Genomic DNA, 184,844 nt, shown 5'->3' with positions numbered 1-184,844 from the left:
CCTTTCCGCTCGACTTGCATGTGTTAAGCACGCCGCCAGCGTTCGTCCTGAGCCAGGATCAAACTCTCCATCGAAAACACGCACCCACACCCACCACCAAAAAGCAGCAGACACAAGCACGACAATCAATAAGAGCCACATCCATGACAAAAAACGAAACTGACATGTTGTCAGAATCATCGTCAAAGAAACCGCGACACCATCCCCCAACCCACACCCAAAGGCACAAGCCAGAACATGACGTCAACGGGGCAAAACAAACTAATTCGTCGACTAATCAAACACACTGTTGAGTTCTCAAGTATCAGACGCACCCACATCGCGATCCGGTGAGGATCTCGGTTGCGTGAGGCAACTGGTCAAACCTAGCGAGCGACTTTCTGCCGTGGCAAATCCTCGGCTGTTTCGCTCTGACCCGGTGGTGTCACCGTGACCGATGACCGCTTCGGGTTGTCCTGCCCGGGGCCGGGAGCCCGACCTGACCGGTCTTGCTCCCCGCCGCTCCCTGGCGACAAAGAGAACATTATTCACTCCGCACCGATCGCGCAAATCGAAACGGTGTGACCGCGCGCACATCTGCGTTTCCGCAGGTCAGCGGCCTGTTGGGGCCCCTGGGGCGGGTGGGAGCGCGTCCCCACACCCCGTGGGAGGGGTCCGCGAGCGCCCGCCCACCGCGTCCTCAGGACACCTCGACACCGGCGAAGTTCTTCTTCCCGCGCCGCAGCACCAGCCACGATCCGGCGACGAGGTCGGCGTCGGTCGGCCGGAGCTCGGGGTCCTCCACGCGGACGTTGTTGAGGTAGGCGCCGCCCTCGGCGACGGTGCGCCGGGCCTCCCCCTTGCTCTTGGCAAGGCCGGCTGCCACGAGCAGGTCGAGGATGCCGGGCAGCTCGCCGGCGGGGAGCGTCGTGCCGCCGGCCTCGCGCAGGGCGGCGGCGAGGGTGTCGGGCTTGATGGCGGCGAGGTCGCCCCCACCGAACAGCGCGGCGGCGGCGGCCTTGGCGTGCTCGACCTCCTCCTCGGAGTGCACCAGCGCGGTGACCTCGTCGGCGAGCCGCTTCTGGCCCGCGCGCAGGAACGGCTTGTCGACCGTCTGCTGCTCGAGGTCCTCGATCTCCTCGCGCGAGAGGAAGGTGAAGATGCGCAGCAGCTCACCGACCTTCTCGTCCTCGACGTTGAGCCAGAACTGGTGGAAGGCGTAGGGGGAGAGCATCTCGGGGTCGAGCCACAGGGCGCCGCCCTCGGTCTTGCCGTACTTGGTGCCGTCGGTCTTGGTGATGAGCGGCGTCGCGAAGCCGTACGCGTTCTCGCCCGTGACCCGGCGGACCAGGTCGGCTCCCCCGGTGATGTTGCCCCACTGGTCCGAGCCCCCGAACTGCAGCCGCACGCCGTGCTCGCGGAAGAGGTTGAGGTAGTCCATCGACTGCAGCAGGACGTAGGAGAACTCGGTGTAGCTGATGCCCGACTCGAGCCGGCGCCGCACGGTGTCGCGGGCGAGCATCCGGTTGACCGGGAAGTGCTTGCCGATGTCGCGCAGGAAGTCGATCGTCGACAGCGACGCCGTCCAGTCGTAGTTGTTGACCGTGGTGGCGGCGTTGTCGCCCTCGAAGCTGACGAAGCGCGAGACCTGCCGGCGCACCCGCTCGGTCCACTCCTTCACCGTGTCGAGGGAGTTGAGGGTGCGCTCGCCGGAGTCGCGCGGGTCACCGATCATCCCGGTGGCCCCGCCGACCAGGATGTACGGCGTGTGACCGGCGTCCTGGAGGCGCCGGGCGGTGACCAGCTGGACCAGGTTGCCCATGTGGAGGCTGGGGGCCGTGGGGTCGAAGCCCACGTAGAACCTGACGCTCCCCTCGCCCAGCGCGGCGCGGAGCGCATCGCGGTCGGTGGAGTGCGCGACGAGGCCGCGCCACTCCAGCTCGTCGAGGACATTGGGCGTCGTCACGGGGGTGTTCCTTCTGCTGGGGCGGACTCGGGTACGGGCACTAGCCTAGGGCGACGACGCAGGAGGGACGGCACGTGATCGCAGGCAGGTACACGCTCGAGAGGCAGATCGGGCGCGGCGGGTCCGGCACGGTGCACCTCGCCCGCGACGAGGTGCTGGGCCGGCTGGTGGCGATCAAGCGGATCGGTGTGATCCCGGGCTCCGACAGCGCCGGGGTGGAGCGTGCCGAGCGCGAGGCGCGGCTGGCCGCGGCGCTCAACCACCCCCACGTCGTCTCGGTCTTCGACCTCGTCGACGAGCAGGACGTGCGCTGGCTGGTGATGGAGTACGTCGACGGCGAGACGCTGAGCGAGCGCGTGGCGACGTCCGGGCCACTGGCCGCCGAGGAGGCCGCCGCCCTGCTCGCCCAGACTGCCGACGCGCTCGTCGAGGCCCACGCGCACGGCATCGTCCACCGCGACGTCAAGCCGAGCAACATCCTGATCTCCGGCGGGTCGGCCAAGCTCAACGACTTCGGGATCGCCCGGTCGGAGGACGACCACTCGCTCACCCAGACCGGCCTGGTCACCGGCTCCCCCGCCTACCTGGCTCCCGAGGTCGCCTCCGGCGCGTCGGCCACCCCCGCGAGCGACGTGTGGTCGCTGGGCGCGACGCTCTACCACGCCGTCACCGGCACGCCGCCCTACGACGTCGGCGACAACCTCATCGGCGCGCTCTACAAGATCGTGCACGAGGACCCGCCGCGACTGCCCGACGACCACCCGCTGGCCGGCCTGCTCACCATGATGATGAACCGCGACCCCGACGCCCGCTGGCCGATGGCCCGCGTGCGCGACGAGCTGGCCCGCGTCGCGCGCGGACAGGCCTCCACCGTCGCCCCGGCGCCGGTCACGACCACGGCCCGCCGTGAACGCACCGGCGAGCTGCCGACCCTTCGCGAGCCGGCACCCGCACCCGGCCCGCCGCGGCGTCGGCGCGCCGCCCGCTGGGCGTGGCCGGTGGCCGCGGCCGCGCTGGCGCTCGCCGCAATCGCCGCGGCGTACGTCTGGGCCGGCCGCGGCACGCCCGAGGCGCTCCCCGAGGAACGACAGCGCACGTCGCCGGAGACCTCGCAGACCCCGGTCGGCAGCGCTCCCCCGGCCACCGCCGAGGACACCCGCAAGCAGATGGACGCCTTCATCGGCTCCTACCTCTCCACCGTGACCAGCGACCCCCGGGACGCGTTCGACCAGCTCACCCCGGAGTTCCAGGACGCCAGCGGGGGCTTCGAGGGCTACATGGGGTGGTGGAGTCAGGTGCGCTCCGCCTCGCTGGTGGACGTCACCAGCGATCCCTCCGACCTCACGGTGGGCTACACCGTCGACTACGTGATGAAGTCGGGAGAGCGCAGCACCCAGCGCGTACGGCTCCAGCTCGAGCGGCGCGACGACCGGCTGCTCATCGCCGGCGAGGGCTAGGGCGCCGCAGGGCTGGTCGACGGCCCGTCGCGGTCGTGACGCTGGACCCACAGTGCTGCCTGGGTCCGGTCGGCGACCCCGATCCGCTGGTAGGCCGAGGTGAGGTGGGCCTTGACGGTGCGCTCCGTGATGCCGAGGCGTTGGGCGATCTGCTTGTTGAGCAGCCCCTCGACCACGAGGCGCAGCACCTCCGCCTCCCGCGGGGACAGCTCTGCTTGCGCCGTGCCCTGGCCGGTCGCGCCGGGCGCCGAGCGGCGGCGCGACAGCACGCGCCTCGCGGCGCGGGGGTCGAGGGGGGACTCCCCGCGTGCGACCGCGCGGATGCCGTCGAGGAGGACGTCCGGCTCGGCGTCCTTGAGCAGGTAGCCCACCGCACCGGCCTCGATGGCCGCGTCGATCCGCGCGTGGTCGGAGAACGATGTCAGCACCAGCACCTCGGTGCTCCCGCCGGCCCCGACGATCGCGCGGGTCGCGGCGACACCGTCGAGTTCGGGCATCTGCAGGTCCATCACCACCACGTCCGGGGTGTGCTCGCGCACCTGCTCGACCGCCTCGTTGCCGTCCCTGGCCACGCCGACGACCTCGAGGTCGTCGGACGACTCGATCAGGCCGGCCAGGCCGCGGCGCACGACTGCGTGGTCGTCGGCCACCACCACACGGATCATCCGACCGGCACCTCCACGCGCACCATCGTCCCCGAGCCGGGTGCCGACTCCACCTCCCAGGTGCCGCCGTGCTCGCGCACGAGGCTCTCGGCCGCCCGCAGGCCGAAGTGGTCGTCGTCGCCGCTGGCGCCCGGGTCGAACCCGACGCCGTCGTCGACCACCTCCAGGACCAGGCGGTCGTCCTCCCGACGCACGGTGAGCGACATCCGGTCGGCGCGGGCGTGCCTTGCGACGTTGCGCACGCTCTCCTGCGCCACCCGCCACACCAGCGCGAGCGCCGAGCGGGGCACGTCGCCGGTGCCGCTCACGTCGACGTCGACCCGGGTGCCCGACGCGGCGAGCGGGGCGACCAGGTCGTCGATCGACGCCGCCAGGCCCGCGGTGTGCAGGTCGGGCGGGTAGATGTCGACCAGCAGCGAGCGCAGTGACCGCATGCTGACCCGCAGGGACCGGCCGACGTCCTCGAGCTCGCGCCGGTGCTGCTCGTCGGACCGCGCCGCCAGCGCCGAGAGCGCCATCGACGAGCCGGACAGGTCCTGGACGACGCCGTCGTGCAGATCACGGGCGATGCGCAGCCGCTCGGCGTCGGAGGCGCGTACCGCCGCCTCCAGGAGGCGCTCGCGCTCGCGCGCCGCCCGTGTGAGACGCCGCGACAGGAGCACGACCAGCGGGGTGCCGAGCGCCACCAGGGCGACGAGGGCGCCGATGGTGATCGGCAGGAAGCGGTCGAGGATCTGCGCGCGGCTGGCCCGGATGTCGTCGACGCCGAGGTAGGCCTCGAAGAGCAGGGGCTCGCCCTCGGGGGACCGGACGCGGGTGTAGACCTCCAGCAGGTCGCCACCGAGGTCGCGCTCGTAGCGGTTCTCGGGGCGGGAGAGGTCGGACAGCTCGGCATCGGTGCCGCCCTCGCGCAGCACCTCGAGCTCGTCGTCGCCGAGCGGGTAGACCGTGCCGATCAGCTCGGTGCGGTCGCTGTAGACCACCGTGCCGTCGGCGTCCCAGAGCTTGATCCGCAGCACGTCGTCGACGAGCAGCCGGTCGAGCGCCGTGCGGTCCATCCGGTCGATGGCGGCGGCGTCGTCGTCGCGGAGGCCCGGCGGGATCGCCGGCTCGGCCACCGACGCGGCGAGCACGCGGGTCAGCGAGCGGGCATCGGCGACGGCCTCCTCGTCGGCGGCCGAGCGGCTCAGGGCGCTGGTCGCGACGACGACGACCACGAGCGTGGCGAATCCCGCGGCCAGGAACTGCACCACGGGACTCGTGAGCCATCGCATGCGGATCGTCCCCCGGGGAGATCAGTGGAAGGTCAGTAGTTGACCACACCAGCGCACGTCTGCCCGGCACGGACGGCGCGGAACGCGAGGGTGTCGGTGCCGCGCAGGTCGACGACCTTGCGCTCGACCTCGAAGGAGCCGCTGCGCGCGGTGGTGGTGCCGACCCCGCGGTCGCTGACCGAGCCGTTGTGGCGCAGCGTCCAGCGCCACTGCTGGCCGGCGACGAAGCTGTCGATCTCACCCTCGACCTCGAGCCGGCCGTCATCGGTCTTGACCTTGAGCTTCCAGTCCGCACCGGCGCCGCAGGCGCCGGTGCGGATCACCCGGTCGTCGTCGCGCCCGCCGCTGTCGCCGCTGCCGCCGTTGTCGTCGCCCGGACCGTCGTCGGTGCCGCCACCGTGACTGCCGTGGTCGTCATCGTGGTCGTCATCGTGGTCGTGGTCGTCACCACCGCCGCGCCACGACGTCGGGTGCTCGGCGCTCGCCGGGTCGACGGCGTCAGCCGCGTCGGCGGCCACCGTCGTGAGCGACCCGAGCAGCAGGGCGGCCAGGGCGACGGCCGCGGCGAGCAACCCGGCGAGGAAGCCGGCGAGGTCGCGGGTCGCCGACGTGGGAGGGGTGGGACGGGCTGGGGTACGGGCGGTGGTGCGGGTCATGGGTCCTCCTCGGTAGGTGTGACCCAGCCTGCGCGAGCGCCGCAGCGCCGGCGAGATGGCCGATGGTGCTAGTACCCCCTGGACGGGCCCCGTGGGGTGAGGACGCCGCCGCGCAGATGACTAGCCTTGTGCGTCAGCCACGAGAGGGGGACACGTGATCGCAGGCAGGTATCGCCTGGAGAGGGAGATCGGCCGCGGTGGAGCCGGGGTGGTCCACCTCGCGCACGACGAGCTGCTCGACCGCCCGGTCGCGGTGAAGCGCATCGGCCTGCTCCCGGGCACCACCGACGACGACGTCGTACGAGCCCAGCGCGAGGCGCGCCTGGCCGCCGGGATCAACCACCCCCACGTCGTGTCGATCTTCGACCTGGTCAAGGACGAGGACTGCTACTGGCTCGTCATGGAGCACGTCGACGGCCGCACGCTGGCGGAGCTGGTCGCGAGCGAGGGCCCGCTGCCCGACCGTCGCGCGGCGGCGATCCTCGCCCAGGCCGCCGACGCGCTGCTGGAGGCCGGGTCGGCCGGCATCGTGCACCGCGACGTCAAGCCCAGCAACATCATCCTCACCGGCGCCGACCGGGCCAAGCTCGGCGACTTCGGCATCGCCCGGTCCGCGACCGACACGGCGCTGACGCAGACGGGGCTGATCACCGGGTCGCCCGCCTACATCGCCCCCGAGGTCGCGTCGGGACAACCGGCCAGCGAGGCCAGCGACGTCTGGTCGCTCGGGGCGACGCTCTACCACGCCGTCGTCGGGCGACCTCCCTACGACGTGGGCGACAACGTCCTCGGTGGCCTCTACCGGATCGTGAACGAGGACCCGCCCCGCCTCACCGGCGACCACGCCGTCGCGGGTCTGCTGTCGGTGATGATGGTCAAGGACCCCGCGCAGCGCTGGCCCGTGGCGCGCGTGCGCGACGACCTGCGACGGATCGCGCGGGGCGAGCCGAGCACCGCCCCGCTGCCCGCGACGCCCGTCCCCGTCTCCGAGCAGACCGACCCCGACGCGACCGTCGCGATGGCGGCCCCGACGGGGACGTCGGGCCCGGGGTCCGCCCGGGGGGACGCCGCGCGGACCGCCGCGACCACCCCGACCACCCCGGCACAGGCGGCCGCCGCGTCGACACCGGTCACCGACCACGACCCGCCACCGCCGCAGGGGCCGACCCCCACTCCCCCGCCGGCCACGACCCCGGCCGGGTCGCGCGGCCGGTCGGCGGGGTGGCTGGCCGCGGCGCTCGCGCTGGCGCTGGTGGCGGGCCTCGGCGCATGGCTGCTGTGGCCGCGCGACGACGAGCCGTCCGGAGCCACCGGCGACGACGGGCCGAGCGCCTCGGCCGACCCGACGTCGGAGGAGCCGTCGGGCTCGGCGTCCGAGCCCATCTCGGAGCCCACCTCCGAGCCCACCTCCGAGCCCACCTCCGAGCCGACCGAGAGCCCGTCCGAGGAGACGACCACCGACCCCGGCGCGTCCGGGGCGACGCCGGCCGCCGCGCGGGCGTTCGTCCGCGACTACTTCGCGCAGGTCACCTCCGACCCCGCGTCGACGTTCGAGCTGCTGACCCCGGAGTTCCAGGCCGCGAGCGGCGGCCTCGGGAGCTACACGGGGTTCTGGAGCACGATCGAGTCGGCGACACCTCGTGCCGTCCGGGTGGATCCGCAGACCCTGACGGCGTCCTACACGATCGACTTCGTGACGACGTCCGGCCGGACCATGACCGAGCAGGGCCGGCTGCAGCTCGAGGAGCAGGGCGACCAGCTCGTCATCGCCGGGGAGGGCTGATCGCCGCGACGCGAGCCTGCGTGGGGCGGGTGGGGCTCGAACCCACGACCTGAGGAGTGCTACGTACCCCAACATCGCGCGTCACGAAGCGTCACGGTGCTCGTGAAATCGCTCCGGAAGCGTCTTCGAGCCTCACTGACGTCACCACCGTCGCCCACATTGCTAGGGGCTCGTGGGGACAGCGGGCTCGCAACCTGCCGCCTCGTAGCCGTCGCAGGCGGTCCCGGTCCAGGGCGCGCCGACGTGCGGCCAATCGCCCGGCCCGCCCCGTGACCGGCTGGGTTCAAGTCAGGTCCCGCCGTTACCAGGCGCTCTTCCCGTCGAGCACGCCGTTGCCGTCGAAGGACAGTTGGTACATGTCCCCGAGGTCGCCGCCCTCGACGTTGTAGTAGATGAGCGTGCTCTTGTAACCGCCACTCTCCGTGGTCTGCCGGTCCTCCGGCTTTCCGTACTTGGCAATGATGGACTTCAGGGTGTCACCCTGCTTGATCGACTTGAACTCGGCGGGCGTGATTGCGTGCTCCGTCTGCTGCTTCTCGATCTCCTTGTCCACATCGCTCGCCACTCCCCCCACCACTGCCACACAGCCTCCTACAAGGAGGGTGACGGCAATGACGATGCCGAGGACGATCTTGCCAACTGTCTTCATCGTGTCCTCTCTCGTGTCGTGACCGATCCCCTATGGCCGGTCGCGGTGCCCGCCGGGGGCTCGAACCCCGGTGCCAGCCAGTCAGGCTTGCGCTCGGTCGCGCTCGATCTTCAGTTGCAGGCGTCCCAGCGGGCTGAGGGACTCGCGGCCGATGCCGGTCAGGGCCTCTTATCCCTCTGGCGCAGGCCCACCTCGTGACTCACGTGCACGTAGTCCGGGTCCGGGTCGTCGGTCTCGATCATCAGTCGCTGGAAAGCCCTCAGGCGCGGTCGAGTGGTTCTTGCTGGGCTCGCGGGTGTACGTCGCCCCCTCGTTGCGGCCGTTGACGATGCGCTCGACTGGTGTGGGACAAGGCGTCGCGCTGTCACGGCCAGCCAAGACAGGCGCTCGCACCACCCGCACACGAGCGCCCCCGGATGGGTGGCGACCCGGATCGCCTTGGGCTCGACCGTCGGCCGCACACAACTTTACCGAAGGCTGCAAAAGGGACCACCGGTCGGCAAGGGCTGATTACCGCTGCCCGGCACACCCGACTCCCTCACTCGGAGACTCACTCATCAACCGGTTAGCCGTCACCCATCAGGCGAAGTGACACAGGTGCTTGTAGGGCGGGTGGGGCTCGAACCCACGACCCAAGGATTATGAGTCCTCTGCTCTGACCGACTGAGCTACCGCCCCTCGGGGCGCACCCTAGGCGATCCGCGCCTCGACCTCGTACATGTGCTCCACCACCCGGAAGCCGAGGGCGGTGTTGGTGCGGTGCATCGCGGTGTTGGAGGGGGCGGTCCAGGTGTGCACGAGCCGGACGTGCGGGGGCAGGCCGGCGTAGTTGGCGGCCTTGAGCGCCGCACCCAGCCGGTGACCGCGGTGCTCGGGCATCACCAGGGTGTCGTCCTGCCAGCCGTAGTCGGTGCCGTGCGGGACGAAGAGCAGCGAGTAGCCGCCGAAGGTGCCGTCCGAACGCCGGCGAGCGGCGGCCACCCGGACGTCGTACGCCCGCATCAGTCGCTCCTCCGAGGAGGCCAGCCGCTCGTCGTCGAGGACCTCGGGGTCGAGCTCGAGGTCGCCGGTCGGGACGTCGGAGTTCATCTGGTTGCGCATCGCCAGGTAGGCGGCCCGGTGCTCGTCGGGGCACCGGCCGCGCCAGGTCACCAGGTCGTAGGCAGGGTCCGCCGGCGAGGCGGTCACGGGCAGGTCGGCGACGAGGTGGTCCTCGCGGTGCTTGTCGACCGCTCCCATGGCGGCGGCGAACTCGTGGGCCGGCCCCGGCTCGGCGACGTCGACGGTGACCTCTCCCCCGAGCCGGGTGCGGCCCGCAGCGCCGGCGCGCTCCACGAGCGCCTGCCAGAGCGCACGGCCGATGCCGGCGCGCCGGTGCGCGGGGAGCACCTGCACCTCGCCCCAGGCGACATCGGTGTTCTCGGTCAGGGGCAGCTCGAGCTCGGCCACGCCGATCACCTCACCGCCCGCCACGGCCTGGAGCCAGGTGCGCGCGTAGTGGGTGCTGGGCGAGGTGGCGGTCACCTCGAACGCCTGGAGCGTCGTGGTCAGCGCGTGCGGGCGGTCGGCCCGGACCGCGCGCTCCATGACGTCGTGCCACGCAGCCCTGGCCACCGGGTCGGTCGGGTCGAGCTCGACGATCTCCACGACCGCATGGGACCGCACGCGAGCGTCCGCACGCAAAATGGGATCTCGGTTCGGCTTCGCAAGGGGTCCTCGGCGTGGGACAGTGGCCCGTCGCAGAAGCGGCGCGGGTAGGGGAGGACCTCGGTGGCCAAGGATCGATCTGCACTGCTGCCACCGTCGCAGCGCCACCTCGTGACGCGCTTCGGCTACGGCGTCGACGCCACCCTCGCGCGCGACGTGCAGCGCGCAGGCGGCGCGTCGGCGTGGTTCGAGCAGCAGCTCACCGCGCCCGGCTCCTTCCCCGACGGGTCGGCCGACGCCGTCCGCGGGTGGTGGCCCGACCTCGACCGGAAGCCTGCCGACCTGTGGAAGCGCCAGGCCCAGGAGATCCGCGGCGGCTGGCAGGTGATGGAGGACTACGGGCGCTGGCTGCTGCTCCGGCGCATCCGCACGCGCCGCCCGGTGCTGGAGAAGATGACCGAGTTCTGGGAGGCGATGCTCCACGTCCCGGTGACCGGCGACGCCCAGTTCACGTGGCGCGCCGACTACGGCGACACGATCCGGCGCCACGCCCTCGGCCGCTTCGACCAGATGCTGGTCGAGACCACCACCCATCCGGCGATGCTGATCTTCCTCTCCGCCGCGACCTCCACCAAGCGAGCCCCCAACGAGAACCTCGGGCGCGAGCTGCTCGAGCTGCACACCCTCGGCGCGGGCAACTACGACGAGGACGACGTCAAGGCCTCCGCGCGGATCCTCACCGGCTGGCACGTGGACCTCTGGAAGACGTGGAAGCGGTCCTACGTCAAGGAGGACCACTGGACCGGACGGGTCACGGTGCGCGGCTTCCGCCACGACAACCGCAAGGCCGACGGCCGCGAGGTCACCCGCGAGTACCTGCGCTACCTCGCCCACCACCCGTCGACCGCGCAGCACGTCGCGACGCGACTGGCGACCAAGTTCGTCCACGACGAGCCGCCGCCGGCGCTGGTCCGCCGGCTCGCGAAGGTCTACCTGCGCAACGACACCGCGATCGTCCCGGTGCTCCGCGCCCTCGTGGCGAGCAAGGAGTTCCGCAGGTCGGCCGGCGACAAGCTGCGCGACCCCGGCGAGGACGTCGTCGCGACCTACCGCGCCCTCGGCGTCGAGGTCGGGCGTCCGCGCCGCAACGACTCCGCCGCCAACGCGATCCTGTGGCAGGCCGGAAGCCTGGGCCTCACCCCCCACGCCTGGCCGCGACCCGACGGCACCCCGGTCACCGACACCACCTGGGCGTCCCCGTCCCGTGCGCTCGGCTCGATGAGCATGCACTGGTCGATGGCGGGCGGCTGGTGGCCCTCCGAGGGCCTGCGCCACCGCAGGCCGAGCGCCTGGGTGCCGGCCAAGAAGCCGATCCGGTTCGAGGACCTCGTCGACGCCGTGAGCCGCGACCTGCTGCACCGGCCGGCCACCGCGCGCCTCGTCGAGACCGCCTGCCTGGCCACCGGCTGCAAGGCCAGGGAGAAGATCGACCGCGAGCACGGCCTCTACGAATGGGGCTTCCCGCGGCTGCTGGCCGCTGTCCTCGACTCCCCCGACCACCTGGCGTGCTGACATGACTGATCCCCACACCCCGTCCGGCGCGGCGTCGCCCCGCTCGTGCGGATGCCCCGACTACGACCAGGCCCGGATGGCGCTGAGCCGGCGCTCGCTGCTGGGCACCGCCCTCGCCGGCGGTGCCGTCGCGCTCGGCCCCTCGCTGTCCGGCGCGGGTCCCCGTGCGTACGCCGTCACCGGCCGGTCGGCGTCGTCGCTGGCCATGCCCGGCGGCTCCGTGCTGGTGCTGCTCTCGCTGCGCGGCGCGGCCGACGGGCTCTCGCTCGTCGTCCCGCACGGCGACCCGGTCTACTACGCCGCGCGCCCCCGGCTCGCCATCGCCGCCCCGTCGCTCCTGGCGGCCGACGCGATGTTCGGGCTGCACCCCGCCCTCGCCCCGCTGCTGCCGATGTGGGAGGCCGGATCGCTCGCGGCCGTGCACGCCACTGGCATGGCGACGCCCAACCGGTCGCACTTCGCGGCGATGGAGGCCATCGAGGACGCCGCCCCGGGATCGAGCGAGCGCACGGGGTGGCTCAACCGGCTCCTCGGCGAGCTGCCCGGCACGACGCCCCTGCAGGGCACCGCGATGGGCAACCAGGTGCCGACGTCGCTGTTCGGCACCCAGCCCGCGTTCGTGGTCAGCCGCGTCGACCAGGCCAAGGTCGCCGGTGCCGAGGCGGACGGGCGCCGGCTGGCCTCGCTGTCCCACGCCTGGAAGGGCAGCAGCCCCATGGGACGAGCCGTGCGCGACGCGATCTCCGGGGTCCAGTCCTTCGGTGCGGCGCGCGAGACCACGGCCGGCACGCCCACCCCGGCGTTCCCGTCCAGCGGACTCGGCAAGGCGCTCTCCGACGTCTCCCGGATCGTGCGCTCCGGCGTCGCCGCCGAGGTGATCACCGTCGACCAGGGCGACTGGGACATGCACACCGACGCCGGCACGCTCGAGTGGGGCGACATGCGGCGCAACGCCGGCGACCTGGCGAGCTCGATCGCGGCGTTCTTCGCCGACCTCGGCCCCGCCGCGGACCGGGTCACCCTCGTCACCCTCAGCGAGTTCGGCCGCCGGGTGAAGGAGAACGACGACTACGGCACCGACCACGGCTTCGGCAACGTCATGTTCGTCGCCGGCGCCGGCGTCCGCGGCGGGCAGTACTACGGCTCCTGGCCGGGCCTGCAGGACACGCTCGACGCCGACGTGCTCGTCACCACCGACTACCGCAGCGTGCTGGCCGAGGTCGTGACCAGACGGTTCGGGGTCTCGGTCGCCCAGGTGTTCCCCGGCTTCGCCCCGCAGGCAGTCGGCGTGATGGCCTGACCCGCGGGCGGCGGGCTCACGCGACGCGTACGGGGTGGCGCACCACGGCGTCGAAGAAGTAGCCCTGCGTGTTGTGGACGGCCGCGAGCGGCTGCGTGCGCCCCTGGTCGTCAGTGGCACGTGCGAGCAGCTCGTGGCGCCCGGGCCGCGGGCGGGCCCAGCGCACCGACCACTGCGTCCAGCCCTCCTCCTGGCGCGAGCGCCGGTCGAGGACGGCGGGGCGCCAGCTGGCGCCGCCGTCCAGGCTCACCGAGACGCGACTGATCCGGCCGGCGCCGCTCCACGACCGCCCGGTCAGGGTGACCGGGCGCGCCGGCAGCACCTGGTCGCGGGCGAGCTCCCACGCCGAGCGCACCGGGTTGACGGTCAGCGGCGGGGAGTCGGCCGGCCACTCGGGCCCGGTCATCCGGTAGAAGGTGGTGTTCCACGGCGACGTCAGCTCGGTCGTGGAGACCTCGAGCGAGCCGAGCCACTTGATGCTCGCGATGCCCACCCACCCCGGGAGCACGAGGCGCAGCGGGTAGCCGTGGTCGGGCAGCAGGTCCTCGCCGTTCATGCCCCACGCCAGGAGGGCGTCGTCGAGCGCCTTCGCGACCGGGAACGGGCGTCGCACGCGGCCGTAGTCGGTGCCGCCGGAGACGAACGGGTCGTCCAGTCCCGTCGCCTGGATCGACACCGCATCCGGGGACAGCCCCACCGCGGCCAGCACGTCGCGCAGGCGTACGCCGCTCCACCGCACCGTCCCGACGGCACCCAGCCCCCACGAGGTGCCGGACACCGACTGCCCCTGCTGGTCGCGGAACAGGCTGCGGCCGTTGCCCGTGCACTCGAGCACGGCCGTGAGCTCGTGGCGCGGCAGCCGCCGGAGGTCGGCGTAGGAGAGGCTCAGCGCCTGGGCCTCGGTGCGCGGGGTGGCCAGCCCGTCGCCGTGCACCCGGAGCGCGTAGGTCGAGCGGTCGATCACGGGCGTGCGCGTGTGGTTTCGCACGAACAGACGCGACTGCGGCGTGAGGTAGCGCCCGGGGTCGACCGAGCTCCAGAGCATCTCGGCGTTGGTGCCGAAGTCGGTGAACCAGGCCGGCGGCGTCGGCTTGAGCACGAAGGGGGACGCCGCGAAGGCGGAGCCGGTGCGCCAGAGGGCGGGCGGCGCGGCCGCGAGGCCGGCGGCCGCGGCGGCGGCGGTGAGGAAGCCACGACGGGTGGGCGTGATCGAGGTCATGGACGGACCATATACGAGTAAGTGACCTATTTGACTAGACAACACGTCGCGGTGTCATGCTCCCCCCATGACCGACACCCGACCCGAGCCCCCCGCCTACGAGCCGCTCCCCGAGGACTGGGAGACCGCGTTGTTCGTCGTGGCGCACCCCGACGACATCGAGTACGGCTCGGCGGCGGCGGTCGCCCGCTGGACCGGGCAGGGCAAGAAGGTCGTCTACTGCATGGTGACCAGCGGGGAGGCCGGGATCGACGGCCTGCACCCCGACGAGTGCGGTCCCCTGCGCGAGGCGGAGGAGATCGCCTCGGCCGCCACGGTCGGCGTCGACGAGGTGGTGTTCCTCCGCCTCCCCGACGGGATCCTGGAGTACGGCGTGGAGCTGCGGCGCGCGCTGGCGAAGGTGGTCCGCGAGCAGCGACCGGACGTCGCCCTGACCATCAACTTCCGCGACACCTTCGGCGGCACCCGGCTCAACCAGGCCGACCACATCGCCGTCGGCAAGGCGCTCCTCGACGCCGTGCGCGACGCGGGCAATCGGTGGGTGTTCCCCGAGCAGCTCACCGACGGCCTCGAGCCGTGGGGCGGCGTCGGGGCGGTGTGGGTGGGCGGGTCACCGCAGGCGACGCACGCCGTCGACGTCACCGACACCTTCGCGGCGGGGGTGGCGTCACTGAAGGAGCACAGGGCCTACATCGAGGGCCTCGGGTGGGAGGGCTGGGACCCCGAGGAGTTCCTCGACGGCATCCTCCGCGCCGGCGGCCAGGGCATCGGCGTCACGCACGCGTCGACCTTCGAGGTGTTTGCGATGGGGTGGGGCTGAGCGACTGGCGGCCGAACCGCCGGCGGCGCGGCGCGCGGGGCTCGCGTTCCCCCGCCCCGGCGAACCGGGCGCCCACCAGGGGCGGCGGGCTCGGCGCCACCGGCGCGGCCTCCTCCTGGGCTGGCGCAGCGGCCCCGCTGTCCGGGACGACCGGCGCCGACGCCGTGGACAGGTCGTGGCCCGCGAGGACCGCACGCACCTCGTCGACCATCGCCAGGAGCGCGTCGTCGTCGGTGACGTCCGTCTGGGCGACCAGGGCGTGGCGCCCCAGCGAGGCGCCCACCACGGCGCCCTGCTCGAAGCGCAGCCGCACGAACCCGGCGGCGCTCTGGTCCTCCAGCGAGCGCAGGATGGCGAGCATCCGGTTGCCCACGTCGGCGAGCTGGTCCGACCCGTCATGGCCGGACACGGCGACGACGCGCGAGGCGGCCGTGACGACAGCGCTCCACCGCACCCCGTCGATCGCCGTCATCCGGGAGACGCAGTGGGCGAGCGCCGACGACGTGTCGGCGGCTCCCACCACGGTGTAGGTCGGCACCTCGCGGGGCCCGGCGGGAGTCGCCACCGCCCGGTAGGTGCCCTCCCCGGCGGGGGTCCACGTCACGCCGACGACGAGGCGGCGCAGGCCGGACGCCTCCATCGCCCGCAGGTCGCCCACGTCGAGGAGCTCCCCCGCTCGCCGCGCCAGCCGCCCGGTGTAGGGCAGCGCGGCCGCCACCGCGCCCGCGGCGCCGTCGTCGCCGACCAGCGTCCCGTCGGGGCGTACGACGAACTCGGCCGTCCCCTGCCCGCTCGGCACCCGGTCTGCGCACATGGCACCACCCTGACGCAGCGCGCGACCCTCCGCGAGCGGCGTAACGCACAGTTCACACGGGGCGGCGAAAGCGTTACGCCACGGCAACCGGCGCTAGGTGGTCGGGGTGGCGGAGGCCGTCGAGGTGGTCGGGGTGGCGGAGGCCGTCGAGGTGGTCGGGGTGGCGGAGGCCGTCGAGGTGATCGAGGTGGTCGAGCCCGGCAGGGTGCCCGTCTCGACCACGTGCTGGGCGACGGCGAAGAGCTTGATGTTGTGCTGGGAGGAGAGCCGCTTGAGCACGGCGAACGCCTGCTCCGAGGTCAGCGAGAAGCGCTCGCGCAGGATGCCGGTGGCCTCGCCGATCAGCTGGCGGCTGCTGATCGCCGTGTGCATCTGGTCGTGCTGCACCGTGGCGCTGAGGGCCACGGCCGCGTGGGCGGCCACGACGAGGCCGTCGAGGCGGTCGTCGTGGTCGAACGCGCCGGGCTCGTAGGCGTAGAGGTTGAGCATCCCGATGCTGTCGCGCTCGACGAACAGCCGGAAGCCCAGGTAGGAGCGGACCCCGGTGCGCTCGACCACGCCGGCCGCCCACCGCGGCCACGGCGCGTCCCCGGCCAGGTCGGGCACGGCGACCACGTCGGCGGTCGGGGCGTCCTCCATGGCCGGCCCCTCGGCGAGGTCGTGCTGCAGGTCGTCCATGAGCTGGAGCGAGACATGGGAGTGCGCGCAGGTGTCGTGGCGCGACGAGCGCAGCACGCAGACACCGGCGACGTCGCAGGCATCGATGAGCTCGACGGCCATCTCGGCGATGCGCCGCACCGTGTCGCCGGGTCCCTGGGTGCCCGACATCCCCCTGGCGGCGTCGGCGAGGCGTCGGCCGAACTCCTGACGATCCATGTACGGCCTTCTCTCCGAGTCCCACGACCCCTCACGCATCGTATCGACGGACCGGTGATGCGGGCCTCGCCGCGCCCGGCCACTCGTCCCGGGCCGGACGCAGAACCGCCTCCGACCTGTCGGAACAGGTCGGAGGCGGTGGACGCTCCCCCGGTTGGACTCGAACCAACAACCCTCCGGTTAACAGCCGAATGCTCTGCCAGTTGAGCTACAGGGGATCGCTTGTGCAGCGAGGCGAAACCTTAGCAAGCCCAGAGTACGCGGGCGAAATCAGGGCAGGCCGACATCGCGCCGAGCCAGCTCCAGGGCCTCGCGGGCGGCGACGCGGACCATCGGGTCGTCGGGGTCGACGCCCTCGTCGTACTCGTAGACCCACTGCACGCCCCCCGCCCCGGACGGGGCCCGCCGCGCGATCACCCGCAGGGCACGACGCCCGTCGAGCGAGACGTGGCGCTGCAGCACCACGCTCGCCGTGACCCGCTCGTGGACCAGCTCGAGGAGCCGTCCGGGCTCGTCGAGGACGGCGGTGTGGACGGGCCGCTCCTCGCCCCAGCTGCCCACCTCGGTGAGCCGGAACGTCTCGGTGTCGAGGTCCCAGCCGGCGGCCTCGACCTGCTCCCACGGCACCCGACGGGACCCGCCCGAGCCGTCGACGACGTAGAACGCGTCGCGGGTGCCGGCAAGCACCGTGCCGTCGGTCGCGATCGCCGTGGCGAGCACCCGCTCCCCCGGCGCGACCTCGACGGACGCGCGCGGTCCGCGGCGGCGCCACCTGCTCACGACTGTCCTCCCGGCTGGCCGACGGCGCCCTCGCGCAGCCGTCGGCGGTGCTGCTCGAGGACCACGAGCTCGCCGAACATGCGGTTGTAGTCGAGCGCCTGCTCGACCGGGTTGGTGCGCTGGAGGCGGGCCTTGACGTCGGCGATGCGGCGGGACGTGGTGAGCTCCTGGAGTCGGTAGACGTAGGCCACGGCGAACGTCGGGGTGGGGTCGGAGGTGCCGCGCACCGGCTCGACGCCGAGCTCGGTGACGGCGGCGATCACGGCGGGGTCGGTGGCCGCCGCTCGCACCCGGGCGGCCCACCCCGGGTCGTCGCCGGCGCCGGCCGGGCCGCCTGCGGCGGTGACGGCGGCCCACACGCCCTGGAAGGTGGGGTGGGTGAAGTCGTCGGTGGTCACGTGGGCGGTGGTGCGCCCCACCCCGGCGGGGTGCTGGATGACGAGCTTGAGCATCTCGCGCTCGATCAGGAACCGCGGGTCGGACAGGCTCGGCAGGGCGGGCCGGGCCGGCTCGGCCGGGGCGGCCTCCGGGACGCGGGAGGTGCGCCGGTCGTCGGTGCGCGGGGGCCGGCTGGCGGCCCGGCGGACCTCGGCGCGCACCTCGTCGACGTCCATGCCGACCATGTGGGCGAGCTCGCGGGAGAAGGAGTCGACCTTGGTCCGGTCGCGGATGCTCGCGACCAGCCCGGCCGCGTCGCGCAGCGCGTCGACCCGGCCGTCGGCGCGGTCGAGGTCGTAGCGGGCGAGGATGTTGCCGAGCGCGAAGCGGTAGAGCGGCTGGCGCTTGGCGACCAGCTCGCGCACCGCCTCGTCGCCCTCCCGCAGCCGCAGGTCGCAGGGGTCCATCCCCTCGGGCGCGACGGCGACGTAGGTCTGCGAGGCGAAGACCTGGTCGCTCTCGAGCACCTTCATCGCGGCCTTCTGCCCGGCGGAGTCGCCGTCGAAGGTGAAGATCACCTCGCCGCCGGAGGAGCCGTGGTCGCCGAGGAACCGGCGCAGCACGCGGGCGTGGTCCTGGCCGAAGGCCGTGCCGCACGAGGCGACCGCCGTCGTGACGCCCGCGAGGTGGCACGCCATCACGTCGGTGTAGCCCTCGACGACCACCGCCTGCTGGCTGTCCTTCATCGCGGTGCGGGCCAGGTCGATGCCGTAGAGCACCTGGCTCTTCTTGTAGATCGCGGTCTCGGAGGTGTTGAGGTACTTCGCCTCGATGCGGTCGTCGTCGAAGATGCGCCGGGCGCCGAAGCCGATGGTGTCGCCGTTGGCCTCGCGGATCGGCCACACCAGCCGGCCACGGAAGCGGTCGTAGGCCGAGCGCCCGAGCGCGGCGAGACCGGCCGCGACCTGCTCCTCGTCGGTGAACCGTCGCCCGCGCAGGTGGCGCACGAGCGCCTCCCCGTCGCGGGGGGCGAAGCCCACACCGAACATCTCCGCCGCGGCCTGGTCGAAGCCGCGCTCGTGGAGGAACTGGCGCGCCACGACGGCGTCGGGACCGCCCAGTTGCTCGGCGTAGAACTCCTGGGCCACCTTGTGCGCCTCGATCAGCCGGCCGCGCGAGGGCCCCCGGGGGCGGGCGGGCTGGTCGTCTCCGTCCTCGCGGCGCAGCTGGACGCCGAACTTCTCCGCGAGCCGCTCCACCGACTCGGTGAAGGTGAGCCCGTCGACCTTCATCAGGAACGAGATGACGTCGCCGCCCTCTCCGCACCCGAAGCAGTGGAAGAACTGGCGGGCCGGATTGACGTTGAACGACGGGGTCTTCTCGTCGTGGAACGGGCACAGGCCCTTCAGCGAGCCGCCGCCGGCGCGCTTGAGCGTGACGTAGCCGGACACCACGTCGTCGATCCGCGCCTTCTCGCGCACCTCGGCGATGTCGTCGTCGCGTATCCGGCCTGCCACGCCGGGGAGTCTACGGGCGGGCTCCCACGCCCACCGCGGGGTCTCCACAACCCCCGCGGCGGGCTCGCGCGCGGGACCGGCCACCCCTTGGGGCGTACGGCGCTGGTGTGGGCCCGGTGGGTCTGCCAAGGTCGACGCATGACTGCTCAGCACGGAGCGCCAGAGAGTCAGACTCTCGGAGCGCTCGTCCACCAGCTGTCCGAGCAGATCCCAGAGCTGGTCCGCTCGGAGATCCGCCTTGCGCAGGCCGAGGTCACTCAGAAGGGCAAACGGGCCGGCGTCGGGATCGGCATGTTCAGCGTCGCCGGGCTGCTCGCCTTCTTCGCCCTCGGCTCGCTGGTCGCCACCGCGATCCTCGGCCTCGCCCACGTCGTCGACGCCTGGCTCGCCGCGCTCATCGTGGCGCTGGTCCTGCTCGCCGCCGCTGCCGTGGCAGGGCTGATCGGCAGGAGCAAGGTCGCCGAGGCCGGGCCGCCGGCCCCCGAGAAGGCGATCCAGGGCGTCAAGGAGGACATCGCGACCGTGAAGGGTGAGCACCGTGGATGATCAGCAGAAGACGCCCGAGGAGCTGGAGGCCGAGATCGCGCTGCAGCGCGAGCAGCTCGCGCACACCGTCGACGAGCTGACGGCCAAGCTCGACGTGAAGTCGCAGGCGCGCCAGAAGCTCGCCTCGCTGAAGGACTCCGCCACCACCGAGACGGGCGAGCCGCGCACCGAGGTGCTCGCGGCCGCCGCGTCGCTCGTGGCGATGGCCGTGGTGCTGCTGCTCTGGCGGCGCCGCGGCGCCCACTGACCGACCAGGGAAGGGAGAACCATGAAGAAGCTCATGCTGCTCGTCGCCGGAGGTGTCGGCTACGTGCTCGGCGCCCGCGCCGGCAGGGAACGCTACGAACAGATCAAGAGGACGGCCACCCGGGTCAAGGAGGACCCGCGGGTGCAGGAGAAGGCTCACCAGGCCGCCGACCTCGCCAAGGACAAGGCTCCGGTGGTGAAGGACAAGGTCGCCTCGGTCGCCGGCACCGCCGCCGACAAGGTCACCCCGTCGAACAACGGCGGGCACCGCTCCGACCTCGAGGACCAGCTCCACCCCGACAGCACCGCCCGGCAGGACGACCCCTACCCGCAGGGCGACCTGCCGTAGCCCGTCCCCGACCCGCCGCGCAGGCCGCTCAGCCGAGCGCCGCGTGGCGGGTCACGGCACTGGCGTCGGTCAGCGACGCGACCTGGTCGATGACCACGCGTCGCCGGCCGGCGTCGTCGCCTGCCCGCTCCCAGTCCTCGACGAAGACCCGGTCGAGCGCGGCGGCGCCGCGCACCCAGATCCGCTCGACGAGCTCGGCGACGAGCTCACGCTGGCGCTCCATCAGCACCACCCGGTCGTCGGCCTGCATCACGTAGTGGGCCGCGATGCCCTTGAGCACCCCGATCTCGACCTCGGTCGCCTCCGGGACGACGAGGTCGGCGCGGTGGCGCACCGGCGGCTCCCCGTCGGTCGCGGCGAACGTCGCCTGCTGGACGCTGCCGCAGAAGCGCCCGATGAGGTCGCTGGTGAGGTTCTTGATGGCGGCGAGGCTGCGCCGGCTCCCGTCGTAGGACGACCGCGGCCAGCTCCCGACGGCGCGCAGTCCGGCCAGCGCGGCGTCGAGCGCCGCGTCGTCCGCGCCGGGGAGGTACCACGAGCGCACGGTCTCCCACAGGGCGTCGCGGTCGAGGCGGGTGAGGTCGAGGCGGCCCGCCACGATGCCGTCCTCCACGTCGTGCACCGAGTAGGCGACGTCGTCGGCGAGGTCCATCACCTGCGCCTCCAGGCAGCGGCGCCTGCCCGGCACGCCGGCGCGCACCCAGTCGAAGACCGGCCGGTCGTCGTCGTAGACGCCGAACTTGACGACCACCCGTGGGGTGCCGTCGGCGTGCACGCCGTGCGGGCCGGTGGCCTCCGTGCGAGACCACGGATACTTCGTGCAGGCGTCGAGGGTCGCCCGGGTCAGGTTGAGGCCGACCGATCGGCCGTCGGCGTCGAAGGTCTTCGACTCCAGCCGGGTCAGCAGCCGCAGGGTCTGGGCGTTGCCCTCGAACCCGCCGCAGTCGCCGCTCAGCTCGGCGAGCACCCGCTCGCCGTTGTGGCCGAACGGGGGGTGGCCCAGGTCGTGGGCCAGCGCGGCCGTCTCGGTGATGTCCGGGTGGGTGCCGATGGCGCGGGCCAGGTCACGGGCGATCTGCGCCACCTCGAGGCTGTGGGTGAGCCGGTTGCGGACGAAGTCGTCGGTCTGCGGGCCGACCACCTGGGTCTTGGCGGCCAGGCGCCGCGACGCCGCGGCGTGCACCACGCGCGCCCGGTCGCGCTCGAACGCCAGGCGCACGGGCGCGTCGACCCGCTTGGGCGGCTCGGCGACGATGCGCTCGCGCGCCGCGTCGTCGTAGAGATCCTCGATGCTCATCGGCCGGTCAGCCTAGCGACGCCCCCTGACGTCCGCCGACACCCGCCCACACCGAGGGAGGCGACCGCGTAGGCTGGCGGGGAAGGACCGGTGACCCGGCTGCCACCAGGCAGGCCTTCCCGGTCGAGAGGCGGACGTCATGACGACGCCGGACAGTTCCCAGCACGCGCGCGACACCCTGGACCAGATGGTCGAGGAGACCGAGGCACCGGTGCGGCTGCGGCTGGCCCAGCACCTCGGGCGCAACGCCCTCGACGGCGGCTGGTGGCCGCGCACCCGCGACCTCGGCAGCGAGCTGCGCCTGCTCGTCGACCAGTTCCCGGTCGACCTGGGCCGGATCACCCAGGTGCGCGTCTCGCCCTCCGACTGGGGGACGCGACCGCGCACCGTCCAGGTCGCCCGCGGCCTGGTGAGGGTCGGCTCGTTCACCACCGACGACAGCCACGTCGCCCACCTCAGCACCTCCAACCGCACGCTGCTGCGCGTGCTGGTGGTGCCGGCCGAGCTCACCGACTACCAGGGCGAGGAGGCACTCCTCGCGGCCGCGACGGCGGGCAACGCCCACTCGGCGCTCGAGCTGATCCGCACGGTCACCGACAGCCCGGACGTGGACCCGCGCGACCGCTGGACCTGATCCCGGGCCGAGCCTCGCGGCCGGACCCAGGTGCCGGGATCCGTCAGTAGACCGTGACGTGCACGTGGTCGTAGTGGTTGGCGGTGACCGACCCGCGGTCGGACATCGCGCGCCACCCCTCGCCGGAGCGCTCCACCGACCAGATCTTCTGGGCGTAGATGATGTACTCGATCCCCAGCGCGCCGTAGTTGGCGCGCAGGAAGTCGGCGATCGCCCAGCCGGTGGCGCCGCTGACCATGATGTCGATCGCGCGGCCCTGGCCGTGCTCGCCGTCGCCGCGCCACGTGCCGTAGCTGGTGATCGAGGGCCAGTTGGCGCAGACCACCTCGTGGATCTCGTGGAGCGACGCGCGCCCGGCCTCGATCGAGGAGCCGTTGGCGCAGGATCCGCCCAGGCTCGGGCCGGAGGCGGCCCGCTTGGCCTCGACGACCTTCTCGGGCTTCGGCTTCTTCTGGCTGAGGTAGTCGGCGGTGACCCAGCGCGACTGACCGTCGACGACGATCTGGGCGCGACCGAGCTGCTGGCGACCGGTGATGGAGACCCGCTTCAGCGCCGCCACCAGGCCGAGCTTGTCCGCCTTGTCCGACGGGCCCTCCCAGAGGTTGAGCGGCGCGGTGGTCCACATCGTGTCGTCGAGCTTCTTGGCGAGCCGGCGGGCCTTGCGGTCCACGCTCATGTCCTCGCGGGCGGCAGCCTCGGCCCTGGCCGCGTGACGGATCTGCGAGCGGGACACGGGGGTCCCGCTGCGGCGGCTGAGCGCCGTGGCGCCCGCCGCCGAGGAGCCGGCCGCGGCGTTGTCGGCCTGGTCGGTGGTGGCCGACGACGTGCCGGAGGCCGCGAGCAGGCTGTCATCGGGGCTCGCCGGCGCTGCGGCGAGGACGCCCATGGTCACCGCGGACAACGTCGCCACCACGGCGAGCGGCGCGGACACCAGGACGGAACGGGGGACTCGGGACGGACGGGGGGAGATAGCAGGGGCTTCCCGCTTGTGGCGATGCTGAGCCACAGCGCTGATCCTTTGCACTTGCTGACGGGGGACGGTGCGCCGAACCACGAGGTGGAACCAGGGGAAGGACTCGTGCCCACGTCGACGCGGATCATCGAGTGAAGCACAGGATTCTCGGCCTGTCCCAATCTCCCCCAGTTAATTTCGGCGTGTTCCGACTCACCCCTACGGATGCGCGCGTACGCCGACCCCACCGGGGCTCAGCCGCCGGTGGCCTCGTCGGCGTCCTCGCGCAGCTGCGCCCCGCGCCCGTCGGTGTCGTCGAGCCACCCCTCGGGGAGCACGACCTTCTTGCGTGGCGCACCCTGGCGGCCCCGCGGCGTGCCCAGCTCGCGAGCAGGGAACGGCGCGTCATCGTCGAGGCCGTCGAGCAGCACGTCGAGCGAGGCCAGCGAGTCGACCAGGGCCAGCTGGTGGCGCAGCTCGCCCCCGGCCGGGAAGCCCTTGAGGTACCAGGCGATGTGCTTGCGGAACTCCTTGCAGCCCCGCTCCTGGCCCATGTGCTCGGAGAGCAGCTCGGCGTGGCGGCGCATCATCGCCTTCACCTCGCCGAGCCTCGGCAGGGTCGCGACGGCCTCGCCGTGGAAGGCAGCGGCCAGGTCGCGGAAGAGCCAGGGTCGCCCGAGGCAGCCGCGGCCCACGACGACGCCCGCGGCGCCGGTCTGCTCGACCATCCGCAGCGCGTCTGCCGCCTCCCAGATGTCGCCGTTGCCCAGCACGGGGATGTCGACGTGGTCGACGAGCGCGGCGATGGCGTCCCAGTCGGCCTGGCCGGAGTAGGCCTGCTGGACCGTGCGCCCGTGCAGGGCGATGGCCGCGACGCCGGTCTCCTGGGCGATGCGCCCGGCGTCGAGGTAGGTCAGGTGGTCGTCGTCGAGGCCCTTGCGGGTCTTCATCGTCACCGGGACGTCGTACGGCGCCGCCGCGGCGACCGCGTGCTCGAGCACCTCGCCGAGCAGGCCGCGCTTCCACGGCAGCGCTCCCCCGCCACCCTTGCGGGTCACCTTGGGCACGGGGCAGCCGAAGTTGAGGTCGACGTGCGAGACCCCGAAGTCGGCGCAGAGGATCTCCACGGCCTTGCCGACGTAGACGGGGTCGGTGCCGTAGAGCTGCACCGAGCGGACCGACTCGAGGTCGTCGAAGACGAGCATCTTCCTCGTCGTCTCGTCACCCTCGACGAGACCCCGGCTGGTGATCATCTCGCAGACGTAGAGGCCCGCGCCCTGCTCGGCGCACAGGCGGCGGTAGGCGGCGTTGGTGATGCCGGCCATCGGCGCCAGCACGACCGGCGTCTCCACGCGCAGCGACCCCAGCGTGAGGGAGTCGGGCACGGCGGGCATAAGCCCATTCTCCGAGCGCGGGCCGTCCGGGCCCAAATCAGGCGGCTTCGGCCCCGGCCATGATCGCCACCCCTACTGCGAGGCTCACCACCACATGAAGGACTCGTGCGGGAACGAGATGTTGCCCCCGACGTCCGACGCGCGCTGGCACGACTGCGCGAGGTCGCAGCGCACGAGAACCGCACCACCGCGCGCGGGCAGCTGGAAGACGAAGCGTCGGTTGCCCTCCCACGCGGCCGTCTGCTCGTGCTCGGAGGTGATCGACCAGCTGTCCTCGGTGATCCTGCGCCCGAAGGCGATCGAGTCGAGCAGGGCACCGTCGCTCATCCGGCGCACATCGAGGACGGCGGGGCTGTTGAACCCCGAGCCGGAGATCCGCAGCCCCACGGCGGTCTCGCCGTCAGGCGAGATCGCGAGCGGCGAGAACGGCGCGGCCCACGCGGGCTCGACGGGCGCCGAGATCGGGCTCGGGCCGTAGAGCCGCCCGGTCGTGCGCACGAACATCAGGTCGTCGCGCAGCGAGACCCAGGTGGCGTTCCGTGCGATCTCGGTGCGCGACGTGCGCGGCACCCAGTCCATGACCCGCAGGCGGTAGTGCTTGTCCTCCCCCCAGGTCGCGATGTGGCCGGCGTCGGCGTCGAAGGGGGTGAAGTAGCTGCTGCTGTAGCGGCCACCGAGGTAGTCCCCGGCCAGGGTCAGCACGCTGCTCGTGCCGCCGCCGCGGTCGTACGTCGTGGAGACGAGCATCTCGCCGTCGCGGGACAGCAGCCAGCCGATCGCCGCGTCACCTTGGCCGTAGGTCGTGGTGCGGGTGTGCCGCACCTCCTGCGGGGCCTTGCCCTTCCGGATCGCGACGACGCGGCCGAGGTAGCCCTTGCGCACGGCGACGAGCCAGCCCATGCGGCTCTCCCCCAGCAGCATCCGCTGCTCGCCGTTGGCGGGCGTGCGGATCGACAGCGTGTCGCCGCCGGCGGTGTGGATCACGCCGTCCTGCATGTGGTCGAGCCGGGCGTCGCTCCCGCGCGGGAGCCGCATGGGCGTGATCGTGCGGGTCGGCGGATCGTCCGCGCGGGCCGTCACGACCTGAGGCGGTGCCGAGGCCGCGGAGGCCACTGCGCCGGGCGCGAGCCCGACGAGCAGCGTGAGTGCGAGCAGTCGCGCGCGAGCTCCCATGACATCCCCCGATGCGTGCGTGTGGGTCATCGCCCACACTGCCACACCTCATGGGCGCGGGGACCCTCAGCAGCCGAGCAGCTTCTCCGCGAAGTAGCGGCTGATGCCGTCCAGGCTGACCCGCTCCTGCGCCATGGTGTCGCGCTCGCGGACGGTGACCGCGTCGTCGTCGAGGGTCTCGAAGTCGACGGTCACGCAGAACGGGGTGCCGATCTCGTCCTGGCGGCGGTAGCGCCGGCCGATGGCACCGGAGTCGTCGAACTCGACGTTCCAGTTCTGCCGCAGCTCGGCGGCGAGCGCCTTGGCCTTGGGCGAGAGGTCGGAGTTGCGGCTCAGCGGCAGCACCGCGACCTTCACCGGCGCCAGGCGCGGGTCGAGCTTGAGCACGACGCGCTTGTCGACGCCACCCTTGGTGTTGGGGGCCTCGTCCTCGGTGTAGGCGTCGATGAGGAACGCCATCAGCGACCGGGTCAGGCCGGCCGCGGGCTCGATGACGTAGGGCACGTAGCGCTCGTCGGCGGCCTGGTCGTAGTACGACAGGTCCTTGCCGGAGAACTCGCCGTGCTGCTTGAGGTCGAAGTCGGTGCGGTTGGCGATGCCCTCGAGCTCCTCGAAGTCACGACCCGAGAACCCGAAGCGGTACTCGATGTCGGTCGTGCCCTTGGAGTAGTGGGACAGCTTCTCCTTCGGGTGCTCGTAGTGGCGCAGGTTGGCCGGGTCGATGCCGAGGTCGACGTACCAGCGGGTGCGCTCCTCGATCCAGTAGCGGAACCACTCCTCGTCCTCGCCGGGCTTGACGAAGAACTCCATCTCCATCTGCTCGAACTCGCGGGTGCGGAAGATGAAGTTGCCCGGCGTGATCTCGTTGCGGAAGCTCTTGCCCATCTGGGCGATGCCGAAGGGCGGCTTCTGGCGGCTCGAGGTCACCACGTTGGCGAAGTTGAGGAAGATGCCCTGCGCGGTCTCGGGCCGCAGGTAGTGCAGGCCGGACTCGTCCTCGATGACGCCGAGGTAGGTCTTGAGCATCATGTTGAAGTTGCGCGGCTCGGTCCACGCGTTGCGGGTGCCGCAGTTGGGGCAGGCGACCGACTCGTTGATGTCGACGGTGTCGGGGTCGTCGATGCCCTTCTTGGCCGCGTGGTCCTCCTGCAGGTGGTCCTCGCGGAACCGCTTGTGGCAGGACTGGCACTCCACCAGGGGGTCGCTGAACGTGCTCAGGTGGCCGGAGGCCTCCCAGGTGCGCGTGGGCAGGATGACGCTGGAGTCGAGGCCGACGACGTCGTCGCGGCGGGTGACCATGAACTTCCACCACTGGCGCTTGATGTTCTCCTTGAGCTCCACGCCGAGCGGGCCGTAGTCCCAGGCCGACTTGGTGCCGCCGTAGATCTCACCGCACGGGTAGACGAAACCGCGGCGCTTGGCGAGGGAGACGACGTTGTCCAGGGCGGTCGGGGCGGGCTTGGCCACGGTGGGTTTCCTCGGGGTGGGAGCAGGTCGGGCCGGCTGGCTGCCGGCTCGCGCGAACGAGCGCTCAGCCTATCGAGCGCGGCTGCGCCTCGTTGAGGTCGGTCCCCTCCTCGACCACCTCGTACGCGTTGGGCTCGTCGACCGCGTGCACCATCAGCGGCTGGATGTGCATCTTGCCCTCGTAGGAGCCGAGTGCCCGCCGGTAGGAGCCGACGTTCTCCCAGCGGGTGGTGAGCACCCACAGCGCCGGGTCGTCGACGTTGCGGCCCACCTCGCCGCCGATCCACCCGGGCTTCGCGGCGAGGATGTCGCGGGCGCGGAGCAGACCGCTGCGCAGCTCGGCCTCGGCGGCGGGGTCGGGACGTGGGACGCGGAGGCGGGTGACGACGAGCACGCCACCAGCCTAGAGGTGCACGGTTTTGACAACGGTTCTCAACCGGCGTGAGAATCGTTCTCATGTCGCCTCGGCCCCTCGCCCTCGTCGCCACCCTCGCCTCCACCGCCCTGCTCGCCGCCTGCGGCGGGTCGGGCGACACGAGCGGGAGCGACGGGAGCAGGCACTCCGCCGTCGCCGCGTTCTACCCCCTGGCGTGGGTGACCGAAGAGGTGGCCGGCGACGACTGGGACGTCACCAACCTCACCGCGCCGGGCTCGGAGCCGCACGACCTCTCCCTCGACATCCGGCAGACCGCGGCCGTCGCCGAGGCCGACCTCGTCGTGCTCGAGCACGACTTCCAGCCCGCCGTCGACGCCACCGTCGAGGCCAACGCCGGCGATGCCGCGGTGCTCGACGCCGCCGAGGTGCTCGAGCTCATGCCGACCTCCGACCACGACCACGCGCACGACGAGGCCGGCCACGACCACGGCGAGCTCGACCCGCACTTCTGGCTCGACCCGCTCCTGATGGCCGACCTCGGCGACGCCGTGGCCGAGCAGCTCGCCGAGATCGACCCCGACCGGGCGGCGACCTACCGGGACAACGCGGCGGCGCTGCGCGAGGAGCTGGAGGCCCTCGACCAGCAGTACGCCGACGGCCTGGCCGAGTGCGCGCGCACCACCACCGTCGTCAGCCACGAGGCGTTCTCCTACCTCTCCCGCTACGGCCTGCAGTTCGAGGCGATCGCCGGCCTCTCCCCCGACGCCGAGCCGACCCCCGCCGACCTGGCCCGGCTGCAGGAGCTGATCCGGGAGGACGGCATCACCACGGTGTTCTCCGAGCGGCTCGCCAGCAGCAAGATGGCCGACTCCCTCGCCGGCGACCTCGGGCTCGAGACCGCTGTGCTCGACCCGATCGAAGGGCTCTCCGACGACACGGCCGACGACGACTACCTTTCCCTCATGGGCGACAACCTCGAGGCACTCCGCAAGGCCAACGGATGCCGGTGAGCGCAGGGGCCCCTCCGGTCGCGGTCCGCGGCGGGTCGGTCGCCATCGGCGGCCGCCCGATCCTGCGCGGGATCGAGCTCATCGTCGAGCCCGGTGAGTTCGTGGCGCTGATGGGCGCCAACGGCTCCGGCAAGTCGACGCTCGTACGCGCGATCACCGGCCTGCTGCCGCTGACCGGCGGCGCCGTCGACCTCTTCGGCACGCCGTTCGACGACTTCCGCGACTGGCACCGCGTCGGCTACGTGCCGCAGCGGCCGTCCGCCGCGAGCGGGGTGCCCGCGACCGTGTGGGAGGTCGTCGCGTCCGGGCGCATCACCCGCCGCCGGCTCTTCCGCCCCATGTCGCGCCAGGACCGGCAGGCCGTCACCGACGCGATCGACGTCGTCGGCCTCGCCGACCGCGCCGGCGTCGGCGTCTCGCAGCTCAGCGGCGGGCAGCAGCAGCGCGTCCTCATCGCCCGCGCGCTCGCCGGGCAGCCCGACCTCCTGGTGCTGGACGAGCCGACCGCGGGGGTCGACCTGGAGAACCAGCGCGCCCTGGCCGACGCGCTCGCCACCTTCAAGGACCGGGGAGCCACGATCGTGCTGGTCGCCCACGAGCTCGGCCCGATGGCGCCGCTCATCGACCGCGCCGTGGTGATGCGCGACGGGCGCATCGCCTACGACGGCCCCGCCCTCGACGAGGAGGACGCACACGGCCACCACCACCCGGTGGACGGCACCCACGACCACGTCCCCCACGTGGGCTCACCGCTCGACGGGCTGGGCGGCGGACGATGAGCGAGTTCCTCGACCTGTTCTCGTTGCCCTTCATGCAGCGCGCGCTGCTCGCCGCGCTGCTCACGGGCCTGGCCGCACCCGCCATCGGCACGTTCCTCGTCCAGCGGCGCCTCGCCCTCCTCGGTGACGGCATCGGCCACGTGGCCGTGACCGGCGTGGCCATCGGCCTGCTGACCAACACCTCGCCGACCTGGACGGCCGTGCTGGTCGCCGTTCTCGGCGCGGTGCTCATCGAGTTCATCCGCGAGCGCGGCCACACCAACGGCGACGTCGCCCTGGCGCTGCTCTTCTACGGCGGCCTGGCGGGCGGCGTGCTGATCACCGGGCTCGCCGGTCAGGGCGCGGCACGGCTCCAGGAGTTCCTCTTCGGCTCGTTGACCAGCATCACCGCCGGCGACGTGTGGTTCACCCTCGGCCTGACCGTGGTGCTGCTCGGGGCGACCCTGGGCCTGCTCCCCCAGCTCTTCGCCGTCGCGAGCGACCCCGACTTCGCCCGGGTCGCGGGTCTGAGGGTGCGCTTCTACAACCTGCTCGTCGCCGTGCTGGCCGCGGTGACGGTCACCGTCGCGATGCGCACGGTCGGCCTGCTCCTGGTCTCGGCACTCATGGTGGTGCCGGTCGCCACCGCTCAGCAGCTCGCCCGCTCCTTCCGCACGACCATCGCCGGGGCGATGGTGGTCGGCGTCCTGGCCGCCCTCGGCGGACTGCTGCTGAGCGCCGCCCTGTCGTTCCGCGCGACGGTGGCCCCGGGGCCCACCATCGTGCTGCTGGCCCTCGTGATGTTCGCCTCGACGTGGCCGATCGGCGTGTGGCTGCGACGCCGGCGGCGGCTCCACTCGCCGTTCCCCAGCGTGACGGTCGCAGACCACACCGTCACCGACGAGCACCCGCACGAGCACGGCACGGACTGCGGCCACCCCGCGGTGCCGCACGACGACCACGTCGACTACGTGCACGACGGCCACCGCCACGCCGCCCACGGAGAGCACTATGACGAGCACTGACCCGAGCCCGCGGCCCTCGGTGCGGCCCACCCGCCAGCGTCGCGCGGTGGCGGCCGCGCTGGCCGGGTTCGACGACTTCCGCAGCGCGCAGGAGATCCACGACCTGATCTCACGACAGGGCGACTCGGTGGGGCTGGCGACCGTCTATCGCACCCTGGCCGCGCTGGCGGACACCGGCGAGGTCGACATGCTGCGCAACGAGGACGGCGAGGCGATCTGGCGCAGGTGCTCCGACACGCACCACCACCACCTCGTCTGCCGCGCCTGCGGCGCGACCGTGGAGGTCGAGGGCCCGGCCGTGGAACGCTGGACCAACGCGATCGCGACCGAGCACGGGTTCGCCGACATCAGCCACACGCTGGAGATCTTCGGGACCTGCCCGGCCTGCCGCTAGCCCTGCTGCTCGTTGGGCAGGGCGCCGCCGTAGCGCCGGTCCCGGCTGGCGTAGGTCTCGATGGCCGACCACAGGTGGCGCCGGTCGACGTCGGGCCACAGCACGTTGGTGAAGACCATCTCGCTGTAGGCCGCCTGCCAGAGCATGAAGTTGGACAGCCGCTGCTCCCCCGACGTGCGCCAGACGAGGTCGGCGTCGGGCAGCTCGGGGACGTAGAGGTGACGAGCGAAGGTCCTCTCGTCGATCTTGTCGGGGTTCAGCCGTCCAGCGGCGACCTCGCGGCCGATCGAGCGGGCGGCGTCGGCGAGCTCGGCCCGGCCGCCGTAGTTGACGCACATCGTCAGGGCCAGGACGTCGTTGTCCTTGGTCATCTCCTCGGCGACCTGGAGCTCCCTGATCACCGACTTCCACAGCCGCGGCGCGCGGCCCGCCCACCGCACGCGTACGCCGAGCTCGTGCATCTCGTCGCGGCGGCGTCTGATCACGTCGCGGTTGAACCCCATCAGGAAGCGCACCTCGTCGGGCGAGCGCGACCAGTTCTCGGTGGAGAACGCGTAGGCGGAGATCGCCTTCACTCCGATCTCGATGGCTCCCTCGACGACGTCGAAGAGCGTGCTCTCGCCCTCCTCGTGCCCCTTGGTGCGCGGGAGCCCGCGCTGCTTGGCCCACCGGCCGTTGCCGTCCATGATGATCGCGACGTGCTCGGGCACCAGGTCGCGCGGCACCTGCGGCGGCGTCGCCCCACTCGGATGCGGTGTCGGCGGCCTCACCTCTCGCTTCACGGTGGAGAGCCTAGAACGGCGGCCCGTCCGAGCGCCGAGCCGGCCGGGCTGGACCCTGAGTCGCCCAGAGACTCAACGCGCATCCCGGGCGTGTCGCGGGCCGCCCCTGCCGCACGCTGGACTCTGAGTCGCCCAGAGACTCAACGCGCATCCCGGGCGTATCGCAGAGTCGCGCAGCCGGCACTGGGCCTTGAGTCGCTGGGAGACTCAAGGGCCAGCGCCACGCGGACGTCATGAGATCTCGCGGTTCGCACCGCGGATTCCCCTGACTTCAGCCCAGGCGAGTCGATCGGCCGGTCAGCGCTCGACATAGGCCATCGAGCGCAGGCCGCGCTCGAGGTGCCAGGCGAGGTAGGCCGAGACGAGGTTGCTCGCCTCGCGCAGGTGGCGCGGGTCGGCGGCGTGGACGACCGGCCAGTCGCCGACGAGGAGGGCGCCCAGCACCAGCACCGTCTCGGCGGCGGGGGTGGCCGAGCCCGGCAGCCGGTCGGAGGCGCACAGCACGCCACCGGCGGAGGGGTTGAAGAAGCGGTGCGGGCCCTCGACGCCGCACTGGACGCAGTGGTCGAACGACGGCGCGTAGCCGGCGACCGACAGCGAGCGCAGGAGGTAGGAGTCGAGCACCTGCTTGGCCGGGTGCTCGCCGCCGGCCATCGCGCGCAGGCCACCCACGAGCAGCAGGAACTGCTGCACCGCCGGCTCCTTCTCCTCCGTGACCAGCCGCTCGGCGGTCTCGAGCATCACGGTGCCGGCGGTGTAGCGGTCGTAGTCGAGCCCGAGCCGGGCATGGAACGGGTCGAGGGTCTCGGCCTGGGTGATCACGTCGAGGCTGCGGCCCTCGGCGAGCTGGAGGTCGACGTGGGTGAACGGCTCGAGGCGCGAGCCCCAGCGCGACGTCGTACGCCGCACGCCCTTGGCGACCGCGCGCACGCGCCCGTGCTGACGCGTCAGCAGGGTGATGATGCGGTCGGCCTCGCCCAGCTTGTGGGTGCGGAGCACGACCGCCTCGTCGCGGTAGAGGGGCACCCGTCCATTGTCCCCCACCGGCTGCGTCCGGAGCCTGCCGGACGCCGCGCGGCGCGTCAGCGTGTCCGGGAACCGGAGTCGCTCGTGGCCGGCTGGTCGCTCCAGCAGTCCAGGGCGAAGTCGGTCGCGGCGGCGGTGAGCCGCTCGGGGCGCAGGCGCCACTCGAGGATGGAGGACGCCCGCTCCAGGCGTGCGTGGGGCAGCTCGGCGGCCAGCATGTCGGCGTCGACGAAGGGGTGGATCGGGTCGACCGGGTGGCCGATGAGGAGCACCGGGGCCTGGATCCGGCGGCGCTGGCTCGACGACGGGGCGATGCGACCGAAGATGACCCCGTGGAGCACCGAGGCGACGGCATCGGCGCGGTGGTCGAGGGTGTCGAGCCCGATCCCCGCCCAGAACGGGACGATGCCACGAGGCACCGACCGCGCCAGCCGCTGCACCGTGTTGGCGGTGACCGGGAGGTAGCGCGCGGCCAGCATGATGGGGACGAACGCGAGGACGCCGGCCACCAGCGCGTTGTTGAGCACCGGCATCTCCACGAGCAGCCCCCGCACCCGCTCGGGCGCGATGACCGCCACCTCGAGCGAGACGTTGGCGCCCAGCGACGTGCCGCCGATGACCGCCTGGTCGGCGCCGAGGTGGTCGAGCAGCTCCACCACCTGCTCGCCGAAGGACGTCATCGAGTAGACGAGCGGGTCGGCCGGCTGGTCGGAGCGGCCGTGGCCCAGCAGGTCGAGCGTCACCACGTGCAGCCCCCGCACGGCCATCGCCCGGGCCAGCGGCTGCTGCATCCGCCGCGGCATGAGCAGCCCGTGCAGCAGCACCACCCAGTCGTCGCCCGAGCCGTACTCGGTGTACTCCAGTCGGTCGCGCCCGCCCTCGGACTCGACGAAGAACTGGCCGACCCGCTCGCTGACCACCATGGCGCGAATCTAGCGCCGCCGGCGCTCAGGCGCGGTTGATCGCGCTGATGACGGCCTTGAGCGAGGCGGTGACGATGTTGGCGTCGAGCCCCACGCCCCAGAGCACCTTGTCGCCGACCGCGCACTCGACGTACGCCGCGGCGGTGGCGTCGCCACCGGCCGACAGGGCGTGCTCGGCGTAGTCGAGGACGCGTACGTCGCCGCGGCCGACGTAGGCCGGGTTGCCGGCCGCCTGCTCGGCCTCGACGAGCTCGTTGAGCGCGTTGGTGAAGGCGTTGATGGGCCCGTTGCCGGAGCCCGTGAGCTCGCGCCGCTCGCCGTCGACGTAGACGTGGACGGTGAGCTGGTCCTTCTCCCCCGCAGCGCTGGAGGTGTGGACCGAGTCGAGCTTGAGCGGCGCCTCGCGGTCGAGGTACTCGCTGCGGAAGGCGGCCCAGATCGCGGCCGGGGCGACCTCTCCGCCCTCGGCGTCGGTGCGCTGCTGGATGACCCGGCTGAACTCGATCTGCGCGCGACGCGGCAGGTCGAGCTTGTGCTCGTGCTTGAGGATGTAGGCCACGCCGCCCTTGCCCGACTGGCTGTTGACCCGGATGACCGCCTCGTAGGTGCGGCCGACGTCCTTGGGGTCGATGGGCAGGTAGGGCACCGCCCACTCGTGGTCGTCGACCGGGACGCCGGCGCGCTGGGCGTCGGCCTCCAGCGCCTCGAACCCCTTCTTGATCGCGTCCTGGTGGGAGCCGGAGAACGCGGTGTAGACGAGGTCGCCCCCGTAGGGGTGGCGCTCGTGGACCGGCAGCTGGTTGCAGTACTCCACCGTGCGTCGGATGCCGTCGATGTCGGAGAAGTCGATCTCGGGGTCGATGCCCTGGGTCAGCAGGTTGAGCCCCAGCGTGACCAGGCAGACGTTGCCGGTGCGCTCGCCGTTGCCGAACAGGCACCCCTCGATCCGGTCGGCGCCGGCCAGGTAGCCGAGCTCGGCCGCCGCGACCGCGGTGCCGCGGTCGTTGTGCGGGTGGAGGGACAGGACGACGTGCTCGCGGTGGTGCAGGTGGCGGCTCATCCACTCGATGGAGTCGGCGTAGACGTTGGGCGTGGCCATCTCGACGGTCGCGGGCAGGTTGATGATCACCGGTCGCTCGGCGGTGGGCTCGAACACGTCGAGGACGGCGTTGCAGACGCGGACCGCGAACTCGAGCTCGGTGCCGGTGTAGGACTCGGGCGAGTACTCGTAGAAGACCTCGGTGCCGGGGACGAGCTCCTCGTACTTCTTGCAGATCTCCGCACCGCGCACCGCGATGTCCTGGATGCCGTCCTCGTCGAGGCCGAAGACCACCCGGCGCTGCAGGGTGGAGGTCGAGTTGTAGAGGTGGACGATCGCCTGCTTGGCGCCGCGCAGCGACTCGTACGTGCGCTCGATGAGCTCCTCGCGGGCCTGGGTGAGCACCTGGATGACGACGTCGTCGGGGATCAGGTCCTCCTCGATGAGCATCCGCACGAAGTCGAAGTCGGTCTGCGACGCGGCCGGGAAGCCGACCTCGATCTCCTTGTAGCCCATCTGGACCAGGAGCTCGAACATCTCCCGCTTGCGCGCCGGGCTCATCGGGTCGATGAGCGCCTGGTTGCCGTCACGCAGGTCGACCGCGCACCAGCGCGGCGCCTGGGTCATCCGCTTGGTGGGCCAGGTGCGGTCGGCCAGGTCGACCGGGATGAAGGGGAGGTAGCGCTGGGGCTTCATGCCGCTGGGGCGCTGGGGGTTCCGCTCGTGGGGCGGGGTGCTGCTCAGGGTGGTCATGAGTTCCTCGGTCTGCTCGAAGGGGCGACCGGCACGCGCCACACTCCGCAACGAGGGGGCCGGGTCAGGCCTCGCTGCGGCGGCGAAGGAGAAGGCTGCGCATCATGACGCAGACATGCTAGCCCGTCTCCACGACGGCGCGCCGCCCGGCTCCCGGGTCGTGAGACGGGGGGTCAGGCACGGCCGCGGGCGGCGTGCGCCACGGCGGTGATCTCGAACGGTCCCGCGCCGAGGCGACGACGCAGCACCGACTCGAGGTCCCGGCGCCCGTCGGGGCCGAGCGCGGCGACCGCCTCCCCTGCCGGACCGACGCCGTGGAGGTAGGGCTCCCACCACTGCTCGAAGCTCGGATGGGTGACGCTCACGTCGATCTCCACCGACTCGACGTCGTCGAGCCCGGCGTCGGCCAGGATCGCCACGAGCGACTCGCGGGAGCTGCCCGGGAGGTCGCCGCGCTCGCCCGGATGGTCCGGCCTGAGCTCGGCCACCGCCTCCCACAGCGGCCACATCGGCGCGCGCGAGCCGGCCAGGTCCCACACGGTGGCGCCGACCCGGCCGCCCGGCCGGGTCACCCGGGACATCTCCGCGACGCCCGCGACGGGGTCGGTCATGAAGTGCACCACCAGACAGGCGGCGGCGACGTCGCACGTGTCGTCGCCGAACGGCAGGGACTCGGCCGTTCCCAATCGCACGTCCACGCCGGGGAAGCGCTCGCCGCACGCCGCGACGAAGGGCTCGGACGGATCGATCGCGCGGACCCGCTCGACCCCCAGCCGCTCGACCAGCACGCCGGTCAGCGCTCCCGGCCCGGAGCCGACGTCGACGGCCTGCTGCCCGGGCGACACCTCGAGCCAGTCGGCCAGACGCGCCGCCAGCGGCCGCGAGTACCGCCCCATGAAGCGGTCGTAGGTCTCACCCGCCACGTCGAACGTCATGCCTCGACGGTACGCCGCGCACAGGCTGGGTGAGTAGCCTCAGCCCCGTGCCGCGTCTGCTGATCGTCCACCACTCGCCGACGCCGTCGGTCGCCACGCTGACCGAGGCGGTCGTGGCCGGCGCCTCGGACGAGGCGATCGAGGGTGTCGAGGTGGTCGTCCGCCCCGCGCTGGAGGCCGACGCCGACGACGTGCTGGCCGCCGACGGCTACGTGCTCGGCACCACCGCCAACTTCGGCTACATGAGCGGCGCGCTCAAGCACTTCTTCGACTCCATCTTCCTGCAGGCCGGCGGTGCGCTGACCGACGACGGGTCGGCGGCGACGGTCGACGGCGGCCCGAAGCCGTTCGGCCTCTACGTCCACGGTCGCTACGACACGACAGGGGCGGTGCGCTCCGTGCAGTCGATCGTGGGCGCCCTCGGCTGGCGGCAGAGCGCACCGGTCCTCGAGGTGCTCGGCGACGTCGGCGAGCCGGAGCGCGAGTCGGCGTACGAGCTCGGCGGCACGATCGCCGCCCTGGTGATGGGATGAGGCGCGTGCTCGTGGCCGCGGCCGCCGCGCTCGTGCTGTCGGGATGCACGTCGGGGCCGACCACGCCCGACGACGATCCGACGCCCTCGGGATCGCCGACCTCCGCCGGGAGCGAGCCCCGGGCGGACCCGGGCCCACGGCCCAAGGTCGGCGAGTGCCACGCGCTCACCTTCCGCCAGGCCGTCGCGGTGGTCGGCCGCACCGCGCCGGTGGCGTGCCGCAAGCCGCACACCGCCCAGACCTACTTCGTCGGCCGGCTCGACCTCACCACCAAGTCCGGCTTCACCCGGCGCGTGGACTCCGGTGCCGCCCAGCGGCAGATGAGCCGGGCCTGCACCCGGCGGCTCCCCGCCCACCTCGGGCGTACGCCCCGCGAGCTGCGGCTGCGGATGGTGCGCGCGGTCTGGTTCAGCCCGAGCCAGGCACGTGCCGACGTGGGCGCCGACTGGTTCCGGTGCGACGTCGTGGCGGTCGCGGCACCCCGCCGGCTGCTGCGCCTGCCGCGCCGGACCACGGGGTGGGCGGGCCCCGCGATGTGCGCCACGGCGCCACCCGGCACCCCGCGCTTCGAGCGGGTCGCGTGCAGCGCGAGGCACTCGTGGCGGGCGGTCGCCACCGTCGACATCCCCGGCAAGCGCCTCCCCCGGCGCCCCGCGATCACCGACCGGATGGAGCCGGTGTGCCGCAACGCCGCCGCCGGCCGCACCGACGACCCGCTCGACCTCACCTGGTCGCAGGAGAGCCCGACCCGCGCCCAGTGGGCCGCCGGCCAGCGCTACGGGATCTGCTGGGTGCCCGCCTGAGCGCGGGCGAGCCGGTCAGAAGCCCAGCTTGCGCAGCTGGCGCGGGTCGCGCTGCCAGTCCTTGGCGATCTTGACCTGCAGGTCGAGGTAGACCGGGGTGCCCAGCAGCGCCTCGATCTGCTGACGAGCGGCCGTCCCGACGGCACGCAGGCGCGAGCCCTTGTGGCCGATCATGATGCCCTTCTGGGAGTCGCGCTCGACGTAGAGGTTGGCGACGATGTCGAGCAGCGGCTTGTCGTCGGGGCGCCCCTCGCGCAGGCCCATCTCCTCCACCACGACGGCGATGGAGTGCGGCAGCTCGTCGCGCACGCCCTCGAGCGCCGCCTCGCGGATCAGGTCGGCGGCCAACGCCTCCTCGGGAGCGTCGGTGAGGTCGCCGTCGGGATAGAGCGGCGGACCCTCCGGCAGCAGCTTGACGAGCAGGTCGGCGAGCAGGTCGACCTGGTCGCCGGCGACCGCCGACACCGGGACGATCTCGGCCCACTCGGTCTTCGTCTCCTCACCGAGCGCGGCGATGTCCATCAGGTGGTGGGCGAGCTGCTCGGGCGTCACCAGGTCGGTCTTGGTGGCGACCGCGATGCGCACGGTGCGGCGCACCTTGGCCAGCTCGGTGACGAGGAACCGGTCACCGGGCCCGATCTTCTCGTTGGCCGGGAAGCACACCGCGACCACGTCGACCTCGGCCCAGGTCGTGCGGACGAGGTCGTTGAGCCGCTCGCCCAGCAGGGTGCGCGGGCGGTGCAGGCCGGGGGTGTCGACGAGGATCAGCTGGGCGTCGTCGCGGTGCACGATGCCGCGCACGACGTTGCGGGTGGTCTGCGGCTTGGAGGACGTGATGACGATCTTCTGGCCCACCAGCGCGTTGGTCAGCGTCGACTTCCCCGCGTTGGGGCGCCCGACGAAGCTGGCGAACCCGCTGCGGTAGCCCTCGGGCGCCTCGTAGAACGCGCCGGCCGGGGCGACCCCGGAGAGGTCGAAGTCGTCGTCCAGCTCGTCGTCCAGCTCGTCGTCGTCCTCGTCCGGCTGGTCGTGCGGCTCGTCGTTCGGCTCGTCGTGCGGCTCGTCGTGGTCAGCCATCGGTCGTCTCCCTGGCGGCGTCGTAGTCGGCCCAGATCTGCTCATCAGTCTTTCCTGCTGCCGTGCCTGCGCGCCAGATCGGGCCGGGGTCGACGGCGCGCGGCTGGCGCCCGGCCGTGGCGCGCCAGTAGCCCATCACGTCGTAGTGGCTGGTCGGCAGCGCGACCTCGCGCATCAGGTGCTTGCGGATCGCGCGCATCTGTGCCGACTCGCCCGCCATCCAGAAGTAGCCCTCGCCCTCTGGCCAGTCGATGCCTTCCACGACCTCCGCCAGCGCGCTCTGACCGGGGGCGGGCGGGGTGAGCCAGGTGACGTCGACGTCGGCGGGCAGGTAGCCGGCGAGGTCGTCGGGCACCTCCGCGAGGACGCGGGTCGGCAGCTCCGGGTGGGACTCGGTGATGCGGGCCATCGCGGGCATCGCGGTCAGGTCGCCGACGAGCAGCAGCCACCCGGCACCGGGAGGCGGGGCGAACGACGCCTTGGGCTCCGTGACCGTGACCGTGTCGCCGACGCAGTCGCGCATCGCCCACTCGGTGACCAGGCCGACGTCGTGGACGACGACGTCGAGGGTCAGCTCGCCGTCAGTGAAGGACCGCACGGTGTAGTAGCGGCTCTGGAACTGCCCGGGCACCACGAGGCCGACCCACTCGTCGGGGACGCCCGTCGAGACGAACCCGTCGAGCCCGTCGAGCACGAGGCGCACGAGGTGGTCCGACAGCGACTCCCGGCGGCGCACGGTCGCCTGGAACTGCGCTGCGCGGGTGCTCACCAGAGGAGGCTATCGGTGGCTCACCAGTGCGGACGCATCGGGAAGTCGGAGCGGCCGTCGTCGTGGTTGCGAGTGGCGAGGACCTGGTGCAGCTCGACCTCGTCGCGCTCGAAGCCGAGCCGCGAACCGGCGATGTAGAGGCCCCACACCCGGGCCGTGCCCTCCCCGACCTCGGCCACGCACTCGTCCCAGTGCTCGACGAGGTTGCGGTTCCAGTCGCGGAGCGTGGCGGCGTAGTGCGGGCGCAGGTTCTCGCTGTGCTGCACCTCCAGGTCCTGGTCCTGGGCGGCCGCGATGATCGTGCCCGAGGCGATGAGCTCACCGTCGGGGAACACGTAGCGGTCGATGAACCGCCCGGTCTCCCGGCGGGTGTTGTGGCGCCGGGTGATGCAGTGGTTGAGCAGCCGCCCGCCGGGTCGGAGCCGGTCGCGCAGGTGGCGGAAGTAGCTCGGGTAGTTGCGCACGCCGATGTGCTCGGTGAGCCCGATCGAGCTGACCGCGTCGAACCCGGTCTCCGCCACGTCGCGGTAGTCGAGGTGGCGCACCTCGGCCAGGTCGCCCAGCCCCTCGCGGTCGATGGCCTCCTTGGCCCACTGGGCCTGCTCGAGCGACAGCGTCACCCCCAGCGCGCGTACGCCGTGCTCGCGGGCCGCGTGGCGGACCATCGTCCCCCAGCCGCAGCCCACGTCGAGCAGGCGCTGGCCGGGACGGAGGTCGAGCTTGCGGCAGACCAGCTCGAACTTCGCCGCCTGCGCCTCCTCGAGCGTCGCGTCGGGTGTCTCGTAGAGGCCGCACGTGTAGGCCATCGAGGGCCCCAGCACCATCTCGTAGAAGCGGTTGGACACGTCGTAGTGGTGCGCGATGACCTCGGCGTCGCGGGTCATCGAGTGCCGCAGCCCCTCCACCGCGCGCCGCCACCGCGGCAGGTGCTCCTGCGGCGGCGGGGCCGGCGGTCGGAGGTGGGCGAGTCCGAGGTCGCGGGCGATGTGCAGCGCCTCGGACGGCGTCGGCACCCGGAACCGCGTGTGGTCCTTGAGCAGCGCCAGTGCGTCGTAGGGGTCGCCGGGGTGGACGCCCGAGAGGTCGAGGTCGCCGCTGACGTAGGCGCGGGCCAGGCCGAGGTCGCCCGGCGCCGTCATCACGTAGGCGAGCCCGCGCTCGCTGCGCAGGTGCATCCCCACGCCGGCGTCGGGCGGGCCGGCGCTGCTGCCGTCGTAGGCCGTGAAGAGCAGCGGCAGCCCTCCCCGCACGAGCCGGTCCATGGCGTCGCCGATGGACATCCGTCCACGCGCGCCCGAGCCGAGGTCGGAGCTGGTCATCGTCGTCGCACCACCTTGTCGTAGAGGCAGGTCAGCCGGTCGTCGGGGTCGTGCACGGCCTTGACGCGGGCCAGCTGCGCGCCGCCGTAGAGGCGGTCGAACTCGTCGGGCGGGTAGAAGGCCTCGGAGTAGAGGCTCTTGTGGCCGCCGAGCTCGGAGACCTTCGCCTCGATGGCGCGGTTGCGGGGCGACGAGGGGGCCTCCGGCCCGACGTTGACGATCCCCCAGAAGCCCACGTTGACGTAGGTCGTGCCGGCGCTCAGCGGGTAGCCCGGCCACGGGCGCTCGCCGTCGGCCTCCCCCGAACGGCGCAGCCGCAGGGGGCACAGCCACACCGGCCGCATCCCGACCTCGCGGTCGAACCAGTCGAGGAACTCCGCGAGCCGCTCGACCGGCACCTCGACGTCCTGCACGACGCGCTCGCCCTGAGGCCGGCCCGCACGCCGGTCGAGCCGGTCGGCGACGCCGAGGCGGCGGTCGAGCGCGACGAGCTTCCAGTAGACGTCGGAGCGGCGCAGCCGGCGCGGCCACACCCGGCGCACCACCGGGTGCTGGGCCCCGAACGCCCGCGAGCACCAGAACCAGTCGGTGTCCCAGCGCCAGAGGTAGTCGTGGACGGTGAGCCGGTCCGTGGTGCGCTGCTGCAGGGAGCGGTAGAAGACCTGCCGGCCCGTGTAGTCGCTGGTCGGGCCGGGGGCGTCGGTCCACCGGGCGAGGGTGAGGTAGAGCTCGTCGGGCGCGAACGCGACCCCGTCGAGGGCGTCGACCCGCTCGCCCTGCCACGCCCGGTCGCGGACGACCTGCCCGACCCCGTCGGCGAGCGCGGCGGGGCCGTCGAAGCGCACATGGCGCAGCGCGACGTACGACGGGACCGGCTCGAGCTCGATGCGCAGCCGGGTGGCGTAGCCCAGTGAGCCGTAGGAGTTGGGGAACGCGTCGAACAGCTCGTCGCCGGGCTTGGTCGTCACGATCTCGCCGGCCCCGGTGAGCACGTCCATCTCGAGGACCGACTCGTGGGGCAGGCCGCTGCGGAAGCTCGTCGCCTCGATCCCGAGCCCGGTGACCGCGCCGCCGAGCGTGATGGTGCGCAGCTGCGGGACCACGAGCGGGATGCGGCCGCGCGCCAGCGTCACCTCGACGAGGTGCTCGTAGGTGCACATGCCCTGCACCTCGGCGACGTCGCCGTCGACCTCGATGACGCCGGTGAGCCCGGAGACGTCGAGACCCGGGCCGGCGTCGGAACGGCCGCGGAAGAGGTTGCTCGTGCGCTTGGCCAGGCGGACCGGGGCGCCGGGCGGCACCGCGGCGTACGAGGCGACGAGCCTCGCCGTCCCAGCGGCGTGCTCGGCCCATCCGACGGGGGTGCGCACGCGCCCAAACTAGCGAGACGAGGCGACGTCCGCGAGGCTCACGGGCCGATCGGCAGGGGCCCTCAGGTGGCGAGGGTGCGGGCGAGGTCTCCGCGGGCGTTCCCCACGTGGACGGGCACGCCCGGGCCGGCGAGGTCGCGGACCGCGTCGAGGCCGGGGTCGCCGTCGAGGAGCACCACCGCCGCCTCGAGGCCGCTCGCCCCCGACGAGAGCGCCATCGCCACGCACACCTCCAGCGCGGAGAGGGAGAGGTGCTCGAGCCGCACGCTCGCCGCGGCGTAGGTGCGGCCGTCGAGGTCGCGCACCGCGGCTCCCTCGTCGGAGCGTGCCCTCGCCCGGGTCGCCCGCGCGAGGGTCACCAGCTTGGCGTCCTCGGCGCTCAGCGCGTCCGGGGAGCCGGCGGGCTGGTCGTTGCTCATGGCAGCACCCTAGTGAGCGCCCGAGCGTCCCGCCGAGGTGACCGGGTGGTCGTCCTCGGCCCCCTGCTCCTCGTCGGCGAGCACCGTGACCAGGACGGTCTCGATCTTGTTGCGACGTCCGGTGGCGCGCTCGGCCTCCAGCCGCAGGCCGTGGCACTCCACCACGGACCCGGGGATCGGCACCTTGCCGAGGTGCTTGGCCATCAGGCCGCCGACACTGTCGACGTCGTCGTCCTCGACCGCGAAGCCGACCAGCTCGTCGAGGTCGTCGACCGGGTAGCGCGAGGAGACGCGGATGGCGCCGCCCTCGACGTGCTCGACCTCCACCTCGTCGTCGTCGTACTCGTCGGTGATCTCCCCGACGATCTCCTCCAGGACGTCCTCGATGGTGATCAGCCCGGCCGTGCCGCCGTACTCGTCGACCACGACGGCGATGTGCTGGCGCCGGGCCTGCAGCTCGCGCAGCAGGTCGTCGACCGGCTTGGAGTCGGGGACGTAGTGCACCGGGCGCATCACCTCGTCGACGCGCTGGGTGAACTCCACGTCGGGCGCCTCGAAGTCGCGGCGGACCAGGTCCTTGAGGTAGGCCATCCCCACGATGTCGTCGAGGTTGTCGCCGATCACCGGGATGCGGGAGTAGCCGCTGCGCAGGAACAGCGAGAGCGTCTGGCGGATGTTCTTGTGGCGCTCGATGTAGACCACGTCGGGGCGCGGCACCATCACCTCGCGGGTGATCGTGTCGCCGAGCTCGAAGACCGAGTGGATCATCCGCCGCTCGCCGGACTCGATGATCGCGCCGGCCTCGGCGAGGTCGACGAGCTCGCGCAGCTCGGTCTCGGTCGAGAACGGGCCCTCGCTGAATCCCTTGCCGGGCGTGATCGCGTTGCCGAGCAGGATCAGCAGCGCCGGGATCGGGCCGAGGATCGTCGTGACGAGGGAGAGCGGGCCCGCCGAGGCGAGCGCCACGCGTACGTCGTGCTGGCGACCCACGGTGCGCGGCGCGACGCCGATGACGACGAACGAGACGACCAGCATCACGCCGATGGTGGTGAGGAACGTCGGGACGGGCGAGCCCTGGTAGGCGTCGCGCGCCCACGTGGCCACCAGGACGATGGCGCTGATCTCGCACAGCAGGCGCATCAGCAGCGCCGTGTTGAGGTAGCGCGCGGGGTCGTCGAGGAGCTTGACCAGGCGCACCGCGCCGGGTCGCCCCTCGGCCTTCAGCTCCTCGGCACGCGCCCGGGAGAACGCCCCCAGCGCCGCGTCCGCCGCGGAGAACAGGCCCGCGAGGACGACGAGCAGGGCGGCCGAGCCGAGCTGCCAGATGTCAGCGGTCATGTCAGGCGGGATCGGCGGTGGAACGCCACTTGTCGAGCAGCTCGCCCTGGAGACCGAACATCACCGCGTGCTCCTCGGGCTCGGCGTGGTCGTAGCCGAGGAGGTGCAGGATGCCGTGCACCGTCAGCAGGTCGATCTCCGCCTCGCGGCCGTGACCGGCCTCCTCGCCCTGCCGCCCGGCGACCGCCGGCGCCAGCACCAGGTCGCCGAGCACGCCCTCCTCGGGCTCCTCGTTGACCTTGCCGGGGCGCAGCTCGTCCATCGGGAAGGCGAGCACGTCGGTCGGCCCCTCCTTCTCCATCCACTGGCCGTTGAGCTCGGCGATGGTGTCCTCGTCGACGGCCTTGATGCACAGCTCGGCCTGCGGGTGCACGCGCATCTGGTCCATCACGAAGCGCGCCAGCTGCGAGAGGCGGCGCACGTCGACCTCCTGGCCGGACTCGTTGAGGACCTCGATGCTCATCGCTGGCTCCGCGGGCCGGACGTCGCGCCGCCGGACTTCGGGCCCGCCTGCGGGCGCGACTTCGGCGCGCCGGTCCTCGGACCGGGGCGGGTCGCCTCGCGCTCGGCGTCGAAGACCTCGTAGGCCTCCACGATGCGTCCCACCAGGCGGTGGCGCACGACGTCGGTGCCGGTGAGGCGGCAGAACGAGATGTCGTCGACGCCGTCGAGGATGCCCTCCACGACGCGCAGGCCCGACTGCGTGCCCGAGGGCAGGTCGACCTGGCTGGTGTCGCCGGTGACGACGATGCGCGAGCCGAAGCCGAGCCGGGTGAGGAACATCTTCATCTGCTCGGGCGTGGTGTTCTGCGCCTCGTCGAGGATGATGAACGAGTCGTTGAGCGAGCGGCCGCGCAGGAACGCCAGCGGGGCGACCTCGATGGTGCCGGCGGCCAGCAGCTTGGGGATCGTCTCGGGGTCGACCATGTCGTGCAGCGCGTCGTAGAGCGGGCGCAGGTAGGGGTCGATCTTCTCGCTGAGCGTGCCGGGCAGGAACCCGAGCCGCTCCCCCGCCTCGACGGCCGGCCGGCTCAGGATGATCCGGTTGACCTCCTTGGCCTGCAGGGCCTGCACGGCCTTGGCCATCGCGAGGTAGGTCTTGCCGGTGCCGGCGGGGCCGATGCCGAACGTGACGGTGCTCTTGTCGATCGCCTCGACGTAGCGCTTCTGGTTGAGCGTCTTGGGCCGGATCGTGCGTCCGCGGTTGGACAGGATGTTGAGGCTCAGCACGTCGGCCGGCCGCTCCTGCGTCTCCGTGCGGAGCATCTGGATGATCCGCTCGACCGTCTCGCCGGTGACGCCCTGGCCGGTGCGCACCAGCGTGACGATCTCGTCGAGGAGCCGCTCGGCCGTCGCCACCTCGGCGGACTCCCCGGCAAGCGTGATCCTGTTGCCGCGCACGTGCACGGTGGCCTCGAAGGCCCGCTCGATCAGCCGGAGGTGCTCGTCACCGGGCCCCAGGACGGAGACCATGTCGATGCTGTTGGGGACGACCACGGTGTGGGTGGGTCGGTCCTGTGGGGTGCCGGGTTGGTTCGTCGCAGTCATGGATGCCCGTGCGGGCGGCCTTCCGGGTCGATGGCGGAGCCCTCCCATGCTACCGACCGGGAGGCGTCCGGCCCACCTCGTTGTCGCCCCGCCCCGCGACGGCGCCCGCGCGAGGGGGCGACGCGGGGGTCAGACGAGGGACTCGGACAGCCGCGAGGTGCCGCCGAGCACGTGGAGGTGGGTGTGGAAGACCGTCTGGCCGGCGCCCGCACCGGTGTTGGCGACCAGGCGGTAGTCGTCGTTGCCCGACGCCCGCGCCACCTCGTCGGCGAGGGACACCAGCCGACCGATGACGGCGGGGTCGGCGGCCGCGGAGGCGGCGGCGTTCTCGTGGTGCTCCACCGGGACCACCAGCACGTGGAAGGGCGCCTGCGGGTGGAGGTCCCGGATGGCGATGGCGTGGTCGTTGCGGGCGAGGACCTCGGCGGGGATCTCCCCGGCGACGATCCGGCAGAAGACGCAGTCGTCGGACGTGGTGCTCATCGCCCCAGCCTAGGGTCTGCCCGGGCGTGCCCGTGGGCGGCGTGTGACCCGTCGTCCGGGCCGTCGGCCCCACTACCGTGAGCGCCATGACCTCCCCCGGACCCGTACGACGCTGGGTCGGCGCGGCCGCCGTCGTCGTGGCGAGCACCCTGTCGCTGGCCGCGTGCAGCGCCGACCCCGCCCCGGTCTCCGGAGAGGCGAGCCAGCCCACCGCGACCGACGACGCGCAGCCGTCCTCCCCGGGGTCGCCGACCGGGTCCCCCACCTCGTCGGGGTCACCGTCCGGGTCGTCCGGGTCGCCGTCTGCGCCCTCCGCTGCCGGCACGGCCGTCCCGGTCTACTTCGCCGGCGACGGACCGGGCGGGCGCACCGTGCTGTTCCGCGAGTTCCACCGGGTGCAGGGCGACCCGCTCACCGAGGCGGCCCGGCTGGTCGCGGGCGGCGGCCAGCCCGCCGACCCCGACTACCGCACGCTCTGGCCGGGGGTGGAGATCTCCTCGGTGCGGGCGACCGACGGTGTGCTGCTCGTGGAGGTGCCCGCCGACGGGTTCACCGACCGCCCGGACGGGATGTCGCGGCGCGACGCCCGCCTCGCGCTCCAGCAGCTGGTCTACACGCTGCAGGGCGTGCAGCAGGAACGGGTGCCCGTGGTCGTCCGCCGCCCGGACGCCGAGCCGCTGCTCTTCGGCCTCCGCACCGACCGCGAGCTCACCGCGGCCAACGCCCTGCGCACCCTCAACCTGGTCAGCATCACCTCGCCCGCCGAGGGCGACACGGTCACCGGCGACACCCTGACCGTGACCGGGGTCGCCAACTCCTTCGAGGCCAGTGGGCCGTGCCGGCTCCTGCAGGGCGGCACGGAGATCGCGCTCGAGGGCTACCGGGCAGAGGCCTGGATGGACAAGCGGCTCTTCCCGTTCGAGGTGGACCTGCCGCTCGGCGACGTCTCCGGTGAGGTCGTGGTCCAGTGCGAGACCGACGACCCCACGGGTGGCACCGAGGGCCCCGGCCCGGCCGTCGACACCAAGACGATCACGGTCACGTAGCCGTCACCCGGGCGGCGTCCCGCGCGGCCGGCCGATGCGTCCCGCGCGTGTCGGACAGGAGGAAGTCGCCGAGGTCGTACGCCGGGAGGCGCTGTCGTACGCCCGCCCGGCGGGTTCGTCCTGTCGGACGCGCCGTCAGGCCCAGCGGTTGGTGCGGGCGAGCACCGCGGCCACGGCGACGACCCCGGCGGTGGACGTGCGCAGCACCTCGGCCCCGAGGCGTACGACGTGGGCGCCGGCGTCGGCCAGCACCGCGAGCTCGTCGGGGCTGATGCCGCCCTCCGGTCCGACGACGAGCACGATCCGGCCTGCTTCGGGGACCTCCAGCGCACCCAGGGGCAAGGTGGCGTCCTCGTGCAGCACCAGTGCGAGGTCGGCCTCGGTGACCAGGGCCGCCAGGTCGGCCGTGGTCGACAGCGGGGCGACCGTGGGCAGCCACGACCGGCGCGACTGCTTGGCTGCCTCGCGGGCGGTGGCCTGCCACTTCGCGTGCGACTTCGTCGCCCGCTCGCCCTTCCACACCGCCACCGAGCGCGACGCGGCCCACGGGACGATGCGGTCGACGCCGACCTCGGTGAGCACCTCGACGGCGAGCTCGCCGCGCTCGCCCTTGGGCAGCGCCTGGACGACGGTGATGGCCGGCTCGGGGCGCTCATCGTGGGAGACGTCCTCGACAGTGACGGCGAAGACCCGCTTGCCCGTCGACGCAACCGACCCCGTGGCGCAGGTGCCCCGGCCGTCGGTGAGGACGACCCGCTCACCCTCGCGGAGCCGGCGTACGGCGACCGCGTGGTGCGCCTCGTCGCCGCTCACCTCGACGAGCGTGCCGGGCGCTGCTCCGTCCAGCGACTCGACGAGATGGACCGGGAGCGACACCCCGGCTCAGCCCTGGAAGGCGTCGCGGAGCCGGCCGAACATCGACTTGTGCGGCGCCTCGTTCTTGCCGTCGGGCTGCTCCTCGCCGCGGATGGCGGCCAGCTCGCGCAGCAGCTCCTCCTGGCGGGGATCGAGACGGGCGGGGGTCTCCACGGCGATGCTGACGACGAGGTCGCCGCGACCGCCGCGCAGGCTGGGCACGCCGAAGCCGCGGATCACCTGCTCGCTGCCCGACTGCGTGCCGGGACGGATGTCGACGTCGTAGGTCGTCACGGTCTCCGAGGACTCCTCGGACGACGCGGGCAGGTCGGCCTCGAGCAGCGGCAGCGTGAGGTGCGTGCCGAGGGCGGCCGCGGTCATGGGCAGCGAGATCGTGGTGTGCAGGTCGTTGCCGTGACGGGTGAAGGTCGGGTGCGGCTCGACGTGGATCTCGACGTAGAGGTCGCCCGCGGGGCCACCGCCGGGACCGACCTCGCCCTGACCGGTGAGCTGCACGCGCGTGCCGTGGTCGACCCCGGCCGGGATCTTGACCGTCAGCGTGCGCCGGGAGCGGATCCGGCCGTCGCCGGAGCACTCACGGCACGGGTCGGGGATGATCGAGCCGTAGCCGCGGCAGGCCGCGCAAGGGCGCAGGGTGCGGATCTCGCCGAGGAACGAGCGCTGCACGACCGCGACCTCGCCCTGACCGTGGCAGGTCTCGCAGGTGACCGGCTTGGTGCCGGGCGCGGTGCCCTCGCCGTGGCAGGCCTCGCACCGCAGCGCGGTGTCGACCTTGAGGTCGCGGGTCACGCCGAAGGCGGCCTCGGCGAGCTCGACGTCGAGCCGGATCAGCGCGTCCTGGCCGCGCCGGGCGCGCGAGCGCGGGCCGCGGGTCTGCGCGCCGCCTGCGGCACCGCCGCCGAAGAACGCGTCCATGATGTCGGTGAAGCTGAAGCCCTGCCCGGCGCCGAACCCCTGGCTGAACGCGTCGCCGCCGCGGTCGTACGCGGCACGCTTGCCGGGGTCGCTCAGCACCTCGTAGGCGCGCGAGACGTCCTTGAAGCGCTCCTGCGTGGCCGGGTCGGGGTTGACGTCGGGGTGGAGCTGCCGCGCGAGCTTGCGGTAGGCCTTCTTGATGTCGTCGGCGCTCGCGTCGCGCGAGACGCCGAGGATGTCGTAGGGATCCTGGGTCACTGGTTTCCTTCATCGAGGATCCGCGAGACGTAGCGCGCGACCGCGCGCACGGCTGCCATGGATCCGGGGTAGTCCATGCGGGTGGGGCCGACCACGCCGAGGGAGCCGAGGTGCAGCTCCTGCGGGCCGTAGCCGGTGGCCACGACGCTCGTGGCCGCGAGCTCGGAGTAGGGGCCCTCGTGGCCGATGCGCACCGTCAGCGCGTCGACGCCCGACTCCCCGAGCAGCTTGAGCAGCACGACGTGCTCCTCGAGCGCCTCGAGGAGCGGACGGACGGCGGTGTCGAAGTCGCCGTAGCGGGCGAGGTTGGCGGTGCCGCCCACGGCGACCCGCTCGTCGCTGCGGTGGTCGGACATCGCCTCGGTGAGCACGCCCACGATCGCCCGGGCCGAGTCGGCCTGCTCGGGGCGCAGTCCGTCCGGGAGGTCGGCGAGCGCGGCGGCGGCCGCGGCGATCTGCACGCCGGAGCTGGCCTGGTTGACCGCCACGCGGAGCTCGGCGAGGTCGCTGTCCACCGTGGGCTCGTCGAGCTCGACGAGGCGCTGCTCGACCCGGCCGGTGCTCAGGATGAGGATCACCATCACCCGGGTCGGGGTCAGCGACACCAGCTCGATGTGGCGCACGGTCGAGCGGGAGAGGGTGGGGTACTGGACGATGGCGACCTGCCGGGTCAGCTGGCTGAGCAGCCGCACCGAGCGCTGCACCACGTCGTCGAGGTCGACCGCCCCGTCGAGGAGGGTGGCGATCGCGCGCCGCTCGGCCGCGCTCATCGGCTTGAGCGTGGCGAGCCTGTCGACGAAGAGCCGGTAGCCCTTGTCGGTGGGCACCCGCCCGGCGCTGGTGTGGGGCTGGTGGATGTAGCCCTCCTCCTCCAGCGCGGCCATGTCGTTGCGCACCGTGGCCGGTGAGACGCCCAGTCCGTGGCGCTCGACCAGCGCCTTGGACCCGACCGGCTCCTCGGTGGCGACGTAGTCCTCCACGATCGCGCGGAGCACGTCGAGCTTGCGGTCGTCGACCATCTGCTCTCCTCTCGCATCGGATCCGGTTTCTGGCACTCGTTCGCCCTGAGTGCCAAGACTACTCGCACTCCGTAGGCTCGCGCCCATGCCCGACGACACCCCGCGGTTCACCGAGGTCGCCCCGCGCGTGTGGGTCGCGCACTACGACTGGATGCACGTCAACATCACCCTCGTCGGCGGCTCCGACGGCCTGCTGATGGTCGACACCCACGGATCCGCCGCGCAGGCGCGCGCGGTCGCCGACGACGTACGCCGGCTCGGCGCCGGACCGCTCACCGCGCTGGTCAACACCCACGAGCACTGGGACCACCACTTCGGCAACGCGACCATGGTCGAGCAGTTCGGCGACCTGCCCATCCACGCCACCGACTGGGCGGTCGAGCACATGGAGGAGTCGGCGGCCCGCACCTTCGAGAAGTTCGAGCAGGACGCCGACGACCCGCGACGCGACGAGGTGCTGGCGACCACGCTCCGGCTGCCCACCCGCACCTTCTCCTCCGCCGTCCAGCTCGACCTCGGCGACCGGGCGGTCGAGCTGATCCACCCCGGGCGCGGGCACACCGCCGGCGACCTCGTCGTCCGCGTGCCCGATGCCGACGTGCTGCTGGGCGGCGACCTGGTCGAGGAGTCCGACCCGCCGTTCATCGGCGACGACTCCTGGCCGCTGGAGTGGCCGCTCACGCTCGACCTGGTCCTGGGCCTGATGACCGATGCGACCGTCGTCGTGCCCGGGCACGGCGCGGTGGTGGACAAGGCGTTCGTGCAGGACCAGCGACTCGAGCTCGGCGTGATCGCCGAGACCATCCGCGACCTCGCCGGCCGCGGCGTGCCGCAGTCCGAGGCCCTCGCCGCCGGGGAGTGGCCGAGGGACCCGGAGCGGCTGGTGAGCGCGGTCCGGCTGGGCTACGAGCACCTGCCCCGCAGCCAGAAGCGACTGCCCCTCATCTGAGCCCCCACCCCGCGGGGGCTGGTCTCGGCGGCGCCGGGCCAGTAGGACTGGTGCATGAGCGAGAACAGCGAGTCCCAGACCGACAACACCGAGTCGACCGACACGCCGAAGGCGGGCAGCCGCACCAGCCCGGCCGACTCCGACCACTCCGGCGGCACCGCGTCGCCCGACGAGGCCACCCTCGGCGGCATCTCCGACGACCAGCTCCCCGACGACCTCCAGCCGGGCGAGGACAACCCGCTGGCCGAGCCGCTCGACCCCGACGACGAGGCCACCAAGAGCCGCGACGAGCTCGAGATGGACGCCACCCAGGAGGACCTGGGCAACAGCGACAGCGGGGACGGCGGGGAGACCGGCGACGACGCCAACAGTGGCGACGGCGCCCAGGGCGCCGGCATCGCCGGGGGCTGAGCCCCGTCAGGTGCGGTGTCGCGGGTGGTGGCTGACGACCGCTCGGCGTGCCACCCCCACCTCGGGGCGTCGGGCCCCTACCGTGGTCCGGTGCCTCAGGATCGCTACGGAACCGACGTCCTCTCCGGTGACTGGCGCGCGCCTCGCAACGGTCGCGCCACCGAGGTGCCGACCGCGCTCGGCATGGTCGTCGAGGAGGTCACCACCGACTGGTGCGGCGAGGTCGTCGCCGTCGACCGCGACATCGACACCCTCACGCTGGAGGACCGCCGCGGCAAGCGACGCACCTTCCCGCTCGGCCCCGGCTTCCTGCTCGAGGGCAAGCCGGTGATCCTCACCCGACCCGTCCGCGCCGGCGCGCCCGCCGCCCCCACGCGTACGGCGTCGGGCTCGGTGGCGGTGCCCCACGCACCGGCCCGCGTCGCCCGAGCGAGCCGCATCTTCGTCGAGGGCCGCCACGACGCGGAGCTGGTCGAGAAGGTCTGGGGCGACGACCTGCGCATCGAGGGCGTGGTGGTGGAGTACCTCGGCGGCGTCGACGACCTCGCCGAGCACCTGCGCGACTTCCGGCCCGGCCCGCAGCGCCGCGTCGGCGTACTGGTCGACCACCTCGTGCCCGGCTCGAAGGAGGCGCGGATCGCCGAAGGCATCGCCCGCTCCCCCATCGGCAAGCACGTCCTGGTGGTCGGGCACCCGTTCATCGACATCTGGCAGGCGGTCAAGCCCGACCGGCTCGGGATCCCGGCGTGGCCCAGCGTCCCCCGCGGCATCGACTGGAAGACCGGCACCTGCCAGCAGCTCGGCTGGCCGCACCGCGACCAGGCCGACATCGCCCGCGCCTGGAAGCACATCCTCGGCCGGGTGAGCTCCTACGCCGACCTCGAGCCGGCCCTCCTCGGCCGGGTCGAGGAGCTCATCGACTTCACGACGGCCCCGTAGCTGCGCATCCTGTGCCGATGGTTCATCAAGGTATGCAGGCGAACCCGCACTTCCCGGGGTGAACTCATCGAGGGAAGTGCAGGTTCGGCTACATACCGTGATGAACCGTCAGCGGGAGTGACGGTTCAGTCGACCAGGTCGCGGACGATGGCGTCGGCGAGGAGACGGCCGCGCTGGGTGAGCACGAGGCGCTCGGTGGCCAGCTCGACGAGGCCGTCGGCGACGAGCCGGGCCACCTGCGAGCGGCCGGTCGCCTCGAGCGCGGTGACCGGGAGTCCCTCGACGAGGCGGATCTCGAGCAGGATCCGCTCGACCCGCTGGTCCTGGTAGCCGAGGACCTCGCGAGCGAGGGCGGGCGAGACGCCGCGGGCCAGCCGCGCGGCATAGGCCGCCGGGTGCTTGACGTTCCACCAGCGGACACCGCCGACGTGCGAGTGCGCCCCCGGCCCGACGCCCCACCAGTGCCCGCCGGTCCAGTAGAGGAGGTTGTGGCGGCACCAGTGCTGGGGCGAGGTCGCCCAGTTGGACACCTCGTACCAGCTCATCCCCGCGGACGAGAGCTTCTCGTCGACGAGGTGGTACTTGTCGGCGAGGTCGTCCTCGTCGGGCATCGGCAGCTCGCCGCGGGCGACCTGGCGGCCCATCGCGGTGCCCTCCTCGACGATGAGCGAGTAGGCCGATACGTGGTCGGGACGGCAGGCGAGGGCGGCGTCGACGGAGGTCTCCCAGTCGGCCAGCGACTCCCCCGGCGTGCCGTAGATCAGGTCGAGGCTGACGTCGTCGAAGCCCGCCCGGCGCGCCCACTCGACGACCGCGGGCACCCGCATCGGGTCGTGGGTGCGGTCGAGGGTGCGCAGCACGTGGTCGACGGCCGACTGCATGCCGAAGGAGATCCGGTTGAAGCCGGCGGTGCGCAGCTCCTCGAGGTCCCAGACGGCGACGCTGTCGGGGTTGGCCTCGGTCGTGATCTCGATGCCGTCGGACAGGCCGAACTCGGCGGCCGCGCTGGCCACCACGGCGCCGAGGTCGGCCGGCTTGAGCAGGGTCGGCGTGCCGCCGCCGAAGAAGATGGTGTCGATCTTGACGTCGCGGTGGCCGAGCACCTGGCGGGCGAACCGGATCTCGCGGATCGCCGCCTCGGCGTAGGACGAGCGGCCGGCGCCGACCTCGTCACCGAGCTCCTCGGCGGTGTAGGTGTTGAAGTCGCAGTAGCCGCAGCGCACCGAGCAGAACGGGACGTGGACGTAGAGACCGAACGGCTTGGTGCCGAACTGGGCCCACGCCTCGTCGGGCAGCAGGCCGTCCTCGGGGGCGACGTCGCCGTCGGGCTGGGCGGGGGGCACGCCGGTATCCAACCATGTGGGCCACGTGCGAACGGGTGCCAGTGGTCTCCCACCGGCACCCGTTCACCAGTACGCGCGTGCGCCCGCGGCCGGGCGCGCCGGATCCGTCAGGCGTACATCTCCTCGATGATCGCGCGGTGGTTGTCCTGCACCACGTTGCGCTTGACCTTCATGGAGGGGGTCAGCTCGCCCGACTCGATGGTGAGGTCGTGGTCGAGGAGCCGCCACCTCTTGATGGTCTCCCAGCGGTTGAGGTGGCTGTTGAGCTCCTCGACGTAGTCGCCGACCATCTTCTGCACCGCGTCGGAGGTGACGATCTCGGTGTAGGAGGCCCCGCTCATGCCGTTCTCCTCGGCCCAGCCGGCCATGGCGTCCGGGTCGAGGGTGACGAGCGCGACGCAGTAGTTGCGCTCGTCGCCGAACACCATGAACTGGCTGGCGTAGGGGCACACGGCCTTGAACTTCGACTCGATCGCCGGCGGGGCGATGTACTTGCCGCCGGACGTCTTGAAGAGCTCCTTGATCCGCCCGGTGATGACCAGGTGGCCGTCCTCGTCGATGGCGCCCTTGTCACCGGTGTGCAGCCAGCCGTCGGAGGTCAGCGTCTTCGCGGTCTCCTCGGGAAGGTTGTGGTAGCCGTCCATGATGCCGGGGCCCTTGATCATGACCTCGTCGTTCTCGCCGAGCTTGACCTCGCTGCCCGGGAAGACCGAGCCGACCGTGCCGAACTTGTTGTCGTCGGGGTGGTTGACGAAGGACCCCGCCGAGCTCTCGGTGAGGCCGTAGCCCTCGAGGATGGTGATGCCGGCGGCGCCGAACCACTCGGCGATGTCGCGGTTGAGCGCGGCGGCGCCGGAGATGAAGAAGCGGACGTTTCCGCCGAACCGGTCGCGGATCTTGCTGAACACCAGCTTGTCGAACAGGCCGTGCTGCACCTTGAGGCCCAGCGGCACCGGCTTGCCCTCGCGCTTGCGGCGCTCGACGTCGAGACCGACCTCGAAGGCCTTCTTGAAGATCTTCTCCTTGGCTCCACCCTCGGCGGCCTGCATGGTGACGATCCGGCCGTGGGCCTTCTCGAAGATGCGCGGCGCGGCGCCCATGAACGTCGGCTTCACCACGCCCAGGTTGTCGACGATCTTGTCGACGCGACCGTCGATCGCCGCGGCGAACCCGCACGCCATCTGCGTCGACATCAGCACCTTGCCGAACGAGTGCGCCATCGGCAGCCAGCGGAACTCGAGGTCGTCGGGGCCGAGGATGCCCTGCGCGCGGATCGCCTCGCCCTCGTAGACCCAGGACGAGTGCCGCAGCCGCACGCCCTTGGGGCGTCCGGTCGTGCCGGAGGTGTAGATGAGGGTGGCGAGCTGGTCGGGACGGATGGCCTGCGACGTCGTACGCACCACGTCGGGCTCGGTGGCGAGCCGCTCCGCGCCGAGCGCGGCGAGGTCGTCGAGGGAGATGATCCAGTCGCCGTCGGTGGCGCCGTCGAAGACGACGACCTTGGTGACGTGGGGCAGCTCGCCGCGGTGCGCGGTCAGCTTGGCGACCTGCTCGTCGTCCTCGGCGAAGACCACCCGGCTCTCGGAGTCGGCGAGGATGTAGACGGTGTCCTCGGCGTTGGTGGTCGGGTAGACGGTGGTGGTCGCCCCGGCCGCGCACATGACGGCGAGGTCGGCCAGGATCCACTCGTAGCGCGTGCCGGAGGCGATGCCGACGCGCTGCTCGGGCTCGACGCCCACCGCGATCAGGCCGGCGGCGAGCGCCTCGACCTTGTCGCCCGCCTGCTTCCAGGTGACGGACTCCCACGCCTCCCCCCGCGGGAAGCGGAACGCCTCGGCGTCGGGAGTGGCGCTCACGCGGTCGAAGAACTGCACGGCGACGTTGGGCGGCATCTGGTCGAGGAAGGCCGTGTCGATCGTGGTCGGCATCTGTTACCTACTCATTCGTCGGGACGTGGCGGCGGGCGCCACAGGGGATGCTTGGGGGGCGTGCTGGAGGGGGATGCTGGTGACGTGTGGGCTGTAACCTAGATCACTGCGTTTACCGAGCGGTAGCAAATGGGGGGAATGTCCAGTCCTGCCGCCGACTTTCCGACTTTCGACCCACTCCGACGCGATCGCGGGACACGTCCGTGGGCCGTCGCGTCGCGGCCCGCGCGCAGGGCCGAGACGCTCCCGTCAGTCCTGCACGGCCTTGATCACCGCGATGCAGCGGGTGATCCAGTCCCGTTCGTCACCCGTCAGCCGGCGCCCGGCCCCCTGGGCGTCCTGCACCGTCCAGCCGGCGTTGAGCACCATGCGGACCACGACCCAGTCACGGGCGCGCGCCTCGTCGAGGCCGCCCGCGTCGACGAGCGCGTGGAAGCGCCGGCGCAGCCCGTCGCGCACCGACCCGACCGCGAGCGGGCCGCTGAGCTCCTCCATCCGGTTCCAGAGCATCGGCGCCGGCTCGTAGTGGGGGTCGCCGGCCATCGGCTTGGGGTCGATCGCGCGCCACTCCCCCGTCTCGTCGGCCATCACGTTGGCGTAGTGCAGGTCGCCGTGGACGACGACCGGGGGCGCGTCGGTGGCGAGGAGGTCGGGGCCGAGGGACAGGGCCTGCTCGACGTAGCGCCGCGGCACCGGGATGTCGAGGCCGAGCGCCTCGAGCTCGCTCAGCCACCGCTCGACGTACGACGTGACGCTCGCCAGCTGCGGCAGGGCGGGGATGTGGAGCCGGGTGTAGAGCTCGCCCACCACCTCGCACGCCTCGACGTCCCACGCGTCGGTGAGGTCGGGCCCGGGGAGCCAGTCGAGCAGCAGTGCGCGCCTGCGCGGGTCGGCCGTGCGCAGCCGGACGGCACCGCTCCCGCCCCAGTGCTGCAGCGCCAGCCCTTCGTGGAGGGACTCCTCGTCGCCGTCGAAGCTGATCTTGAGCGCCCCGGTGAGGCCGTCGGCGTCGCGCACCGGGACGACCAGCGAGCACCAGCCGTGGAGCGGGTCCCCGTCCGGGCGCAGCCCCCAGTCGGCGAGCAGCTCGCTCGTCAGTCGCGGCAGCCGGTCGAGCCAGCGCGCCCAGTCCTCCCCGAGCGCACGGCGCGACTGCAGCCCCGAAGGGATGGTGACCGGCATGCGGGCGAGCCTAGGGTGGCCCGCATGGGTGAGCGCCAGCAGCCGTGGTCCGACGACAGGGCCGAGCACGGCCGCATCCTGGTCCTGACCGACAACCCCATCTCCCGCGCCATCGCCGCCATCGCCTCCGCGGCCGGTCGCAACGTCGTGGTGGAGGCCATGGACGACGGCGGCCCGGGGCTCGACCCGCAGCCCGGCGACGCCGTGGTGCTCTGCGACCACGACGCCCCCGACGCCCCCGCGGTGCTGCGCGCGGCACTGGCCTCGGACGCCTCCTACGTGGCGATGATGGCCAGCCGCGCCCGCGCCGCCGGCCTGCTCGACGAGCTCGCCGCGGAGGGCGTCGACACGTCGACCCTCCACGTGCCGGCCGGCCACGACCTCGGCGGCAAGGGGCCGGGCGAGATCGCGCTCTCGGTGGTCGCGGAGGTCGTCGCCGAGTCCTACGGCCGCCCCGGCGGTCCGATGCGCGGCTGAGGTGGCGCTCGGCTGGGACGACCTCGCGGCAGCCGCGCTCGCGCGTCAGTTCCCCGACGACCCCGGCACGGTCGCGGAGCAGGTGCGCGCCATCGGCGCCATGCAGACCCAGACCGCGCGGTCGGCGTTCATCGGCCTCGGGGCGCGCTTCCCCGGCGTGCGCCACGCGGCGATCAGCGAGGCGTACGACCGTGGCGAGATCGTCCGCGGCAGCACGATCCGCGGCACCGTCCACACCGCGACGCCGGAGACCCACACCGTGCTCGCCGAGGCGACCCGCGTCGGGCAGCACCAGCGGTGGGCCCGGATGCTCGGCATCACCGACGAGCAGATCGCCGACCTGTGGGCGTCGGTCGAGGACCACGCCCGGGAGTGGCGCAGCCCCGACGACCTGCGCGAGCACGCGCGTCGCTGGCTCGACGAGCACGCCCCCGCGTCGGCGGGCGTGGTCGACGACGGCCCCGCCCGCCACGTGGCGCTCGCCCATGGCGGCCTCGTGCGGCGACCGGCCTCGGGCGACCGGTGGGAGGGCCAGGGCACGCCGGTCTACGGCACCTTCCACCCCACGGGCCCGGCCACGCTGGCCGACGTCGTCGCACTGCACCTGCGCGCGCACGGCCCCGCGTCGCGCCAGGACGTCGGCTGGTGGGCCGGGCTGCCGCTCAGGGCGGTCGAGGAGGGCATCGCCGGGCTCGAGGTGGTCGAGCACGAGGGACCCGGCGGGCGGGCGTACGTCGACCTGCCACACGCGCCGCCCCCGCGCGACCTCCCCGGGGTGCGCCTGCTGCCGGAGTTCGACGCGCTGCTCTGCGGCTACGACTCCAAGGCGCGGGACCGGTTCGTCACCCCGGAGCACCACAGGCGGCTGTGGAGCGAGTCCAACGGCATGCTGCTGCCGCCGCTGCTCGTCGACGGCCGGATCACCGGCCACTGGCGTGCCGGCGGGACGGCACGACGCCGGCCGCTGGAGGTGACGTGGTTCGCCCGCACCCGTCGTCCACGCCGCGCGGAGCTCGAGCAGCCGGTGGCGGCGCTCGAGACCGCGCTCGGCATCACGGTGACCGAGGTGGGGATCACGCGCGAGTCCGTGTGAGCGCGCGACCCGGACCGGCGGCCAGCGGCGAGGGCTAGGGGCGAGCGGGCTGGTCGAGCGAGGGCTCGCCGCCGCGCTCCTCGCGCAGGGTCACCCAGGCCGCGCGGACGTGGGCGCGCATGACCGACTCCGCCCACACGGCGTCGCCCGCCCGCAGGGCATGCACGATCTCGTGGTGGTGGGCCAGGCTGCGCTGCATCGCCTCGGCCGAGTAGTGCGAGAACGTGCGCCACACCAGGGGCACCTCCACCACCGACGACACCAGCCCGACCAGGCGGGTGTTGCCCGAGGCCTCCAGGATCGCGCGGTGGAAGCGGTTGTTGAGCTCGGTGATGGCGTCGAGGTCGGGCGGCACGCGCCGGGCCTCGCGGTCCATGCCGTCGGCGAGCCCGGCGAGCAGCTCGAGGTCGGCACCGCCGGTGGTCGCGGCGAGGCCGCACCCCCACGGCTCGAGCTGCGAGCGGAGGCTGAAGATCTCGTCGAGGTCGCCCACGCCCCAGTCCTCGACCTGCACCCCGCGATTGGGCTCGTGCCTGACCAGGCCCTCCGCGGCCAGCCGGCGCAGCGCCTCGCGCACCGGCGTACGGCTCACGCCGATCACCGCGGCGAGGTCGCCCTCGCGCAGCCACTCGCCGCCGGCCCGCTCGCCGCTGAGGATCTGGCGGCGGATGGTCAGGTAGGTGACCTCGGCGGCCTTGCCGGCGTCCGCGCCCGCGTCGAGGGTCATGGTCGCGAACCCTAGCAGCGCCGCTCGCGGGGGACGATTGTATGCAACTTTCTGCACGGCCGTTGACGGGTCGCCGGACACAGCGCTAGCGTCGCGTCATCGCCGTATGATCTACCTCACACTCGGCGCCGCGTTTGCATACGAAAGGCTCCGCTGTGCCGGATCCACGCCCCCTCCCCCTTGACGACCTGCGCGTGGTGGAGCTCGGTCAGCTGCTGGCCGGGCCCTTCTGCGGCCAGCTGCTCGGCGACTTCGGTGCCGAGGTGATCAAGGTGGAGGACCCCGCCCACGGCGACCCCATGCGCCAGTGGGGCCGGGAGAAGCCCTACGGCCGGTCGCTGTGGTGGCCGGTCGTGGCCCGCAACAAGCAGTCGGTGACCGCCGACCTGCGCACCGAGCGCGGCCAGGACCTCGCGCGGCGCCTGGTGGACAGGGCCGACGTGCTCATCGAGAACTTCCGCCCGGGCACCCTCGAGCGCTGGGGGCTGGCCCCCGAGACGCTGTGGGAGACCAACCCCGGCCTGGTCGTCACCCGGGTCACCGGCTTCGGCCAGACCGGCCCCTACGCCGCGCGCGCCGGCTACGGCTCGATCGGCGAGGCGATGGGCGGCATCCGCTACGTCACCGGCGACCCCGACCGCCCCCCGGCCCGCGCCGGGGTCTCCCTCGGCGACTCCCTCGCCGCCACCTTCGCCTGCCTGGGCACCCTCGTCGCCCTGCACCAGCGCGGGCGTACGGGCCGGGGCCAGGTGGTCGACTCCGCCATCTACGAGGCGGTGCTGGCGATGATGGAGTCGCTCGTGCCGGAGTGGCAGGTGGCGGGCTACCAGCGCGAGCGGACCGGCACGACGCTGCCCAACGTGTCGCCGAGCAACGTCTACCCCACCGCCGACGGCGAGATGGTGCTCATCGCGGCCAACCAGGACACGGTCTTCCGTCGCCTCGCCGAGGTGATGGGGCAGCCCGGGCTCGCCAGCGACGAGCGCTACGCGACCCACGGCGCCCGCGGCCGGCACATGGACGAGCTCGACGGCCTGATCGCCCAGTGGAGCAGCACGATCGCGGCCGACGACCTGCTCGAGCGGCTGCACGCCGGCGGTGTCCCGGCGGGCCGGATCTTCCGCGCCAAGGACATGCTGGCCGACGAGCACTTCGCCGCCCGCGAGGCGATCGTGCGGCTCGCGCACCCCGACCTGGGCGAGTTCGCCATGCACAACGTCGCCCCCAGGCTCTCGGAGACCCCCGGGTCCGTCCGGCACGTCGGACCGGCCCTGGGCGAGCACAACGACGCCGTCTACCGCGGCCTGCTCGGCATCAGCGACGACGAGCTCTCGTCCCTGCGCGCCGCGGGCGTCATCTGATCCGCACCACTCCCTCCGACCCCACTCCCCCGACCCCGGCACCGACCACCAAGGAGAGCACCCATGACCTATCGGCTCGGAGTCGACGTGGGCGGCACGTTCACCGACATCCTGCTCATCGACGAGGACTCCGGCGCGACCTTCCGCGCGAAGACCTCCTCCACACCCGAGGACCAGTCGGTGGGCGTGCTGCGCGGCATCGACCAGGCGTGCGCCGCGGCCGGGATCGACCGCGGCGTCGTCGGCGACGTCTTCCACGGCACGACGGTCGCCACCAACGCGATCCTGGAGGGCAAGGGCGCGCGGGTCGGCCTGGTGACCACCCACGGCTTCCGCCAGGTGCTGCAGATCGGACGGTCGTTCGTCCCGGGCGGGCTCGCCGGCTGGATCATCTGGCCCAAGCCCGAGCCCCTCGCGGCCCTCGAGGACACCGTCGAGGTGCGCGGTCGCATCGCCAGCGACGGCAGCGTCGTGACCGAGCTCGACGAGGACGACGTCCGCACCCAGCTCCGCAGGCTGGCCGGGCGTGGCATCGAGGCGCTGAGCATCTGCCTGATCAACTCCTACGCCAACCCCGCTCACGAGCAGCGGGTGGGCGAGATCGCCGCCGAGGAGCTGCCCGACATCGCCGTGTCGCTGTCCTCGGAGGTGCTGCCCGAGCTGCGCGAGTACGAGCGCACGATCACGACCGTCGCCAACGCGGCCGTGCAGCCGCACGTCAAGAGGTACGTCGCCAACCTGGCGGGCCAGCTGCAGGACTCCGGGGTCGACGGCTCGCTGTCGATCCTGCGCAGCGACGGCGGTCTGGTCTCGGCGGGCGTGGCCGCCGACAACCCCGTCAACCTGCTCCTGTCCGGCCCCGCCGGAGGGGTCACCGGCGCCGCCTGGGTGGCCGCGCAGACGGGCCACCGCGACTTCCTCACCTTCGACATGGGCGGCACCTCGACCGACGTGGCCCTGGTCGAGGACCTCACCCCCCGCGTCGGCCGCGAGACCACCGTCGGTGACCTCAAGGTGCGCGCGACCTCGGTCGACGTCCGCACGGTGGGGGCCGGCGGCGGCTCCGTCGCCCACGTGCCGGCGCTGACCCAGGCGCTGCGGGTCGGCCCGCAGTCGGCGGGCGCCGCGCCCGGGCCCGCTGCGTACGGCGCCGGGGGCGTCGAGCCCACCGTGACCGACGCCAACGTCGTGCTCGGCCACCTGCCCACCGCGCTCGCGGGCGGCGAGGTCACCCTCGACCCCCACGCCGCCAGGACCGCGGTGCAGACGATCGCCGACGCGACCGGACTGGACTCGGTGGAGGCCGCGGCGGCCGGGATCATCGACATCGTCAACGAGAACATGTTCGGTGCGCTGCGGCTGGTGTCGGTCCAGCAGGGCTACGACCCCCGCGACTTCGCGCTCGTCGCCTTCGGCGGCGCAGGCCCGCTGCACGCCAACGCCCTCGGTCGGCTCACCGGCTCCTGGCCCGTGATCATCCCGCCGTCCCCGGGCGTGCTCTGCGCCTACGGCGACGCCACCACCAGCCTGCGCGACGAGTCGGTCCGCACCCTGGTCCGCCGCTTCGGCGACCTCACCGACGGCGCCCTGCGCACCATCCTCGACGACCTCGCCACCGCGGCCCGGGCGACGCTGAGCGCCGAGGGCGTCCCTGACCACCAGCTGCGGGTCACCTACGCGGCCGACCTGCGCTACCACGGGCAGGGCTTCGAGATCCCCGTCACCGTCGACATCGACGGCTTCGACGGCCGCGGGGGTGGGCTCGAGGCGCTCGGCAAGGCGTTCGACACCGAGCACGACCGGCTCTTCTCCTTCGTGCTCGACACCGAGCACGAGCTGGTCACCCTCAGGGCCACCGCGGACGCCCCCCGCCCCGACGTCGGCGCCGTCGTGCTGGCCGAGGGCGGCGACGACCCCTCGGCGGCGCGGGTGCAGCAGCACCGGATCTGGTCGGACGGCGCGATGGTCGATGCCGACGTCTACGACCGCTCGCTGCTGCGGGCCGGCAACGTCGTCGTCGGCCCCGCGGTGATCACCGAGATGGACTCCACCACCCTCGTGCTGCGCGACCACGCCGCCACCGTGCATCCCAGTGGCAGCCTCCTCATCCGACCCGTCGACCAGGCCCAGGAGGGCTGAGCCGTGGCACACCTCATCGAGACCAACACCTCCCCCCTGCAGCAGGTCGACGTCGACCTGGTCACCCTCGACCTCGTCGAGAACGCCCTGCGCAACGCGCGCTACGAGATGGACGAGGTGCTCTTCCGCACCGCCCTCTCCCCCGGCATCCGCGAGCAGCACGACGAGTTCCCCCTCATCGCCAACCGCGACGGGAAGATGATGGTCGGCCAGTTCGGGCTGTCCATCCCCGACTTCCTCGACAACTTCGACGGCACGATCGAGGAGGGCGACGTCCTGCTCACCTCCGACCCCTACTCGTGCGGGGCCGCGATCAGCCACGCCAACGACTGGCTGGTGGTCATCCCGGTGTTCTTCGACGGCCGCATCGTCGGGTGGACGTCGATGTTCGGCCACATGTCCGACGTCGGGGGCAAGACCCCGGCCTCGATGCCGACCGACGCCCGCACCATCTTCGAGGAGGGCGTCGTCATCCCGCCCTTCCGCCTCTACAAGAAGGGCGTCCTCGACGAGGACGCGCTCCGGATCATCCTCAACCAGGTGCGCAAGCCCGACTGGAACCGCGCCGACCTCAACGGCATCGTGGCGGCCTGCCGCACGGCCGCCCGTCGGGTGCAGGAGCTGTGCGCCCGCTTCGGCGTCGACACCTACAGCTCCGCGCTCGACGCGCTGCTGGAGCGCAACTACCGCGCCATGAAGACGCTGCTGGCGATGGTGTTCGAGGAGGGCCGGACGCTGTCGTTCACCGACTACATCTGCGACGACGGCCTCGGCTACGGCCCCTACGAGCTCCGGCTCAGCCTGACCCGCACCGGCGACAAGGTGCTGCTCGACTTCACCGGCAGCAGCCCGCAGGCCCAGGGCCCGATCAACTACTACATCAACGAGAACCTGGTGCGGATGTTCTTCGGGATCTACATGATCACCGTCGCCGACCCGCAGATCCTCTGGAACGACGGCTTCTACCCACTCGTCGACGTCGAGATCCCCGACGACTCGTTCTGGAAGCCGCAGTACCCCGCCGCCCTCAACGCCCGCAACCACGGCATCGGACGGGTCTTCGACCTCTTCGGCGGCCTGCTCGGGCAGACCAACCCCGACCTGCTCAACGCCGCCGGGTTCTCCTCCTCCCCCCACTTCATGTACTCCGGCACCTACGGCGAGGGCGACCGCAAGGGCGAGTGGTTCCAGCTCTACTCCATCGGCTTCGGCGGCATCCCGGGCCGGCCGATCGGCGACGGCCCGGACGGCCACTCGCTGTGGCCGTCGTTCGTCAACATCCCGTGTGAGTACCTCGAGTCCTACTACCCGCTGCGGATCGAACGCTGGGAGACCGTCACCGACACCGGTGGGGCCGGGCTGCACCGCGGCGGCAACGGCGTCGACGTCACCTACCGCTTCCTCGAGGGCGGCACCATCGCGATCCACGACGACCGGTGGCTGACCTACCCGTGGGGCGTCAACGGCGGCGAGCCCGGCGCGCGTGGGCGCAAGTGGCTCGTGCGCGCCGACGGCACCACCGAGGTGCTGCCCAGCAAGGTCCACGACGTCCCCGTCGCGCCGGGAGACCTGCTGCACTTCGTCACCTGGGGCGGCGGCGGCTGGGGAGACCCGCTCGCCCGCGACCCCGCGCTGGTCGGGCTGGAGGTCACCCGCGGCCTGGTCAGCGCCGAGGGCGCGCGCCGCTACGGCGTGGTGTGCGACGAGTCGGGCACGGTGGACGCCCCCGCCACCGAGTCGCTGCGCGCCGAGCTGGGCGCCGGGCGCCCCAGCCCGCTGCCGACCTTCGACATGGGACCGCCGATGGAGACGATCCTCGAGCGGGCGCTCGAGGAGACCGGGCTGCCCGCCCCGCGTCCCCCGGTCCCCCGGTGACGCCCGTGGGCGACCAGCCCTCCGATGCCGGGACGCCGCAGCCCTTCGGGGGCTCGCTGCGTCCCGGCGCGGTCCCGGCGGTGCTCGCGGTCGACATGATGCGCGCCTACTTCGACCCCGCCAGCGCACTGTGCCTGCCGTCGGACGCGTGCCTGGACTCCGCCGCGCGGGTGCTGGCGTGCGCCCGGCAGCAGGGGGTGCCCGTGGTGCACACCCGGGTCCGCTACGCCGCCGGCGGCGCCGACGGGGGCGTGTTCTTCCGCAAGGTGCCCGCGCTGCGCGACCTGGTCGGCGACGGACCCATGGGCGAGCTGGTGCCGCAGGTGGCGCCCTCGGACGACGAGCTGGTGGTGGTCAAGCAGTACGCGAGCGCGTTCTTCGGCACCACGCTCGCCTCGACCCTGCACGCCTGGGGCGTCGACACCGTCGTCGTGGTCGGGGTCAGCACCAGCGGCTGCATCCGGGCCAGCGCCGTCGACGCGGTCCAGCACGGCTTCGTGCCGCTGGTGGTGGCCGACGCGGTCGGCGACCGCGAGCCCGGGCCGCACCACGCCAACCTGCACGACCTGTCCACCAAGTACGCCGAGGTGGTCGACGAGGCGACGGCGCTCGCCTACCTCGCCGACCGCCCCGCCCCGGGAGCGCCCGCGTGAGCGCCCCCGGCTCGGTCACCGTCCTCGAGGTGGCACCGCGCGACGGGCTCCAGAACGAGGAGACGATCCTCTCCACCGACGACAAGGTCGAGCTCGTCGAGCGCGCCGTGCGCGCCGGGTCGAGGCGCATCGAGGTCACCAGCTTCGTCAACCCCGCCCGCGTGCCGCAGATGGCCGACGCCGACGAGGTGATGGCCGCCCTGCCTCGCCCCGACGGCGTCAGCTATGCCGGGCTGGTGATGAACGGGCGCGGCCTCGACCGTGCCCTCGCCGCCGGAGTCGACGAGGTCGACGTGGTGGTCGTGGCGACCGACACGTTCTGCCGGCGCAACCAGGGCGTCGGCACGGCCGAGGCGTGCGAGCAGGCGGCCACGATCGTGGCGCGGGCCCGCGACGCCGGCGTCCTCACGACGGTCACGATCGGCGCGGCGTTCGGGTGCCCGTTCGAGGGGGAGGTCGCTGAGGGCAGGCTGCGCGAGGTGGTGCGCCGCGTCGCCGACGCGGGCCCCGACGAGCTGGCGCTGGCCGACACGATCGGGGTGGCGGTGCCCAGCGACGTCTCGGCCCGGGTGGCCCTGGCCGCCGAGGTCGCCGGTCCGGGGGTGTCGCTGCGCCTGCACCTGCACGACACCCGCCACACCGGAGTGGCCAACGCCGTGGCCGGGCTCACCGCCGGCGTCACCACCCTCGACGCCAGCATCGGCGGCACGGGCGGGTGTCCCTTCGCCCCCGACGCGACGGGCAACGTCGCCACCGAGGACCTCGTCTACCTCCTCGACCGGATGGGCGTGGCCACCGGCATCGACCTGGCCGCCACCACCGCGACGACGGCCTGGCTGGAGGAGCGGCTGCACAAGCGTCTGCCCGGCGCCCTGCTCAGGTCCGGCGGCTTCCCCGACCAGGAGCGCTAGGTGTGATGCCCAGCGAGGTTGTCCGACTTGGTGATGGGTGATTGCTTGCCGGTGGCCGAGTGGGGCCAGTGGTGGTTGTCCTCGTGGAAAGCGTTCGATCTTGCCGTCGGTCTGCGGGCGGTAGGGCCGAGTGCGCTGCGGGTGATGGCAAGCTCGGCACAGGTGTCGCGCCACAGGTGCGAGCGGTGGCAGCCGCCGTTGTCGGTCAGGACTCGCGGACGGTGACGCCGCGCCCGGCGAACCACGCCACCGCGTTGCGCAGCACTGCGGCTGCGGTCTCTTTCGTCTCGTCGTCGTGAGCCTCGACGTAGGCGACGCGGGCGTGTCGTCACACGATCTCGACCAACGTGCCTGAACATCACAACTAGACACGTCCCGTCCCCGCTAGGACACCCGGATCCGGGCCGTTGAGCGGGGACATCCCCGCTCAACCCCGGGGGTTTCCACCTTCCGAGCTCATTCAGATCGTGTCGGCACCGTCCCCGGTCGACGCCTCCCGGGCGCGGGTGGCGGCGGGCGTCAGCACGCCGGCGAAGACGAACCCGACCGACCAGAACGCCGCGTTGCCGTCGCCGACCAGGTACATCGCGTAGCCGAGCGCCAGGGCGACGGCGGCCGAGACGGCGTAGTGGCGCAGCTCCACGCGCCCCGTCCCCTCGCCGGGCGGACGGCCGAAGGAGCCGAGGAAGAGCATCATCCAGAGGGCCAGCGCGAGGACGGCGCCCACCAGGAAGTGCCAGCCGCCACCGGAGGCACCGCCGACGACGAGCGTGACGGCGAGCGCGACGGCCAGGTGTCCGGGGAGCGGGCGCACGCCCGCACCATGCCCGCGAGGACGCGGTCTGTCAACCGATGGTTGACGGCGGGGCCGGCTGGTCGCGGAGGTACTCCCCCGGCGTCATGCCGGTGACGGTGCGGAAGTCGTGGGTGAAGTGCGCCTGGTCGGCGTAGCCCAGGTCGGCCGCGACCTCGGCGAGGGTGCCGGCGCCGGCCTTGAGCGCCTCGACGGCCCCGTGCAGCCGGCGCCGCTGGAGCAGCCACTTGGGGCTCAGCCCGACGCGCTGCTCGACCAGGCGCTGGAGGCTGCGCTCGGACAGCCCCACGGCCCGGGCGAGCTCGTCGACACGGGTCACCTCCGGGTGCTCGCCCAGCCACGCCACCAGCCGGTTGACCAGCAGGCCCGGGGCGTCGACGGGCAGGTGGGTGGCCAGCCACCCCTCGACGTGCCCGATCGCCGCGAGGTGGGCGGCCGGGCCGTGGGGGTCGGCGGCCATCGCCGCGCGCACCTCGTCGACGAGGCCGGGGTCGGGCAGCAGGCCGCGCAGCTCGATCCACGTGTCGGTGACCTCGGCGACCGAGCGCCCGAGCACGAGCCGCCCGGCGGCGGGGCTGAGCATCGTGCCGACCGCCCAGCCGTCGCCCTCGAGCGTCACGCTCGACCGGCCGCGCGCGACGCCGTAGAAGCGGGCGTAGGTGTTGCTCACCACCACCAGGCAGACGGGGTGCTGGAGGGTGCTCTGGGTGGACGGCTCGGGCAGCGACCAGACGGGGATCCAGTGGCGGTCGACGAGGTCCGTGAGGCGCTCGCTCGGGGCGTAGCGGTGGATCGGCGGCGAGGGCCGGCTCACCCCCGTCAGGTGGGCCCGGTCGATCGGGTCCACCGGCCGGGGACCTCCCGCACTCGTCCGGCTGCTCATCTGTCGGATTATTCCAAGCAGCACCGACAGCGCGGCGGCGAGAGTGGGCGCATGACCCAGACCACCACCTCCTCACCGACCCCGTCACCCGCCCACCAGCTCTCCCTGTTCCAGCAGCGCGCCGACCGGTTCGCCCGGGTCCTCGACGCCGTCGAGGTCGCGGGCGGCGACTGGGACGTGCCGTCGCCGTGCGAGGGCTGGACCGCCCGCGACGTCGTCGGGCACGTGATCGAGACCCAGCGCGACTTCCTGCGCCAGCGCGACCTCGACGCCGGCCCGGATCCCGACCTCGCCGACCCGGCCGCCGCCTGGCGACGCCAGCGCGCGCACGTCACCTCGGTGCTCGCCGACGGCGTGGCGGCTCGCGAGTACGACAGCTACTTCGGTCCCACGACCATCGCCGCCACCATCGCCGACTTCTACGGCTGGGACCTCGTGGTGCACGGCTCGGACGTCGCCCGGGCCACCGGCCAGGAGTGGACCGTCAGCGACGAGGAGGCCGCCGCGCTCCACGCCACCGCCGACGGCTGGGGCGACACCCTGCACTCCGAGGGGATCTGCGCCCCGGCGGTCGAGGTGGGCCCGGACGCCTCGGTCACCGACCGGCTGCTCGCGCGGCTGGGCCGCGACCCCGGCTGGCGGCCGGCGCGCTGACCGGCCCGGTCCGTCCAGCCGGTCCCGGCGGGCCGCTCAGCCGATGCGCTCGAGGGTGACGACCGCGACGGTGCAGCGTCCGGTGACCTCGCCGGGACCGATCACGAGCGTGCCCGTCGCGATCGCGTCGCGGGTGCCGGAGACGACGTACGCCGCCTGGTCGGCCGCGAGCGGCAGCGCCGAGGACCGGCCCAGCTCGAGCACGGTCACGAACGGTCGCACGAGGGTGGGGTCGACGACGACGTCGAGCGCGCGTACGGCTCCCTCGGGCACCGACGCCACGGCGGCCGCGTCGCCGGGGAGGGCGAACGGGCGTTGCGGCTCGACGACGTGCGCCTCGTCGTCCACCTCGAGGTCGAGGACCGGGCCGTCGACCACGGTGAGCACGCGCAGCGTGCCCGCCGACGTCGGGACCGGGCCGTCCGCGGTGACCTCGGCGAGGCCGATGCGCCACGCTCCGTCGTCGCCGCGTGCCAGCTCGCGGATGGTGCTGCGGCCCGCGGCCCACGGCTGCGGCGCCACGTCCTCGCTGCGGACGACGGATCCCACGTCGAGTCCTCCCTCTTCGACTCCTACTTCTTGCCCGGCTTGTCGGAGGGCTGCGTGGTGGACAGCGCGGCGACGAACGCCTCCGGCGGCACCTCCACGGACCCGATGTTCTTCATCCGCTTCTTGCCCGCCTTCTGCTTCTCCAGCAGCTTGCGCTTGCGGCTGATGTCGCCGCCGTAGCACTTGGCGAGCACGTCCTTGCGGATCGCGCGGATGGTCTCGCGGGCGATGACGCGGGCGCCGATGGCGGCCTGGATCGGCACCTCGAACTGCTGGCGCGGGATGAGCTCCTTGAGCTTGCCGGCCATCATCACGCCGTAGGAGTAGGCGGCGTCGCGGTGCACGATCGCGCTGAACGCGTCGACGGGCTCGCCCTGGAGCAGGATGTCGACCTTGACCAGGTCGGCGGCCTGCTCGCCGGAGCGCTCGTAGTCGAGGGACGCGTAGCCCTTGGTGCGCGACTTGAGCTGGTCGAAGAAGTCGAAGACGATCTCGCCCATCGGCAGGGTGTAGCGCATCTCGACGCGGTCCTCGGAGAGGTAGTCCATCCCCTGCAGGTTGCCGCGCTTGAGCTGGCACAGCTCCATGATCGTGCCGATGTAGTCCGACGGCGCGAGGATCGTCGCCTTCACGACCGGCTCCCGCACCTCGGCGACCTTGCCGTCGGGGTACTCGCTCGGGTTGGTCACCTCGACCTCGGTGCCGTCGTCGAGGACGACCTCGTAGACCACGTTGGGAGCCGTCGAGATGAGGTCGAGGTCGAACTCGCGCTCGAGGCGGTCGCGGGTGATCTCCATGTGGAGCAGACCGAGGAACCCGCAGCGGAAGCCGAAGCCCAACGCGCCCGAGGTCTCCGGCTCGTAGGTCAGCGCCGCGTCGTTGAGCTGGAGCTTCTCCAGGGCGTCGCGCAGCGTCGGGTAGTCGTCGCCGTCGATCGGGTAGAGACCGGCGTAGACCATCGGGTTGGGGTGCTTGTAGCCGCCCAGCGACTCGGTGGCCCCGTGGTGCTGGGAGGTGACGGTGTCACCGACGCGCGACTGGCGCACGTCCTTCACACCGGTGATCAGGTAGCCGACCTCGCCGACGCCGATCTCGCGGGCCTTGACGGGCTCGGGGCTGATCACGCCGACCTCGAGCATCTCGTGGACCGCGTTGGTCGACATCATCTTGATCCGGTCGCGGTGGCTGAGCTTGCCGTCGACGACCCGCACGTAGGTGACCACGCCGCGGTAGGTGTCGTAGACGGAGTCGAAGATCAGGGCACGGGCCGGGGCGTCCGCGTCGCCCACCGGCGCCGGGGTCTGCTTCACGATCTCGTTGAGGAGCGTCTCGACGCCGACGCCGGTCTTGGCGCTGGTGAGCAGCACCTCCTCCGGCTCGCAGCCGACCAGGCCGGCCAGCTCGGCGGCGTACTTCTCGACGTTGGCGCTCGGCAGGTCGATCTTGTTGAGCACCGGGATGATGTGGAGATCGGCGCCCATCGCGAGGTAGAGGTTGGCCAGGGTCTGCGCCTCGATGCCCTGTGCGGCGTCGACGAGCAGGACGGCGGCCTCGCAGGCCTCGAGGCTGCGGGAGACCTCGTAGGTGAAGTCGACGTGGCCCGGGGTGTCGATCATGTTGAGGACGTAGGTGCCGGGCTCGGCGCCCTCGGCGTTGCCCGCCGGCACCGTCCACGGCATCCGCACGGCCTGCGACTTGATGGTGATGCCGCGCTCGCGCTCGATGTCCATCCGGTCGAGGTACTGCGCACGCGACGCCCGCTCGTCGACGACCCCGGTGAGCTGCAGCATCCGGTCGGCCAGGGTCGACTTGCCGTGGTCGATGTGCGCGATGATGCAGAAGTTGCGGATGATCGACGGGTCGGTCGAGCCAGGCTGCGGCGCGTTGGTGAGGCTCACGGACTGCTTTCGGGGGTACGACGGCTGGGGCGGCTCATTCTTCCACGCGCGCCGCGGGCCGCCGAACCGGCGACGCGGCGCGGGCGCGAGCCCGCAGCCGGCCGCTGCGCGCCGGGCTACCGCCCCGTCGCCACCCAGTAGCGCCGCTTGTCCCCCCGCACGTCCTCCAGCACGCCGCCGGCCGCCTCGATGACCCCGATCGAGCCGAGGTTGTCGGTGTCGCAGGTGACCAGCGCGGGGTCGATGCCGAGCCCGCGCGCCCACGGCAGGGCGTGTCGCAGCATGGCCGTCGCGTGCCCCTCTCGCCGCCGGGTGGGGCGCACGTCGTAGCCGATGTGCCCGCCCACCTCGAGCAGGAAGTCGTTGAGCCGGTGCCGCACGGCGATCCGGCCGAGGTAGTGCTCGCCGTCGACCCACCACAGCGTCGTGCACGGCACGTGCGCCCGCGGACGCGGCGTCTCCTCCAGCGCGTCGGCGCGCACCGCCTCGACGAAGGCCGCGAAGACGCCGGGGGCGGTCCAGCCCGGGGCGCTGCGCGCGATCCACGCCGCCGTCTGGCTGTCCCGGGCGTCCTCGGCGACGAACTCGTCCATCGCCTCGAGGAAGGACTCACGGACGGCGGTGGTCGGCAGCACGAGCTCGGGCATGGCGTCAGTCTGGTCCGCACGCCGCCTGCCCTGTCCAGCGGATATCCCGTCGTGGTCCGCGTCGGGGTGGGCAAGGATGGCGCCATGGCCCGCTCCCCCTCGATCGCCCCCTACCCCGCACCGCACGGCAGGACCGCGCGTCGCCTCGAGTGGGCGTTCCTCCCGCCCGGCCTGCGGGCCTGGATCGAGCGGAAGTGCGGCTCACCGGTCGCGTCGGCGATCTCGCAGACCAGCGGGTTCACCCCCGGGTTCGCGTCCGTGCTGGTGTGCGAGGACGGCTCGCGCCACTTCGTGAAGGCGGCCTCGGTGAAGGCCCAGCGGATGTTCGCCGACTCCTACCGCGAGGAGGCGCGCAAGCTCGCCGCACTGCCTCCGGAGGTGCCGGCCCCGAGGCTGCTGTGGCACCTCGACGACGACTGGGTGGTGCTCGGCATCGAGTACGTCGCCGCCCGGACGCCCGAGCGGCCGTGGCGGGCCGACGAGCTCGACGCCGTGCTCGACGCGCTCGAGCAGGTCGCCGACGCGCTCACCCCGCCGCCCGCGGGGCTCGACCTCGACCCGGCCGAGTCCGACTTCGCGCCGCTGCTCGAGGGATGGCCGGCGCTTCGCGACCGGCGTACGGACCTCGGCGCCGCCCGGCTGGAGGAGGCCGAGGCGCTCGCGCGCCGCTACGCCGAGGTGGTCGGCGGCGACACCGTGGTCCACACCGACGTCCGCTCCGACAACGTCCTCATCGACGCCGACGGTCGCGCGCTGGTCTGCGACTGGAACTGGCCGGTGCGCGGAGCCGCGTGGTTCGACTCCCTCGCCGCCCTCATCGGCCCGCGCGGGGAGGGCATCGACGTCGAGCCGGTCATCGCCGGGCGCCGCCTGCTGGCCGGGGTCGACCCCGAGACGATCGACATCGCCCTCGCGCTCTACGTCGGCTACTTCCTCACCCAGTGCGAGCTCCCGGTGCCGCCGACGTCGCCGCACATCCGCGACCACCAGCGCTGGCAGGGCGAGGTGTGCTGGGACTGGCTCGGCGAGCGCCGGGGCTGGTGGTGACCGCACCGCGCGCCGTCGGCGTCCGCCTGGCCTACGACGCCGTCCCCGCCGCGGTCCGTGCCTGGGTCGAGGACACCCTCGGCTCGCCCGTCGTGGCCACCGCCGAGCAGGTCGGCGGCATGTCGCCGGGCTGCGCGACCCGGCTGACGTGCGCCGACGGCACCCGCGCGTTCGTCAAGGCCGTCGGCGCCGAGCTCAACCCCGACACTCCGGGGTTGTTCCGGCGCGAGGCCGGGGTGCTCGCCCACCTCGGCGCGCACGAGCTCTGGGCACGGCTGTTGGCGTCGTACGACGACGGCGCGTGGGTGGCGCTGCTGGTCGAGGACGTCGAGGGGCGCCACCCCGACTTCGGCGATCCTGCCGAGCTCGATGCGGTCCTCACGGGCGTCGACCGGCTGGGCGCGGTGCTGCGGCAGCGTGACGTGCCGGCCTCGGTCGACCTCGTCGACGTCGGCCGCGTGCTCGGAAAGTGGGCCGACACCCTCGCCTCGCTCGCCGACGCCCCGGCCGCCGCCCCCGTGCCGCACTGGCTGCGCCGCGACCCGTACGGCTGGGCCGACGTGCTCCGCCACCACGCCGCCGCTCCGATGCCGCACGTCGTCCACTGGGACATCCGCGTCGACAACCTGCTGCGCCGTCCCGGTGGCGAGATCGTCTTCGTCGACTGGGGCACGGCGGCCCGCGGCCCCGCCTGGGCCGACCCGCTCCTCGCCCGGCTCGAGCGCGTCGACGAGGCGTGGTTCGACGCCTCCGTCCCCGCCTCGCCCGCCCTGCGCGCGGTCGGCGACGACACGGTCACGGCCTTCCTCGCCGGCTTCGGCGCGCACCTCGCCGTCCGCTCGGTCGTCGCGGTGGACGTCAACCTGCCCACGCTCAACGATTTCCGCATCCGGGAGTCGGAGCGCATGCTGGGGGCCGTCGCGCGCCGCACGGGCCGGTGAGCACCGGCCAGGGGCGCGGCAGGCGATTTGGGCGCCCGCGGAGGGTGACGGTAGAGTTCACCACTGCGTGTCCGGCGCCCGACCCTGTCCGGGGTTGCCAGGCAGCCGACAGCACCAGACTTCTCATCCTGACCAGTTCGAGCATTCGAGGATCCGCACGTGGCGAACATCAAGTCCCAGATCAAGCGCAACAAGCAGAACGAGAAGGCGCGCCAGCGCAATCAGGCCGTCAAGTCTCGCCTGAAGACTGCCGTGCGCAAGTTCCGCGAGCTGTCGGAGGCCGGCGACAAGGACGCCGCCGTCGCGGCGGGCCGTGACGCCATGAAGGCCCTCGACAAGGCCGCCTCGAAGGGCGTCATCCACGCCAACCAGGCCGCCAACCGCAAGTCCTCGATCGCCAAGAAGGCCGCGTCGCTCTGACGTCCCGCTCTTCACTGTCGACACCCGCCCTCGTGGCGGGTGTCGTGCATTTCGGGGGCGTACGCGGTGGTCACGCGGGCGCGGGTCAGCGCCCGTCGCGCAGGCCCGCCACGGTGAGCACCAGCCGCTCGAGCGTGTAGGACGCGTCGTGGGCGCGGCCCTTGATGTCGGCGTCGGCCAGGGCGACCGCACGCACCGCGGCCGCGATGCCCTCGGCGCTCCACGACCGTGACTGGTCGCGCACCGTGCGCACCTTCCACGGCGGCACGCCGAGGTCGCGGGCCAGGTCGCCGTCGCGGGCTCCGCGAGGAGCGCCGAGGTAGCGCGCCAGGCTGCGCGCGGACGCCGCCATCGCGGAGGTGACCAGCACCGGCGACGTGCCGGAGTCGAGCGCCCAGCGCAGCTCCTCCAGGGCGGCCGCCCGCCGGCCGGCGAACGCGGCGTCGGCGACGGTGAACGACTTGGCCTCGGCCCGGCCGCCGAAGTAGCGCTGGACCTTGTCGACGGTGAGCTGCTCGCCGTGGAAGTCGTGGGTGAGCTGGTCGGCGGCGGCCGCCAGCGAGCGCAGGTCGGTGCCGACGGCCTGCACGAGGAACGCCGCGGCGTCGGGGTCGATGCGCGCGCCGTGGGAGGCGACCTCGGAGGTCACGAAGCCCGGCATGTCGGTGGCCCTGATCTCCTCGGACTTCACCTCGGTGACGGGCGACAGCTTGCGCAGCTTGGTGAGCACGCCGCTGCCCTTCGGCCCGCCGGAGTGCACGAGCACGAGCGCCACGTCGTCGGCAGGGGCGGCGCAGTAGGCCAGCAGGCCGTCGACCGACTCGTCGGGCAGGTCCTCCAGGCCGCGCACGACGACGCACCGGATCGAGGAGAACAGCGACGGCGCGGACATCTCGCCGAGTGACGCGAGCGTGAGGTCGGCGGCCGCCGACTCCGCCATCTCCGCCTCGGGGTCGTGGGCGCGGACGGCGTCACGGACCGAGACGACGGTGCGCGCGGAGAGGTATTCCTCCTTGCCCGTCACCAGGACGACGTGGCCGAGGACCTGCGCGGCGGAGGGGGTGCGAGCCATGGTGGCCACACCCTATCCGCGGCCCACGACACCGGGCGTCCCGTCCTCGACCACCACGACCACGTCGCCGCCCACGTCGGTGCGACGTACGTCGGAGCCGGCCGCCCCGAGCGCCTCCAGCAGGTCGGGGGCGGGGTGCCCGTAGTCGTTGCCCTCCCCCACCGACACCAATGCCAGGCGGGCGCCCAGGGACGTCAGCCAGTCGAGGTCCTGGTGCCGGCTGCCGTGGTGCGGCACCTTGAGCACGTCGACCTGCACCCCTGCGAGGTCGCGCGCGAGCGCCGCCTGGGCCGACGGCTCGAGGTCGCCGGTGAGCAGGATCCGGACGCCGGCCACCTCGGCGAGCAGCACGACGCTGGCGTTGTTGGCCGCGCTCTCGCCCGCGTCGCCCGCGAGGGCGCCCGGGCGTGGCCACACGGCCTGCAGCGTGACCTGCCCGATCCGACGGGTGACGCCGTACGCCGTCGCCACGGCCGAGCGGCCGGTGACCTCCTCGACCGACCTCGCCCCGACCTCCGGGTCGCGCAGGGCCGTGCCCTCGACGACGTCGATGCGCCGCCCGTCGGCCACCCCGGCGACGCCGCCCACGTGGTCGGCGTGGAAGTGGGTCAGCACGAGGAGCGGCACCGACGCGACGTCGAGGCGGTCGAGGCAGGCGTCCGTCGCCGCCGGCTCGGGGCCGGCGTCGACGACGACCGCGCTGTGCTCGCCGGCCCGCAGCACGAGGGCGTCGCCCTGGCCGACGTCTTCCCTACTGGCTTCGTGTGTGTTGCGCACTGCGGTGTAAGTCTGGTCTTCCTGCTTGCGGGAGACGTTTGCTGTACGTGGTTAGACGGCGCCGGCTTCTGTCAGGGCAACCCTCGCGCAGTCGGGCGGCGTAACGTGATCGCATGGAATCGGAGCGCATTGGCGCTGACGAGCCCCTGACGCCAGGGGAACGTCAGTTCCTTATTGACTCCGGCGTCCCAGCCGACTCATTCGATCCAGAAGTTAAGGCGGCCGCCCGCGCCCGTTTGCGGGCCCGGGCTGAGGCGACCAGGCGCAAAGCATCGCGCGAGCTCAGCGTCCATCAGGTCGCGGGCTTGCTCGGCTGCCCAGAAACTCAGGTGCTGGAGTGGGTAGGCAGGCAAGACCTCTACGCGTTCCTCGCCAGGGACGAACTCCGCTTCCCCGAGTGGCAGTTCCCCGACGCCCAGCGACTGCCCTCGCTTCGGCTTGTGCTGCGTGAACTCGGACCTGAGATGCACCCGTACAGCGTCGAGGGGCTTCTCGCGGATGTGCGGCATGAAGAACTCGACGACATGACTGCGGTCGAGTGGATGGCCCAAGGCAACTCGATGGACCCCGTCGTGGCGCTCGCAAGGTCAAGCGCTTACGGGATGTGACCGGTCGCTTGACATTGGACCGTGCTGACAGCTCAACTGCCCCGGCGCTGACGGGTCACTTGAACTGTCCCGGCCTTGGGATGCGACAACAACCCTCGTCGCTCAGGTCCGGTGAACGTCTCCGTCCGACGGACGGATGATGACAAACACCGAGCGCTGGCCGGCGCGCTCACCTCGGCGTCGTGGCTGGCGTCAATCCTCGTTCGGACCAAGGACGAAGTGCCAGAGTGGGAGGCGATCGGAACGGAAGTCCGTCGGAACGAGTCTCGGAAGAGTGCCTGGCTCGATGTCGATCGTGAGATGTGTCGTCTTCTCGTCCCATGAGGTGCTCGCATAGAACATTCGCGTGTACAGCTCACTCAGTCGACCAACGATCTCGAAGCCTTGTCCCGTTGGTTCATCTGGGGCCATCTCGAAGATCATCTCGAACTGTCGCTCGCCCACCTGATCGACTCGCTCCTCGACCGGCCAACGAGCGTGCTGCAGCAGGAACCAGATGAGGTCCTTCTCGCGTTGGTCGACCATCGTGCGGCCTCCACAAGTCAGAAAGACATCTGCAATCGTCGCTGCGAGGCCCGTCGTATCGCTGGGTGGCGACCCTGGCGATACTGATTCGCTCGATTCGACATCACCTTCCAACACAGCCTTGAAAATGAGCGGTGGGTTGAGACCTAGGAGCCGGTCGTTCAGAAGGGATCCCATGCGATCCAACTTCATGGCTTCCTCCAACCCGATCTCCCAGTGATCGTCCACGCGGCTGAACGCCTCCACGGGAACGAGCGACCAGAGATCCAGGACGACCCAATGGATCGCGACGAAGAGAGGGTTACCGTCGAGTTCCGCATAACGGGTTAGGCGTGCGACCTCTGACGGCCGCAGAGTCGCCCGCTTGGGCATCCGATCGTCGATCGCCTTTACCTCGACGAGCAAGACCTCGTTGGACTTCAGTGTGAGCCGCCAGTCAGGCAACTTGACGGGGTCCTCGAAGAAGAGAGTCCCGGAGTCTTCCTGCTTCACCATGAGGCACCCGTCGAGGTCTGCGGCGATCAAGCCGAAGAGCTGGTCACTGACCCAGCCGCGTAGGCGCGAGGGAGTAGAGAGGGAATCGCGGAGACCTAGCGCGAACTGGTCGATCGTTGCGTTGACCCTGTCCGGGTCCGACACCAGCTTCCTATCGCCGGGCACCGGCCTGTCGACGGCAGCGTGGAAGTTGAGGGTCTCGATCTCGGCTGGCCGCCGCGGAAGCCTCCTCATGGCGCCGATACTCCCACCAACAGCCTGAAGAAGCTGGCGATACGTCCGGTGCCCCTTGGCCGTCCGGTCGTCGGGTCGGGCGAGACTCCTATCAACCCGATCGCTGTCCGGACTGGACGAAGTCGCCCACTGGCCCAGGGCTGCCTGATGAGCGCAGGTTCGTCGCCGGCGTGCGTGGCGTAACCGCACGCGATTGAGTGGGCGCGAGCCACTGCATGCTCTTCTCAGTGTGTCGTCGCCGTCGAGGCCACATGGCCGAGGACCATGGTGCGGTGAGCGAGACGGGGATTTGGACGCTGGCTGGAATCGCTGCGACCGTCGTGGTCGGCCTGCTCGCCCTGTGGGCTGCACGGCGGTACGGCACGCGACGGGGGAAGTTGCGCGTCACCGTCAACCGGGCCGAACTGCTGATGCTCTCCGGTTCGATGAACAAGGCCATTGAGGTGCACGCGAACGGGCGACTTCTAACGAACCCGATGCTCTACGACGTTACGATCAAAAACGTCGGTCCCCGGGATCTGGCCTCGGACGCATTCGACTCAGGCGAGTCCATCGTGGTCACGTTCCCCGGCGTCATCGCGGCAGCGAACGTTCACCACCGATCGGAAGGCGTCCGAGTGGACGACGACAGCCATCCGACGAGCGTCCGACTCGAGCCTGCGCTCCTGCCCCGTGGAAGCGCATGGGTGCTGCAGGTACTTGCCGATGTTCCCGAGCCAGCGACTCGGGTCACGGTAGAGACCCCGATCGTGGACTTCGACGTCTCCTATGGAGGAGCAACGATGCTTCGAGGCCCGGCCGCGCCCCGATAGGCGTCGCTTCTGGGCTACGCGGTGGTGTCCGTGCCGCGTCGCGGCGTCGTAGGTTGTTGGGGTTGAATGCGGCTGGTGGCGATCGAGTTCGAAGAAGTGGAAGTGGAGCCCGCCCAAACCGGGACCGTGTGGCTAGTCCGGCAGCGTGCATCGGCGGCGGCGCCATCGTTCACAGGGGTACGTCACGCGGACTTCGACTGCCCTGCTGTGCGCCGCTGGATCGAGCAACGGCCGTTCGAGTCGAACCTGGTCGAAATCGAGCAGGACGGTTGGGGATTGTTCGAGTGGTCCGCAAGCAACCGCGGAACATGGGGTCGCGAGGACGCTGACCAGGAGCGGTTCGATCTGAGCACGTGGCGCTCGTGTCTACGGTGTGGATCGTCGCCGCCACCGTCCGTGGTCACTTGCCAGAGGTGCTGGCTCACTCCCTGCGACTGCGACGACTGACCGGCTACATACTCGGGTCTTCACCACGGCACCCCGGGCGCTGCGCTACGGTCCTGAGCACGGGTCGACGTGCACGTTGTGCAGACCGCTTGTTCCGAGCGCCGCTCGGCCGCGGCCCCCCGCAGGCTCCGGGCAGCAGCCCCGTTTCTAGGGAGTTGAGCCCACGACAGCTTCATCCAGTGACAGACCCGTCGGTGAGAAGAGAAGCACGCGGCGCCGACGGTCGCGGTGAATGCGCAGCAAGCCGACCACCTCCATCGTCTCCAGCCAAGCAATCAGCGTCCTGAACACTAGTTTCGTGTCGGGATGGCGTCGGATGTCGTGCCGATCGAGTGCGGCGAAGACGTCTCGCCACCTGAAGTCGACGGTCCGACGGTGAAGGAGGTCCTCGTAAATCGCGCCGTGCCAGTGAGGCAGGACGGCTAGCACACCGCCACCTGCCCCCGCATCGCGCGCCAGCACGTCGGGAATCGTGCCCCACCTCGCCAGCATGGTCGCGCGCAGCGGGCTGCGTTCCCACGCGCGGAGGTCGTCGCCCCGGAACACTGCGATTCGGTGCCTGGCCTCGACCTCGCGTGCTTCCTGCAGCGCGAGCTCGCGGACCACCTCCTCCTCGGCCTCGGCGATGCGGCGCAGCGTTGGCGTGATGATGCCGCCGTGAGGGCTGAACTCGCAGTCGTCCAGGCCGTCGACAGCCAGCCATGCGCCGCTGGTGCCGCGGTAGCGCTCATCGAACCGCGCGCTGCCCGCGAGGGTCCCGATTTGCTGGGTCACCGGGTTCACCACCATGACGGGGTGCCCTGCGCGTGCGATGACAGTGGCTAGTTCTGGAAGGCGAACGGCGGCCGCATCGGCGTCACCGGGGCTGGAGGAACCAGCAGCCAGACGCACCTTTGTGTGTCCAATCAGCCACGCGCACACGATGCCCTGGGCGTCGTAGTCGGCCTGCTTAGCCTGCCACGCCTCGATGGCGTACGACTTGTACTCGATTTCGTAGGCAACCTGCCGGCCTGAGCGCCCGGTGACCATCACGTCAGCGCGCCGCAGCAAGCGGGTGTCTGGGTCCTTGACGGTGTGCTCCTCGCGCACCTCGGCGCCTTCGGGGATTCGTGACGCGGCCCACTGGGTCAGCATCGCCTTGCCGGCCAAGTGGAACTCGGACTCGCGGCCGGTCTCGTGTGCCGGCTTGGCGACGTGGAGGAAATGGTCGCGCTTTGAGCCGCCGCGGGTGGAGATCTCTGCGGCGCAATCCGGGTGAGGGCAGCGCAGCGACGCCTTGGTGAAGTCGCGCAGCTGGGTGGCTTGACCTTCGGCGAGGAAGTGGGGCGCGCCCGTCTCGCGGTGCAGCGCCCAGACCTGTCGGCGCTCCCCGTTGAGGAAGGCGGCGACGTGGCTCATAGTCTGGCGAAGACCCTGGCTGGCGGCCCACCGTCGACGGTCGCGCACATCGGCAAACCGACAACTTCGCTAGCGCGCCGTCGATCCGGTCGTTTGCGTTCGCTCACCCTGGCTCCTCGTCGAGAACCCATGCACGCTTCATGGGGATCCGCACCCGCATGGACTCGGGAAGTTGCTCGTAGACGTCGAACAGCTGATCCAGGACTTCGTCGGCGTCCCACACCCGCATGGTGAGCCGGTCAGAGGCGATGCTCCGCCGAGCCTCCTTGGTGATTCCTCCCCACGCCACCAGAAGACCTTGGTCGGACCGGTTGGAAAGCATCGCCCCTTGTAGCTTTCGAACTACGTCGACGCCCTGCGGCGTCGGGGAGGATTTGACCTCGCAGATGAGGGTCGGCGAGTCCAAACCCAACGGACCTGAGCCAGCGAGTATGTCCACGCCGCCGTCGGGGCCGGGAGGGCTCACGTCGCAGCGGAAGCCACGCACGCGGAGGATGTCAGCGACCAGATTGGTGAGCTCGTGCTCACGAAACGACTCCGTAACGTGGGCGAGGACGCGGTCGCGTATCGCCGCGAGGGTCGGGACCGTCACCGGGTCGGTGAAGACGCCGGACTCATCTTCATCGTTGCCGTCGCGCCCGCTTGTATCGAGTTTCGTGGGGCTCCAAGGCTCCTCGAGTTGCGGGTCCACACCGGTCTCGATGACGGTGCGGAACCGGTCTTCGGCGCCGTTCCGCTTGGCTTTGAAAACGGTCGCGAGTGAGCCGAGCGTGTACAGCAGGTCCTGCCGGATCGCCGACCTAGAGACGTCGTCACGCTTCCACTCCACGCCGATTCGATGCCTACGGGTGGGGTCGGGCTCGTCGGCGACGTAGTGATAGGCCCTCGTGCAGACTCCTAGGGCGACCGTCTGTGTCGTCTTCATCGGCATTACAACCAGATCTCCGGGCTCAATGGCCAACAGGGCCCAGAGCTGCGTGGACCACTGCGCCCGAGCGCCGGCCGTGTCGTCGGGACGTGCCGCATCCACGCGAGCTCGCATCTCATCGCGGGAGCGCACGTCCGAGATATCCCCGAACTCGCGCCATCCGACACCTGCGAGGCCGTGATCGAGGCACCACTGCTCGTTCTCGCCGTCACGGCCAGCGCGGATAACCCAAGCGGTCATCAGTACGTCACCCCTATGGTCTTGAACAGCGACTCCGCGGACTCGCCCTTGCCTGCTGCGTCACGGATCTTTCCGCGAACGTCCTTGTCCAGCATGTCCAGGACCACAAGCGCCGGGTCTGCGCCGGTAGCGACGCGACTGACGGCCGCCATCGAGTCAATGCGGAGAAAATGGTCGCCGTAGTCCTCCGCGTAGTCGGCGAGGGCCATTAGCTTGGGCATCGCGTCAGCGAGGTGGGGTCCGTGCGGGTCGAGGATGGAGGGCCGGATCGTCCCTTGACCGTCACGCTCAAGGAAGACGAAATCCGGCTGGACGGACTTCCACGCATCGCCGTCGCGGTAGGCGATCCGCACGCTGTGCTTCCCAGCGGACGAGGGGTTCCGGTACCAACCCACGAGGTTCGGGCGATCCTTGCCGTCCAGCTTCAGGCCGAGTTCCTTGCGGAGGACCGCCATCTCCCACGTGTTGTCGGCCATCTTCTCTTCGACGGGCCAGTTTCGGTCCCCGTCGGCAAGTAGGTGGAACTTGGCCGTCGGGAGGGAGACGTGGGACTTGTCGACACTGTCGACCCGTTCGTCGGTCTTGAGCTCGGTGTCGACCTGCTCGCGGTCCCGCGCACGCGAGCGGATGCGGTCGTACTCGGCTTTACGGCTGTCTGGAAGTCCTCGAAGCGCTACACGGTTGTCGTTGAGCCAGGTCTTCAGGAGGGCGTCGGCTGCATCCTCTACCCGCTGCTGGACGGTGCGCTCATTTGCGGGGGTCTTGAAGGTCGCGAGTGCGGCCACCACGGCACGAACGTCGATGAGTGGGTGGTGCAGGTCCTTCGCAATGGCCTCTTGGTACTTGCGCTTCAGGTAGCGGTTAACAAGCGAAGTGGACAGCATCCGTCGAGCTGCACGAAGGGCATCGTCAACGGTGTTTATGTCTGCTGCATCTGAGTCCGTCTCGACCTGGACGTCCCTTTCGCCGAACGTGGCCGAGAGGCGGCGGATGGCCGCGGTCTTGATCTGCTCGGCCTCCGCGGCAACCTCGGTGGCGTATTGCGCTGTGATGCCATCGAGGACGGACATGAGGTGGTTGTGCGCCTTGTCGTTGGCCTTCTCAACCAAACCGTCCTGCGAGAAGGCGACGGCGGCAGCCAAGAGTCGCTTGATGGGCTTGGGGTCGGCTGCTGGCTTCGGCAGAGACGGGAGCGTCTCGATGACCAACCGCGCCTCTGTCTGGACGTCGGGGTTCCAGGCAAGGTCGACCGGCCTGAAGAGAACCTTCGGTCCCCCGCCCTCCCGCGCGATGATCGCGCCGGAGGGGTCCTTCAGTCCCATGATTTCCTTGACGACGTTCTCCGCCTGCTCTTTGTTGAACCGCGGCAGGTACGTGGACGCGGAGTTGAGCCGGTCGTCGCTGGTCTCGCGAGCAAGCGGCGTGCGAACCATGCGTCCCAGCAGCTGCGTGATGTAGGTGTGGTCCTCGCCTGGGCGGAGCGACACCAAGACCTCGGCACGCGGGCAGTCCCACCCCGTCGAGATGGCGTCCTTCGCGATAAGCACCCGGACGGTGAGGTCGTCCTGGATGTCCTCCGGGGCGACCTTCGGGATCCTGTAAGACGCTACGTCGATCGTTCCACGGTCGCCCAGTACGTGGGCTACGCAGTCGTCGGTGAAGCCGTTCCAGGTGGTGCGCACCACGTCGAGGTACCGCGCGATGAGCGCATCTTCGTCGGCGAAGTCCTTGTCGTCACTGGACTTGTTGGGGATTTGAATGACAAGCAGCGGCAGGACGGGTTTCTCGAGCGACTGCTCGGCGGCGTACTTGTCCCACAGGTCGCACGTGGTCTCGAACTGCCTGGCAGCCTTGCGCACGAAGGTGGTGTCGAACTCGCCCTTCTCGTCCGGGATCTCTGCGGAGAGGGTCTTCTTAATGATTCCCGACTCCTGGACGTCGCGGGGGTCGACCCACACGTCGTCATCGTCGTAGCGCTGCTTCGCTGCGGCCATGGCTTCCTTGAAGCGTGTGACGGTGGCCGAGATGCCCCATACGACCGGCACGGCTGCGTTTGAGCCGTTGCCGTTGATCACCTTCATGACGATCGTCTGGTTGGCGTCCGCCTCGGACCTTCGCATCGGCGTGACGCCTTCGTGTGCCTCGTCGAGGACAAGGTAGAGGGTGAGATTTTCGTCCTTGATGGTGTTGTCGAGGATGTCCCAGAAGGTGACGGGCCGCGTGTTGGTGCGGCGGACGAAAAGGGCCGTCTTGCTTAGCTTGGCGGGGTTGATGAAGTAAACGTTGCCTGGCTGAAGGCGGTCACTGCCGAAGTCCTTGTCGAGCAGCACGAGTTCGGCGACGTCGATACGGTCGGCGGCCTCGATGAAACGGTGGCGGGTCTGCGCGTTCAGCGCAGGATCCTTGCTCATCCAGAGAACAACTGCCCCGGGGTCGGGGTCCATGTCGAACTCGTCGGAGCCGTGGATGAGCGCTTCGATGACCGCTGCAGCGATGACCGTCTTGCCGGCGCCCGTGGGAGCCGTCAGTGCGAACGACGAACGCACAGGTTCGGCAGAGTGCCACCTGTTCTTCGCCGAACTGAGTCTGCGCAGGACGTCACGGATGGCCGCTTCCTGGTAGGGAAACAGGTCGAACTTCATCAGGTGTTCTCTCAGTCCTCGGCTGCGCCGGTGTTGATCGTGAACGTGTGGAGGTACGACGAGTAGAGGCGCGCCGAGTTGATGCCTTCGGGGAGTTGACGGTCGACAGCCTGGTATTGCGGCTCGTCGTCGGTGACGACATAGACGAGTCGGACGCCTACTGAACCGCGGAGGGCCTTCAAGAAGGGCGCTGTGGCGTCCGGATCAAAGAGCACTGCATAGGTGTCGGCGATCTCGAAGTCGTCTGTCGGAGTGTCGATGCGACGGCCCTCTGCGCCAGCTTTCAGCCAGAGCAGGGGCGAGATGCGCTCGAAGGCAAGGTCCATCTCGACGAGCTCGGGGTTCTCGTACGTCAAGTTGAAGAACTCGACGTTGACGTCGAGCCCCGGCGCGTACGTGGAGCCGTTGCGACGCTGACCTGTAACGACGGTGGAGATGCGTGGACGTGTGACGTGTTCGAAGACGCCCTTCGCTTCCCATTCCGGATCGCCGTCGCGGTGTCCGGCCTTGGTCAATGCCTTGGCGTCCTTCGAGGCCAGCTCGTTGTTCGTGACGAGGATGCACTGACGGCTCCCACCGTCCTGGGCGTTGAGACGGAGTACGGCCTCTGCCGTAGTTCCGGACCCGGCGAAGAAGTCCAGGATGACGGCATCGCGCGGGGCCGCGATGGCAAACCACCGCATAAGGACTTCATGGTCCTTCGGGTACGGGAAACGCTTGTCGCCGAGGATTTTGGCTACGTGTTGTGCTGGCGCCTTGCGGGAGGAGTAGAACACCGACTCGGGTTTCTCGTTCAGCTGTTCGGCAAGGAAAGTCTTCGGACGCGGCAAGGACGTGTGATCCGCTCGGAAGTGCACGAGGCCGTCCGCGATCATCTGCTTGAACTTGTCCTCGTTGAAGCGCCACCCGTTCTCCGGAACACGACAAGGAAGCCCCGTCTTCGGGTGGACCACGTCGTATCTGGGGCCCTTGCCGTTTGGGAATCCGGGGTCAGCTTCTGAGAAGACGCGGCCTTGGTCGTCTACCAAGTTGTAGTGCTTAGCGCTCGCAGAAAACTTGCCCTTGGGCTGCTTCGCGAACCAAGCTTTCAGACGCTTCGTTGCTTCCTCGCTGACCCCGCCCGAGGCTTCCCAGGCATCGGCGCCTGCGTTCAGGACCTCTTCGGCCCAGGCTTTGGGCTGGTGCCACCTCCCTCTTGCAGCGAGGCTGGTCATGTCTCTCGCGTAGAACAGCATGTAGTCGGCAGCGTTGGAGATGAAGGTGGCGTCGTTCTTGCGACTGCCGTTCCACACAACGTCAGAGATGAAGTTGTGATCTCCGAAGACCTGGTCCATCAGCATGCGGAGCCGATGGTGCTCATCGTCGCCGATGGCGACGATGATGACGCCCGAATCCTTCAGCAAGCGCCGGGCCATCTTCAGCCGGCGCTCCATGAAGGCGAGCCACTTCGAGTGCTTGTCGCCATCTTCAGCCGAGACGTAGCGGTCGTTGTAGATCCACCCCTCGTTTCCCGTGTTGTACGGCGGGTCGATGTACACGAGGTCGACGGCCCCACCGTGCGTGTACCGCAGCGCGTCGAGGACGTGGTAGTTCTCCCCGTTCATGATCGCGTGAAAGGGGCCGTTCCCGTTCTCGATTCTCTCGACGGAAGTGAGCCCGGGGAAGATCGGGTCGCGGAAGTCGGCCGCGAACACAAGATTCTCAACGAGGCGATCGGCCCTTTCCCCGGTCTCGGTGTTGCGCAACTCGGCAGTCGCTCGCGTGCCATCGCCCGAGACGGCGAGAACGATCCACGAGTCCGACGACTCAAGCTTGGATTCGCCGCGTGGCGAGATGAACATGACCTTGTCGCCGACAGAAATGGGGCGTCCAGGCAGCCCCACACGTTCTGGCGTGTGGCGCTCGAAGTTGAGGCCGAACTCACGCCGCTTAGAAAGCAAGCCGACATGACGCCGGAGCTCCTTCGCGGTTTCGGGGTCCTTGCGCTCGATTCGCGCGAGGATTGAGTCCAGCTCGCTGCTCAAAGGGTGACTCCTCGGTACTTGGCGGTGAGGCTTCATCCTGCCTGAGCCCACGGCCAAATCTCAGTGCTTCGATGAGGCTCGGCGCGGTGGCGCCGCTCCACCTGCGTGTGCCACTTGCCAGCCGCGGCCGGTCCAGGCATGAGATTCGCGAGACCTGCAATCACGCGGGCTGGTGGGTCTCGCGAGATGTCGCCCCGATTGGGTGGACGGAGATCCGGGGGTAGTTGACGGTCTGCTTCGAACTACTCCGGAAGCAGTGCCACCGCGGCGCAATCAAGTGCGTCGGCCAATGCGTACACGGTGGCCAAGGTCGGGTTGCGGTTGCCTCGTTCGATGTCGCTCAAGTACTGCGGCGTGAGCCCCGCCGAGGCCGCAGCGGCCTCCTGCGTGAGACCCACCTCAACCCGACGCTGGCGGACATTGAGGCCGAACCGTGTCGCACGCGTCACTGACAGCTTGGCATGGGCGCTTTTCGGGCTCTTCGGCACGTAGCGACACGGTGGTGTGGCGGCGCGTCGAAGACCACAAGATATATCTTGTGTTTGCGTTGCGACTATCTGAGCGAGGCATGATGCGAAACGACCCAATCTGCTCGTGCTGGATCGTCGAGACCGAGGGCGGCCGACGCGTGCCGATTGCATGGGTTGCGCTCCACACTGAGGTGCGGCTCGTGTGCCGTGATGGTCGAATCGTGGAGGGCTTGACTGCCGGCCCAACGCAGAGCCTGCGGGAAACCGACACGCCGCCTTACCTGTTGGTTGAAGACCTGGAGTGGGCCGTCGCAGTAGAACGCGATGAGATCGCAACACTCACTCCCCTCGGCGGCTACGACGACCCCGGCGACTTCCGACGCGAGATCGACAGAATCCTGCGCATGGACGTGCAGGGGCTTATCGAGTTAGCCGACGACTCGACTGAACGCACGTTGGTGGTGGACGCCCACACAACCCTCGAAGTCACCGTCAGAGCGAGAAGGCACGCCTGCATGCCTCAGCCGCGATGAAGCAGGCTGTTGCGTGACCGTCGAGTCGACTCCTGATTGCACAGTAGCCGCGCGGACCTCTTTGCCTGAGTGCACGTGTCGCCGCCACGAAGTACGAAGTAGTCACCGCGCTCAGCTCGGTGAATCGAGTCGTCTCGTTCTTGTCACTTCTTGTGCCCGCACGGCCATCTGCACCAGATCGCGCCTGAACCAGCGTGTGCCGTCGTCGCCAGTCACATACGGCAACCGGCCACGCCTGGCCCGCTGATGCACCACCCATGGCCCGCCTACCCCCATCTCCCGCGCCAGCTCCGCCGCCAACACCCAGTCAGGGTGTTCATCCGGCGGCACCGGCGCACGCGAAGGCAGCGCAGGCTCTCTGGCGAGTGCGCGCCGACGCGCCGATTCCGCGCGGGCGTCACGGAGCCGCTCCACCTCGGCGCGTTCGAGGCTGGGTCGTTGCGGGCGGGGATGAAGCAGCCCTCGCCGGATGAGTTTCGGGATGGCGCTTCCGCTGGCCCCGAGTCCAAGGATGCGTGCGGCCTCGAGCTGTGTTACCCACTTCTGCTCGCGGGAAGCGTCCGAGACCACGTTCGGCACATTACTGCCGATGATCCTCCAACGGCCCGCACTCCACAGGGCAAGAGCCAGCGCTACCATATCGAGCAAGTGTTCGACTGCTGGAGGGCTTGTGACTGGCGGCATGGGACAGAAGGAGGACGGCTTTCCTCGCGAGACGCTCGCCGAACGTGTCGCCAACACACGCGTCCGCCTGGCGGCGTCGACGAATGACGGACCTGCCGTAGGCACGCACAGCACTGCCGCTTTCCACGGCAAGCGCCCCAAAGCCCCCGATTCGTGGACTGCTCCGACGCCGGAGCAAGCGTCCCCCGTGACGCCGCCGCCCAAGTTCAAGCACTGCTGGTACGCGTCGCCGTGGGGCCGCCTACCGGCGCTCCTGGTCAAGTGGCGCTGCATCGACGGGCACTACGACGGGCTGATCATCTGCGCAGCGCTCGACGAGACCGATCGGGCGTGGACAGTCGCGGAGTTCTGGACGGATGCGTCGCTCCTCTCGCCCGCCTGACCCCGCTCCGCTTCCGCCAGCCAGACATCAGGACGAGTCAGGGCTCGGCCAACATCGATTTCCTTCTGAGCGGCTCGCCCGCTCGACCATCAGCAGTGTCGGCGGCCGCAGCTAGTGTCCGGGCTAGGCACCAGAAACGGGGAGGGAACCAGTGAACGTGACCGACGCCTTCGAGGCCTACCAGACCACCGTAAACGCCGACACGAAGCAGGTGAAGACGGCCCGGGAGCGCCGCGATCTGTTCAAGAGCGCTTTCGCCGACGACGTCGACGTCATCGAAGTTAAGCCGTCTGGATCGCTGGCGCGGGGCACTCATAAGGACCCGATCCACGACGTCGACACCATCATCGTCTTCGACACGCATGCTCACCCCAACTGGGGACAGCCAGGCGACTCCGCAGCGGAGGCCCTCAACCACACTCAGACGAGAGTGCGTGAGCTCCTTGGCAGGGACGGCACTCATTCGGCAAACCAGGTCCGGCTGACCCGGTGGCGCAACCACGCCGTCAAGTGCTTCCTTGACGACCCCGACGACCCCGACGCCTTCACTGTCGACGCGATGCCGGCCCTCCTCTCCGAGGGCCAGTTTTTGGTTCCTGAGTTCTTGACCAAGACCTGGATCCGCACCGATCCCCAGCACCTAATCGACGAGGTTGCCGCCCGGCACGCCGCGTGGGGGAAGTACGCCGGCACCATTCGCATGCTCAAGGCTTGGGCCGCGGCGCACAGCACCGCTGACGCGCTCATCAAGTCGCTGGTCATGGAAGTCCTCGCTTTGGACTTCCTGCCCACTAACCACACCCGACCGGTCGCACTGCGGGACTTCTTCACTGCCGCGACCTTTCAGATCGAGAACCACGCAAGCGTCTCCGATCCAGCAGATCTGTGTGGCCCGATCCAGCCAGACCTCGACTACGCCACCTTCGCCGACCGGCTCCGAACGTCGCGCGACGAGGCGATCTTGGCCTGCTCTGCGTATGCCCGAGGTGACGACGCCGCCGCGATCGCTCACTGGGGCAGCGTCTTCGGCAGCGCGTTTCCCAAACCGCCCAAGACTAGTCCCGGGCCTGCGATCGTCCCGCCTGTCGTCCCCCGCCCGGTCAAGGACACCCCACAGGGGTGAGCGTCGTCGGCCCATCGAGAGTGGAAGAGCTTCGATCCATTGGCTGGACCGAGGCGGAGCCAGCGCGCCTCGAACGGGATCTTCGCGATGTGGAAGCATTTAGTACCGCGTTCGGCGCCACCATGCAGTACGCACCGCCCGGTACCAGCGTCCGCGCGGTCCTCGGCGCCTCAGGAGAAGTCTCGCGAGCGGCCTCCACATCGAGCGCCGTGCCAGACGAGACCGCCTTCATCCATGGCGGTTGGTACGGCATCCTCCCCTTGTGGCCGTTCGACCGAGCCGCGCCCGTTGGCCTAGATGTCTTGACCGGCGGCAGCGGACTTGAGTTCACCCTCAGCTACCCGGCTGCATACCCCATGGTCCCGCCGACGGTCTGGCCACTTGCGCCCGAGCCGGAGATGGTGGAGCGGACACAGGCAACGTGGCACGTCCTACCCAGTGGGGGTCTCTGCCTGCTCCAGTCCGATGGTGCGTGGCAGCCCGAGGCCAGCGTCGTCGATCTGCTGCTTAAGGCGTCCGGCTGGCGGGTTGAGTACGCCTTGATGAAGGCGCAAGTCATCGAGGCCATGGCGATCTCGGGCATCGTCTCCGACCCCTCGTCGGACCAGCTCGTGACACGGGCTGCGTCCGCCCAGATGGCAGGGCTGACGATGGACCCGATGTCGAGCGGGGCCGACAGACGACTCGAGGGGCCGACGCCCGAGGAGCCCACGCAGGTTGGTGACACGAAGTCGTGAGTAAGGACCCATTCGTCATGGTCCCTCGGGACGCGGCCAATCGGATGCTCGCGGCTGAGAGCAACAGCGGCGAGCTCACCATGACCCACCTCGAATCGGAGGAGCTGTACGTCGTCACCCGACTCGCACTCGGCTCCGGCGTCCGCATCCCGGTCGACATCCCGACTGAGTACGAGACGCTTCGCTGGACCGGGACGGAGTACTCCGGTCAGTGGTTCAAAAGGCCCAGCGAGCACGTCAACCTCGCACACCTTGACCTCATCCGGCGACCGGGCTCAGCCGTCGCGTTCGAGACCTTCAAGACATGGGTGCCCGGTGTCCACGACCCTGGCAATCGGATCGGGCTCGCAATCACCATCGACCCCGAGCTTACTGAGGAGCAGCGCCGAGCCCGGGCCCGGGAGTACGCCGGATGGATCGTGACCCGTGAAACCGTCCACGCCATCGACATTGCCGTCGAGCCGACACAACTGGGGCTACCGCAGCTGGCCGTCCAGTGGCCGATCGACCGGCTCGCCCGGGACACCGTTATGGTCGTCGGACTGGGCAGCATCGGTGGGGCCGCTGCCGACCAGTTGGCCGCCATGGGCATCGGACAGACGATCCTGGTCGATCCAGACCGGTTCTTGTGGCACAACGAGGTCCGGCACGTCCTCGACCAGCGGCGCGTGGGTCGGCTCAAGGTCGACGCTATGAAGTCGCATCTCGGGGAACGGTGGCCGGAGCATCAGGTCTCGCCAGTGCCAGCCGACATCGTCGAGGCCACCGATCTCATCCGGCCCCTCGTCCCGTCGGTTGACCTGATCCTCTGCGCGGCAGACGGCATCGCGCCGCGCCGCGTAGTCAGCCACCTGGCGAAGCGAGCCGGGCTTCCCTCGGTGCAGGCCTGCGTCCTCAACGATGGCGGGATCGGCGAGATTCTCCGGCTGCGCCCCGGACCGCGGTTCGGGTGTCTGCTCTGCCAGCGCGCGAATCTCGCCGCCGAGGGCGGCATCGACCCTGAGGCCGACCAGGAACTTGCTTACGGAACTGGTCTCGCGCACAAACCGATGACCGCGATCCCCACCGACCTGCACCTCGTCGGCAACTTTGCCGCGAAGGTCGCCGCTGCGACGCTCCTGGAGGGCAAGCACGGTCAGCTCTTCAGCCTGCCAGGCGAGCACGCAGTTATTGGCCTGCGCTCGGCCCAAGGGCTCGCGTATCCCTTCGATGTCTCAGCGGTCGGGGAGGTCATGTGGCACGGTGTGCCGCCACCACGACGGGACTGCGTGACATGCAATACGGCCTGAGTGACCGTATGACCCTTCGGGCGCGCGTCGTCACCATCCAGGCATCCGCGCTTAAGACGATCTCCGCTGAAGTCTCAGGCAGCGCCCCCCACCTTGAGACCGGCGGGATCCTCCTCGGCCACGCCGCCACCTCCAGCGTCGACCTTCACGTCACCGTCGCGGGAGACCCTGGACCACACGCCCTGCATGAGCCTCGCCGCTTTCTGCGCGACCCGGGTCGCGCGCAGACCCTTGCCGACCAGGCATGGGCGGACCACAGGGGGATGTGGATCGGTGAGTGGCACACCCATCCCTCTACCGGCCCGATGCCCAGTGACATCGACCTACAGTCCTATCTGCGGCATTTGAAAGACCCCGAACTGCAGTTCACGGAGTTCCTCAGCTTGATTGTCGCCAATGCCAGGACCGGGCCCGCCGTAGCCGCATGGATCATCACCGACACGCATCTCATTGAGGCATCCATAAGTGTGATCGGAACCGATCAGACCGGTGCCCCGCCATATCAGCAACCGCCGGCCCAGCCGCTACGAGGCCAGCGGCGACCAGACGAGCCATCAGACCGTCGAGTGCAGGACGAGGAGACCCCGTGACCACACCCAAGTTCGACATCGCCGCCGCCTTCCGCAATAAGGAGACCGCGATGAGGGCAAGCTTCATGGCCATCCGCGACGTCACCGCGCACGGCCCGACCAGAGGGGACGAAAGCGAGGCAGACTGGATCGGACTGCTGCGCGACTTCCTGCCCACCCGCTACCTGGTCGGCCCGATTTTCGCGGTGGACCACACCGGCGCCATGAGCGAGCAGATTGACGTCGGCGTCTTCGATACTCACTTCTCCCCGCAGTGGTTTGGTGCGGCCAACGGCACCCGCTTCGTACCGGTGGAGTCCGTCTACGCAATCTTTGAGGTGAAGCCAGCGTTCAACAGCGAGTACATCAGAGCCGCCCGGCAGAAAATCGCGAGCGTTCGGCGTCTCGAGCGCACATGCGAGTCAGTCAGTCACAAGGGCGGCACCTATCGGAAGACCGAGATTGCGCCCGCCCCCATTATCGGAGGGATTCTCACTACCCGCAGCGAGTTGAAGACCGACCCAGTCGGCACGATGGCCGAGACCCAGCCTGATGACCCAGGGGCCGACGACTTCCTCAATATCGGAATCTGCCTGGACGCCTTCACCTTCGACTACACACCCCAGGTCGGACCAGAGGGCGAGGTCACAATCCCGCTAGAGGTCAGCCCACCGGACCTGCAGTTGATCCACTTCGCGATCCGGTTCTTCCGCCAACTGCAGCTGGCCGGCTCGGTTCCGGCGGTCGAGATGGACAAGTACGAAGCCAGCCTCACAAAGCCCTAGGCATCGGGCGTGGGCGCCTACCAGGTGTCCGGCCCCGATTGAGTGAGTTTGCGGCCTGCACGTTCCTCGACGGCGAGCACCATGGGATCACGGTCAGGCTCTAATCCGAGAATCTCAAGGAGCTCCTCGGTGATGTCCCCGCGCGACCCGACCCACCGGTCGCGAATCAAGCGAGCGAAGACTTCGCCGTCGATCGAACGCCACTCGCCAACCCGGTGTACGACGCCGCCACCTGGACCTACCTCGGGGGCTCTGAGCATCTGCGCTACGAGGTCGGCAGGATGGTAATGCCCGGAAAGCCGGATGCTGCGTGCCGAAGTTGCGCGCTGCTCGGCCGGATCGACGAACTTCACGAACCCGACGGTCTCTCCCAGCCTCAGGTCGGAGCTGTCCAGGGGAGACCCTGAGTTCCGGCCTAGTCGCAGCATCCTGGCGACCTGATCAGAGAGCCGGCCATCCGGCCGGTAGATGAGTTCATCCGTCGACTTGAGGCGCTCAAGGAGCTTGTACTGAACTAGGACAACGGCAGGTGGAGCGACAGAAACGTAGACCAGGTCAGCACCTGTCTTGCTCTCTGCGGTCGACACGTTGATGTTCTTCGTTAGAAGCTGGCGTTCCCCCTCCTGAAACTCGAACCAACCCCCGTAGGACGGACCGCTCAGTTCCCAGTCAAGGAAGCGTGTCGCGTCATCGGTGATGAAGTCGTTTTCGCTGGCGCGCGCAAGGCGCTCAACGCGTGCCGCGGCTTGGGTGGGAGGTACGTCCTGCCGCGACGGTTCAATCTCCCCCCACTTGCGAGTGAACAGCCTTAGTGCAGTCTGTCCGGCATCGAGAAGTGGTAGTTCCGCCGACGGGACCAGCCGGCGCGTGGGCGAGCCGGGTTCAGGCAACTGCTCCCACAACTCGGCGAACTCTGGGACGAGCGTTCGCAATCGGTCAGCAACTTGAACCCCTGTGGCTTCTGGGAGGGCCCGACTTTCCTCAGCTTCGACAACCCGGGCCAAGTGGCTCCTCAACTGCACATGGATCGACGCAAGCCGAAGCGGGCTCTTGAAGAGCAGCCATGGGCCGACGTCTAGAAGGGCAGTCCGCTCTGACTCGTATCGTGCGCGAGTAGTCACGCTCGCGACACCAATGATGTGCGGTTCGCCACGATTCCGCGTATCACGGCCCACCAGGAGCGCTCGGTAGCGAGAGCGGCGGCGCCAGTCCGCCATGGGCGCGTTGACCTGAAACGTCTGGCGGTGTTGGCGGCCGTCGTCGTAGTCGTCTCTCTCCTGGATCCGGCGAGCGTCGAATGGACTAAGGAAGACGACGTGCATGGAATGAGTAAACGCACCTCGTCAAGAGCAGGCCCTTGTGCCCGTCTCTGGTTCTAGGGCACTGGTCGCTTCGACTCGCCCTTGCGCTCTTTGGCGTTGAGGTTCCGGAGCTTGGCTGAGAGGTCGCCCTGATCGGCCAGCATCTCGTCGAGTGTCCAGGCGGGAACGAAGAGCGACAGCGCCTCCGGACCGTGCTTCTCCCGAGGGTGGCCGCAGTTGATCCCTAGGATCTCGACGGCCAGGGTCGCTGGATCGCCGTCGTCCTCTCCCCAGCCTTCGCGCGTGATCGTGGTCAACACGGGTGACCCGGACATTCCGCCGCGACTGAACGCATGGCACATGCCCCGACCCTCGTAGACGTTTCCCCCGTACTCAGCGGCATGGTGAAGATCGCTACTGACCAGCCCGGGAACAAGGAGCGGACGGGTCGAGGCTCCGTTGTCGAGCGTTGGAAAACCGGCCATGACGACCTCGGAGCCCACACCAATGCGGTCCTGCAGGACGGCGTCACGACTCACCAAATCAGTGGTCGAAAACGCCATGCGTTCTACTGAGCGCGGCAGGCTTTCAATGTCGAGACCGACTATCCCCACATCGACCCCGGGGTCCGCCGGAAAGAGGGGCGAGGGAGACGGGACGGTGAAACTGATTGCTGAGTCGTCCGAGCCGCGCCGACCAACGGAGGTCCCCTCGACGCGAATCGCCTCAAGCATGTGCCCTGCGCCCTCTGGGCCGAACGACGGATCGAGCACGTGCCGGTTGGTGACCAGCCAAAGACGGCGCTCCGTCGACGCGCGCTGCGAAAGGAGGAAGCCGGTCGCTGTGAACGATCGGTCTCGCGCGGAACTCTTGTCCACGACTGTCGCGGTCAGTCTCATGGCAGCGTAAAGGTGGCGTCGCGTGTACAGACGCGCCACGTCGGGAGTCACGGAGCTACGTCGCACGACACCTACGCTTTCACACAAGGATACGACCGACGAGCCAACCAAAGACCTGGCATCAGCGTCGGCATCCTCGCGGCCATCCACACTGACACCTCGGACCTCATGCGGGGCGCCTCGATGCGCTCGGCCCTAGGAGCGAAGCACTCATGGTCCGAGAAAGCGCACTTCACATGCGTGCTCCCACCTTTGTACCTCTTTGTACTTCTGTGGAGCTTGGACCACTGACCCGCCGTGTTCGCACGTCGTTACTGCCATCACGGGCCGGGTGACCACATCCGCATCCGCCTAGCTGTGGGCACTCTTGCGATGTCACTGATCAGCACCACACCCGTCAGCGGATCGGAACCACTCTGCCCGACCCTGACTCAGCTTGTTGGCGGAAGGCTTCGTTCTCTGCCGTTAGCACGTTGATGACTCGGGCCATCTGCTCAATCGTCGAGTTCAGTTCGACCACCTCCGCCGTGGCCGCGTCGAGACGCGTCTGGGTTTCGGCGAGGGTCTCGCGGAGCTTCACCTCGCTGGCCGGCACGTGGCCCTGCGCACGGACCTTGGCGTAGAACTCGTCTTTCAGATCGGTGTGGCGATGAGTGAGGACGTGCCGCTTTACCTGCGCCTCCTGAGCGAGAGATACGACCGTCAGTGCCCCATCGGAGTGAAGTGGTTTCCCATCTAGCAGTCTGCTCATGGCTGCCCTGATGGCGTCCCGCTCACTGGTGCTAGTCATCGCTCATCTCCGTCACAGTGACGCGGTTCTGGCGGTGGCGGCCGACTCTCTGCTGTAGGTCGTGCGCGTGTTCCCTGATCCGGTCGGCAATGGGCCGTGGCACCAGTCCGCTGTTCGCTTGAGCCAGCAGCGTTGTCGCGTCTTCGCTAATGCGATCGGCTTGTGTATCGGTACGACAGATGTTGCTGCACGCCTCGTCACAACGATCCAGCGATGGAGTGTTCATCGCCGAACTCTTCCGGTTCACCTGACACAAGGCCTTCGACCGATCGAAGTTGCATAGGGAGTGTGCCGCTTCGTTGACATATACCGTCAATGTGGGATCGGCGAGCAGGGACTTAGCCTGACGAAGGGTCAGGACGACGCCCCCGAACCTCTCTTGTTGGTGAGTGGCCGAGTAGATCGTCCGCCGAGCTGCAGGCCCTGATATCCCTTCCCCATTCTGAAGCGCCTCGTGAAGGTCGCTGAGGTTCTCAGCTACTACACGAGCAGTCTCAACATCAAGGAGGTCGTGGATGCCGCCCCGGGCGCGCGACGCGTAGCCCTCGCTTACGATCGTGCGCATATGGCCATACTGAAGCGCGAGTGCCACCAACCCTCCGGGTCGACGCGCGATGTGCCAGGCCAGGGTGCGTCGGAAGCGCGCGACACCAATCCGCCCGTCGGGGTCCGGCGGGATGGCCTCGTACGGGCGGTCGAGGCTGTGGGCTAGGTCGTTGAACCAGGTGATCGTTGGTTCGATTCGATTGGCGACCGTCGTGGTCGCCATCGAGCGGCCGGCGCGTTGAGGGTTTCGGTCAATGTCGTGAGTCATGGCGTCGAAGAGCAACTGTCCGGGGCCGACAATCTCCTCCAGAACCCGAATGGCGCGCACCACCTGCGGCACGGCTAACCAGGGGGTGTCACGGACCTCACCTTCTGAGAGGTGGTTGCCATCCTGGTCGCGAGCATTCTTGTAGTGCTTTGCCCAGATCAGATGCCGCCGAGACCCGTCGGTTTCGTCCGCCGGGTCAGGGCAGCAGCCCTCTTGCAGCCCGAGGATCTCGCCCGGCCGCATCCCGGTCAGGTAAGCGATCACGATGAAGCACGCGTCGACGAGGTGCTTCGTCAGACGATCGACTTCTCCAAAGTCGATGAAGGTACGCCAGGCCTGGCCGCCGATCTGGCCTTTCAGTTCGATGTTCAGAGCGGCTGGGCCCGGGTTGGCGCGGAGCAGTTCACGCCAGCGTGTCTGCCGGAGCACTTGATACGCGACGCCGATGGGCGTATCAGTCACCGCGGCGATGTACACGGTTGCCGGTCCCAACTGGCCAGTCCGAATGCTGCGGCTTGGGAGCGGCGCACCGCTGCTGGTCAGAAGCTCGAGGTAGCGCACAAGGCCATCGCTGGACTTTGAGCCAGCGGGGCTTTCGACCTTATTCATCAGCCGACTGCGTTCGGTTCGCGCAGCAAGGATGTCCGGCGAGAGGTCTTCGACCATTCGCAGTGACCAGATCAAGAGAGGTCCGAGGGTGTCGGGACTGATCGGCTCAGTGAGGTTCTCCCCGCCCGGAGTCGCCGCGGGAAGGTAGTCGTCCATTCCCTCTACGAGCCAAGGCGGCTCGGTGAGCCGCTGCGCTGGCGGCAGGTGCTCGCTGGAGTACGCGTAAAGCCGCGACAACGCCGCGAGGTGTTGAATCACGGTGTTGCGACTGAGCCCGGCCTGGGCTAGATCCAGGCTGTAGCGGGTGAGGTCGGCTGTGTCGACGACGGCGATGCCGCCGATGCACTGCTCGTCGAGCCAGCGGGCGAACCGAGCCCAGTGCAGGACTGTTCGCGACATGCGACTCACGCTGAGTCGTGCGCGTGCTGGTGCGCCGAATCGCGCAAGCAGGCGCGGCGGCAGGGGAAAGTTGATCAGCGCCCACGCTGCATGCCGGAACTGCTCGCGATTAGCCTCTGGGAACTTTGACCACCAGATGTGCTCGTTAGCCGCCGACGGGTTGTTGTTGAGCGCTAAGAGAGACCACGTCGCGTCACCGTAAAGCGGAACCATCCAACGCCGGTCCTTGGCGATGAGCTGCGGGTCGAAGAGCCACTCGTCGGCCCTGGGTGGTGTGAAGACGGCCCTGCGGGAAGCCAGACTCATCTCGACTCCAGCTTTCTGCCGAGCAGCATGTCGATAGCACTTCGGTCATCGGGGGTGACCGCAGCCAGCGCCTGCTTCCATTCTTGATCCGTGAAGTCGTGACGCTGGCGCAAGTCCATCAAGCGCGCGTAATGGGCCCGCCAGTCCCGGTTCCAGGCGTCCCGAGGGACGACCCCGCGCAGATCGTCCAGCGCCAGCAGCAGGTAGGCAAGCCGTGGCAGGTGCCTGGGGGTGATCACAGCGTTTGGACAAGCCGTGCAGAGCAAGAATGACGCTCGACACGACGTCCCGGCGGGCGTGAAGGGGCTCGCGTCGTAGTCAGTGCACGAAGCGGTGATGGTGTCGTCACCAGGTGGCTGGTTTTCGCGGCTCGTTTGTGCCGCGAAGGTCGTTACCGCGGCGGCCAAGGCTGAGTTGACGCCGTCGTGGATGACGGGCAGGGCTCGGTCAATGGTCTGCGGGTCGGGAAGAACGTACGCCTCGTCGTGCGTGTCTTGGTTGTGCTGGATGGGCTCGCGCCTCGCTAGCACCACCGTCTTCCGTAGCCGGCGCAGGTTCACGGTCCTGAGTCCGTGTCGTGCTTCCCAAACACGCCCGAGGTTGCGGTATCCGGACGCGCTTACGCCGGCGCAGAATACGTCCGACGGCGGCTTCTCCGGGTGGAGAAACTTGTTCCTGTGCCACACGATGAGCCGATCGGTCGCCTCGCCGCCGATAGCCAAGCACTCGCGCGCCGGGGTCGTTGCCTCGATAGCCTGAGCCATCAGACGCCCAGGTGAGTCGGCTCCCCAGTCCGTCAGGTTTCTCGTTTCATGCGCGTTCGCCGTCGCGCGTCGGCGTTTCACCAAGCTGACCCTGTAGACGGTCTGACCGCCTAAGCCCGGGTTTGGGGTGCTGTCAGGCACGCGAAGCTCGTTCGTCGGCGTTGCGTTCCAGCCGTACGTAGCGATCAGCAGGATCGTCAGCGATGCCGCCTCCTCGCCGGTGAGGAACAGCCGTTGCCACGTCGCGCCGGTACCCATTGCGGTCGGAAGCCCCGATCGTTGACGCACCCGTTCCTTGCCGTTTGGATCGAGGCTGGCGTAGGTGGGAGCGTCTCCGTGGCTTGCGATGTAGTCGAGCGTCCGGCCAATCAGCCAGTCATCTGAGCCCTCGCGCAGATCGCCGGTCCTATAGGCCTCAAGGAGCACCTTGTTCTCTCGGATCCGATGTAGCGCCGAGCGGAATGTTCGCTGCGCGGTCTTCTTGAACGTGTCGAACTCAGCTGCCGGGTAGGCCGTCTCCTTGGGCTTCACCTTTCGGCTGCGCTGCATCATCGCCTCCCGAACCGAAGGCGCGATGAGTCGGTGGTCGCGAAGGAACTGACTCGATTTCCGAATCTCCATCACGCCCGTCGTCGATGGTGAGCGGCTAAGCCGCCAAGCACTCCAGTGGGACACCGTCAGGTCGGCAAGGGTCGCAGGCGCAGCGGGCTGACGAGATAACCACTCGGAGAGGACGGACAGAACGCGCCACCCTTCAGCGCTGGTCGCAAGTGCTCGCCACGTCCCCGTAGGCCCTACGAAAGATGCGAAGTGTTGCGCCAACTCTCTCTGCATCGTCTCGGCCACCGGCAACAGTGAGAAGTCGTACTGCGATTGACGGCGAGTGTCTTCCTCGACGTGGACAACAACAAGCGTCCCTTCAGCGATCACCGGTGGACGGACGTGATCACCGATAGGTAGTTGTGCGTGGTGTCCTCGGCGCTTAGTCACGGCACCACGTCCTGGATTCGTTCAGTGCTTCTTGCCAGCGCGGCCAAGAGGTCGTCAATCTCCTCCTCGGCGTCGTCCAACAACAGCGAGCGAATCTGAAGGTCGGACACAGGAGCAAGGTAGATCTGCTTCGTTGTGTCCACGCTTCGGTGCCCCAGCAGGTCCTGCACCATCTCCCAAGAGTTCCGGTAGATCATGCGCAGGTCTCGACGCTCCTCCGGCGTTAGGCCAAACCGGCGGTCCAGCGCGTGATGAAGGGCAACAAGCATGTGCAGCGCGAACGAGTGGCGAGCCATATGAGGAGTCATGAAAAGAGGTGAGGACATGTTGTCGCCGAGCACCGTGCTGCAACGACGTGACGCCACCTGGTAGACGTTCTCCCATGAGTGCGGCGAGAACGGGAGTCCGTTCTCGCCAAGCCAGAGCCACATCGGCTCCAGCCCGTTTGGGCCCTCGATGAAAAGGCGACTGCGATCGACCGGACCGATCTTGCCGATGGGCTCTGACCCAGGACGTCCGCGGCTGTCTACCCAGTGCAGGACTGGGGTCCTGTTCCCCGTCCGTCGCCCCACGATACGAAGGCCCTGAACCTGTTCGTACCGCCCCTGTGACTGCGCCCGCCGGATCGCGGCCCGTCGGCTGGTATCGCAGTACGCGTGAAGCGACCGCAAGACATCTGCCGCCACGTAAAACGTCCTACCGCGCCTGTTCTTAGTCGTTGCGGGCGCCAGCCGGCCGTCGAAGTAGCTTCCACTTCCCACGAGCGTTGGGAGCTCGTCGACGAGAAGTGATCCACCCTCCGTGCGCCTCATGCCCGAAGAGAAGAGCAGATCGGAATAGGCCGCGTTGCGGTCGTCGTTACGGCCGGACCAGCGCGGGTCTCGAATGCTGTCCGCTCCATAACCCCGCAAGCCGATGTCCCTCCATAGCCGATACGCCCGCGGCGTCAGCCAACGCACGTCGGAGGACTTTCTAGATGCTGCAGTGGTGGCCGCAACCCTGACCACTCGACCGCCGGGGGCGATCACCGATCTGTGCGGGATCGGATTCCGCGGGATCCAGTTTCTTCGCTCGGCCCACACATAGAGCCTGTTCAGAGCAGCTTGCTCGCGATCCCACTTCGAGTCGCTGATCCGGCTCGGATTCCTATTCGACCAGCGTCGCCAGTCTTCCCAGTCCAGCCAGTCGTCCTCGGTCGCCTCGTCCCAGTTGCGGCCGCGGCCCCACAGAAAGTTGAAGAACAAGCGGCAATCGCTCGTGTAGTTGCGCTTGGTCTCGGCGGCGAGATGGGAGAACGACGAGCGCGTCAGAAAGCTTGTCAGGCGCGGGTCGGCGTGGTGGGTGGGGTCGAGCATGATCGGATCACCGGGTTCGATACGAACCGCTGCCTCGCGCTCTTCGAGATCTCCCCAGCCGCGTAGTACGTCATGCCGCGACCGCGGCGGCGGGGCTTCCGGGACCCATAACACTCGCCACCCCGGGACCATGCTCATGACGCTACAAGCGCAACACCGCTGGTCATAACAGCAACACGCAGTAGGGAAGAAGCTGCACATCGCGAGCACCCAGCCCTCCGGCGGCCAGCCGGGCGACGGTGGCCGGACGAGCATCACCACCACGAGCAGGCCGGTGCAGGCGACGGTCGTGCCGGCGCGGCCGAGCACCCGCGGGGCGAGCGGCACCGCCAGCACGCACAGGAGCGTGAGCAGGGCGAGCGGCACCGGGCCGGTGCCCCAGTCGACGGCGGCGGTCGGCACCCCCGCGCCCCACCGGGCGACCGAGATGATCCACTCCGCCGACCACGCCGCCGGGGCGGCGACCACCGCGCCGAGCGGACCCCACACCAGCCCGAGGAGTCCCCCGGCCAGTCCCAGCACCGTCGCCGGGGCGACCGCCGGCGCCGCCAGCAGGTTGGCGCCCACGGCGACCAGGCTGACCTGACCCGAGAGGGCCGCCACCACCGGCGTGCAGGCGACCTGCGCGGCCAGGGGCACCGACACCGCCTCCGCCACCCACCGGGGCGTCCAACGCATCAGCGCGTCGCGCCACACCGGCGCCAGCAGCAGGATGCCGGCCGTGGCCAGGGCGGACAGCGCGAACCCGGGCGTGAGCGCCAGTCGCGGCCACACCAGCAGCAGCGCCAGCACCGCCACGCCCAGCCCCCGCACGCCCCGCGAGAGGCCGTTGCGCCCCATCCCGACCAGCGCGACCGTGCCCATCGCGGCGGCGCGCACGACGCTGGGCTCGGCGCGCGCGGTCAGCACGAAGCCGACGATGCCGAGCACGCCGAGGGCGTAGAGCCAGGGTCCGCGCACCCCGGCCCACCGCCCGAGCACCAGCAGCGAGCCGACGACGAGGGTCAGGTTGGTGCCGCTCACCGCGAGCAGGTGGGTGAGCCCGGTCGTGCGGAAGTCGTCGGCCAGGTCCGAGTCGAGGCCGCCGTCGTCCCCGACCACCAGCGCCGGCACCAGCTCACGCGCGTCGACGCCGCGCCCGGAGACCGCGTCGCGCACCGACCGTCGTACGGCCGCCGCGGCGTCCCACCACGGGCCGGGCCGGTCGAGCACCCTCGGCTCACCCGTCGGCCGGACCAGCGCCGCCACGTCGTCGTCCGCGGCGACCAGCCGCGCCGTCGTCTCGAGCGTGGTGCCGAGCGGCAGCCGGGGCCAGTCGGCGGCGGCCATCACCACGACCGGCGCGTCCAGGGTCCACGCCGTCCCGCGACCCGCCACCTGGGTGGCATCGGCCCGCACCACCTGCAGGTCGCCGTAGGCCCCGCTCACCACGCGCACGTCGGAGGTCAGCTCCAGGCGCACCGACACCACCGCTCCCTCGGCGGCGAGCGCCGTCAGCGGCGAGGTGGCGACCAGGGCGTGGTGGAGCGCGGCGACGCCCGCCACCGAGACCAGCGCCGCCAGCGGCCCGAGCCACGCCGGAGACCACCACCGGCGCCACACGCCGGCGACGAGCACGCCGGTGACCAGCGCGACCGAGCCCAGGGCCGGCCGGGCCGGCAGGACCAGCACGAGCAGCGCCCCGGCCCAGGCCCCCGCGCCGAGCGCCACCGCGCGCAGGTCGGGCACCGGGCGCCCCGCTCAGAGGGTGACGAGCGGGGCGAGGTCGGCGAGCGTGGCCTCACCGATGCCGTCGACCTCGAGCAGCTCCTCGACCGAGGTGAAGGCGCCGTTGGCGTCGCGCCAGGCCAGGATCGCGCCGGCGGTCACCGGCCCCACGCCGGGCAGGGTGTCGAGCGCCGCCTCGTCGGCGGTGTTGAGGTTGACCAGCGCCGTCCCGGCCGGTACCTGCGAGTCGATCGTGCCGGCGACCCCGGCCGCCGGGGCGACCCCGACCAGGATCTGCTCGCCGTCGACCACCGGTCGGGCGAGGTTGAGGGCGGTGAGGTCGACACCCCGCCGCGCCCCACCGGCCGCCTCGAGGGCGTCGACCACCCGCGAGCCCGGGGGCAGGACGGCGATGCCCGGGCGCCGCACCTTGCCGGCGACGTCGACCACCAGGTCGGCGCCGTCCTCCCCCTCGGCGCCAGCCCCGGCCGTGCCGGGCGGCCCGACCGGCACCAGCGGGGTCGCCGCCACGGCAGGGGTCTCGGAGGTGCCGGTCGCGGCCGTCTCGAGCGGCACCACCCGCGCCTGGTCGCGCACCACCCACCAGGCCGCGAGGCCCACGGCGAGGGCCGCGACCACGGCCACCACCGCGAGGTGCACCGGTCCGAGCCGGAACGTCCCGACCCGCAGCCGCCGAGAGGCGTGGCGGCCCGGGAGCGGCGCGACGAGCGGCGCGGGCGCCGCCGCCCCGCCGGTGGGGCCGGCGCCCGCGGACGTCCGGTCGACGGTCGGGTCCGGGCGCTCGCGCACGCGGGTGTGGCCCTCGACGGGGCCGGGTGGCTCGTGGCGCACAGCGGCGAGCTCGGCGCTGAGCGTCGCCAGTCGCCGCGACACCGCCTCGGCGTGCTCGGAGGAGGACTGGGAACGGCGCATGCCTCCACGCTAGGAACGCCGGAGCACGGCCGACAGGTGGCGTCGGCAATCTGTGGAGAGCCGACGGACGACGCGCGCCGAGACCGGCCGGAGCCGGGGCGGCGTCAGCCGGCGGGTCGCGGGGAGACGCAGACCGCCACCATGCCGGGGCCGACGTGCGCCCCCAGCACGGCACCGAGCTCGCCGCACATCACCTCGCGACCCTCGAGGCCGTCGGAGAGCCGCTCCCCCAGCGCCTCGGCGAGCTCCTCGGCGCGAGCGGCGTTGGCCAGGTGCGACACGCAGACGTCGACGGGGCGATCGCCGGCCGACTCGACGGCCAGCTCGGCGAGTCGGGCCAGGGCGCGCGAGGCCGTGCGGACGCGCTCGCGGGGGGCGACGCGGCCCTCGGCGATCTCCAGCAGCGGCTTGACCGACAGCGCACTGCCGACGATCGCGGCCGCGGCGCCGATGCGCCCACCCCGCCGCAGGTGCTCGAGCGTGTCGACGTAGAACAGCGAGGTGGCCGCCTGGCCGCGAGCGAGCGCCGCCTGAGCCGCCTGCTCTCCGGTGCCACCGGCGTCGAGGACGTCTGCGGCGGTCAGGGCGGCGTAGCCCGTGGCGATGCCGACCTGGCCGGAGTCGACGACGTGCACCGGCAGGTCGACCTCGAGCGCCGCCAGCTGCGCGGACTCGAAGGTGCCGCTCATCTCGCGGGAGAGGTGGACCGAGACGACCTCCTCGGCCCCCTCGGCCGCCAGCGAGCGATAGAGCTCGGCGAAGAGCGCCGGCGCCGGGCGCGAAGTGCTCACCGGGACGAAGTCGCGCAGCGCCTCGGCCACCACGTCGGGCGTCGCGCCGTCGGGGCCCTCGTCGAGCACCTGCGCCCCGATCACGACCTGGAGCGGGACGACCCGGATGTCGCGACCCTTCACCAGCTCGGCGGGAAGGCTCGCGGTCGAGTCGGTCACCACCACCACACGGGACATGGGCGTGACCCTAGCCTCCGGGCGGCCGCGGCCGGCCCGCCTCCTCCCCGGTCCGCGTCGATGGGCGGGCGCGCCCGGACGCCGTACCGTGGGAGCACGCGCCGTTCTCCAGGGGGGCCGATGGCCGAGTCAGCGATCCGAGTGCTCGTGCTCGAGGACGACCGTGACGCCGCCCACTTCATGCGGGCCAGCCTGAGCAGGCTCGGCGGCATGGAGGTCGACCTCGCGGGCACGGCCGACGAGGCCGTCGCGGCGATGCGACGCCAGCGCTACGACGTGCTCGTGACCGACATCCGGCTCCCGGGCCGCTCCGGGCTCCAGGCGCTGCCGGAGTTCCGCGCGATCGACGCGACCGTGGCGGTCCTCGTGCTCACTGCCTACCCGACGTTCGACCACGCCGTGGGGGCGCTGCGCGAGGACGTCGACGACTTCCTCGTCAAGCCGGTCGGCGCCGAGGAGCTGGTCAGCCGCGTCGAGGAGCTCGCCGACCTGGCCCGCCGTCGTCGCGCGCCGTCCCGGCTGCGGGTGCTCGCCGTCGGTGCGCACCCCGACGACGTCGAGCTGGGGGTCGGGGCGACGCTGGCGGCCCACGCGGCGGCCGGCGACGAGATCACCACCCTCGTGCTGTCCGGGGGCGCGGTCGGCGGCAGCACGGACATGCGCCACGGGGAGGCCGTGAGCGCGGCCGCGCTGGTGGGCGCCCGCCTCATCCACCTCGACTTCGCCGACACCCACATGTCGCCGGCCGACGGCCTGATCACCGCGGTCGAGCGGGCCGTCGCCGAGGTCGCCCCCGACCGCATCTACACCCACGGCATCCACGACCGCCACCAGGACCACCGCGCCGTGCACGAGGCCGTCGAGATCGGCGCGCGCTCGGTCGGCGACCTGTGGTGCTTCCAGAGCCCGTCGTCGACCGTCGACTTCCGGCCCAACCGGTTCGTCACCGTCGACGGCTTCGTCGACACCAAGCTCGAGATGCTCGCCGCCTTCGCGTCCCAGGCGCACCGCGACTACATGCAGCCCGACGCTGTGCGGGCGAGCGCGCGCTACTGGGCGCGTTTCACCACGGCCCGGGAGGTCGAGCCCCTCGAGACCGTCCGGGTGACCCAGACGGTGCGCGTCGCGACCAGCGTGCAGGCGCCGCAGGCCGTCGACGACCCGGCGGCCGACGCCGCGCACGGCGGCTGCGGCTGATGGTGCGCACCTCGGTGGGCGCCCGGGCGCGGGAGCTGTCCAACCGGATGATGATCGCCTGGCCGACCCCGGACGCCTCGGGCTGGCGCCACCTGCCGTTCTCGGTGCTGGTGCTGGTGGTCGCCTACATCCTCTACGAGATCCCGCTGCACCACCGACCGCTGCTGCTCGCCGCCGGCGTGGCCGTCGCGCTGGCGGTCCAGGCAGCCGCGAGCCTGGGCAGACCGGCCCGGTGGCCCCCCGGCTGGCGCCTGGCGCTCCCCCTCGGCCAGATGCTGGCGGTCGGCCTGCTCGACCTCGGCAGCGGCGATCCCATGGGATCGGTCATCATGCTGCTCTTCGTGCCAGGAGTGAGCCTGGCGCTCGCGCCCGGGGGCCGCCCGCTGCTGGCTGGGCTGCTCGGCGTGGTGGTGGTGTCCCTCGTCCCGGTGATCTTCACGACCGGCCGTCTCTACCCGGGACTGCACAGCACGATCAACGCCGTGCTCATCGGCGCGGTCATGCTCCATGTCCACGCGATCATGGAGACCACGCGGCGCCAGGAGCGCCAGCTCCTCGCCGCCTACGACCTGTTGCGCAGCATCATGCTCGCCGCCACCGAGCAGGCGATCATGGCCACCGACGAGACGGGCCGGCTGCTCACGGCGAGCAGCGGCGCCGAGCGCCTCTTCGAGGTCCCGCGGGAGCAGCTGAGGGGCACCGACCTGACCGAGCTGGTCGACGGCCCCTCGCTGGGCGAGCTGGTCGGGGCGGCCGCCGACGGTGGCTCGCACGTGTCCCTGTGGCGCCGCTCCGTCGGCAGCTCGCCGCGCATGGTCGAGTACGTCGTGACGTCCCGCCCGTCCATCGGGCCCGCGGACGAGCCCGACCCGATGCGCGGCTACCTCGTCGTCGCCACCGACGTCACCGACCGCGAGGAGGAGCTGCGGCGCCAGGAGCAGCTCATCGGCCTGGTCAGCCACGAGCTGCGCACCCCGTTGGTGTCGATCCTCGGCTACGTCGACCTGCTCCGGCTGGATCCCGGTGGGCTCACCGACGAGCAGCGCGAGTACGTCGACGTGCTGACGCGCAACGCCCGCCGCCTGCGGTCCCTCGTCGACGAGCTGCTGATGAGCGCCCGCGTCGTCGCCGGCGACCCGATGTCGCCCGAGGAGGTCGACGCCGTGCAGGTCGCGCGCGCCGCGATCGCGAGCGTGCGGCCCATGGCCGAGGCCGCGGACGTGAGGGTGGCCCTCTCCGGCGACGAGGTCGTGCCGCTCGTCTCCGACCCACAGCGGCTCGGGCAGGTCGTCGACAACCTGCTCACCAACGCGATCAAGTACAGCGACGCCGGGGGCGAGGTCCGCGTCGAGGTCGTGGCCGAGCCCTCGCCCGAGGGGCAGCGGGGGGTGCGGATCCGGGTCGCCGACGACGGCACCGGCATCACCGCCGACGAGCTGCGCCGGATCACCCAGCCGTTCTACCGCACGCGCGACACCCGGCGACGCCACATCGCCGGGGTCGGCCTCGGCCTCACGCTCGTCCAGGCACTGGTCTCCGACCACCGGGGCACGCTCGTCATCGACAGCGAGCCCGGGCGTGGCACCGAGGTGACCGTCCGGCTGCCCGACGTACCTCTCGCCGCAGACCCCGAGGCCGCCCCTCCCCGCTAGGTGCCGTCCGGGTTCCACACCGACGCGAGGGCGCTCCAGTACTCCGGCGACATCAGCGACAGGGGCGTGACGTTGACCGAGGTGATGCCGTGGGTCTCCGCCGCGCGCAGGGCGGCGACGAACGGCGCGAGGTCGATCGGCCCGACCGGCGGTCCGGGCGGGCGCTCCCACAGGCCGACCGACACGGTGAGCCGCGACGTGTCGAGCCCTTCGGCCTCCAGGCGCCCGAGTATCCGCTCGACGTCCGCCGGTCTCCGGGTGCGGTAGAGGTAGGCCCACAGGACCAGGCGCTCGACCTCGCCGAGCAGGACGTCGTATTCGTGCCCGCTGGCCAGGTCGCCCCGGGCCGGGTACTTCCAGTTGATCCGTACGTCCATGGCGAGGTCGACGCGCGCCCCGTCGCCGCCCCGGGTCGCGTCCATCCGCTCCCGCATCCGCGCGAGCAGGTCGGCGATCACCGCCGCCCGCCAGGCCTTGATGCTGGACGCGTCCTCCTTGATCGACCCGTCGCTGGCGCGGGGCCAGTCGGGCAGTCCGGTCATCCGCCGGAAGAGCCGCAGGTCGTCGTCACCGAACGTGAAGTCGCTGAGGAACAGCTCGGTGATCGAGATCTGGCTTGGGTGATAGCGCTCGCACAGCGTGCCGACGAGGTCCACCAGGCGCCTGCCGACCTCGCCGTCGACGAGCTCGCTCGCCGAGGCCTGGTAGACCGCCCGCCGACCGTCGGCGGCGACCCCGGCAGCCTCCGGGTGGTCGGCCAGCCAGTTCGGCGCCATCGTGTCGACGATGAGACCGACCTGGCGGTTCGAGCCGTCCGCCGCCCGGTGCAGCGCCCGGGCCGCGCGGGTGAGGTGGTCGGTGCCCGGCTCCGCGGCCGCGTCGGGGTGCGCCTCCCAGTCGAAGGCGGTGAACTCGATCCGGCCCGCGTTCAGCTCGACCGCGTTGGCCCCGGCCTCGTCGAGGCGGGCGTTCACCGCCGCCCAGTCGGTGTCCCGGTCGACGACGCTCGCGAAGTCGATGCTCACCGACCTGGTCCGGTCGGGGAGCTGCGCGGGGCGCATCGTCGGCGGCGTCTCAGCCGTGGGCGGCGTGCCCGACTCGCCCGACTGCCACGGCCGCGAGATCGCCAGCGCAGCCACCAGCGAGGTGACCACGATGCCGGCCACGATCAGGAGCCAGGGCCGTCGTCGTCGCTCAGGCCACGCACCGACACCGTCCCGGTCCGCTCCAGCTTGTTCCATCGGTTCTCCGCATTCCCGAGCTCGAGCCGGACGGCATCGAGCACGACGAAGGTCATCAGGGTCGAGTAGAGCGGCCACAACGGGACGGTCCACAGGTGGCGCAGGTCATCGGCGGCCCGGTCGAGCGCGAGGGCGAGCGCCAGCAGCGCCAGCGACGCCGGCACCCCCAGCAGGAGCACCCACGACCACCAGGTGCCGGGCAGCCAGCCGGAGCCGTCCACGGCGACCAGCCACCCCACGTTCACCGCGGCTGCGAGCTGGAGGAAGGGGGCGATCACCTGGGTGACGGTGTTGAAGAGCAGGTAGACGCCGAACGCGCCGTAGCGCGGGTTGCCGATCATCGACCAGTGCATCTCGGTGGCCTGCAGCAGCCCACGCGCCCAGCGGACCCGCTGCCGCCACAGGCCACGCAGGGTGGAGGGAGACTCGGCGTACACGAGCGCGTCGGGGGCGAACGCCACCTGGAAGCCCGCCTCGTGCACCCGCCAGGTCAGCTCCAGGTCCTCGCCGAGCGTGTCCGTTCGCAGCGGACCCACCCGCTCGAGCACGTCACGGCGGAAGGCGCCGATGTTGCCGGAGACGACGGGCAGGCAGCCCAGCACGTCGAGGGCGCGACGCATCAGGCCGGTGCCGACGTGGCTGATGACGGAGAGGAGGCGGGTGAGCGTCCGGTCGAGGTTGACGGGCTTGTCGTTGCCGCAGACCGCACCGATCCGCGGGCTGCGGAAGCCCCGCAGCAAGCGGGCCAGCGTGTCGGGGCGGAACACCCCGTCGGCGTCGACGAGCACGAGGACCTCGCCTCGGGCGGCGGCGATGCCGGTGTTGAGGGCGGCGCCCTTGCCGGCGTTGTCCTGCCGCAGCGCCCGCACCATCCCGGGGTGTGCGGCGGCCAGCTGCCGCATCCGCGCGAAGGTGTCGTCGGACGACCCGTCGTCGACGCACACGATCTCGAGGCGTGGGTAGTCGCTGCGCGCGATCGAGCGCACGCACTGGTCGATGACGCGTGCCTCGTCGAAGGCCGGCACCACCACGCTCAGGGAGGGGGCCTCGGCGAACATCGGGCCGTATCCGGCCCGTCCGGACCGGCTGCGCCGGGCCCGGACCTCGAAGACCAGCGCGAACGGCACCATCGCGAGGCGCACGACTCCGGCGACCGCGAGCGGGACGAGCAGCACGAGGACCAACGCCGCCATGAACGCGACCACGGGTCACCCTGTCCACTCGGCAAGCACGTCGGCGAGGAGCTCCGGGGCCTGCGCGGACAGCGCACCGAACCTGCTGTTGACCTCGAGCACCACGGGGGTGCCGTCGCTCGACCTGCGTACGTCCAGGTCGACCGGTCCGACCAGGTCGAGTGCCTCCACGGCACGCACGGCGAGCGCCTCGACGTCGGGCTCGGCACCGTCGCCGAGTCTCTCGACCGCCGCGGCGTTGCCCACCCGGCCCTGCTTGAGCTCGGTCTTGCGCAGCACCACGACCCGGCACCTGCCGCTGTGCGGTGAGCGGTAGACCTGGGGGCTGTACTCCACCCCCGGCGCGTAGCCCTGGACCAGCCAGGTGGCGTCGAGGGAGTCCCACACCGGGTCGCCACCGTCCTCGACGACGTGCACGCCGCGACCACCGCGGCTCACCCGCGGCTTCACCACCACGGGCCCGCCGCCCCAGGCCACGGCGTCGGCGGCGGAGCCGGCCTCGGCGACGGTGGCGTGCGGAGGCACCGCGACGCCGCTCGCGGCCAGCGCCCACATCGTCAGCAGCTTGTCCGCGGCGACGGCGACGGGGCCCGGCGCCGAGAGCACCAGTCCCGGGCCCATCCCCGCCGCGAGCCCGAGCACGGCGAGCCGGGGCAGCTCCTCGGCCACGGTGGGGACGACGAGGTCAGGGTCGAGGCGAGACACCAGGTCGCGCATGTCCTCGTCGTACGCCGGGTCGGGCGCGCCCGGCACCGGCAGGACCGTCTCGTAGCCGGGCACGGGGGCCGGCGCGAGGTCGACCCCCAGCAGGCGCAGCCCACCACCGCGCTCGGCGCGCGCCAGGACCTGCGCGCCGAGGGCCCGCCCCGCGGGTCCGGCCGCACCGGTGACGAGGATGGCTGTGCGCTCCGAGGCGGCACCCATCCGCCGAGTCTAGGCGCGGCGCCGCTCCGGGCGGCGCCGCGCGCTCAGACGACGATGTTGACGAGCTTGGGCGCGCGCACGATCACCTTGCGCACCGTCGCCCCCTCGAGCGCCCGCTGCACGGCGGGATCGGCCAGCGCCGCGGCCTCGAGGTCGGCGTCGGAGACGTCGGGCGAGACCTCCAGGCGCGCCCGGACCTTGCCCTTGACCTGGACGACGGCGGTGACGGTGTCCTCGACCAGCAGCGCCTCGTCGACCTCGGGCCAGCCGGTGCGCGCGACGGTGGGCTCGTGACCCAGCCTTTCCCACATCTCCTCGGCCGTGTAGGGCGCGACGAGCGACAGCAGCACGGCCACCGCCTCGGTGGCCTCCCGCACGGCCGGGTCGGCCGGACCGCAGCCGGAGTCGATGGCCTTGCGGGTGGCGTTGACCAGCTCCATCACCCGCGCCACCATCACGTTGAAGCGGTAGGTCTCGACCAGCTCGGCGGCGTCGTGCACGGTGCGCGCGGTCGTACGCCGCAGCGCGAGGTCGCCGGTCGACACGTCGGCACCGGGCGCCGAGGTGACGTCGCCCGAGAGCCGCCAGGCCCGCTGCAGGAAGCGCAGCGACCCCTCCGGCGACATGGTGGCCCAGTCGATGTCGTCCTCGGGCGGTCCGGCGAACACGAGGGTCAGCCGCACCGCGTCGACGCCGAAGGCCGACAGCTGCTCGCCCAGGTTGACGCCGTTGCCCAGGGACTTGCTCATCTTCTTGCCCTGGTTGATCACGAAGCCCTGGTTGAGCTGCGCCGACCACGGCTCGCGGAAGTCGACCAGGCCCATGTCGTTGAGGACCTTGGTGAAGAAGCGGCCGTAGAGCAGGTGCAGCACCGCGTGCTCGACGCCGCCGACGTAGAGGTTGCACGGCATCCAGGCGTTGACCTTCGCGCTGTCGAACGGCGCCTCGGTCTCGTGCGGGGAGCAGTAGCGGAACATGTACCACGACGAGTCGACGAACGTGTCCATCGTGTCGGTGTCGCGGGTGGCCGGGCCCCCGCAGGTCGGGCAGGTCGTCTCGACCCACTCCGTCGCCCCGCCCAGCGGCGAGGTGCCCTTGGGCTTCAGGTCCGCGCCCTTCAGCATCGGCAGCGTCACCGGCAGCTGGTCCTCGGGCACCGGGACCTCGCCGTCCACCGGGCAGTGGACGATCGGGATCGGCGCGCCCCAGTAGCGCTGGCGGCTCAGCAGCCAGTCGCGCAGGCGGAAGTTGACCGCCCCGGAGCCGCGGCCCTCGGCCTCGAGCCGCTCGATGATCGTGCGGATGCCCGACGCCTTGTCGCTCAGCCCGTCCAGTGGCCCGGAGTTGACGTAGGTGCCGTCGCCCGAGGTCGCCACCCCGGACTCCGCCGGGTCGTCCTGCCCGGGCACGTCGATGACCCGCCGCACCGGCAGTCCCATCGCCCGGGCGAAGTCGAGGTCGCGCTGGTCGTGCGCGGGCACGGCCATGATCGCGCCGGTGCCGTAGTCGGCCAGCACGTACTCGCTCGCCCAGACCGGGATCTCCTCGCCCGACACCGGGTTGGTGGCGGTGATGCCCAGGTCGACGCCCGTCTTGGGGCGGTCGGTGGCCAGCCGGTCGATGTCGGAGGCCTTGCGCACCTCCACCAGGTAGTCCTGCAGCGCCTGCGCGCGGTCGGGGTGCACGATCTCCGCGGCCAGCGCCGCATCGGCGGCCACCACCATGAACGTCGCGCCGTACAGCGTGTCGGGACGCGTGGTGTAGACCTCGACGTCGCGCTCACCGCCGGCGGTGTGCAGCGTGAAGGTGACGTGGGCACCCTCGGAGCGGCCGATCCAGTTGCGCTGCGCGGTGACGACGCGGTCGGGCCACGTGTCCTCCAGCTCGTCCAGGCCGTCGAGCAGCTCCTGGGCGTAGTCGGTGATCTTGAAGTACCACTGGGTCAGCTCCTTCTTGGTCACCTCCGCCCCGCACCGCTCGCAGGTGCCGCCGACGACCTGCTCGTTGGCCAGCACGGTCTGGTCGACCGGGCACCAGTTGACCGGGCTGTTCTTGCGGTAGGCCAGCCCGCGCTCGTAGAACTTCAGGAACAGCCACTGCGTCCAGCGGTAGTAGTCGGGGTCGCTGGTGTTGAACGTGCGCGACCAGTCGAACGACGCGGCGTAGGTGCGGCACGACTCGATCGAGCGGGCGATGTTGGCGCGGGTGTAGGTGTCGGGGTGCTCGTCGTTGCGGATGGCGGCGTTCTCCGCCGGCAGGCCGAAGGAGTCGAAGCCCATCGGGTTGAGCACCTCGTAGCCGCGCTGCCACCAGTAGCGCGCGACCACGTCGTGCAGCGCGAACACCTCGGCGTGGCCCATGTGGAGGTCGCCGCTCGGGTAGGGGAACATCGTCAGCGCGTAGCGCTTCTCACGCGGGCTGTCGTCGTCGGCCCGGAAGGGCTCGAGCTCCTCCCAGACCCGCTGCCACTTCGTCTCGGTGGCCTCGATGTCGTACGTCGCGCGCGCCTCGCTCGCGTCGTGGGCTCCGGTGTCGGTCGTCATCGCGTGTCCTCGTGCTGGCTGTTGCTGTGGCGGGGGTCGGGCATGAAAAAACCCCTCGCATGGAGGGGTGGCCGCGTGTCGGTCTCCGTGGGTGGGAGGACTCGATCAGCGCGGCTGGGCAAGAAGGAGCTGCTCGTGCACGGCACCAGCATACTCGCCCCCCGGGCCGCCTGCCGATCAGGTGGGGCGGCGCCCCGACCCCGCTGGGGCCCGGTCGGGATACCGGGCACCGGAGCCCTGCCTCCGCGGCGCCGGCCGGCCCGACGACAATGTCTGTCCAAGTCTTCCCACCGGTCCCCCACCGGGGTACAACGAGATTCCCACGTTTCTCGGACACGGCGGCCGCGGTCGCCGGAAGGGACCCACCGATGCACCTCAGTTCTCGGGTCGGAGGAGTCGGCGCTGCCCTCGTGACGCTCTCCCTGGCAGCAGCTCTCGCACCGTTCGCCTCGCCGGCCTCCTCGGCCGGCCCACCACCAGGGGGTCCGCCCGGCGCCGGCGCCGGGTTCCAGGGAGAGGACTCCACCTCCCGCGACAAGGACGTCCGCGACGGCCGGGCCGCGCCGACCGCGAAGCAGCGGTCCGCTGCCGCGGACCTCGACGCCACGGCCCGGTGGAACAAGCTCGGCACGCCGGCCGTGCTGATGGCCACGGACGCGCCCCTCGCCACGGGGCTTCCCGCCGACCCCGAGGCGGCCGCGCTCGCGTTCCTCGCCGGGTCCCGCGACGTCCTGGGCCTCACCGCCCGGGCCGCCGAGTCCGTCGAGGTGCTCGCCAGCCGCCCGCTGGGCGAGGACGCCGACGTGGTGATCGTGCGCCAGCAGTTCGGCGACCTCGCGGCGGGCGTCGACGGCATCGCCGCCGTGGGCCTCCGCAACGGCAAGGTGCTCTACGTCAGCTCGTCGCTGGCACGCGACGCGGCCGCGCCGGCTCCGGCCACCCTGACGGCGGCCGACGCCGAGCGGCTCGCCGCCCGCGACGCCGGCATCGCCGCGCCCGTCGTGCTCGGCACGACCGAGGTCGCGGTGCCTGTGCCGGGCGCCGCGGTGCGCGCCGCCTTCCAGGTGGTGCTCCGCTCCGAGGGCGACGAGGCCGTCGGCTTCGCCAGCTACGTCGACGCCCGCTCCGGCGAGGTGCTGGTCCGCGAGGACCTCGTCGACCACGACGCCGACAACCCCGAGTGGGAGGTGTTCCCGAGCAGCCCGCCGGTGGACTACTCCTCCCGCGACGCCCGGGCGACGTGGTGCTGGACGCCGCTGACCGGCTGCGAGGAGACGGTCGGCACCAGCGCCTCGCTGCCCTGGGACGTCGACCCGGCGACCAACCTGCCGACGTTCACCACGCTGGGCAACAACGCCATCGCGGTCGAGAACCGCAACAGCAACAACTCGCGGACCGTCGGCACCGAGACGGCGACCGCGTCGCCGACCCGTGACTACGCCTACCCGTGGACCAACCAGTGGTACGAGGAGGGCTGCAACCCCGCGACGTTCGGGTCCCCCGACAACGTCGACCTCGACGCCGCCCGCGCCAACCTCTTCGCGATGCACAACCGCATGCACGACTGGTCCTACCACCTCGGGTTCGTCGAGAGCACCTGGAACATGCAGAAGGACAACCTCGGCCGGGGTGGCCTCGGCAACGACTACGAGCAGGGCAACGCCCAGGCAGGCGCGATCTCGGGCGGTCCGCCGACCTTCGCCGCGCGCAACAACGCCAACCAGTTCACCCCGCCCGACGGCCAGGCGCCGATCACCAACATGTACATGTGGCAGCCGATCGCCGGCTCCTTCTACGCCCCGTGCGTCGACGGCGACTACGACATGAGCGTCATCGGCCACGAGTACGGCCACGCGATCAGCAACCGGATGATCGCCGGCCCCAACGGCGGCGTCAGCTCGCCGCAGGGCATGAGCGAGAGCTGGAGCGACCAGCTGGCCATGGAGTACCTCCACGAGCACGGCTACGCCGCCTCCGGTCTCCAGGCCTTCACGATCGGCCAGTACACGACCGGCGACCCGGTGGCCGGCATCCGCAACTACAACATGAGCCGCAGCCCGCTCAACTACACCGACATCGGCTACGACGTCACCGGCCCGCAGGTGCACGCCGACGGCGAGATCTGGACCGCGACCAACTTCGACATCCGGCAGGCCTTCATCGATCGCTACGGTGCCGGCGACGCGGCCCTCAACAAGTCGTGCGCCAACGGCCAGACACCGGTCAGCGGGTGCCCGGGCAACCGGCGCTGGATGCAGCTGGTGTTCGACTCGTTCCTCCTGATGGCCAACAGCCAGGTCAGTCAGGTCGACTCCCGCAACGCGATGCTGGCCGCCGACCTGCTCCGCTTCAACGGGGCCAACCAGGACATCCTCTGGAACGCCTTCGCCCGTCGCGGCCTCGGCGAGGGTGCCACCAGCGCCGGCAACGCCGACGCCGACCCGGTGCCGAGCTTCCGCTCGGCCTACGCCGACGAGTCGGCGGTCACCTTCGCGCCGCGCGACGAGCAGGGTCGCCTGGTGCGCGGAGCCCAGCTCTTCGTGGGCCACTACCAGGCACGGGCCGTGCCGGTGGCCGACACCGACCCGACCACGGCGCTGCCCAACCGGGTGGAGCTGGTGCCGGGCAACTACGAGTTCGTGGCCCGCGCCCCCGGGCACGGCCACGCCCGCATCCCGCTGACGGCGTTCGCCGCCGGCCGGGCCAAGACCCTCAAGCCACGGATGGACACCAACCTGGCGTCCGTCACCAACGGCGCGGCGGTCGAGGGCACGGGCACCGACCTGGTCAGCCTCGTCGACGACGAGGAGGGCACCCAGTGGGCGGCCCTGGGCGCTCCGGTCGCGGAGCAGCACGTGATCGTCGACCTGGCCGGCACCAAGCGCCAGGACGTGCGGCGGGTGCAGGTCAGCACCCACCTGCGACCGGCCCGGACCAACCCCGACGGCACCCCGGCCGAGCCGAGCCAGAGCCGCTACTCGGCCCTGCGGCAGTTCGAGGTCTGGTCGTGCTCCATCGCCCGCGGGGTCGACTGCGACGAGCAGGACGAGTTCACCCGGGTGTTCGTCAGCCCGGAGGACGCGTTCCCGGCCACGGCCCCCCGGCCGCGGGCGCCGGACCTGATCCTCCGCTCGTTCGACATCCGGCGCACCAAGGCGACCCACCTGTGGCTCCAGGTCGTCACCAACCAGTGCACCGGCGGGCCCGACTACGCCGGTGAGCAGGACCAGGACCCGCGTGCGGTGAGCGACTGCTCGGCAGGCAGCGACCAGGACCTCAACGTGCGGGCGACGGAGTTCCAGGCCTTCGGCCGCTGATCGACACGGCTGCACCCCCGAGGCCCCGGCACGTGAACGTGTCGGGGCCTCGGCGCGTCGGCTCGCTCGGGTGGGCTCGGGTGGGATCAGGTGGGCCCAGGTGTGGTCAGCGGACGAACTGCGGGGTGAAAGGCGGGTTCCACCACTCCCCGTTGTAGGCCTTGACCGCTCCGATGACGTGCAGGACGGCCGCGACGACGAACGGGACTGCGAACACCGGCAGGAACACGACGAAGCCGATGCCGAGCGTGATGACGCCCAGGACGACGTAGATCACCCCGGCGACGAGGAGCCAGATGAACATCGAGATCTGCACGTTGATCGAGTTGGCTGCGTGCGCCCGCACGAACGGGCCCCGGTCCTTGTGGACCACGTAGACGGCGATCGACGCCAGGAACCCGAGGAAGCCTGCCGAGCACACCATCGCGACCACCGCGCCGGCGTGGCTGATCGCTCCCCAGGTGCGCTCGTCCTGCGGCGACATGGTCGTGGGCGTCGCCCGGTAGGCGGTCGTGGGCTGCTGGGGGTCCCGCTGGTAGCCCCCCGGGTCGTACGGGCTCGGGTACTGGTCGGACATCTGGCTCACTCCTCGGCGGGCCGGGCGCCCGCTCTCATCAAGGCAAGCCAAGCACGTCGAGGGCGCCGAATCACGTGGTTCGACCCGGTTCAGGGCCGGATTCAGGGCCGGATCCAGGGGTGGATTCAGGGTCGGGTCAGGGGTGTGCCGGAGGCCTCCGGCGCAGCCGAGCCATAGTCGGCCGGCCAGACCACCCAAGAAGTGTTTGACAGTCGAGACCCACCCGCGCAGACTTGCCCCCCAAGACTTCTTGGAGGGTGAGCCTTGACCGACGACCTGACGGACCCGGAAGCGGTCTCGGCACTGCGCGCGGTGGCGCACCCGGTACGACTCCGGATCCTCTCGCTGCTGACCGCGGAGGCGATGAGCGCGGCCGAGGTCGCCCGCGAGCTGGACCTGACCCACGCCAACGCGTCCTACCACCTCCGGGTGCTGCACGAGGCGGGCGAGCTGGTGGTCGAGAGCGAGGAACGCATCCGCGGCGGCGTCGCGAAGCGCTACCGCTACGTGGTGGTCGACGCCCCGCCCGCCACGCGCGCGAGCAACGACGACCGCATCGCCTACGTGCGTGCCACCGCCCGCGAGATCACCCGACGCCAGCTCTCGCACCGGTCCGGGGTCGGGCAGATGTCCGACATCGAGACCTGGGTCGATCCCGAGACCTGGGCCCGGGCCGTGGACCTGTTGCGCGAGGCCGGCGACCTCCTCCACGCCGAGGCCCGAGCGCCCCGCTCCCCCGGCACCATCCACGTCAGCGCGTCCCTGTTCGCCTTCCGGATGTCCGACCCGGGCCAGGAGTCGTCGTGACCTGGTCGAGCGCCCTGGCTCCGCTGCGCAACCGCAACTTCGCGTGGTACTTCGCCTCCCGCACCACCAACACCCTCGGCACGATGATGGCCAACATCGCGCTGACCTTCGCGGTGCTCGACATCGACGGCCGGGCCGTCGCCATCGGCCAGGTGCTGGCCGCCCACACGATCCCGATGATCCTGCTCCTGCTGTGGGGCGGTGTGCTGTCCGACCGCTTCCCCCGGGCGGTCGTGCTCCAGGCCTCCAACATCGCCTCCGCCCTCACCCAGGGCGTGATCGCGGTGCTCGTCCTCACCGGCACCGCCGAGCTCTGGATGGTGATCGTGCTGAGTGCCGTGCACGGCGCGGTGTCGGCGATCTCGATGCCGGCGATGGCCGGCATGGTCCCGCAGCTGGTGGCGCGCGAGCAGCTGCAGCCGGCCAACGCGCTGCTGTCGCTGACCCGCAACGGGCTCACGGTCCTCGGGCCCACCGTCGGCGCGCTGCTGGTCGTCACGGCCGGTGCCGGCTGGGCGCTCGCCATCGACGCGCTCGCGTGGGCGCTGGCCGCACTGTGCCTGACCCGGGTCCGGATCCCCCCACTGGAGCGGGCCGCGTCCGACAGCACCATCGCGGAGCTCCGCGAGGGCTGGACGTTCTTCCGCCGGACCACCTGGCTGTGGGTGGTCGTGCTCGGCTTCGGTGGTCTCAACGCCATCCACCACGGCGCGATCTTCACCCTCGGGCCGGTGGTCGCCGAGGACACCATCGGCCGGCAGGGCTGGGGCTACGTGCTGTCCGCCGAGGCGCTCGGCCTGCTGGTGATGACGGTGATCCTGCTGCGGGTGCGCCTCGAGCGGCCGCTGCTGTGGGGCATGCTCGCCTGCGCGTCCATGTCGTTGCCGATGCTCATGCTCGGCCTCGACCCGGTGCTCGTCGCCCTCGTCGTCGCCGCCTTCGTCGGCGGCATGGGCCTCGAGGTCTTCGGCATGGGGTGGAACCTGGCCATGCAGGAGAACATCGACGACCACCTGCTGTCGCGGGCCTACTCCTACGACATGCTCGGCTCCTTCATCGCGATGCCCATCGGCCAGCTCGCGTGGGGTCCGCTGGGCGAGGTGTTCGGCAACGACCGCGTGCTCGTGGCCTCGGGGGTGGCCTACGCCGTGATCTGCGCGCTCGTGCTGTGCTCGCGGTCGGTGCGCACCCTGCCGCGCGCGCCCGTCGCACCGGCGGCGACGGCGAGCGGCCCCACGCCGTAGGGTCTCGACATGACCGTCATGGACCTCTTCCGTCTCGACGACAAGGTCGTCATCGTCACCGGCGCGTCGAGCGGGCTGGGCGTGGCGTTCGCCCACTGCTTCGCCGAGGGCGGGGCCGACCTGGTGCTCGGAGCCCGCCGCGCCGACCGGCTCGAGCGGGTCGCCGACTCCGTGCGCTCGACCGGCCGCCGCGTGCAGACCGTCGTGACCGACGTCGCCGACCCCGAGCAGTGCCAGCACCTCGTCGACGAGACGATGGCGACGTTCGGCCGGGTCGACGTGCTCATCAACAACGCCGGCGTCGGCACCGCGGTGCCGGCCACGCGCGAGACGCCCGAGCAGTTCCGCTCGGTGATCGACGTCAACCTCAACGGCTGCTACTGGATGGCACAGGCGTGCGGCCGGGTGATGCAGCCCGGATCGAGCATCATCAACATCTCCTCCGTCCTCGGCATCACCACCGGCGCCCTCCCGCAGGCGGCCTACTCCGCGTCCAAGGCCGGGCTCGGCGGACTCACCCGGGACCTCGCCCAGCAGTGGACGGGCCGCAAGGGGATCCGGGTCAACGCGCTCGCGCCGGGCTTCTTCGCCTCCGAGATGACCGACACCTACCCCGAGGGCTACCTCGACCTCGCCCTGCAGCGCGTGCCCGCCGGACGCACCGGCCGCCCGCACGAGCTCGCCGCGACCGCCATGTGGCTGGCCTCCGACGCCGCCGGCTACGTCACCGGGCAGATGATCCCGGTGGACGGCGGCCTCACGATCGCCTGAGCCCGGCCCGAGCCGGCCCCGGCCGGGGTCGGGCGCGTCAGAGCCAGGCCGCGCCCGCGACGACGCCGTCCCTGCGCCGTCCCTGCGCGGCGTCGGCGAGCCACCGCTCGCCGTCGTCGACCCCGGAGCTCCCCCAGCCGTCGAGCGAGCGGCGCACGACCCGCTCGCCGTCGCGGACCGCGTAGACGCCGCCGGACAGGGCCAGCACGAACGCGTCGTCGACCCTCTCGAGGAGGTCGGCGGACCCGGTGTCGCACGCGTCGCAGCCGCAGTCGGGCTGGCTCACCAGGACCTCCGCGGGGTCCCCGACCCCGATGGCGACGAACGCCTCGGTGGCGCCCGGCGACGGCGCGACGCCCACGACGACCGGTTGCGTGCCCGCTCGTCCGCGGACCACGGTGACCCGGCTGGACTCGAGCACCGGCGCGCCCCACCGCACCGACCGCGGGTCGACCTGCTCGGCGACGCCGAGCCCGGCCGACACGATGGCCTCCACCCACGCGTCCGCACGCACGGCGAGCAGCCGGTACTTCCCCGGGTCGAGGCAGCGCGAGTACTCCTCCTCGTCCGCGGGGGCACCCTGCGGGTGCGGGTCCGGCCAGTCGGCGAGGTCGCCGCGCAGCCGCGCGAACACCTCGTCGACCGCCGGGAGCAGCGCGGCGGCGGCGAACCGCCGACGATCGGGGCGGGTGGTGACCACGACGCCGTCCAGGGTGAGGCGGGTGGACGCCTCGACGGGCAGCGCGAGGGACAGCTCGGCGAGCTCCCCCCGCCCGTCGTCCGTCCCCACGATCGCCCACACGACGCCCTCGCTCCGCTCCGGGCGCCCGAGCGGCAGCAGGGAAATGTGGGTGCCGCCGGGCTCGAGGAAGACCCGGCGCGGGAAGTGGCGGTCGGCGTGGAGGCCCAGGGCCAGCAGCAGGTCGGCGAGCCGGTCCGGGTCGGGCGGGGTCAGCTGAAGGTGCTCCACGACCGGCCCGTCGCCCGGCCCCGGGCCCATCGGCGACGTCCACTCGATGAGGAACGGCAGGAAGCCCTCGTCCGACCCTCCGTCGACCTCGCACACGCGCCACTCGATGAGCTCCCCGTCGGGGGTGCGGCGCGAGCCGGGCATCGGCGGATCGGGCGCGAAGCCCGCGGCGAGCAGTGCCCGTCGCGCGTCGTCGAGGTCGTCGACCGCGATCGCCCACGCGATCGGTCCACGGCTCGCACGGAGCCGGTCGAGCCACGGGCCGGTCGCGTGCCTCCCCGGTGCCACCAGCTCGACGTAGGCCGGTCGTGGGCCGCGGACAAGCAGGTTCTCCGTGCCGCCCGGGTGGGCTCCCCCGCGCTCGGCGCGGATGCCGGCCGCGCGCCACCGCTGCGCCGCCTCGTCGAGGTCGGCGACGGCGATGACGAGGTGGTCGAAGCGTGCCTCCATGCCCGACAGGCTAGGAGCACCGTCCAGCCATTTGGCGGGTCGTCAGGCGGTGAGGACCTCGGTGACGGCGGCGACGAGCACCGCGACGTCCTCGTCGCTGGCGACGAGCGGCGGGGCGAAGCGGACGGTCGAGCCGTGGGTGTCCTTGGCCAGGATGCCGCGCGCCATCAGCGCCTCGGACATCTGCCGGCCCGTCATGAGCGTCGGGTCGATGTCGATGCCGGCCCAGGCACCGCGGACCCGGACCTCGGACAGACCCCGACCGACCAGCGGCGAGAAGCCCGCCTCGAGCAGCTCGCCGATCTCGGTCGAGCGCCTCTGGAACGTGCCCTCCTCGAGCATCGCGACGACCTCGGTGCCGATGGCGGCGGCCAGCGGGTTGCCGCCGAACGTCGAGCCGTGGGAGCCGGGCGTGATGACGTCCATGACCTCGTGGTCGGCCGCGATCGCGGAGACCGGGTAGAGGCCGCCGCCGAGTGCCTTGCCCATCACGTAGATGTCGGGCACGACGTCCTCGTGGTCGCAGGCGAAGGTGCGCCCGGAGCGGGCCAGGCCCGACTGGATCTCGTCGGCGACCATCAGCACGTTGCGCTCGGTGCAGAGCGCGCGGAGGTCGCGCAGGAAGCCCTCGGGCGGCATCACGACGCCGCCCTCGCCCTGGATGGGCTCGAAGAGGACGGCGACCGTCGTCTCGTCGATGGCCGACGCCACCGCCTCGATGTCGCCGTACTTCACGCCGCGGAAACCGGTGGTGAACGGCGCGTACCCCGAGGTCGCGACGTCGTCGTCGGAGAAGCTGACGATCGTGGTGGTGCGGCCGTGGAAGTTGCCCTCCATCGTGATGATGGTGGCCTGCCCGGCCGGCACGCCCTTGACCTCGTAGCCCCACTTGCGGCTGACCTTGATCGCGGTCTCGACGGCCTCGGCCCCGGAGTTCATCGGCAGGACCATGTCCTTGCCGGTCAGCCGGCACAGCGCCTCGGCGAACCCGCCGAGCTTGTCGTTGAAGAACGCGCGGCTGGTCAGGGTCAGCCGGCCGAGCTGCTCGCGCGCGACCGCGACGAGGCGCTCGTTGGAGTGACCGAAGTTGAGCGCGGAGTAGCCCGCGAGGCAGTCGAGGTAGCGGTTGCCGTCGACGTCGACGACCCAGGCGCCCTCACCCTCGGCGAGGACGACGGGCAGCGGGTGGTAGTTGTGCGCGGCGTAGCGCTCGGTGGCCTCGATGTGGGCCCGGGTGCGCTCGGAGACGGCGGGGGTGGTGCCGTGCGGAACGTCGGTCGCGGTCATGGGCCCATCGTGCCACCGGGTGTTTCAGTTCGCCGACTCGGCGGACCGGTGCTCCGGAGTCGCTGGCTGCTCCGGTCGCGACCGGCCCAGCGACAGGCTGGCGAGCAGGCCCAGGATCAAGAACATGGCCGCGGCGGCCGCGGAGATGCGGGTCGCGTCGGTGAACGCCTCGCGCGCGTCCTGCGCCGCCGACGCGGTGGCCGGGTTCTTGCCCAGCTCCGGGATCGCGGCGCCGGCGCTGCCCTTGACCGCCTCGACGATGCGGGTGCGTTCCTGGTCGGGCACGTCCTGGTCGGCGAGGTGCGCGTCGAGCCGGGCGCCCAGCACGGTGAAGAGGATGGTGCCCAGGATCGCGATGCCGAATGCCGACCCCACCTGCCTGGCGGTGCTCTGCGTGCCGGATCCCTGGCCGCTGAGCTCGACCGGGACGTCGACCAGCACGACGCCGGTGAGCTGGGCCGTGGCGAAGCCGACGCCGACGCCGTAGACGAACAGCAGCGGAGCCGTGACCCACCACGGCGAGTCGGTGCGCAGCAGCAGCGCGATGCCCGCGATGCCCGTGATCTCCAGCGAGATGCCGAGGCGCACGATGAAGACCGGCGAGTGGTTGCGTCCGATCACCGTCGTCATCCCGCTCGCCGCGAAGCTGCCGACGGCGAGCGCGAGGAGCACGAGTCCGGTCTGGAACGCCGTGTAGCCCAGCACGTTCTGGAACCACAGCGGCAGCGCGAACAGCAGCCCGAACTCGCCCAGGCTGACGATCAACGCGGCGATGTTGCCGTTGCGGAACGAGGTGATGCCGAACAGCGACAGGTCGAGCATCGCGACCCGTCCGGCCGCGTTGCGCCGCCGCTGGACCGCGACGAACATCCCCAGCAGGGCGAGGCCGATGACGAACGAGAGGGGGATCGGCGAGACCTCCCACGGCCAGCGGCGGCCGAAGAGGGTCAGCGTCTCGTCGGTGCGCAGCCAGCCGTAGGTGCGCCCCTCGATGAGGGCGAACACCACCGCGCCGAAGCCGAGCGTGGCGAGGAGCGCACCGACCCAGTCCAGGCCCTTCTTCGTGCTGGGCTCGCGCGACTCGCTGACCAGGAGGTAGAGGCCGGTGATGACGACGATCGTGAACGGCACGTTGAGCCCGAACGCCCACCGCCAGGAGAAGTCGGTGGTGAGCCACCCGCCCAGGAGCGGGCCGAGGGCGGCCGTGCCGCCGATCGTCGCGCCCCACACGCCGAACGCGATCCCGCGCTCACGGCCACGGAAGGTGGCGTTGAGCAGCGACAGGGAGGTGGGCAGCATCATCGCGCCACCGAGGCCCTGCAGCGCGCGGGCGCCGATCAGCCAGGCGCCGCTCTCGGCGGTGGCGGCCAGGATGCTCGAGAGCCCGAAGACCAGCGCGCCGATGGCGAACAGGCGTCGTCGTCCCCACTGGTCGGACAGGCGGCCGAAGACGAGCAGCAGTGCCGCGAAGACCAGCGTGTAGACCTCCTGCACCCACTGCGCCTGCGTGGAGGTGATGCCGAGGTCGTCGATGATGGACGGCACGGCGACGTTGACGATCGTCGAGTCGACGATGATCAGCGAGACGCCGAGGCTGATGACGACCAGTCCGTACCACCGCCGCCGGTCGGGCGGAGCAGCGGCGACGTCGGGCTGTGCGGTCGGGTCGGTGGCCATGCCATCCACGGTAAGCCGCCCGCCCGCGCGTGGCGGCGGCGCGCCGCGCGCCACCGCGATCGGCGCGGCACCCCCCGAAAGAACGAGAGGCCGGGCCCTCAGGCCCGGCCTCTCGTGTCCATCTCCTCCTGGTGGAGCTGAGGGGACTCGAACCCCTGACCCTCTGCATGCCATGCAGATGCGCTACCAGCTGCGCCACAGCCCCAACAGCCGAGAACACTAGCCGACGCCCGACGGCAGGTGAAATCCGGGGGGTCCTGCTCAGGTCAGCCAGCGCCAGAGGAACCAGATCCCGAGCACCGTCGCCACCACACCGGCGACGACCGGCACCAGCATCAGCGCCACGGCGCCGACGACGTACGCCGTGCTCGGGGGCTCGCGCAGCGGCTGGCGCTCGATCTCGCGCATCAGCAGGCGCACGTTCTTGCGGTTGGCCCGGTGGGCGACGTCGAGCAGGTCGCCGACCCCCGGGACGAGGCCCAGCAGCGCGTCGACGAGGAGGTTGAGGCCCATCCACGCCAGCACCGGCATCGGCACCCGGGCACGGATGGCGTCGCGGACGATGATCCCCGACAGGGCGCTGCCGACGGCGTCGCCGATGCCCGGCACGAGCCCGACGAGGGCGTCGAGACCGACGCCGATGCGCGTCCCGGGCACCGTCACCGCGTCGTCCATCACCCGCGCCAGCTGGCGGCTCAGGGTGACGTCGACCTCGCGGGCCCGCTCGCTCACGCCACGACCCGGTTCCACGCCGTGAGCCGCCAGCGCACGGCGCCACCGGTCCACGCGGAGGCCGAGTGGGTGAGCTCGACCCACCCGCAGTTGGCCAGCACGCCCAGACCGTCCCCGGCGTCGTCGCCCCAGCCGAGGAAGGCAGGGACCGCGGTGCGCAGGGCGGCCCCGTGCGAGACGACGATGCCGGTCTCGCCCTCCCCCAGCCCGTCGGCGTACGACGTCAGCGCCGGCAGGAGCCGCGCCACCACGTCGGCGCGGGTCTCCCGGCCCGGGATCGCCGCGATGTCGCCGGCCAGCAGGGCGGCGTGCTCGTCGGGGTGGGCGCCGGCGTACTGCTCGTCGGTGAGCCCGACGCGGTTGCGCCCGACGTCGTACTCGCGCAGCCGCGGGTCCAGCACGGGCTCCAGCCCGGCCTCCGCGGCCACGACGGCCGCCGTCGCGGCCGCCCGGGCCAGGTCGGAGGACCACACCGCGACGGGCCGCAGCGCGGCCAGGACGGGTGCGACCGCCTTGGCCTGCGCCTCACCGACCTCGTCGAGGGGGACGTCGGCGTGGCCCTGCGCGCGCCCGGTGTCGTTCCACTCCGTGCGGCCGTGGCGGAGCAGGACGAGGCGTCTCACGTCAAGGTCAGCGGGATGAGCGGGCAGTCGCTCCACAGGCGCTCGAGGGCGTAGAAGGTGCGCTCCTCCTCGTGCTGCACGTGCACGACGATCTCGCCGTAGTCGAGCAGCACCCACCGCCCCTCCTTGTGGCCCTCGCGCCGGATCGGCTTGGCGCCCACCTCGCGGAGCTTGTCCTCCACCTCGTCGACGATGGCGCCGACCGCGCGCTCGTTGCTGGCGCTGGCCAGCACGAAGGCGTCGGTGATCGCGAGCTGGTCGCTGACGTCGAACGCCAGGACCTGGTCGGCCTTCTTGTCGTGGGCGGCCTGGGCCGCGACGGCGACGAGGTCGAGGGCGTGGTCGGTGGCAGTCATGCCGTGTCCTTGCTGCTGGAGGTGCTGCTGGAGGTGCTGCGGGGAGTGCTGCGGGGAGTGCTGCTGGGAGTGCTGCTGGTGACGCGGGCGGCCCCGGGGCCGGAGCGGCCGGGAGCCGACGCGCCGTCGGTGTAGAGGCCGTGCTTGGCGATGTACTGCACCACACCGTCCGGCACGAGGTACCACACGGGCTCGCCGCGACGCTTGCGCTCGCGGCAGTCGGTCGAGGAGATCGCCAACGCCGGGATCTCGACCATGGTCACCCGGTCGGCCGGGATCTTGGCCAGCGCGCTGGGGTCCATCTCGTAGCCGGGCCGGGTGCAGCCCACGAAGTTGGCGAGCGCGAAGAGCTCGTCGGCGTCGCGCCAGGTGAAGATGTCGGCGAGCGCGTCGGCACCGGTGATGAAGAACAGCTCGGCGTCGGGCATCTCCGCCTTGAGGTCGCGCAGCGTGTCGATCGTGTAGGTCTTGCCCGCGCGGTCGATGTCGACGCGGGAGACGTTGAAGCGCGGGTTGGCGGCCGTGGCCACCACGGTCATCAGGTAGCGGTGCTCGGCGCCCGCGACCTCCCGGTCGCTCTTCTGCCACGGGTCGCCGGTGGGCACGAAGACGACCTCGTCGAGGTCGAACCAGGCCTGCACCTCGGACGCCGCGACCAGGTGGCCGTGGTGGATGGGGTCGAAGGTCCCACCCATCACCCCGACGCGACGCTGCCCCACCGGACCGGCCACGGGCTCAGCTGTGCTCGCGACCGCCACCGAAGGAGACCACGGCGAACAGCAGGACGAGCAGCAGGCCCAGGGCGATGGCCCCCACGGCGTAGGGGTGGATCGCGGGCGAGTGCTCGCCGGTCTCGGCGGCAAGCGGGATGACGGTGCTCAGCATGGGCTCACCCTACCGGCATCACCGGACGTGGCCCTCGCCGACCACGACGTACTTGCTCGACGTCATCTCCGGGAGCCCCATCGGGCCGCGTGCGTGGAGCTTCTGGGTGGAGATGCCGATCTCGGCCCCGAAGCCGAACTCACCGCCGTCGGTGAACCGGGTGGACGCGTTGACGATCACCGCGGCGGAGTCGACGGCGGCGACGAAGCGGCGGATCGTGGCCTGGTCGCGCGCGACGATCGCCTCGGTGTGGCCCGAGGACCAGCGGCGGATGTGCGCGATCGCGCCCTCGACGTCGGTGACGACGGCTGCGGAGATCTCCGGGCCCAAGAACTCGGCGGCGTGGTCCTCGTCGGTCACCGGGACCACGTCGTCGTACTCCGCGAACGAGCGGTCGCCGTGGATCAGCACCCCGGCGTCCTGCAACGCCTCGACGACGGTCGGCAGGAACTCGTCGGCGACGTCCTCGTGCACGAGGAGCGACTCGGCCGCGTTGCACACGCTCGTGCGGTGGGTCTTGGAGTTGAGCACGATCGCGAGCGCCTGCTCGAGGTCGGCCGAGGCGTCGACGTAGACGTGGCAGTTGCCCACCCCCGTCTCGATGACGGGCACGGTCGACTCCTCGACGACGCTGCGGATCAGCCCGGCACCGCCGCGCGGGATGAGCACGTCGACGAGGCCGCGCGCCCGCATCAACGCCTTGACGCTGTCGTGCGACTCCCCCGGCACGAGCTGCACGGCGTCCTCCGGCAGGCCGCTGCCGGCCAGCGCACCGCGCATCGCGGCGACGATGGCGCCGTTGCTCGACCGGGCGCTCGACGAGCCCCGCAGCAGCACCGCGTTGCCGGCCTTGAGGCAGATCCCGGCCGCGTCGGCCGTGACGTTGGGACGCGCCTCGTAGATCATCCCGACGACCCCGAACGGCACCCGCACCTGACGCAGCTCCAGGCCGTTGGCGAGCGTGCTGCCGCGCAGCACCTCGCCGACGGGGTCGGGCAGCGCGGCCACGTCGCGCAGGCCCTGCGCCATCGCCTCGAGGCGGGAGTCGTCGAGCCGGAGCCGGTCGACGATGTGGGCGGGCGTGCCGGCCGCGTCGGCCCGGGCGACGTCCTCGGCGTTGGCGGCCAGGATCTCCGGGCTGGACGACACGAGGGCGTCGGCCATCGCCCGCAGCGCGGCATCCTTGGTCGCCCGTGTCGCCGTGGCCAGGTCGTGGCTCGCGGTCCGGGCGCGCTGGGCCGCCTGCCTGACGTCGTCCTCGCTGCTCATGCGCACGAGGGTAGGCCGAGCCGGCCGGCCCGCGGACGGCGTCTCGCATCACGACGGCGGGGTCGTGGCCCGGACGCGCAGCGACCCGGCAGGAGTCCTGCCGGGTCGCTGTGCACGGTCGGGCGTGCGGGTCGCTCAGCCCTTGCGCTCGGCGATCTTCTCGGTGGCGGCGGGCAGCACCGTGTGGAGGTCTCCGACGACACCGAAGTCGACGAGCTCGAAGATCGGGGCCTCCGGGTCCTTGTTGACCGCGACGATGGTCTTCGAGGTCTGCATGCCGGCGCGGTGCTGGATCGCACCGGAGATGCCGTTGGCCACGTAGAGCTGCGGCGAGACGGTCTTGCCGGTCTGGCCGACCTGGAACGCGTGCGGCATCCAGCCCGAGTCGACCGCGGCACGCGAGGCGCCCACCGCGGCACCGAGCGAGTCGGCGAAGCCCTCGATCGGGTCGAAGTTGCCGCCGGTGCCACGACCGCCCGAGACCACGATCGCGGCCTCGGTGAGCTCGGGACGACCGGTGGACTGGCGCGGCTGGGTGGCCACGACCTGCGCACCCTTGGCGGCGTCGGACACGGTCGCGGCGAACGCCTCGACCACACCCGCGCCCTCGGCCTCCTCCGGAGCAGCGGAGTTGGGCTTGACCGTGATGATCGGCGTACCGGTGGTGACCTTCGCCTGGACGGTGAAGTTGCCGGCGAACACGCTCTGCGTCGTGACGCCGCCCTCCTGCACGTCGACGGCGTCGGTGATCAGCCCGGAGCCGATCTTGATCGCCAGCCGCGCGGCGACCTCCTTGTTCTCGAACGTCGAGGGCAGCAGGATCGCGGCCGGGTTGCTCTTCTCGACCAGCTGCTGCAGCGCCTCGGCCTTGGGCGCGACGAGGAAGCCCTTGATCGGGGCGTCGTCGATCACGTAGACCTTCGCGGCCCCGTACTTCTTGACCTTCTCGGCCACCGCGTCGCCCTGCTCGGGCGAGCCGAAGAACACCGCGGACGGCTCGCCGAGGCGGCGCGCGATGGTGAGCAGCTCGTAGGTCGGCTTCTTGACCTCGCCGGCGGCGTGGTCGATGACAACAAGAACCTCAGACATGTGGTGTCTCTCTCCAGTCTCGGCAGCCGGCTCAGATGAACTTCTTGGACGCGAGGAAGTCGACCAGCGCGCCGGCGCCCGAGCCGTCCTCGTCGGTGACGATCTCACCGGCGGTGCGCGGCGGACGCGCGGTGGTGTCCTCGACCCGGCTGTAGGCCACCGACAGCCCGACCTGGTCGGCATCGAGCCCGAGGTCGGACAGCGACCACGTCTCCAGCGGCTTCTTCTTCGCCGCCATGATGCCCTTGAACGACGGGTAGCGGGCCTCGCCCGACTGGTCGGTCACGCTGAGCACGATCGGCAGCGTCGCGCCGATGACCTCGGTCGAGCCCTCGTTGTCACGCTTGATCCGCACCTGGTCGCCCTGCGACTCCACCACCGAGGCCAGTGTCACCTGCGGCAGGCCCAGGCGCTCGGCCAGCATCGCCGGCACCACGGACCCCGCGGCGTCGGTCGAGGCCATCCCGCAGATCACCAGGTCGGCACCGGTGTCGGCCTTGACCTTCTCGATCGCCTTGGCCAGCACCAGCGAGGTGCCGAGGTAGTCGGAGCCCGCGATCGCGTCGTCGACCACGTGGACACCGGCGTCGGCGCCCATCTGCAGCGCCTTGCGCACCGCGTCCACGGCCTTCTCCGGCCCCACGGTCAGCGCGGTCACGGTGATCTCCTCACCCTCGCGCTTCTCGCGGAACTGCAGCGCCTGCTCCACGGCGTACTCGTCCAGCTCGGACAACAGCCCGTCGACGCCGACGCGGTCGACCGTGAAGTCGTCCTCGAACTTGCGGTCGGCCGTCGCGTCCGGCACGTACTTCACACAGACAACAATGTTCATGGTGGTGTGGCCTCGCGGCCCCTCCTGTGCACTCGGATGTGTGGGTGAGGCTACCGGCCGGTCATGACCGATCGGAATGGTCGTGCGGGTGCGGTGGCTCACAGTGGCGCACAGTGGCGCACAGTGGCACCGACGGCGTCAGGGTCGGACGATGCGCTCGAGGATCCGCCCGGCGACCAGCCAGGCCACCGCGCCGAGGCCCCAGTTGAGCAGCGCGTTCTTGACCTCCGCGCCCCGCCCGCGGAAGTCCTTGATCCCGTCGTGGCGGGAGAACACCCCGAGGTCGGCGAGGTCGGCGGCGCGGAGCACGACGTCGACGAGGGCGTTGGACCTGTTGGCCTCGAGGGCGATCAGCAGCGCCCCGACCGCCAGCAGCAGTGCCGCGAGCGCGCACGCCAGCCAGATGAGCTGGGCGAGCGTCGCCCGGATCTTGGTGACCACAGCGCAGTGCCTCCCCGTGTCTTCCCGTGTCTTGCCGGCGTCGTTCAGCGGCCCACGAACGTGGCCTTGCCGGGCCCGTTCTCGACGAACGACGTCATGCCGCGGGTGCGGTCCTCGGTGGCGAAGATGCCGGCGAACTGCTGGCGCTCGATCTCCAGCCCCGTCTCGAGGTCGACCTCGCTCCCCCGGTCGATGCACTCCTTGGCGGCGCGGATCGCCAGCGCGGCGGCCCCGCGGAACTGCGCGGCGTAGGCCACCGACTCCTCCAGCACCTTCGCGGCCGGGACCACCCGGTCGACCAGGCCGATGCGGAGCGCCTCGTCGGCCTTGACGAAGCGGCCGGTGAAGACGATGTCCTTCGCCTTGGCCGTCCCGACCAGGCGGGCGAGCCGCTGCGTGCCGCCCGCGCCGGGGATGATGCCGAGCAGCACCTCGGGCTGGCCGAACACGGCGTCCTCGGCCGCGAAGCGCAGGTCTGCGGCGAGGGTGAGCTCGCAGCCGCCGCCCAGGGCGTAGCCGTTGACGGCGGCGATGACGGGCTTCGGGATCCGGGCGATGGCCGTCGTGGCCGAGCTCACCGACGCGGAGAGCTTCACCATCTCGGCGTGGGTCATGCCCGCCATCTCCTTGACGTCGTTGCCGGCCGCGAAGACCCGCTCGCCGCCCCACAGCACCACGGCCCGTACGTCGTCGCGCTCGGTCACCTCGGCGGCGGCCTCGCGCAGGTCGGCCTGCACCTGGCTGCTGATCGCGTTCATCTTCGGACGGTCCAGCCGCAGCACCGCGACCCCGTCGGTCACGTCGATCGAGACGAACTCCATGGTGGCTCCCTGGTCGAGTGGTTGGCGCGGCCCGTGCGTGGCGCATTGTGCCGTGCCGCGGCGATGGCACCACAATGGCCCGCGTGACGCCACCCCCGGAGACGACGCCCGTGTGGAACCACGACGGCGAGACCCGGTCGGTGTGGCCGGGTCGCAACCACCCGCTGGGGGCGACGTGGTCCGCTGAGTCGACCAACTTCGCCGTCTACGCCCCGGAGGCGACGGCGATGTGGGTGTGCCTGTTCGACGAGGACGGCTCCGAGACCCGCCACCGGCTCAGCGAGCACTCGCTGGGCGTGTGGCACGGCGCCCTGCCCGACGTGGCGCCGGGCACCCGCTACGGCTACCGGGCCGACGGTCCGTGGAACCCCGACGCCGGGCTGAGGTTCAACCCCGCCAAGCTGCTGCTCGACCCCTACGCCAGGGCCGTCTCGGGCGACCTGGTCGTGGACGACGCCATCTTCGGCTACGTCAAGGGCGAGCCGGCGAGGCGCAGCGACCTCGACTCGGCGCCCTACGTCCCGCGCAGCGTCGTGGTCCACGACGACTTCGACTGGGGCGACGACCGGTCGCCGGACCGGCGGTGGCGCGACACGGTCATCTACGAGCTGCACGTCAAGGGCATGACCGAGCTGCACGACCGCGTGCCCGAGCACCTGCGCGGCACCTATGCCGGCCTCGCCGCCCCCGCGGTGACCGACTACCTCAAGGACCTCGGCGTGACCGCGGTCGAGCTGCTGCCGGTCCACCAGTTCTTCTCCGAGCCCGCCCTCTCCGCGCGTGGGCTGGTCAACTACTGGGGCTACAACTCGCTGTGCTTCTTCGCCCCGCACAACGCGTACTCCTCCTCGGGCGACCGCGGCGAGCAGGTCGCCGAGTTCAAGCAGATGGTCAAGGACCTCCATGCCGCCGGGCTCGAGGTCATCCTCGACGTGGTCTACAACCACACCGCCGAGGCGGGCCCGTCGGGGCCGACGCTGAGCTTCCGGGGCCTCGACGACCGCGGCTACTACCAGCACGTCGTGCCGCGCGAGCCCGCGACGGGCAAGGCGCCGGAGCCGGTGCGCTACTGGGACGTGACCGGGTGCGGCAACACCGTCGACGCCACCCGCACCCAGAGCCTGCGGCTGATCCTCGACTCGCTCCGCTACTGGGTCGACGAGATGCACGTCGACGGGTTCCGGTTCGACCTGATGAGCGCGCTGTCACGCACCGACCAGGCGGTCGACATGGGCTCGCACCTGCTCACGGCGATCGGCCAGGACCCCGTGCTGCGGCACGTGAAGCTGATCGCGGAGCCGTGGGACGCCTCCATGGAGGGCTACCGGGTCGGACAGTTCCCCCCGCCGTGGATCGAGTGGAACGACCAGTTCCGCGACACCGTGCGCGACTTCTGGCGCGGCCACTCCGGCGGCGTACGCACGGTCGCGACGCGGCTGGCCGGATCGAGCGACCTCTACGCAGACGACGGCCGCTCCCCCTACGCGTCGGTCAACTTCATCACCGCCCACGACGGCTTCACGCTGCGCGACCTGGTGTCCTACGACGTCAAGCACAACGAGGCCAACGGGGAGGACAACCGCGACGGCAGCGACAACAACCGGTCGTGGAACTGCGGCGTCGAGGGCGAGACCGACGACCCCACCATCCTCGCGCTGCGCCGCCGCCAGGCGGCCAACCTGATGGCCACGCTCTGCTTCTCCAGTGGCGTGCCGATGCTCACCGCCGGCGACGAGCGCGGGCGCACCCAGCACGGCAACAACAACGCCTACGGCCAGGACAACGAGACGTCGTGGATCGACTGGCGCCCCGACGACGCGTGGCTCGACGTCTACGAGATCACCAAGGCCGCGCTGCGACTGCGCCGGGAGCACCCGGTGCTGCGCCAGCGGCACTGGTTCGCGGGCCGCCCCACCATCAAGGGCGGGATGAAGGACCTCGTCTGGGTGCACCCGAGCGGACGCGAGATGACCGTCGCGGACTGGAACGACGACTCCATCCGGACCATCGGGATGTTCCTCAACGGCGCCCCGCTCCGCTCCCCCGGCCCACGCGGGGAGCAGGTGCGGGACCGCTCGTTCATGATCTGGCTCAACGCCGGGGTCGACGACGTCGAGCTGGTCCTGCCCGCCAACACGTGGGTCCACCACGGCGAGGTGGTGCTGTCGACCAACCCCGACGTGGCGGTCGGCACGCCGGTCGTGGCGGGCGGGACGCTCGGGCTCCAGGCCCGCTCGGTGCTGGTGCTGCGCGAGACCTGAGACCCCGGCCAGGTACGGCTAGGCGGGTGCGCCCACCCACTCCATCGGGTCGCCGGCGTCGAGGTCGGTGATCCCCAGCTTCTCCAACGCGCCGAGCACGACGAGGCGTCGTACGGCCGCGAAGGTCAGCACGTGCGCGATCATCCCGCCGTAGGTGAAGACCCGCGGCGTCTCGCAGGTGACGTCGACGAAGGTGTCGTCGAGACGCCCCTCCTCGACGGTCGTGCGCACCTGGCTGAGGAACGCCGGGCCCTCCTCGGCGAGCTCGTGCCGCAGGGCGCGGGGCGACTTGCCCCGCTCCTGGGCCCAGTCGTAGGAGCGCTGGTCGACGGCGGCGTTCCACTGGGCCAGCTGGCCGACCAGGCGGCCGAGCACCGACCGGACGGTCATGTCGTCGTCGATGGTGCCGATGGGCACCTCGATCGGGGCGTCGAGCTGTTCGTCGGTCAGGCGCGAGGCCCGCTCGATCATCTCGCCGGTCAGCCAGATGTGGTGCTCGATCATGCGTGTCACCAGGTCCATCGGTGTCACCTTTCGTGAGGTCGGCAGCCGCAGGCTGCCGGGCGGGTGGAAGTGCACTCCGCTCGCGCCCTCGATCTGGGTGCGGGTGGGGTGCAGACGCCAGCGGCTCGGCGGGGTGCCGTACTCCCGCGCGAACGCCCGGGTGAACGCCTCGTGGGAGCCGAAGCCGGCCTCGAACGCGATGTCGACCACCTGGTGGTCGCTGGTGATCAGGCGGTGGGCCGCGCGCTCGAGCAGCAGCCGGCGACGCATCCGCTCCGGTGCCTCCCCACCGGCCGCCGACACCACCCGGGTGAGGTGGAACCGGGACAGGTGGAGCCGGCGGGCCCGCGCCTCGCCACCGAGGTCGAGGGTCTCGGCCAGGGCGTCGAGGAAGGCCGCGAAGGTGTCGGCCGCTGTCGTCATGACCACCACCTTCGTCCGTGGCGGGACGGGGCGCTTGATCGCACGTGCGCAGTCTGCACCCGTCAGGCCGGCGCGGTCTCCGTCGCTGCCTTGGCGGCGCCGATGACCTCGGTCAGCCGGTCGCGCAGGTCCACCAGATCGGCCAGGTCCATCCCGAGCCGGCACAGGATGGTGCCGGGCACCTCGAGCGCCTGCGCCCGCAGGCCGCGGCCCTTCTCGGTCAGCGCCACCGCGAGGCTGCGCTCGTCCGCCGGGTTGCGGTCGCGGCGGACCAGCTCGGCCGCCTCCAGCCGCTTGAGCAGCCGCGACAGCGTGCCCGGGTCGAGCTCGAGGCGGCGGCTGAGCTCGGTCACCGACAGCGGCTCCTCGCCCCACAGCGCCAGCATCACGAGGTACTGCGGGTGGGTCAGCCCCATCGGCTCCAGCACGGGCCGGTAGACCGAGATCACCGTGCGGGACGCCACCGCGAGCGCGAAGCAGACCTGCTGCTCGAGGGCGAGGGGATCCTCGATTGGGCGCGGCGTGGACACCTTGTTAGCCTAGCAATCGTTGTCGCAACAACCGATTCGTCGAGAGAGGCACCTCAGATGGCTGGCAGCGTCCCCGCGCGACGTACCGAGAAGGGCCGCGGCCACCTCCTCGACCTCGACGCGCCGCGCCGGGTGGTCGCCGATCCCGAGAAGGACGCCCGCGACCTCGCCCGCGTGCAGCGATGGGTGATGTCCACCCTCGCCGTCAGCACGATCCTGCACCTCGTCGTCGGCCTCGTCGCCGCGGCCGTGATGCTCGACGACGTCCCCGACTCCTCCAAGATCGGGCTCACCATCATCGCGGGCATCTTCGGCGCCTTCGCGGTCGCGGCCGGCCTGGCGATCCACGGCCGGCGCATCGTGTCGCCGTGGCTGCTGCTGGGGCTGGTCCCCACCGGCGTCGGGCTCTGGCTGACCTTCGCCTGACCGTCGACGCGGCCCTACAGACCCAGCACCCGGGCGGCGACCAGGTAGGCCGCGCGCACCCCGTCGGGGTCGTGGGCGCCGGCGTGGCCCTCGACGCCCGCCGCGCGCGAGCGCACGGCCGCGCCCGGGTCGGACGCCACCAGGTCGGCGGCGAGCGCCGTGACAGCGATCGTGCGGTCGTGCTCGTCGAGGTGGTCGAGCGCGAGGCTGTCGTGCAACCGCCCGGCCGCCTCCGCCATCAGCTCCCGGGCGAGCTCCCCGTCGACCTCGGGCCGGGCAGCGGCCGCCGAGTCGGCCGCAGCGAGGAAGGGTGCCAAGAGGTCCGGGGGCGGCGGCGCGGCCATGGGGCCATCGTCGTCGCGACGCCCGGCGGTGGCAACGGGGTGTCGCCCGCCCCGCGCGCGACGCTCAGGCGGGCTCGGCCACCAGGCCCAGCTCGGCCACCGAGGCCAGCGACGGGTTGCGCGGCACCACGCGGACGGTGTAGCCGAACGGTCCGGAGACCGCCAACGGCACCGAGGCGTCGAAGCGGTGGCGGTTGCCGTCGTAGGACTCCCCCACCTGCATCGGCGTGACCGTGGTCGCGGTCAGCACGTCGTCGGCGCCGGTGCGGCCGTGCACGACCTGGACCTCGACGTCGTCCGGGGAGAGCGAGCCGAGCGCCACGTAGGCGCGCACGCCGAGCGTGGCACCCACCACCGCCTGGTCGCCGACGCCCTCGGAGTCGACGTGCTCGACACGGACGCCGGGCCACGCGGCGCGCACCTCGGCCTTCCAGTGCGACAGCGTGCGGGCGCCGGTGTAGTCGGAGTTGAGGGTGCGCGCGGTGCGCGCGGCCGGGGCGTAGAGCTCACGGACGTAGTCGCGCACCTGGCGGGTGGCGAGCACCTTGGGGCCGAGCGACTTGAGCGTGTGGCGCACCATCTCCAGCCACCGCGGGGGCACGCCCTCGTCGTTGGTCTCGTAGAAGCGCGGGACGACCTCGATCTCGATGAGGTCGTAGAGCGCGGCGGCCTCGAGGTCGTCGCGCCGGTCGGGGTCGACGATCCCGTCGGCCGACGGGATCGCCCAGCCGTTGTCGCCGTCGTACCACTCGTCCCACCAGCCGTCGAGGATCGAGAGGTTGAGCCCGCCGTTGAGCGCGGCCTTCATGCCGGAGGTGCCGCAGGCCTCGTAGGGCCGCAGCGGGTTGTTGAGCCACACGTCGCAACCGGGGTAGAGCGGCTGCGCCATCGCGATGTCGTAGTTGGGCAGGAACGCGATGCGGTGGCGGACCTCGGGGTCGTCGGCGAAGCGCACCATCTCCTGGATCAGCCGCTTGCCGGTCTCGTCGGCCGGGTGGGCCTTGCCGGCGATGACGAGCTGGACGGGACGCTCGGGGTCGAGCAGCAGCCTCTTCAGGCGCGCGGGGTCGCGCAGCATGAGCGTGAGCCGCTTGTAGGTCGGCACGCGCCGCGCGAAGCCGATCGTCAGCACGTCGGGGTCGAGTGCGGTGTCGATCCACGTCGTCTCGGCGGGGGCGAAGCCCCGCTTGGCCGCCGAGCGACGCATCCGGTCGCGGGCGTCGTCGACGAAGCGCGTGCGCAGGCGGCGCTTGAGGTCCCAGATCTCGCTGTCGGCGACCTGGTCGACCAGCGGCCACAGGGCGTCGGTGTCGTCGCCGTCGATGTCGGCGCCGCGACTGGCGGCGAGCTCGACGACCTCACGTGCGATCCACGTCGGTCCGTGGACGCCGTTGGTGATGGAGGTGATCGGCACCTCCGCCTCGTCGAACGCCGGCCAGAGCCCGTTGAACATGCCGCGCGAGACGTGCCCGTGCAGCTCGGAGACGCCGTTGGCGCGCTGGGCGAGGCGGAAGCCCATCACCGCCATGTTGAACACGTTGGCGTCGCCGCCCTCGTAGTCCTCGGCGCCCAGCGCCAGCACGCGCTCGACCGGCACGCCCGGCGTCGGGGAGTTGCCCCCGAAGTACTGCGAGACGAGCTCGCGCGGGAAGCGGTCGATGCCGGCGGGCACCGGCGTGTGGGTGGTGAACACGGTGCCGGCACGGGAGACCTCGAGCGCGGTGTCGAAGTCGAGGTGCGGTCCGTCGTCGGCGACGGTGAGCTCGCGGATGCGCTCGATGCCGAGGAACCCGGCGTGCCCCTCGTTGGTGTGGAAGACCTCCGGGACCGGGGCGCCGGTGATGCGCGACCACGCCCGGAGCGCACGGACGCCGCCGACGCCCAGCAGCAGCTCCTGGCGCAGCCGGTGCTCGGAGGTGCCGCCGTAGAGCCGGTCGGTGACGTCGCGGTAGTGGGCGCTGTTGTCCTCGATGTCGGTGTCGAGCAGGAGCAGCGGCACCCGCCCGACCTGCGCGACCAGGATTCGGGCGATGAGGTCGGGGCCGTCGGGCAGCGCGATCGACACCGAGGCGCGGGTGCCGTCTGCCTCCCGCAGCTGCGAGAGCGGGAGCTCGTCGGGGTCGAGCACCGGATAGCTCTCCTGCTGCCAGCCGTCGCGGTCGAGGGACTGCTCGAAGTAGCCGTGGCGGTAGAACAGCCCGACACCGATCAGCGGGATGCCGAGGTCGGAGGAGGCCTTCAGGTGGTCGCCGGCGAGGATGCCGAGGCCGCCGGAGTACTGCGGCAGCACCGAGGTGATGCCGAACTCGGGCGAGAAGTACGCGATCGCGCGCGGGGCGTCGGCGCCCGCCTTGCGGGCGTACCACCGGTCCTCGGAGAGGTAGCGCTCCAGGTCGGCGTGGGCGGCGTCGAGGCGCGCGCGGAAGTCGGCGTCGCCGGCCAGCTCGTCGAGCCGCTCGCGACCGACGGCGCCGAGGAAGCGCACCGGGTCGCCGGACACCTCGCGCCACAGCGCCGGGTCGATCGAGGAGAACACGTCCTGGGTGGGCGGGTGCCACGACCAGCGCAGGTTTCCGGCCAGGACGGACAGCGCCGTCAGCGGCTCGGGCAGGACGGGACGGACAGTGATTCGTCTGAACGCTCGCACCGGCATGACGCTAGGGCATTTGTTGGAACGCTCAAAGGGCGCCCCCGCTTCGCCGGACCGCGTCGCCACGACACCGTCGGTCGCGTGCGTCACACGCACGCCCCGGCCGGCCACCAGCGAGCCGTCCCAAGGGGTGGCCTCGACCCCGGTCGGCTTGCGTGCGCGGGGTCGGGTTCGCAAGTGTGGGGCCATGGTTGGACGGATACCCGTGATGGATGTCTCGCCCGTGGTCGACCTCGGTCGGCAGTCGGCCAAGGCCACGGTCGGCGAGCCGATGCCCGTACGCGCGTCGGTGTTCCGCGAGGGGCACGACCAGCTGTCCGCCGAGGTGGTCGCCATCGATCCGTCGGGCCGTTCGCGCCCCCCGGTCCGGATGACCCCCGAAGGCGCGGAGCCCAACCGCTACGTGGCGCACATCACCCCGGACGTCGAGGGCGAGTGGACCTTCGAGATCCACTCCTGGTCCGACCCGATCGCGACCTGGCAGCACGACGCCGGTCTCAAGATCCCTGCCGGCGTCGACGTCGAGCTCATGTTCACCGAGGCCCGGTTGCTGCTCGAGCGCGTCTCCAGCGCCACCGGGGCCGACGCGCTCGACGAGCACGCGGCAGCGGTGGTGGCCGGCGCCCACGCGGCCGCGAGCGACACCGAGCGGCCCGTGGCGGCTCGGCTGGCCGCCCTCCAGGACCCCGAGCTCGACGCCGTGCTGCTCGCCCACCCGGTGCGCGAGCTGCTGACCGTCACCGGCCCGTTCCGCTTCCGCGCCGACCGCACCCGCGCCCTCTACGGCAGCTGGTACGAGTTCTTCCCCCGCTCGGAGGGCGCGACCCGCGACGAGAGGACCGGCAAGGTCACCACCGGCACCCTCCGCACGGCCGCCGAGCGGCTCGACCGGGTCGCCGAGATGGGCTTCGACGTCATCTACCTCCCCCCGATCCACCCGATCGGCGAGGTCAACCGCAAGGGACCCAACAACAGCCTCGACCCCGGCCCCGACGACCCCGGCTCGCCGTGGGCGATCGGCAGCCGGCACGGCGGTCACGACGCCATCCACCCCGACCTCGGGACGTTCGAGGACTTCGACGCGTTCGTGGCCCGCGCGCGCGAGCTCGGCCTGGAGGTCGCCCTCGACCTGGCGCTGCAGGCGGCGCCCGACCACCCGTGGGTGACCACGCACCCGGAGTTCTTCACCACCCGGGCCGACGGCACGATCGCCTTCGCGGAGAACCCGCCGAAGAAGTACCAGGACATCTACCCGGTCAACTTCGACAACGACCCCGCCGGCATCTGCCGCGAGGTGCTGCGCATCGTCAAGCTGTGGATGGCGCACGGGGTGCGGGTCTTCCGCGTCGACAACCCCCACACCAAGCCGCTCGCCTTCTGGGAGTGGCTGCTGGCCGAGGTCCGGCGCACCGACCCCGACGTGGTCTTCCTGTCCGAGGCGTTCACCAAGCCGGCGATGATGCACGGCCTCGGCGCGGTGGGCTTCCACCAGAGCTACACCTACTTCACCTGGCGCACGGCCCGGCGCGAGATCGAGGACTACCTCCTCGAGCTCTCGCACCGGTCCGACCACCTGATGCGGCCCAACTTCTGGGTCAACACCCCCGACATCCTCCACGCCTACCTGCAGTACGGCGGCCCGGCGGCGTTCAAGGTGCGCGCCGCGCTCGCGGCCACCGGCTCGCCGAGCTGGGGCGTCTACGCCGGCTACGAGCTCTTCGAGCACGTGGCCGTCAAGCCCGGCTCGGAGGAGTACCTCGACTCGGAGAAGTACCAGATCCGCATCCGCGACTGGGAGCGGCACGACGCCGAGGGGACGACCCTGGCGCCCTACCTGACCCGGCTCAACGAGATCCGTCGACAGCACCCCGCGCTCCAGCTGCTGCGCAACGTGACGATCCATTCCAGCGACGACGAGCAGGTGCTGGTGTTCTCCAAGTCGCACACCCTCCCCGACGGGCAGCGAGACATCGTCATCAGCGTCATCAACCTCGACCCGCACGGCACCCGCGAGACGATGGTCCACCTCGACATGCCCGCGCTCGGCATGGACTGGCACGACTCCTTCATCGCCCACGACGAGATCACCGGCGCCGACTGGAGCTGGACCGCGCACAACTACGTACGCCTCGACCCCGGTTACGAACCCGCCCACGTCATCTCCATCAGGAGGACCCCTTGACCGACCACCCCACGTCCGCCGCGATGCCGACGGACGCCACCCGTGCGACCGCCGTGCTCAACGCGGAGCCCGAGTGGTTCCGCACGGCGGTGTTCTACGAGGTGCTGGTGCGGTCCTTCCACGACTCCAACGGGGACGGGACGGGCGACTTCAAGGGGCTGATCGAGAAGCTCGACTACCTCGAGTGGCTGGGCGTCGACTGCCTGTGGGTGCCGCCGTTCTTCACCTCGCCCCTGCGCGACGGCGGCTACGACGTGGCCGACTACAACAACATCCTCCCCGAGTGCGGCACGGTCGAGGACTTCCACGAGTTCATCGACGCCTGCCACCAGCGCGGCATCCGGGTGATCATCGACTTCGTCATGAACCACACGAGTGACGCCCACCCGTGGTTCCAGGCCAGCCGCAGCGACCCCGAGGGCCCCTACGGCGACTTCTACGTGTGGTCCGACACCGACGAGCTCTACCAGGACGCCCGCGTCATCTTCGTCGACACCGAGCCGTCCAACTGGACGTGGGACCCGGTGCGCCAGCAGTACTTCTGGCACCGCTTCTTCCACCACCAGCCCGACCTCAACTTCGACAACCCCAAGGTCCACGACGCGATGCTGGACGCGATGGCGTTCTGGCTCGACATGGGCCTCGACGGCTTCCGCCTCGACGCGGTGCCCTACCTCTACGAGCGCCCCGGCACCAACGGCGAGAACCTCCCCGAGACCCACGAGTTCCTCAAGAAGTGCCGCCGCTTCGTCGACGAGAACTATCCCGGCCGCGTGCTGCTGTGCGAGGCCAACCAGTGGCCGGCCGACGTGGTGGAGTACTTCGGCCCCGAGCGCACCGAGGACGGCCGCTGGGTCGGCACCGAGTGCCACATGGCGTTCCACTTCCCCGTCATGCCGCGCATCTTCATGGCGGTGCGGCGCGAGTCGCGCTTCCCGATCTCGGAGATCCTCGAGCAGACGCCCCAGATCCCCGAGGGCTGCCAGTGGGGCATCTTCCTGCGCAACCACGACGAGCTCACGCTCGAGATGGTCACCGACGAGGACCGCGACTACATGTGGTCGGAGTATGCCCACGACCCGCGGATGAAGGCCAACATCGGCATCCGCCGTCGGCTCGCGCCGCTGCTCGACAACGACGTCAACCGGATGGAGCTGTTCACCGCGCTGCTGCTCTCGCTGCCCGGCTCCCCCGTGCTCTACTACGGCGACGAGATCGGGATGGGCGACAACATCTGGCTCGGCGACCGCGACGGCGTCCGCACCCCGATGCAGTGGACGCCCGACCGCAACGCGGGCTTCTCCGCGGCGACGCCGGGCAAGCTGCACCTGCCGGCCATCCAGGACCCGGTCTACGGCTACCAGTCGGTCAACGTCGAGGCGCAGCTGGAGAACACGTCCTCGCTGCTGCACTGGACCCGGCGGCTCGTGCACGCGCGGCGGCGGCACCCCGCGTTCGGCCTCGGCGACTTCGTCGACCTCGGCGGCTCCAACCCGAGCGTGCTGTCCTACATCCGCGAGCACGACGGACCCGACGGGCGCGACGTGATCCTCTGCGTCAACAACCTGTCGCGCTTCCCGCAGCCGGTCGAGCTCGACCTGCGGCAGTGGGAGGGCATGATCCCGGTCGAGCTGCTCGGCGGCGTCCCGTTCCCGGCGATCGGCGAGCTGCCCTACCTGCTGACGCTGGGCGGCTACGGCTTCCTCTGGCTGAGGCTGACCGATCCGAGCACCACGAGGGTGGAGCCATGAGCAGGACAGAGATCAGGAGCTGGATCGACGGCGCGCGCTGGTTCGGCGGCAAGGGGCGCGACTGGGAGCTGGGCGACGTACGCCGCGTGGGCGTCCTGCCCGGGGCGCCCGACGGCCTGCGCGTGACCGTCGAGCTCGCCGAGGTGGCGTTCGACGACGGGTCGAGCGAGCTCTACCAGCTGCCGCTGGCGTTCTACACCGAGCCGCAGGAGCGCATCGCGCACGCCCTCATCGGCGAGTGGGACGACGAGGAGGCGGGACACGCCTTCGTCTACGACGCACTCCACGACCGGCAGGCGATGGCCCTGTGGCTGGCCGGGTTCGCCCGCCACGGAGTCGCCCCGGCACCGCCGTCCGACGCGCGCGGCGACCTGATGTTCCACCGGCTCCCGGGCCACGAGCTCGACCTCGAGGCGCACTCCACGCTCTTCTCCGGAGAGCAGTCCAACTCCTCGGTCGCCTTCGGCGAGGACGCGCTGATGAAGGTCTTCCGCAAGGTGACCCCGGGCGTCAACCCCGACATCGCGATCCACCAGGTGCTGACCGAGGCCGGCTCGACCCACGTCGCCGCGCTCTACGGGTGGCTCGACCTGGTCGACGAGGAGACCAACACCACCATCCAGCTCGCGATGCTCCAACAGTTCCTCCGCACCGCCAGCGACGGGTGGGACCTCGCGCTGGCCAGTGTGCGCAACCTCTTCGCCGAGGCCGACCTGCACGCCGACGAGGTCGGCGGCGACTTCGCGGGCGAGGCCGCCCGGCTCGGCGTGGCGCTCGCCGAGGTGCACGCCGACCTGGCCGCGCACTTCCCCGTCGAGCGGCGCGACGCCACGGCCATCGACGAGCTCGCCAGGGCGATGGAGGAGCGGCTGGTCGCGGCCCTCGACGTGGTGCCCGACCTCGCCCCCCACGAGGCCGGGCTGCGTGAGCGGTTCGCCCGCCTGCGCGAGCTCGACGCCGTCGAGGTGCAGCAGGTCCACGGCGACCTGCACCTGGGGCAGACGCTGCGGACGGTCAAGGGCTGGAAGATCGTCGACTTCGAGGGCGAGCCGGCCAAGCCGCTCGCCGAGCGTCTCCGGCCCGACTCGGTGTGGCGCGACGTCGCCGGCATGGTCCGCTCGTTCGACTACGCGCCGCGCGTCGTGGCCCTCTCGAGCACCGGCGCCGAGGCGCCCGGCGAGGCCGAGCAGCGTGCCTACCGGGCCTCGGAGTGGGCCGCGCGCAACCGTGCGGCGTTCCTGGACGCCTACACCGCCCAGCTGGGCGAGGACTCCCAGGACGCCAACGGGGTACTGCTCGACGCCTACCTCGCCGACAAGGTCGTCTACGAGGCGGTCTACGAAGCCCGCAACCGTCCGGGATGGATCTCCATCCCCCTGGCAGCGTTGGAGGAGACGTCATGACCCAGACCCCCCGCACCCCCCGCACCCCCCGCTCGGGGTCCCCGAGCCAGGCGCCCGCGGCCCCCGCCGCTCCCCCCGTCACTCCCCCGGCCTCGCCGGTCTCCCCTCCCGCCTCCCCTCCCGTCGAGGCCCCTCCCGTGTCCCCGCCTGCTCCCCCCGTCTCCGCCCCCGGGACCCCGGCCGGCGACCCGCACGCCCCGGGCGAGCTCGACCTGCACCTGATCGGCGAGGGCCGCCACGAGCTGCTGTGGACCGTGCTCGGCGCGCAGGCCGGCGCCGACGGCACGTCGTTCCGCGTCTGGGCCCCCAACGCGCTCGAGGTCCAGGTGGCCGGCGACTGGGCCGGCTGGGACGGTGCCGCGCACCCGATGACCCGGCTCGACGGCTCGGGCGTCTGGCACGCCCACGTCGAGGCCGCCGGCGTCGGCTCGCACTACAAGTACCGCATCCGTGGCGCCGACGGGCAGTGGGTCGACCGTGCCGACCCGCTCGCCCAGTACGCCGAGAAGCCGCCGCGCTCGGCCTCGGTCGTGTGGAGGTCCCAGCACGAGTGGAACGACGACGCGTGGCTGGAGAGGCGCCGCACCGCCCAGCCCGTCGACGAGGCGATGTCCACCTACGAGGTGCACCTCGCGTCGTGGCGCAAGCACTACTCCGGCGAGCTCTACTCGTGGGACGAGATCGCCGACGCGCTCGTGCCCTACGTCTGCGACCTCGGCTTCACCCACGTCGAGTTCATGCCCGTGATGCAGCACCCGTTCGGCGGCTCCTGGGGCTACCACGTCACCTCCTACTTCGCCCCCGACTCGCGCTTCGGCGACCCCGACGGCCTCAAGCGGCTCATCGACCGGCTGCACCAGGCCGGCATCGGCGTGATCCTCGACTGGGTGCCCGGCCACTTCGCCACCGACGAGTGGGCGCTGGCCCGCTTCGACGGCACCCCGCTCTACGAGGACCCCAACCCGCAGCGCGGGTGGCACAAGGAGTGGGGCTCCCACATCTTCAACTTCGGGCGCAACGAGGTGCGCAACTTCCTCTACGCCAACGCGGTCTACTGGCTCGAGGAGTACCACGCCGACGGTCTGCGCGTGGACGGCGTCGCCTCGATGCTCTACCTCGACTACGCCCGCGAGCACGGCGAGTGGTCGCCCAACAAGCACGGCGGACGCGAGAACCTCGAGGCCGTGCAGTTCCTCCAGGAGATGAACGCCACCGTCTACAAGCGGGTGCCCGGCATCGTCACCATCGCCGAGGAGTCGACCGCGTGGCCCGGGGTCACCGGACCCACCAGCGAGGGCGGCCTCGGGTTCGGCTTCAAGTGGAACATGGGCTGGATGCACGACTCGCTCAACTACGTCGCCAAGGACCCGCTCTACCGCAGCCACCACCACGGCCAGCTGACCTTCTCCCTGGTCTACGCCTACGCCGAGAACTACGTGCTGCCCATCAGCCACGACGAGGTCGTGCACGGCAAGGGCTCCCTGCTGCGCAAGATGCCGGGCGACCGGTGGCAGCAGCTGGCCAACCTGCGCGCCTACCTCGCCTACATGTGGGCGCACCCCGGCAAGCAGCTGCTCTTCATGGGCTGCGAGTTCGGCCAGGAGTCGGAGTGGGCGGAGAGCCGGGAGCTGGACTGGTGGCTCCTCGAGCACCCCGAGCACGCCGGCGTCCACGCGCTCGTACGCGACATGAACCACGCCTACACCGAGACCGCCGCGCTGTGGGGCCGGGACAACGACCCGTCCGGGTTCCAGTGGATCGACGCCAACGACGCGGGGCGCAACACCTTCTCGTTCGTGCGCCGCTCCCCCGGCGAGCCCGACCTGGTGTGCGTGGCCAACTTCGCCGGCACCCCCCACGAGGGCTACCGCCTCGGCATGCCGTCGGCCGGCACGTGGACCGAGATCCTCAACACCGACGCCGACGCCTACCACGGCTCCGGCGTGGGCAACCTCGGCTCGGTGACGGCGGTCGCGGGCGACCACCACGGGCAGCCGGCGTACGCCGACATCGTCGTACCCCCGCTCGCCACCGTCTGGTTCCGCAAGGCCGACTGACCCCCGCGCTCGCCGCTGGTTCATCAAGGTATGTCGTCGAACCCGCACTTCCCATGGTCAGCTCACCGTGGGAGGTGCGGGTTCGTCTGCATCCCTTGATGAACCAGCAGACGGCGACACGGAGAGGTGCGCGGACCACCAGCCGTCCCCAGACCCCCTTCCATGGTGGTTGTCCACAGTGAGGTGGACCGCCACTGCCGGCGTGCGCGTTGCGCGGTCGAGGGTGCTGTCATGGATGACCCGCTTCGCGCCGTCTCCCGGGAGAGCGGCTTCTTCACGCGTGCCCACGCCCGTGAGGCCGGGTACGACGATCGCGCGGTGGCGCGCGAGCACCGGTCGGGCAGATGGGTGCGGATCCGGCGCGGCTACTACGTCTTCCCCGACGTGTGGCACGCCGCCAGTGCCGAGGAACGACACCTCGTGCGCTGTCGTGCGGTCCTCGACTCGTTGGGCGACGTCGTCGCCCTGAGCCACGTCTCGGCGTGCCTCGCGTGGGGGATCGACGTCTGGGGCGTGCCGCTGGACCGCGTCCACGTCACCCGGCTCGACGGTGGCCCCGGGCGCGTGGAGGGCGATGTGGTCCACCACGAGGGCTTCGTGGCCGACGACGAGGTGACCGAGGCTGGTGGCGTCCGCGTGCTGACGGCGCCGAGATGCGTCCTCGAGGCGGGTTCCGCGGCGACCGCGGAGGCGGCGCTCGTGCTGCTCAACTCAGCGCTGCACCGAGGAGAGTGCACGATCGCCGACATCGGCAACCAGTTCGACCTCATGGCTCGGTGGCCGCGCATGCGCCATCTCCACGTGCCGGTGCGCATGGCGACCGACCAGGCGGAGTCGGTCGGGGAGTCCCGCGGGCTGTGGCTCTTCTGGGTCGAGCACCTGCCCGCGCCCGTCCTGCAGCACGAGGTGTACGCCGGCGGACGGCTCGTGGGGCGTACGGACTGGGCGTGGCCGCGTCACCACGGCCTGGGCGAGTTCGACGGCAGGGTGAAGTACGGCCGGCTCCTCCGGCCGGACCAGGAGCCCGGCGAGGTGGTCTTCCGCGAGAAGCGACGTGAGGACGAGCTCAGGGAGGTCACCGGCGCCTGGATGGTCCGGCTCGTCTGGGCCGACCTCGACCAGCCTGCTCCCACGGCCGCACGCCTGCGCCGGCTGATGTCTGCGGCCAGCTGACGTCGTACGCCGCGCTCGCGGGCCGCATGAGCGGTGACGGTTCATCAAGGTATGCAGCCGAACCGGCACTTCCCGTCCTCAGCTCGCCGAGGGAAGTGCAGGTTGGCCTGCATACCTTGATGAACCAGCAGCAGCAGGGACCCCGCCCCCACCCCGCTCTGGCTAGGGTGGTCCGGTGCCTGCCCCCCAGCCGACGCTGACTGACGGGACCGTCACGCTTCGACCGTGGCGCGACGACGACATCGAGCCCGCCGCGGCGGGACACGACGACGACATCGACTTCTGGTTCGGCAACGCCGAGCGCCCCACGGTCGAGGCGCAGCGCGAGATCGTGCGCGGGTGGCGCGAGCGCGCCGCGAGCGGCGACTTCGCCAGCTTCGTCATCGAGGAGGCGACGACCGGCGGACCGGCGGGGGTGGTCGAGGTGCGCCGGATCGCCGAGCGGGGCGTCGAGCTCTCCTGGTGGTTGTACGCCGGCCGGCGCGGTCGCGGGCTGGCGACGCGTGCCGTGCGCGTGGTCACCGACTGGGCGCTGACCGGCGCCGACCAGGGCGGCTGGGGCGCGACCCGCGTCCAGGCCCGGGTCGAGCCGGGCAACCGGGCGAGCATGCGCGTGGCCACCCGGGCCGGCCTGCGCCAGGAGGGTGTCCAGCGGGTCGAGCCCGGGTCGGGCGACCGCCCGGAGACCACCGAGTACGTCGTGCTGGCGCGGCTGGCCGGCGACCCGCCGCTGTCGGACCCCGAGAGCTTCCGCTCGCTGCTCAACTCCTTCCTGCCCCGCAAGCGGGCCATCTCCCAGATGCTGCTGCGCGACCCCGACGGCCGCGTGCTGCTGTGCCAGCTCACCTACAAGCGCGACTGGGACCTCCCCGGCGGCGTCGTCGAGGTCGGCGAGTCCCCGCGGCTCGCGGTGCAGCGCGAGGTGGAGGAGGAGCTCGGCCTCGAGGTGGAGCCCGGCGCCCTCGTGCTCACCGACTGGTTGCCGCCGTGGGGCGGCTGGGACGACGCGCTGTGCCTGGTCTACGACGGCGGCACCCACGCACCGGAGGTGCTGGAGGACGTGGTGATGCAGGAGCGCGAGATCCGCGACGTGCGCTTCTGCACGCTCGAGGAGGTCGACGAGCTGGCCGCGGACTTCACCGCCAGGCGGGTGCGCGCGGCCGTTGAGGGGACACTGCCGTATACGGAGTCCGGCCGCTGAGGCAGGATGCGACCATGACCTGGGTCTACGACTTTGCGGACGGAAACAAGGACCAGAAGGACCTCCTGGGCGGCAAGGGAGCCAACCTGGCGGAGATGACGAGGCTCGGGCTGCCGGTCCCACCGGGCTTCACCATCTCGACCGAGACCTGTCGCGCCTACCTCGCCGAGGGTGGCGAGCCCGAGGGCCTGGCCGAGGAGGTCACCGCCCACCTCGCGGCGCTCGAGGAGGCCATGGGCAAGAGGCTCGGCGACGCCGACGACCCGCTCCTGGTCTCGGTGCGCTCGGGCGCGAAGTTCTCCATGCCGGGCATGATGGAGACCGTCCTCAACGTCGGCCTCAACGACACCTCCGTCGCCGGTCTCGCCGCGCGCAGCGAGTCGGACCGCTTCGCCCAGGACTCCTACCGTCGGCTCCTCCAGATGTTCGGCAGCACCGTCCTGCACGTCGACGCCGAGATGTTCTCCGACGCGCTCGACGAGGCCAAGCGGGCCAAGGGCACCGACTCCGACCTCGACCTCGACGCCGACGACCTGCGCGGGGTCGTCGAGGCGTTCAAGGCGATCATCGTCGACCAGACCGGCAGCGCGTTCCCGCAGGACCCCCGCGACCAGCTGGACCTGGCGGTCCGGGCGGTCTTCGACTCCTGGAACACCGATCGCGCCCGCCTCTACCGCCGCCAGGAGCGCATCCCCGAGGACCTCGGCACCGCGGTCAACGTGCAGGCGATGGTCTTCGGCAACTTCGGCATGGACTCCGGCTCGGGCGTGGCCTTCACCCGCGACCCCGCCAGCGGCGAGCAGGGGGTCTACGGCGACTACCTCCAGAACGCCCAGGGCGAGGACGTCGTCGCCGGCATCCGCAACACCGTCCCCCTCGCCGACATGGCCGAGATCGACCGTCGGTCCTACGACGACCTGATGGGGATCATGACGCGCCTGGAGCGGCACTACCGCGACATGTGCGACATCGAGTTCACCGTCGAGCGCGGCAAGCTGTGGATGCTCCAGACGCGCGTGGGCAAGCGCACGCCGGAGGCGGCCTTCCGCATCGCGGTGCACATGGTCGACGAGGGCCTGATCCAGCTCGACGAGGCCGTGCTCCGGGTGAGCGGTGACCAGCTCGCCCAGCTGATGTTCCCCCGCTTCGACGAGACGTCGGAGCGCACCCTGCTCGCCACCGGCATGAACGCCTCCCCCGGCGCGGCCGTGGGCAAGGCGGTCTTCGACTCCGACACCGCGGTCGAGTGGGCCGAGCGCGGTGAGGACGTGATCCTGGTCCGCAAGGAGACCAACCCCGACGACCTGCGCGGCATGGTCGCCGCCCGCGGCATCCTCACCAGCCGCGGCGGCAAGACCTCCCACGCCGCGGTCGTCGCGCGCGGCATGGGACGTACGTGCGTGTGCGGGGCCGAGTCGCTCGACGTCGACGCGCGGGCCAAGGAGTTCCGCGTGCGCGACGGCGAGACCGTCCGCGAGGGCGACGTGATCTCGATCGACGGCACGACCGGCGAGGTGTTCGCCGGTGCGGTGCCCGTCGCCGACTCCGTCGTGGTGCGCCACTTCGAGGGCGAGAGCCTCGACGACGACCTCGCGCACGCCGTCGCCCGCATCATGGCCCACGCCGACGGCGCCCGGCGGCTGCGCGTGCGCACCAACGCCGACACCCCCGACGATGCCGCCCGCGCCCGCCGCTTCGGCGCCCAGGGCATCGGCCTGTGCCGCACCGAGCACATGTTCCTCGGCGAGCGCCGCGAGCTCGTGGAGCAGCTCATCGTGGCCCAGGGCGAGGACGGCGTGGAGGACGCGCTGGCCGCGCTCCTGCCCCTGCAGCGCCAGGACTTCACCGAGATCCTCGAGGCGATGGACGGGCTCCCGGTGACGATCCGGCTCCTCGACCCGCCCCTGCACGAGTTCCTCCCCGACCTCACCGACCTGAGCGTCGAGGTGGCGCTCGCCGAGGAGCGGGGCGAGGTCGACGAGCGCGCGGCGACCCTGCTCACCCACGTGCGGCGCCTGCACGAGCAGAACCCGATGCTCGGCCTGCGCGGCGTGCGGCTCGGCATCCAGATCCCCGGACTGTTCCGCATGCAGGCCCGGGCCATCGCCGAGGCCGCGGCCGACCGGATGGCCGCCAACGGCAGCCCCCGCCCCGAGATCATGGTGCCGCTGGTCGCCAGCGTCCGCGAGCTCGAGATCGTGCGCGCCGCGATCGAGCAGCAGATCGCCGCGGTCGAGGAGGAACGCGGCATCACGCTCGACATCGCGATCGGCACGATGATCGAGCTCCCCCGCGCGGCGTTCCTCGCCGACCGCATCGCCCAGGCGGCCGACTTCTTCTCCTTCGGCACCAACGACCTCACCCAGATGGCGTGGGGCTTCTCCCGCGACGACGTGGAGTCGTCGTTCTTCTCCCGCTACTTCGAGCACGGCATCTTCGACGTCTCGCCGTTCGAGTCGCTCGACCAGCGCGGCGTGGGCGGCATGGTGGAGATGGGCACGACGAAGGGCCGCGAGACCCGTCCCGACCTCAAGGTCGGCGTCTGCGGGGAGCACGGCGGCGACCCGCGGTCGGTGCACTTCTTCGACGACGTCGGCCTCAACTACGTCTCGTGCTCGCCCTTCCGCGTGCCGGTGGCCCGCCTCGAGGCCGGACGCTCGGTGCTGGCGAAGCGCGACTCAGAAGAGCGCTGAGGCCAGGTTGCGACGACCCGCCAGCACGCGCGGGTCGTCGTTGCCGACGGCCGCGAACAGACCGAGCAGGTGGTCGCGGGCGCGCTCGCGGTCCTTGTCGCTCGTGCGGGCGACCAGGCCGACCAGCCGGGCGAAGGCGTCCTCGACGTGGCCGCCGAGCATGTCGAGGTCGGCGACCATGGTCTGGGCATCGACGTCGTCGGGGTTGTCGGCGGCCGCCGCACGCGCGGCGGCGAGGTCGACCCCCTGCGTACGCTGCATGACCTTGGCGATCGCGAGCCCGCCCGCGGCCTCGACGTCGGCCGGGTTGGCGTCCACGAGCTTCTGGTACTCCGCGACGGCGGCGTCGATGTCGCCGGCGGCGAGCGCGTCCTGGGCGGGCGCGTAGCGCGGGTCGACGGTCTCCTCCTCGCCCTCGGCGTCGGGCACCGCGCCGGTGCGCGGCTGGTGGCGGCCCGTGATGCCCTGGGCGGTGAGCTGCTGGGCGACCTGCGTGAGCGCGGTGCGCAGCTCGTCGATCGGCAGCGGGTCCTGCAGCAGCGGCATCGGGCGGCCGTCGACCACGGCGACGACCAGCGGGATCGACGGGATCTGCATGGCCTGCGCGATCTGCGGCGTGGCGTCGATGTCGACGAGGCCGAGCAGGTAGCGACCCTCGTGCTCCTCGACCACGGTCGCGAGGTCGTCGGCGAGCTGGCCACTCTCGGGCATCCGGGAGCGCGAGTAGAAGGCGAGGAGCACGGGCGCGGTCATCGACTGCTCGAGCAGGCCCTGGAAGCTCTGCTCGTCGACGGTCACGCTGTAGGAGTGCGCGCCGGTGGGCGAGGTGGGGTGGGGAGCGGGTGCGCCCGCCTGGGGTGCGGGCCGGCCGAGACCGGACAGGTCGATGGCACCGGGGCGGCTGAACGGCTGCTGCGTCATGGGCCCAATCCTAGGGAGCGCGACCATGCTCGCGCGCCCGGGTCGGTAGCCTCACGGCATGGGATCCCGGGCGGCCGCCCTGCTGACGCGGCACCGGCGCAACGTCGGCCTGCTCGCCCGCTTCGGTGTGGTGGGCGCCTCGGGCGTGCTGGTCAACCTGCTCACGCTGGTCGTGCTGCGCCGCCTCGGCCCGCACTTCGACGACGCCGTCGTCGCGATCGGCTCGTCCGGCTTCAACCTGCGCTGGTACCACGTCTACTCCACGATCGCCTTCCTCGTGGCCAACCTGTCCAACTTCCAGCTCAACCGCACGTGGACCTTCAAGAGCAGCGGCGCCGCGCCCTGGTGGCGCGAGTACTGGCCGTTCTTCGTGGTGGGCGTCGGCTGCCAGGTGGTCGGACTCGCGCTGCTCACCCTCCTCATGCATCCCCACTCCCCGATCGGCCTGTCGCGCGAGCTGCTCGACGACTCCTCGGGCCTGCGCAACCGGCTCTACTGGGCCCAGCTGATCGTGATCACGCTGGTGACCCCCCTGTCGTTCGTGGTCAACAAGCTGTGGACGTTCGCCGCGGTGCGCACGGCCCGCGTCGACCTGGGCGAGCCGCGTCGGGCCGACGACGTACGGACGCGGTGAGCGTCGGCGGGCGACGGGGCTGAAGAGGCCCCCTCCAGCACCTGTCACTGGGGGGCTACTGCGTGGTACAACAAGCCGGGGTCCGACGGGAGGGGTGCGACGGGCATGACGACATCCGGGTCGTACGACTTCACCGGCTACCAGGTGTTGGTCGTCGGTGGCGCGCGCGGCGAAGGGCACGCCATCGCCTCCGACTTCGCGTCCTCCGGCGCCTCCGTGACCGTGACCGGCACGATGATGCTGCGCTCCCTCTACGACACCGATCTCTCGGCGTTCGACTACGAGTCGGTCAACCTCGCTCGGCAGGACTCGATCGACCACCTCGCCGCGTCGATCACGCACATCGACGTCCTGGTGCTGGCGGCGCCCTGCGCCCTCCCCCACGGCCTTCCCCCCGACGAGCAGGCCTTCATCGCCCAGGCCGTCCGGTCGGGGCTGCTCGGACCGACGTTCCTCACCACGCGGCTACGGCTCAAGCTCGGGCAGAGCCCGGCCCTGGGCGGGGGGTGCGTCGTCCACACGGGGGCGGTGACGAGCTGGCTGCAGCTCTCCGGCACCCCGGAGGCGGCCCGCCGCGACCTCGTCGAGACGACGGCCCGCGCCGGCCACAACTGGGCCGGCCTCGGCGTGCGCGTCAACGCCGTGCTCCCGATGTCGCCGTCGGTGCTGCCGCGCCAGTACGCCCCCGGCCCCGCGTCTGGCGGCGGCAGCCGGACCGCCGGCGGCACGCTCGTGCGGGCCCGCTCGCCGCAGGTCGCCGACGCCGTCGCCGATGCGACGCTCTTCCTGGCGAGCAGTGCCGCCGCCCGGATCACCGGCCAGACCCTGCTGATCAGCTGACGCCGCAGCCCCGGGCGGTTCCCGCTCAGTCGGCCAGCAGCTCGTCGGCCGCCGCGTAGGGGTCGACGTCGCCCGCGGCCACCCGCCGGGCCAGGACGTCGAGCTCGGCTCCCGCCTCGGTGCGCCCCCAACGCTCCCGCAGCGCGGCGAGCGCGATCGCCTCGACCTCGTGCCGGGCACGGAGCGTACGACGGCGCGCGAGCTCGCCCGACTCCGCGAGCCACGCGGCGTGCCGGTCGACCTCGCCGAGCAGCGCGTCGACCCCCTCGCCGGCGCTCGCCACGGTCTGGACCACGGGCGGACGCCACGCCCCGTCTCGACGCTCCGCCATGGACAGCATGGTGCGCAGCTCGCGGCGGGTGCGGTCGGCGCCCTCGCGGTCGGCCTTGTTGACCGCGTAGACGTCACCGACCTCGAGGATCCCCGCCTTGGCGGCCTGGATCCCGTCACCCATTCCCGGGGCGAGCAGCACGAGCGTCGTGTCGGCCAGCCCGGCGACCTCGACCTCGCTCTGCCCCACGCCGACGGTCTCGACGACCACGACGTCGCACCCGGCCGCGTCGAGGACGCGGACCGCCTGCGGCGTGGACCACGCGAGCCCGCCGAGGTGGCCGCGGGCACCCATCGAGCGGATGTAGACGTCGCGGTCGAGGGCGTGGTCGCCCATCCGGACCCGGTCGCCGAGCAGCGCCCCACCGGAGAACGGCGACGAGGGGTCGATGGCCAGGACGCCGACGCGCCTGCCCGAGCGCCTCAGCCCAGTGACGAGCGCGTTGGTCGTGGTCGACTTGCCCACGCCCGGCGCGCCGGTGATGCCCAGCACGTGGGCGCGCCCGGCGTGCGGGCCGAGCGCGGCCATCACCTCCCGCAGGAGCGGGGACGCGTCCTCGACGAGGGTGATCAGCCGGGCCACGGCGGCCGGGTCGCCCCGGCGGGCGCGATCGACGAGGTCGGGCACCGTTACGGCGCCACGCCTCGTCATGCCGCCGGACACGCCCCCGCCGCCGCGCCGGTGCGCTCAGGCAGAGGGGACCCGGACGATCAGGGCGTCGCCCTGGCCGCCGCCGCCGCACAGCGCGGCCGCGCCGACGCCCCCGCCGCGGCGCTGGAGCTCCAGCGCGAGGGTGAGCACGACCCGGGTGCCGGACATGCCCACGGGGTGGCCGAGGGCGATCGCGCCGCCGTTGACGTTGACCTTGGCGTCGTCGATGCCGAGCTCGCGCGCCGAGGCGATCCCGACGGCGGCGAACGCCTCGTTGAACTCCACGAGGTCGAGGTCGGTGGGCGAGATGCCCTCCTTCTCGCAGGCCCTCGCGGTGGCGGCCGCCGGCTGCAGCTGGAGGGTCGAGTCGGGCCCGGCGACCTGGCCGTGCGCGCCGATCTCCGCGAGCCAGGTCAGACCGAGCTCCTCGGCCTTCGCCTTGCTCATCACGACCACCGCGGCGGCGCCGTCGGAGATCTGCGAGGCCGAGCCCGCCGTGACGGTGCCGGCCTTGCTGAAGGCGGGCCGCAGCTTGCCCAGCGACTCGACCGTGGTGTCACCGCGCACGCCCTCGTCCTCGGCCACCACGACCGGCTCGCCCCGGCGCTGCGGGACCTCGACCGGCACCACCTCGTCGGCGAAGACGCCGTTCTTCCAGGCGACGGCGGCCTTCTGGTGCGAGTAGGCGGCGAAGGTGTCCTGCTCCTCGCGGGTGAGGTTGGCGCCCGCGGCGTTGCACTCCTCGGTGAGCAGGCCCATCGCCTGCGAGGTGAACTGGTCGAACAGCGCGTCGTAGGCCATCGAGTCGACGAGCGAGACGTCGCCGAACTTCACGCCCTCGCGCGACTTGGGAAGGAAGTGGGGCGCGTTGGTCATCGACTCCATGCCGCCCGCGACCACGATCTCGCACTCGCCCGCCCGCACGAGCTGGTCGGCCAGCGCGATGGCGTTGAGCCCGGAGAGACAGACCTTGTTGATCGTGATCGAGGGGACGTCCATCGGGACCCCGCCCTTCACCGCGGCCAGGCGGGCCGGGTTCTGGCCGGCGCCGGCCTGGATGACCTGGCCCATGATCACGTAGTCGACCTGGTCGCCCGTGACCCCGGCCTTCTCGAGGGCGCCCTTGATCGCGACGCCGCCGAGGTCGGCGGCGGTGAGGTCCTTCAGCCCGCCGAGCAGGCGGCCGATCGGGGTGCGGGCCCCGGCGACGATGACGGATCCGGACATTGAGGTGCCTCCAGTCGAAAGGATCGAGGTGCTGCTCCTTCGGACCCTACCCACCTCGGTGACGGCGCCGGGAGGGTGTGGTGCCGGCGTCCCGTGAGGCACGCGTCACACCCCGGGTCGGCGCTCTCGTTCCGGGACCCCCGCTCAGTCCGCGTGGTGACGCTCACACCCCCTCGCCCCCGGGCGCCGCGTCGGCCACCATGTGCGCATGAGCCCCGACCTGCCCGGACACCCCCTCGGTGACGTCCAGCACCTGTTCACCGCCATCGACCACGTGGGCATCGCCGTCCCCGACCTCGACGAGGCGATGGCCTTCTACCGCGACACCTACGGCATGGAGGTCCTCCACGAGGAGGTCAACGAGGAGCAGGGCGTGCGCGAGGCGATGGTCGGGGTCGGCGACTCCGGCTCGTGCATCCAGCTGCTCGCCCCGCTGACCCCCGAGTCCACGATCGCGAAGTTCCTCGACCGCAACGGCCCGGGCATCCAACAGCTCGCCTTCCGCGTCGACGACGTCGAGCACGTGGCGGGCGTCCTGCGCGAGCGTGGGCTGCGCCTGCTCTACGACGCCCCGCGCCGCGGCACCTCCGACAGCCGGGTCAACTTCATCCACCCCAAGGACGCGGGCGGCGTGCTGGTCGAGCTCGTCGAGCCCGCCGCGTCCGCGCACTGACGCCCCCGCCCACCAGCACCCGCGGGCTCGCCCCGGGCCCCACCGCGACGTACGTCACACCACCCACCACCAGTGGTTACTCGCCGGTATCGTCCCCGGCACTCGTCCCCCCGATGCCGCACCAGGAGACACCCGTGCACCACATCCTCGACGCCATCCAGTCCGGCAGCGCCACGGCGGAGGACTTCGCCAGCCTCGACCTCCCGGAGTCCTACCGCGCCGCCTTCGTCAAGAAGGACGAGGTCGACATGTTCGAGGGGGTGGCGTCGAAGGACAAGGACCCGCGCGCGTCGCTCCACGTCGAGGACGTGCCGCTGCCCGAGCTCGGACCCGGCGAGGCCTTCGTGGCCGTGATGGCGAGCGCCATCAACTACAACACCGTGTGGACCTCCATCTTCGAGCCGGTGTCCACCTTCGGGTTCCTCGAGCGCTACGGCCGCAACAGCGAGCTGACCAAGCGCCACGACCTGCCCTACCACGTGGTGGGCTCCGACCTGTCCGGCGTCGTGCTCAAGACCGGCCCCGGCGTCACCAAGTGGAAGCCCGGGGACCGGGTGGTGGCCCACTGCCTCTCCGTCGAGCTCGAGGGTCCCGACGGCCACAACGACACCATGCTCGACACCGAGCAGCGGATCTGGGGCTTCGAGACCAACTTCGGCGGCCTGGCCGACGTGGCGATGGTCAAGGCCAACCAGCTCATGCCCAAGCCGGAGCACCTGACCTGGGAGGAGGCCGCCTCCCCCGGCCTGGTCAACTGCACCGCCTACCGCCAGCTCGTCAGCAAGAACGGCGGCGACATGAAGCAGGGCGACAACGTCCTGATCTGGGGCGCCTCCGGCGGCCTCGGCGGGTTCGCGACGCAGTACGCCCTCAACGGCGGGGCGACACCGGTGTGCGTGGTCTCCAACGAGGAGAAGGCTTCCATCGCCCGCAGCATGGGCGCAGAGCTGATCATCAACCGCTCCGAGGAGGACTACAGGTTCTGGAACGACGAGGGCACCCAGCAGGACCCGCGGGAGTGGAAGCGCTTCGGCGCCCGCATCCGCGAGCTCACCGGCGGCGAGGACATCGACATCGTCTTCGAGCACCCCGGCCGGGAGACCTTCGGCGCCTCGGTCTTCGTCACCCGCAAGGGCGGCACCATCACCACCTGCGCGTCCACCTCGGGCTACATGCACGAGTACGACAACCGCTACCTGTGGATGAACCTCAAGCGCATCATCTCCAGCCACTTCGCCAACTACCGCGAGTCGTGGGAGGCCAACCGCCTCATCGCCAAGGGCAAGATCCACCCGACCCTGTCGAAGACCTACACCCTCCAGGAGGTCGGGCAGGCGGCCCTCGACGTCCACCAGAACGCCCACCAGGGCAAGGTCGGCGTGCTCTGCCTGGCCCCCGAGGAGGGCCTCGGCGTCCTCGACCGCGAGATGCGCGCCCAGCACGAGACCGCGATCAACCGCTTCCGCGGCGTCTGAACGCCCCCCGCCCGCACCCGGCCTGCGAGGGTCGTCACACCCCGGTTCGCCGACCAGATCCCGGTCGCCCGCGAGCCGGGGTGTGAACTTGAGGACCCATCGGAGAGACTGGCCGGGACGCAGTCCGTACGACGTGAGAGTGGGTGCCGCAGCATGGCTTCCGACCAGGGCCTGTCCATCTTCGACGAGCCGGAGCCCGCCGACGGCAAGGCCACCCCTTCCGGCCCCGCCGGCGCCGGCACCGAGAGTCGGACGACCCCGGACTCCGCCGCCGAGGAGACCCAGGTCCTCCCGGTGACCCCGGAGGAGACGCCGGACGACGAGCCACGCCGCGCCCCCGCCGGTGGGGCGACGACCCCCGCTCCCCCGCCGGCCACCCCGCCGGCCACCCCGCAGGCCACCCAGCCGGTCCGCGCAGCGGCCCCGGTGCCGCGGGGCGAGACCACCCGGCGCGCGCCCGTGGTCCCCCCGCCCGCGCAGCTCCCCCCGGTGCCCGCACCGGCAGCCGGTCCGCTGCCGGTGGTGCGGCGCGGTGGCTACGACAAGGCGGCCGTCGACCAGCGCCTCGGCCAGCTCCTGAGCGAGAAGTCGGGCCTGGCCACCAGCCTGGCCAGCAGCGAGCAGCAGGTCATCGAGCTCGAGGCCGAGCTCGAGCGGCTGCGGGTCGAGGTCGCGGAGAACGCCAACCCGACCTACGCCGGACTGGGCGGCCGGGCGACCTCCATGCTCAAGATGGCCGAGGACGAGGCCGCCGACGTGCGCGCCGCCGCCCGCCGCGAGGCCGACGAGATCCGCGCGCAGGCCGAGCGCGACGCCCACAGCATCCGGGCCGACGCGGCCCGCGAGGCCGACGACATGCGGATGGTCCAGCTCAAGGAGCTCGACGAGATGCGCTCGCGCCTGACCACCGACGCCGAGACCGAGCGCGCCCTCGCCAAGGCCGAGGCCGACGACCTGCTCGCGGCCGCCCGGCGCGAGGCCGACCAGCTCCGCCTCGCCGCACAGCAGGAGACCAACGAGGTGCGCGTGACGGCGACCCGCGAGGCCGAGCAGGCCCGCGCCGCCGCCGACCGCGAGGTCCAGGAGGCGCGGCGCACTTTGGCGGTGGAGAAGGAGCGCCTCGCCCGCGAGGCCGCCGAGCACCACAGCAACGCCACCGCCGAGACCCAGCGCCTGGTCGCCGAGGCCGAGGCACGCGCCAACGCCGCCGAGCAGCGGGCGCGCGAGGCGACGGCCCAGGCCACGGCCCACCGCCAGCAGGCCCAGTCGGAGTCCGAGGGCCTGCTCTCCCGCGCCCGGCGCGAGGCCGAGCAGATCGTCGCCTCGGCCCGCACCCAGGCCGACTCCATCGGCGCCACCCGCATCGCCCAGGCGGAGCGGGAGCTGGCCAACATCCAGGCGGAGGTCGATCGCGCGGCCAAGCGCCGCGACGCGATCACCGCCCAGCTCGGCGCCCTGCGCGACGTGGTCGCGGGCTTCGCCGAGGACGAGTCCTGAGCTGGCGCGACCGGCTCCGGGCGCTGGTCGCCTCCGGGTCCGGGAACTCGCCCGACCACTCGGGCCGCATCTCCGTGGACACCCGGACCGCCGAGACGCCGCGCTCGCTCGACGGGGTCGCCGCACGGGTCGCCGAGCAGGTCGCCGATGACGCCGACCGCGCCGAGGCGGCCGCCGACGCGGCAGAGGGGGCGGCCCACGACTCCGCGCGCTCGGCCGTCGACATCGCGGAGCGGATCGACGACGCCACCGATCTCGTGGTCGACGAGGCCCTCGACGTGCCCTACGTCCCGGCCGAGCCGGTCCCCTCACCGATGCTGTTGCGGCACTCCCCCTTCAACATCGGGTTCTTCGGCGCGCTCGGCGCGGTCGTCGCGATCTTCCTCAGCCAGCAGCTGTTGAGCATCTCCTCGATCCTCGTGCTGCTGGTGATGTCGATGTTCCTGGCCATCGGCCTCAATCCCACGGTCGAGTTCTTCATGCGGCGCGGCGTGCGGCGCGGGCTGTCGGTGCTCCTGGTCCTCGTCGTCGTGCTCGGCGTGCTCGCCCTCTTCGTCGTGGCCGTCGCGCCGGTGATCAGCGAGCAGATCGCCGCGATCACCCGGAGCGCCCCCGGCTGGCTCGACGACCTGCAGTCCAACGCCCAGGTGCAGAGGCTCGACGACAAGTACGACGTGATCGCCAAGGTGCGCGACTACATCCAGAACGGCGACTTCGGCCAGCGCGTCTTCGGCGGCGCGCTCGGCGTCGGCCTGCGGGTGCTCTCGGTGGTCACCAACAGCCTCATCGTCCTCGTGCTGATGATCTACTTCCTGGCCTCGCTGCCGAGCATCAAGCACGCGGCCTACTCCCTGGCGCCGGCGTCGCGGCGTCGGCGCGTCAGCGAGCTGGGCGACGGCATCATCCGCTCGACGGGCGCCTACGTCGCGGGCGCCTTCTTCGTCGCGTTGTGCGCGGGCATCAGCACGCTGGTGTTCTCGACCCTCATCGGGCTGGGTGACTACGCCTTCGCGCTGGCCTTCGTCGTGGGCCTCTTCTCGCTCATCCCGATCGTGGGCGCCTTCGTGTCCGGCGCGATCATGACGCTGCTCGGCCTGACGGTCTCCCCCACGGTCGCCCTGGTGGCACTGGTCTACTACCTGGCCTACCAGCAGTTCGAGTCCTACGTGATCTACCCGCGCATCATGAAGAGGTCGGTCGACCTGCCGGGCTCGGTCACCGTGGTCGCGGCCCTCGTGGGCGGGTCGCTGATGGGCGTGGTGGGCGCGCTGCTGGCCGTCCCGGTCGCCGCGGCGCTGCTCCTGCTGCACCGCGAGGTCTTCCTCACCCGGCAGGACGCCCGCTGACGGGGTCAGGGTCCGCCGCGGGGAGCGGCTCCGCCAGGAGCGGCGCCCGCTCCTCCCCCAGCTTGACCACGACCACACCGGCCAGCACCAGCAGCCCGCCGGCGAGCTGGATCGGTCGCGGCAGCTCGTCGAGCAGGAGCCAGGCCCACACCACCGCGGCCAGCACCTCCCCGAGCGCGACGAACGACGCCAGCCGGCTCCCGAGCCGGCGCCCGGCCTCGATGCCGGTGACGTAGGCGAACGCGGCCGTGACCAGCCCGAGCGCCAGGACCGTGACCCACCAGGGCACCGCGACGCCGGCGTAGGCCGCGTCGGCCGTCGAGGTGCGGAACGGCAGGACGCCGATGGCCCCGGCCGCGCCGAGGACCGCGGTCGCGACGAACAGCCCGCCCGCGGCGAGGCTGATGCCGGGCAGCCCGTTGCCCTCGTCGGCGGAGATGACGAAGTAGCTCGCCGCCCCGACCATGGCGCCGAGCGCCCACAGCACCCCGGCCGTGCTCAGCTCGGCGCCCGAGACGACGTCCAGCACGAGCACCAGTCCGACAGCGGCGATCGCCGCGCCGATCACCGTGAGCCCCGAGGGCCGGTGGCCGTGGCGCACCCAGAGCCAGACGACCACCGCGACCGGCGCGGTGTACTCCAGCAGCAGCGCCACGCTCACCTGCATGTAGGTGACGGCGTAGAAGTAGCACAGCTGGGCGCCGGCGACCGCCGTGATGCCGTAGACGGTGACGAGCCCGGCATTGGCCCGGAGCACGTGGAGGCGCCCGCGCAGGGCCAGCAGGCCGGGCACCAGCAGGACGAGCGCGGCGATCGCGGTGCGCAGCGTCACCGCGGCGCCCGCGCTCCAGCCGGTGTCGAGCAGCCCGCGGGCGAGCGCGCCGGAGAGGCCGAAGGTGAGCGCCGACGCGAGCGCGAGGAGCAGGCCCGCTGCGGTCCGGGACGATCGCGCGTCATGGGTCAAAGCTGTCACACCCATGACGCTAGGCGCGGTGACTGTAATGTGTCAACGTGCATTTCACCGATGACACGGACGCCGCGCTCCAAGCGGCCGTCGCCCTCGCCAACTCCACCGACGAGCCCGGAGATCCCCTCGGCTCGATCGACGACCTGTCCGCCTTCCTCGCCCGGTGGACCTACACGGGCCGCCACGACGCGACGACCGCCGAGCTGGAGGCGGTGCGCCGGCTGCGTCCCGACCTCCGCTCCCTGCTGCTCGCCGAGCGCGACCGGGCCGCAGAGATCGTCAACGACATGCTCGCCCGGTCCCGTGCGCTGCCCCAGCTCCAGCGGCACGGCGACTGGGACTGGCACCTGCACGCCGTCGACCCCGACCGTCCCCTCGACGAGCGGGTGGTCGTCGAGACGGCGATGGCGATGGTCGACGTGATCCGCGCCGACGAGATGTCGCGCCTGGCCACGTGCGCGGCCGACGACTGCGAGGACGTCGTGCTCGACCTCTCGCGCAACCGCTCCCGCCGCTTCTGCTCGACGACCTGCGGCAACCGCGAGGCCGTCGCCGCCTACCGGGCGCGCCGGCGCAGCTGATCCACGCCGAGGTCAGGCGAGGAAGCGCCGCAGCACCTCGAGGAAGACCTCCGGCTGCTCGGAGTGCACCCAGTGCCCGGCGCCCTTGACCAGGACCCGGCGGTTGCGCGGGAACCGGCGGTCCATCTCGGCGGCGTGCTCGTCGGAGATGTAGTCCGAGCGCGCGCCGCCGACCCACAGCACCGGCCCGTCGTACGTCGCGTTGCCGAGCTCCTCGTCGGGCCAGCCGACGAGCTGGTCCATGTGCTCGCCCAGCAGCTCGAGGTTGACCTGCCAGTGCCAGCCGTCGTCGGTGCGGCGCAGGTTCTGCAGCAGGAACCCGCGCACCGTCGGGCTGGGCACCGCCTCCGCGAGGGCGGCCTCGGCCTGGTCGCGGCGCTCGAGCGAGCCGAGGTCGAGGGCGCGCATCGTCTCGATGTAGCCGACGAACTCCCGCCCGCTCTCGTACGCCACCGGGGCGATGTCGACGACCGCCAGCCGGTCGACGAGCTCGGGGTGCCGCAGCGCGACGCACATCGCGATCTTGCCGCCCATCGAGTGCCCGACCAGGGCGACCGGCTCGTCGCCGAGCTCGGCGGCGACGAGGTCGGCCAGCTCGAGGAAGTCGAAGCGCTCGGTCCACGACGACCGCCCGTGGTTGGGCATGTCGAGCAGCAGGACGCGGTGGTCGGCGCTGAGCGCCTTCGCGACCTGCGTCCAGTTCTTGCCCTGGCCGAAGAGTCCGTGGCAGAACACGACGCGGGGTCCGGACTCACCGAGCTCGGTGCGGTGCAGGCTCACGCGGCCATCCTGACGCACCCCGCCCGACCGCCCGCCACCGACCCTTCGCCGGTCGGTGCGGGTGGTGACCGGACTCAGAAGTCGAAGCCGTCGAAGAGGTCGCCGATGCCGTCGCCGATGCCGCCGAACAGGTCGCCGATCCCCTCACCGATCGCCCCGATCCCCTCACCGAGGCCGTCGAAGCCGCCCCCGAACAGCATGCCCATGAACATCCAGTCCATCGGCGAGAAGGCACCGAAGTAGCCCTGGGCGTAGGGCTGGTAGGCGCGCCCGCCCTGCCAGTAGGGCACGCGGCGCGAGCCGACCATCACCTTGCGGATGTCGGGCTCGGCCCCGGCCCGCACCCGCTCGATGTCGAGCGCGCAGGCCGGCACGTCGCGCGGGGCGCCGCCGGGCGGGGTCCACGGAACGTCGGCGACCGACAGGCCGTGCCGGGGGTCGAAGAAGCACGGAGGGCGGCGCTGGGGCAGCGGCTCGCCCGCGACCCGCGCTCGCACGCACGCCATCGCGTAGCGCCCGTCCTCGAGGATCTCGGTGACGTGCTTGACGTCCTCGGCGCGGGTGAGTCCCGCGGCAGCCGTCTTGGCCGACTCGTAGGAGTCGAGGGCGCGCTGGTAGTCGGCGTTGGCACCGGCGTCGAGCGGCTCGCCGGCGAGGTCGATGTCGAGGTCCTGCAGCTCCACGCCGAGGGCGGTGACGTCCTCCTCGGCGAGCCTCCTCACGGGGGCGACCTCCGCCTCGGCGCGCGCCAGCTCACGCTTCTTGCCCGTCCGCCCCGCGGCGACCGCGACCGCGGTGAGCCCGCCGAGGACGATCAGCACGAGCACGAGTTCCATGGCTCAAGCCTACGCAGTCGCGACAACGTGCCCGCACCGGATCCGGCGCCCGTTCGCGGCGGCCCGCGAAGGCGGGGCGAGACCTGCGAGGGCAGGCCGCCCATCGACCCCCGACGATGTGCGACCTGCCCTGACAAGCGGCCGGTGGGCGGCGGGGCCATCCCCTCGCGCGGCCCCGTCCCCTCGGCGTACGCCAACCCTCCCGCGACGGAGGCCGGCCCGGCATCCGTAGTCCTACCTAACTGCGGTCCCCGGGGGCGATAGATTCGTACCCGTGCTGTCCCCCTGTCTCGGTCGCGACGACGTCCAGCGAGCACTGGAGGAGGCCCTCGGGGAGGCGCGGTGGGTGACGGTCGTGGGCCCGCCCGGCAGCGGCAAGACCCTGCTGGTGCGCCACGCGGCCGCCGGCGTGCCCGTGTCCTGGGTCGACGCGCGCACCCTCCGCACCCTCGACGAGGTGCTCGTGGCGGCGCTCGAGAGCCTGGGCGCGGAGACCGCCCCGGGCGACTCGCTGGTCGGCGCGCTGGGGCGCGCGGTCGACGGCCGCGACTGCCTGCTCGTGCTCGACGGGCTCGACCTCGACACCACCGGCGCCGGCCCGGTGCTGCAGTCGGTGCTGGAGGGCACCACCGACGCGCGCGTGGTCGTCACGGCGCTGACGACGGCCGGCCAGCCCGCCGAGTCGGTCGTCCGGGTCGGACCGCTGCCCGTCCCCTCTGTCCGCGGGCCGCTCGAGGGACCCGCGGTGGAGCTGTTCCTCCAGCGCATCCGCGCGGCCGGGGGCCAGCGGGTCGACCTCGACGTGCAGGCGCCCGAGGTACGCCGCCTGCTGCGCGCCACGGGTGGCCTGCCGCTGCTGATCGAGCAGGTCGCCGTGCAGTCGGCGCTCGTCGGGCTCAGCAACGCGATGGCCACCGTGAGCCTGGACCAGGCCGTCGACTCCGCCCACGACCTCCTCGACCCCGCCAGCGCCACCGCGCTGCGCCGCATCGGCCTGCTCGACTTCGGCGTCGGGCTCGGGGTGCTCGCGCAGGTGCTCGACGTGCCGGTGCCCGAGGCCGCCGAGCTCGCCGGCAACCTGGTGCGCCGCAGCCTCCTCGAGGTCGACGCCCAGGGTCGCTTCGACATGCTCTCGCCCATCCGCGGTCGGGCCCGCGTCCTCGCCGGGCCCGACGACGAGGCGGCGGTCCGAACCGGCCTCCTCGCCTGGGCCCAGGCGCACGCGCCCGCCCACGACAACTACGGCGCGGCCGACGCCGAGTGGCTCGGCGACCTGCCCGCGATGCGCCAGGCGGTCCTCGCCGCGTGCGCCGACCCGGCCACCCGGGCCGAGGGCTACTCCGTGGCCAACCGCATCTTCTCCTCCCTCTACACCTCGATGCGCGCCCGGGAGGCCGTCGAGATCCTCGAGGGGGCCCTCGCGAGCGGCGACGGCCCGCCCGCCATCGGCGCGCAGGTGGCGCGTCGCGCGGGCATCGCCGCCTCCGAGATGCGCGGCACCTACGAAGGGCTGTGGCTGCTCGAGCGCGCCGACCAGCACGCCTCGTCGGCCCCCCGTCCCGAGGAGCAGCTCGCCAAGACGGCCTCGATCCGCGCCGAGATGCACCTCGACGCCGGCGACCTGGCGAGCGCGGAGTCCGAGGCCAGGCGCGCCATCGAGCTCGACCCCGACGGGTCGATCGGCCGGCAGGCCACGCGCACGCTGGCCGACCTCTACGCCTCGCAGGGCCGCTTCGCCGAGGCCACGCGGGCCGTGGCGGACGCGATGCCGTCTCGTACGACCCGCGACGAGCGCTGGATCGACCTGTCCGCGCGCACCATCCTGGCCCGCATCGCGCTCGAGCAGGGCCGCATCGCCGAGGCCGTCGCCGGCACCCGCGCGGTCGTCGTCGAGGCCCGCGAGCTGGCCGAGGACCGGGTCGGGCTGCTGGCCGAGACACTGCTGCGCGGTCTCGATCCGACCTGGGTGCCCAGCGACGTCGTGCGCGAGACGCTGCCCTGGGCGGTGCGGCTGCCGGTGCTGGCCCAGGACGGCCGCGAGCTGCTGGCCCGGGGCGACGCGCGCCAGGCCGCCGGACTCGCCGCCGACGTCGTCGCGCTGGCCGACTCGGCGCGGCTCGGACGCGACGGCGTCGACGCCCGGCTGCTGCTCGGGCGGGCGCTGGTCCAGCTCGACGACCTCGACCAGGCCACCACCACCTACCTCACCGCGCTGGAGCAGTGCGCCACGATGCGCCTGCCCCTCCGCGCCGCCGACGTGCTCGACGGCCTCGCGGGCGTGGCCCGGGCACGCGAGCTGCCCGAGGCGCGCTCGCTCGCGGCGGCGGCGTTGGCGCTGCGCAGCCCGCGGATGGCGGTGCGCTGGGGCTACTCCGCCGACTATGACGTGGTGCCCGCGAGCAGGCCGCCCGCGGAGTGGCTCGACGGCGACGACCTGTCCGCGCACGCCGTCGCGCTCGTGACGGAGATCTTCGTCGGCGCGCCGTCCCTGCGCCCCTCGGTGCTCGACGTCCTGACCCCCGCTGAGCGGCAGGTCGCCGACCGGGTCGCCCACGGCCTGACGAGCCGCCAGATCGCCCAGGAGCTCTACGTCTCACCGCGGACCGTCGACGCGCACCTGACCCACATCTACCGCAAGCTCGACATCAACACGCGGGCGCGGCTCGCGGCCCTGGTGGTCGACAACCGCTGACTGTCGGTGGGCGGGTGCAGGATGACGGGATGAGCCGGACCATCCAGGTGACCTTCGACGCCCACGACCCCGAGACGCTCTCCCGCTTCTGGGCAGCCGCCATGGGCTACGTCAACCCGCCACCACCCGGGCGCGAGCTCGCGCCGGGCCAGGACGTCTTCGAGGCGTGGCACGACTTCCTCCGCGAGGTCGGCGTGCCCGAGTCGGAGTGGAACTCCGCGTCCGCGGCGCAGGACCCCGACGGCGTGGGGCCGCGGCTGTTCTTCCAGCGCGTGCCCGAGGGCAAGGCGGCGAAGAACCGCGTGCACCTCGACCTGCGCGCCGCCCCCGGCCTCGAGGGCGAGGAGCGGATGTCCGCGCTGGAGACCGAGTCCGAGCGTCTCGTGGCCCTCGGCGCGACGCGGGTGGAGCGTCACGAGCCGTCACCCCCGATGGACGCGGGTCACCTGGTGATGACCGACCCCGAGGGCAACGAGTTCTGCCTCGACTGAGGTGCCGGCCGGCTCAGCGGCTGCTGTAGTCGCGGAAGCCGCGACCGGCCTTGCGCCCGAGGTAGCCGGCGGTGACCAGGTGCTCGAGCAGCGGTGCCGGGGCGAAACCCGGCTCGCGGAACTCCAGGTAGAGCTCGCGCTGGATGGCCAGCGACACGTCGTTGCCCACCACGTCGAGCAGCTCGAACGGCCCCATCGGCAGCGCACAGCCCTGCTTCATCGCGGTGTCGATGTCGTCGGCCGTGGCGTAGTGCGCCTCCAGCATCTTGACGGCGTCGTTGAGGTAGGGGAAGAGCAGCGCGTTGACGATGAAGCCCGAGCGGTCCCCGCACCTCACCGGCACCTTGCCGACCTTCTCGGCGATCGCGAGCACGGTCTCGGTGACGGCCTCGTCGGTGGCCACGGTGGAGACCACCTCGACCAGCTTCATGACCGCGGCCGGGTTGAAGAAGTGCATGCCGATGACGTCCTGCGGGCGCGAGGTCGCCCTGGCGATGGAGATGATCGGGAGCGACGAGGTGGTCGTCGCCAAGATCGCGCCCGGCTTGCAGATCTCGTCGAGGTTCTCGAACAGGGTGGTCTTGACCGCGAGGTCCTCGGCGATGGCCTCGACCACGAGGTCCACGTCCTTGAGGTCGTCGAGCGAGGTGGTGCCGCGCACCCGGGCCAGGGCGTCGGCCTTCTGCTCCTCGGTGGCCCGGCCGCGCTGGATCTGCTTGTCGAAGCTCTTGGTGATGCCCGCGACGACGCCGTCGACCTTGTCCTGCCCGCGGCCGGTGAAGACCACGTCGTAGCCGGCCTTCGCGAAGACCTCCACGATCCCCGACGCCATGGTGCCCGTGCCGACGACGCCGACGAGCTCGACGTCGTGGCGCAGCTGGGGCTTGTCCTCCGAGCTCGGGGTCTGGGCGTCCGCGACGACCACCGGGCTGTCGGGCGCCTCGTAGGTGTAGAAGCCACGTCCCGACTTGCGGCCCAGCAGGCCGGCGGTGACGTACTGCTTGAGGATCGGCGCGGGGGCGTGCAGGCGGTCGCGGCCCTGCTTGTACATCGTGTCGAGGATCTCGTAGGCCGTGTCGAGGCCGATCAGGTCGAGCAGCGCCAGAGGGCCCATCGGGTAGCCGCAGCCGAAGCGCATCGCCGCGTCGATGTCCTCGCGCGAGGCGTACTTGCCCTCGTACATCGACACGGCGTGGTTGAGGTAGCCGAACAGCAGGGTGTTGGCGATGAAGCCCGCCTTGTCGCCGCACACGACGGGGTTCTTGCCGACGCTGCGCAGCAGTCCCTGCACGCTCGCCAGGACGTCGGGCTCGGTGACCACGGTGCGGACGATCTCGACGAGGTCCTGCACCGGCGCGGGGTTGAAGAAGTGCACGCCGACGACCCGTCCCGGCCGGGAGCTGGCCGTCGAGATCTCGGTGACGCTCAGCGACGAGGTGTTGGTGGCCAGGATCGCGTCGGGGCGCACCACGTCGTCCAGCGCGCGGAAGATCGACTTCTTCAGCTCCAGCGACTCCACCACTGCCTCGACGACGAAGTCGGCGTCGGCCAGGTCGGCCATCGAGGTGGTGAAGGTGACGCGGCCCAGCAGCTCGGCCTGCTCCTCGGGCGTCATCTTCTCGCGCTTGACCGCCCGCGCCGTGGAGTGCTCCAGGTGCTCGCGTCCGCGCTGGACGGCGGCCTCGGTGACCTCCACGCCGACGACCGAGTAGCCGTTGCGGGCGAACACCTCGGCGATGCCGGCGCCCATGGTGCCGAGGCCGATGACGCCGACGGTGGTGAACTCGCGAACGGGCGTGTCAGTCATGGACGCATGCTCCCACGGCGCGGGGCCCGCGGGGCTGTGGGAAGCGTCACGCAGGCGGGTGCCCCGGCACCCCGGGTGCTCCCCCACTCCGCATCACGGACGCACGGTAGATTCCCCCGTCGTGAGGATCGTCGTCGCGCGCTGCCAGGTGGACTACGCCGGACGGCTCACCGCCCACCTGCCGCTGGCCACCCGGGTGCTGATGCTGAAGTCGGACGGCTCCGTGCTGATCCACTCCGACGGCGGCTCCTACAAGCCGCTCAACTGGATGTCGCCGCCGTGCACGGTGCGTGAAGGGCTCTCCGAGGACGGCCGCGCCGAGTGGCTGGTGAGCGCCACCAAGTCCGACGACACCCTGCGCATCCTCATCGACGAGGTGCTCCACGACAGCTCGCACGACCTCGGCATCGACCCCGGCCTGCAGAAGGACGGCGTCGAGAAGCACCTCCAGGAGCTGCTCGCCGAGCACCCCGCCACCCTCGCCGACGGGCTGACCCTGGTCCGCCGCGAGTACATGACCGCCATCGGTCCGGTCGACCTGATGTGCCGCGACGCCGACGGCCTGTCGGTCGCGGTCGAGATCAAGCGCCGCGGCGAGATCGACGGCGTCGAGCAGCTCACCCGCTACCTCGAGCTCCTCAACCGCGACCCGATGCTCACCAGCCGGGGGCCGGTCCGCGGCATCTACGCGGCGCAGGAGATCAAGCCCCAGGCGCGGGTGCTCGCCACCGACCGCGGCATCGCCTGCGCCCTGGTCGACTACGACGCCCTGCGCGGGATGGACGACGCCGAGCACCGGCTGTTCTGACCACCGGGCCCGGGCGCGGACCTCGTGGAAGGTCGGATCCTCCACGATCGTGCGTCGGCGCTCGCCCGGGGTCGTGAGGGCGTGGGGCTCGCTACGCTCGCACGGTGACCGCCACCCCGCCCGAGCGCATCTTCCACATCGCCACGGCGGCCGACTGGCGACGGGCCCTGGCCACCGGGACCTACACGACCTCGACCCTCGGGCGCAGCCTCGAGGAGGAGGGGTTCATCCACGCCAGCCGGCGTGACCAGGTGCAGGGCGTCTTCGACCGCTACTACCGCGACGTCCGCGAGCACCTGGTCCTGCTCACCATCGACCCGGCGCGCCTGACCGCGGCGGACGTACGCGTCGAGCCCGTCGGCGACGACACCTATCCGCACGTCTACGGACCCCTCGACCGCCGCGCCGTGGTCGACGTCGTCCCGCTGGATCGCCGCGGGCGCAGCGAGAGCCTGATGTCGCTGTGGGTCAAGGGGATGGCGGTGCGGATGGGCGTCGCGCTGCTCGTGATGGCCGCGATCGTGGCGCTGCTGTGGGCGCTCGGCGTGACGCGCTGACCGAGGCCGGCGGGCCGGCCGGCCGTCAGTCGAGCGTGCGCCCCGCCCACGACCGGGCGACCCAGCCGTCGGCGTCGGCCTCCAGCGCGACCAGCTCGCAGTTGCCCAGCGGCAGGTCGAGGGCGTGCTCGGGGGCGAGGTTGCGGGCCAGCACCGGCAGCGCCAGGCACGTCGCGCCGCCGTGGCTGACCACGAGCACCGCCTCGCCGCGGTGCGCGTCGGCGACCTCGTCGAGGACGGCGCCGTAGCGGGCCAGCACCTCCAGACCCGTCTCGGCGCCGGGGATCCGGGCGGACAGGTCGCCGCCGAGCCAGGCGGCGAACGTCTCGGCGAACGGGTCCGGGTCACCGGTCGTGCCCGCCGCGTGCCCGACGCCGAACTCGCGCAGGCCCTCCCGCACCACCACGTCGACGCCGAGCCCCACGGCGGCGATCTCGGCCGTCTGCACGGCCCGCGACATCGGGCTCGACCACACGGCCGCGACCCGCTCGCCCCCCAGCCGGGCGGCGAGGTCGCGCGACTGCTCGCGGCCGCGCCGGGTCAGCCAGCCGCCGGAGTCGCTGAGCAGCTCGCTCTCGTAGGACGCCTCGCCGTGCCGGGCCACGAACACCCGGGCGGCGCACTGCAGGTCAGTCACCGGCGAGCCCCACCACGTCGTCGGCGCAGCCCCACGACAGGGTCACGCCGGCGCCACCGTGGCCGTAGCAGTGGATGACCTCGCCGACCCGCTCGAGGCGCACCTCGGGCCGCGCGGGCCGCAGCCCGACCTTGTGCCGCAGCACGCGGGCGCCCTCCAGCTCGGGCACCAGTGCGCAGGCCCGGTGCAGCACCTGCTGGGCGACCTCCGGGTCCGGCGTGCGGCTCCACTCGCCCTCGACGTCGGTGCCGCCGAGCACGATCTCGGCGCTGCGGGGCACGACGTACGTCAGTCCGCCACCGTCGAGCGTCCAGCGGTCCAGGCCCACCTGCTCCACCACCACGACCTGGCCACGCACGGGTGTCACCGTCGGGTCCGCGCCGAAGTGCCGTGCGCCGAGCCCGGTCGCGTTGACGACGAGACTGCCGTCGTCGGGCAGCGTCGAGAGGTTCATCCGGGTCAGCGTGCCCCCGAGCTCCTCGATCCGAGCGACCAGCCAGCGGAGGTGGACCGGCATGTCGATGACCGGCGCGACGAAGGTCCATCCGTCGTCGTAGCCCGGCGGCAGCGCCGTCTCGCGGTCCAGCGACGGGACCGCCGAGCGCCACCACGGGTCGGGCTGCGGTGAGCGGAGCACCTCGGTGCCGGTGAGCATCCGCACGCCGCTCTCGTCGTCGGCGGCGAGCTCCGCGAGGACGCCGTACGACGTCGCGGACCACGCGGTCACGTGGTCCTGGGGCAGCGCACGGTAGGGGTACCAGAGCGCGGCCGCGATCGCCGACGTGGTCTCGAGCGGCAGGTCGCGCGCGACGACGTCGACGCGGTGCCCGGCCTCGAGCAGGCGCACGGCGCAGGTCAGCCCGACCACGCCCGCCCCCACCACGATGACGCGTCGCGGGAAGGTGGCCATGGCCGCAGTCTGCCAGCGTCAGGCGCCGGCCTGCCGCGGAGCGGTCGGGTCGACGCCCTCGGCGCCCTGCTCGCGCGCGACGTACTCCTCGATGTCCTCGATGTCGTCGCGGTTGCGTGTGGTGACGGCGAGCAGGTCGGTCATGGTGGCGACCTCCTCGACCTGCTCCTTGATGAACCACTGCATGAACTGCTCGGAGGCGAAGTCGCCTTCCTCCCGGGCGATGCGCAGCAGGCCGTTGATCTGCTCGGTCACCGTGCGCTCCTGGTCGAGCGCGAGCTGCACGGGCTCCACGACGTCGGCGAAGTCCGAGCGCGGGGCCGGGACCGCCGGGACGACGACGTCGGCGTCGGTGTCGAGGAGGTACTGCACCATCATCATCGCGTGTGCCCGCTCCTCGAGCGCCTGCTCGTAGAAGAAGGCCGCCATCCGGGGCATGGTCAGCGCGTCGTAGTGGATCGCGCAGGCGAGGTACTGGTTGTGGGCGGCCAGCTCGTTGCCGATCTGGGTGTTGAGCTGGTCGATGAAGCGGGGTGCCGGCACGTGGGCTCCTGGGTCGGGGACGAACGGGGTGGGATGAGGCTCAGGCGGCCTTGGCGAGCTTCTTCTTGGTGACCTTCTTGCCGTCGAGTCGCACCAGCTTGCGCTTGTGGACCGTGTAGCCGGCGGGCAGCGTGCCCTCCTTCAGCATCCGGAGCGGGCACCGCTCGCAGCGCTTCTTCGACACGCAGCACTCGGTCTTGGGGAGCTTGCGCGGGGTCGTCCGGGCGGCGGCCTTGGCCGTGGCCCGCGCCTTCTTGCCCTCCTGCTTGCCCTCCTGCTTGCCCTTGCCCACGCCCCGGACCCTAGCATGTGGTTAGGGTTGCCTTACCTCTGGTTCGAGCCCGTGGGCGCGACGGATGACGTCGACGAAGCCGTCCATGATCTCGGTGAGCCCGAAGTCCTTGGGGGTGTAGACCGCGGCGACCCCGCGCTCGGCGAGCGCCCGGGCGTCCGAGGCGGGGATGATGCCGCCGACGATCACGGGCAGGTCGCCCAGCCCGGCGGCGGCGAGGCCGTCGAGCACGTCGGGCACCAGCTCCATGTGCGAGCCGGACAGGATCGACAGCCCGACGAGGTGGACGTCCTCGGCCACCGCGGCGGCGACGATCTGCTCCGGCGTGAGCCGGATGCCCTGGTAGATGACCTCGAACCCGGCGTCGCGGGCGCGTACGGCGACCTGCTCGGCACCGTTGGAGTGCCCGTCGAGCCCCGGCTTGCCGACGAGCACCCGCAGCCGGCCGCCCAGCTCCTCACCCGTCCGGCGCACCCGCTCGCGCACCGCGCCGAGCTCGGCACCGGCGTCGGCCACGCCCACCGCGCCGCTGACGCCGGTGGGCGCGCGGAACTCGCCGAAGACCTCGCGCAGGGTGCCGGCCCACTCCCCCGTCGTCGCGCCAGCGCGGGCGGCGACGAGCGTGGGGTGCATCAGGTTGGCGTCGGTCTTCGCCGCCTCGGCCAGCGCGGCCAGCGCCTCGGCCACCGCGATCTCGTCGCGCTCGGCCCGCCACGCCTCCAGGCTGGCCAGCGCCGAGCGCTCCGCCTCCGGGTCGGCGGCCTGGATGGCGGCGTCGAGGTCGGCGGTCAGCGGGGACGGCTCGGTCGTCTCGAACCTGTTGACGCCGACCACCACCTCCTCGCCCGACTCGATCCGGGCGCGGCGCGCGGCGTGCGCCGAGACGAGGTTCTGCTTCATGTAGCCCGACTCGACGGCGGCGACGGCGCCACCCATCGCCTGGACCCGTTCGATCTCGGCCCGGGCGCCCTCGACCAGCTCGGCCACCTTGGCCTCGATCACGTGGCTGCCGGCGAAGATGTCGTCGTACTCCAGCAGGTCGGACTCGTAGGCGAGCACCTGCTGGAAGCGCAGCGACCACTGCTGGTCCCACGGACGCGGGAGGCCGAGGGCCTCGTTCCACGCGGGGAGCTGCACGGCGCGGGCGCGGGCGTCCTTGGACAGGGTGACGCCGAGCATCTCGAGCACGATGCGCTGCACGTTGTTCTCGGGCTGCGCCTCGGTGAGGCCGAGCGAGTTGACCTGGACGCCGTAGCGGAAGCGGCGCATCTTCGGGTCCTGCACGCCGTAGCGCTCGCGGGTGATCTCGTCCCACAGCCGCACGAACGCGCGCATCTTGCAGGTCTCCTCGATGAAGCGGACACCGGCGTTGACGAAGAAGGAGATCCGGCCGACGACCTTCTCGAAGTCGTCCTCCGAGACCTGCCCCGAGCCCCTCACCTGGTCGAGCACGGCGATCGCGGTGCACATGGCGTAGGCCAGCTCCTGCACGGGCGTCGCGCCGGCCTCCTGCAGGTGGTAGCTGCAGATGTTGATCGGGTTCCACTTCGGGATCTCGTGGACGGTGTAGGCGATCAGGTCGCCGATCAGCCGCAGCGACGGCTCGGGCCCGAAGACGTAGGTGCCCCGGGAGAGGTACTCCTTGATGATGTCGTTCTGGGTCGTGCCGGCGAGCAGGTGGGCGACCTCGTCGGGCGCGAGGTCGGGGTTCTGCTCCTCGGCGACGACCTGGTACATCGCGAGCAGCCACATGGCCGTCGCGTTGATCGTCATCGAGGTGTTCATCTCCGTCAGCGGGATGTCGCGGAAGAGCTTGCGCATCTCGCCGAGGTGCGGGACGGGCACGCCGACCTTGCCGACCTCGCCGCGGCTGAGCGGGCTGTCGGGGTCGTAGCCGGTCTGCGTCGGCAGGTCGAAGGCGACGCTGAGGCCGGTCTGGCCCTTGGCCAGGTTGGTGCGGTAGAGCGCGTTGGAGGCCTCGGCCGTGGAGTGGCCGGCGTAGGTGCGCATCACCCAGGGGCGGTCCTTCTGGTGGACCGGAGCCGCAGATTCCGTCATGGCGACACAGTAGGGCGGCGGTTACCCGTCAGTCACCGCCGCGGGCTGTGACTGATGCCTCACCTCGGACCGTCAGGCGGTCGCGGCCACCCGCTCGACCTCGATGGCGTGGGCGAGGCGGGTGAGGTGGGCCATCCGGCGCACGGCGGGCCCGGGGTTGCGGACGGTGAGGCTGTGTCCCGACAGCCACGCGTGGCGGGTGGCGACCACCAGGACACGGAGGGCCGTGGCGTCGATGGTCGACACGTCGGTCATGTCGATGACCACGTCGTCGTCGAGCCCGTCGAGGTGCTCGTAGATCGCGTGGCGCACCTCGCCGGTGCTGCGCACGTCGAACGCTCCGTGCAGGACGAGCGTGTGACCGTCCGAGACGATGTCCATCCGGTGCTCCTCACCGGCGTCCCCCGACGCCTGCTGTGACTGCTGTCACCTCTCCTGACGTAGTTGTACCTCGCGAGGTTGCCCCCGTGCCTCATCTTTTCCGGCGAGTCCGGCCCGTTAGGCTCCGCCCATGGTCAACCTGACGCGCATCTACACCCGCACCGGTGACGCCGGCCGCACCCGGCTCGGCGACATGAGCGAGACCTCGAAGACCGACCCGCGGCTCGAGGCGTACGCCTGCGTCGACGAGGCCAACGCCCACATCGGCGTCACCCTCGCCCACGGCGGACTGGAGGACGACGTCGTCGAGGTGCTCACCCGGGTGCAGAACGACCTCTTCGACGTCGGCGCCGACTTCTGCACCCCGGTGGTGCCCGACCCGGAGTACCCGCCGCTGCGCGTGGAGCAGGACTACGTCGACCGCCTCGAGGCGTGGTGCGACCACTACAACGAGCACCTGCCCGCCCTGCGGTCGTTCATCCTCAACGGCGGCACCGTCGCCGCGGCCAACCTGCACGTGGCGCGCACGGTGGCGCGACGCGCGGAGCGGGCCGCGTGGGCGGCCTGGGCCGAGCACGAGGAGACCATGAACATCCTCGCCATCACCTACCTCAACCGGCTCTCAGACCTGCTGTTCATCCTCGCCCGCCACGCCAACCGCGCCAACGGCGACGTGCTCTGGGTGCCCGGCGGCGACCGCTGACCCGACGGGCGCCCACAGGCTGACGCACTCCGAGGAGGACGCCCCGGAGCCGACCCCCGACTCCGCGCGCTGGGCCTAGGGCCCCTCGCCGGCGGCCGGCCGCTCCCCCGTCCGCTGCTCGCGGGCGGCGGGCACGACGAGGGCGGCGGGCACCAGCAGCAGCGCGACCACCAGCAGCGCGTCGAGCGTGCCGACCCGGTCGCCGACGAACCCCAAGAGCGGCGGTCCGGCGAGGAACGCTGCGTAGCCGATCGTCGACACCACGCTCACCCGCGCCGCGGCCCGGGCCGGGTCGTCGGCGGCCGCGCTCATCCCGACGGGGAAGCCGAGCGAGGCACCGATCCCCCACAGCACGATGCCGGTGACCACGAGTGCCGGGTGGTCGGCCAGCACCATCAGCAGCACCCCCACGGCGGCGACGACCATGGTGGCCCAGAGCACCGCCACCCGGCCGAACCGGTCGATGAGCCCGGTGCCGGCGAACCGGCCGGCGGTCATCGCCAGCACGAAGACCGCGAAGCCCGCGACGCCGACCGCGTGCGAGACGTCGTGGCCGTCGACGAGCGCGACGGCGAGCCAGTCGTTGGCGGTGCCCTCCGTCATCGCCAGCGCCAGCACCATCACGCCGATGAGGAGCGTGCGCGGCTCGAGCCACGCACGCGCCGCCGACGCGGCGCTCTCCTGGTGCCGATCGGCCACGGGCAGGAACGACGGCGAGGAGCGCCACACCAGCGCGACGGACACCGCGACCACCGCGACGAGGTGGACGGCGGCGGGCACGCCGAGCTCGATCAGCAGCGCGCCCGCGAGCGCGCCGACCACGGTGCCCGCGCTGAACCCGGCGTGGAAGCGGGGCATGATCGTGCGGCGCAGGCCCCGCTCGACCTCGGCGCCCTCCACGTTCATCGCCACGTCCCACACCCCGATGCCGAGGCCGTAGACGAACAGCCCCGCGACGGTCACCGCGAGCAGGTGGCCCAGGCCGAGGGCGGCGGCCGCCATGCCGAGCGCCGCCGCCGTGGCCCCGAGCCGCACGACGCGCACGGTGCCCAGCGCGTTGATCGCGGCGCCCGTCGTGGGCAGGGCGAGCACGGAGCCGAGCGCGATCGCGAGGAGCACGAGCCCGAGCTGGCCGTTGGTGAGGTCGAAGCCGGAGCGGACCTCCGGGATGCGCGAGACCCAGCTGGCGAAGACGAGCCCGTTGAGGAAGAACGTCAGCCCGACCGCGTTGCGGGCGACCCTCAGCGCGGGCACGCTACTGGCGCCGGTTCCAGTCCGTGCCGGGCGGGCCCGACTCCAGCCACGACTGGAAGCCGGTGAGCGACGCCTCGCTCATCGCGATCTCCAGCGGCTCGCCGTCGTAGCGGCAGCTCGCCACCAGGTGCCCGGCGTAGAGCGACATCTCCTCGGCCCCCTCCGGCGAGCGGCGGCCGGTGTACTCGAGGTGGTCGCGCGCCCACACGCGCTTGGGGCGCGGCGACAGCGAGAAGATCCGGAACCACTCCAGCGTCTGGCCCGAGTAGCGACCGATGCCCAGCAGCCAGCCGCGACCAGGGTGATCGGTGCGCGCGCGGTAGCTGAGCTCGAAGGTGCCGCCGTGGCGCGCGAGGAGGCGGCGGCGGACGATGAGGGTGATGCCGTAGAGCAGGACGAGGAGAAGGCAGAGCCCGACGATGTCGAGCGCCCATTCCCAGACCGCCATCCACACCCTCCGAAACGCAGTGAGCGCACGAACCGGTCGGTTCGTGCGCCCACCCTAGCGAGTCAGCTCGGAGGCCTCGTCAGGAGGCCCGCTCCACGGCGCGGATCCGCGCCTCGGCACGCCTCACGGCCTCGTTGGCGGCGTCGTCGTTCTCGCCGGAGGCCTGGGCCCGCTCGAGCTCCTGGCGTGCCTTCTCCAGGTCGATCTCGTGCGACATCTCGGCCCGCTCCGACAGGATCGAGACCCGGTTGTCGGCCACCGACAAGAAGCCGGCGTCGACCGCGGCGATCCAGGTCTCTCCGTCCACCGTCTGCACGTCCACCACACCCTCGATGATCGAGGACAGCAGCGGGGCGTGGTTGGGCAGGATGCCGACGTCGCCCTCGGTGGTGCGGGCGATGACCATCGTGGCCTGGCCCGACCAGACGAGCCGGTCGGCGGCGACCAGCTCGACCTGGAGGGACTTGTCGGTGGAGGCCATCAGAGGCTCTTCTGGATCTCGGCCCACTTCTTCTCGACGTCGTCCAGACCGCCGCACATGAAGAAGGCCTGCTCGGCCACGTGGTCGTACTCGCCGTCGGCGATCTTGTTGAACGCCTCGATGGTGTCGGCCACCGGGACGGTCGAGCCCTCGATGCCGGTGAACTGCTTGGCCACGTAGGTGTTCTGCGACAGGAACCGCTGGATGCGACGCGCCCGGGAGACGATGATCTTGTCCTCCTCGGAGAGCTCGTCGACACCGAGGATGGCGATGATGTCCTGGAGCTCCTTGTTGCGCTGCAGGATCTGCTTGATCCGCACCGCGCAGCGGTAGTGCTCCTCGCCGATGTACTGCGGGTCGAGGATCCGCGAGGTCGACGTCAGCGGGTCGACGGCCGGGTAGATGCCGAGCGAGGCGATCTCTCGCGAGAGCTCCGTCGTGGCGTCGAGGTGCGCGAACGTCGTGGCGGGCGCAGGGTCGGTGTAGTCGTCGGCGGGCACGTAGATCGCCTGCATCGAGGTGATCGAGTGACCACGCGTCGAGGTGATGCGCTCCTGCAGCTGGCCCATCTCGTCGGCGAGGTTGGGCTGGTAGCCCACCGCCGACGGCATGCGGCCCAGGAGCGTGGAGACCTCGGAGCCCGCCTGGGTGAAGCGGAAGATGTTGTCGATGAAGAGCAGCACGTCCTGCTGCTGCACGTCGCGGAAGTACTCCGCCATCGTCAGCGCCGACAGGGCGACCCGCAGGCGGGTGCCCGGCGGCTCGTCCATCTGGCCGAAGACCAGGGCGGTCTGGCCGATGACGCCGGCCTCCTCCATCTCGACGATGAGGTCGTTGCCCTCACGGGTGCGCTCGCCGACACCGGCGAACACCGACACGCCACCGTGGTCCTTGGCGACGCGGGCGATCATCTCCTGGATGAGCACGGTCTTGCCGACGCCGGCACCACCGAACAGGCCGATCTTGCCGCCCTGCACGTAGGGGGTGAGCAGGTCGATGACCTTGATGCCGGTCTCGAACATCTGGGTCTTCGCCTCGAGCTGGTCGAACGCCGGGGCCTTGCGGTGGATGCCCCACCGCTCCTTGACGTCGAGGGTCTCGCCCTCCGCCAGGTTGAGGCAGTCACCGGTGGTGTTGAACACCTTGCCGAGGGTCGCGTCGCCGACGGGCACGGTGATGGACTCACCCGTGTCGGTCACCTGGGCGCCTCGGACGAGGCCGTCGGTCGGCTTCATCGAGATGGCACGGACCATGCCGTCACCGATGTGCTGGGCGACCTCGAGGGTGATCGTCGTGGTCTCGCCGCTCAGGGTCAGGTCGACCTTCAGGGCGTTGTAGATCGCCGGCATGGCGTCGGTCGGGAACTCGATGTCCACGACCGGGCCGATGACGCGCGTGATGCGACCGACCGAGCCGGCGTTGCCGCTCGTGGTGGTCTCTTCAACAGTGGCAGTCATTTCTCTCACTCACTCCCGGCGTTGGCGTCGGCAAGGGCGTTGACGCCACCGACGATCTCGCTGATTTCCTGGGTAATGCCGGCCTGGCGGGCCTGGTTGGCGATTCGGGTGTACTTCTTGATGAGCTCGTCGGCGTTGTCCGTCGCGGACTTCATCGCCTTCTGGCGGGCGGCCAGCTCGGAGGCGGCCGCCTGCAGCAGGGCGAAGAAGATCCGGCTCTGGACGTAGCGCGGCAGCAGGGAGTCGAGCACGTCGGACGGAGACGGCTCGAACTCGTAGAGGGGCAGCAGGTCGCCCTCGGCGGGCGGCTCGGTGCCCTCGACGACCTCCAGCGGGAGGAGTCGTACGGCCGTGGGCTCCTGGCTGAGCATCGAGCGGAACCGCGTGAAGACCACGTGGACCTCGTCGACCGGCCGGGCGTCGGTGTCGTCGTCCTCGTCAGCGAGGAACGCCGCGATCAGCGTGGCGCCGATCTCGGCCGCGACGTCGTAGGTGGGCTGGTCGGAGAAGCCCGTCCAGGCCCGCACGACGTCGCGCTGACGGAACTTGAAGTAGGCCTCACCCTTGCGACCGCTGGTGTAGAGGTCGACGTCCTTGCCCTCGCCCTTGAGCTTCTCGACGAGGCGCTCGGCCTCCTTGAGCACGCTCGAGGAGTAGGCGCCGGCCAGGCCGCGGTCGGAGGTGACCACCAGGACGGCGGCCCGCTTGGGGTCCGCCGGCTCGGTGGTCAGCGCGTGGTCGACGTTGGAGAACGTCGCCACGGCCGACACGGCGCGGGTCAGCTCGCGGGCGTAGGGCGCAGCCGCCTGCGCGCGCTGCTGGGCCTTGATGATCCGCGAGGCAGCGATGAGCTCCATCGCACGCGTGATCTTCTTCATCGACTCCGTCGACTTGATCCGCGCGCGGTACTCGCGTACGGAGAGGGCCATTGCGTCAGCTCCGCTTCTGCTTGACGATCTGCTCCTGCTCGACGTCCTCGTCCGCGAGGGCGACGTGCTCTTCCTTGCCGGCCTTGATGCTCTGGCCGTCGGAAGTCTCGAACTGGTCGAGGAAGGAGTCGTAGGCGCTCGCGAGCTCGGCGTCGGCGTCGTCGTCGAACTTCGTGGTCTCACGGATGCCGGCGAGGATGCCCTCGTGGCTGCGCCGCAGGTAGTCGAGGAACTCGTGCTCGAAGCGCAGCACGTCGTCGGTCGGGACGCGGTCGAGGCGGCCGGTGGTGCCGAGCCACAGCGAGGCGGTCATCTCCTCGACCGGGTACGGCGAGTACTGCGGCTGCTTGAGCAGGGCCATCAGCCGCTGACCGCGATCGAGCTGCTGGCGCGAGGCCGCGTCGAGGTCGGAGGCGAACATGGCGAACGCCTCCATCGCGCGGAACTGCGCCAGGTCGACCTTGAGCGAGCCGGTGACGGCCTTCATCGCCTTGGTCATCGCCGAGCCGCCCACACGCGAGACCGAGACGCCCACGTCGATGGCAGGGCGCTGGTTGGCCGCGAAGAGGTCGGACTGCAAGAAGATCTGGCCGTCGGTGATCGAGATGACGTTGGTCGGGATGAACGCCGAGACGTCGTTGGCCTTGGTCTCGATGATCGGCAGGCCGGTCATCGAGCCCTTGCCCATCTCGTCGGACAGCTTCGCGCAGCGCTCGAGCAGCCGGCTGTGCAGGTAGAACACGTCGCCCGGGTAGGCCTCGCGGCCCGGCGGGCGGCGCAGCAGCAGCGACACGGCGCGGTAGGCCTCGGCCTGCTTGGTGAGGTCGTCGAAGACGATGAGGACGTGCTTGCCCTCGTACATCCAGTGCTGGCCGATGGCCGAGCCGGTGTAGGGGGCGAGGTACTTGAAGCCCGCCGAGTCGGACGCCGGGGAGGCCACGATGGTCGTGTACTCCAGGGCGCCGGCCTCCTCGAGCGCGCCACGCACGGAGGCGATGGTCGAGCCCTTCTGGCCGATGGCGACGTAGATGCAGCGGACCTGCTTCTCCGGGTCGCCCGACTCCCAGTTGGCCTTCTGGTTGATGATCGTGTCGATCGCGATCGTGGTCTTGCCGGTCGCGCGGTCACCGATGATCAGCTGGCGCTGGCCACGGCCGATCGGGGTCAGCGCGTCGATGGCCTTGATGCCGGTCGCGAGCGGCTCGTGCACCGACTTGCGCTCCATCACGGACGCGGCCTGGAGCTCCAGGGGGCGACGACCGGAGGTCTCGACGTCGCCGAGACCGTCGATCGGGGTGCCGAGCGGGTCGACCACGCGGCCGAGGTAGCCGTCGCCGACCGGGACGGAGAGGATCTCGCCGGTGCGGCGGACCGGCTGGCCCTCCTCGATCTTGTCGAAGTCACCGAGGACCACGACGCCGATCTCGCGGGTGTCGAGGTTGAGGGCGATGCCCAGCGTGCCGTCCTCGAACTCGAGCAGCTCGTTGGCCATGACCGAGGGCAGGCCGCTGACGCGGGCGATGCCGTCGCCGGCCTCCGCGACGGTGCCGACCTCCTCCGTGGTCGCCGTGTCGGGCTTGTAGTCGGACACGAAGCGCTGGAGCGCGTCCCGGATCTCGTCCGGACGGATGGAAAGCTCCGTCATCTCATCTCACCTGTTCCTGGTCTGGTCTGCTCGAAGGTTCTGGGTGGTGCTGGGTGGCGTGCCTGGCGCCGGGGTGCTCAGCCGGCGAGGCGGCGGCGGGCTTCGTCGAGACGGCTGGAGACCGTCCCGTCGATCACGTCGTCACCGGTCTCGACGCGGATGCCGCCGATGACCTCGGGGTCGACGACGACGTTGAGGTGGATCTCCCGACCGTAGTTGCGGGAGAGGGCGTCGGCCAGCCGCTGGCGGTCGGCGTCGGACAGGGGACGCGCGACGCGGACGGTCGCGACTCCCTGGCCGCGGACCTCTGCGGCCACCTTCTGGTAGTCGGCCAGGGCCACCCCGACCGTGCGGTAGCTGCCGGACAGCGACTGCTGCACCAGCGCCACCGTCGCCGGGAGCACCTTGTCCCCCAGCAGGTCGGCCAGCAGGCGCGACTTGTCGTCGCGGCTGCGGGCCGGGTCGGACAGCGCGTCGCGCAGCCCGGGGTTGTCCTTCACGACCTGTCCGAAGGCGAACAGCTCGTCCTCGAGCCGACCGGCGTCGCCGCCGGCCGACGTCACCACCGAGACCACGCCGAGACGCTCGAGGGCGTCGGCGAGGTCGCGGCCGTTGGTCCAGCGCTGCCCGACCGCGATGGTCACCACGGCGAGCGCCAGCTCGGAGACCTTGCCGGCCAGCACCTCGCGGAGCAGGCCGGCCTTCGCGTCGCCGTCGATCGACGCATCGGTCATGACCCGCCGCAGCGCGGGCTCGGCGCGGAGCAGGTCCGCCACGCCGAACAGCTCCCGACCGACGGTCCCCGCGTCACCGGCGCCCGTGAGGGCACCGGCGGTGGCGGCGTACGCGTCGGCAGACGCACCTCGGAACATCAGTTGACACTCCCTGCGGTGGTGCCGCCGCGCGCCTCGAGCTCGGAGAGGAACCGGTCGACCACGCGGCTCTGGCGAGCCTCGTCGTCCAGGCTCTCGCCGACGATGCGACCGGCGAGACCGGTCGCCAGGGCGCCGACCTCGGCCCGCAGCGAGGTGACCGCCTGCTGGCGCTCGGCCTCGATCTGCGTCTTGCCGTGCTCCACGATCCGGGTGGACTCGGCCTGGGCCTGCTCCCGCATCTCGGCGATGATCGCGGCGCCCTGCTCGCGCGCCTCCTCACGGATGCGCGCCGCCTCGTGCCGGGCGTCGGCGAGCTGCTTCTCGAGCTCGGCGAGCTTGGCGTCGGCCTCGGCCTGCTTGGACTCGGCCGCGCTGAGCCCACCCTCGATGGCCGCCGTGCGCTCCGCGAACGTCTTCTCGAACATCGGGACGACGAACTTCGTCACGAGGACATAGAGGATCGCGAAGACGATGAGGGCGAGGATGACCTCTGACCAGACCGGCAGCACCGGACTGTGGGTCTCGCCCTCCGCCGCCGCCAGGACGATGTGGTCCATGAGTCGAACTCCTACGGTCTAGAGCTGGGGTGCGACGGTCGTCAGAGAGGCAGGACGAACGCGAGCGCGACGGTGATGATGAAGAGCGCCTCGGCGAGAACGAAGCCGAGAATCGCGATCGACTGCAGACGGCTCTGGGCCTCGGGCTGGCGGGCGACACCGGAGATGAACGCGGCGAAGATGAGGCCGATGCCTACGCCGGGACCGATGGCGGACAGGCCGAGACCGACCAGGTTGATGGAGCCTTCCACGGCTTTTCCTTTCGTCGGCGACGCGTCTCTCGCGCCGCTGTTTGGCGAAACTTGTGGGTGGTGCGGATCAGTGCTCGTCGGCGAGGGCCTCGCCGATGTACATCGAGCTCAGGAGGGTGAAGACGTAGGCCTGGAGGAACATGACCAGCATCTCCAGGAAGCTGACGCCGATGCCGAGCCCGAAGGACAGCACGCCGACGGCGCCGTAGAGGATGTTGCCGCTGGCCAGCAGGGCCGCACCGCCGGTCGCGAACAGGATCAGCAGCAGGTGGCCGGCGAACATGTTGCCGAACAGACGCAGCGTGAGCGTGACCGGGCGGATGATGATGTTGGAGAAGAACTCCAGGGGCACGAGCAGGAGCAGGATCGGACCCTTGACGCCGCCGGGCATGGTGGCGTGCTTGAGGTAGCCGAGCGGGCCGTGCTTCCAGATGCCGGCACCGACGTAGATCAGCCAGCTCAGCATGGCGAGCGGCACGATGAAGCCGATGCGGGAGAAGCTGGGGAACTGCAGGAAGGGGATCACGCCGTAGTAGTTGTTCACCAGGATGAAGGTGAACAGCGTGAAGAGGTAGGGCACGAACTTCATGTAGTGCTCGCTGCCGATGTTGTCGCGAGCCATGTTGTTGCGCACGAAGCCGTAGATCATCTCGCCGGCGAACTGCAGGCGGCCCGGCACGAGCGAGGCCTTGCGCGAGGCGGCGTAGAAGAACCCGAAGACCAGCACCGCCGACAGGACCAGCAGCACCATCGGCTTGGTGACGTCACCGAAGATCGGCGGCAGCTCGAAGCTCCCGGGGCCGGGGGCGTGGAATCCCGAACCGCCCTCTGCCGCGACAGGCTGGCTGATGATCACTCCGACTCCTCGTTGTTCGTGTTGCTCGTGGTGTGACGCGTGTTGCTCGTGCCGCCGTCGTGCTCGTGCTCGGCGGCCGTCTGGCGGTTGAGCTGCACGACCATCATGTAGGTGCCCAGCGCGCCTCCGAGCAGGACCCCCGCCGCCACGAGGAAGCGGGTGTCCAGCCACTGGTCCAGCAGCCAACCGACCGCCCCGTAGAAGAGCACCCCCGCCACCAGGTAGCTGGGGGCACTGATGCGCGACGGCTGGGAGGAAGAGGCACCGGACTCGGCCATGGCGCTGCGGACTTTAGCAGTCGTG

Annotated in this window: 171 protein-coding genes, 3 tRNA genes, 1 rRNA gene and 1 pseudogene; 66 read left to right on the top strand and 110 right to left on the bottom strand. The window is 71.5% G+C overall.

Annotated elements, in window-relative coordinates:
- A 16S ribosomal RNA gene (locus AC54T2_RS11775) occupies positions 1-74 on the bottom strand; the annotation flags it as partial.
- A 605-nt stretch (positions 75-679) separates the two neighbouring features.
- Positions 680-1,945 (bottom strand): tyrosine--tRNA ligase, encoded by a 1,266-nt coding sequence (gene tyrS, locus AC54T2_RS11770; protein ID WP_186341771.1) that lies wholly within the window; start codon positions 1,943-1,945, stop codon positions 680-682.
- 74 nt (positions 1,946-2,019) lie between these two features.
- Here tyrS and AC54T2_RS11765 point away from each other — a divergent pair, with 74 nt between their 5' ends.
- Positions 2,020-3,402, top strand: a complete 1,383-nt coding sequence (locus AC54T2_RS11765) for a serine/threonine-protein kinase (RefSeq protein WP_186341770.1) — start codon at positions 2,020-2,022, stop codon at positions 3,400-3,402.
- On the opposite strand, the gene AC54T2_RS11760 is transcribed toward AC54T2_RS11765, so the two are convergent.
- Genes AC54T2_RS11760 through AC54T2_RS11750 form a run of 3 tightly spaced genes read right to left on the bottom strand, consistent with a single transcriptional unit; the run spans position 3,399 to position 5,997 of the window.
- Entirely contained in the window at positions 3,399-4,067 is a 669-nt protein-coding gene (locus AC54T2_RS11760) for a response regulator (RefSeq protein WP_496666244.1), read from the bottom strand. The genes AC54T2_RS11765 and AC54T2_RS11760 overlap by 4 nt on opposite strands.
- Positions 4,064-5,341 (bottom strand): sensor histidine kinase, encoded by a 1,278-nt coding sequence (locus AC54T2_RS11755; protein WP_496666243.1) that lies wholly within the window; start codon positions 5,339-5,341, stop codon positions 4,064-4,066. The genes AC54T2_RS11760 and AC54T2_RS11755 overlap by 4 nt, the downstream gene beginning before the upstream one ends.
- Positions 5,342-5,373: 32 nt before the next feature.
- On the bottom strand, positions 5,374-5,997 hold the full coding sequence (locus tag AC54T2_RS11750) for a hypothetical protein (RefSeq protein WP_186341767.1): 624 nt from the start codon (positions 5,995-5,997) through the stop codon (positions 5,374-5,376).
- 154 nt (positions 5,998-6,151) lie between these two features.
- Here AC54T2_RS11750 and AC54T2_RS11745 point away from each other — a divergent pair, with 154 nt between their 5' ends.
- Positions 6,152-7,780 (top strand): protein kinase domain-containing protein, encoded by a 1,629-nt coding sequence (locus AC54T2_RS11745; protein ID WP_496666242.1) that lies wholly within the window; start codon positions 6,152-6,154, stop codon positions 7,778-7,780.
- A 301-nt stretch (positions 7,781-8,081) separates the two neighbouring features.
- Here AC54T2_RS11745 and AC54T2_RS11740 read toward each other — a convergent pair whose 3' ends face one another.
- From AC54T2_RS11740 to AC54T2_RS11730, 3 genes are all read right to left on the bottom strand, one after another.
- Positions 8,082-8,429, bottom strand: a complete 348-nt coding sequence (locus tag AC54T2_RS11740) for a hypothetical protein (RefSeq protein ID WP_496666241.1) — start codon at positions 8,427-8,429, stop codon at positions 8,082-8,084.
- A gap of 604 nt (positions 8,430-9,033) precedes the next feature.
- Positions 9,034-9,107: transfer RNA gene (locus tag AC54T2_RS11735), tRNA-Ile, on the bottom strand.
- A gap of 12 nt (positions 9,108-9,119) precedes the next feature.
- Positions 9,120-10,076, bottom strand: coding sequence for a GNAT family N-acetyltransferase (locus tag AC54T2_RS11730; RefSeq protein WP_186341765.1), 957 nt, complete (start codon positions 10,074-10,076; stop codon positions 9,120-9,122).
- Positions 10,077-10,199: 123 nt separating this feature from the next.
- Here AC54T2_RS11730 and AC54T2_RS11725 point away from each other — a divergent pair, with 123 nt between their 5' ends.
- Complete coding sequence (locus AC54T2_RS11725; RefSeq protein ID WP_496666240.1) at positions 10,200-11,648, top strand: DUF1800 domain-containing protein; 1,449 nt, start codon at positions 10,200-10,202, stop codon at positions 11,646-11,648.
- A 1-nt stretch (position 11,649) separates the two neighbouring features.
- Complete coding sequence (locus tag AC54T2_RS11720) at positions 11,650-12,948, top strand: DUF1501 domain-containing protein (RefSeq protein ID WP_206054550.1); 1,299 nt, start codon at positions 11,650-11,652, stop codon at positions 12,946-12,948.
- A 16-nt stretch (positions 12,949-12,964) separates the two neighbouring features.
- Here the strand turns inward: AC54T2_RS11720 and AC54T2_RS11715 are convergent, their stop codons facing one another.
- Positions 12,965-14,167 (bottom strand): sulfite oxidase, encoded by a 1,203-nt coding sequence (locus AC54T2_RS11715; RefSeq protein WP_186341763.1) that lies wholly within the window; start codon positions 14,165-14,167, stop codon positions 12,965-12,967.
- A 67-nt stretch (positions 14,168-14,234) separates the two neighbouring features.
- Between AC54T2_RS11715 and AC54T2_RS11710 the strand changes: the two genes are divergently transcribed.
- Positions 14,235-14,987, top strand: a complete 753-nt coding sequence (locus AC54T2_RS11710) for a PIG-L deacetylase family protein (RefSeq protein ID WP_186341762.1) — start codon at positions 14,235-14,237, stop codon at positions 14,985-14,987.
- Here AC54T2_RS11710 and AC54T2_RS11705 read toward each other — a convergent pair.
- From AC54T2_RS11705 to dnaG, 5 genes are all read right to left on the bottom strand, one after another.
- Positions 14,941-15,801, bottom strand: a complete 861-nt coding sequence (locus AC54T2_RS11705; RefSeq protein WP_496666239.1) for a hypothetical protein — start codon at positions 15,799-15,801, stop codon at positions 14,941-14,943. The genes AC54T2_RS11710 and AC54T2_RS11705 overlap by 47 nt on opposite strands.
- Positions 15,802-15,894: 93 nt before the next feature.
- Positions 15,895-16,677, bottom strand: coding sequence for a GAF and ANTAR domain-containing protein (locus AC54T2_RS11700; protein WP_496666238.1), 783 nt, complete (start codon positions 16,675-16,677; stop codon positions 15,895-15,897).
- Positions 16,678-16,822: 145 nt separating this feature from the next.
- A tRNA-Asn gene (locus AC54T2_RS11695) sits at positions 16,823-16,895 on the bottom strand.
- 52 nt (positions 16,896-16,947) lie between these two features.
- On the bottom strand, positions 16,948-17,457 hold the full coding sequence (locus AC54T2_RS11690; protein WP_496666237.1) for a hypothetical protein: 510 nt from the start codon (positions 17,455-17,457) through the stop codon (positions 16,948-16,950).
- Positions 17,454-19,352, bottom strand: a complete 1,899-nt coding sequence (gene dnaG / locus AC54T2_RS11685; RefSeq protein ID WP_186341759.1) for a DNA primase — start codon at positions 19,350-19,352, stop codon at positions 17,454-17,456. Before dnaG ends, AC54T2_RS11690 begins: the two co-directional genes overlap by 4 nt.
- Before the next feature lie 138 nt (positions 19,353-19,490).
- On the opposite strand from dnaG, the gene AC54T2_RS11680 reads away from it, so the two are divergent.
- From AC54T2_RS11680 to AC54T2_RS11670, 3 genes are read left to right on the top strand one after another with little or no spacing between them, the layout of a single operon-like run.
- Positions 19,491-19,898, top strand: coding sequence for a phage holin family protein (locus AC54T2_RS11680; RefSeq protein ID WP_186341758.1), 408 nt, complete (start codon positions 19,491-19,493; stop codon positions 19,896-19,898).
- Positions 19,891-20,145: a DUF3618 domain-containing protein gene (locus AC54T2_RS11675; protein WP_186341757.1), complete on the top strand. Its 255-nt coding sequence runs from the start codon at positions 19,891-19,893 to the stop codon at positions 20,143-20,145. The genes AC54T2_RS11680 and AC54T2_RS11675 overlap by 8 nt, the downstream gene beginning before the upstream one ends.
- A gap of 21 nt (positions 20,146-20,166) precedes the next feature.
- A complete protein-coding gene (locus AC54T2_RS11670) occupies positions 20,167-20,493 on the top strand; it encodes a YtxH domain-containing protein (protein ID WP_186341756.1) in 327 nt (108 codons plus the stop codon).
- A 28-nt stretch (positions 20,494-20,521) separates the two neighbouring features.
- On the opposite strand, the gene AC54T2_RS11665 is transcribed toward AC54T2_RS11670, so the two are convergent.
- Positions 20,522-21,790 carry a deoxyguanosinetriphosphate triphosphohydrolase gene (locus tag AC54T2_RS11665; RefSeq protein WP_186341755.1) on the bottom strand — a complete coding sequence of 423 codons (1,269 nt, stop codon included), beginning with the start codon at positions 21,788-21,790 and terminating at the stop codon, positions 20,522-20,524.
- 139 nt (positions 21,791-21,929) lie between these two features.
- Between AC54T2_RS11665 and AC54T2_RS11660 the strand changes: the two genes are divergently transcribed.
- A complete protein-coding gene (locus tag AC54T2_RS11660) occupies positions 21,930-22,424 on the top strand; it encodes a DUF5994 family protein (protein ID WP_186341754.1) in 495 nt (164 codons plus the stop codon).
- 43 nt (positions 22,425-22,467) lie between these two features.
- On the opposite strand, the gene AC54T2_RS11655 is transcribed toward AC54T2_RS11660, so the two are convergent.
- The 5 genes from AC54T2_RS11655 to AC54T2_RS11635 all read right to left on the bottom strand — a co-directional run bounded on the left by AC54T2_RS11655 (position 22,468) and on the right by AC54T2_RS11635 (position 27,804).
- Entirely contained in the window at positions 22,468-23,355 is an 888-nt protein-coding gene (locus AC54T2_RS11655) for a VldE C-terminal domain-containing protein (RefSeq protein ID WP_496666236.1), read from the bottom strand.
- A gap of 275 nt (positions 23,356-23,630) precedes the next feature.
- On the bottom strand, positions 23,631-24,770 hold the full coding sequence (dusB, locus tag AC54T2_RS11650; protein ID WP_186341752.1) for a tRNA dihydrouridine synthase DusB: 1,140 nt from the start codon (positions 24,768-24,770) through the stop codon (positions 23,631-23,633).
- A gap of 84 nt (positions 24,771-24,854) precedes the next feature.
- Positions 24,855-25,943: a hypothetical protein gene (locus AC54T2_RS11645; RefSeq protein WP_186341751.1), complete on the bottom strand. Its 1,089-nt coding sequence runs from the start codon at positions 25,941-25,943 to the stop codon at positions 24,855-24,857.
- 66 nt (positions 25,944-26,009) lie between these two features.
- Positions 26,010-27,410 carry a glycine--tRNA ligase gene (locus tag AC54T2_RS11640; RefSeq protein WP_496666235.1) on the bottom strand — a complete coding sequence of 467 codons (1,401 nt, stop codon included), beginning with the start codon at positions 27,408-27,410 and terminating at the stop codon, positions 26,010-26,012.
- 64 nt (positions 27,411-27,474) lie between these two features.
- On the bottom strand, positions 27,475-27,804 hold the full coding sequence (locus AC54T2_RS11635; protein ID WP_496666234.1) for an antibiotic biosynthesis monooxygenase family protein: 330 nt from the start codon (positions 27,802-27,804) through the stop codon (positions 27,475-27,477).
- A 62-nt stretch (positions 27,805-27,866) separates the two neighbouring features.
- On the opposite strand from AC54T2_RS11635, the gene AC54T2_RS11630 reads away from it, so the two are divergent.
- From AC54T2_RS11630 to AC54T2_RS11615, 4 genes are read left to right on the top strand one after another with little or no spacing between them, the layout of a single operon-like run.
- A complete protein-coding gene (locus tag AC54T2_RS11630) occupies positions 27,867-28,796 on the top strand; it encodes a metal ABC transporter substrate-binding protein (protein WP_496666233.1) in 930 nt (309 codons plus the stop codon).
- Positions 28,787-29,575 carry a metal ABC transporter ATP-binding protein gene (locus AC54T2_RS11625; protein ID WP_496666232.1) on the top strand — a complete coding sequence of 263 codons (789 nt, stop codon included), beginning with the start codon at positions 28,787-28,789 and terminating at the stop codon, positions 29,573-29,575. The genes AC54T2_RS11630 and AC54T2_RS11625 overlap by 10 nt, the downstream gene beginning before the upstream one ends.
- Positions 29,572-30,579, top strand: a complete 1,008-nt coding sequence (locus AC54T2_RS11620; protein WP_186341746.1) for a metal ABC transporter permease — start codon at positions 29,572-29,574, stop codon at positions 30,577-30,579. The genes AC54T2_RS11625 and AC54T2_RS11620 overlap by 4 nt, the downstream gene beginning before the upstream one ends.
- Positions 30,566-30,973: a Fur family transcriptional regulator gene (locus tag AC54T2_RS11615; protein ID WP_186341745.1), complete on the top strand. Its 408-nt coding sequence runs from the start codon at positions 30,566-30,568 to the stop codon at positions 30,971-30,973. Before AC54T2_RS11620 ends, AC54T2_RS11615 begins: the two co-directional genes overlap by 14 nt.
- Here AC54T2_RS11615 and AC54T2_RS11610 read toward each other — a convergent pair.
- The 5 genes from AC54T2_RS11610 to AC54T2_RS11590 form a co-directional block, all read right to left on the bottom strand.
- Entirely contained in the window at positions 30,970-31,755 is a 786-nt protein-coding gene (locus AC54T2_RS11610) for an isoprenyl transferase (protein ID WP_496666231.1), read from the bottom strand. The genes AC54T2_RS11615 and AC54T2_RS11610 overlap by 4 nt on opposite strands.
- Before the next feature lie 297 nt (positions 31,756-32,052).
- Positions 32,053-32,781, bottom strand: coding sequence for a DNA repair protein RecO (recO, locus tag AC54T2_RS11605; RefSeq protein ID WP_186341743.1), 729 nt, complete (start codon positions 32,779-32,781; stop codon positions 32,053-32,055).
- A 56-nt stretch (positions 32,782-32,837) separates the two neighbouring features.
- Positions 32,838-33,704 (bottom strand): alpha/beta fold hydrolase, encoded by an 867-nt coding sequence (locus tag AC54T2_RS11600; RefSeq protein WP_496666230.1) that lies wholly within the window; start codon positions 33,702-33,704, stop codon positions 32,838-32,840.
- Positions 33,705-33,729: 25 nt separating this feature from the next.
- Entirely contained in the window at positions 33,730-35,496 is a 1,767-nt protein-coding gene (gene leuA, locus AC54T2_RS11595; RefSeq protein ID WP_186341741.1) for a 2-isopropylmalate synthase, read from the bottom strand.
- Between the two features lie 173 nt (positions 35,497-35,669).
- The gene (locus tag AC54T2_RS11590) at positions 35,670-36,431 is read right to left on the bottom strand and encodes a class I SAM-dependent methyltransferase (protein WP_496666229.1); all 762 of its coding nucleotides are present in this window, start codon (positions 36,429-36,431) and stop codon (positions 35,670-35,672) included.
- A gap of 47 nt (positions 36,432-36,478) precedes the next feature.
- Here AC54T2_RS11590 and AC54T2_RS11585 point away from each other — a divergent pair, with 47 nt between their 5' ends.
- Both AC54T2_RS11585 and AC54T2_RS11580 read left to right on the top strand, forming a co-directional pair.
- Positions 36,479-36,964, top strand: a complete 486-nt coding sequence (locus AC54T2_RS11585) for a flavodoxin family protein (RefSeq protein ID WP_489976686.1) — start codon at positions 36,479-36,481, stop codon at positions 36,962-36,964.
- Entirely contained in the window at positions 36,961-37,767 is an 807-nt protein-coding gene (locus AC54T2_RS11580) for a septum formation family protein (RefSeq protein ID WP_186341738.1), read from the top strand. The genes AC54T2_RS11585 and AC54T2_RS11580 overlap by 4 nt, the downstream gene beginning before the upstream one ends.
- Positions 37,768-37,782: 15 nt before the next feature.
- On the opposite strand, the gene era is transcribed toward AC54T2_RS11580, so the two are convergent.
- From era to AC54T2_RS11535, 9 genes are all read right to left on the bottom strand, one after another.
- Positions 37,783-38,844 (bottom strand): GTPase Era, encoded by a 1,062-nt coding sequence (gene era, locus AC54T2_RS11575; RefSeq protein ID WP_496666228.1) that lies wholly within the window; start codon positions 38,842-38,844, stop codon positions 37,783-37,785.
- Positions 38,837-39,613 carry a siderophore-interacting protein gene (locus AC54T2_RS11570; RefSeq protein WP_186341737.1) on the bottom strand — a complete coding sequence of 259 codons (777 nt, stop codon included), beginning with the start codon at positions 39,611-39,613 and terminating at the stop codon, positions 38,837-38,839. Before AC54T2_RS11570 ends, era begins: the two co-directional genes overlap by 8 nt.
- Before the next feature lie 20 nt (positions 39,614-39,633).
- Positions 39,634-40,932, bottom strand: coding sequence for a class I SAM-dependent methyltransferase (locus AC54T2_RS11565; RefSeq protein WP_496666227.1), 1,299 nt, complete (start codon positions 40,930-40,932; stop codon positions 39,634-39,636).
- Positions 40,929-42,302 (bottom strand): FAD-binding oxidoreductase, encoded by a 1,374-nt coding sequence (locus AC54T2_RS11560; RefSeq protein WP_496666226.1) that lies wholly within the window; start codon positions 42,300-42,302, stop codon positions 40,929-40,931. Before AC54T2_RS11560 ends, AC54T2_RS11565 begins: the two co-directional genes overlap by 4 nt.
- 62 nt (positions 42,303-42,364) lie before the next feature.
- Positions 42,365-42,721, bottom strand: a complete 357-nt coding sequence (locus tag AC54T2_RS11555; RefSeq protein WP_496666225.1) for a cytidine deaminase-like protein — start codon at positions 42,719-42,721, stop codon at positions 42,365-42,367.
- 9 nt (positions 42,722-42,730) lie between these two features.
- The gene (locus tag AC54T2_RS11550; protein WP_489976683.1) at positions 42,731-44,059 is read right to left on the bottom strand and encodes a CNNM domain-containing protein; all 1,329 of its coding nucleotides are present in this window, start codon (positions 44,057-44,059) and stop codon (positions 42,731-42,733) included.
- Position 44,060: 1 nt separating this feature from the next.
- Complete coding sequence (gene ybeY / locus AC54T2_RS11545; protein ID WP_186341732.1) at positions 44,061-44,522, bottom strand: rRNA maturation RNase YbeY; 462 nt, start codon at positions 44,520-44,522, stop codon at positions 44,061-44,063.
- The gene (locus tag AC54T2_RS11540; protein ID WP_496666224.1) at positions 44,519-45,607 is read right to left on the bottom strand and encodes a PhoH family protein; all 1,089 of its coding nucleotides are present in this window, start codon (positions 45,605-45,607) and stop codon (positions 44,519-44,521) included. Before AC54T2_RS11540 ends, ybeY begins: the two co-directional genes overlap by 4 nt.
- 129 nt (positions 45,608-45,736) lie before the next feature.
- A complete protein-coding gene (locus tag AC54T2_RS11535; RefSeq protein WP_186341730.1) occupies positions 45,737-46,090 on the bottom strand; it encodes an HIT domain-containing protein in 354 nt (117 codons plus the stop codon).
- 86 nt (positions 46,091-46,176) lie between these two features.
- Between AC54T2_RS11535 and AC54T2_RS11530 the strand changes: the two genes are divergently transcribed.
- Positions 46,177-47,136, top strand: coding sequence for a Gmad2 immunoglobulin-like domain-containing protein (locus tag AC54T2_RS11530; RefSeq protein WP_496666223.1), 960 nt, complete (start codon positions 46,177-46,179; stop codon positions 47,134-47,136).
- Between the two features lie 135 nt (positions 47,137-47,271).
- On the opposite strand, the gene AC54T2_RS11525 is transcribed toward AC54T2_RS11530, so the two are convergent.
- From AC54T2_RS11525 to hrcA, 3 genes are read right to left on the bottom strand one after another with little or no spacing between them, the layout of a single operon-like run.
- Positions 47,272-48,012 carry a 16S rRNA (uracil(1498)-N(3))-methyltransferase gene (locus tag AC54T2_RS11525; RefSeq protein ID WP_496666222.1) on the bottom strand — a complete coding sequence of 247 codons (741 nt, stop codon included), beginning with the start codon at positions 48,010-48,012 and terminating at the stop codon, positions 47,272-47,274.
- Positions 48,013-48,018: 6 nt separating this feature from the next.
- Positions 48,019-49,185, bottom strand: a complete 1,167-nt coding sequence (dnaJ, locus tag AC54T2_RS11520) for a molecular chaperone DnaJ (protein ID WP_496666221.1) — start codon at positions 49,183-49,185, stop codon at positions 48,019-48,021.
- The gene (gene hrcA, locus AC54T2_RS11515) at positions 49,182-50,204 is read right to left on the bottom strand and encodes a heat-inducible transcriptional repressor HrcA (RefSeq protein WP_186341726.1); all 1,023 of its coding nucleotides are present in this window, start codon (positions 50,202-50,204) and stop codon (positions 49,182-49,184) included. The genes dnaJ and hrcA overlap by 4 nt, the downstream gene beginning before the upstream one ends.
- Before the next feature lie 85 nt (positions 50,205-50,289).
- Here hrcA and AC54T2_RS11510 point away from each other — a divergent pair, with 85 nt between their 5' ends.
- The 3 genes from AC54T2_RS11510 (at position 50,290) to AC54T2_RS11500 (ending at position 52,503) form a co-directional block, all read left to right on the top strand.
- Positions 50,290-51,153 carry an MBL fold metallo-hydrolase gene (locus AC54T2_RS11510; RefSeq protein WP_496666220.1) on the top strand — a complete coding sequence of 288 codons (864 nt, stop codon included), beginning with the start codon at positions 50,290-50,292 and terminating at the stop codon, positions 51,151-51,153.
- Positions 51,154-51,207: 54 nt separating this feature from the next.
- Positions 51,208-51,564: a hypothetical protein gene (locus AC54T2_RS11505; protein WP_186341724.1), complete on the top strand. Its 357-nt coding sequence runs from the start codon at positions 51,208-51,210 to the stop codon at positions 51,562-51,564.
- Between the two features lie 90 nt (positions 51,565-51,654).
- Positions 51,655-52,503 carry a DUF3097 family protein gene (locus tag AC54T2_RS11500; protein ID WP_489976676.1) on the top strand — a complete coding sequence of 283 codons (849 nt, stop codon included), beginning with the start codon at positions 51,655-51,657 and terminating at the stop codon, positions 52,501-52,503.
- Between the two features lie 125 nt (positions 52,504-52,628).
- Here AC54T2_RS11500 and hemW read toward each other — a convergent pair whose 3' ends face one another.
- The 3 genes from hemW to AC54T2_RS11485 form a co-directional block, all read right to left on the bottom strand.
- Positions 52,629-53,846, bottom strand: coding sequence for a radical SAM family heme chaperone HemW (gene hemW / locus AC54T2_RS11495; RefSeq protein ID WP_496666219.1), 1,218 nt, complete (start codon positions 53,844-53,846; stop codon positions 52,629-52,631).
- Between the two features lie 107 nt (positions 53,847-53,953).
- Positions 53,954-55,774, bottom strand: a complete 1,821-nt coding sequence (locus tag AC54T2_RS11490) for an AMP-dependent synthetase/ligase (protein ID WP_186341721.1) — start codon at positions 55,772-55,774, stop codon at positions 53,954-53,956.
- A gap of 249 nt (positions 55,775-56,023) precedes the next feature.
- Positions 56,024-56,956 carry an aminoglycoside phosphotransferase family protein gene (locus AC54T2_RS11485; RefSeq protein ID WP_186341720.1) on the bottom strand — a complete coding sequence of 311 codons (933 nt, stop codon included), beginning with the start codon at positions 56,954-56,956 and terminating at the stop codon, positions 56,024-56,026.
- Positions 56,957-56,980: 24 nt separating this feature from the next.
- Here AC54T2_RS11485 and AC54T2_RS11480 point away from each other — a divergent pair, with 24 nt between their 5' ends.
- Together AC54T2_RS11480 and AC54T2_RS11475 are read left to right on the top strand one after the other, a co-directional pair.
- Complete coding sequence (locus AC54T2_RS11480) at positions 56,981-57,433, top strand: XdhC family protein (RefSeq protein ID WP_496666218.1); 453 nt, start codon at positions 56,981-56,983, stop codon at positions 57,431-57,433.
- A 1-nt stretch (position 57,434) separates the two neighbouring features.
- Entirely contained in the window at positions 57,435-58,526 is a 1,092-nt protein-coding gene (locus tag AC54T2_RS11475; RefSeq protein ID WP_496666217.1) for a winged helix DNA-binding domain-containing protein, read from the top strand.
- Positions 58,527-58,560: 34 nt separating this feature from the next.
- On the opposite strand, the gene AC54T2_RS11470 is transcribed toward AC54T2_RS11475, so the two are convergent.
- The gene (locus AC54T2_RS11470; protein WP_186341717.1) at positions 58,561-59,253 is read right to left on the bottom strand and encodes a GntR family transcriptional regulator; all 693 of its coding nucleotides are present in this window, start codon (positions 59,251-59,253) and stop codon (positions 58,561-58,563) included.
- Positions 59,254-59,408: 155 nt separating this feature from the next.
- Between AC54T2_RS11470 and AC54T2_RS11465 the strand changes: the two genes are divergently transcribed.
- From AC54T2_RS11465 to AC54T2_RS11445, 5 genes are all read left to right on the top strand, one after another.
- Positions 59,409-60,614, top strand: a complete 1,206-nt coding sequence (locus AC54T2_RS11465) for a CaiB/BaiF CoA transferase family protein (protein WP_496666216.1) — start codon at positions 59,409-59,411, stop codon at positions 60,612-60,614.
- Between the two features lie 63 nt (positions 60,615-60,677).
- The gene (locus AC54T2_RS11460) at positions 60,678-62,753 is read left to right on the top strand and encodes a hydantoinase/oxoprolinase family protein (RefSeq protein ID WP_496666215.1); all 2,076 of its coding nucleotides are present in this window, start codon (positions 60,678-60,680) and stop codon (positions 62,751-62,753) included.
- A gap of 3 nt (positions 62,754-62,756) precedes the next feature.
- The gene (locus tag AC54T2_RS11455) at positions 62,757-64,628 is read left to right on the top strand and encodes a hydantoinase B/oxoprolinase family protein (protein WP_186341715.1); all 1,872 of its coding nucleotides are present in this window, start codon (positions 62,757-62,759) and stop codon (positions 64,626-64,628) included.
- Positions 64,629-64,633: 5 nt separating this feature from the next.
- Positions 64,634-65,281, top strand: coding sequence for an isochorismatase family protein (locus tag AC54T2_RS11450; protein WP_489976670.1), 648 nt, complete (start codon positions 64,634-64,636; stop codon positions 65,279-65,281).
- Entirely contained in the window at positions 65,278-66,192 is a 915-nt protein-coding gene (locus AC54T2_RS11445) for a hydroxymethylglutaryl-CoA lyase (protein ID WP_186341713.1), read from the top strand. Before AC54T2_RS11450 ends, AC54T2_RS11445 begins: the two co-directional genes overlap by 4 nt.
- Positions 66,193-66,273: 81 nt before the next feature.
- Here the strand turns inward: AC54T2_RS11445 and AC54T2_RS11440 are convergent.
- The 3 genes and pseudogenes from AC54T2_RS11440 to AC54T2_RS11430 form a co-directional block, all read right to left on the bottom strand.
- Positions 66,274-66,517: pseudogene (locus AC54T2_RS11440) on the bottom strand (DDE-type integrase/transposase/recombinase); the annotation flags it as partial.
- A gap of 135 nt (positions 66,518-66,652) precedes the next feature.
- Positions 66,653-67,006, bottom strand: coding sequence for a hypothetical protein (locus AC54T2_RS11435; protein ID WP_496666214.1), 354 nt, complete (start codon positions 67,004-67,006; stop codon positions 66,653-66,655).
- A 31-nt stretch (positions 67,007-67,037) separates the two neighbouring features.
- Entirely contained in the window at positions 67,038-67,889 is an 852-nt protein-coding gene (locus tag AC54T2_RS11430; protein ID WP_496666213.1) for a helix-turn-helix domain-containing protein, read from the bottom strand.
- Positions 67,890-67,940: 51 nt separating this feature from the next.
- On the opposite strand from AC54T2_RS11430, the gene AC54T2_RS11425 reads away from it, so the two are divergent.
- Positions 67,941-68,543 (top strand): TIGR03086 family metal-binding protein, encoded by a 603-nt coding sequence (locus AC54T2_RS11425; protein WP_186341710.1) that lies wholly within the window; start codon positions 67,941-67,943, stop codon positions 68,541-68,543.
- Between the two features lie 36 nt (positions 68,544-68,579).
- On the opposite strand, the gene AC54T2_RS11420 is transcribed toward AC54T2_RS11425, so the two are convergent.
- The 3 genes from AC54T2_RS11420 to AC54T2_RS11410 form a co-directional block, all read right to left on the bottom strand.
- Entirely contained in the window at positions 68,580-69,092 is a 513-nt protein-coding gene (locus AC54T2_RS11420; protein WP_186341709.1) for a HutD family protein, read from the bottom strand.
- Between the two features lie 23 nt (positions 69,093-69,115).
- The gene (lepA, locus tag AC54T2_RS11415) at positions 69,116-70,990 is read right to left on the bottom strand and encodes a translation elongation factor 4 (RefSeq protein WP_186341708.1); all 1,875 of its coding nucleotides are present in this window, start codon (positions 70,988-70,990) and stop codon (positions 69,116-69,118) included.
- Between the two features lie 116 nt (positions 70,991-71,106).
- Positions 71,107-71,637, bottom strand: a complete 531-nt coding sequence (locus AC54T2_RS11410) for a GNAT family N-acetyltransferase (RefSeq protein WP_496666212.1) — start codon at positions 71,635-71,637, stop codon at positions 71,107-71,109.
- Positions 71,638-71,721: 84 nt separating this feature from the next.
- Here AC54T2_RS11410 and AC54T2_RS11405 point away from each other — a divergent pair, with 84 nt between their 5' ends.
- From AC54T2_RS11405 to rpsT, 3 genes are all read left to right on the top strand, one after another.
- Positions 71,722-72,684, top strand: a complete 963-nt coding sequence (locus AC54T2_RS11405; RefSeq protein WP_496666211.1) for a phosphotransferase family protein — start codon at positions 71,722-71,724, stop codon at positions 72,682-72,684.
- Positions 72,681-73,625, top strand: a complete 945-nt coding sequence (locus AC54T2_RS11400; RefSeq protein ID WP_496666210.1) for an aminoglycoside phosphotransferase family protein — start codon at positions 72,681-72,683, stop codon at positions 73,623-73,625. Before AC54T2_RS11405 ends, AC54T2_RS11400 begins: the two co-directional genes overlap by 4 nt.
- 159 nt (positions 73,626-73,784) lie before the next feature.
- Entirely contained in the window at positions 73,785-74,045 is a 261-nt protein-coding gene (gene rpsT / locus AC54T2_RS11395; protein WP_186341704.1) for a 30S ribosomal protein S20, read from the top strand.
- 85 nt (positions 74,046-74,130) lie between these two features.
- Here the strand turns inward: rpsT and holA are convergent, their stop codons facing one another.
- Both holA and AC54T2_RS11385 read right to left on the bottom strand, forming a co-directional pair.
- Positions 74,131-75,117, bottom strand: coding sequence for a DNA polymerase III subunit delta (holA, locus tag AC54T2_RS11390; protein WP_496666209.1), 987 nt, complete (start codon positions 75,115-75,117; stop codon positions 74,131-74,133).
- Positions 75,118-75,129: 12 nt separating this feature from the next.
- Positions 75,130-75,894 (bottom strand): ComEC/Rec2 family competence protein, encoded by a 765-nt coding sequence (locus AC54T2_RS11385; RefSeq protein WP_496666208.1) that lies wholly within the window; start codon positions 75,892-75,894, stop codon positions 75,130-75,132.
- 113 nt (positions 75,895-76,007) lie between these two features.
- Here AC54T2_RS11385 and AC54T2_RS11380 point away from each other — a divergent pair, with 113 nt between their 5' ends.
- A complete protein-coding gene (locus tag AC54T2_RS11380; protein ID WP_496666207.1) occupies positions 76,008-76,502 on the top strand; it encodes a hypothetical protein in 495 nt (164 codons plus the stop codon).
- Positions 76,503-76,694: 192 nt separating this feature from the next.
- Here AC54T2_RS11380 and AC54T2_RS11375 read toward each other — a convergent pair whose 3' ends face one another.
- Complete coding sequence (locus AC54T2_RS11375; protein WP_496666206.1) at positions 76,695-77,756, bottom strand: hypothetical protein; 1,062 nt, start codon at positions 77,754-77,756, stop codon at positions 76,695-76,697.
- A 272-nt stretch (positions 77,757-78,028) separates the two neighbouring features.
- Here AC54T2_RS11375 and AC54T2_RS11370 point away from each other — a divergent pair, with 272 nt between their 5' ends.
- Positions 78,029-78,568 (top strand): hypothetical protein, encoded by a 540-nt coding sequence (locus AC54T2_RS11370; protein WP_496666205.1) that lies wholly within the window; start codon positions 78,029-78,031, stop codon positions 78,566-78,568.
- Between the two features lie 594 nt (positions 78,569-79,162).
- Here AC54T2_RS11370 and AC54T2_RS11365 read toward each other — a convergent pair.
- The 5 genes from AC54T2_RS11365 to AC54T2_RS11345 form a co-directional block, all read right to left on the bottom strand.
- Positions 79,163-80,413: a competence protein CoiA family protein gene (locus AC54T2_RS11365; RefSeq protein ID WP_496666204.1), complete on the bottom strand. Its 1,251-nt coding sequence runs from the start codon at positions 80,411-80,413 to the stop codon at positions 79,163-79,165.
- A gap of 103 nt (positions 80,414-80,516) precedes the next feature.
- The gene (locus tag AC54T2_RS11360) at positions 80,517-81,581 is read right to left on the bottom strand and encodes a restriction endonuclease (protein ID WP_496666203.1); all 1,065 of its coding nucleotides are present in this window, start codon (positions 81,579-81,581) and stop codon (positions 80,517-80,519) included.
- Positions 81,581-84,223, bottom strand: coding sequence for a DEAD/DEAH box helicase (locus AC54T2_RS11355; RefSeq protein WP_496666202.1), 2,643 nt, complete (start codon positions 84,221-84,223; stop codon positions 81,581-81,583). The genes AC54T2_RS11360 and AC54T2_RS11355 overlap by 1 nt, the downstream gene beginning before the upstream one ends.
- A gap of 11 nt (positions 84,224-84,234) precedes the next feature.
- Positions 84,235-86,247, bottom strand: a complete 2,013-nt coding sequence (locus tag AC54T2_RS11350; RefSeq protein WP_496666201.1) for a site-specific DNA-methyltransferase — start codon at positions 86,245-86,247, stop codon at positions 84,235-84,237.
- Between the two features lie 242 nt (positions 86,248-86,489).
- A complete protein-coding gene (locus AC54T2_RS11345; RefSeq protein WP_496666200.1) occupies positions 86,490-86,735 on the bottom strand; it encodes a helix-turn-helix transcriptional regulator in 246 nt (81 codons plus the stop codon).
- Between the two features lie 80 nt (positions 86,736-86,815).
- Here AC54T2_RS11345 and AC54T2_RS11340 point away from each other — a divergent pair, with 80 nt between their 5' ends.
- The 7 genes from AC54T2_RS11340 (at position 86,816) to AC54T2_RS11310 (ending at position 92,819) form a co-directional block, all read left to right on the top strand.
- Positions 86,816-87,250, top strand: coding sequence for a hypothetical protein (locus AC54T2_RS11340; RefSeq protein WP_496666199.1), 435 nt, complete (start codon positions 86,816-86,818; stop codon positions 87,248-87,250).
- A gap of 682 nt (positions 87,251-87,932) precedes the next feature.
- Positions 87,933-88,316, top strand: coding sequence for a hypothetical protein (locus AC54T2_RS11335; protein ID WP_496666198.1), 384 nt, complete (start codon positions 87,933-87,935; stop codon positions 88,314-88,316).
- Positions 88,317-88,467: 151 nt separating this feature from the next.
- A complete protein-coding gene (locus tag AC54T2_RS11330) occupies positions 88,468-89,439 on the top strand; it encodes a nucleotidyltransferase domain-containing protein (RefSeq protein WP_496666197.1) in 972 nt (323 codons plus the stop codon).
- Positions 89,436-90,176 (top strand): hypothetical protein, encoded by a 741-nt coding sequence (locus tag AC54T2_RS11325; RefSeq protein ID WP_496666196.1) that lies wholly within the window; start codon positions 89,436-89,438, stop codon positions 90,174-90,176. Before AC54T2_RS11330 ends, AC54T2_RS11325 begins: the two co-directional genes overlap by 4 nt.
- A gap of 44 nt (positions 90,177-90,220) precedes the next feature.
- Positions 90,221-91,465, top strand: coding sequence for a HesA/MoeB/ThiF family protein (locus tag AC54T2_RS11320; RefSeq protein ID WP_496666195.1), 1,245 nt, complete (start codon positions 90,221-90,223; stop codon positions 91,463-91,465).
- On the top strand, positions 91,450-92,055 hold the full coding sequence (locus AC54T2_RS11315; RefSeq protein ID WP_496666194.1) for a Mov34/MPN/PAD-1 family protein: 606 nt from the start codon (positions 91,450-91,452) through the stop codon (positions 92,053-92,055). Before AC54T2_RS11320 ends, AC54T2_RS11315 begins: the two co-directional genes overlap by 16 nt.
- A complete protein-coding gene (locus AC54T2_RS11310; protein ID WP_496666193.1) occupies positions 92,052-92,819 on the top strand; it encodes a DUF6602 domain-containing protein in 768 nt (255 codons plus the stop codon). Before AC54T2_RS11315 ends, AC54T2_RS11310 begins: the two co-directional genes overlap by 4 nt.
- A gap of 17 nt (positions 92,820-92,836) precedes the next feature.
- Here the strand turns inward: AC54T2_RS11310 and AC54T2_RS11305 are convergent, their stop codons facing one another.
- The 8 genes from AC54T2_RS11305 to AC54T2_RS11270 all read right to left on the bottom strand — a co-directional run bounded on the left by AC54T2_RS11305 (position 92,837) and on the right by AC54T2_RS11270 (position 104,654).
- Entirely contained in the window at positions 92,837-94,141 is a 1,305-nt protein-coding gene (locus AC54T2_RS11305; RefSeq protein WP_496666192.1) for a hypothetical protein, read from the bottom strand.
- A 53-nt stretch (positions 94,142-94,194) separates the two neighbouring features.
- On the bottom strand, positions 94,195-95,019 hold the full coding sequence (locus AC54T2_RS11300) for a S1 family peptidase (protein WP_496666191.1): 825 nt from the start codon (positions 95,017-95,019) through the stop codon (positions 94,195-94,197).
- A 397-nt stretch (positions 95,020-95,416) separates the two neighbouring features.
- A complete protein-coding gene (locus AC54T2_RS11295) occupies positions 95,417-95,770 on the bottom strand; it encodes a hypothetical protein (protein WP_496666190.1) in 354 nt (117 codons plus the stop codon).
- A 31-nt stretch (positions 95,771-95,801) separates the two neighbouring features.
- Entirely contained in the window at positions 95,802-97,937 is a 2,136-nt protein-coding gene (locus AC54T2_RS11290; RefSeq protein ID WP_496666189.1) for a hypothetical protein, read from the bottom strand.
- Positions 97,934-99,325, bottom strand: a complete 1,392-nt coding sequence (locus AC54T2_RS11285) for a hypothetical protein (RefSeq protein WP_496666188.1) — start codon at positions 99,323-99,325, stop codon at positions 97,934-97,936. The genes AC54T2_RS11290 and AC54T2_RS11285 overlap by 4 nt, the downstream gene beginning before the upstream one ends.
- A 362-nt stretch (positions 99,326-99,687) precedes the next feature.
- Positions 99,688-102,774 (bottom strand): ComEC/Rec2 family competence protein, encoded by a 3,087-nt coding sequence (locus AC54T2_RS11280; RefSeq protein WP_496666187.1) that lies wholly within the window; start codon positions 102,772-102,774, stop codon positions 99,688-99,690.
- A 12-nt stretch (positions 102,775-102,786) separates the two neighbouring features.
- Entirely contained in the window at positions 102,787-103,686 is a 900-nt protein-coding gene (locus tag AC54T2_RS11275; RefSeq protein WP_496666186.1) for a ComEA family DNA-binding protein, read from the bottom strand.
- Positions 103,687-103,790: 104 nt separating this feature from the next.
- Positions 103,791-104,654: a DegV family protein gene (locus AC54T2_RS11270; protein WP_496666185.1), complete on the bottom strand. Its 864-nt coding sequence runs from the start codon at positions 104,652-104,654 to the stop codon at positions 103,791-103,793.
- Between the two features lie 120 nt (positions 104,655-104,774).
- Between AC54T2_RS11270 and AC54T2_RS11265 the strand changes: the two genes are divergently transcribed.
- Both AC54T2_RS11265 and AC54T2_RS11260 read left to right on the top strand, forming a co-directional pair.
- Positions 104,775-105,851 carry a response regulator gene (locus AC54T2_RS11265; RefSeq protein ID WP_186341700.1) on the top strand — a complete coding sequence of 359 codons (1,077 nt, stop codon included), beginning with the start codon at positions 104,775-104,777 and terminating at the stop codon, positions 105,849-105,851.
- Positions 105,851-107,503: an ATP-binding protein gene (locus AC54T2_RS11260; protein WP_489976658.1), complete on the top strand. Its 1,653-nt coding sequence runs from the start codon at positions 105,851-105,853 to the stop codon at positions 107,501-107,503. Before AC54T2_RS11265 ends, AC54T2_RS11260 begins: the two co-directional genes overlap by 1 nt.
- On the opposite strand, the gene AC54T2_RS11255 is transcribed toward AC54T2_RS11260, so the two are convergent.
- The 4 genes from AC54T2_RS11255 to leuS are packed head-to-tail and all read right to left on the bottom strand — an operon-like array spanning position 107,500 to position 113,404.
- Entirely contained in the window at positions 107,500-108,669 is a 1,170-nt protein-coding gene (locus AC54T2_RS11255; protein WP_186341698.1) for a hypothetical protein, read from the bottom strand. The genes AC54T2_RS11260 and AC54T2_RS11255 overlap by 4 nt on opposite strands.
- Before the next feature lie 2 nt (positions 108,670-108,671).
- Positions 108,672-109,949: a glycosyltransferase family 2 protein gene (locus AC54T2_RS11250; protein ID WP_206054545.1), complete on the bottom strand. Its 1,278-nt coding sequence runs from the start codon at positions 109,947-109,949 to the stop codon at positions 108,672-108,674.
- Between the two features lie 3 nt (positions 109,950-109,952).
- Complete coding sequence (locus AC54T2_RS11245) at positions 109,953-110,861, bottom strand: ATP-grasp domain-containing protein (RefSeq protein WP_496666184.1); 909 nt, start codon at positions 110,859-110,861, stop codon at positions 109,953-109,955.
- A gap of 44 nt (positions 110,862-110,905) precedes the next feature.
- The gene (gene leuS, locus AC54T2_RS11240) at positions 110,906-113,404 is read right to left on the bottom strand and encodes a leucine--tRNA ligase (protein ID WP_496666183.1); all 2,499 of its coding nucleotides are present in this window, start codon (positions 113,402-113,404) and stop codon (positions 110,906-110,908) included.
- Between the two features lie 368 nt (positions 113,405-113,772).
- On the opposite strand from leuS, the gene AC54T2_RS11235 reads away from it, so the two are divergent.
- Entirely contained in the window at positions 113,773-116,721 is a 2,949-nt protein-coding gene (locus tag AC54T2_RS11235; protein WP_496666182.1) for a M36 family metallopeptidase, read from the top strand.
- A 106-nt stretch (positions 116,722-116,827) separates the two neighbouring features.
- Here the strand turns inward: AC54T2_RS11235 and AC54T2_RS11230 are convergent, their stop codons facing one another.
- Positions 116,828-117,298, bottom strand: a complete 471-nt coding sequence (locus tag AC54T2_RS11230; protein WP_186341694.1) for a DUF4870 domain-containing protein — start codon at positions 117,296-117,298, stop codon at positions 116,828-116,830.
- 264 nt (positions 117,299-117,562) lie between these two features.
- On the opposite strand from AC54T2_RS11230, the gene AC54T2_RS11225 reads away from it, so the two are divergent.
- The 3 genes from AC54T2_RS11225 to AC54T2_RS11215 are packed head-to-tail and all read left to right on the top strand — an operon-like array spanning position 117,563 to position 120,120.
- Entirely contained in the window at positions 117,563-118,105 is a 543-nt protein-coding gene (locus tag AC54T2_RS11225; protein WP_206054544.1) for an ArsR/SmtB family transcription factor, read from the top strand.
- Entirely contained in the window at positions 118,102-119,349 is a 1,248-nt protein-coding gene (locus AC54T2_RS11220; RefSeq protein ID WP_241005371.1) for an MFS transporter, read from the top strand. The genes AC54T2_RS11225 and AC54T2_RS11220 overlap by 4 nt, the downstream gene beginning before the upstream one ends.
- A 9-nt stretch (positions 119,350-119,358) precedes the next feature.
- Complete coding sequence (locus tag AC54T2_RS11215) at positions 119,359-120,120, top strand: SDR family NAD(P)-dependent oxidoreductase (protein WP_186341693.1); 762 nt, start codon at positions 119,359-119,361, stop codon at positions 120,118-120,120.
- Between the two features lie 37 nt (positions 120,121-120,157).
- Here the strand turns inward: AC54T2_RS11215 and AC54T2_RS11210 are convergent, their stop codons facing one another.
- From AC54T2_RS11210 to AC54T2_RS11145, 14 genes are all read right to left on the bottom strand, one after another.
- Complete coding sequence (locus tag AC54T2_RS11210; protein ID WP_186341692.1) at positions 120,158-121,540, bottom strand: DUF6226 family protein; 1,383 nt, start codon at positions 121,538-121,540, stop codon at positions 120,158-120,160.
- Positions 121,541-121,582: 42 nt separating this feature from the next.
- Positions 121,583-122,827, bottom strand: coding sequence for an ornithine--oxo-acid transaminase (rocD, locus tag AC54T2_RS11205; protein ID WP_186341691.1), 1,245 nt, complete (start codon positions 122,825-122,827; stop codon positions 121,583-121,585).
- Positions 122,828-122,851: 24 nt separating this feature from the next.
- Entirely contained in the window at positions 122,852-124,504 is a 1,653-nt protein-coding gene (locus AC54T2_RS11200; protein ID WP_186341690.1) for an MFS transporter, read from the bottom strand.
- Between the two features lie 129 nt (positions 124,505-124,633).
- Positions 124,634-124,709 (bottom strand) — tRNA-Ala (locus AC54T2_RS11195).
- 56 nt (positions 124,710-124,765) lie between these two features.
- Positions 124,766-125,236, bottom strand: coding sequence for a DUF4112 domain-containing protein (locus AC54T2_RS11190; RefSeq protein WP_206054543.1), 471 nt, complete (start codon positions 125,234-125,236; stop codon positions 124,766-124,768).
- Positions 125,233-125,859: a histidine phosphatase family protein gene (locus AC54T2_RS11185; RefSeq protein ID WP_186341689.1), complete on the bottom strand. Its 627-nt coding sequence runs from the start codon at positions 125,857-125,859 to the stop codon at positions 125,233-125,235. Before AC54T2_RS11185 ends, AC54T2_RS11190 begins: the two co-directional genes overlap by 4 nt.
- Positions 125,856-126,215 (bottom strand): ribosome silencing factor, encoded by a 360-nt coding sequence (gene rsfS, locus AC54T2_RS11180; RefSeq protein ID WP_186341688.1) that lies wholly within the window; start codon positions 126,213-126,215, stop codon positions 125,856-125,858. Before rsfS ends, AC54T2_RS11185 begins: the two co-directional genes overlap by 4 nt.
- Positions 126,212-126,934, bottom strand: a complete 723-nt coding sequence (gene nadD, locus AC54T2_RS11175; RefSeq protein ID WP_496666265.1) for a nicotinate-nucleotide adenylyltransferase — start codon at positions 126,932-126,934, stop codon at positions 126,212-126,214. Before nadD ends, rsfS begins: the two co-directional genes overlap by 4 nt.
- A gap of 16 nt (positions 126,935-126,950) precedes the next feature.
- Positions 126,951-127,100 (bottom strand): hypothetical protein, encoded by a 150-nt coding sequence (locus AC54T2_RS11170; RefSeq protein WP_206054541.1) that lies wholly within the window; start codon positions 127,098-127,100, stop codon positions 126,951-126,953.
- Between the two features lie 18 nt (positions 127,101-127,118).
- A complete protein-coding gene (locus AC54T2_RS11165; RefSeq protein ID WP_186341686.1) occupies positions 127,119-128,369 on the bottom strand; it encodes a glutamate-5-semialdehyde dehydrogenase in 1,251 nt (416 codons plus the stop codon).
- A gap of 135 nt (positions 128,370-128,504) precedes the next feature.
- Positions 128,505-129,458, bottom strand: a complete 954-nt coding sequence (locus tag AC54T2_RS11160) for an electron transfer flavoprotein subunit alpha/FixB family protein (RefSeq protein WP_186341685.1) — start codon at positions 129,456-129,458, stop codon at positions 128,505-128,507.
- Positions 129,459-129,489: 31 nt separating this feature from the next.
- Positions 129,490-130,272, bottom strand: a complete 783-nt coding sequence (locus AC54T2_RS11155) for an electron transfer flavoprotein subunit beta/FixA family protein (protein WP_241005370.1) — start codon at positions 130,270-130,272, stop codon at positions 129,490-129,492.
- A gap of 156 nt (positions 130,273-130,428) precedes the next feature.
- Positions 130,429-130,731, bottom strand: coding sequence for a hypothetical protein (locus AC54T2_RS11150; RefSeq protein ID WP_186341683.1), 303 nt, complete (start codon positions 130,729-130,731; stop codon positions 130,429-130,431).
- Between the two features lie 44 nt (positions 130,732-130,775).
- Positions 130,776-131,552, bottom strand: a complete 777-nt coding sequence (locus AC54T2_RS11145) for an enoyl-CoA hydratase/isomerase family protein (RefSeq protein WP_186341682.1) — start codon at positions 131,550-131,552, stop codon at positions 130,776-130,778.
- Between the two features lie 83 nt (positions 131,553-131,635).
- Between AC54T2_RS11145 and glgX the strand changes: the two genes are divergently transcribed.
- Positions 131,636-133,813: a glycogen debranching protein GlgX gene (glgX, locus tag AC54T2_RS11140; protein WP_496666181.1), complete on the top strand. Its 2,178-nt coding sequence runs from the start codon at positions 131,636-131,638 to the stop codon at positions 133,811-133,813.
- Between the two features lie 18 nt (positions 133,814-133,831).
- Here the strand turns inward: glgX and AC54T2_RS11135 are convergent, their stop codons facing one another.
- Together AC54T2_RS11135 and AC54T2_RS11130 are read right to left on the bottom strand one after the other, a co-directional pair.
- A complete protein-coding gene (locus AC54T2_RS11135; protein ID WP_496666180.1) occupies positions 133,832-134,740 on the bottom strand; it encodes a helix-turn-helix domain-containing protein in 909 nt (302 codons plus the stop codon).
- A gap of 62 nt (positions 134,741-134,802) precedes the next feature.
- Complete coding sequence (locus AC54T2_RS11130; protein WP_241005368.1) at positions 134,803-135,270, bottom strand: MarR family winged helix-turn-helix transcriptional regulator; 468 nt, start codon at positions 135,268-135,270, stop codon at positions 134,803-134,805.
- A 57-nt stretch (positions 135,271-135,327) separates the two neighbouring features.
- Here AC54T2_RS11130 and AC54T2_RS11125 point away from each other — a divergent pair, with 57 nt between their 5' ends.
- Complete coding sequence (locus tag AC54T2_RS11125; RefSeq protein ID WP_186341679.1) at positions 135,328-135,696, top strand: hypothetical protein; 369 nt, start codon at positions 135,328-135,330, stop codon at positions 135,694-135,696.
- A 14-nt stretch (positions 135,697-135,710) separates the two neighbouring features.
- On the opposite strand, the gene AC54T2_RS11120 is transcribed toward AC54T2_RS11125, so the two are convergent.
- Positions 135,711-136,040 (bottom strand): hypothetical protein, encoded by a 330-nt coding sequence (locus AC54T2_RS11120; RefSeq protein ID WP_496666179.1) that lies wholly within the window; start codon positions 136,038-136,040, stop codon positions 135,711-135,713.
- A 64-nt stretch (positions 136,041-136,104) separates the two neighbouring features.
- Positions 136,105-138,687, bottom strand: coding sequence for an alpha-glucan family phosphorylase (gene glgP / locus AC54T2_RS11115; protein WP_496666178.1), 2,583 nt, complete (start codon positions 138,685-138,687; stop codon positions 136,105-136,107).
- 190 nt (positions 138,688-138,877) lie between these two features.
- On the opposite strand from glgP, the gene AC54T2_RS11110 reads away from it, so the two are divergent.
- From AC54T2_RS11110 to ppdK, 7 genes are all read left to right on the top strand, one after another.
- Positions 138,878-140,872: an alpha-1,4-glucan--maltose-1-phosphate maltosyltransferase gene (locus AC54T2_RS11110; RefSeq protein WP_186341676.1), complete on the top strand. Its 1,995-nt coding sequence runs from the start codon at positions 138,878-138,880 to the stop codon at positions 140,870-140,872.
- A gap of 23 nt (positions 140,873-140,895) precedes the next feature.
- Positions 140,896-142,623: a maltose alpha-D-glucosyltransferase gene (treS, locus tag AC54T2_RS11105; RefSeq protein ID WP_186341820.1), complete on the top strand. Its 1,728-nt coding sequence runs from the start codon at positions 140,896-140,898 to the stop codon at positions 142,621-142,623.
- Entirely contained in the window at positions 142,620-144,026 is a 1,407-nt protein-coding gene (locus tag AC54T2_RS11100) for a maltokinase N-terminal cap-like domain-containing protein (RefSeq protein ID WP_186341675.1), read from the top strand. Before treS ends, AC54T2_RS11100 begins: the two co-directional genes overlap by 4 nt.
- A gap of 137 nt (positions 144,027-144,163) precedes the next feature.
- On the top strand, positions 144,164-146,083 hold the full coding sequence (gene glgB / locus AC54T2_RS11095; protein ID WP_496666177.1) for a 1,4-alpha-glucan branching protein GlgB: 1,920 nt from the start codon (positions 144,164-144,166) through the stop codon (positions 146,081-146,083).
- 231 nt (positions 146,084-146,314) lie between these two features.
- Positions 146,315-147,256 carry a type IV toxin-antitoxin system AbiEi family antitoxin domain-containing protein gene (locus AC54T2_RS11090; protein WP_496666176.1) on the top strand — a complete coding sequence of 314 codons (942 nt, stop codon included), beginning with the start codon at positions 146,315-146,317 and terminating at the stop codon, positions 147,254-147,256.
- Positions 147,257-147,431: 175 nt separating this feature from the next.
- Positions 147,432-148,457, top strand: a complete 1,026-nt coding sequence (locus AC54T2_RS11085) for an NUDIX hydrolase (protein ID WP_186341672.1) — start codon at positions 147,432-147,434, stop codon at positions 148,455-148,457.
- Positions 148,458-148,471: 14 nt separating this feature from the next.
- On the top strand, positions 148,472-151,150 hold the full coding sequence (gene ppdK / locus AC54T2_RS11080) for a pyruvate, phosphate dikinase (RefSeq protein WP_496666175.1): 2,679 nt from the start codon (positions 148,472-148,474) through the stop codon (positions 151,148-151,150).
- Here the strand turns inward: ppdK and AC54T2_RS11075 are convergent.
- Positions 151,136-152,071 carry a tetratricopeptide repeat protein gene (locus AC54T2_RS11075; RefSeq protein ID WP_489976638.1) on the bottom strand — a complete coding sequence of 312 codons (936 nt, stop codon included), beginning with the start codon at positions 152,069-152,071 and terminating at the stop codon, positions 151,136-151,138. The two genes, ppdK and AC54T2_RS11075, sit on opposite strands and share 15 nt — an antisense overlap.
- Before the next feature lie 58 nt (positions 152,072-152,129).
- Here AC54T2_RS11075 and AC54T2_RS11070 point away from each other — a divergent pair, with 58 nt between their 5' ends.
- Positions 152,130-152,705, top strand: a complete 576-nt coding sequence (locus tag AC54T2_RS11070; protein ID WP_186341669.1) for a GtrA family protein — start codon at positions 152,130-152,132, stop codon at positions 152,703-152,705.
- Positions 152,706-152,810: 105 nt separating this feature from the next.
- Positions 152,811-153,545 carry an SDR family oxidoreductase gene (locus AC54T2_RS11065; RefSeq protein WP_186341668.1) on the top strand — a complete coding sequence of 245 codons (735 nt, stop codon included), beginning with the start codon at positions 152,811-152,813 and terminating at the stop codon, positions 153,543-153,545.
- 25 nt (positions 153,546-153,570) lie between these two features.
- Here AC54T2_RS11065 and meaB read toward each other — a convergent pair whose 3' ends face one another.
- Entirely contained in the window at positions 153,571-154,527 is a 957-nt protein-coding gene (gene meaB / locus AC54T2_RS11060; RefSeq protein WP_496666174.1) for a methylmalonyl Co-A mutase-associated GTPase MeaB, read from the bottom strand.
- Positions 154,528-154,563: 36 nt separating this feature from the next.
- Positions 154,564-155,754: an acetyl-CoA C-acetyltransferase gene (locus tag AC54T2_RS11055; protein ID WP_496666173.1), complete on the bottom strand. Its 1,191-nt coding sequence runs from the start codon at positions 155,752-155,754 to the stop codon at positions 154,564-154,566.
- A 208-nt stretch (positions 155,755-155,962) separates the two neighbouring features.
- On the opposite strand from AC54T2_RS11055, the gene mce reads away from it, so the two are divergent.
- The 4 genes from mce to AC54T2_RS11035 all read left to right on the top strand — a co-directional run bounded on the left by mce (position 155,963) and on the right by AC54T2_RS11035 (position 160,745).
- Positions 155,963-156,427, top strand: coding sequence for a methylmalonyl-CoA epimerase (gene mce, locus AC54T2_RS11050; protein WP_186341665.1), 465 nt, complete (start codon positions 155,963-155,965; stop codon positions 156,425-156,427).
- A gap of 134 nt (positions 156,428-156,561) precedes the next feature.
- On the top strand, positions 156,562-157,902 hold the full coding sequence (ccrA, locus tag AC54T2_RS11045) for a crotonyl-CoA carboxylase/reductase (protein WP_496666172.1): 1,341 nt from the start codon (positions 156,562-156,564) through the stop codon (positions 157,900-157,902).
- A gap of 153 nt (positions 157,903-158,055) precedes the next feature.
- Positions 158,056-159,399 carry a hypothetical protein gene (locus AC54T2_RS11040; RefSeq protein ID WP_496666171.1) on the top strand — a complete coding sequence of 448 codons (1,344 nt, stop codon included), beginning with the start codon at positions 158,056-158,058 and terminating at the stop codon, positions 159,397-159,399.
- Between the two features lie 74 nt (positions 159,400-159,473).
- On the top strand, positions 159,474-160,745 hold the full coding sequence (locus AC54T2_RS11035; RefSeq protein WP_186341662.1) for an AI-2E family transporter: 1,272 nt from the start codon (positions 159,474-159,476) through the stop codon (positions 160,743-160,745).
- On the opposite strand, the gene AC54T2_RS11030 is transcribed toward AC54T2_RS11035, so the two are convergent.
- The gene (locus tag AC54T2_RS11030) at positions 160,723-161,718 is read right to left on the bottom strand and encodes an EamA family transporter (protein ID WP_496666170.1); all 996 of its coding nucleotides are present in this window, start codon (positions 161,716-161,718) and stop codon (positions 160,723-160,725) included. The genes AC54T2_RS11035 and AC54T2_RS11030 overlap by 23 nt on opposite strands.
- 38 nt (positions 161,719-161,756) lie before the next feature.
- On the opposite strand from AC54T2_RS11030, the gene AC54T2_RS11025 reads away from it, so the two are divergent.
- Complete coding sequence (locus tag AC54T2_RS11025) at positions 161,757-162,293, top strand: CGNR zinc finger domain-containing protein (RefSeq protein WP_186341660.1); 537 nt, start codon at positions 161,757-161,759, stop codon at positions 162,291-162,293.
- Between the two features lie 12 nt (positions 162,294-162,305).
- Here AC54T2_RS11025 and AC54T2_RS11020 read toward each other — a convergent pair whose 3' ends face one another.
- Both AC54T2_RS11020 and AC54T2_RS11015 read right to left on the bottom strand, forming a co-directional pair.
- Positions 162,306-163,073 (bottom strand): alpha/beta fold hydrolase, encoded by a 768-nt coding sequence (locus AC54T2_RS11020; RefSeq protein WP_496666169.1) that lies wholly within the window; start codon positions 163,071-163,073, stop codon positions 162,306-162,308.
- A 74-nt stretch (positions 163,074-163,147) separates the two neighbouring features.
- A complete protein-coding gene (locus tag AC54T2_RS11015; RefSeq protein ID WP_186341658.1) occupies positions 163,148-163,909 on the bottom strand; it encodes a hypothetical protein in 762 nt (253 codons plus the stop codon).
- A gap of 274 nt (positions 163,910-164,183) precedes the next feature.
- On the opposite strand from AC54T2_RS11015, the gene AC54T2_RS11010 reads away from it, so the two are divergent.
- Entirely contained in the window at positions 164,184-166,601 is a 2,418-nt protein-coding gene (locus AC54T2_RS11010) for a LuxR C-terminal-related transcriptional regulator (RefSeq protein WP_489976635.1), read from the top strand.
- A 29-nt stretch (positions 166,602-166,630) separates the two neighbouring features.
- The gene (locus AC54T2_RS11005; RefSeq protein ID WP_186341656.1) at positions 166,631-167,092 is read left to right on the top strand and encodes a VOC family protein; all 462 of its coding nucleotides are present in this window, start codon (positions 166,631-166,633) and stop codon (positions 167,090-167,092) included.
- Between the two features lie 13 nt (positions 167,093-167,105).
- Here the strand turns inward: AC54T2_RS11005 and AC54T2_RS11000 are convergent, their stop codons facing one another.
- Complete coding sequence (locus tag AC54T2_RS11000) at positions 167,106-168,899, bottom strand: 3-hydroxyacyl-CoA dehydrogenase family protein (protein WP_186341655.1); 1,794 nt, start codon at positions 168,897-168,899, stop codon at positions 167,106-167,108.
- Between the two features lie 121 nt (positions 168,900-169,020).
- Between AC54T2_RS11000 and nucS the strand changes: the two genes are divergently transcribed.
- Together nucS and AC54T2_RS10990 are read left to right on the top strand one after the other, a co-directional pair.
- Entirely contained in the window at positions 169,021-169,707 is a 687-nt protein-coding gene (gene nucS / locus AC54T2_RS10995; protein ID WP_186341654.1) for an endonuclease NucS, read from the top strand.
- A 104-nt stretch (positions 169,708-169,811) separates the two neighbouring features.
- Positions 169,812-170,264, top strand: coding sequence for a DUF952 domain-containing protein (locus AC54T2_RS10990; RefSeq protein WP_496666168.1), 453 nt, complete (start codon positions 169,812-169,814; stop codon positions 170,262-170,264).
- 25 nt (positions 170,265-170,289) lie between these two features.
- On the opposite strand, the gene AC54T2_RS10985 is transcribed toward AC54T2_RS10990, so the two are convergent.
- From AC54T2_RS10985 to AC54T2_RS10960, 6 genes are all read right to left on the bottom strand, one after another.
- Positions 170,290-170,901, bottom strand: a complete 612-nt coding sequence (locus tag AC54T2_RS10985; RefSeq protein ID WP_496666167.1) for a histidine phosphatase family protein — start codon at positions 170,899-170,901, stop codon at positions 170,290-170,292.
- Entirely contained in the window at positions 170,894-171,811 is a 918-nt protein-coding gene (locus tag AC54T2_RS10980; RefSeq protein ID WP_489976632.1) for an FAD-dependent oxidoreductase, read from the bottom strand. Before AC54T2_RS10980 ends, AC54T2_RS10985 begins: the two co-directional genes overlap by 8 nt.
- 18 nt (positions 171,812-171,829) lie before the next feature.
- The gene (locus AC54T2_RS10975) at positions 171,830-172,354 is read right to left on the bottom strand and encodes a ferritin (RefSeq protein ID WP_186341651.1); all 525 of its coding nucleotides are present in this window, start codon (positions 172,352-172,354) and stop codon (positions 171,830-171,832) included.
- Between the two features lie 40 nt (positions 172,355-172,394).
- A complete protein-coding gene (locus tag AC54T2_RS10970; RefSeq protein ID WP_496666166.1) occupies positions 172,395-172,646 on the bottom strand; it encodes a hypothetical protein in 252 nt (83 codons plus the stop codon).
- Positions 172,647-172,667: 21 nt separating this feature from the next.
- Complete coding sequence (locus AC54T2_RS10965) at positions 172,668-174,704, bottom strand: methylmalonyl-CoA mutase family protein (protein WP_489976630.1); 2,037 nt, start codon at positions 174,702-174,704, stop codon at positions 172,668-172,670.
- A gap of 72 nt (positions 174,705-174,776) precedes the next feature.
- Positions 174,777-175,085: an STAS domain-containing protein gene (locus AC54T2_RS10960; protein WP_186341649.1), complete on the bottom strand. Its 309-nt coding sequence runs from the start codon at positions 175,083-175,085 to the stop codon at positions 174,777-174,779.
- Between the two features lie 130 nt (positions 175,086-175,215).
- On the opposite strand from AC54T2_RS10960, the gene AC54T2_RS10955 reads away from it, so the two are divergent.
- Positions 175,216-175,788, top strand: coding sequence for a cob(I)yrinic acid a,c-diamide adenosyltransferase (locus AC54T2_RS10955; protein ID WP_186341648.1), 573 nt, complete (start codon positions 175,216-175,218; stop codon positions 175,786-175,788).
- A 75-nt stretch (positions 175,789-175,863) separates the two neighbouring features.
- Here AC54T2_RS10955 and AC54T2_RS10950 read toward each other — a convergent pair whose 3' ends face one another.
- The 11 genes from AC54T2_RS10950 to AC54T2_RS10900 all read right to left on the bottom strand — a co-directional run bounded on the left by AC54T2_RS10950 (position 175,864) and on the right by AC54T2_RS10900 (position 184,819).
- A complete protein-coding gene (locus AC54T2_RS10950; protein WP_489976629.1) occupies positions 175,864-177,042 on the bottom strand; it encodes an MFS transporter in 1,179 nt (392 codons plus the stop codon).
- 1 nt (position 177,043) lies between these two features.
- Positions 177,044-177,490, bottom strand: a complete 447-nt coding sequence (locus AC54T2_RS10945; RefSeq protein WP_186341646.1) for a DUF2550 domain-containing protein — start codon at positions 177,488-177,490, stop codon at positions 177,044-177,046.
- 79 nt (positions 177,491-177,569) lie between these two features.
- Positions 177,570-177,971, bottom strand: a complete 402-nt coding sequence (locus tag AC54T2_RS10940; RefSeq protein WP_186341645.1) for a F0F1 ATP synthase subunit epsilon — start codon at positions 177,969-177,971, stop codon at positions 177,570-177,572.
- A complete protein-coding gene (atpD, locus tag AC54T2_RS10935) occupies positions 177,971-179,428 on the bottom strand; it encodes a F0F1 ATP synthase subunit beta (protein ID WP_186341644.1) in 1,458 nt (485 codons plus the stop codon). The genes AC54T2_RS10940 and atpD overlap by 1 nt, the downstream gene beginning before the upstream one ends.
- A 5-nt stretch (positions 179,429-179,433) precedes the next feature.
- Positions 179,434-180,357: a F0F1 ATP synthase subunit gamma gene (locus tag AC54T2_RS10930; protein WP_186341643.1), complete on the bottom strand. Its 924-nt coding sequence runs from the start codon at positions 180,355-180,357 to the stop codon at positions 179,434-179,436.
- Between the two features lie 4 nt (positions 180,358-180,361).
- The gene (gene atpA, locus AC54T2_RS10925; protein WP_186341642.1) at positions 180,362-182,002 is read right to left on the bottom strand and encodes a F0F1 ATP synthase subunit alpha; all 1,641 of its coding nucleotides are present in this window, start codon (positions 182,000-182,002) and stop codon (positions 180,362-180,364) included.
- Positions 182,003-182,079: 77 nt separating this feature from the next.
- Positions 182,080-182,874, bottom strand: a complete 795-nt coding sequence (locus AC54T2_RS10920; protein ID WP_186341641.1) for a F0F1 ATP synthase subunit delta — start codon at positions 182,872-182,874, stop codon at positions 182,080-182,082.
- A complete protein-coding gene (locus AC54T2_RS10915) occupies positions 182,874-183,434 on the bottom strand; it encodes a F0F1 ATP synthase subunit B (protein WP_186341640.1) in 561 nt (186 codons plus the stop codon). Before AC54T2_RS10915 ends, AC54T2_RS10920 begins: the two co-directional genes overlap by 1 nt.
- Before the next feature lie 41 nt (positions 183,435-183,475).
- Positions 183,476-183,685, bottom strand: coding sequence for an ATP synthase F0 subunit C (gene atpE / locus AC54T2_RS10910; RefSeq protein ID WP_030482691.1), 210 nt, complete (start codon positions 183,683-183,685; stop codon positions 183,476-183,478).
- A 67-nt stretch (positions 183,686-183,752) separates the two neighbouring features.
- Complete coding sequence (gene atpB / locus AC54T2_RS10905; RefSeq protein ID WP_241005363.1) at positions 183,753-184,541, bottom strand: F0F1 ATP synthase subunit A; 789 nt, start codon at positions 184,539-184,541, stop codon at positions 183,753-183,755.
- Positions 184,538-184,819, bottom strand: a complete 282-nt coding sequence (locus AC54T2_RS10900) for an AtpZ/AtpI family protein (RefSeq protein WP_186341639.1) — start codon at positions 184,817-184,819, stop codon at positions 184,538-184,540. Before AC54T2_RS10900 ends, atpB begins: the two co-directional genes overlap by 4 nt.
- Positions 184,820-184,844: the final 25 nt, after the last annotated feature.

Source organism: Nocardioides sp. Z35_8, assembly GCF_059621125.1.
The sequence above is the reverse complement of the archived record's forward strand: the minus strand, read 5'-3'. Positions and strand labels throughout refer to the sequence as shown.

What these genes read in the sequence shown, in the direction of transcription:
- AC54T2_RS11295 (WP_496666190.1), bottom strand. Translation starts at nt 95,770, where the DNA reads ATGAGCAGACTGCTAGATGGGAAACCACTTCACTCCGATGGGGCACTG.
- AC54T2_RS11740 (WP_496666241.1), bottom strand. Translation starts at nt 8,429, where the DNA reads ATGAAGACAGTTGGCAAGATCGTCCTCGGCATCGTCATTGCCGTCACC.
- AC54T2_RS11100 (WP_186341675.1), top strand. Translation starts at nt 142,620, where the DNA reads ATGAGCAGGACAGAGATCAGGAGCTGGATCGACGGCGCGCGCTGGTTC.
- AC54T2_RS11335 (WP_496666198.1), top strand. Translation starts at nt 87,933, where the DNA reads ATGGGACAGAAGGAGGACGGCTTTCCTCGCGAGACGCTCGCCGAACGT.
- AC54T2_RS11380 (WP_496666207.1), top strand. Translation starts at nt 76,008, where the DNA reads ATGGAATCGGAGCGCATTGGCGCTGACGAGCCCCTGACGCCAGGGGAA.
- AC54T2_RS11660 (WP_186341754.1), top strand. Translation starts at nt 21,930, where the DNA reads ATGACGACGCCGGACAGTTCCCAGCACGCGCGCGACACCCTGGACCAG.
- AC54T2_RS11265 (WP_186341700.1), top strand. Translation starts at nt 104,775, where the DNA reads ATGGCCGAGTCAGCGATCCGAGTGCTCGTGCTCGAGGACGACCGTGAC.
- AC54T2_RS11055 (WP_496666173.1), bottom strand. Translation starts at nt 155,754, where the DNA reads ATGTCCGGATCCGTCATCGTCGCCGGGGCCCGCACCCCGATCGGCCGC.
- AC54T2_RS11110 (WP_186341676.1), top strand. Translation starts at nt 138,878, where the DNA reads ATGGTTGGACGGATACCCGTGATGGATGTCTCGCCCGTGGTCGACCTC.
- AC54T2_RS11550 (WP_489976683.1), bottom strand. Translation starts at nt 44,059, where the DNA reads ATGACCGCTGACATCTGGCAGCTCGGCTCGGCCGCCCTGCTCGTCGTC.
- dusB (WP_186341752.1), bottom strand. Translation starts at nt 24,770, where the DNA reads ATGCCCGCCGTGCCCGACTCCCTCACGCTGGGGTCGCTGCGCGTGGAG.
- AC54T2_RS11755 (WP_496666243.1), bottom strand. Translation starts at nt 5,341, where the DNA reads ATGCGATGGCTCACGAGTCCCGTGGTGCAGTTCCTGGCCGCGGGATTC.
- AC54T2_RS11315 (WP_496666194.1), top strand. Translation starts at nt 91,450, where the DNA reads ATGCAATACGGCCTGAGTGACCGTATGACCCTTCGGGCGCGCGTCGTC.
- treS (WP_186341820.1), top strand. Translation starts at nt 140,896, where the DNA reads ATGCCGACGGACGCCACCCGTGCGACCGCCGTGCTCAACGCGGAGCCC.
- leuS (WP_496666183.1), bottom strand. Translation starts at nt 113,404, where the DNA reads ATGACGACCGACACCGGAGCCCACGACGCGAGCGAGGCGCGCGCGACG.
- rsfS (WP_186341688.1), bottom strand. Translation starts at nt 126,215, where the DNA reads ATGACTGCCACCGACCACGCCCTCGACCTCGTCGCCGTCGCGGCCCAG.
- AC54T2_RS11270 (WP_496666185.1), bottom strand. Translation starts at nt 104,654, where the DNA reads ATGTCCCGTGTGGTGGTGGTGACCGACTCGACCGCGAGCCTTCCCGCC.
- AC54T2_RS11360 (WP_496666203.1), bottom strand. Translation starts at nt 81,581, where the DNA reads ATGACCGCTTGGGTTATCCGCGCTGGCCGTGACGGCGAGAACGAGCAG.
- AC54T2_RS11680 (WP_186341758.1), top strand. Translation starts at nt 19,491, where the DNA reads ATGACTGCTCAGCACGGAGCGCCAGAGAGTCAGACTCTCGGAGCGCTC.
- AC54T2_RS11580 (WP_186341738.1), top strand. Translation starts at nt 36,961, where the DNA reads ATGAGGCGCGTGCTCGTGGCCGCGGCCGCCGCGCTCGTGCTGTCGGGA.
- AC54T2_RS11365 (WP_496666204.1), bottom strand. Translation starts at nt 80,413, where the DNA reads ATGAGCCACGTCGCCGCCTTCCTCAACGGGGAGCGCCGACAGGTCTGG.
- AC54T2_RS10900 (WP_186341639.1), bottom strand. Translation starts at nt 184,819, where the DNA reads ATGGCCGAGTCCGGTGCCTCTTCCTCCCAGCCGTCGCGCATCAGTGCC.
- AC54T2_RS11480 (WP_496666218.1), top strand. Translation starts at nt 56,981, where the DNA reads ATGGGTGAGCGCCAGCAGCCGTGGTCCGACGACAGGGCCGAGCACGGC.
- AC54T2_RS11040 (WP_496666171.1), top strand. Translation starts at nt 158,056, where the DNA reads ATGGCTTCCGACCAGGGCCTGTCCATCTTCGACGAGCCGGAGCCCGCC.
- AC54T2_RS11565 (WP_496666227.1), bottom strand. Translation starts at nt 40,932, where the DNA reads ATGACCAGCTCCGACCTCGGCTCGGGCGCGCGTGGACGGATGTCCATC.
- AC54T2_RS11125 (WP_186341679.1), top strand. Translation starts at nt 135,328, where the DNA reads ATGGCTGGCAGCGTCCCCGCGCGACGTACCGAGAAGGGCCGCGGCCAC.
- AC54T2_RS11065 (WP_186341668.1), top strand. Translation starts at nt 152,811, where the DNA reads ATGACGACATCCGGGTCGTACGACTTCACCGGCTACCAGGTGTTGGTC.
- AC54T2_RS11555 (WP_496666225.1), bottom strand. Translation starts at nt 42,721, where the DNA reads ATGAGCAACGACCAGCCCGCCGGCTCCCCGGACGCGCTGAGCGCCGAG.
- AC54T2_RS11665 (WP_186341755.1), bottom strand. Translation starts at nt 21,790, where the DNA reads ATGAGCATCGAGGATCTCTACGACGACGCGGCGCGCGAGCGCATCGTC.
- AC54T2_RS11200 (WP_186341690.1), bottom strand. Translation starts at nt 124,504, where the DNA reads ATGGCCACCGACCCGACCGCACAGCCCGACGTCGCCGCTGCTCCGCCC.
- AC54T2_RS11275 (WP_496666186.1), bottom strand. Translation starts at nt 103,686, where the DNA reads ATGCGCCGTTCCCAGTCCTCCTCCGAGCACGCCGAGGCGGTGTCGCGG.
- rocD (WP_186341691.1), bottom strand. Translation starts at nt 122,827, where the DNA reads ATGACCGCGACCGACGTTCCGCACGGCACCACCCCCGCCGTCTCCGAG.
- AC54T2_RS11410 (WP_496666212.1), bottom strand. Translation starts at nt 71,637, where the DNA reads ATGCCCGAGCTCGTGCTGCCGACCACCGCCGTCCGTGAGTCCTTCCTC.
- AC54T2_RS11120 (WP_496666179.1), bottom strand. Translation starts at nt 136,040, where the DNA reads ATGGCCGCGCCGCCGCCCCCGGACCTCTTGGCACCCTTCCTCGCTGCG.
- AC54T2_RS11760 (WP_496666244.1), bottom strand. Translation starts at nt 4,067, where the DNA reads ATGATCCGTGTGGTGGTGGCCGACGACCACGCAGTCGTGCGCCGCGGC.
- era (WP_496666228.1), bottom strand. Translation starts at nt 38,844, where the DNA reads ATGGCTGACCACGACGAGCCGCACGACGAGCCGAACGACGAGCCGCAC.
- AC54T2_RS11005 (WP_186341656.1), top strand. Translation starts at nt 166,631, where the DNA reads ATGAGCCGGACCATCCAGGTGACCTTCGACGCCCACGACCCCGAGACG.
- AC54T2_RS11070 (WP_186341669.1), top strand. Translation starts at nt 152,130, where the DNA reads ATGGGATCCCGGGCGGCCGCCCTGCTGACGCGGCACCGGCGCAACGTC.
- AC54T2_RS11505 (WP_186341724.1), top strand. Translation starts at nt 51,208, where the DNA reads ATGAGCGAGAACAGCGAGTCCCAGACCGACAACACCGAGTCGACCGAC.
- AC54T2_RS11260 (WP_489976658.1), top strand. Translation starts at nt 105,851, where the DNA reads ATGGTGCGCACCTCGGTGGGCGCCCGGGCGCGGGAGCTGTCCAACCGG.
- AC54T2_RS11705 (WP_496666239.1), bottom strand. Translation starts at nt 15,801, where the DNA reads ATGTGCGCAGACCGGGTGCCGAGCGGGCAGGGGACGGCCGAGTTCGTC.
- AC54T2_RS11340 (WP_496666199.1), top strand. Translation starts at nt 86,816, where the DNA reads ATGATGCGAAACGACCCAATCTGCTCGTGCTGGATCGTCGAGACCGAG.
- AC54T2_RS11460 (WP_496666215.1), top strand. Translation starts at nt 60,678, where the DNA reads ATGACCTATCGGCTCGGAGTCGACGTGGGCGGCACGTTCACCGACATC.
- ppdK (WP_496666175.1), top strand. Translation starts at nt 148,472, where the DNA reads ATGACCTGGGTCTACGACTTTGCGGACGGAAACAAGGACCAGAAGGAC.
- AC54T2_RS11645 (WP_186341751.1), bottom strand. Translation starts at nt 25,943, where the DNA reads ATGGGAGCTCGCGCGCGACTGCTCGCACTCACGCTGCTCGTCGGGCTC.
- AC54T2_RS11485 (WP_186341720.1), bottom strand. Translation starts at nt 56,956, where the DNA reads ATGCCGGTCACCATCCCTTCGGGGCTGCAGTCGCGCCGTGCGCTCGGG.
- AC54T2_RS11535 (WP_186341730.1), bottom strand. Translation starts at nt 46,090, where the DNA reads ATGAGCACCACGTCCGACGACTGCGTCTTCTGCCGGATCGTCGCCGGG.
- AC54T2_RS11700 (WP_496666238.1), bottom strand. Translation starts at nt 16,677, where the DNA reads ATGGATCGTCAGGAGTTCGGCCGACGCCTCGCCGACGCCGCCAGGGGG.
- AC54T2_RS10945 (WP_186341646.1), bottom strand. Translation starts at nt 177,490, where the DNA reads ATGGCGGTCTGGGAATGGGCGCTCGACATCGTCGGGCTCTGCCTTCTC.
- AC54T2_RS11670 (WP_186341756.1), top strand. Translation starts at nt 20,167, where the DNA reads ATGAAGAAGCTCATGCTGCTCGTCGCCGGAGGTGTCGGCTACGTGCTC.
- AC54T2_RS11245 (WP_496666184.1), bottom strand. Translation starts at nt 110,861, where the DNA reads ATGGGTGCCGCCTCGGAGCGCACAGCCATCCTCGTCACCGGTGCGGCC.
- AC54T2_RS11405 (WP_496666211.1), top strand. Translation starts at nt 71,722, where the DNA reads ATGGCCCGCTCCCCCTCGATCGCCCCCTACCCCGCACCGCACGGCAGG.
- AC54T2_RS11165 (WP_186341686.1), bottom strand. Translation starts at nt 128,369, where the DNA reads ATGAGCAGCGAGGACGACGTCAGGCAGGCGGCCCAGCGCGCCCGGACC.
- holA (WP_496666209.1), bottom strand. Translation starts at nt 75,117, where the DNA reads ATGGCTCGCACCCCCTCCGCCGCGCAGGTCCTCGGCCACGTCGTCCTG.
- AC54T2_RS11170 (WP_206054541.1), bottom strand. Translation starts at nt 127,100, where the DNA reads ATGCTGAGCACCGTCATCCCGCTTGCCGCCGAGACCGGCGAGCACTCG.
- AC54T2_RS11720 (WP_206054550.1), top strand. Translation starts at nt 11,650, where the DNA reads ATGACTGATCCCCACACCCCGTCCGGCGCGGCGTCGCCCCGCTCGTGC.
- ybeY (WP_186341732.1), bottom strand. Translation starts at nt 44,522, where the DNA reads ATGAGCATCGAGGTCCTCAACGAGTCCGGCCAGGAGGTCGACGTGCGC.
- leuA (WP_186341741.1), bottom strand. Translation starts at nt 35,496, where the DNA reads ATGACCACCCTGAGCAGCACCCCGCCCCACGAGCGGAACCCCCAGCGC.
- AC54T2_RS11710 (WP_186341762.1), top strand. Translation starts at nt 14,235, where the DNA reads ATGACCGACACCCGACCCGAGCCCCCCGCCTACGAGCCGCTCCCCGAG.
- AC54T2_RS10960 (WP_186341649.1), bottom strand. Translation starts at nt 175,085, where the DNA reads ATGGACATCGTCTCGGACGGTCACACGCTCGTCCTGCACGGAGCGTTC.
- AC54T2_RS10940 (WP_186341645.1), bottom strand. Translation starts at nt 177,971, where the DNA reads ATGGCCTCCACCGACAAGTCCCTCCAGGTCGAGCTGGTCGCCGCCGAC.
- AC54T2_RS11625 (WP_496666232.1), top strand. Translation starts at nt 28,787, where the DNA reads ATGCCGGTGAGCGCAGGGGCCCCTCCGGTCGCGGTCCGCGGCGGGTCG.
- AC54T2_RS11540 (WP_496666224.1), bottom strand. Translation starts at nt 45,607, where the DNA reads ATGACTGCGACGAACCAACCCGGCACCCCACAGGACCGACCCACCCAC.
- AC54T2_RS11015 (WP_186341658.1), bottom strand. Translation starts at nt 163,909, where the DNA reads ATGGAACTCGTGCTCGTGCTGATCGTCCTCGGCGGGCTCACCGCGGTC.
- hrcA (WP_186341726.1), bottom strand. Translation starts at nt 50,204, where the DNA reads ATGGTCGACGACCGCAAGCTCGACGTGCTCCGCGCGATCGTGGAGGAC.
- AC54T2_RS11590 (WP_496666229.1), bottom strand. Translation starts at nt 36,431, where the DNA reads ATGACGTTCGACGTGGCGGGTGAGACCTACGACCGCTTCATGGGGCGG.
- AC54T2_RS11300 (WP_496666191.1), bottom strand. Translation starts at nt 95,019, where the DNA reads ATGAGACTGACCGCGACAGTCGTGGACAAGAGTTCCGCGCGAGACCGA.
- AC54T2_RS11235 (WP_496666182.1), top strand. Translation starts at nt 113,773, where the DNA reads ATGCACCTCAGTTCTCGGGTCGGAGGAGTCGGCGCTGCCCTCGTGACG.
- AC54T2_RS11290 (WP_496666189.1), bottom strand. Translation starts at nt 97,937, where the DNA reads ATGAGTCTGGCTTCCCGCAGGGCCGTCTTCACACCACCCAGGGCCGAC.
- AC54T2_RS11620 (WP_186341746.1), top strand. Translation starts at nt 29,572, where the DNA reads ATGAGCGAGTTCCTCGACCTGTTCTCGTTGCCCTTCATGCAGCGCGCG.
- AC54T2_RS11000 (WP_186341655.1), bottom strand. Translation starts at nt 168,899, where the DNA reads ATGACTGACACGCCCGTTCGCGAGTTCACCACCGTCGGCGTCATCGGC.
- AC54T2_RS10965 (WP_489976630.1), bottom strand. Translation starts at nt 174,704, where the DNA reads ATGACGGAATCTGCGGCTCCGGTCCACCAGAAGGACCGCCCCTGGGTG.
- AC54T2_RS11075 (WP_489976638.1), bottom strand. Translation starts at nt 152,071, where the DNA reads ATGACGCAGCAGCCGTTCAGCCGCCCCGGTGCCATCGACCTGTCCGGT.
- AC54T2_RS11145 (WP_186341682.1), bottom strand. Translation starts at nt 131,552, where the DNA reads ATGGAGTTCGTCTCGATCGACGTGACCGACGGGGTCGCGGTGCTGCGG.
- AC54T2_RS10980 (WP_489976632.1), bottom strand. Translation starts at nt 171,811, where the DNA reads ATGGCCACCTTCCCGCGACGCGTCATCGTGGTGGGGGCGGGCGTGGTC.
- AC54T2_RS10920 (WP_186341641.1), bottom strand. Translation starts at nt 182,874, where the DNA reads ATGTTCCGAGGTGCGTCTGCCGACGCGTACGCCGCCACCGCCGGTGCC.
- AC54T2_RS11210 (WP_186341692.1), bottom strand. Translation starts at nt 121,540, where the DNA reads ATGGAGGCACGCTTCGACCACCTCGTCATCGCCGTCGCCGACCTCGAC.
- mce (WP_186341665.1), top strand. Translation starts at nt 155,963, where the DNA reads ATGAGCCCCGACCTGCCCGGACACCCCCTCGGTGACGTCCAGCACCTG.
- AC54T2_RS11470 (WP_186341717.1), bottom strand. Translation starts at nt 59,253, where the DNA reads ATGACCCTCGACGCGGGCGCGGACGCCGGCAAGGCCGCCGAGGTCACC.
- atpD (WP_186341644.1), bottom strand. Translation starts at nt 179,428, where the DNA reads ATGACTGCCACTGTTGAAGAGACCACCACGAGCGGCAACGCCGGCTCG.
- AC54T2_RS11215 (WP_186341693.1), top strand. Translation starts at nt 119,359, where the DNA reads ATGACCGTCATGGACCTCTTCCGTCTCGACGACAAGGTCGTCATCGTC.
- AC54T2_RS11600 (WP_496666230.1), bottom strand. Translation starts at nt 33,704, where the DNA reads ATGGTGGTCAGCGAGCGGGTCGGCCAGTTCTTCGTCGAGTCCGAGGGC.
- AC54T2_RS11425 (WP_186341710.1), top strand. Translation starts at nt 67,941, where the DNA reads ATGACCCAGACCACCACCTCCTCACCGACCCCGTCACCCGCCCACCAG.
- AC54T2_RS11530 (WP_496666223.1), top strand. Translation starts at nt 46,177, where the DNA reads ATGACCTCCCCCGGACCCGTACGACGCTGGGTCGGCGCGGCCGCCGTC.
- AC54T2_RS11230 (WP_186341694.1), bottom strand. Translation starts at nt 117,298, where the DNA reads ATGTCCGACCAGTACCCGAGCCCGTACGACCCGGGGGGCTACCAGCGG.
- AC54T2_RS11490 (WP_186341721.1), bottom strand. Translation starts at nt 55,774, where the DNA reads ATGCCGACCACGATCGACACGGCCTTCCTCGACCAGATGCCGCCCAAC.
- AC54T2_RS11615 (WP_186341745.1), top strand. Translation starts at nt 30,566, where the DNA reads ATGACGAGCACTGACCCGAGCCCGCGGCCCTCGGTGCGGCCCACCCGC.
- AC54T2_RS11320 (WP_496666195.1), top strand. Translation starts at nt 90,221, where the DNA reads ATGCTCGCGGCTGAGAGCAACAGCGGCGAGCTCACCATGACCCACCTC.
- AC54T2_RS11630 (WP_496666233.1), top strand. Translation starts at nt 27,867, where the DNA reads ATGTCGCCTCGGCCCCTCGCCCTCGTCGCCACCCTCGCCTCCACCGCC.
- AC54T2_RS11375 (WP_496666206.1), bottom strand. Translation starts at nt 77,756, where the DNA reads ATGAGGAGGCTTCCGCGGCGGCCAGCCGAGATCGAGACCCTCAACTTC.
- AC54T2_RS11135 (WP_496666180.1), bottom strand. Translation starts at nt 134,740, where the DNA reads ATGACGACAGCGGCCGACACCTTCGCGGCCTTCCTCGACGCCCTGGCC.
- AC54T2_RS11160 (WP_186341685.1), bottom strand. Translation starts at nt 129,458, where the DNA reads ATGTCTGAGGTTCTTGTTGTCATCGACCACGCCGCCGGCGAGGTCAAG.
- AC54T2_RS11355 (WP_496666202.1), bottom strand. Translation starts at nt 84,223, where the DNA reads ATGAAGTTCGACCTGTTTCCCTACCAGGAAGCGGCCATCCGTGACGTC.
- AC54T2_RS11090 (WP_496666176.1), top strand. Translation starts at nt 146,315, where the DNA reads ATGGATGACCCGCTTCGCGCCGTCTCCCGGGAGAGCGGCTTCTTCACG.
- AC54T2_RS10930 (WP_186341643.1), bottom strand. Translation starts at nt 180,357, where the DNA reads ATGGCCCTCTCCGTACGCGAGTACCGCGCGCGGATCAAGTCGACGGAG.
- AC54T2_RS11510 (WP_496666220.1), top strand. Translation starts at nt 50,290, where the DNA reads ATGCCCGACGACACCCCGCGGTTCACCGAGGTCGCCCCGCGCGTGTGG.
- AC54T2_RS10955 (WP_186341648.1), top strand. Translation starts at nt 175,216, where the DNA reads ATGGTCAACCTGACGCGCATCTACACCCGCACCGGTGACGCCGGCCGC.
- AC54T2_RS11750 (WP_186341767.1), bottom strand. Translation starts at nt 5,997, where the DNA reads ATGACCCGCACCACCGCCCGTACCCCAGCCCGTCCCACCCCTCCCACG.
- meaB (WP_496666174.1), bottom strand. Translation starts at nt 154,527, where the DNA reads ATGACGAGGCGTGGCGCCGTAACGGTGCCCGACCTCGTCGATCGCGCC.
- AC54T2_RS11715 (WP_186341763.1), bottom strand. Translation starts at nt 14,167, where the DNA reads ATGACCTCGATCACGCCCACCCGTCGTGGCTTCCTCACCGCCGCCGCC.
- atpA (WP_186341642.1), bottom strand. Translation starts at nt 182,002, where the DNA reads ATGACGGAGCTTTCCATCCGTCCGGACGAGATCCGGGACGCGCTCCAG.
- AC54T2_RS10915 (WP_186341640.1), bottom strand. Translation starts at nt 183,434, where the DNA reads ATGGACCACATCGTCCTGGCGGCGGCGGAGGGCGAGACCCACAGTCCG.
- AC54T2_RS11305 (WP_496666192.1), bottom strand. Translation starts at nt 94,141, where the DNA reads ATGCACGTCGTCTTCCTTAGTCCATTCGACGCTCGCCGGATCCAGGAG.
- AC54T2_RS11430 (WP_496666213.1), bottom strand. Translation starts at nt 67,889, where the DNA reads ATGAGCAGCCGGACGAGTGCGGGAGGTCCCCGGCCGGTGGACCCGATC.